The organism is Pseudomonas putida (genome assembly GCF_030159595.1).
Classification (GTDB): Bacteria; Pseudomonadota; Gammaproteobacteria; order Pseudomonadales; family Pseudomonadaceae; genus Aquipseudomonas; species Aquipseudomonas putida_AC.
In genome coordinates this window covers 1-213,140 of record NZ_BSKJ01000005.1, presented here as the reverse complement: position 1 = coordinate 213,140, position 213,140 = coordinate 1, and the positions used below count along the sequence as shown (strand labels likewise).

Annotated in this window: 183 protein-coding genes, 2 tRNA genes and 1 other RNA gene; 118 read left to right on the top strand and 68 right to left on the bottom strand. The window is 62.5% G+C overall.

What is annotated here, in order from left to right; genetic code table 11:
• Nucleotides 1-8 precede the first annotated feature (8 nt).
• Together QQL85_RS13310 and mgtE are read left to right on the top strand one after the other, a co-directional pair.
• Nucleotides 9-85: transfer RNA gene (locus QQL85_RS13310), tRNA-Arg, on the top strand.
• A gap of 397 nt (nucleotides 86-482) precedes the next feature.
• Nucleotides 483-1,925: a magnesium transporter gene (mgtE, locus tag QQL85_RS13305; protein WP_284354040.1), complete on the top strand. Its 1,443-nt coding sequence runs from the start codon at nucleotides 483-485 to the stop codon at nucleotides 1,923-1,925.
• A 108-nt stretch (nucleotides 1,926-2,033) separates the two neighbouring features.
• Here the strand turns inward: mgtE and QQL85_RS13300 are convergent, their stop codons facing one another.
• A complete protein-coding gene (locus tag QQL85_RS13300; protein ID WP_003254499.1) occupies nucleotides 2,034-2,360 on the bottom strand; it encodes an Arc family DNA-binding protein in 327 nt (108 codons plus the stop codon).
• Nucleotides 2,361-2,428: 68 nt separating this feature from the next.
• On the opposite strand from QQL85_RS13300, the gene QQL85_RS13295 reads away from it, so the two are divergent.
• The 3 genes from QQL85_RS13295 to QQL85_RS13285 all read left to right on the top strand — a co-directional run bounded on the left by QQL85_RS13295 (nucleotide 2,429) and on the right by QQL85_RS13285 (nucleotide 3,486).
• On the top strand, nucleotides 2,429-2,608 hold the full coding sequence (locus QQL85_RS13295) for a hypothetical protein (protein ID WP_146232438.1): 180 nt from the start codon (nucleotides 2,429-2,431) through the stop codon (nucleotides 2,606-2,608).
• A gap of 96 nt (nucleotides 2,609-2,704) precedes the next feature.
• Complete coding sequence (gene phnN, locus QQL85_RS13290) at nucleotides 2,705-3,298, top strand: phosphonate metabolism protein/1,5-bisphosphokinase (PRPP-forming) PhnN (RefSeq protein WP_284354039.1); 594 nt, start codon at nucleotides 2,705-2,707, stop codon at nucleotides 3,296-3,298.
• A gap of 111 nt (nucleotides 3,299-3,409) precedes the next feature.
• A tRNA-Arg gene (locus QQL85_RS13285) sits at nucleotides 3,410-3,486 on the top strand.
• An 81-nt stretch (nucleotides 3,487-3,567) separates the two neighbouring features.
• Here QQL85_RS13285 and QQL85_RS13280 read toward each other — a convergent pair.
• Nucleotides 3,568-3,894: an AzlD domain-containing protein gene (locus QQL85_RS13280; protein ID WP_016711836.1), complete on the bottom strand. Its 327-nt coding sequence runs from the start codon at nucleotides 3,892-3,894 to the stop codon at nucleotides 3,568-3,570.
• The gene (locus QQL85_RS13275) at nucleotides 3,891-4,625 is read right to left on the bottom strand and encodes an AzlC family ABC transporter permease (protein WP_284354038.1); all 735 of its coding nucleotides are present in this window, start codon (nucleotides 4,623-4,625) and stop codon (nucleotides 3,891-3,893) included. Before QQL85_RS13275 ends, QQL85_RS13280 begins: the two co-directional genes overlap by 4 nt.
• Before the next feature lie 118 nt (nucleotides 4,626-4,743).
• Here QQL85_RS13275 and QQL85_RS13270 point away from each other — a divergent pair, with 118 nt between their 5' ends.
• A complete protein-coding gene (locus QQL85_RS13270; protein WP_284354037.1) occupies nucleotides 4,744-5,622 on the top strand; it encodes a LysR family transcriptional regulator in 879 nt (292 codons plus the stop codon).
• 53 nt (nucleotides 5,623-5,675) lie between these two features.
• Here QQL85_RS13270 and QQL85_RS13265 read toward each other — a convergent pair whose 3' ends face one another.
• Entirely contained in the window at nucleotides 5,676-6,203 is a 528-nt protein-coding gene (locus QQL85_RS13265; protein WP_284354036.1) for a hypothetical protein, read from the bottom strand.
• A gap of 216 nt (nucleotides 6,204-6,419) precedes the next feature.
• On the opposite strand from QQL85_RS13265, the gene QQL85_RS13260 reads away from it, so the two are divergent.
• Nucleotides 6,420-7,418, top strand: coding sequence for a sensor domain-containing diguanylate cyclase (locus QQL85_RS13260; RefSeq protein ID WP_284354035.1), 999 nt, complete (start codon nucleotides 6,420-6,422; stop codon nucleotides 7,416-7,418).
• 101 nt (nucleotides 7,419-7,519) lie between these two features.
• Here the strand turns inward: QQL85_RS13260 and lpdA are convergent, their stop codons facing one another.
• From lpdA to QQL85_RS13240, 4 genes are read right to left on the bottom strand one after another with little or no spacing between them, the layout of a single operon-like run.
• Nucleotides 7,520-8,899, bottom strand: a complete 1,380-nt coding sequence (gene lpdA / locus QQL85_RS13255) for a dihydrolipoyl dehydrogenase (RefSeq protein WP_284354034.1) — start codon at nucleotides 8,897-8,899, stop codon at nucleotides 7,520-7,522.
• Nucleotides 8,900-8,901: 2 nt separating this feature from the next.
• Nucleotides 8,902-10,173 (bottom strand): dihydrolipoamide acetyltransferase family protein, encoded by a 1,272-nt coding sequence (locus QQL85_RS13250; protein WP_284354033.1) that lies wholly within the window; start codon nucleotides 10,171-10,173, stop codon nucleotides 8,902-8,904.
• A complete protein-coding gene (locus QQL85_RS13245; protein WP_012273542.1) occupies nucleotides 10,174-11,232 on the bottom strand; it encodes an alpha-ketoacid dehydrogenase subunit beta in 1,059 nt (352 codons plus the stop codon). It lies immediately after the preceding gene.
• Between the two features lies 1 nt (nucleotide 11,233).
• On the bottom strand, nucleotides 11,234-12,466 hold the full coding sequence (locus QQL85_RS13240; RefSeq protein WP_284354032.1) for a 3-methyl-2-oxobutanoate dehydrogenase (2-methylpropanoyl-transferring) subunit alpha: 1,233 nt from the start codon (nucleotides 12,464-12,466) through the stop codon (nucleotides 11,234-11,236).
• A 198-nt stretch (nucleotides 12,467-12,664) separates the two neighbouring features.
• Here QQL85_RS13240 and bkdR point away from each other — a divergent pair, with 198 nt between their 5' ends.
• From bkdR to QQL85_RS13225, 3 genes are all read left to right on the top strand, one after another.
• A complete protein-coding gene (bkdR, locus tag QQL85_RS13235; protein ID WP_012273540.1) occupies nucleotides 12,665-13,150 on the top strand; it encodes a Bkd operon transcriptional regulator BkdR in 486 nt (161 codons plus the stop codon).
• 171 nt (nucleotides 13,151-13,321) lie between these two features.
• The gene (locus QQL85_RS13230; protein ID WP_284354240.1) at nucleotides 13,322-14,563 is read left to right on the top strand and encodes a glutamine synthetase family protein; all 1,242 of its coding nucleotides are present in this window, start codon (nucleotides 13,322-13,324) and stop codon (nucleotides 14,561-14,563) included.
• A gap of 128 nt (nucleotides 14,564-14,691) precedes the next feature.
• Nucleotides 14,692-16,032, top strand: coding sequence for an MFS transporter (locus QQL85_RS13225; RefSeq protein WP_284354031.1), 1,341 nt, complete (start codon nucleotides 14,692-14,694; stop codon nucleotides 16,030-16,032).
• A gap of 108 nt (nucleotides 16,033-16,140) precedes the next feature.
• Here the strand turns inward: QQL85_RS13225 and QQL85_RS13220 are convergent, their stop codons facing one another.
• The 4 genes from QQL85_RS13220 to flgA all read right to left on the bottom strand — a co-directional run bounded on the left by QQL85_RS13220 (nucleotide 16,141) and on the right by flgA (nucleotide 18,714).
• Complete coding sequence (locus tag QQL85_RS13220) at nucleotides 16,141-16,884, bottom strand: flagellar brake protein (protein ID WP_284354030.1); 744 nt, start codon at nucleotides 16,882-16,884, stop codon at nucleotides 16,141-16,143.
• A gap of 80 nt (nucleotides 16,885-16,964) precedes the next feature.
• Nucleotides 16,965-17,432, bottom strand: coding sequence for a flagella synthesis protein FlgN (locus tag QQL85_RS13215; protein ID WP_284354029.1), 468 nt, complete (start codon nucleotides 17,430-17,432; stop codon nucleotides 16,965-16,967).
• A gap of 49 nt (nucleotides 17,433-17,481) precedes the next feature.
• Entirely contained in the window at nucleotides 17,482-17,796 is a 315-nt protein-coding gene (gene flgM, locus QQL85_RS13210; protein ID WP_016711823.1) for a flagellar biosynthesis anti-sigma factor FlgM, read from the bottom strand.
• A gap of 165 nt (nucleotides 17,797-17,961) precedes the next feature.
• Nucleotides 17,962-18,714 (bottom strand): flagellar basal body P-ring formation chaperone FlgA, encoded by a 753-nt coding sequence (flgA, locus tag QQL85_RS13205; RefSeq protein WP_284354028.1) that lies wholly within the window; start codon nucleotides 18,712-18,714, stop codon nucleotides 17,962-17,964.
• 77 nt (nucleotides 18,715-18,791) lie between these two features.
• On the opposite strand from flgA, the gene QQL85_RS13200 reads away from it, so the two are divergent.
• From QQL85_RS13200 to QQL85_RS12875, 66 genes are all read left to right on the top strand, one after another.
• On the top strand, nucleotides 18,792-19,721 hold the full coding sequence (locus tag QQL85_RS13200; protein WP_010955104.1) for a chemotaxis protein CheV: 930 nt from the start codon (nucleotides 18,792-18,794) through the stop codon (nucleotides 19,719-19,721).
• A gap of 51 nt (nucleotides 19,722-19,772) precedes the next feature.
• Nucleotides 19,773-20,600 carry a protein-glutamate O-methyltransferase CheR gene (gene cheR, locus QQL85_RS13195; RefSeq protein ID WP_004575768.1) on the top strand — a complete coding sequence of 276 codons (828 nt, stop codon included), beginning with the start codon at nucleotides 19,773-19,775 and terminating at the stop codon, nucleotides 20,598-20,600.
• Nucleotides 20,601-20,967: 367 nt separating this feature from the next.
• A complete protein-coding gene (flgB, locus tag QQL85_RS13190; RefSeq protein ID WP_016711821.1) occupies nucleotides 20,968-21,378 on the top strand; it encodes a flagellar basal body rod protein FlgB in 411 nt (136 codons plus the stop codon).
• 2 nt (nucleotides 21,379-21,380) lie between these two features.
• Nucleotides 21,381-21,824 carry a flagellar basal body rod protein FlgC gene (gene flgC / locus QQL85_RS13185; RefSeq protein ID WP_027609421.1) on the top strand — a complete coding sequence of 148 codons (444 nt, stop codon included), beginning with the start codon at nucleotides 21,381-21,383 and terminating at the stop codon, nucleotides 21,822-21,824.
• 15 nt (nucleotides 21,825-21,839) lie between these two features.
• On the top strand, nucleotides 21,840-22,544 hold the full coding sequence (gene flgD / locus QQL85_RS13180) for a flagellar hook assembly protein FlgD (protein WP_284354027.1): 705 nt from the start codon (nucleotides 21,840-21,842) through the stop codon (nucleotides 22,542-22,544).
• A 31-nt stretch (nucleotides 22,545-22,575) separates the two neighbouring features.
• Nucleotides 22,576-24,330 carry a flagellar hook-basal body complex protein gene (locus QQL85_RS13175; RefSeq protein ID WP_284354026.1) on the top strand — a complete coding sequence of 585 codons (1,755 nt, stop codon included), beginning with the start codon at nucleotides 22,576-22,578 and terminating at the stop codon, nucleotides 24,328-24,330.
• 72 nt (nucleotides 24,331-24,402) lie between these two features.
• Nucleotides 24,403-24,591, top strand: a complete 189-nt coding sequence (locus QQL85_RS13170; RefSeq protein WP_284354025.1) for a hypothetical protein — start codon at nucleotides 24,403-24,405, stop codon at nucleotides 24,589-24,591.
• 206 nt (nucleotides 24,592-24,797) lie between these two features.
• Nucleotides 24,798-25,538: a flagellar basal body rod protein FlgF gene (locus QQL85_RS13165; protein WP_284354024.1), complete on the top strand. Its 741-nt coding sequence runs from the start codon at nucleotides 24,798-24,800 to the stop codon at nucleotides 25,536-25,538.
• Nucleotides 25,539-25,586: 48 nt separating this feature from the next.
• Nucleotides 25,587-26,372 carry a flagellar basal-body rod protein FlgG gene (flgG, locus tag QQL85_RS13160; RefSeq protein WP_012051601.1) on the top strand — a complete coding sequence of 262 codons (786 nt, stop codon included), beginning with the start codon at nucleotides 25,587-25,589 and terminating at the stop codon, nucleotides 26,370-26,372.
• A 36-nt stretch (nucleotides 26,373-26,408) separates the two neighbouring features.
• Complete coding sequence (gene flgH, locus QQL85_RS13155; protein WP_060500738.1) at nucleotides 26,409-27,104, top strand: flagellar basal body L-ring protein FlgH; 696 nt, start codon at nucleotides 26,409-26,411, stop codon at nucleotides 27,102-27,104.
• A 12-nt stretch (nucleotides 27,105-27,116) separates the two neighbouring features.
• Nucleotides 27,117-28,226: a flagellar basal body P-ring protein FlgI gene (locus tag QQL85_RS13150; protein WP_027609424.1), complete on the top strand. Its 1,110-nt coding sequence runs from the start codon at nucleotides 27,117-27,119 to the stop codon at nucleotides 28,224-28,226.
• 11 nt (nucleotides 28,227-28,237) lie between these two features.
• Entirely contained in the window at nucleotides 28,238-29,392 is a 1,155-nt protein-coding gene (gene flgJ, locus QQL85_RS13145; protein ID WP_284354023.1) for a flagellar assembly peptidoglycan hydrolase FlgJ, read from the top strand.
• Nucleotides 29,393-29,404: 12 nt separating this feature from the next.
• Complete coding sequence (flgK, locus tag QQL85_RS13140; RefSeq protein ID WP_284354022.1) at nucleotides 29,405-31,435, top strand: flagellar hook-associated protein FlgK; 2,031 nt, start codon at nucleotides 29,405-29,407, stop codon at nucleotides 31,433-31,435.
• A 12-nt stretch (nucleotides 31,436-31,447) separates the two neighbouring features.
• The gene (locus QQL85_RS13135; protein ID WP_284354021.1) at nucleotides 31,448-33,013 is read left to right on the top strand and encodes a flagellar hook-associated protein 3; all 1,566 of its coding nucleotides are present in this window, start codon (nucleotides 31,448-31,450) and stop codon (nucleotides 33,011-33,013) included.
• A gap of 140 nt (nucleotides 33,014-33,153) precedes the next feature.
• Nucleotides 33,154-36,732 (top strand): glycosyltransferase, encoded by a 3,579-nt coding sequence (locus tag QQL85_RS13130; RefSeq protein ID WP_284354020.1) that lies wholly within the window; start codon nucleotides 33,154-33,156, stop codon nucleotides 36,730-36,732.
• A 52-nt stretch (nucleotides 36,733-36,784) separates the two neighbouring features.
• The gene (locus tag QQL85_RS13125) at nucleotides 36,785-39,502 is read left to right on the top strand and encodes a glycosyltransferase (RefSeq protein ID WP_284354019.1); all 2,718 of its coding nucleotides are present in this window, start codon (nucleotides 36,785-36,787) and stop codon (nucleotides 39,500-39,502) included.
• Between the two features lie 247 nt (nucleotides 39,503-39,749).
• Complete coding sequence (gene rfbF, locus QQL85_RS13120) at nucleotides 39,750-40,520, top strand: glucose-1-phosphate cytidylyltransferase (protein ID WP_274080913.1); 771 nt, start codon at nucleotides 39,750-39,752, stop codon at nucleotides 40,518-40,520.
• Nucleotides 40,502-41,578 carry a CDP-glucose 4,6-dehydratase gene (gene rfbG, locus QQL85_RS13115; RefSeq protein WP_284354018.1) on the top strand — a complete coding sequence of 359 codons (1,077 nt, stop codon included), beginning with the start codon at nucleotides 40,502-40,504 and terminating at the stop codon, nucleotides 41,576-41,578. The genes rfbF and rfbG overlap by 19 nt, the downstream gene beginning before the upstream one ends.
• Nucleotides 41,571-42,893 carry a lipopolysaccharide biosynthesis protein RfbH gene (gene rfbH, locus QQL85_RS13110; RefSeq protein WP_284354017.1) on the top strand — a complete coding sequence of 441 codons (1,323 nt, stop codon included), beginning with the start codon at nucleotides 41,571-41,573 and terminating at the stop codon, nucleotides 42,891-42,893. Before rfbG ends, rfbH begins: the two co-directional genes overlap by 8 nt.
• A gap of 91 nt (nucleotides 42,894-42,984) precedes the next feature.
• Complete coding sequence (locus tag QQL85_RS13105; RefSeq protein WP_284354016.1) at nucleotides 42,985-46,476, top strand: glycosyltransferase; 3,492 nt, start codon at nucleotides 42,985-42,987, stop codon at nucleotides 46,474-46,476.
• Between the two features lie 154 nt (nucleotides 46,477-46,630).
• A complete protein-coding gene (locus QQL85_RS13100) occupies nucleotides 46,631-47,740 on the top strand; it encodes an N-acetylneuraminate synthase family protein (protein ID WP_284354015.1) in 1,110 nt (369 codons plus the stop codon).
• 2 nt (nucleotides 47,741-47,742) lie between these two features.
• Nucleotides 47,743-49,572 (top strand): thiamine pyrophosphate-binding protein, encoded by a 1,830-nt coding sequence (locus QQL85_RS13095; RefSeq protein WP_284354014.1) that lies wholly within the window; start codon nucleotides 47,743-47,745, stop codon nucleotides 49,570-49,572.
• 1 nt (nucleotide 49,573) lies between these two features.
• Nucleotides 49,574-50,707, top strand: a complete 1,134-nt coding sequence (locus QQL85_RS13090) for an FkbM family methyltransferase (RefSeq protein ID WP_284354013.1) — start codon at nucleotides 49,574-49,576, stop codon at nucleotides 50,705-50,707.
• The gene (locus QQL85_RS13085) at nucleotides 50,704-51,657 is read left to right on the top strand and encodes an NAD-dependent epimerase/dehydratase family protein (protein ID WP_284354012.1); all 954 of its coding nucleotides are present in this window, start codon (nucleotides 50,704-50,706) and stop codon (nucleotides 51,655-51,657) included. The genes QQL85_RS13090 and QQL85_RS13085 overlap by 4 nt, the downstream gene beginning before the upstream one ends.
• A 70-nt stretch (nucleotides 51,658-51,727) precedes the next feature.
• Nucleotides 51,728-52,633, top strand: a complete 906-nt coding sequence (locus QQL85_RS13080) for a class I SAM-dependent methyltransferase (protein WP_284354011.1) — start codon at nucleotides 51,728-51,730, stop codon at nucleotides 52,631-52,633.
• Between the two features lie 223 nt (nucleotides 52,634-52,856).
• Nucleotides 52,857-53,792, top strand: coding sequence for a ketoacyl-ACP synthase III (locus QQL85_RS13075; RefSeq protein ID WP_284354010.1), 936 nt, complete (start codon nucleotides 52,857-52,859; stop codon nucleotides 53,790-53,792).
• Between the two features lie 252 nt (nucleotides 53,793-54,044).
• Nucleotides 54,045-54,896 (top strand): flagellin domain-containing protein, encoded by an 852-nt coding sequence (locus QQL85_RS13070; RefSeq protein WP_284354009.1) that lies wholly within the window; start codon nucleotides 54,045-54,047, stop codon nucleotides 54,894-54,896.
• 71 nt (nucleotides 54,897-54,967) lie between these two features.
• Entirely contained in the window at nucleotides 54,968-55,345 is a 378-nt protein-coding gene (locus QQL85_RS13065; RefSeq protein ID WP_284354008.1) for a flagellar protein FlaG, read from the top strand.
• A gap of 81 nt (nucleotides 55,346-55,426) precedes the next feature.
• Entirely contained in the window at nucleotides 55,427-56,839 is a 1,413-nt protein-coding gene (fliD, locus tag QQL85_RS13060) for a flagellar filament capping protein FliD (protein WP_284354007.1), read from the top strand.
• A gap of 137 nt (nucleotides 56,840-56,976) precedes the next feature.
• Nucleotides 56,977-57,372: a flagellar export chaperone FliS gene (gene fliS, locus QQL85_RS13055; protein ID WP_284354006.1), complete on the top strand. Its 396-nt coding sequence runs from the start codon at nucleotides 56,977-56,979 to the stop codon at nucleotides 57,370-57,372.
• Nucleotides 57,373-57,386: 14 nt separating this feature from the next.
• Complete coding sequence (locus QQL85_RS13050) at nucleotides 57,387-57,683, top strand: flagellar protein FliT (RefSeq protein ID WP_284354005.1); 297 nt, start codon at nucleotides 57,387-57,389, stop codon at nucleotides 57,681-57,683.
• 167 nt (nucleotides 57,684-57,850) lie between these two features.
• Entirely contained in the window at nucleotides 57,851-59,326 is a 1,476-nt protein-coding gene (gene fleQ / locus QQL85_RS13045; RefSeq protein ID WP_284354004.1) for a transcriptional regulator FleQ, read from the top strand.
• 141 nt (nucleotides 59,327-59,467) lie between these two features.
• Nucleotides 59,468-60,685 carry a sensor histidine kinase gene (locus QQL85_RS13040; protein ID WP_284354003.1) on the top strand — a complete coding sequence of 406 codons (1,218 nt, stop codon included), beginning with the start codon at nucleotides 59,468-59,470 and terminating at the stop codon, nucleotides 60,683-60,685.
• Nucleotides 60,685-62,040, top strand: coding sequence for a sigma-54-dependent transcriptional regulator (locus QQL85_RS13035; protein ID WP_284354002.1), 1,356 nt, complete (start codon nucleotides 60,685-60,687; stop codon nucleotides 62,038-62,040). Before QQL85_RS13040 ends, QQL85_RS13035 begins: the two co-directional genes overlap by 1 nt.
• 116 nt (nucleotides 62,041-62,156) lie before the next feature.
• Nucleotides 62,157-62,489 carry a flagellar hook-basal body complex protein FliE gene (gene fliE, locus QQL85_RS13030; protein WP_284354001.1) on the top strand — a complete coding sequence of 111 codons (333 nt, stop codon included), beginning with the start codon at nucleotides 62,157-62,159 and terminating at the stop codon, nucleotides 62,487-62,489.
• A 15-nt stretch (nucleotides 62,490-62,504) separates the two neighbouring features.
• The gene (gene fliF / locus QQL85_RS13025) at nucleotides 62,505-64,283 is read left to right on the top strand and encodes a flagellar basal-body MS-ring/collar protein FliF (RefSeq protein ID WP_284354000.1); all 1,779 of its coding nucleotides are present in this window, start codon (nucleotides 62,505-62,507) and stop codon (nucleotides 64,281-64,283) included.
• Nucleotides 64,276-65,295: a flagellar motor switch protein FliG gene (gene fliG, locus QQL85_RS13020; protein WP_016488432.1), complete on the top strand. Its 1,020-nt coding sequence runs from the start codon at nucleotides 64,276-64,278 to the stop codon at nucleotides 65,293-65,295. Before fliF ends, fliG begins: the two co-directional genes overlap by 8 nt.
• Before the next feature lie 181 nt (nucleotides 65,296-65,476).
• Nucleotides 65,477-66,256 (top strand): flagellar assembly protein FliH, encoded by a 780-nt coding sequence (gene fliH / locus QQL85_RS13015; RefSeq protein WP_284353999.1) that lies wholly within the window; start codon nucleotides 65,477-65,479, stop codon nucleotides 66,254-66,256.
• Nucleotides 66,246-67,601: a flagellar protein export ATPase FliI gene (gene fliI / locus QQL85_RS13010; protein ID WP_284353998.1), complete on the top strand. Its 1,356-nt coding sequence runs from the start codon at nucleotides 66,246-66,248 to the stop codon at nucleotides 67,599-67,601. The genes fliH and fliI overlap by 11 nt, the downstream gene beginning before the upstream one ends.
• A 6-nt stretch (nucleotides 67,602-67,607) precedes the next feature.
• Nucleotides 67,608-68,060 carry a flagellar export protein FliJ gene (fliJ, locus tag QQL85_RS13005; RefSeq protein ID WP_284353997.1) on the top strand — a complete coding sequence of 151 codons (453 nt, stop codon included), beginning with the start codon at nucleotides 67,608-67,610 and terminating at the stop codon, nucleotides 68,058-68,060.
• Nucleotides 68,061-68,165: 105 nt separating this feature from the next.
• A complete protein-coding gene (locus QQL85_RS13000; protein ID WP_284353996.1) occupies nucleotides 68,166-68,471 on the top strand; it encodes an STAS domain-containing protein in 306 nt (101 codons plus the stop codon).
• 8 nt (nucleotides 68,472-68,479) lie between these two features.
• Nucleotides 68,480-70,171 carry a fused response regulator/phosphatase gene (locus tag QQL85_RS12995; protein WP_284353995.1) on the top strand — a complete coding sequence of 564 codons (1,692 nt, stop codon included), beginning with the start codon at nucleotides 68,480-68,482 and terminating at the stop codon, nucleotides 70,169-70,171.
• A gap of 48 nt (nucleotides 70,172-70,219) precedes the next feature.
• A complete protein-coding gene (locus tag QQL85_RS12990; RefSeq protein ID WP_284353994.1) occupies nucleotides 70,220-70,567 on the top strand; it encodes an Hpt domain-containing protein in 348 nt (115 codons plus the stop codon).
• Nucleotides 70,568-70,639: 72 nt separating this feature from the next.
• Nucleotides 70,640-71,899: a flagellar hook-length control protein FliK gene (locus QQL85_RS12985; RefSeq protein WP_284353993.1), complete on the top strand. Its 1,260-nt coding sequence runs from the start codon at nucleotides 70,640-70,642 to the stop codon at nucleotides 71,897-71,899.
• A gap of 219 nt (nucleotides 71,900-72,118) precedes the next feature.
• Nucleotides 72,119-72,616: a flagellar basal body-associated protein FliL gene (gene fliL, locus QQL85_RS12980; protein WP_284353992.1), complete on the top strand. Its 498-nt coding sequence runs from the start codon at nucleotides 72,119-72,121 to the stop codon at nucleotides 72,614-72,616.
• 9 nt (nucleotides 72,617-72,625) lie between these two features.
• Nucleotides 72,626-73,594 (top strand): flagellar motor switch protein FliM, encoded by a 969-nt coding sequence (gene fliM, locus QQL85_RS12975; RefSeq protein WP_284353991.1) that lies wholly within the window; start codon nucleotides 72,626-72,628, stop codon nucleotides 73,592-73,594.
• A gap of 47 nt (nucleotides 73,595-73,641) precedes the next feature.
• Complete coding sequence (gene fliN / locus QQL85_RS12970) at nucleotides 73,642-74,109, top strand: flagellar motor switch protein FliN (RefSeq protein ID WP_284353990.1); 468 nt, start codon at nucleotides 73,642-73,644, stop codon at nucleotides 74,107-74,109.
• Nucleotides 74,110-74,121: 12 nt separating this feature from the next.
• Nucleotides 74,122-74,565 carry a flagellar biosynthetic protein FliO gene (fliO, locus tag QQL85_RS12965; RefSeq protein WP_284353989.1) on the top strand — a complete coding sequence of 148 codons (444 nt, stop codon included), beginning with the start codon at nucleotides 74,122-74,124 and terminating at the stop codon, nucleotides 74,563-74,565.
• Nucleotides 74,565-75,320: a flagellar type III secretion system pore protein FliP gene (gene fliP, locus QQL85_RS12960; protein ID WP_284353988.1), complete on the top strand. Its 756-nt coding sequence runs from the start codon at nucleotides 74,565-74,567 to the stop codon at nucleotides 75,318-75,320. Before fliO ends, fliP begins: the two co-directional genes overlap by 1 nt.
• Before the next feature lie 21 nt (nucleotides 75,321-75,341).
• Nucleotides 75,342-75,611 carry a flagellar biosynthesis protein FliQ gene (gene fliQ, locus QQL85_RS12955; RefSeq protein WP_284353987.1) on the top strand — a complete coding sequence of 90 codons (270 nt, stop codon included), beginning with the start codon at nucleotides 75,342-75,344 and terminating at the stop codon, nucleotides 75,609-75,611.
• 7 nt (nucleotides 75,612-75,618) lie between these two features.
• Complete coding sequence (gene fliR, locus QQL85_RS12950; RefSeq protein WP_284353986.1) at nucleotides 75,619-76,395, top strand: flagellar biosynthetic protein FliR; 777 nt, start codon at nucleotides 75,619-75,621, stop codon at nucleotides 76,393-76,395.
• A gap of 2 nt (nucleotides 76,396-76,397) precedes the next feature.
• Nucleotides 76,398-77,540, top strand: coding sequence for a flagellar biosynthesis protein FlhB (gene flhB / locus QQL85_RS12945; RefSeq protein WP_284353985.1), 1,143 nt, complete (start codon nucleotides 76,398-76,400; stop codon nucleotides 77,538-77,540).
• A 112-nt stretch (nucleotides 77,541-77,652) separates the two neighbouring features.
• Complete coding sequence (gene flhA / locus QQL85_RS12940) at nucleotides 77,653-79,782, top strand: flagellar biosynthesis protein FlhA (protein ID WP_284353984.1); 2,130 nt, start codon at nucleotides 77,653-77,655, stop codon at nucleotides 79,780-79,782.
• Between the two features lie 11 nt (nucleotides 79,783-79,793).
• On the top strand, nucleotides 79,794-81,101 hold the full coding sequence (flhF, locus tag QQL85_RS12935) for a flagellar biosynthesis protein FlhF (protein WP_284353983.1): 1,308 nt from the start codon (nucleotides 79,794-79,796) through the stop codon (nucleotides 81,099-81,101).
• A gap of 93 nt (nucleotides 81,102-81,194) precedes the next feature.
• Nucleotides 81,195-82,028 (top strand): flagellar synthesis regulator FleN, encoded by an 834-nt coding sequence (gene fleN, locus QQL85_RS12930; RefSeq protein WP_284353982.1) that lies wholly within the window; start codon nucleotides 81,195-81,197, stop codon nucleotides 82,026-82,028.
• A complete protein-coding gene (fliA, locus tag QQL85_RS12925; protein WP_284353981.1) occupies nucleotides 82,025-82,765 on the top strand; it encodes an RNA polymerase sigma factor FliA in 741 nt (246 codons plus the stop codon). Before fleN ends, fliA begins: the two co-directional genes overlap by 4 nt.
• Before the next feature lie 107 nt (nucleotides 82,766-82,872).
• A complete protein-coding gene (locus tag QQL85_RS12920; RefSeq protein WP_010955070.1) occupies nucleotides 82,873-83,247 on the top strand; it encodes a chemotaxis response regulator CheY in 375 nt (124 codons plus the stop codon).
• Between the two features lie 20 nt (nucleotides 83,248-83,267).
• On the top strand, nucleotides 83,268-84,056 hold the full coding sequence (locus QQL85_RS12915) for a protein phosphatase CheZ (protein ID WP_016711773.1): 789 nt from the start codon (nucleotides 83,268-83,270) through the stop codon (nucleotides 84,054-84,056).
• Nucleotides 84,057-84,068: 12 nt separating this feature from the next.
• Nucleotides 84,069-86,291: a chemotaxis protein CheA gene (locus QQL85_RS12910; protein WP_284353980.1), complete on the top strand. Its 2,223-nt coding sequence runs from the start codon at nucleotides 84,069-84,071 to the stop codon at nucleotides 86,289-86,291.
• A 46-nt stretch (nucleotides 86,292-86,337) separates the two neighbouring features.
• Nucleotides 86,338-87,468 carry a protein-glutamate methylesterase/protein-glutamine glutaminase gene (locus QQL85_RS12905; RefSeq protein ID WP_284353979.1) on the top strand — a complete coding sequence of 377 codons (1,131 nt, stop codon included), beginning with the start codon at nucleotides 86,338-86,340 and terminating at the stop codon, nucleotides 87,466-87,468.
• On the top strand, nucleotides 87,468-88,208 hold the full coding sequence (locus QQL85_RS12900; RefSeq protein ID WP_284353978.1) for a flagellar motor protein: 741 nt from the start codon (nucleotides 87,468-87,470) through the stop codon (nucleotides 88,206-88,208). The genes QQL85_RS12905 and QQL85_RS12900 overlap by 1 nt, the downstream gene beginning before the upstream one ends.
• Nucleotides 88,209-88,211: 3 nt before the next feature.
• Nucleotides 88,212-89,069 (top strand): flagellar motor protein MotD, encoded by an 858-nt coding sequence (gene motD, locus QQL85_RS12895; RefSeq protein ID WP_284353977.1) that lies wholly within the window; start codon nucleotides 88,212-88,214, stop codon nucleotides 89,067-89,069.
• A gap of 207 nt (nucleotides 89,070-89,276) precedes the next feature.
• Entirely contained in the window at nucleotides 89,277-90,065 is a 789-nt protein-coding gene (locus QQL85_RS12890) for a ParA family protein (protein ID WP_284353976.1), read from the top strand.
• Nucleotides 90,065-90,958 (top strand): CheW domain-containing protein, encoded by an 894-nt coding sequence (locus QQL85_RS12885; protein WP_284353975.1) that lies wholly within the window; start codon nucleotides 90,065-90,067, stop codon nucleotides 90,956-90,958. Before QQL85_RS12890 ends, QQL85_RS12885 begins: the two co-directional genes overlap by 1 nt.
• 40 nt (nucleotides 90,959-90,998) lie before the next feature.
• Nucleotides 90,999-91,478, top strand: a complete 480-nt coding sequence (locus QQL85_RS12880) for a chemotaxis protein CheW (RefSeq protein ID WP_003254393.1) — start codon at nucleotides 90,999-91,001, stop codon at nucleotides 91,476-91,478.
• 1 nt (nucleotide 91,479) lies between these two features.
• On the top strand, nucleotides 91,480-91,875 hold the full coding sequence (locus QQL85_RS12875; protein ID WP_274080892.1) for a DUF2802 domain-containing protein: 396 nt from the start codon (nucleotides 91,480-91,482) through the stop codon (nucleotides 91,873-91,875).
• 45 nt (nucleotides 91,876-91,920) lie between these two features.
• Here QQL85_RS12875 and QQL85_RS12870 read toward each other — a convergent pair whose 3' ends face one another.
• The 4 genes from QQL85_RS12870 to QQL85_RS12855 form a co-directional block, all read right to left on the bottom strand.
• Nucleotides 91,921-94,674 carry a dermonecrotic toxin domain-containing protein gene (locus tag QQL85_RS12870; RefSeq protein ID WP_284353974.1) on the bottom strand — a complete coding sequence of 918 codons (2,754 nt, stop codon included), beginning with the start codon at nucleotides 94,672-94,674 and terminating at the stop codon, nucleotides 91,921-91,923.
• A 117-nt stretch (nucleotides 94,675-94,791) separates the two neighbouring features.
• A complete protein-coding gene (locus QQL85_RS12865; RefSeq protein WP_284353973.1) occupies nucleotides 94,792-97,497 on the bottom strand; it encodes a dermonecrotic toxin domain-containing protein in 2,706 nt (901 codons plus the stop codon).
• An 81-nt stretch (nucleotides 97,498-97,578) separates the two neighbouring features.
• Complete coding sequence (locus tag QQL85_RS12860; protein WP_284353972.1) at nucleotides 97,579-97,917, bottom strand: EscU/YscU/HrcU family type III secretion system export apparatus switch protein; 339 nt, start codon at nucleotides 97,915-97,917, stop codon at nucleotides 97,579-97,581.
• Nucleotides 97,914-99,470, bottom strand: coding sequence for a flagellar hook-length control protein FliK (locus QQL85_RS12855; RefSeq protein WP_284353971.1), 1,557 nt, complete (start codon nucleotides 99,468-99,470; stop codon nucleotides 97,914-97,916). The genes QQL85_RS12860 and QQL85_RS12855 overlap by 4 nt, the downstream gene beginning before the upstream one ends.
• 163 nt (nucleotides 99,471-99,633) lie before the next feature.
• On the opposite strand from QQL85_RS12855, the gene ccmA reads away from it, so the two are divergent.
• The 16 genes from ccmA (at nucleotide 99,634) to QQL85_RS12775 (ending at nucleotide 111,869) form a co-directional block, all read left to right on the top strand.
• Nucleotides 99,634-100,266 carry a cytochrome c biogenesis heme-transporting ATPase CcmA gene (ccmA, locus tag QQL85_RS12850; RefSeq protein ID WP_284353970.1) on the top strand — a complete coding sequence of 211 codons (633 nt, stop codon included), beginning with the start codon at nucleotides 99,634-99,636 and terminating at the stop codon, nucleotides 100,264-100,266.
• Nucleotides 100,254-100,931 carry a heme exporter protein CcmB gene (gene ccmB / locus QQL85_RS12845; RefSeq protein ID WP_016711760.1) on the top strand — a complete coding sequence of 226 codons (678 nt, stop codon included), beginning with the start codon at nucleotides 100,254-100,256 and terminating at the stop codon, nucleotides 100,929-100,931. The genes ccmA and ccmB overlap by 13 nt, the downstream gene beginning before the upstream one ends.
• A gap of 46 nt (nucleotides 100,932-100,977) precedes the next feature.
• Nucleotides 100,978-101,745, top strand: coding sequence for a heme ABC transporter permease (locus QQL85_RS12840; RefSeq protein ID WP_016711759.1), 768 nt, complete (start codon nucleotides 100,978-100,980; stop codon nucleotides 101,743-101,745).
• Entirely contained in the window at nucleotides 101,742-101,918 is a 177-nt protein-coding gene (ccmD, locus tag QQL85_RS12835; RefSeq protein WP_012273475.1) for a heme exporter protein CcmD, read from the top strand. The genes QQL85_RS12840 and ccmD overlap by 4 nt, the downstream gene beginning before the upstream one ends.
• Nucleotides 101,915-102,370, top strand: coding sequence for a cytochrome c maturation protein CcmE (gene ccmE, locus QQL85_RS12830; protein ID WP_274080887.1), 456 nt, complete (start codon nucleotides 101,915-101,917; stop codon nucleotides 102,368-102,370). The genes ccmD and ccmE overlap by 4 nt, the downstream gene beginning before the upstream one ends.
• Nucleotides 102,367-104,355, top strand: coding sequence for a heme lyase CcmF/NrfE family subunit (locus QQL85_RS12825; protein WP_284353969.1), 1,989 nt, complete (start codon nucleotides 102,367-102,369; stop codon nucleotides 104,353-104,355). Before ccmE ends, QQL85_RS12825 begins: the two co-directional genes overlap by 4 nt.
• A complete protein-coding gene (locus QQL85_RS12820) occupies nucleotides 104,352-104,888 on the top strand; it encodes a DsbE family thiol:disulfide interchange protein (RefSeq protein ID WP_284353968.1) in 537 nt (178 codons plus the stop codon). The genes QQL85_RS12825 and QQL85_RS12820 overlap by 4 nt, the downstream gene beginning before the upstream one ends.
• Nucleotides 104,885-105,361, top strand: a complete 477-nt coding sequence (locus QQL85_RS12815; RefSeq protein WP_284353967.1) for a cytochrome c-type biogenesis protein — start codon at nucleotides 104,885-104,887, stop codon at nucleotides 105,359-105,361. The genes QQL85_RS12820 and QQL85_RS12815 overlap by 4 nt, the downstream gene beginning before the upstream one ends.
• On the top strand, nucleotides 105,354-106,547 hold the full coding sequence (gene ccmI / locus QQL85_RS12810; RefSeq protein ID WP_284353966.1) for a c-type cytochrome biogenesis protein CcmI: 1,194 nt from the start codon (nucleotides 105,354-105,356) through the stop codon (nucleotides 106,545-106,547). The genes QQL85_RS12815 and ccmI overlap by 8 nt, the downstream gene beginning before the upstream one ends.
• Before the next feature lie 12 nt (nucleotides 106,548-106,559).
• The gene (locus QQL85_RS12805; protein WP_284353965.1) at nucleotides 106,560-106,976 is read left to right on the top strand and encodes a hypothetical protein; all 417 of its coding nucleotides are present in this window, start codon (nucleotides 106,560-106,562) and stop codon (nucleotides 106,974-106,976) included.
• Nucleotides 106,977-107,068: 92 nt separating this feature from the next.
• Nucleotides 107,069-108,007 (top strand): 2-hydroxyacid dehydrogenase, encoded by a 939-nt coding sequence (locus tag QQL85_RS12800; RefSeq protein WP_284353964.1) that lies wholly within the window; start codon nucleotides 107,069-107,071, stop codon nucleotides 108,005-108,007.
• Between the two features lie 51 nt (nucleotides 108,008-108,058).
• On the top strand, nucleotides 108,059-108,847 hold the full coding sequence (locus tag QQL85_RS12795; RefSeq protein WP_284353963.1) for a PhzF family phenazine biosynthesis protein: 789 nt from the start codon (nucleotides 108,059-108,061) through the stop codon (nucleotides 108,845-108,847).
• Between the two features lie 54 nt (nucleotides 108,848-108,901).
• On the top strand, nucleotides 108,902-109,309 hold the full coding sequence (locus QQL85_RS12790) for a GFA family protein (RefSeq protein WP_284353962.1): 408 nt from the start codon (nucleotides 108,902-108,904) through the stop codon (nucleotides 109,307-109,309).
• 121 nt (nucleotides 109,310-109,430) lie between these two features.
• Entirely contained in the window at nucleotides 109,431-110,372 is a 942-nt protein-coding gene (locus QQL85_RS12785) for a DMT family transporter (RefSeq protein ID WP_284353961.1), read from the top strand.
• A gap of 39 nt (nucleotides 110,373-110,411) precedes the next feature.
• On the top strand, nucleotides 110,412-110,750 hold the full coding sequence (locus QQL85_RS12780; protein ID WP_019099528.1) for an FKBP-type peptidyl-prolyl cis-trans isomerase: 339 nt from the start codon (nucleotides 110,412-110,414) through the stop codon (nucleotides 110,748-110,750).
• Nucleotides 110,751-111,206: 456 nt separating this feature from the next.
• Complete coding sequence (locus QQL85_RS12775) at nucleotides 111,207-111,869, top strand: histidine phosphatase family protein (RefSeq protein ID WP_284353960.1); 663 nt, start codon at nucleotides 111,207-111,209, stop codon at nucleotides 111,867-111,869.
• Nucleotides 111,870-112,060: 191 nt separating this feature from the next.
• Here QQL85_RS12775 and QQL85_RS12770 read toward each other — a convergent pair whose 3' ends face one another.
• From QQL85_RS12770 to QQL85_RS12760, 3 genes are all read right to left on the bottom strand, one after another.
• On the bottom strand, nucleotides 112,061-112,789 hold the full coding sequence (locus QQL85_RS12770) for an aspartate/glutamate racemase family protein (RefSeq protein ID WP_284353959.1): 729 nt from the start codon (nucleotides 112,787-112,789) through the stop codon (nucleotides 112,061-112,063).
• A 16-nt stretch (nucleotides 112,790-112,805) separates the two neighbouring features.
• Nucleotides 112,806-114,338, bottom strand: coding sequence for an NCS1 family nucleobase:cation symporter-1 (locus QQL85_RS12765; protein WP_284353958.1), 1,533 nt, complete (start codon nucleotides 114,336-114,338; stop codon nucleotides 112,806-112,808).
• Between the two features lie 454 nt (nucleotides 114,339-114,792).
• Nucleotides 114,793-115,230, bottom strand: a complete 438-nt coding sequence (locus QQL85_RS12760; RefSeq protein ID WP_043197208.1) for an Lrp/AsnC family transcriptional regulator — start codon at nucleotides 115,228-115,230, stop codon at nucleotides 114,793-114,795.
• Between the two features lie 133 nt (nucleotides 115,231-115,363).
• Here QQL85_RS12760 and QQL85_RS12755 point away from each other — a divergent pair, with 133 nt between their 5' ends.
• Entirely contained in the window at nucleotides 115,364-116,260 is an 897-nt protein-coding gene (locus QQL85_RS12755; protein ID WP_284353957.1) for a DMT family transporter, read from the top strand.
• Between the two features lie 33 nt (nucleotides 116,261-116,293).
• A complete protein-coding gene (locus tag QQL85_RS12750) occupies nucleotides 116,294-117,220 on the top strand; it encodes a class I SAM-dependent methyltransferase (RefSeq protein ID WP_284353956.1) in 927 nt (308 codons plus the stop codon).
• Between the two features lie 26 nt (nucleotides 117,221-117,246).
• On the opposite strand, the gene QQL85_RS12745 is transcribed toward QQL85_RS12750, so the two are convergent.
• The 8 genes from QQL85_RS12745 to gcl form a co-directional block, all read right to left on the bottom strand.
• Nucleotides 117,247-118,245, bottom strand: a complete 999-nt coding sequence (locus QQL85_RS12745; protein WP_119369256.1) for a sulfate ABC transporter substrate-binding protein — start codon at nucleotides 118,243-118,245, stop codon at nucleotides 117,247-117,249.
• Between the two features lie 217 nt (nucleotides 118,246-118,462).
• Nucleotides 118,463-119,284, bottom strand: coding sequence for an ion transporter (locus QQL85_RS12740; RefSeq protein ID WP_284353955.1), 822 nt, complete (start codon nucleotides 119,282-119,284; stop codon nucleotides 118,463-118,465).
• Nucleotides 119,285-119,329: 45 nt separating this feature from the next.
• The gene (locus QQL85_RS12735) at nucleotides 119,330-120,202 is read right to left on the bottom strand and encodes an urea transporter (protein WP_284353954.1); all 873 of its coding nucleotides are present in this window, start codon (nucleotides 120,200-120,202) and stop codon (nucleotides 119,330-119,332) included.
• A 186-nt stretch (nucleotides 120,203-120,388) separates the two neighbouring features.
• Complete coding sequence (gene pyk / locus QQL85_RS12730; RefSeq protein WP_284353953.1) at nucleotides 120,389-121,804, bottom strand: pyruvate kinase; 1,416 nt, start codon at nucleotides 121,802-121,804, stop codon at nucleotides 120,389-120,391.
• The gene (locus tag QQL85_RS12725) at nucleotides 121,801-123,075 is read right to left on the bottom strand and encodes a glycerate kinase type-2 family protein (protein ID WP_284353952.1); all 1,275 of its coding nucleotides are present in this window, start codon (nucleotides 123,073-123,075) and stop codon (nucleotides 121,801-121,803) included. The genes pyk and QQL85_RS12725 overlap by 4 nt, the downstream gene beginning before the upstream one ends.
• Nucleotides 123,076-123,211: 136 nt before the next feature.
• Entirely contained in the window at nucleotides 123,212-124,105 is an 894-nt protein-coding gene (locus QQL85_RS12720; protein ID WP_284353951.1) for a 2-hydroxy-3-oxopropionate reductase, read from the bottom strand.
• Between the two features lie 53 nt (nucleotides 124,106-124,158).
• Complete coding sequence (gene hyi, locus QQL85_RS12715) at nucleotides 124,159-124,941, bottom strand: hydroxypyruvate isomerase (protein ID WP_284353950.1); 783 nt, start codon at nucleotides 124,939-124,941, stop codon at nucleotides 124,159-124,161.
• A 54-nt stretch (nucleotides 124,942-124,995) separates the two neighbouring features.
• A complete protein-coding gene (gene gcl, locus QQL85_RS12710; protein WP_284353949.1) occupies nucleotides 124,996-126,771 on the bottom strand; it encodes a glyoxylate carboligase in 1,776 nt (591 codons plus the stop codon).
• A gap of 257 nt (nucleotides 126,772-127,028) precedes the next feature.
• Between gcl and QQL85_RS12705 the strand changes: the two genes are divergently transcribed.
• A complete protein-coding gene (locus tag QQL85_RS12705; RefSeq protein ID WP_284353948.1) occupies nucleotides 127,029-127,469 on the top strand; it encodes a GlcG/HbpS family heme-binding protein in 441 nt (146 codons plus the stop codon).
• Nucleotides 127,470-127,591: 122 nt separating this feature from the next.
• Here QQL85_RS12705 and QQL85_RS12700 read toward each other — a convergent pair whose 3' ends face one another.
• Nucleotides 127,592-128,203, bottom strand: coding sequence for a TetR/AcrR family transcriptional regulator (locus QQL85_RS12700; protein ID WP_284353947.1), 612 nt, complete (start codon nucleotides 128,201-128,203; stop codon nucleotides 127,592-127,594).
• A 132-nt stretch (nucleotides 128,204-128,335) separates the two neighbouring features.
• Between QQL85_RS12700 and QQL85_RS12695 the strand changes: the two genes are divergently transcribed.
• Complete coding sequence (locus QQL85_RS12695) at nucleotides 128,336-129,244, top strand: DUF808 domain-containing protein (protein WP_284353946.1); 909 nt, start codon at nucleotides 128,336-128,338, stop codon at nucleotides 129,242-129,244.
• On the opposite strand, the gene QQL85_RS12690 is transcribed toward QQL85_RS12695, so the two are convergent.
• On the bottom strand, nucleotides 129,234-131,189 hold the full coding sequence (locus QQL85_RS12690; protein ID WP_284353945.1) for an LTA synthase family protein: 1,956 nt from the start codon (nucleotides 131,187-131,189) through the stop codon (nucleotides 129,234-129,236). The two genes, QQL85_RS12695 and QQL85_RS12690, sit on opposite strands and share 11 nt — an antisense overlap.
• Nucleotides 131,190-131,341: 152 nt before the next feature.
• Here QQL85_RS12690 and QQL85_RS12685 point away from each other — a divergent pair, with 152 nt between their 5' ends.
• The gene (locus QQL85_RS12685; RefSeq protein ID WP_284353944.1) at nucleotides 131,342-131,650 is read left to right on the top strand and encodes a hypothetical protein; all 309 of its coding nucleotides are present in this window, start codon (nucleotides 131,342-131,344) and stop codon (nucleotides 131,648-131,650) included.
• A gap of 73 nt (nucleotides 131,651-131,723) precedes the next feature.
• Here the strand turns inward: QQL85_RS12685 and QQL85_RS12680 are convergent, their stop codons facing one another.
• The 7 genes from QQL85_RS12680 to puuE form a co-directional block, all read right to left on the bottom strand.
• Nucleotides 131,724-132,506, bottom strand: a complete 783-nt coding sequence (locus QQL85_RS12680) for an outer membrane protein OmpK (RefSeq protein WP_284353943.1) — start codon at nucleotides 132,504-132,506, stop codon at nucleotides 131,724-131,726.
• Nucleotides 132,507-132,858: 352 nt separating this feature from the next.
• Nucleotides 132,859-133,644: an outer membrane protein OmpK gene (locus QQL85_RS12675; RefSeq protein ID WP_284353942.1), complete on the bottom strand. Its 786-nt coding sequence runs from the start codon at nucleotides 133,642-133,644 to the stop codon at nucleotides 132,859-132,861.
• A 140-nt stretch (nucleotides 133,645-133,784) separates the two neighbouring features.
• The gene (locus QQL85_RS12670) at nucleotides 133,785-135,140 is read right to left on the bottom strand and encodes a nucleobase:cation symporter-2 family protein (protein ID WP_284353941.1); all 1,356 of its coding nucleotides are present in this window, start codon (nucleotides 135,138-135,140) and stop codon (nucleotides 133,785-133,787) included.
• Between the two features lie 225 nt (nucleotides 135,141-135,365).
• Nucleotides 135,366-136,694, bottom strand: coding sequence for a urate hydroxylase PuuD (locus QQL85_RS12665; RefSeq protein ID WP_284353940.1), 1,329 nt, complete (start codon nucleotides 136,692-136,694; stop codon nucleotides 135,366-135,368).
• 57 nt (nucleotides 136,695-136,751) lie between these two features.
• A complete protein-coding gene (locus tag QQL85_RS12660) occupies nucleotides 136,752-137,255 on the bottom strand; it encodes an ureidoglycolate lyase (RefSeq protein ID WP_027592958.1) in 504 nt (167 codons plus the stop codon).
• 48 nt (nucleotides 137,256-137,303) lie between these two features.
• Nucleotides 137,304-137,819 carry a 2-oxo-4-hydroxy-4-carboxy-5-ureidoimidazoline decarboxylase gene (gene uraD, locus QQL85_RS12655; RefSeq protein WP_019099539.1) on the bottom strand — a complete coding sequence of 172 codons (516 nt, stop codon included), beginning with the start codon at nucleotides 137,817-137,819 and terminating at the stop codon, nucleotides 137,304-137,306.
• On the bottom strand, nucleotides 137,819-138,745 hold the full coding sequence (gene puuE / locus QQL85_RS12650; RefSeq protein ID WP_284353939.1) for an allantoinase PuuE: 927 nt from the start codon (nucleotides 138,743-138,745) through the stop codon (nucleotides 137,819-137,821). Before puuE ends, uraD begins: the two co-directional genes overlap by 1 nt.
• Before the next feature lie 399 nt (nucleotides 138,746-139,144).
• Between puuE and uraH the strand changes: the two genes are divergently transcribed.
• Complete coding sequence (gene uraH / locus QQL85_RS12645; protein ID WP_016711727.1) at nucleotides 139,145-139,498, top strand: hydroxyisourate hydrolase; 354 nt, start codon at nucleotides 139,145-139,147, stop codon at nucleotides 139,496-139,498.
• Nucleotides 139,499-139,558: 60 nt separating this feature from the next.
• Here uraH and QQL85_RS12640 read toward each other — a convergent pair whose 3' ends face one another.
• Both QQL85_RS12640 and QQL85_RS12635 read right to left on the bottom strand, forming a co-directional pair.
• Nucleotides 139,559-140,299 (bottom strand): RHS repeat-associated core domain-containing protein, encoded by a 741-nt coding sequence (locus QQL85_RS12640; RefSeq protein WP_284353938.1) that lies wholly within the window; start codon nucleotides 140,297-140,299, stop codon nucleotides 139,559-139,561.
• A 158-nt stretch (nucleotides 140,300-140,457) separates the two neighbouring features.
• The gene (locus tag QQL85_RS12635) at nucleotides 140,458-141,807 is read right to left on the bottom strand and encodes an NCS2 family permease (RefSeq protein ID WP_003254327.1); all 1,350 of its coding nucleotides are present in this window, start codon (nucleotides 141,805-141,807) and stop codon (nucleotides 140,458-140,460) included.
• Nucleotides 141,808-142,091: 284 nt separating this feature from the next.
• Here QQL85_RS12635 and QQL85_RS12630 point away from each other — a divergent pair, with 284 nt between their 5' ends.
• Both QQL85_RS12630 and aqpZ read left to right on the top strand, forming a co-directional pair.
• The gene (locus QQL85_RS12630) at nucleotides 142,092-142,847 is read left to right on the top strand and encodes a GntR family transcriptional regulator (RefSeq protein ID WP_284353937.1); all 756 of its coding nucleotides are present in this window, start codon (nucleotides 142,092-142,094) and stop codon (nucleotides 142,845-142,847) included.
• 150 nt (nucleotides 142,848-142,997) lie between these two features.
• Nucleotides 142,998-143,696, top strand: coding sequence for an aquaporin Z (aqpZ, locus tag QQL85_RS12625; protein WP_284353936.1), 699 nt, complete (start codon nucleotides 142,998-143,000; stop codon nucleotides 143,694-143,696).
• Here aqpZ and guaD read toward each other — a convergent pair.
• The 4 genes from guaD to xdhA form a co-directional block, all read right to left on the bottom strand.
• Nucleotides 143,693-144,997, bottom strand: coding sequence for a guanine deaminase (gene guaD / locus QQL85_RS12620; RefSeq protein ID WP_284353935.1), 1,305 nt, complete (start codon nucleotides 144,995-144,997; stop codon nucleotides 143,693-143,695). The genes aqpZ and guaD overlap by 4 nt on opposite strands.
• 10 nt (nucleotides 144,998-145,007) lie before the next feature.
• The gene (gene xdhC / locus QQL85_RS12615) at nucleotides 145,008-145,853 is read right to left on the bottom strand and encodes a xanthine dehydrogenase accessory protein XdhC (protein WP_284353934.1); all 846 of its coding nucleotides are present in this window, start codon (nucleotides 145,851-145,853) and stop codon (nucleotides 145,008-145,010) included.
• 73 nt (nucleotides 145,854-145,926) lie between these two features.
• Nucleotides 145,927-148,326, bottom strand: coding sequence for a xanthine dehydrogenase molybdopterin binding subunit (gene xdhB, locus QQL85_RS12610; protein WP_284353933.1), 2,400 nt, complete (start codon nucleotides 148,324-148,326; stop codon nucleotides 145,927-145,929).
• Complete coding sequence (gene xdhA / locus QQL85_RS12605; RefSeq protein WP_284353932.1) at nucleotides 148,319-149,773, bottom strand: xanthine dehydrogenase small subunit; 1,455 nt, start codon at nucleotides 149,771-149,773, stop codon at nucleotides 148,319-148,321. The genes xdhB and xdhA overlap by 8 nt, the downstream gene beginning before the upstream one ends.
• Before the next feature lie 268 nt (nucleotides 149,774-150,041).
• Here xdhA and QQL85_RS12600 point away from each other — a divergent pair, with 268 nt between their 5' ends.
• The 5 genes from QQL85_RS12600 (at nucleotide 150,042) to ffs (ending at nucleotide 157,940) form a co-directional block, all read left to right on the top strand.
• Nucleotides 150,042-150,701, top strand: coding sequence for a GntR family transcriptional regulator (locus tag QQL85_RS12600; protein WP_012273425.1), 660 nt, complete (start codon nucleotides 150,042-150,044; stop codon nucleotides 150,699-150,701).
• Nucleotides 150,702-150,704: 3 nt separating this feature from the next.
• The gene (smc, locus tag QQL85_RS12595) at nucleotides 150,705-154,193 is read left to right on the top strand and encodes a chromosome segregation protein SMC (protein WP_284353931.1); all 3,489 of its coding nucleotides are present in this window, start codon (nucleotides 150,705-150,707) and stop codon (nucleotides 154,191-154,193) included.
• A 205-nt stretch (nucleotides 154,194-154,398) separates the two neighbouring features.
• A complete protein-coding gene (gene zipA, locus QQL85_RS12590) occupies nucleotides 154,399-155,286 on the top strand; it encodes a cell division protein ZipA (protein WP_284353930.1) in 888 nt (295 codons plus the stop codon).
• Nucleotides 155,287-155,381: 95 nt separating this feature from the next.
• Nucleotides 155,382-157,712, top strand: coding sequence for an NAD-dependent DNA ligase LigA (gene ligA / locus QQL85_RS12585; protein WP_284353929.1), 2,331 nt, complete (start codon nucleotides 155,382-155,384; stop codon nucleotides 157,710-157,712).
• A gap of 131 nt (nucleotides 157,713-157,843) precedes the next feature.
• An RNA gene (ffs, locus tag QQL85_RS12580) (signal recognition particle sRNA small type) lies at nucleotides 157,844-157,940 on the top strand.
• Between the two features lie 28 nt (nucleotides 157,941-157,968).
• On the opposite strand, the gene QQL85_RS12575 is transcribed toward ffs, so the two are convergent.
• Nucleotides 157,969-158,388, bottom strand: a complete 420-nt coding sequence (locus QQL85_RS12575) for a helix-turn-helix domain-containing protein (protein WP_284353928.1) — start codon at nucleotides 158,386-158,388, stop codon at nucleotides 157,969-157,971.
• An 82-nt stretch (nucleotides 158,389-158,470) separates the two neighbouring features.
• Between QQL85_RS12575 and QQL85_RS12570 the strand changes: the two genes are divergently transcribed.
• On the top strand, nucleotides 158,471-158,959 hold the full coding sequence (locus QQL85_RS12570; RefSeq protein WP_284353927.1) for a DUF2938 domain-containing protein: 489 nt from the start codon (nucleotides 158,471-158,473) through the stop codon (nucleotides 158,957-158,959).
• Nucleotides 158,960-159,246: 287 nt separating this feature from the next.
• On the opposite strand, the gene QQL85_RS12565 is transcribed toward QQL85_RS12570, so the two are convergent.
• Nucleotides 159,247-160,014 carry a substrate-binding periplasmic protein gene (locus QQL85_RS12565; RefSeq protein ID WP_284353926.1) on the bottom strand — a complete coding sequence of 256 codons (768 nt, stop codon included), beginning with the start codon at nucleotides 160,012-160,014 and terminating at the stop codon, nucleotides 159,247-159,249.
• Between the two features lie 124 nt (nucleotides 160,015-160,138).
• Here QQL85_RS12565 and dnaX point away from each other — a divergent pair, with 124 nt between their 5' ends.
• From dnaX to recR, 3 genes are all read left to right on the top strand, one after another.
• Complete coding sequence (gene dnaX, locus QQL85_RS12560; protein ID WP_284353925.1) at nucleotides 160,139-162,193, top strand: DNA polymerase III subunit gamma/tau; 2,055 nt, start codon at nucleotides 160,139-160,141, stop codon at nucleotides 162,191-162,193.
• A 64-nt stretch (nucleotides 162,194-162,257) separates the two neighbouring features.
• Nucleotides 162,258-162,593 carry a YbaB/EbfC family nucleoid-associated protein gene (locus QQL85_RS12555; protein ID WP_041167979.1) on the top strand — a complete coding sequence of 112 codons (336 nt, stop codon included), beginning with the start codon at nucleotides 162,258-162,260 and terminating at the stop codon, nucleotides 162,591-162,593.
• Nucleotides 162,594-162,736: 143 nt separating this feature from the next.
• Nucleotides 162,737-163,339, top strand: a complete 603-nt coding sequence (recR, locus tag QQL85_RS12550) for a recombination mediator RecR (protein ID WP_114170166.1) — start codon at nucleotides 162,737-162,739, stop codon at nucleotides 163,337-163,339.
• 127 nt (nucleotides 163,340-163,466) lie between these two features.
• Here recR and QQL85_RS12545 read toward each other — a convergent pair whose 3' ends face one another.
• From QQL85_RS12545 to ccoN (QQL85_RS12470), 16 genes are all read right to left on the bottom strand, one after another.
• On the bottom strand, nucleotides 163,467-164,015 hold the full coding sequence (locus QQL85_RS12545; RefSeq protein WP_009683910.1) for an adenine phosphoribosyltransferase: 549 nt from the start codon (nucleotides 164,013-164,015) through the stop codon (nucleotides 163,467-163,469).
• Nucleotides 164,016-164,070: 55 nt separating this feature from the next.
• Nucleotides 164,071-164,805, bottom strand: a complete 735-nt coding sequence (gene fnrA / locus QQL85_RS12540) for a Crp/Fnr family transcriptional regulator FnrA (RefSeq protein ID WP_016711709.1) — start codon at nucleotides 164,803-164,805, stop codon at nucleotides 164,071-164,073.
• A 186-nt stretch (nucleotides 164,806-164,991) separates the two neighbouring features.
• Nucleotides 164,992-166,374: an oxygen-independent coproporphyrinogen III oxidase gene (hemN, locus tag QQL85_RS12535; RefSeq protein WP_284353924.1), complete on the bottom strand. Its 1,383-nt coding sequence runs from the start codon at nucleotides 166,372-166,374 to the stop codon at nucleotides 164,992-164,994.
• A gap of 105 nt (nucleotides 166,375-166,479) precedes the next feature.
• A complete protein-coding gene (locus tag QQL85_RS12530; protein ID WP_284353923.1) occupies nucleotides 166,480-167,163 on the bottom strand; it encodes a sulfite exporter TauE/SafE family protein in 684 nt (227 codons plus the stop codon).
• A complete protein-coding gene (gene ccoS / locus QQL85_RS12525; RefSeq protein ID WP_284353922.1) occupies nucleotides 167,156-167,371 on the bottom strand; it encodes a cbb3-type cytochrome oxidase assembly protein CcoS in 216 nt (71 codons plus the stop codon). The genes QQL85_RS12530 and ccoS overlap by 8 nt, the downstream gene beginning before the upstream one ends.
• Entirely contained in the window at nucleotides 167,350-169,824 is a 2,475-nt protein-coding gene (locus QQL85_RS12520; protein WP_284353921.1) for a heavy metal translocating P-type ATPase, read from the bottom strand. Before QQL85_RS12520 ends, ccoS begins: the two co-directional genes overlap by 22 nt.
• A 170-nt stretch (nucleotides 169,825-169,994) precedes the next feature.
• Nucleotides 169,995-170,522 carry a FixH family protein gene (locus QQL85_RS12515; protein WP_284353920.1) on the bottom strand — a complete coding sequence of 176 codons (528 nt, stop codon included), beginning with the start codon at nucleotides 170,520-170,522 and terminating at the stop codon, nucleotides 169,995-169,997.
• Between the two features lie 15 nt (nucleotides 170,523-170,537).
• On the bottom strand, nucleotides 170,538-171,953 hold the full coding sequence (gene ccoG / locus QQL85_RS12510) for a cytochrome c oxidase accessory protein CcoG (protein WP_284353919.1): 1,416 nt from the start codon (nucleotides 171,951-171,953) through the stop codon (nucleotides 170,538-170,540).
• A gap of 320 nt (nucleotides 171,954-172,273) precedes the next feature.
• Nucleotides 172,274-173,254, bottom strand: a complete 981-nt coding sequence (ccoP, locus tag QQL85_RS12505; RefSeq protein ID WP_284353918.1) for a cytochrome-c oxidase, cbb3-type subunit III — start codon at nucleotides 173,252-173,254, stop codon at nucleotides 172,274-172,276.
• Complete coding sequence (locus tag QQL85_RS12500) at nucleotides 173,251-173,442, bottom strand: cbb3-type cytochrome oxidase subunit 3 (protein ID WP_284353917.1); 192 nt, start codon at nucleotides 173,440-173,442, stop codon at nucleotides 173,251-173,253. The genes ccoP (QQL85_RS12505) and QQL85_RS12500 overlap by 4 nt, the downstream gene beginning before the upstream one ends.
• Before the next feature lie 5 nt (nucleotides 173,443-173,447).
• Nucleotides 173,448-174,056 (bottom strand): cytochrome-c oxidase, cbb3-type subunit II, encoded by a 609-nt coding sequence (gene ccoO / locus QQL85_RS12495; protein WP_016488340.1) that lies wholly within the window; start codon nucleotides 174,054-174,056, stop codon nucleotides 173,448-173,450.
• Nucleotides 174,056-175,498 (bottom strand): cytochrome-c oxidase, cbb3-type subunit I, encoded by a 1,443-nt coding sequence (gene ccoN / locus QQL85_RS12490; RefSeq protein WP_016498645.1) that lies wholly within the window; start codon nucleotides 175,496-175,498, stop codon nucleotides 174,056-174,058. Before ccoN (QQL85_RS12490) ends, ccoO (QQL85_RS12495) begins: the two co-directional genes overlap by 1 nt.
• 366 nt (nucleotides 175,499-175,864) lie before the next feature.
• A complete protein-coding gene (ccoP, locus tag QQL85_RS12485; protein ID WP_284353916.1) occupies nucleotides 175,865-176,806 on the bottom strand; it encodes a cytochrome-c oxidase, cbb3-type subunit III in 942 nt (313 codons plus the stop codon).
• Complete coding sequence (locus QQL85_RS12480; RefSeq protein WP_016711696.1) at nucleotides 176,803-176,997, bottom strand: cbb3-type cytochrome oxidase subunit 3; 195 nt, start codon at nucleotides 176,995-176,997, stop codon at nucleotides 176,803-176,805. Before QQL85_RS12480 ends, ccoP (QQL85_RS12485) begins: the two co-directional genes overlap by 4 nt.
• Nucleotides 176,998-177,002: 5 nt before the next feature.
• A complete protein-coding gene (gene ccoO, locus QQL85_RS12475) occupies nucleotides 177,003-177,611 on the bottom strand; it encodes a cytochrome-c oxidase, cbb3-type subunit II (RefSeq protein WP_016498648.1) in 609 nt (202 codons plus the stop codon).
• Between the two features lie 13 nt (nucleotides 177,612-177,624).
• A complete protein-coding gene (gene ccoN / locus QQL85_RS12470; RefSeq protein WP_016488335.1) occupies nucleotides 177,625-179,049 on the bottom strand; it encodes a cytochrome-c oxidase, cbb3-type subunit I in 1,425 nt (474 codons plus the stop codon).
• Between the two features lie 50 nt (nucleotides 179,050-179,099).
• On the opposite strand from ccoN (QQL85_RS12470), the gene QQL85_RS12465 reads away from it, so the two are divergent.
• The gene (locus tag QQL85_RS12465; protein WP_284353915.1) at nucleotides 179,100-179,792 is read left to right on the top strand and encodes an alpha/beta family hydrolase; all 693 of its coding nucleotides are present in this window, start codon (nucleotides 179,100-179,102) and stop codon (nucleotides 179,790-179,792) included.
• A gap of 51 nt (nucleotides 179,793-179,843) precedes the next feature.
• Here the strand turns inward: QQL85_RS12465 and QQL85_RS12460 are convergent, their stop codons facing one another.
• Together QQL85_RS12460 and QQL85_RS12455 are read right to left on the bottom strand one after the other, a co-directional pair.
• Nucleotides 179,844-180,128 carry a pyrimidine/purine nucleoside phosphorylase gene (locus QQL85_RS12460; RefSeq protein WP_043203870.1) on the bottom strand — a complete coding sequence of 95 codons (285 nt, stop codon included), beginning with the start codon at nucleotides 180,126-180,128 and terminating at the stop codon, nucleotides 179,844-179,846.
• A 72-nt stretch (nucleotides 180,129-180,200) separates the two neighbouring features.
• On the bottom strand, nucleotides 180,201-180,752 hold the full coding sequence (locus tag QQL85_RS12455; protein ID WP_264387131.1) for an exonuclease domain-containing protein: 552 nt from the start codon (nucleotides 180,750-180,752) through the stop codon (nucleotides 180,201-180,203).
• A 171-nt stretch (nucleotides 180,753-180,923) separates the two neighbouring features.
• Between QQL85_RS12455 and QQL85_RS12450 the strand changes: the two genes are divergently transcribed.
• Nucleotides 180,924-181,724 (top strand): substrate-binding periplasmic protein, encoded by an 801-nt coding sequence (locus QQL85_RS12450; RefSeq protein WP_284354239.1) that lies wholly within the window; start codon nucleotides 180,924-180,926, stop codon nucleotides 181,722-181,724.
• A 63-nt stretch (nucleotides 181,725-181,787) separates the two neighbouring features.
• Entirely contained in the window at nucleotides 181,788-182,801 is a 1,014-nt protein-coding gene (locus QQL85_RS12445) for a GNAT family N-acetyltransferase (protein WP_284353914.1), read from the top strand.
• A 47-nt stretch (nucleotides 182,802-182,848) separates the two neighbouring features.
• On the opposite strand, the gene QQL85_RS12440 is transcribed toward QQL85_RS12445, so the two are convergent.
• Nucleotides 182,849-183,379, bottom strand: a complete 531-nt coding sequence (locus QQL85_RS12440) for an RNA polymerase factor sigma-70 (protein ID WP_033699331.1) — start codon at nucleotides 183,377-183,379, stop codon at nucleotides 182,849-182,851.
• Between the two features lie 271 nt (nucleotides 183,380-183,650).
• Here QQL85_RS12440 and QQL85_RS12435 point away from each other — a divergent pair, with 271 nt between their 5' ends.
• Nucleotides 183,651-196,604, top strand: a complete 12,954-nt coding sequence (locus tag QQL85_RS12435) for a non-ribosomal peptide synthetase (protein ID WP_284353913.1) — start codon at nucleotides 183,651-183,653, stop codon at nucleotides 196,602-196,604.
• A gap of 60 nt (nucleotides 196,605-196,664) precedes the next feature.
• Here the strand turns inward: QQL85_RS12435 and dsbG are convergent, their stop codons facing one another.
• Genes dsbG through dsbD form a run of 3 tightly spaced genes read right to left on the bottom strand, consistent with a single transcriptional unit; the run spans nucleotide 196,665 to nucleotide 199,973 of the window.
• Nucleotides 196,665-197,423 carry a thiol:disulfide interchange protein DsbG gene (gene dsbG, locus QQL85_RS12430; RefSeq protein WP_284353912.1) on the bottom strand — a complete coding sequence of 253 codons (759 nt, stop codon included), beginning with the start codon at nucleotides 197,421-197,423 and terminating at the stop codon, nucleotides 196,665-196,667.
• Nucleotide 197,424: 1 nt separating this feature from the next.
• Nucleotides 197,425-198,261, bottom strand: a complete 837-nt coding sequence (locus tag QQL85_RS12425; protein WP_284353911.1) for a TlpA disulfide reductase family protein — start codon at nucleotides 198,259-198,261, stop codon at nucleotides 197,425-197,427.
• The gene (gene dsbD / locus QQL85_RS12420; RefSeq protein ID WP_284353910.1) at nucleotides 198,261-199,973 is read right to left on the bottom strand and encodes a protein-disulfide reductase DsbD; all 1,713 of its coding nucleotides are present in this window, start codon (nucleotides 199,971-199,973) and stop codon (nucleotides 198,261-198,263) included. Before dsbD ends, QQL85_RS12425 begins: the two co-directional genes overlap by 1 nt.
• Before the next feature lie 219 nt (nucleotides 199,974-200,192).
• Here dsbD and QQL85_RS12415 point away from each other — a divergent pair, with 219 nt between their 5' ends.
• The 4 genes from QQL85_RS12415 (at nucleotide 200,193) to QQL85_RS12400 (ending at nucleotide 204,366) form a co-directional block, all read left to right on the top strand.
• Nucleotides 200,193-200,774 (top strand): nucleotidyltransferase family protein, encoded by a 582-nt coding sequence (locus QQL85_RS12415; protein WP_284353909.1) that lies wholly within the window; start codon nucleotides 200,193-200,195, stop codon nucleotides 200,772-200,774.
• A 46-nt stretch (nucleotides 200,775-200,820) separates the two neighbouring features.
• Nucleotides 200,821-201,504 carry a response regulator gene (locus tag QQL85_RS12410; protein ID WP_013973469.1) on the top strand — a complete coding sequence of 228 codons (684 nt, stop codon included), beginning with the start codon at nucleotides 200,821-200,823 and terminating at the stop codon, nucleotides 201,502-201,504.
• Complete coding sequence (locus QQL85_RS12405) at nucleotides 201,501-202,823, top strand: ATP-binding protein (protein ID WP_284353908.1); 1,323 nt, start codon at nucleotides 201,501-201,503, stop codon at nucleotides 202,821-202,823. Before QQL85_RS12410 ends, QQL85_RS12405 begins: the two co-directional genes overlap by 4 nt.
• A 151-nt stretch (nucleotides 202,824-202,974) precedes the next feature.
• The gene (locus QQL85_RS12400; RefSeq protein WP_284353907.1) at nucleotides 202,975-204,366 is read left to right on the top strand and encodes an aspartate aminotransferase family protein; all 1,392 of its coding nucleotides are present in this window, start codon (nucleotides 202,975-202,977) and stop codon (nucleotides 204,364-204,366) included.
• Between the two features lie 44 nt (nucleotides 204,367-204,410).
• Here the strand turns inward: QQL85_RS12400 and QQL85_RS12395 are convergent, their stop codons facing one another.
• Nucleotides 204,411-205,379, bottom strand: coding sequence for a siderophore-interacting protein (locus tag QQL85_RS12395; protein ID WP_284353906.1), 969 nt, complete (start codon nucleotides 205,377-205,379; stop codon nucleotides 204,411-204,413).
• Between the two features lie 75 nt (nucleotides 205,380-205,454).
• Nucleotides 205,455-206,573: a cupin-like domain-containing protein gene (locus QQL85_RS12390; protein ID WP_284353905.1), complete on the bottom strand. Its 1,119-nt coding sequence runs from the start codon at nucleotides 206,571-206,573 to the stop codon at nucleotides 205,455-205,457.
• Between the two features lie 166 nt (nucleotides 206,574-206,739).
• On the opposite strand from QQL85_RS12390, the gene QQL85_RS12385 reads away from it, so the two are divergent.
• Nucleotides 206,740-213,140, top strand: a 6,401-nt coding sequence (locus QQL85_RS12385; protein WP_284368773.1) for a non-ribosomal peptide synthetase, incomplete at its 3' end; no start/stop codon positions are given.

The following is a 213,140-nucleotide window of genomic DNA, read 5'->3' as shown; positions in this document are numbered from 1 at the left end:
ACAACCTCGGACTCATAGCTCAGCTGGATAGAGTACTCGGCTACGAACCGAGCGGTCGCAGGTTCGAATCCTGCTGAGTCCGCCATACCCAAGCAAGAAGCCCGCTCAATTGAGCGGGCTTTTTGTTTTTCCGCGCCAATGAATTGTTGGTGATGTCGATCTACGCTCTTCTGTAATGATTGTGGTGTAGCTTGGGGCCGCTGTGCGGCGCCCGAAACGAATGTGCTTTCTCATCCACAGCAACCGTCGCACTGATAGCTTCGAGCGTTGTCCTAGCTTTATCACGCAAACGATTGTTCTGGCCAAAAATTTAAGCGATCTGACAGCTTTAGCAGTGTATGATTGCGCCCGTCAGCCCCGCCGGGGCTTGTGGAAAACCACCATGGACTTACCCAGTAGTTACTCGCTAACAAGATTCATACAGAAAGATCTGACCGATTGATTCTCCCGGCGTGCTCCGCTGCTGGGAGTGGAGTTCGCCTATGACTGAAGTAGAAGTAAAAAAAGCGCAAGAAAGCCTGCAGGATCGCCTGGCTCAGGTGGTCGAACTGCTGCAGCGTCAGCGCGTTGTCGAAGACCTGACGCATCGCCAGGAAGGCGCGCACAACGACCTGGTAGAAAACCTGGTCCACCGCCAGAACCTCGTCGAGTTGCAGCGCAAGCTCGATGACCTGCACCCCGCCGACATCGCCTACATCCTCGAAGCCTTGCCCCTGGAAGACCGCCTGACGGTCTGGCAGCTGGTGCGCTCGGACCGCGATGGCGACATCCTGCTGGAAGTATCCGACTCGGTTCGCCAATCGCTGATCGCTGACATGGACGATCACGAGCTGCTGGCCGCCGCCAAGGAGATGGACGCCGACGAACTGGCCGACCTGGCTCCTGAGCTGCCGCGCGACGTTATCCATGAGCTGATGGAAACACTCGATGCCCAGCAACGCGAGCGCGTGCGTTCGGCACTGAGCTACGACGAGGAGCAGGTCGGTGCGCTGATGGACTTCGAGATGGTCACCATCCGCGAAGACGTCAGCCTGGAAGTGGTGCTGCGCTACCTGCGGCGCCTGAAAGAGCTGCCCAACCACACCGACAAACTGTTCGTGGTCGATTACGACGGCATTCTCAAGGGTGTGTTGCCAATCAAGCGCCTGCTGGTCAACGACCCTGAGAAGAAGGTGGCGGAGGTCATGGCGACCGACCCGGTGTCCTTCCAGCCTGAGGAAGATGCCTATGATGCGGCGCAGGCTTTCGAGCGTTATGACCTGGTATCGGCACCTGTCGTAGACAAGGCCGAGCGCCTGATCGGCCGTTTGACCATTGACGAGATGGTCGACCTGATCCGTGAGGAGAGCGAGAGCGAAGTCCTCAACATGGCGGGTCTGCGTGAAGAGGAAGACATCTTTGCCTCGGTTTGGCGCTCGTTCCGCAACCGCTGGGCATGGCTGGCGATCAATCTGATTACCGCGTTCCTCGCTTCGCGAGTGATCGGTGTGTTCGAGGGTTCGATCGAAAAACTGGTGGCGTTGGCGGCGCTGATGCCGATCGTTGCGGGTATTGGTGGCAACTCGGGTAACCAGACCATCACCATGATTGTCCGCGCCATGGCGCTGGACCAAGTATCGCCGGGCAATACCAGTCGCCTGATGCGCAAAGAATTGGCGGTGTCGCTGATCAACGGCCTGGTTTGGGGCGGAGTGATTGGTGCCGTGGCTTTCTGGTTGTACGGTAGCTGGTCGCTGGGCGTGGTGATGACCGCAGCGATGACCTTGAACCTGTTACTGGCCGCGCTGATGGGTGTGCTCATCCCGATGACATTGGCCCGCTTGGGGCGTGACCCGGCGATGGGGGCGAGTGTGATGATCACTGCCGTGACCGACAGTGGCGGCTTCTTCATCTTCCTTGGCCTGGCCACGTTGTTCCTGCTGTAATCCTGCCTTTGCGACTTATACGGTCCCACAAATGATCGCGTCTCCTGCACAACCAGGCGCCCATAAAAAAGCCAGCTTACGCTGGCTTTTTTATGCTCGCTGCAGGCCTCAGGAGGCGTCGGCGGCCATTTCCACATCGTGAGCGATGAGGGCGACCAAGGCGTTCTGCTGGCGGTGGGACAGTTGGCGGAAGCGCTGCAGCAACTCGCGTTCATGCAGGGACAGCTCAGGGCTGTCCAGGCGCATGCTCAGCTCGTCACCCAACGCACCTTCCTGGATAAGGCTCTGCTCCAGGCGCGCGATGATTTCGGAGTTCATGCTGCGGTGATGGTTGCGCGCTACCTCGGCAATGCGCTCACGCATTCCGTCTGGCAGGCGGACGACGAACTTGTCAGCGGTGCGGCTCGAATAAATAGCCTGTTTCATTGGGCGCATATAAATTGACCGGAGTTTGGTTCAGGGGAAGCGGTTCTCAAATTGGCCGCACGGGTGGAAGTACGACCGTGGCGACGACAAAATGTTCAACCGTCAGTGAAAAATGGATGCTCATCTTGCCTCATGGTCGCCGTTTCCTTGGCGTCAATTCTGTGACAAATAGTGAGCCGGATAAAGGCTTTATGCCAGTACCAATTATCAGAAATGAGCACTGGTTTGAAAAGTTTTACATGCTCCGGCTTGCCTGACCGTCAGTCTTTTGCCGTCAAAAACTGGTAAAAAACAGCAAAAGGACAGGAAAACCCCTAGAATGCGCCGGTTTCCCTCCATAGAGCATAGTGGCTATGCAACATGACGCAAGCGACCGCCGATCAGGGACAGGCCGGTTGATATTTTTGGTAGGACCGTCGGGTTCAGGGAAAGATTCCCTGATTGATGCTTCGCGTGAGCGGCTGGCGGCCGCTGGGGTAGAAATTGCCCGTCGCGTCATTACCCGCTCGGCCGAAGCCAAGGGCGAAGCCGCCGAAGGGGTCACGGCCGAACAGTTTGAAACCCTGTGCACGCAGGGTGCGTTTGCCATGCACTGGCGGGCCAATGGCCTGGGTTATGGCATTCCTCGGCAGGTGGATCAGTGGTTGGCGGCGGGCAAGGCGGTGCTGGTGAATGGCTCGCGGGCGTACCTGCCTGAAGCACGCCAGCGTTACCCGGACATGTTGGCAGTGCTGGTCGAGGTCAAGCCGGATGCGTTGCGTCAGCGCTTGCTGGCCCGCGGCCGCGAAACCGTCGAGGAGGTTGAGCAGCGGCTGGCGCGCAGTGCTCGTTTGCAGGCGTTGTCTGATCCTGCGGTGCATGTGCTGGACAATTCCACCACCCTGGAGGCCGCGGTCGCGGCCCTGTTCAAGCTGCTTCGTGATGACGGTGTGCTGCCGCCGGTGTAGCCGTGCCAGAAAAGGATTACGCGAAAAAGCCAGGTAGATGCATGACAAACGCCAGCATGCTGGTTAACATGCTGGCCGTCCCGCTGTGCAGCGCTCGCTGCCGGTCGTAGCGTCTCAGTAGCTCAATTGGATAGAGCATCCCCCTCCTAAGGGGAAGGTTGCAGGTTCAATTCCTGCCTGGGACGCCATTTCTCGTGTCTCCCATACCCCGTCACTCATCATTGCAACGCGCGATGGTGTTCTTCGTCTGCCTTGCTGCTGGTCGCCAACTAAAGCCCCCAGTGCTTCAGCGCCCACAACACCCCCATGCCCACAACCAGCGTCAGCATCGTGCTGCGTGTGCGCCAGGCCACCAGCGCAGCCAGTACCGCCGCCGGTATCTGCGGGTTCGTCCAGTCGAACCCGGCATGCCGGTCAGGGAAGACCACGGCCGGCAACACCAGCGCTGCCAGTACACTGGCCGGCACATAGGCCAGTGCGCGGCGAAACAGTGGCGGGATGCGCAACACCGTGTGCAGTTCTATGAACGAAAGGCGGATGGCGAAGGTGCCCAGGCCGATCAGCACGAACGTTATCCACTGGGTCGTTTCGCTCATGATGCGTTCTGCTCTGTGTGGGTTTCAGGTACGGCGTGTTGTTTTTGCCGGCTCTCGATGGCCAGCCCGGCGATGATCCCGCCCACGGCACCGGTCAGCAGGCCAAGGTTGTAGGGCAGGTCAACGGCCAGCACTGCCAGCACGCCACCGGTCAGCGCGGCGCCGAGCATGGCGGTATTGCGGATGCCGGGTATCAGCAAGGCCAGGAACGACAACGGTATGGCAAAACCCAGTGACCAGTCTTCCGGAATGCCTGCGCCCAGGTACATGCCCGCCAGTACCGAGAGGTTCCAGCCGAACCACATGGTGATCGCCGTGCCGGCGTAATAGGGGTAGGCATGCTGACCTAGCCCGCCTGTGCCCATTTTCAGCGTGCACAGGGCGAAGGACTGGTCCGACAGCATGAACGCCATTGGCCATTTGTGACGGCGCGGGAGGTGGCCCAGGTGCGGGGCCAGGCTGGCGCTGTACATCAGAAAACGCAAGTTGATCACCAGTGCGGTGACCACCATCGTCACTGGCAGGGCGGCGTTTTGCATCAATTGCATCACCACCATTTGCGCAGAGCCGGAGTAGAACAGCAAGGTCATGCCAATGGCGTCGGCCGGTGACAGGCCCATGCCGATTGCCGTAACCCCGGTGATCAGGCCAAAAGGCACAATGCCGGAGGTCAACGGCAGAACGCTTTGTGCGCCCTGCTTGAATGCTTGGGTCGCGCTTGGGGACTGCATGGGAGTTCCTTGGAGGTGTTCGGGAGGCGCATGGTCACCCTCACGTTAATGCGCCTGACAGTTGGCCACAACGTCAGATTTATGGAATAGTAGGCCTAAAAAATATAGGTCTCAAGCCGTGTATCTCGACAGCCCCACTCGGCACTCGCTCCAACTCAATGCCTTGCGCGCCTTCGAGGCGTCCGCGCGTCTGGGCGGTTTCGCGCGTGCCGCACTCGAACTCAAGGTTACCCCAGGGGCCATCGCCGCGTTGGTCAAGACGCTGGAAAGCGAATACGGCGCCGCGTTGTTCGAGCGCCATGCCAAGGGTGTACGCCTGACGCCCTTGGGTGAAAGCGTGAAAGCCCAGTTCACCGAAGCGTTCGATGCCGTGGAGGCTGCTGCCCGCACACTGCGGCGCCTTGCTGCACCGCAGCGGGTGCACATCGTCACGTCACCGGCCCTGGCGCAGTTGTGGATCGGGCCACGCCTGCCGGAGTTGACCCGTTTGCTGGCGCCCATCGAGATCTCGGTTACGGCGGTGGATGAGCCGCCCAACCTCAAACGCAGCCCATTCGACCTGTGCCTGTTCTACACCGAAAAGCCTGAGCGCTGGCAGCGCAGGATCGCCACGGAAGAAGTGTTGCCCGTATGCGTACCGGCCCTGGCGGCGAACATCATCACCCCTGAGGACCTTGCCAACGCCCGTTGCATTGCTGACGTAGGCTGGAATGACTGGGCCGTGTGGACCGCCACAGCCATGCCCGGGTACAAATTCGTGGCCCGTGGGCCGGGTTTCTCTCTTTACTCGATCGCATTGCAGCAAGCCTTGCTGGCTGCCGGTGTGCTGATGGGGCGCAGAAGCCTGGTGCAACGCTACCTGGACAGCGGCGAACTGGTGGCGCCAATCGACTGCGCGGTGCCCTTGGGCATGACCATTGCCGCGTGGCGATTACCAGGTGCCAAGGGCAACCAGGTGGTTGCTGCGGTGGAGGAGGCGCTGTTGCAGTTGGCTTGAGCCTTGGCTCTGCCTGTCGGGGGCGACCCTCATCGGCCTCGCCGCCGGAATCCTCACGCATGGCTTACCGCGTGTTCATCGCCATCTGACGTGCCATCTACCTGGGTGAGCTGTTCTTGTGCTTTCTCCTGGATCTGGCTCTCGATCTCTTCTTGCAAACGCTGAGCGATCAACTCGCCGACCTTGGCCTTCACCTCTGGCGGCAGGGCTTCGTACTGCGCTTCGGTCAGGCCAATTTCGCTCAGCAGTTTTTCCTTGATCATCTCGCCGTGCGACTTGGACATCAGGTCCTGAAACGCTTGCCGGGCCGTGCTGGTGGTCAGTTGCTCCGTGCTGTCCTGCCCGGTTGCGGCAGAGCCAAGGTTTTGCAGCATCACCTTGAGTTTGGCGAACGCCTCCTCTCGGGCATCCTCAGCGCTCTGCTGAGCCGTGTTCCCTTGGTTTTGCTGCTGGGCCGTGGTGCTGGCGGTGGTTATTGCCGTGCGGAAATCCGCAGCCTGGGTCACTGCCTGTTCATCATTGGCGTGCTGTGGTTGATGGAGCGTGGGCTGCCAGCTGACGCCGTTGTGGGCGATTATCATGTTTCCTCCTTGGAAATCGTGTTGGCAGGCGTTACGCGCATAAAGCCATGCCAGCGTTACACCAGTTGGAAATAGGGCCTTGGCGCTATTCCGGTTGCACACTGGCGGGCATATGCTTGCCCGTCACAGGCATGATTTTGCCGCCTGCGGCAATTACCACCATTGTCGGCAGCCCCTTGACCGGAGCGCAGTTGCTGGGCATCAGGGAGAGCGTCCATGAATCAGGACACCAGGCCGGCACCTGCCGGCTTCAGTGAACAGCAGTTGCACACGTTGTTCGAGTTGATCAGTGATGGTATCTGGGACTGGAATGCCAACACCGGCTACGTTTATCGCAACCCGGGCTGGTACGCGATGCTCGGCTACGCCAGTCACTCCATGGCCAACTCGGTACTCACCTGGGAAAGCGTGATTCACCCGGAAGACTACCCGCGGGTGATGGCGCATTTCGAGGCGTACATCAGTCAGCGCAACGAGCGCTACCTCATCGAATACCGCTGCCGTTGCCACGATGGCAGCTACCTGTGGATTGAAGACAGCGCTTACATCATCGCCCGTAACAAAGACGGCTCGGTGGCGCGCATGCTCGGTGCGCACCGCAACATCGACGCTGGCAAGCGCCTGGTGGCGCAGCTGGAGCAGAAGAACCAGTCGCTGGAGTGGCAGGTGGCCGAACGCACGCGAGAGTTGTCGTGGGTGAACCAGCAGTTGCAGCGGCAACTGGACGAAAACCGTGAGTTGGCCGAGCGTGATGCGTTAACCCGCATTGCCAACCGCTATCGGTTGGAAAAGGCCTTGCAGCTGGAGTGCGAGCGGGCTCAGCGTTTCCGCCAGCCGTTGTCGCTGATCGCCATGGACCTGGATGATTTCAAGCCGATCAATGACCGCTACGGGCATGCGCGTGGCGATGCAGCGCTGGTGCGGGTGGTCGACAGCCTGCGTACCTGCCTGCGCGAACTGGACCTGTTGGCGCGCTGGGGCGGGGACGAGTTCGTTATCGTGCTGCCGCAGAGCACACTGGGTGAAGCGCTGGATGTCGCCGGTCGCTTGCGCCAGGCTATGGCGCAACTGGAGCCGGTGGGCGAATGCCGGCTGACCATGAGTTATGGCGTGGTGCAGTGGCAGGAAGGGGAGGACCAGCATGTGCTGCTGGCGCGGGCTGACAAGGCGCTGTACCGGGCCAAGGGGTCTGGCAAGAACGCCATTGCCGAGTGATTCGGTTTTGCCTGTACCGGCCCTATCGCCGGTACAGGTATAAAAAAGACCCGCAGCGCCTCTCGGCGCGGCGGGCCAAATCGGCCTTGGCCGCTTCAGTGTCAGATATGCAGGGCGTGGCCCAAGGCACGCAGTGCCGCTTCCTGTACCGCCTCACCCAGGGTCGGGTGGGCGTGGATGGTACCGGCCACATCTTCCAGGCAGGCACCCATTTCCAGCGACTGGGCAAACGCCGTGGACAGCTCGGAAACCGCTACGCCGACCGCTTGCCAACCCAGGATCAGGTGGTTGTCACGCCGCGCGACCACGCGCACGAAACCGCTTTTCGACTCCAGGCTCATGGCCCGGCCGTTGGCGGCGAACGGGAACTGCGCGACAATGCAGTCCAGGCCTTGCTGGCTGGCTTGCTCCGGGGTCTTGCCGACCACCACCACTTCCGGGTCGGTGAAGCACACGGCAGCAATTGCAGCGGGCTCGAAGCGGCGTGCCTTGCCGGCGATGATCTCGGCCACCATCTCGCCCTGGGCCATGGCCCGGTGCGCCAGCATCGGTTCGCCAGCCACGTCGCCGATGGCCCAGACATTGTGCATGCTGGTCTGGCAGCGCTCGTCGATGGCAATGGCGGCGCCGTTCATCTTCAGGTCCAGGCATTCCAGGTTGAAGCCCTTGGTGCGTGGCCGGCGGCCCACGGCCACCAGCACCTGGTCGGCTTCCAGGCGCAGTTGTCCGCCCTTGCCATTGTTGGCCAGCAGGCCGCCGTTTTCGTAACCTTCGACGCTATGGCCCAAGTGCAGGGCGATGCCCAGCTTCTTCAGCGACTCGGCCACCGGGGCGGTCAGTTCGCTGTCGTAGGTCGGCAGGATGCGCTCACGCGCTTCCACCACGCTGACCTGCACGCCCAGCTTGCGGTAGGCGATGCCCAGCTCCAGGCCGATGTAGCCACCGCCCACCACCACCAGGTGTTGCGGCAGGGCTTTCGGTGCCAGGGCCTCGGTCGAGGAAATCACCGGCCCGCCCAACGGCAGCATTGGCAATTCGACGCTGCTGGAACCGGTGGCCAGCAGCAGATGCTCGCATTGGATGCGCTGGCCATCGACCTCGACCTGCTTGCCGTCAAGCACGTTCGCCCAGCCATGCACCACCTTGACCCCGTGCTTTTTCAGCAGGGCGGCCACACCGGTGGTCAGGCGATCGACGATGCCGTCTTTCCAGGCCACGCTCTGGCCGATGTCCAAGCGCGGCGAAGCCACGCTGATGCCCAGCGGCGAGGGTTCGGTAAAGCGCGAGGCCTGGTGGAACTGTTCGGCCACATGGATCAGCGCCTTGGACGGAATGCAGCCGATGTTCAGGCAGGTACCGCCCAGCGCCTGGCCTTCCACCAGCACGGTAGGGATGCCCAGTTGCCCGGCACGGATGGCAGCCACATAGCCGCCGGGGCCACCGCCGATGATCAACAGGGTAGTCTGGATAGTCTGTTGCATGCTCACTCCACGAACAGGCAGGCGGGTTGTTCGAGCAGGCCGCGCACGGCCTGGATGAACAGTGCGGCGTCCATGCCATCGACCACGCGGTGGTCGAACGAGCTGGACAGGTTCATCATCTTGCGCACGACGATCTGGCCGTCGATCACTACCGGCCTTTCAACCATGCGGTTGACGCCGACAATGGCCACTTCCGGGGTGTTGACCACCGGCGTGCTGACGATGCCGCCCAACGCGCCGAGGCTGGTCAGGGTGATGGTCGAGCCCGACAGCTCCTCGCGGCTGGCCTTGTTGTTGCGCGCAGCGTTGGCCAGGCGCGAAATTTCGCCGGCATTGGCCCACAGGCTGCCTGCTTCGGCATGGCGCAGCACGGGTACCATCAGGCCGTTGTCACCCTGGGTGGCGATGCCCACATGCACCGCGCCATGGCGGGTGATGACCTGCGCTTCGTCGTCGTAGGTGGCGTTGATCTGCGGGAAGTCACGCAGGGCGACGACCAGTGCACGCACCAGGAACGGTAGCAGGGTCAGCTTGCCGCGGCTGTCGCCATGCTTGCCATTCAGCTGCTGGCGCAGCGCTTCCAGGGCGGTGACGTCGATTTCTTCCACATAGCTGAAGTGCGCGACCCGGCGCTTGGCGTCCTGCATGCGCTGGGCGATCTTGCGGCGCAGGCCGATCACCGGCACCTGCTCGCTGTCGGTGCGCCTGGCATAGCCATTGGGTGCTTGCCCGGCCGCGCTTTGCGGTTTGCTCATGAAGGCGTCGAGGTCTTCGTGCAGGATGCGCCCGGCCGGGCCGCTGCCATGCACATAACGCAGTTCGATACCGGCATCCAGGGCACGTTTGCGCACGGCCGGCGAGGCCAGTGGCTTGTCGCCTGGCTGGCGCGGCACGATGGGCGCTGCCTCGTGGTTGGCAGGCGCCTGGTACGCTGCCGGTTTAACGTCTTTTTGTGGCTCAGGTTTAGCGGCTACTGGGGCAGCAGGCGCTTCGGCCGGCTTGGCTTGCGGCACATCCACATGGTTGCCGCTGCCTTCCACTTCGATGCGGATCAGTTCGCTACCGACGGCCATCACCTCACCGGGCTGGCCACCCAGGGCCAGCACCTTGCCGCTGACCGGCGACGGGATTTCCACGGTGGCCTTGTCGGTCATGACATCGGCCACGACTTGGTCCTCGGCGATGACGTCGCCGACCTTGACGAACCATTCCACCAACTCGACCTGCGCGATGCCTTCGCCAATGTCCGGCATCTTGATGACGTGCGTGCCCATTCAGACCTCCATGACCTTTTTCAATGCCGCACCTACCCGCGATGGCCCTGGGAAGTAAGCCCATTCCTGCGCGTGAGGGTAGGGGGTGTCCCAACCGGTGACGCGCTCGATCGGCGCCTCCAGGTGGTGGAAGCAATGCTCCTGTACCAGCGACACCAGTTCAGCACCGAAGCCGCAGGTACGGGTGGCCTCATGCACCACGACGCAGCGGCCGGTCTTTTTCACCGACTCGACGATGGTGTCCAGGTCCAGCGGCCACAGGCTGCGCAGGTCGATCACTTCGGCATCGACGCCACTTTCTTCGGCGGCCACCTGGGCCACATACACGGTGGTGCCATAAGTGAGCACGGTCACGTCATTGCCGGGACGGGTGATGGCGGCCTTGTCCAGCGGCACGGTGTAGTAGCCGTCGGGTACGGCACTGTGCGGGTGTTTCGACCATGGCGTTACCGGACGGTCGTGGTGCCCGTCGAACGGGCCGTTGTACAGGCGCTTGGGCTCCAGGAAGATCACCGGGTCGTCGCATTCGATCGAGGCAATCAGCAGGCCCTTGGCGTCATACGGGTTGGACGGCATGACGGTGCGCAGGCCGCACACCTGGGTGAACATCGCTTCCGGGCTCTGGCTGTGGGTCTGGCCGCCATAGATGCCGCCGCCGCACGGCATGCGCAGGGTCAGCGGGGCGATGAACTCGCCGGCCGAACGGTAACGCAGGCGCGCCATCTCGGAGACGATCTGGTCGGAAGCGGGGTAGAAGTAGTCGGCGAACTGGATCTCCACCACCGGGCGCAGGCCGTAGGCGCCCATGCCCACGGCGGTGCCGACGATGCCGCTTTCAGAGATGGGCGCGTCGAACACGCGGGACTTGCCGTACTTGGTCTGCAGGCCTTCGGTGCAGCGGAACACACCGCCGAAGTAGCCGACGTCCTGGCCGTACACCACCACATTGTCGTCGCGCTCAAGCATGACATCCATGGCCGAGCGCAGGGCCTGGATCATGGTCATGGTAGTGGTGGCCATGGCGGTTTCCGGGTTGATGCTGTTGTTGTGGTCGTTCATCTCAAACCCCCAGTTCCTGGCGTTGGCGGCGCAGGTGGTCGGGCATCTCCTTGTACACGTCCTCGAACATCGAGGCGGCGCTCGGGATGTGACCATTGGCCAGGGTGCCGTACTGCTCGGCTTCTTTCTGCGCGGTTATCACGGCAGCCTCGAACTCGGCCGTGGTGGCCTGGTGTTCTTCTTCGGACCAGTGGCCGATCTTGATCAGGTGCTGCTTCAGGCGGGCGATCGGGTCGCCCAGCGGGAAGTGGCTCCAGTCGTCAGCCGGGCGGTACTTGGACGGGTCGTCCGAGGTCGAGTGTGGGCCGGCACGGTAGGTGACCCACTCGATCAGGCTCGGGCCCAGGCCACGACGGGCGCGTTCGGCGGCCCAGCGCGAGGCGGCATACACGGCGACGAAGTCGTTGCCGTCAACCCGCAGCGAAGCGATACCGCAACCTACGCCACGGCCGGCAAAGGTGGTCGACTCGCCACCCGCAATGGCCTGGAAGGTAGAGATGGCCCACTGGTTGTTGACCACGTTGAGGATTACCGGCGCGCGGTACACATGGGCAAAGGTGAGGGCGGTGTGGAAGTCCGATTCGGCAGTGGCGCCGTCGCCGATCCAGGCCGAGGCAATCTTGGTATCGCCCTTGATCGCCGAGGCCATGGCCCAGCCGACCGCCTGCACGAACTGGGTCGCCAGGTTGCCGCTGATGGTGAAGAAGCCAGCCTCGCGTACCGAGTACATGATCGGCAGCTGGCGACCCTTGAGCGGGTCGCGTTCGTTGGACAGCAACTGGCAGATCATCTCCACCAGCGACACGTCGCGGGCCATCAGGATGCTTTGCTGGCGGTAGGTCGGGAAGCACATGTCGGTGCGGTTCAGCGCCAGCGCCTGGCCGCTGCCGATGGCTTCTTCGCCCAGGCTCTGCATGTAGAAGGACATCTTCTTCTGGCGCTGGGCAACCACCATGCGGCTGTCGAAAATCCGCGTCTTGAGCATGGCGCGCATGCCTTGGCGCAGGATCTGCGGGTCGATGTCTTCGGCCCATGGGCCTTGGGCGTCGCCTTGCTCGTCGAGCACGCGGACCAGGCTGTAGGACAGGTCGGCGGTGTCGGCAGCGTCGACATCGACAGGGGGTTTACGCGCTTGACCTGCATCGTTGAGGCGCAGGTAGGAAAAATCGGTCTGGCAGCCTGGCCGGCCGGTGGGCTCGGGCACATGCAAACGCAGGGGGGCGTACTCGTTCATGCTTTTTACGCTCGCTCGGGTATTTGTTTTTGTGAGCTCTGAAGCGGCCGCCGCTGAGTACCGGCTTGTGACTGGTAAGTCAGCGTCCCCTACATCTTAGTGGTCCGGCAGGAGAATTTTTCTCTCAAGTTGATTGCCTTTGCCGAGCGGGGCAGATAAACATTCCGCATAAACACAAAAAACCGGTGATTTTGTCTCATGCGCAAACTCGATCGTACCGATATCGGCATTCTCAACAGCCTGCAGGAAAACGCCCGCATCACCAACGCCGAGCTGGCACGCTCGGTCAACCTGTCGCCCACGCCTTGTTTCAACCGGGTACGGGCCATGGAAGAGCTGGGGGTGATCCGCCAGCAGGTAACCTTGTTGTCCCCCGAGGCGCTGGGGCTGGATGTGAATGTGTTCATCCATGTCAGCCTGGAAAAACAGGTAGAGCAGTCGTTGCACCGCTTCGAGGAAGAAATTGCCGAACGGCCCGAGGTGATGGAGTGCTACCTGATGACCGGGGACCCGGATTACCTGTTGCGGGTGCTGTTGCCGAGCATCCAGGCGCTGGAGCGGTTTCTCGATTACCTGACGCGGTTGCCGGGGGTGGCGAATATCCGGTCGAGTTTTGCCTTGAAGCAGGTGCGGTACAAAACCGCGTTACCCCTGCCGGCCAATGGCATGACCTTGCGGGAGTAGCGGCCAGCACAGGTGTTAAAGAGGGTGCTTGATATTTTAAACACCCCCAGCCTATGTTGTTGTCAGCGTACAACAACAAGGACAAGCGTCATGAGCACCGCTCAGCTCCAGGGCATCGATGAAATCGAATGCGTGACCCCCGACCTCAATGGCGTCCCGCGCGGCAAGGTGATGACCGCCGAAGGCTTCCTCGAAGGCCGCCGCCTGCAGATGGCCCGCGGGGTGCTGCTGCAATGCATCATGGGTGGCTACCCGCCGGCGAAATTCTACGGCAGTGACGACGGCGACCTGGCACTGGTCGCCGAACCCAGCCAGGTTCATCGCCTGCCCTGGAGCAACGACGGGCGCGCCCTGGCCATTTGCGATGCCCATGAGCTGGATGGCCGGCCTTCGGCATTGTCCACGCGTGGCCAGCTCAAGGCAGTGATCGCCCGCTACGCAGCCCTGGGCCTGGCACCCGTGGTCGCCACCGAGCTGGAGTTCTTCGTCTTTGCCCCCAACAGCGACCCGCAACAGCCGTTCCAGCCTCCGCTAGGTACGGATGGTCGCCGCGAGCTTGGCCATTCGGCGTTCAGTGTCAGCTCCAACAACGGCCTGCGCCCGTTCTTTAAAGAGGTGTACCAGTGCATGGCCGCGCTCGGCCTGCCGCGCGACACCTTCATGCACGAAATGGGCGTCAGCCAGTTCGAGATCAACCTGTTGCATGGCGACCCGCTGTTGCTGGCTGACCAGACCTTCCTGTTCAAACACCTGCTCAAGGAAGTGGCGCTCAAGCACGGCCTCACCGTGGTGTGCATGGCCAAACCGCTGGCGCGTACGCCTGGCAGTTCCATGCACATTCACCAAAGCCTCGTTGAGGTGGGCAGCGGGCGTAATGTGTTCAGTGACGAGCAAGGCCTGCCGACCGACACCTTTTACCACTTCATCGGCGGCTTGCAGGCGTGCATGGCCGACTTCACAGCGCTGTTCGCGCCCAACGTCAATTCCTACCAGCGGCTGTGCCACCCCTATGCCTCGCCAAACAACGCCTGCTGGTCCGAAGACAACCGCGCTGCCGGCTTGCGCATCCCGGCCAGTGCGCCGGTGGCGCGGCGTGTGGAAAACCGCTTGCCCGGTGCCGATGCCAACCCGTACCTGGCCATCGCCGCCAGCCTGGCCGCCGGGCTGCACGGCATCGAACAGCACCTGCAGCCTTCACCGGCCATCCAGGGCGAGTTCGAGGTGCCGGAGCACTTGAGCTTGCCATGCACCCTCCATGCGGCGCTGGAGCGGCTCAAGCGCAGCGCGCTGGCGCGTGAACTGTTCGGCAGCGAGTTCATCGAAGGCTACATCGCCAGCAAGACCCTGGAGCTGACCGATTTCTTCGATGAGATCACCCCGTGGGAGCGCCGGGTGCTGGCGGCACAGGCCTGATCGCGACAGGACCTGCACCGGACACGCCCCCGCCGCAGCATTTTGCGGGTGGGGGCCTGCACTGACCGGCGTTTGCCCTTATGCTGCTAGCACCTACCGCCACCTGACCAGGGAGCATTGCGGGACGTATGCGAAATGTATGGAAGCCGTTTCAGTCGTTGTACTTCGCCGCGCTGATGATGTTGATCGGCTCAGGCCTGCTCAGCACCTACCTGGCCCTGCGCCTGGCGGCCGACCACGTCGATAGCCTGTGGGTGGGTGCGTTGATGGCGGCCAACTACTTTGGCCTGGCGGTTGGCGGCAAGGTCGGCCACCGGCTGATTGGCCGGGTGGGGCACATTCGCGCCTATGCCACCTGCGCCGGTATCGTCGGCGCGGCGGTGTTAGGCCATGGCCTGACCAACTGGCTGCCGGCCTGGGTCGGGCTGCGGATGATCGTCGGCTTAGGGATGATGTGCCAATACATGGTCATCGAGAGTTGGCTCAACGAACAGGCCGATGTGAAGCACCGTGGCGCGGTGTTCAGCGGCTACATGATTGCCTCGTACCTGGGCCTGGTGCTCGGCCAGCTGATTCTGGTGGTACACCCGCAGCTTGGCCCGGAGCTGCTGATGCTGGTGGCGATGTGTTTTGCCCTGTGCCTGGTGCCAGTGGCGATGACCCGGCGCATTCACCCGGCGCCCTTGCGTCCGGCGCCGATGGAGCCGAAGTTCTTCATCAAGCGTGTGCCGCAGTCGCTCAGTACGGTGCTTGGTTCGGGGCTGATCGTTGGCTCGTTCTACGGCCTGGCGCCCCTGTATGCCTCCAGCCAGGGGATGACGACCGAGCAGATCGGTCTGTTCATGGGTAGCTGCATTTTTGCTGGCCTGCTGGTGCAGTGGCCGCTGGGCTGGTTGTCTGACCGTTACGACCGGGCGGTGCTGATCCGCAGCGTGGCAATAGGCCTGGCGCTGGCCGCTGCGCCTTTGGCGATACTGCCCAGTGTGCCGTTGGAATTGCTGTTTGGCATCGGTTTCCTGATTTCGTTGCTGCAGTTCTGCCTGTACCCCCTGGCGGTAGCGTTTTCCAACGACCATGTGGAAAGCGAGCGGCGGGTGTCGCTGACGGCCATGCTGCTGGTGACCTATGGCGTGGGTGCGTGCATCGGGCCGCTGGCGGCGGGCGTGCTGATGAAGGTGCTGGGGGCGCAGATGCTGTATGCGTTCTTTGTGTTCTTCGCCTTGGTGCTGGTATGGCGCATTCGGCCGAAAGCGGTTACCGGGTTGCATCAGGTGCAGGATGCGCCACTGGGCCACGTGGCGATGCCGGCGGCCGGATCGCCGCTGTCGGCAGCGCTGGACCCACGGGTGGATGAGCAGACCGTGCAGGACATGATGCAGGCGCCGGTGGCGGCTGAAGATACCGAGGATGAAGGGAAGGGGGCTGAGCCCCAGCCAGCTGAGCCGGAAGAGGTCAGCAAGTCGGTGTAAGCCTGTACCGGCCTCTTCGCGGGCTTGCCCGCGAAGAGGCCGGTACAGGAAGAATACGAACGAAAACGCCACCTCATCAGGTGGCGTTCTTGTTTTACAGGCCGACGATCAATAGTCGTCCTTGTCGAACCGCCGCGCCTCACGCTGCAGCTGGTACACAAAGCTCTCGATCTTGCGCTGTGCCTGCCCGCTCAGGTTATGGAAGCGCACACCCGCAAAGGTGGTGTTGATGCGTTCTTCATAATGCAGGTGACGCAGCTCGACCATCGTGTCCACCAGGCCCAGCGGATTCCCCGCCTTGAAGCGTTCGTACACCTGGCCCAGTTGCAGACGGTCTTCGACATTGCCTTCAAATCGCAGCTTGCAACCGGTAGCCGAAATATCCAGCAGCTTGCCACGCAGGGCGCCGTTACCCTTCAGGTGGGCACCGTCGAGGATGATATCGACCAGTTGCGACAGTTTCAGCGCGGCGCGGAAGGCATTGCGGCGCTGGTGGTAGGTCATTTCTTCTGGCATGGGGCCGCTGTAGCAGCGGTGGCCGTCGACTTCGGTAATCTTCAGCGCGTGGTTGCATTCCCAGGCGATGCGCACGCCATCGTGGAAGCCTTCGACGCGGAAGTGCTCGCCGTTCTCGATGAACTTCTCGCCATCGCGGGGGATCATTTCGTCCAGGGCCAGGGTGTTGCTTTCACGGTCCACATGCACCACATAGCTCTGGAAGCGCTGGCTACGGTCGTGGAAGGTGATGATGAGGGGGTCGTGGCTTTCCTGCAGCTGCCGCAAGTTGGCCGCAATCTCCAAGGGGGTGCTCAGCACCTTTGGCGGTTGCGGGGCATCGGATTCATTGAACACGGCTTATCGTTCTCCAGGCAAAAGCGACACACGCAAGTAACGGCATTTTGCCAGTATGTTCTGTGCCTTGATAGAAAAAATCACACTTGGCTGAGGGCCTGTGGCTTGGCCAGCGGCGAGGTGCTGCCGCGGCTGTCGTACAGCGACGGCGAGTCGCCGCCCATGAGGATCCTGATCTGATTGCTGGTGACGTGTTGCTGCACCTGGATGATCCGGCCATTGGTTTCGTTAAGCTGTTGGCAGGCCTGCATCAACTGGCTGATCACGTCGAGTTGTTGCAGGATCAATTCACCGTTGGGCGATTGTGCCGCCACGGCCTCTACGCCGGCGCGATTTGCGCTAAGGCCAAGGCTGGTAAGCAGGTTGTTGCGCCGCAGGCCTTGCTGTTCCAGCAACACGATCAAAGACTGCTTGCGGGCCAGGATATTTTCCAACGGCGCCATATCGCGGCCATGCAGGGCAACAGACTCCTTTTGCAGGAGGTCGAGCAGTTCCTGCATCGGGGCAATGTCATCTTCGATCAGTTGCAGCAAGGTGGTGTCGTGCATGGCTAACTCTTGGCTTTTCTAGCGTCCGTGAAGTCAGCGCGCCGTACGGTCAGCGCTGGGCTTCGAAATCGAGCAGTTTGCTGGCGACCCGGCCGGCATCGACCTGGTAGCTGCCGTCGGCGATCGCCTGTTTCAACTGGGCCACACGGGCGCTGTTGACCACGGGCTCGTCGCGCAGCTTGTCGCTGATCTTCTGCAACTGCTGGGCCTCTTGGCTGAGGTGCACCGCTTCTCCGCTGGCGCTGGTGGCGCTGGCTGCTTCCTGGCTGGCTGCCGGCTTTTCGGCACTGCCGGACGCGGAGTTGCCGCGCACACCGCCCGTGACGGACGGCGAGTTATTCAAACGACTGAAGTCGATGACCATGATCAGAAACCTCTGGGTATTTGGACGCTTGCCTTGTTTTCGGCCAACCCGATAGAAACTTTAGGCGCAAATGCATAGCCGCCTGTCGGCAGGCTCGCGTAACCCGTTTTCTGACACAGTTTAGGAAATGCGGTTCCTCACTGCCAGCGCAATCTCGTGGCTGGCTTACATACTGACCTCGACTTGGCCGGGGCCGGTCACCCTGGCCTTGACCACCCGTTTCGAATTGAGGTTGCGTACCCGGATCTGCTCGCTCAGGCCGCCCTTGCTCAGGGCCTCGCCGGGCATGCGCACGCTCAGGCTGCCGCTGCGGGCGATGATCACCACCTGGTCACCCTTGCGGACCACCTCGGCCTGTTCCAGGTGTTGCGGGGTGAGCACCTGGTCGATCACCGTGGGGCGCAGCATCTTCATGCCCACTGCCTGGTCCAGTTCGGTCAGAAAGCCCTGGCCTAGGGTGCCGACATCGCGCTCGCGCAGGGCCACGTCGCCTTCGCCAACCGTGTTGTCGCGCTTGAGCGGGCGGGTTACCACGACCACGTCGCGGAACAGCCGCACGGTGGCTGGCACGAACACTGTCCACGCGGCTGCGCTGTCGCAGCGAACCCGGACCGTCACCCGGCCCAGTGGCTGCGCGGGGCTTTCCAGTGAGGCGTCCAGTGGCTGGCTGCACAGCGGCATGCGCAGGCGCGGGTCCAGGGGGTTGACCTGGATCTCGTAACGGCCTGCGGTCTGGGTGGTGGCCAGGTAATCTTCTACGGTGAATTCAAGAAACCCTTGAGTGACACCGATAAGCTGTTCAGGCAAGGTGAACGCGTCCGCTGACGTACGAACGCCGGGCGCCAGCAGGCACAGCGTGGCCAGCAAGCCGGTCAGCAGGCGCGTCAATCGTCGGAAAAATGTCGTTTTCGTGTGCATGACGCTCAAAAAAGCAAAGCCCGTGCCGACTCGCTACCTGAGTTGCAACGAAAGGCTGAAAGATTAAGGAGTCTGGCATGGCGGGTGTTATGGATTCGGTCAACCAGCGCACGCAGCTGGTGGGGCAGAATCGCCTGGAATTGCTGCTGTTTCGCCTCAACGGTGAGCAGCTTTACGGCATCAACGTGTTCAAGGTCAGGGAAGTGCTGCAATGCCCTGCGCTGACCCTGCTGCCCAAGGCGCACCCGGTGGTGCGCGGCGTTGCCAACATTCGCGGGGCGACCATCCCGATCCTCGACTTGTCGATGGCTACCGGATTGCGGCCGCTGCAGGAAGACACGCGCAACAGCTTCGTGATCATCACCGAGTACAACACCAAGACCCAGGGCTTCCTGGTGCACTCGGTGGAGCGCATCGTCAACATGAACTGGGAAGAGATCCATCCGCCACCCAAGGGTACCGGCCGTGACCACTATCTGACAGCGGTCACTCGGGTGGATAACCGGATGGTCGAGATCATCGATGTGGAGAAGGTGCTGGCTGAAGTATCGCCGTCGTCCGAATCGGTATCGGCTGGGGTGATCGACGCCGAAGTGCAGGACAAGGCCGTGCTGATGCGGGTGTTGACCGTCGACGATTCGTCGGTGGCGCGCAAGCAGGTCAGCCGCTGCCTGCAGACCGTGGGCGTGGAGGTGGTGGCGCTCAATGACGGCCGACAGGCCCTGAACTACCTGCGCCAGCTGGTGGACGAGGGCAAAAAGCCGGAAGAAGAGTTCCTGATGATGATCTCGGACATTGAAATGCCGGAAATGGACGGCTATACGCTAACGGCGGAGATCCGAAGCGACCCGCGCATGCAAAAATTGCACATCTGCCTGCATACTTCGCTTTCCGGGGTGTTCAACCAGGCAATGGTCAAGAAGGTCGGTGCCGATGACTTCCTGGCCAAGTTCAAGCCGGACGACCTGGCCCAGCGGGTGGTCGACCGGATCAAGGCAGCGCATTGAAGCAGTCGGGGGCAGGCCCCCGGCACCAGTGATTGAAAAGAGGCGGCAGTAGTGTCTACGGGTAATTTGGATTTCGAACAGTTCCGGGTATTCCTGGAGAAAGCCTGTGGCATCCTGCTGGGCGAGAATAAGCAGTACCTGGTTTCCAGCCGTCTCAACAAGCTGATGGAACAACAGGGCATCAAGAGCCTGGGCGAGCTGGTACAGCGCATCCAGGCCCAGCCGCGCGGCGGTTTGCGCGAGCAGGTGGTGGACGCCATGACCACCAACGAGACCCTGTGGTTTCGCGATACCTACCCGTTCGAGGTGCTGAAGAACAAGGTGATCCCCGAGTTCATCCGCAACAACCCCGGCCAGCGCCTGCGCATGTGGTCGGCGGCCTGTTCGTCGGGGCAGGAGCCGTATTCCATCTCGATGGCCATCGATGAGTTCGAGCGCAGCAACCTGGGCCAGCTGAAGATGGGCGCGCAGATTGTGGCCACCGACCTCTCAGGTACCATGCTTACCAACTGCAAGACCGGTGAGTACGACAGCCTGGCGATTGCCCGCGGCCTGTCGCAGGAGCGCCTGCAACGCTATTTCGACCCCAAGGGGCCGGGGCGCTGGGCGGTGAAGCCGGCCATTCGCAGCCGCGTCGAGTTCCGCTCGTTCAACCTGCTCGACAGCTATGCCAGCCTGGGCAAGTTCGACATCGTGTTCTGTCGTAACGTGCTGATCTACTTCTCGGCGCAGGTGAAGAAGGACATCCTGCTGCGTATTCACAGCACCCTGAAGCCGGGTGGCTATCTGTTCCTGGGGGCCTCGGAGGCGCTGAACGGGCTGCCGGACCATTACCAGATGGTCCAGTGCAGCCCGGGGATCATCTACCAGGCCAAGTAAACACAAAGGCCGGCAGCGAAAGTTGCCGGCCTTTTGTTTGCCTGCTCCGGCCTCTTCGCGGGTGAACCCGCTCCCACAGGTACCGCACCAGACTCGAAAGCTGTGCAGACCCCTGTGGGAGCGGGTTTACCCGCGAAGAGGCCGGTACTGGAGAAACACTGACGTCAATTTTTTGTTTTGCCGCTTTTGCCGCCCGGCAATTGCCGCTTTCGCCGCCCAAGGCGGAAGGCCTTTGCCGCTTTTCTGGCATCACCCTGACAGCACGCTACCTTGAAAGCCCATGTTTCCGGGCTTTACGCTCGTTGGCACAACCCTTGCTATACCTTGCTCAACGAAATTCCGGTCAACCTTTGAAGGTTTCCCCGACATGAGCATCAGCTTCGACAAGGCGCTTGGTATCCACGAAAAGGCACTGGGCTTCCGCGCCCAGCGCGCTGAAGTGCTGGCCAACAACATCGCCAACGCCGACACGCCCAACTACAAGGCGCGTGACATGGACTTTTCTTCGGTGCTCGCCGCCGAAACCAGCAAGCAGCAAAGCGGCCGCTTCGCCATGGACCGTACCAACAGCCGGCACATCGAAGCTGAAGGCCTCGCCATCGCCGCTGATGACACCCTCAAGTACCGCACGCCGCTGCAGCCGTCGATCGATCAGAACACCGTGGACGCGCAGATCGAGCAATCGAACTACACCGAAAACGCCATTGGCTTCCAGGCCAGTTTCACATTGCTCAACAGTAAATTCAAAGGGCTGGTTTCCGCCCTGCGGGGAGAATGACCATGTCCCTTTCCAGTGTTTTCAACATTGCCGGTAGCGGCATGAGCGCGCAAAACACGCGCCTGAACACCGTGGCGTCCAACATCGCCAACGCCGAGACCGTGTCTTCGAGCATCGACCAGACTTACCGCGCTCGCCACCCGGTGTTCGCCACCACCTTCCAGGACGCACAGGCCGGCAGCAGCCAGTCGCTGTTCGAAGATCAGGGCGAGGCAGGGCAGGGCGTGCAGGTAAAAGGCATCGTCGAAGACCAGAGCACCCTTGAGGCACGCTACGAGCCAAACCACCCGGCGGCGAACAAGGACGGCTACGTCTACTACCCGAACGTCAATGTGGTCGAAGAGATGGCTGACATGATTTCTGCCAGTCGCGCGTTCCAGACCAACGCCGAGCTGATGAACACGGCCAAGACCATGATGCAGAAAGTCCTGACCCTGGGGCAGTGATAAGGAATTCAGACCATGGCAATCGATACTAACGGTGTGAACCTCAATGACGTGTTGTCGGCGTCGGGCGTAGGTACCAGCACGAAAAAGACCACGGACACCGCATCCAAGACCGGCAACGACTCGCTCGGCAAAGATGCCTTCCTGCAGTTGCTGGTCACCCAGATGCAGCACCAGAACCCGCTGGATCCGCAGGATAACGGCGAGTTCGTTGCCCAGTTGGCGCAGTTCAGCAGCCTGGAAGGTATTACCTCGCTGAACGACTCGGTCAGCTCCATCACTAGTGCCATGGCTTCGTCCCAGGCGCTTCAGGCATCGTCGCTGGTGGGGCGGTCGGTGGTGGTTCAGAACGACAAGGCCGTGGTTGACACCGCTGAAAGCTTCAATGCCCAGTTCGTCGTGCCCCAGGCCATCAGTGACGCGAAGATCACCATCAAGGACAAGGACGGCAACACGGTCAAGACCATCGAGTTGGGCGAGCAGAAAGCCGGCTATGCCGACTTTATCTGGGACGGTACCAACAGCAGTGGCGAGAAGGTGGACCCAGGCACCTATACCTTCACCGCAAGCACCACCGTCGATGGCAAGGCGGTGCAAATGAGCACGCTGTTGCCGGCCAAGGTAACCAGCGTCAGCTTCAGTGCCTCAGGCGAAATGGTGCTCAACCTTGCCGGTGTAGGCAAGGTCTCCCTCTCCGACGTGCAAACCATCGGTATCTAAGGCCCGCTAAAGCGGCAAAAGGAGCGAATTCATGTCTTTCAATATCGGCCTTAGCGGTCTGTACGCAGCCAACAAACAACTGGATGTCACCGGCAACAACATCGCCAACGTCAATACCACGGGGTTCAAGTCCTCGCGTGCCGAGTTCGCGGATGTTTATGCGGGTGCCAACCGCCTGGGCGTGGGCAAGAACCAGGTGGGCAATGGTGTGCGGCTGGCAGCCATTTCCCAGCAATTCACCCAGGGTGATGTGAACACCACGGGCAACGTGCTGGACATGGGTATCCAGGGGCAGGGCTTCTTCGTGCTGTCTGACAACGGCTCGAAGGTTTACACGCGGGCGGGTTCTTTCCAGCCTAGCAAGGACAACTTCGTCGAGACCTCCGATGGCCTGCGCCTGCAAGGTTACATGGCGGATGCCACCGGCAAGATCCAGAAAAGCGGCCTGACCGACCTGAAAATCGACACATCGGCATTGCAGCCCAAACCGACCTCGTTGATCGATCAGGGTATCAACCTGAACTCCTCGGCGGCCTCGATTCCTTTCCTGGTGTATGACAACACCAAGCCGCCGGCCATGGCTGCGTTCGACCCTGCGGACCCAAGCACTTATCAGCGCTCCAGCACCAGTACCGTGCTGGATGCTGATGGTGTTCAGCACGAAGTGCAGCAGTACTACCGCAAGACCGATACCAACGAGTGGACCATGTACACGCTGGTCGATGGTCGCAACCCGTTCGACCCGGCCAGTACCACCCCGTTGGCCGGCACCATCAACTACAACAGTGATGGCACCATCAGCTCCATGCTGGCCGACACCACGGGTGTGCCAAGTGGTGCGTCGTTCACGGTCAGCAATGGTGCATTTGCCATGACCGGCTGGGTGCCGGCCGCTCAGGATGCCAATGGTGACTGGGTTGCCAGTGGCGCGGCAGGTACCAATCAGACGCTGGGTGTTACCTCGCCAGCCTTGGTGGCAAACAAGCCGTTCGACCCTTCTGACGATACGACCTATACCCGCTCGTTCCCGACCAAGGTGTATGACAGTCAGGGCAACGAACACACCATGGAGCAGTTCTACCGCAAGACGGGTACCAACGAGTGGACCATGTACACCCTCGTTGACGGGCGTAACCCGTTCAATCCGGGGAGTACAGAACCGCTGGTGGGCACGATCGCGTTCAACAGCGATGGTTCGGTCAACTCGATGACAGCCGACAACACAGGTCATCCGGCGGGCACCTCGTTCACGGTCGTCAACAATACCTTCAGCATGATTGGCTGGGTGCCGGCAGCTGAAGATGCTTCGGGTAACTGGAGTGCCAATGGTGCGGTGGGCGATGCTGCCGGCATGAAAATGTCGATGGCCAGCACCACCTCCTACAACACTGAAACTGCGCGCATGTCGCAGTCCCAGGACGGTTATGCCACGGGCATCCTGTCCAACCTGAGCATCGACGCGACGGGCGTATTGTTCGCCACCTTCAGCAACGGCCAATCCCGAGCCATTGGCCAGGTAGCGCTGGCGAGTTTCGCCAACGAGCAGGGCCTGCAGCAAATCGGCAGTACCCGTTGGACCGAGACCTACAACTCTGGCATTCCGGGTATCGATTCGCCGAAAACCGGTACCTTGGGTGCGATCGAGTCCAACTCGCTGGAAGGCTCCAACGTCAACCTCACGCAGGAGCTGGTTGATCTGATCAAGGCGCAAAGCTACTACCAGGCGAACGCCAAGACCATTTCGACCGAAAGCACCGTCATGCAGACCATCATTCAGATGACGTGATCGTCATTGTTTGAGTGCGTTCAGGCGAACCCCTTTCTCGTGAAGGGGTTCGTTGTTTTTGCAGGAGGGGTGATGAAAAAGCTGCTTGTCGGGGTGCTGGTCGCATTTTTTCTCTGTCAGTTGCAGGCGGCGCCAGCGCCGTACTGGCGATGGGAAAGCCTTGTGGATGGGCGTCTGGTGTGTTCGCAGTGGTCGCCAGGTGAAGGCTGGAGGCGCTTTGCCGGGCCCTACAACAATGCGCGTTGCCGTGACCTGCCGTAGGCACAGGTTTGCCTGCAAACCGAAGCCGCTTTGCCGTCAGCGGCAATGCGGCGCCGGATAACCGGCGGCTGTCACCGTCCGGGCTTTCTCAACTGCCCGTATTCATGGGCTTTTTCGTGCTTTTGGCGAGTTGGTTCGGAACTTGCTTTAGCCCCTGTAGAGCAACGGCGAACGGCAAACGGCCGCCAGTGCAATGGAGAATGATTGTGGACAAGATGCTTTATGTGGCCATGACCGGGGCCAGCCAGAACGCGCTGGCGCAGAAGGCGCATGCCAACAACCTGGCCAACCTTTCTACCAATGGTTTTCAGCGTGACCTTGAGCAAGCGCGCTCGATGCCGGTGTTCGGTGACAGCTTTCCGGCGCGTGCCTTTGCCATGACCGAGCGCCCGGGCACTGACTTCAGTGAAGGCCCGATGGTGGAAACCGGCCGTGATCTGGATGTGACCGTGAGTGGTAGCGGTTTTATCGCCGTGCAAGCGCCAGATGGCAGTGAAGCGTATGTGCGCACCGGCAGCCTGAACATCGACGCCCTCGGGGTGTTGCGTGCCGGCAACGGTATGCCTGTGCTCGGCAACGGTGGCCCCATTGCCATCCCGCCAGAGCAGAAGGTCGAAGTCGGCTCCGACGGTACCATCAGCATCCGCTCCATGGGTGAAGACCCGCGCGTGATGGCGGAGGTCGACCGCATCAAGCTGGTCAACCCCGACACCAAAGGCCTGACCAAAGGCCAGGACGGGTTGATTCACACCACGTCCGGCCAACCCGCCGATGCCGACGTCAACGTGCGGGTGGTATCAGGCTTCCTGCAGGGCAGCAACGTCAATGCTGTCGAGGAGATGACCTCTGTGCTGGCGCTGTCCCGCCAGTTCGAACTGCACGTCAAGATGATGAGCGCGGCCAAGGAAGGCGATGAAGCCATGGCGCGTGTTTTGCAACTCGGCTAACCACATTTGAACGGGTGCCGTAAATCAGGCGCACGAGGAGAACACTAAATGCTTCCGGCTCTCTGGGTCGCTAAAACCGGCCTGTCCGCACAGGACACCAACCTGACGGTCATCTCCAACAACCTGGCCAACGTCTCGACCACCGGCTTCAAACGTGATCGTGCCGAATTCCAGGACCTGCTGTACCAGATCAAGCGTCAGCCAGGCGCGCAGTCTACCCAGGACAGCGAGCTGCCGTCGGGCCTGCAGGTGGGTACCGGTGTGCGCATTGTCGGCACGCAGAAAAACTTCCAGACCGGCAGCTTGCAGACCACGGAAAACCCGTTGGACATGGCCGTCAATGGCCGTGGTTTCTTCCAGATCCTGCAGCCTGACGGCACCGTCTCCTACACCCGCGACGGTACGTTCCACCTGAACTCCGACGGCCAGATCGTCAACGCCGATGGCCTGGCGCTGGAACCTGCCATCGTGGTCCCGAACGACGCCCAGACCTTCACCGTCGGCCAGGACGGCACCGTGTCGATCACCACCGCCGGCAACCCGGCTGCGCAGGTCATCGGCAATATTCAGACCGCCGACTTCATCAACCCGGCTGGCCTGCAGGCGATGGGTAACAACCTGTTCCTGGAAACCGCCGCCAGTGGTGCGCCGCAGGTCGGCACCCCAGGCCTCAACGGCTTTGGCACTACCCTGCAGCAGACGCTGGAAAACTCCAACGTCAGCACGGTGGAAGAGCTGGTGAACATGATCACCACCCAGCGTGCCTACGAGATGAACTCCAAGGTCATCTCCACTGCTGACCAGATGCTGTCGTTCGTTACTCAGCAGCTCTAAGTCCTGTCGCTTCGTTACACCCGTGAGGTATGCATCATGAATCGTCTGTTGTCCGTGTTCGCCCTGGGGGGGGCGGTGTTGCTGGCAGGTTGCGTCGGTCCGACGCCCAAGCCCAACGACCCGTACTATGCGCCGGTCCTGCCGCGCACCCCATTGCCGGCAGCGGCCAACAACGGTTCGATCTACCAGGCCGGTTTCGAGCAGAACCTGTACAGCGACCGCAAGGCGTTCCGGGTGGGTGACATCATCACCATCACGCTCAACGAGCGCACGTCCGCCAGCAAGAACGCGGGCTCGCAGATCGCCAAGACCAGCAAGACCGACATCGGCCTGACGTCGCTGTTCGGCACCACGCCCAACACCAACAACCCGTTCGGTGGTGGCGACCTTTCGCTGGAGGCTGGTTACAGCGGTGATCGCGCCACCAAGGGCGACAGCAAGGCCACCCAGGGCAACACCTTGACGGGCTCCATCACCGTCACCGTGGCCGAAGTGCTGCCCAACGGCATCATCGCCGTGCGTGGCGAGAAGTGGCTGACCCTGAACACTGGCGAAGAGCTGGTGCGAATTGCCGGCATGATCCGCGCTGACGATATCGCCACTGACAACACCGTGCCGTCCACCCGTGTGGCCGACGCGCGCATCACCTACTCCGGCACCGGCTCGTTCGCCGATGCCAGCCAGCCCGGGTGGCTGGACCGCTTCTTCATCAGCCCGCTTTGGCCTTTCTGAGTACGGATGACCATGTTCAACGTGAGGCAGCTGATTGCCACAACCCTGCTCTTGTCCTGTGCGTTCGCTGCCCAGGCCGAGCGCCTGAAGGACATCGCCAGCATCTCTGGCGTGCGTTCCAACCAGTTGATCGGTTACGGCCTGGTGGTGGGGCTGAATGGCACGGGTGACCAAACCACCCAGACGCCATTCACCCTGCAAACCTTCAACAACATGCTGTCGCAATTCGGCATCAAGGTGCCGGCCGGTTCCGGCAACGTGCAGCTGAAGAACGTTGCAGCGGTGTCGGTGCATGCCGACCTGCCGGCGTTCGCCAAGCCTGGCCAGGTGGTGGACATTACCGTTTCCTCGATTGGTAACTCCAAGAGCCTGCGCGGCGGCAGCCTGTTGATGACCCCGCTCAAGGGGATCGACGGCAACGTCTACGCCATCGCCCAGGGTAACCTGGTGGTCGGCGGCTTTGACGCGGAGGGCCGTGACGGTTCGAAGATCACCGTCAACGTTCCGTCGGCCGGCCGTATTCCGGGGGGTGCCAGTGTCGAGCGTGCAGTGCCGAGCGGCTTCAACCAGGGTAATACCCTGACCCTGAACCTCAATCGCCCCGACTTCACCACCGCCAAGCGTATCGTCGACAAGGTCAACGACCTGCTTGGCCCGGGTGTGGCGCAGGCCGTGGACGGTGGTTCGGTGCGGGTCAGTGCGCCGATGGACCCAAGCCAGCGGGTGGATTACCTGTCGATCCTGGAAAACCTTGAAATCGACCCGGGCCAGGCCGTGGCCAAGGTGATCATCAACTCGCGCACCGGCACCATCGTCATCGGCCAGAACGTCAAGGTGTCGCCGGCAGCGGTCACCCATGGCAGCCTGACCGTGACCATTACCGAAGACCCGATCGTCAGCCAGCCTGGACCGTTCTCCAATGGCCAGACCGCCGTGGTGCCACGTTCGCGGGTCAATGCCGAGCAAGAAGCCAAGCCCATGTTCAAGTTCGGCCCGGGCACCACGCTGGATGAAATCGTCCGCGCGGTGAACCAGGTGGGTGCAGCGCCTGGCGACCTGATGGCGATCCTCGAAGCCCTGAAACAGGCCGGCGCCTTGCAGGCCGACCTGATCGTGATCTGAGGACGGCGCGGATGAACAGCAAAAGCCTGGTTTCCGGCAGTGCCGACAGCGGTGCCTACACCGACCTCAATCGCCTGAGTTCGCTCAAGCATGGCGACCGCGACAGCGACGCCAATGTGCGCAAGGTGGCCCAGGAGTTCGAGTCGCTGTTCATCAGCGAGATGCTCAAGGCCTCCCGCAAGGCCAGCGACGTGCTGGCTGACGACAACCCGATGAACACCGAAACGGTGAAGCAGTACCGTGACATGTATGACCAGCAACTGGCTGTGAGCATGTCGCGCGAAGGGGGCGGTATCGGGCTGCAGGATGTGCTGGTGCGCCAGCTGTCGAAGCACAAGGCCAGCCCGGCCAGCACCAGCCCGTTTCCACGTATCGAGGGCAGCGCCCCGGCGTTATGGGGCAACAAGGTGGCCGAGCCCGCGCATGCCACCCCGTCGACCGCCACTCGCAACGACGTCGCTGCACTCAACTCGCGTCGTCTGGCGCTGCCGAGCAAACTCACCGACCGCCTGCTGGCCGGCATCGTGCCGTCGGCGGCCACTGCAAATACCGCCACCGTGCCTGCCCGTGACGGCCAGCAAGTGGCCAAGGCCTTCGCCGTGCCGGACAACGGCCTGCGCATCGTCGGCCGCGCCGTGGCCCAGCCACCGCTGGCGCCGAACAAAGCCTTTGGCGACAGCGATGAATTCGTCGCGACGATGCTGCCGATGGCCGAACAGGCGGCCAAGCGTATTGGTATCGACCCGCGCTACCTGGTGGCCCAGGCCGCACTGGAAACCGGGTGGGGCAAGTCGGTCATGCGCAACACCGACGGCAGCAGCAGCCACAACCTGTTCGGCATCAAAGCCACTGGCAGCTGGGACGGCGGTGAGGCGAGGGCGATTACCAGCGAGTACCGTGATGGCCAGTTCGTCAAGGAGACGGCAGCGTTCCGTTCGTACGATTCCTACCAGGACAGCTTCCATGATCTGGTCAGCTTGTTGCAGAACAATGCGCGCTATCAAGATGCAGTGAAAGCCGCCGATAAACCTGAGCAGTTCGTGCAAGAGTTGCAGAAGGCCGGGTACGCCACCGACCCGAATTACGCCAGCAAGATCTCGCAGATCGCAAGACAGATGAAGTCGTACGAGCACTACGCAATGCTCGGTACCGCAACAAAACTTTAAAGGTAAAAAAGCATGGCGAGTCTGATCAACATTGGTATGTCGGGGCTGGGTGCCGCGCAATCGGGGATGTATACCCTTGGTAACAACATCGCCAACGCCGATGTCGAAAGCTACTCGCGCCAGCAGAACGTGCAGAAGACCAAGGGCGGGCAACAAGTCGGCCAGGTGTTCATTGGCACGGGTACCACGTTGGCGGACGTGCGCCGGGTGTACAACGCGTTCATCGAGAACCAGCTGCGCACGACCACCTCGCTGAGCAGTGAGGCGTCCTCCTACCTGGACCAGATCACACCGCTGGATACCTCGCTGTCCAGTAGCGATACCGGCATCACCGCCGCGCTGCAGAGCTTTTTCACCTCCATGCAGGATGCGGCGTCCAAGCCAACCGAAGACGCTTCGCGCCAGCTGTTGCTGACCAGCTCACAGTCTCTGGCCAAGCGTTTCAACACCTTGTCGTCGCAGTTGAATCAGCAGCTGAGCAATATCAACAGCAACATGACGGCGATCACCGACCAGATCAACAACCTGACCAAGACCATCGCCGGGTTGAATGAGCAAATCACCCGCGTGGGTGCTGTCTCGGGCCAGCCCAACGATTTGCTGGACCAGCGTGACGGCGCCGTGCGTGAGCTGAACAAGCTGATCGGTACGGATGTGGTCGAGCGTGACGGCACCTACGATATCTACCTCAAGAACGGCCAGGCGCTGGTGCTGGGCAATACCACCCAGACGGTAGGTGTGGAGCCTACGGCGAGCGACCCGGGCCGTTTGAGCCTGGTGCTCAACCGTGGCTCGACCAAAATGGACATCACCAGCAGCGCCACCGGAGGCGAGCTGGGTGGGTTGATCCGTTACCGCAGCGAAACCCTTGATCCTGCGCTTAACGAGCTTGGGCGCGTGGCCCTGGTGGTGGCCGACCAGATCAATCGTCAGCTGGCCCAGGGCATCGACAAGGATGGCAATTTTGGCGCCACCCTGTTTGGCGACATCAACAGCGCCAAGGCCATGAGTGAGCGTAGCGTGGCCAAACTGGGCAATAGCATCGGGTCCGGCAATCTGGATGTCAGCATCAAGGACACCGGCAAGCTGACCACCAGCGACTACCAGGTGACCTTCACCAGCGCCACGGGCTACAGCGTGCGCAAGCTGCCGGAAGGCACCGAGATGGGCAGCTACGACCTCAACGACACGCCACCGCCGGTCATCGATGGCTTTACCTTGTCGCTCAATGGTGGCGGTTTGAGTGCTGGCGACAGTTTCAAGATCACACCCACTCGCAACGCGGCCGCCAGTATCGAGACGGTCCTCACCGACCCCAAACGCCTGGCGCTGGCGTCACCACTGACCGCCACCAACGGTGCCGGCAACAAGGGCACCGGGGTGATCACCCAGCCGACCCTGACCTCGCAGCTGGACATCTACGATGCCACGCAGCGTTCGCAGTTGCAGGCAGGCCTGAAGAATTCCACCCCGGTCAAGCTGGTGTTCGGTGACGAAACCACTTCGCCCCAGGCTTACAAGCTGTACGACGCCAAGGGTACGGAAATCGGCAGCGGCACCATCGTGCCGGGCCAGGAGAACAAGCTGAAGCTGTCGGTGCCGATGGTCGATGGCAGCGGCAATGCGACAGGTAGCAGCTTTACCTTCGAAATGAGCGTTTCCGGCGCGCCGCAGAATGGCGACAGCTACACCGTGGCGCTGACGGGGGCAGGCTCGGCCGACAACCGCAACGCCCAGTCGGTGATCGACCTTCAGACCAAATCCACGGTTGAAGTGGGGGCTAACGGCAAGGGCATCAGCTTTACCGATGCCTATGCCAAGCTGGTTTCAAACGTTGGCGGCAAGGCCGGTCAGGCGGAAATGGACAGTGATGCCACCAATGCGCTGCACAGTTCTGCGCTGGAAAGCCGCAACAGTCTTTCAGGGGTGTCGGTCGATGAAGAGGTCGGCAACCTGGTCAAGTTCCAGCAGTACTACACCGCGTCGTCGCAGATCATCAAGGCGGCACAGGAAACCTTCACCACCTTGATCAATGCTCTTTAAGGAGGCGTAGACATGCGCATTTCCACTTCGCAGTTCTACAGCAGCAACAGCGCCAACTACCAGCGCAGCTTCTCCAACCTCGACAAGACTCGGCAAGAGGCCTCTGACGGCATTCGGGTGCGTCGGGGGGCTGACGATCCGGTAGGCGCGGCGCGTCTGCTGCAACTGCAGCAGCAACAGAACATGCTCGACCAGTACACCCGCAACGTCACCAATGTGCGCAACGCCCTGGGCACCGCAGAAAGCACGCTGAATGCGATTGGCACTATCTTGCAACGGGTCAATGAGTTGGCCGTCAGTTCGGGTAACGCCGGTTTCACCGATGCAGACCGCAAGGCCAATGCCACCGAGCTGGCGTCGCTGGAGGACCAGCTGTTCTCGCTGATGAACAGCAAGGATGAAAGCGGTGCGTACCTGTTCTCGGGGTCCAAAGGCGATACGCCGCCTTATGTGCGTAATGCCGATGGCACTTATACCTACCAGGGCGACCAGGGCAAATTGAACCTGCAAGTCGGTGACATGCTCACCCTGGCAGCCAACGAGACTGGCTACGATGCGTTCGAGCAAGCGCTCAACACCAGCCGCAGCGAAACCAGTCTGGTGTCGCCGGCCACCGATGATGGTCGGGTCAACTTGTCCAATGGCCAGGTGAGCGGTAGTGCAACATACAACGACCGCTTCCGCAGCGGTGAGCCCTACACCATCGAGTTCACCAGCAGCACCCAGTTCAAGATCACCGATGCCGAAGGCAAAGACGTGACACTGGAAGCCAGCCAGGGGGGCACCTTCGACCCCAGTGGCAAGAACACGACGATCAATTTCCGTGGTGTTGACCTGCGCCTGGACATCACCCTCAAGGAGGGCGATGCAACCGACCCTGACGCGGCCATTGCCGGCCATGTCTTCAGCCTGAGCTCCAAGGCAGATGAAATCACCGGCACGCGTAGTGCAGGCAACAGCTCGTCGGCCCAGGTGACGGGCGCGACCATCACCGATGCGGAAAAGTACAAGGCGGCGTTCCCTGAGGGTGCTGTACTGAAGTTCACCAGTGCTACCGAGTTCGAGCTCTATGCCTCCCCCGTGAGCGCCGACAGCAAACCGATCTCCAAGGGCACGCTCAGTGGCAACACGGCGACCGCAATGGGGGTCGAGTTCACGCTTTCGGACACGCCGAGCGCAGGCGACAGCTTTGGCATCAAGGTCGACACGCACCAGACCCAGAACGTCCTCGATACCATCAGCCAGTTGCGCGCGGCGCTGGCTACCCCGGTCGATAACGACCCCGTGGCCAGGCAGAACTTCCTGGCATCGCTGGACTCGGCGATTGGCAACATCGCCAGCGCCACCAACCAGGTCAGTTCCTCTGTTTCGTCGATTGGTGGTCGTGGCCAGGCGATCGATGTGCAAGTGGAAACCAATGAGGCCCTGAGTGGCGAAAACGCCAAGACCCAGAGCTCGATTCGTGAGAGCGATCCGGCCGAAGTGATGATTCGCCTTCAGATGCAATCCAACATGTTGCAGGCCTCGTTGCAGGCCTACGCCAAGATTGCCGGTCTCTCACTGGTCAATTACATCTGATGTCCGCGGGCGTCTGCCCGTCATGACGCAAGGGCGCGCCGGCCAGGGTTGATAACGACCGGCCGGTTTGCCCTTGTGTCGTCCAGGTCTGAACGCCCGCCTATTCCCAAGCGCACCGCCTCTCTACCAAGGTCGTCATCGTGTCAGAGCAGCCACTCGTCAGTATCGCCATTCCTGCCTTCAATGCCGATTTTTTTCAAGCAACCTTGGTCAGTGCGCTTAGCCAGGACTACCCCAACCTGGAAGTCGTCATTTGCGATGACAGTGCTGGTGTGGAGATCGAGGCTATCTGCCAGGCGCTCGGCAAAGGTACGGCGGTGCCCGTGCGCTATACGCGCAACCCTGTTCGACTGGGGTTTGCACGCAACCTGCAAGCATGCCTGGAGCAGGCCAACGGGGCGTTGGTAAAGTTCCTGTGTGATGACGACCTGCTGCTCGACAGTTGCATCAGCCGACAAGCGCAAGTTTTGACTCAATGGCCTCAGCTCAGCATGGTGATCGGTCAGCGCCTGCTCTGGTCTGCGGATGACATCCTTTTGCCTTCCCGTGCGCTCAACAGCGTGATCGCGCCGCAAAGTGCGGTGCTCGTGGGTACAGACTTGCTGGCCAGCATCGCCGAGAACGTCCCGAATCTGTTTGGTGGCATCAGCCATGTGCTGTTCCGTCGTGCCCAGGTGCTGGAGTACCTGCCGCAACTGGTGCAGGGTGGCCAGGGGTTCGCCGCACGGCTGGACCTGGCCTTGTACGCATGCCTGCTGCGCCGTGGGCACCTGGCGAGCCTGGAGCGGATACTGAGTGTGGAGCGCATCCACCCAGGTCGGCTCAGTCATCACTCGAGCATGACCGAGGCGTACAGGCATGAGACCGAATGGCTGCGGCAGATGCTGGCGGCGCGCACTGGCGAGTCGGCGCCGGCCAATGGCTGGGTGCGTTACCTGCCACTGGAGGCTTACGACCCTGAGGCCGACCAGGCATGGGAGGAGTTGGACATCCGCCGCTTCCATGCTGGCCAGGTCGCCAATTTCTCGCAGCAGGTAGGCAGTCATGCCCTGAGCTTTACCGAGCTCTATGCCGAATGGCTGGCCTGCCGCAACCTGTCTGACGGGCAGTTGCGGTTACTGCCAAAGCGGGTCGAGCAGTGGCCAGTACAGCCCGCCATCGTCCCGATCGTCACCTGTCGCGAGGGCGATGAAAGCGCGCTGCGTGCCACCCTGGATTGCCTGGCTGCACAGTCCTATGCCGCCAGCCAGGTATTGGTGCTGGTGCCTGATGGCTTCGACAGGGTTGACGCGCCAGGCGTGCAGTACCTGGCCTTGAACGGCAGTGGGTACGCTCAGCTCAACCCGTGGCTGGCAGGTACATGTGTAGCCGACTGGGTACTGCTGTTGCGTGCCGGTGATCGCCTGCGGCCACATGCGCTGGTCGTCATGGCCGAGCGCATGGCGCTGCGTGCCGAGAGCATGTGCCTGTACACCGATGAAGATACCTTCGGGGCCCTGGCGCCCGGCAACCCGATTTTCAAGCCGGACTTCAACCTTGACTTGATGCGCAGTGTGCCCTATGTGGGCCGTACTCTGGCATTCAAGCGTGCGGCGCTGCTGGCGCTGGAAGGGTTCGATACCCAGTTCGAGACCCTGGCGCCACAGGATCTGCTGTGGCGAATGGTCGAGGCTCATGGCTTGCATGTGGTAGAGCACGTCGCGCAGATGCTGGTGCAGTGCCAGTCGGGGTATGCAGACTGGATGGACGAGCCGGCAGGGCAGGCAGAGGCGGCGCGCGTGGTCGAGGCCCACCTGCGTCGCATCGGCGTCGATGCCTTGGTGGAGGGCACCGCTGGCAGCTTGGTCACGCGTGTGACCTATCGGCATGAGCAGCAGGCAAGTGTATCGATCCTGATCCCCGCAGGCGCCAACCTGAACGCGCTCAGGCGTTGCGTCGAGTCGCTGTTCCAGTACACGGAATACAGCCAGTTCGAAGTGCTGGTCATCGCCAATGGCGACGAGCCGCAGCCTGTCGCCGAGTGGTTGGCGGCGATGCGTGGCCTGGGCAGTGACCAGTTGCGCGTCATCGATGTTCAGGCGCAGGGCAGGGCGGCGATCCTCAATCAGGCCAGTCAGCATGCCCAGGGCGAATATTTGCTGTTGCTCGCACCGGAATGTGCGCTGTTCGAGCCGCGCTGGCTCAGTACCTTGATGAGTCAGGCACAGCGTCCCGAGGTGGGCCTGGTGGGGCCGGCGCTATGTGGCAGCAATGGCGAGCTGGTTTCTTCCGGCCTGGTGCTCGGCCTTGGCGGCGGTACGGCAGGTAGCCCGTTCCCGGGCAGCTTCATGACAGCCGACGGTTACATGGGACGCCAGCAGCTGGTACAGAACTGGAGCGCACTGAGCCTGGACTGCCTGCTCATTCGCCGGACACTGTTCGAGGAGCTTGAGGGGCTGGACACCTCGGCCTTCCAGGTTGCGTTGTTCGACGTTGACCTCTGTCTGCGTGCGCGTGAAAAAGGCTTCCTGTCGGTTGGGACTCCCTTTGCTCGCGTCATGAGGCTGGCGGGGGGTGACGCTGTCGGGCTGATGGATGAGCTTGCCAGAGCCGACCGGGACGTTGCCTACGACCGTTGGCTGAGCCGCATTGCCCGGGACCCAGCCTACAACGACAACCTGAGTCTCAAGTTCGCCAATTTCAACCTCGAACCAGGCCTGCGCAGTGGCTGGGACCCCTTCATTGCCCGTGCCATGCCGTCAGTGCTGGCGTTGCCGATCAATACCACGGCAGTGGGGCATTACCGGGTAATCCAGCCATTCACCGAGCTTGAGCGGGCGGGCTGGATCCAGGGGCGGGTCAACCACGTCTCGCCAGGCATTATCGAACTCGAACGTGAAAAGCCCGATGTGATGATCCTGCAGTGTCGTTACATGCCAGGCAACATCAGGGAAATGGCGCAGTTCAAGCGCTTTTCGCATGCGCGGATGATCTACGAGCTGGACGACTACATCATCGACCCACCGAAAAAGAACGACCATGCCCGCAACCTGCCCAGCAATCTTGCGGAGTTGGTGGCCCAAGGCATCGGGCAGTGTGATCGGTTGGTGTGTTCGACCGAGCCGCTGGCTGATGCGTTATCCCACATGCACCAGGATATCCGCGTCGTCCCCAACATGTTGTCAGCCGCGCTCTGGGCTGGCCTTTCCAGCCAGCGTCAGACCAGTATCCGGCCGCGAGTCGGCTGGGCGGGTGGCACGAGCCATCGTGGAGATCTGGAGCTGTTGCAAGAGGTGGTGAAGGCGCTTGCCAACGAGGTTGACTGGGTCTTCTTCGGTATGTGTCCGGACCCCTTGCGCCCCTATGTGAAAGAGTTTCACAAGGCGGTTCAATTGGCGGACTACCCGCGCAAGCTTGCCAGCCTCAACCTCGACCTGGCGTTGGCGCCGTTGGAGCAGAACCTGTTCAACGACTGCAAGAGCAACCTGCGCTTGCTGGAGTACGGTGCGTGTGGTTTTCCGGTGATCTGCAGCGACACCAAGGCCTATGCAGGCTACCTGCCATGTACCCGGGTCAAGGACAACACCGCTGAGCAATGGCTGGATGCGATTCGCATGCACCTGGCTGATCCTCAGGCCAGTTACCGTCAGGGTGATGCCCTGCGCGAGGAAGTGCTACGTGACTACATGCTGATGCCGCACCATTTGCAGCATTGGGCCAACGCCTGGTTGGCAGACTGAACGTTGGCGTGGGGCGATGCCCGCGCCTGATTGACAATTGGACAGGTGCTATATGATCGATACCGCAATCGGCTCGCGCAATGATGTGACCGTTGTTTTGCTGGGCGAGGATCAGGCGCACAGCCGCGCCCGCGCGCAGCACTACTATCAGCAGGCTCATGTGCCCTGTGTGGCGTTTGACTTGCCGCCTGGGTCGAGCTCGGTCGGGTTCGCTCAGGCCCTTGCACAATCCCTGGGGGGGCTTGCCACGGCTTATGTGGTACTGGCGCTGGATACCGATTTCGTGCTGGCCCCGTCTCTGGACAATGCAGCGGCGTGCCTGCACGCGCAACCCGGGGTGGTGGCTGCGCAAGGCCAGCTGCTGGGCTACAGCCCGGGGAGTGGCAAGGTCGAGTACTACCGGGTAGGTTCGGCATTTGCGCCTGCTGTTGTCGAAACCGGTACAGCCAGGTTGTTGCAGTACGCCCAGGCTGGGCAGCAAGCCTGGCGTGCCGTCATGCGTGTGTCGACCTTGCAAGCCGTGCTGACGGCGTTGCCGGACAACCTGGATGCGCTTGCCGTGCGGGTGGCGATTTCCCTTGCAGTGTTGGCACAAGGGCCGGTTGCACACCTGGCCCAGACCGATGTGGTGAGTGAGCATGGGCCCGTCGGCTACAGCCTGGTGGAGCGTGAAGAGCGCCTGACTCAGCTGGTGCGTGGCTTGCGCCAGTGGGATGCTGGGCTATATCGGCTGTGTGGCGACGAACAGGGCTTCACGGCCCTCAACCGGTTCGTGCGCAACACCTACGATCTGGGCGCGGCGTCGTTGATCTTCACTTCCAGCTGGCGCAGTGTGATCGATGACCCCGAGCGGCTGTTCGAGCCGCATCAGGACGTACAACTGCCCTATTACAACGGCGCACTGTTTGCACGGTTGACCGAGCTGGAGTTTCTCTGCCACGCATGGCCGACCAGCCCGCAACAACAGCGCGCACTGGAGGGTATCTGGGTGCAGCAGCGTGACTTGTTGCAGGCGCACCCCAACGATACCGCAGAGAGCCTGAGCCACCGTTACTGGCAAGCCCTGGCGTTGAGCCTGTTCAATCGCGAAGTCTGCCATTTGCTGTTGTCCATGCTGGACAGGACAGAGGAAGCTGCGCATGTCCGTGAGATGACGGATTGGCTTGCACGCCTCGAACAGGTCCCGGGTATCCATGAGCAGTGCCGTTTGCAGGGTACTCCGTCGGGTCAGGTGATCGATGCCATCGCTGCCGCTACACCAGATGAAGCTGGACGCCAGCGTGTTCTCCGGTACTTGAGCAAGCACCCGGCCGAGCAGATCGCCTTCGTGGTTCTCGATCTGAAAAATGACGATCAAGCGCTTCAGGCCACGTTCGACAGCTTGCTGGCCAGCGGCATACGCAACTTCAAGCTGCTGGTGCTCAAGGCTGGCAAGCCACCCGCCATTACCACGCCGCGCGACACGCTGCATTTCATTCAGGTCAGTGACAGCAATTGGGTGACTCACCTGAATCAGGCGGTGCGCCAGTTGCCGAGTGCCTGGCTGATGCTGCTGAGTGCCGGTGATGTGTTGCTTGCGGGAGGTTTGTTGCGCCTGTCGGTGGAGCTTGTCGACGCACCGGCCTGTCATGCCATCGCGGCCAATGAAGTGCAGCGCGACGGTGAAGGGCGTTTGCACAGCGTCGAACGCCCGGGGGCAGACCTCGACCTGCTGCGCAGCCAGCCAGGGTTGATGTCGCGGCATTGGCTGGTACGTCGCCAGGCGGTACTGGACCTGGGCGGGTACAGTGAAACCTGCCGCGAGGCGTTGGAACTCGACCTGCTGTTGCGTCTGGTGGAGGCCCACGGCTTGAGCAGCCTGGCGCACATGACCGGCTACCTGGTCATCGGTGAGCAGGGCGGTAGTGCACTGGATGAGGAAGCTGCCAAGGTGGTCGGCCGTCATCTGACGCAATTGGGTTATCGCGCGCAGGTGAAGATACAGGCGAATGAAGGGTTGTCTATCGACTACCGGCATTCGTCCACGCCGTTGGTAAGCGTGCTCGTCGCTAGCGAAGGCGATGCCTCGCAGCTGCAGGCTTGCCTGCGTAGCGTGCTGCAGCGTACCCGTTACCCGCGCTACGAAGTGCTGGTGGTGTGCGCCGAGCACGAGGTTGCGGCGCTGCAACCGTTCGCCGGCAAGGTGCGTGTTCTGGTTGGTCAGCCGGGCGAGTCGCGCAGCAGTGGGTTGAACCTGGCGGCCACCCAGGCGCAAGGGGCCTATCTGGTGCTGGTGTCTGAGCGCAGTCAGGTCATTACCCCGGCCTGGATCGAGGCACTGCTCAATGAGGCTCAGCGCCCGGAGGTGGGTGTGGTAGGCGCCTGCCTTGAGGGGGGCGATGCTGCTCTTCTGCACGCGGGTTACGCCTTGCTGCAGGGGCCGCAGGTGGCTTCGCCCTGGCAGGGCCTGAAGCCGCAAGCGTGTGCTGAAGCCAGATGGCCATTGGCAGTGCGCGGTTGTCAGGCGGTCAGTGCCGATTGCCTGATGGTGAGCAAGGAGGTGTTCGAGCATTGTGCGGGTTTGCAGGTCGCCCAGGGCGCCGATGTCGACCTGTGCCGGGCCGTTGTGGACGCCGGGCAATTGGTCGTCTGGACGCCGCAGGCCAGGCTGCAGCTCAGCGCCGTGCCTGAAGCGGATCACGCGTTGGCGCAGGTGCTGCTCGATCGCTGGCCGACGGCCTTCAGCGAGCAGGCTGCGTCGGCGTTGGAGTGGCTGGAACAGGTCGAGTAGGCCGAGGCGGATTATTGACAGGGCTGCACGCTGACATCGCAGCCCTGTCCTGCCTGTTTGGACAATACCCGCGAGCCCGGTCGATCAAGGCCGGCTCCACGCTTCAGGCGTATCTCCCGCTGCGCGCGCATTTACCTTGCCCGCTCAGGCTGATTGGCAATCTTTTTGCTAGATAACGGCAACTTACTGAATTGGTCAGTATTTTGTCAGCCCGCTATGGGCGTCAGCCTGTGAAGGTGTGTCGACAATGAAAGCAGTCATCCTGGCCGGAGGCCTGGGTACCCGTATCAGTGAAGAGTCGCATCTGCGCCCGAAACCGATGATCGAAATTGGTGGCAAGCCCATCATTTGGCACATCATGAAAATCTACTCCCATTACGGGATCAACGATTTCGTGATTTGCCTCGGTTACAAGGGCTATGTGATCAAGGAGTACTTCGCGAACTATTTCCTGCACATGTCTGATGTCACCTTCGACATGTCGGAAAACCAGATGCATATCCACAACCGTCACGCCGAACCCTGGCGGGTCACGCTGGTGGACACTGGCGAGAATACGGCAACTGGCGGGCGCCTCAAGCGGGTACGCGATTACGTCGGCGACGAGACCTTCTGCCTGACTTACGGCGACGGCGTTGCCGATGTGGACCTGCCAGCCTTGATCGATTTCCACAACCGCCACGGCAAGCTGGCGACCGTCACTGCCGTTCAGCCGCCCGGGCGTTACGGTGCGCTGGATGTGCGGGGCGAGCAGGTGCATGGCTTCCAGGAAAAACCACTGGGCGACGGTGGCTGGATCAATGGCGGCTTCTTCGTGCTCGAACCCGGGGTCTTCGACTACATCGAGGGCGACGCCACCACATGGGAATATGAGCCCATGCGTGCCTTGGCGCAGGATGGCCAACTGATGACCCATGTGCACCGTGGCTTCTGGCAAGCCATGGACACCCTGCGTGATCGCAGTTACCTGGAAGAGCGCTGGAAGGCAGACGAAGCACAATGGCGCATATGGTCATGAGCCATGGCTTCTGGTCGGGGCGTCGGGTTTTCCTGACAGGACACAGCGGCTTCAAGGGCGGCTGGCTAGCCCTCTGCCTGCGTGAGCTGGGCGCCGAAGTGTATGGCTACTCACTGGCCCCCGATACCTCGCCCTCACTGTATGGCAGCGCTCGACTGGCTGAGTGCGTCGCTGGCGAGTTTGCCGATATTCGTGATGCTGACCGGTTGCTGCGCAGTGTGGCGGCATTTCGCCCGGAGGTCGTCTTGCACCTGGCCGCGCAGCCGCTGGTGCGCGAGTCCTATCGCAGCCCGGCACAAACGTACGCCACCAACGTTACCGGCACGCTCAACCTGCTTGAAGCTGTACGGCAGTGCGACACCGTGCGTGCCGTGCTGGTGGTCACCAGTGACAAGTGCTACGAAAACCGCGAGTGGCAATGGCCATACCGTGAGCAGGATGCTTTGGGGGGGCATGACCCCTACAGCAGCAGCAAGGCGTGCGTCGAGCTGCTTTGCGCCTCGTGGCGCGAGTCGTTCCTGCGCGAGCGCGGTGTGGCGCTTGCGACAGCACGCGCGGGCAACGTGATCGGTGGCGGTGACTGGTCAGCAGACCGGTTGCTGCCCGATATCCTGCGTGCCTGGGACGCCGGGGAGTCGGTGACCTTGCGCTATCCCGATGCCGTGCGCCCGTGGCAGCACGTACTCGATCCGCTTCAGGGCTACTTGCTGCTGGCCCAGGCGTTGATCGAGCGTGGTCAGGACGTGGCAGAGGCCTGGAATTTCGGCCCTGACAGCGGCGGTACGGCAACCGTGGGTGCGTTGGTGCAGGCCATGGCGCAGTTGTGGCCAGGCGAGGCGGGTTGGTCTGTCGAAGCGCGCGTGCAGCCCCATGAAGCAGGCTTGTTGACCCTCGACTCCTCCAGGGCTCGTCAAGCATTGGGCTGGCGGCCCAGGTGGGGTCTGCAGCAATCGTTGCGTCACACCCTTGAATGGCATCACGCCTGGCGCGATGGCCAAGACATGCAGCAATACTGCCGCACGCAAATAGCGGCACACGAAGGTGAGTTCAATGACTGATCAAACGGCGCAGCAGTTGCGCCAGCAAATTACCGAGCTCGTTGGCCGTTATGCCGAGCTGGAACTGGCCGCGCCCGGTTTTGTACCCGGCCAACATGCGGTTCCGCCCTCTGGCAAAGTCATTGGTGCACCCGAACTGCAAGCCATGACGGAAGCTGTACTGGACGGCTGGTTGACCACCGGGCGCTTCAATCAGGCATTCGAAAAACGCCTGGCACGTTACCTGGGGCGGCGTGGCGTGCTCACCGCCAACTCCGGCTCTTCGGCGAACCTGTTGGCGTTTTCCGCCTTGACTTCGCCGCGCCTGGGGGATCGTGCCATTCGCAAGGGGGACGAGGTCATTGGCGTGGCAGCGGGTTTCCCTACCACCGTCAACCCGATCCTGCAATTTGGTGCCGTGCCGGTCTTCGTCGATATCGAGATGGGTACCTACAACGTCGACCCGGCCTTGATCGAGGCGGCGATCAGCCCGCGGACCAAGGCGATCATGTTGGCCCACACGCTGGGCAACCCGTTCAACCTGGCCGTGGTGCGAGAATTGTGCGACCGCTACGGTTTGTGGCTGATCGAGGACTGCTGCGATGCGCTCGGCGCCACCTATGATGGCCGCCAGGTGGGCAGCTTCGGCGACCTTGGTACGCTCAGTTTCTATCCGGCCCACCATATCACCATGGGCGAGGGCGGGGCGGTTTTCACCGATTCTCCGCTGCTCAAGCGTATCGTCGAATCGTTCCGTGACTGGGGGCGTGACTGCTATTGCGGACCAGGCGAAGACAATACCTGCAGCAAGCGCTTCTGCTGGCAGCTGGGCGACCTGCCGCAAGGTTACGACCACAAGTACACCTATTCCCACCTGGGCTACAACCTCAAGATCACCGACATGCAGGCTGCCTGTGCGTTGGCGCAGATGGACCGGGTGGATGACTTCATCGTTGCACGCAAGCGTAACTTTGCCTGGCTCAGCGAGCGCTTGTCCGGGTGTGTAGAGCAGCTGATCCTGCCGCACGCCACCCCCAACAGTGACCCGTCCTGGTTTGGTTTCCCGCTGACGCTGCGTGATGGTTGTGGTGTCGAGCGTCTGGATCTTTTGCGTCATCTCGATGCGCAGAAGGTGGGTACTCGCCTGCTGTTCGCCGGCAACCTTACCCGACAGCCCTACATGAAAGACCAGCAATACCGGGTAGCCAGTGACTTGTCGGTGACGGACAAGATCATGAAGGACACCTTCTGGGTCGGCCTGTGGCCCGGGCTTGGCGAAGACCACCTCGAACATGTGGCCGGCAGCATCGAAGCCTATGTGCGGAGGCTGCGCTGATGGGCGTCTACGCGTGTGAACGGTTTGCCGGGCGGGGCCGCAGGGTGTTCGCCCGAGCCAGCGGCGCGCGCCCGTCCATGCCACGCCCAGGATGCAGCCTGTGAGCACTCAGCATTATCCGCCCTTGCACGTTGCGTCACCGCGCCCGTATTACATCGTTGCGCCCGCCTACCGGCATAACTCGGCGGGTATCCGGGTGATGCACATGCTGTGTCACCTGCTGAACCGGTGCGGTCAGGACGCCTACCTGTACAGCTCCACGACCAACCCGATGTGGCACACGCCCCTGCTCACCAATGAGTTGAAGCAGCAACATGAGCAGGCGGGGCGCCAGCCTATCGTGGTGTACCCGGAGGTGGTGTCAGGCAACCCGACCAAGGCCCGCTCGGTCGTGCGCTACCTGCTCAACGTACCGGGGTTGATCGCAGGGGACACGGAGTTTGCCGATTCGGAAATGGTCTTTGCCTACGGTGAGCATCTGCTGCCCAAGGGCGCAGGGGCTGAGCGCATACTGTTTCTGCCGCCGATCGACACATCGCTGTTCAACAACCTTGGCAACCCCTATGACGGCCATCGCAAAGGTTGGCTGATCTACCCGGGGCGCCATACCCATGCGCTTCAGGAGCACCCCGAGCTGGCGGCGAGGTGCACGCTCATTACCAACGAATGGCCAGCCACCCCTCGGGAAATGGCAGAGCTGTTCCGGCGCAGTGAAGGCATCTATTGCTTTTCTTCCACCGCAACGGCGCTGGAAGCTATGTTGTGTGGTTGCCCGACCGTGGTACTCAAGTCGCCCTTCTTTGATGGTACGCCGCTCGGTATTGGCGAATTCGGCACGCATGGCCTGGCCTTCGAAGACACGCCCGAGGCTATCGAGCATGCCAGATCGGGCTTGGCCATCGTCCAGCAAAAATACGCTGACCTGCAGGGCCGGTTCTGGGAGCAGTTGGCCGGCTTCATCGAGCAGACCCAGGCCATGCCTTGCACAGACCTGCAATCAGACGATATGCACGAGGCGGCACGTCAGCCAGATGCACAGGTTGCCCAGTGGCTGCGGTCCCGTCGCCCTACTGATGCGCAGGCGGCGTTGATCGCCCAGCGTCTGGAAGACAGGCGCATGGACCTGCCCAGGTTCGATTTCGTCATCATCCCGAACGGCCAGCCAGCGGCGGTCGAGACCACGCGCAAAAGCCTGCAAGGGCAGATGTATCAGCAGCTCGCCGTCCATGTGCCGGCCGATTGCGAGCTTGCTACGCTTAACCAGTTGGTCCTGCAGCAAGGGACCGGGCAGTGGCTCTGTTTTGTGCGTGCGGGTACCACGTTCACACCGTTCGGGTTGATGATGCTCGCGCTGGAACTGCTCGAGGGCGACCATGTGCGTGCGGTGTATGCCGATGAGCTGGTGACCACGCCGCAGGGCACCCAGCAGGCGCTGCTGCGCCCCGACTTCAATCTCGACATGCTGCTGGCCAGCCCGGCCCAGCTGGCGCGGCATTGGTTCTATCGCCGCGAGGTATTCCTTGAGGCGGGCGGTTTCGACCTGGCCTGCGCGGGGGCGGCCGAGCTCGCGTTGCTGTTGCACTTGATCGAAGATGCCGATGGCCTCGACGGGCTGGCTCACGTCAGCGAACCCGTGTGTATCTCGCCCAGCGTAGAACCTGTTCACAGCCCTCAGGAACAGGCGGTGCTGCTGCGCCACTTGCAGCGGCGCGGCTATACCCAGGCGCAGGTGCGCATGCATCGGCCAGGCATTCATCGCATTGACTATGGGCACGCCGAGCAGCCATTGGTTTCGCTGGTTGTGCCCTGCAGCGGGCGTCTCGATCATGTACAGCGCTGCGTGCATTCGTTGATTGAAAAGACCCGTTATCCCCACGTCGAGATTTTGCTGGTAAACGATGGCGGCAGCAGTCCGGCTACCCGTGCCTGGCTGGATGGCCTTGTGGCGCGGGAGCAAAACCGGGTCAGCGTGCTGAGTGACGCGTCGGTACATGGCCATGCCGCTGCTTGCAACCTGGCGGCCAGGCATGCACAAGGCGAGTATCTGGTGCTGCTGCACGAGGATACCGTGATTGTGCACGATGACTGGCTGGATGCCTTGCTCAACCACGGCCAGCGCCCGGAAGTCGGCATCGTCGGCGCCAGGTTGATGCATCCCAATGGCATGGTCGAACAGGCTGTGCAGGTGCTGGGCTTGAATGGCCCAGGCAGCTCGGCGTTTTCCGGGCTGCCGCAGGATGAAGGGTACATGCGCCGGCTTGAGCTGGATCAGAACCTGAGTGCCGTGTCTGGCGCCTGCCTGTTGATTCGCCGGGCGCTTTACCAGGATGTGGGCGCAATGGATAGTCACCTGACGCAACGCACGGGTGCCAGTCTTGATCTTTGCCTGAAGGCGCGGCAGGCCGGTTATCTCACGGTGTGGACGCCCCATGCTGTGGTGGTGTGCGAGGGCCAGGGTGAGTGCGTGCCTGCCGACGCGGCCGAAGCCGAACAGGACGCGTTGTATGGCAAATGGCTGCCCGTCATCGCCCGCGATCCGGCCTACAACCGCAACTTGTCTTTGCAAGGGGCTGGTTTTGAGCTTGAGACCGACCCGGGCCTGTCATGGAACCCCTTGAGCTGGCGCCCGTTGCCCGTGCTGTTGAGCATGCCGGGCGAACTTGCTGGCGCTGCTCGCAGCCGGATTGTCGACCCTGCCTTGTCCATGGGTATTGCCGGCCTGGCTGACGTCCGGTTGGCCTTGCGGCCCTATCTGCCCGCTGAGCTGGAGCGGCTGCAGCCTGATAGTTGGGTGATGCGGCGGCCAGAAAGCGAGGCGCAGATTGAAGCGTTGCGTCGCAATGCCCGGTTCACCCGCGCATTCAAGGTGGGCGAAGTGAATGCCGACTTGCCTGGCCTGGCGGATGACGATCTTGCAGGTGCGCTGCGATGGTCTGTTGGCGTTGTGGACCGGCTGGTGGTGCCCACCCATGCATTGGCAGAAGCACTGCAAGGCTTCTGTTCAGATATTCGTGTCATGCCGGACCGTCTGCACCCGGCCCGTTGGGGGGCGTTGGCTACTCAGCGTCAGCCGGGTGGTCGCCCTCGTGTCGGGTGGGTGGGTGATCAGTTCGACGCCCGCGTTCAGCACCTGATGCTAGAGATTGTTCAGGCCTTGCGTGCTGATGTGGATTGGGTCTGCCTGGGTGAATGCCCGCCCCAGCTACAGCCTTACCTGCGCGAGTTACATGGCCCGGTGCCTTACGATGAATATCCGCAGAAGCTCATGTCGCTGGGACTTGATCTGGCGTTGGCACCGCTTGGCGATGGATGGCTTGATGCATGTCGCAGCAATGTGCGGCTTCTTGAATATGCCGCCTGTGGTTATCCGCTGGTGTGCAGTGATGTATTGCCCTACCAAGGGTTGCCTGTGACCAGGGTCAGGAACACCGCCGGCGACTGGATCAGTGCTATCCAGGCGCACCTTGCCGAGCCTGCTGCCAGTGCAAGTGGCGCGAAAGCGCTGCGCGAACAGGTGCTGGCACGGCACATGCTGGATGAAGGCTATGCACGCCAGTGGCTTGACGCCTGGCTGCCAGGTTGAGGGCAGACCAGACACCGATAGCGAACAGTCAACTATTCCAATAGCCGCCGGGTACGTCCCAAGGCGGCGTGCAATGCCGGCGTCAGCCGCACATAGAACACAGCATGCCTTGGCGCCACATCGACCTGGCCCACGGCAACCAGGGGAGTATCCGGTGAAAACCATTAGTCAGCGTGACAAAGATCTGTTTGAAAACCTGTTCGTACTGGAGCTCGCCAACAATCATTGGGGCAAGCTGGAGCGCGGGCTGAAAATTGTCCGCGACCACGGAACGATTGCGCGTTACAACAACGTCAAGGCAGCCATCAAGCTGCAGTTCCGCGATGTCGATGAGTTCATTCATCCTGATTTCAAAGGTACCGCAGACCTTCGCTATGTGAAGAAGACCGAGGACACCCGCCTGACCAAGGCGGAGTTTGCCCGCATGGTGGAAGAAGTCCGCAACCTGAGCTGCATTCCCATGGCGACGCCATTCGACGAAGCCTCGGTTGACCTGTGCGTCGAATTCGACATGCCGATCATCAAGATCGCCAGTTCCGACATGAACGACTGGCCGCTTATCGAAAAAATCGCGTCTACCCGCCGGCCAACCATCATTTCCACCGGCGGCGCATCGGAAAAAGACCTGGACGATATCGTTCGCTACTTTGAAAAGCGTGATATCCCGCTGGCCATCAACCATTGCGTTTCGCTGTACCCCAGCGAGGACGACGAGCTGCAGCTCGACCAGATCGACTACCTGCGTAACCGCTACCCTGGGCATGTCATTGGCTTGTCGACCCATGAGTACCACGACTGGCACTCTTCCATGCTCATTTCCTACGGCAAAGGTGTACGTACCTGGGAAAGGCACATCGATATCCAGTACCAAGGTGTGCCGGTTTCCAACTACTGCTCGCTCCCGGAACAGTGCGACAACTGGTACAAGGCCTTCCACAAGGCCAAGGAAATGTGCGGGGGTGTCAGCGGCACTCGACGCATCATTTCGCGCAAGGAAACCGAGTACCTCAACGCACTCGTGCGCGGTGCCTATGCACGTCGGGACCTCTCGCCAGGCTATGTGCTGAACCGGGACGAGTTCGAAAAGGACTTCTACCTTGCAATCCCGCTGCACAAAGGGCAGCTGTCCTGCCGGGAAGTGATGAACGGTGAAACGCTGCTGCGGCCGATCAAGGCCAACGAACGCCTGACCATCGACCACATTGACGGGCCTTACAGTGAAACCCCGGCCCTGAAAGAACTGATCCTGGGCCGAGGGCTGTGATGATGGCGACTGTATCCCAGCAAATTGCGCAATGGTTGGTTCAGCAGGGGGTCGAACAGGTTTTCACCGTCACCGGTGGCGGTGCCATGTTCCTCAACCAGGCCTTGGGTGGCCATGAGCAGCTGCGGTGCACCTTCATGCACCATGAGCAGGCTTGTGCCATGGCCGCCGAGGGGTATGCGCGCATCACCGGCAAGCCGGCCGTGGTGATGTTGACGACGGGCCCTGGCTCTATCAACGCGCTCAACGGTGTGCATGGGGCGTTCACCGACTCCATCCCCATGATCGTGCTGTCCGGCCAGATCAAGCGCGAAACCTGTGTGTCTTTCCAGGATGTACCGGGCCTGCGCCAACTGGGTGACCAGGAGGGACCGACCATCGCCATGGCCAGCCCGGTCTGCAAGTACGCGCAGATCGTGCGTTCGGAGCAGGATGTGGAGGTCATGCTGCCCAAGGCATTCGCCGAAGCAGTGGGCGGTCGCCCCGGGCCTGTCTGGCTCGATATTCCACTGGATATCCAGCAATCCAAAGTACCACTCGATATCCCGGCGCCCTCGTTGATCCAGCCGCCGCGCGCCGAGGATTTGCGCGCTGCCTGCCGTGATATCGTCGGCAAGCTGTTGCAATCGCACCGCCCTGTGGTGCTGGGCGGCACCGGTGTGCGCCTGTCACGCACCGAGCAACGGCTACTGGCGCTGGTGGAGCGCTACGGTATCCCCCTGGCGACTGCCTGGACCCATGATCTGATCGCGTCCGATCACCCACTGTTCGCCGGTCGCCCTGGCACTATCGGTACCCGTGCCGGTAACTTCTGCTTGCAGGCGGCTGATTTCGTGTTGGTGCTGGGGTCGCGGCTGAATGTGCGGCAAACCAGCTATAACTGGCAGGCATTCGCCAAGCACGCCTGGGTGGCTCAGGTCGATATCGACGCTGCTGAGCTGAACAAGCCCACCGTGCGCCCGGACTTCGGCGTTGCTGCCGACCTGGCAGACTTCCTCGATGTCTTCGAGCAAGAGCTGGCAAAGGCCACTCTGCAGAGTTTTGCGCCGTGGGTGCAATGGTGCCAGCACATAGGGCGTACCTATCCGGCATCGGCGGAGCACACGCAAAAAGCCGATGGGCCTTTGAACCCGTACCTGATGGTACAGCGCATTTTTGCGCAGATGCGTGCGGATGACATCGTGGTGTGTGGCAATGCGTCAGCCTGCATCCTGCCATTTCAGATCGGCGCCTTGCAGAAGGGCCAGCGCCTGTTCAGCAACTCGGGCTCCGCGTCGATGGGCTATGACCTGCCAGCGGCCATTGGTGCGGCGACGGCAGCCAAAGCAGAAGGCGCACGTCGCGTGATCTGCTTTGCCGGCGACGGCAGCCTGCAGATGAACATTCAGGAGCTGCAAACGCTCAAGACCCTCGGCGTCAACGTGATCGTGATCGTGCTCAACAATCGAGGTTACCTCTCGATCTGGCAGACACACGAAAACTTCTTTGGCCGGGTGATCGGCGCCACGCCCGAATCAGGCGTGGATTTCCCGGACTTCACTGCCGTGGCCAGCGCTTATGGCCTGCGCGCCGAAAGCATCGCTACGCAGGGCGACCTGGCGCGGCTCGACGCACTTCTGGAAAGTGATGGCCCGATGTTGATCGACCTGCACGTCGACCCTCGGCAGGAGTTCGTGCCGCGTATCAAGTCGCGGGTCGATGCCAACGGTGCTTTCGTCACCCCGGAGCTCGATGACATGCACCCGTTCCTGGAGCCGGAAACCATGGCGCGAATTCGTGCAGAAGCGGCAGCCCTGCGTGCCGTCCCTAACACCGACACGGCTGGCGATTGACATGGCTGACACAACGTGGCGTTTCGAAGACTTCATGGCTCTGCGCGACCAGGCGAACGACGTGAAGCCCGCGCACATTGATCCTCGGCGACCGCTGTGGATCTTTGGTGCGGGGAATTTCGGCCTTAGCCTGGCAACTGCGATGCAGCAGCAAGGCTTTGTCGTAGGGGGCTTTGTCGAGACGTCGCCGCGATCTGACCGGGTTGCAGGGTTGCCGGTGGTGAACTGGCAACAGCTGTCGCAAGACGCCCCAATGGCCCAGGTCGCGCTCGGAATACTCAATCGTGATACGCCCTACGATGCGTTGCTAGGCATTGCTGCGAAAGCAGGTTTTGCCAACCTGTTGATGCCGTGGGATCTGTACGAGCAGTTCTCCGGGGCTTTGGGCTGGAGGTTCTGGTTGGGCGCTCGCGCCTCTCTGTTGAATGCAATGGAGCGTATCGGGCGTGTTGCCGAAGGGCTGGCTGACGATGAGAGCCGCAAGATACTTTATCGGATATGCGCTTTCCGCCTTGGGCTCGATATGCAATACGCCAGCTTTTCTTCGGGCGAGGCGCAGTACATCAATGAGTTGACCGTGCCTGCCTTGACAGGGCGCGAGATCACCTTCGTCGACTGTGGTGCCTATGATGGCGATAGCTATGAGGCATTGCTGGCGCGGCCTGAGGTTTCCTGTGGGCAGGCGTTTCTGCTTGAGCCTGATCCTGGCAACTTCGTCCGGCTGGTCCAGCAGGTCTCGGCAAAGGGGCGCAATGCCGTCTGTTTGCCTCTGGCTGCCGCTGAGCGCCACAGCCTCTTGACCTTCAACGCTGGCCAGGGAGAAGCCTGCGCTATCAGTGATCAGGGTGACGGAATCTCGATTGCTGCGGTGGCGTTGGATCAAATGTTGCCCGCCGTTCGGGTAGATCTGATCAAGCTTGATGTGGAGGGTGCTGAGGCCGCAGTTTTGCGCGGCGCTGCGCGTATCATTCGGCGAAATCGGCCGGTGCTCGCGGTGTCCCTCTACCATAACCCACAGGATCTATGGGAATTGCCAGAGCTGCTCTCCGCGCTGTGCTCGAACTATCGGCTTCATATTCGGCAGCACGCATCGAACACGTTCGAGTCTGTCCTGTATGCGGTTCCGGACCAATGAATGTGCTATTGACCGGGGGCACCGGTTTTTTTGGCAAGGCGTTGCTACGGCACTGGATGGCGGCCGCCAATACGGGTGCCGCTATCCCTGTGGTCACCGTCCTAAGCCGCGCTCCAGATGGCTTCCTTGAACGGTATCCGGAGTTTGCCGACCAGGATTGGCTACGCCTGCATCGTGGCGACATCCTCGATCCAGCGTCTCTGCCAGAGGGTGGGGATTTCAGCCATGTACTGCATGCTGCGGCCGACTCGACCGCAGGGCCACAGCTGTCTCCGTTACAGCGCTATACCCAGATTGTCGATGGCACTCGAAATTTGCTGGAGTACGCCGCTCGGCAGCGTATCCCGCGCTTCCTGATGACCAGTTCTGGTGGTGTGTACGGCCCTCAGCCGCAGGGGCTTGAGCAAATCCCTGAGGATTACCATGGGTTGCCTGACCCGCTGGAACCTGCCCATGCCTACAGCGTTGCCAAGCGCTGCGCCGAGCATCTGTGCATTTTGTACCAGCAACAGTTTGGCCTGGAGGTGGTCATCGCTCGCTGTTTCGCGTTTGTCGGCAGGGATCTGCCGCGCGATGTGCACTTCGCGATAGGCAACTTCATTCGCGACGCCCTTGAGTCGCCCGCCATTCGCGTAAGCGGGGATGGAACGCCTGTGCGGTCTTACATGGACCAGCGTGACCTGGCTCACTGGCTGGATGTGATGCTGCGTCAAGGTCGCGCGGGCAGTGCTTACAACGTCGGGTCGGACGAGGCAGTGACGATCGCTGAGCTCGCGCATCAGGTGCGTGACGTGTTGTCACCACAAAAGCCGGTGCACATTGCCGCTGCTCAGGCTACCCCGGGGAGTTTCCGGAACCGGTATGTACCCTGCATCGACAAGGCGCGCTCGGAGCTCGGGTTGCAACTGCGCCATGGCTTGCAGCAGTCGATCAAGGACGCGGCGATTTAGAGGGCTGCCCGGTTGAGCTGGCCGAGGCGCAATACTCCCATTTTTACCTGGACGTGCTAGGTCTGACTTCATGATCAACGATGTGTATCCCGCCTGTGAACGCGAACGCGTTGCCACCCGATGCGTTTGCTGTGGATCAGCGCAGTTGTCTCAGTCCCCGGCAGTGCTGATGCCTTTTGTGTCGCATCGAGCCCTGGGCTGGGCGCCCGCAGTCATCGACGCCAGCTGGGGGTTGAACAGTATCCCTCAGGGAATGGCCTACTGCGTGTGCAATACCCTTCATTGCGCGCAGTGTGAATTCCTGTTTCTGGATATCCGCTTTTCGGATCGGGAAATGCAGCGTCTCTATGACGGTTACTACGGCAAGGCTTACGAAGATTTGCGAGAGCACTATGAGCCGGGCTTCAGGGAACGCAACAAAGTGCTGAGCGCGCCCAGTGAGCTGCTGGGCCCGATTCGCTCATACATCCTTCGGCATATTGCGCCCACGCGGGTCCTGGACTGGGGTGGGGGGGATGGCTCCAACACACCGTTCAAAGGGCAGGGCTACTCGACCGATATCTACGATATCGACAAAAAGCCCACCGTGCCGGGTACAACCAGTGTGACCCAGGACGAGGTGCGAGGCCGCACCTACGACTTGATCGTGTGCCGGCATGTGCTTGAGCATGTTCCCTATCCAGCGGACACACTTGCGCTGATCAGCGCCAGCATGCACGACGATACGTTGCTGTATGTGGAGTTGCCCCACGAGGCGTTGATGGTTGGCAACGATCAGGTTTCGGCTGAGCAAAAGCGGCACTGGCATGAGCATATCAACTTCTTCTCGGTGCCAGCGCTTACCCATCTGTTCGCGCTTGGCGGTTTCACCGTCCTTGATATTCAGTCAACCGCATTTGTCAGCAATGCGAAGCTGGGTTCGGCAGGGCACCTGCTTCAGGCGGTTGTGAAAAAGGCACCGTCCAGGCGCGCGTGACCTTCGGGTGGTGTGTGAATCATGGGGCCCTTGGGTCGCGCGAACGCCTGCAAAAGCAGCCCTGGCATTGCGGCATTCGCAGCTTTGGTCGTATAACCGTGACTTGGCAGTCGAAACGTGCATCTTTAATCTATCAAGTCAGCGGGCAGCCACGTCGATGGCCTGACGAGGCCAGTATCAGGCCCGATCCCGCACTATCCGCCATGTCAACCGGGAAGCCACAATGATTGGCATTAAAAGCATCGCCAGTTACGTGCCTGTGAAGGGTGTAGACAACTACGCCCAAGGTGCGAAATTCGGCAAGGATCAAGAGTTCATTTTCGGCAAGATCGGTTCCACCTTCTTGCCGCGCAAGGATGCCAACCAGGAAACATCCGATCTTTGTGTCGAGGCAGCCAACGCATTGTTTGCCGCCAACCCGTCGCTGGACCCAGCTGCCATCGATGCCGTGATCGTGGTCACCCAGAACGGCGATGCCGAAGGGCTGCCGCATACGGCGGCGATCGTTCAGCACAAGCTCGGCCTTTCGACCGCCGTCGCAGCCTTTGATATTTCCCTGGGCTGCTCGGGCTATGTGTACGGCTTGTATGCCATGAAGGGTTTCATGGAGGCCGCGGGCCTTAAAAACGGCCTGCTGATCACCGCCGATCCTTACTCGAAGATTGTCGACCCGGAAGATCGCAATACCACCATGCTGTTCGGTGACGCCGCTACCGCCACCTGGATGGGCGAGGGCGCTGCATGGCAATTGGGCAAGTCGTTGTTCGGCAGCGATGGTGCGGGTGCCGAGCACCTGCGTACCACCGATGGCAAGTTCTTCATGAATGGTCGCCAGGTCTATAACTTTGCCTTGGTCAAGGTGCCGGCGCACTTGCAGCAGTTGCTTGAAGCCAGCGCACTCCGGGCTGAGGATATCGACCTGTACTGCCTGCATCAGGGCAGCGCGGCGATCGTCGATGCCGTTTCGTCGCGTTTTGATGAAGGCGAGCACAAGCAGAAGTTTGTCAAGGATATGGTCGAGACGGGCAATACCGTGTCGTCCAGCATACCGCTGCTGCTGGAAAAGCATGTGCTTGGCTCCGGCTGCAAGCGCGTGGCGCTGAGTGGCTTTGGGGTGGGCCTGTCGTGGGGCTCGGCCATTATCGAACGCTGCGACTGACCGTTCGTCGCCGCAAATAACGCCGTCATCGTCTGACGGCGTTTTACTTTCTATCCTGCATCAAAGTTGCGCCTGTATATTGGCGTCAACTCCTTGATTTCGTTGGGCTGGCACGATGCCAGCAATTTTTTTTGAAATTACGCTAAAGCAAGACGCCCTGACGACGATAACTATTACGAAGGTTCTCTGTGCCACCTCCGGCGAATTGCCAAGGCCGGAAGCCGTAGTACCCAATCCAACGAGGAATTCGTCATGGCTTTGACTGTAAACACCAACACCACCTCCCTGGGCGTTCAGAAGAACCTGAACCGGGCTTCCGATGCACTGGGCACCTCGATGACCCGTCTGTCTTCCGGCCTGAAAATCAACAGCGCCAAAGACGACGCTGCTGGCCTGCAGATCGCTACCCGCATGACTTCGCAGATCCGTGGCCAGACCATGGCGATCAAAAACGCCAACGACGCCATCTCCATCGCCCAGACTGCTGAAGGCGCGATGCAAGAGCAGACCAACATCCTGCAGCGTATGCGTGAACTGGCTGTTCAGTCGCGAAACGACAACAACAGCGCAGACGACCGCGAAGCACTGAACAAAGAATTCCAGTCGATGCTCAAAGAGATCGACCGTATCGCCGGTTCGACCCAGCTGAACGGCAAGAACCTGCTGGACGGTAGTGCCAGCGACATGACCTTCCAGGTTGGCTCCAACACGGGTAGCGACAACCAGATCACCATCAGCCTGAGCGATGCCATGAACACCACTGGCGCGCTGAGCGGCCTGGATGGCATGAGCATCACCGGTACCGACAGCGCCACTGCCGAAGCGGCCTTCACCGCTGCCCTGAGCGCCATCGATGACGCCCTGAACGCGATCAACAGCACCCGTGCCGACCTGGGTGCCGTTCAAAACCGTCTGACCAGCACCATCAACAACCTGCAGAACATCAACGAAAACGCCGAAGCCGCCCGTGGTCGTGTACAAGACACCGACTTCGCCGCTGAAACTGCCCAGCTGACCAAGCAGCAGACCCTGCAGCAAGCTTCCACTTCGATTCTGGCCCAGGCCAACCAACTGCCATCCGCCGTACTGAAGCTGCTTCAGTAATCGCTGATGGTGATTGGCGGGGGAGTGCATTCTAAGGCGCTTCCCCGCCTTTTCGTTATGAGGTGGTAGACATGGACATGAGCGTCAAGCTGAATCTGTCCTATCCGGCATCCCGCCCCGCCGAACAGGCTGGCGAAAAACCGGTTGCCCGCGCCGAGGAAGCTTCGCGCAGCGGCAGTGACACGCTGGTACCCAATGCCATCAATGCTGCCGAGCACAGCAATGATGCCGAAAAAGTGAAAAGCGCTGTTTCGGAAATCGAAAAGTTTCTCAGCTCCACCCGCCGCAACCTGGAATTCTCCACGGACGAAGAATCCGGAAAGATCGTAGTCAAGGTCATCGCCAGTGAAACCGGCGAGTTGATCCGCCAATTGCCTTCTGAAGAGGCCTTGCGGATTGCGCATAACCTGAGCGATGTAAACAGTATTTTGTTCGACGCCAAGGTTTGATCGGCGGAGAATGTGCTAAAGCAGGAATCACGTCGGGCTTGCAGGAGCAGGTCCTGACGGTCAACAAAGAGGGATAACTGTATGGCGAGCACCCTGGTTTCCAGTATCGGTCAAGGTACGGGGCTGAATATCACCGAAATGGTCGCGGCGCTGGTCAATGCCGACACGGCGGCCAAGAAGGCGCAGATCACTCGGCAGACCAGCAACAATACCGCGATGATTTCCGGTGTGGGCTCGCTTCGCAGTGCCCTGACGGCGTTTCAGGACGCCATGGCAAAGCTGAACAGCTCCACCAGTCCCGCTTTCAATGCGTATGCCGCCAAGTCGGCCAACGAGTCAGTGGTCAAGGTGACGGCTGGCAACACGGCGGTGGCAGGCAGCTACGACATTGTGGTCAACAAGCTGGCGACCGGCTCGAAAGTGGCCAGTGCCCCGATCGCTGGCGGTGCGGCCGCAACGGTGACGGGTGGTACGCTGACCATCGAGCAGAATGGCAAAACCTATGAGCTCGAAGTTGAAGATGGCGCCTCGTTGCAGTCTGTGCGCGACCAGATCAACAAAGAGATGGGCGTTCAGGGTATCTCCGCCAACATCGTCAACGGCAAGGACGGTGCGCGGCTGGTGTTCAGCTCCACCACCACCGGTGCCAAGACCGACCTCATGGTCAGTGGTGTCCCTGAGCTTGAGATCGACGGTACTCAGCAGATGTCGGATACCGGCGCCGGGTTCATTACCGCCCAGGCGCAGGATGCCGAGCTGACCATCGACGGCCTGGTGGTCACCAGCAAAAAGAACACCATTACCGACGCCATCAGTGGCATCACGTTGGAGCTGACGGGCGTCAGTGCCAAGTCGGGCGCCGACGGTGTGCCCACCAATGTCTCGGTGTCGCAGGACAATGATGGCCTGAAGAAGTCGATTCAGTCGTTCGTCGATGCCTATAACACGTTGCAGAAAACCATTACCGCGCTGACCACGTCCACGCGTGACGCGGATGACAACCTGTCGCTCGGCCCGTTGAGCAACGACCCGACCACCCGTTCGCTGGTCAACGATGTTCGCAAGGTGCTGTCCGAGGTGGGGGCGGGTGACCAGCTGACGACCCTGAGCCAGCTGGGTATCAACACCATCAAAGATGGCACCCTCGAATTCAATTCGACCAAGTTCACCGCGGCGATGAACGACAAGAAGCTGGGCTCGGAAGTCCAGGAGTTGTTCACCGGTTCCAATGGGCTCATCGAGCGCATGAACAAGGCAATCGATCCGTACAACGCCACGGATGGCAGCCTGGCCACGCGCAAGGCCAGCCTGGATAAGGTGGCGAAGAACCTGGTGGACCAGCAGACCGCGCTGGATCGTCGTACCGAGGCGTTGACCGAGTCGCTGACCAAGAAGTGGGTGGCAATGGACACCGCGGTGGCCAAGCTCAATGCCCAGGCCGACCAGATCAAATCGGTTTTCGACGCTATCAACGCTCAGGCCAAGAACTCCTGATCGTTCTCGCGTTTTGCAATGCACAAGCCCGGCAGCGCCTAGCCTCGCTCCGGGCTTTTTGCGTTGGCACTAAAGTTTTTTGACGCTCAGGCGATACACAGGTACAAGCAACCTTTTCGCTGCAACGAGGTAGATCCATGAACCCGATGTTGGCCCTTCGGCAATACCAGAAAGTCAACGGCGTGGCGCAGACGTCCGAAGCCAGTCCGCACCGCCTGGTACAGATGCTTATGCAGGGCGGCCTTGATCGTATGGCCCAGGCCAAAGGTGCCATCGCGCGCAATGACATCGCGCAGCGCGGCATCTTGATCGGCAAGGCCATCGACATTATCGGTGGGCTGCGTGAAGGGCTGGACCTGGAAAACCATGCTGACAACCTGGCTGAGCTGGATAGCCTGTATATCTACATGAGTCGCCGTTTGACCGAAGCCAATCTCAAAGGCGACCCGGCCATCATCGACGAGGTCGCGCGCCTTATGATCACTGTGAAGGAAGGTTGGGACGCTATCGGCGATCAGTCGTCGGCTTCCTGATAAAGGAGCATGACATGAGCGAAGTAATCGCCCGAATCGAACAGACCCGGAACATGCTGCTGGCGGCGCTGGCCGACCGCGACTGGGAAGCGGTGGGGGAGTTGGACCTGGAATGCCGTCTGCGCATCGGAGACATGGTGTCCGAAGCCAAAGGCAATGAGGCGGATGTCAGTGCCAGCCTTGAGCAACTGTTGGCCGTTTACCGCCAGCTAATCGAGGTTGCAAGTGGCGAGCGTCAATCCTTGGTCGATGAAATGACGAAAATCCGTCAGGCGAAGAACGCGGCAAAGGTATACCATTTGTTCACCTGACCACCGATGTTGCAAAAAGCCGTGCGCCATTTATTTGACTGACCGGTGTTTTTTGACTTTACTAGTGGCTGTTTTCGAATTTCAGACGTCCGAACACTGACCATTCAGTCGGAATGATGTCGAGCTCGCCCACAGGGCGCCGATATGACTAGGGAAGTTGCTATTGCATGTGGCGTGAAACCAAGATTCTGCTGATCGACGACGACAGCGCACGCCGCCGCGACTTGGCGGTGGTGCTCAATTTTCTCGGCGAAGAAAACCTCGCTTGCTCAAGCCAGGACTGGCAGCAAGTGGTCGAGCCGTTGTCTTCCAGTCGTGAAGTGTTGTGTGTGCTTATCGGCACTGTGAACGCATCGGGCAATCTTCTTGGGCTGCTTAAGACAGTGGCTGCCTGGGATGAGTTCCTTCCGGTTCTGCTTTTAGGTGAAATTTCTTCTGCCGAGCTGCCTGAAGAGCTTCGCCGCCGTGTTCTTTCCAATCTGGAAATGCCGCCAAGCTACAGCCAGCTGCTGGATTCGCTGCACCGTGCCCAGGTCTACCGCGAAATGTACGACCAGGCGCGTGAGCGCGGTCGCCAGCGCGAGCCCAACCTGTTCCGCAGCCTGGTCGGTACCAGCCGTGCCATCCAGCATGTGCGGCAGATGATGCAGCAAGTGGCTGACACCGATGCCAGCGTGCTGATCCTGGGCGAGTCGGGCACGGGCAAGGAAGTGGTGGCGCGTAACCTGCACTACCACTCCAAGCGCCGCGAAGCGCCGTTCGTGCCGGTCAACTGTGGCGCGATCCCGGCCGAGTTGCTGGAAAGCGAGCTGTTCGGCCACGAGAAGGGTGCCTTTACCGGTGCGATCACCAGTCGCGCCGGGCGTTTCGAGCTGGCCAATGGGGGCACCTTGTTCCTTGATGAAATTGGCGACATGCCGTTGCCGATGCAGGTCAAGCTGCTGCGTGTGCTGCAGGAGCGTACGTTCGAGCGTGTGGGTAGCAACAAGACCCAGAGCATCGATGTGCGCATCATCGCCGCGACGCACAAGAACCTCGAAACCATGATCGAGGACGGCACCTTCCGCGAAGACCTGTATTACCGCCTGAACGTGTTCCCGATCGAGATGGCGCCGCTGCGTGAGCGGGTGGAAGACATTCCGTTGCTGATGAACGAACTCATTTCGCGCATGGAGCACGAAAAGCGCGGTTCCATTCGCTTCAACTCGGCGTCGATCATGTCGCTGTGCCGTCACGGCTGGCCGGGCAATGTGCGCGAGTTGGCCAACCTGGTCGAGCGCATGGCGATCATGCACCCGTACGGGGTAATTGGTGTGTCGGAGCTGCCGAAGAAGTTCCGCTACGTCGACGATGAAGACGAGCAGATGGTCGACAGCCTGCGCAGCGACCTGGAAGAGCGCGTGGCGATCAACGGCCACACGCCGAGCTTCAGCAACCACGCCATGCTGCCGCCCGAAGGTCTAGACCTCAAGGACTACCTTGGTAGCCTGGAGCAGGGCCTGATCCAGCAGGCGCTGGATGATGCCAACGGTATCGTTGCGCGCGCGGCTGAACGTTTGCGTATTCGTCGTACCACCCTGGTCGAGAAGATGCGCAAGTACGGCATGAGCCGCCAGGGCGGCGAGGACCAGGCAGAGGACTGATGTCGCCTGGTCCGGCCTCTTCGCAGGTTTACCCGCGAAGAGGCCCCCACAGGCAACCTAATTCCCCATCCCCGGCACGGCTATTGCTACAACGCTGGCAACATACCGTTTTTATGACGGTCAGCCACGCGAGAGAGCACGATGCCCCAGGCCGCCCATGTATCCCTAGCCCCCGACCAGCAGGGGCAAACCCAGGTGGAACAGGAAAGCCGCCAGGGTGTCGAGCAAGCCTTTGCCTTGTTCAATCAGGTGTCCAGCCAGCTGAGCCAGTCCTACAGCCTGCTCGAAGCCCGGGTCAGCGAGCTCAAGGGTGAGCTGGCGGTGGTCAGTGCCCAGCGCATCGCCGAGCTCAGCGAGAAGGAGCGTCTGGCCAACCGCTTGCAAAATCTGTTGGACCTGTTGCCTGGCGGGGTGATCGTGATCGATGGTCAGGGCCTGGTGCGTGAAGCCAACCCGGCCGCCTGCGAGCTGCTCGGTGAGCCGCTGATCGGCCAGCTGTGGCGCCAGGTGATAGCGCGTAGTTTTGCCCCGCGCAAGGACGATGGCCATGAAGTCTCGCTGCGTGATGGCCGCAGGCTGTCCATCGCGACCCGCTCGCTGGATGCCGAGCCAGGTCAGCTTGTGCTGCTCAACGACCTGACTGAAACCCGTCGCCTGCAAGGCCAGCTGGCCCGTCACGAGCGCCTGTCATCGCTGGGGCGCATGGTCGCCTCGCTGGCCCATCAGATCCGCACGCCGCTGTCGGCAGCCATGCTCTACGCCAGCCACCTGGCTGACAGCGAACAGCACCTGAGCGACGAAACCCGTCAGCGCTTTGCCGCTACCTTGAAGGAACGCCTGCACGAGCTGGAGCACCAGGTGCGCGACATGCTGGTATTCGCCCGTGGCGAGTTGCCGCTGGGTGATCGGGTAACCCCGAAGGCGTTGTTCCAGGGTTTGCAGCAGGCGGCTCAGGCCCATGTGCAGGGGCACGCGGTGCGGTGGCAATGCGACAGTCACCTGGGTGAGCTGTTGTGCAACCGCGACACCTTGGTGGGTGCTTTGCTCAACCTGATCGAAAATGCCCTGCAGGCCGGCGACGGTCCCGCGCGGCTGAAGGTGCACCTGTACCGCCGTGAGCGCACCTTGCACCTGTGCGTCAGCGATGCCGGCAGCGGCATAGATGCCGATTTGCTCGGCCGCCTGGGCGAGCCGTTCCTTACCACCAAGGCCACCGGTACCGGTTTGGGTCTGGCCGTGGTCAAGGCCGTGGTGCGCGCCCACCAAGGCAGGATCAGCCTGCGCTCGAAGGTTGGTCGTGGTACCTGCGTGCGGGTAGAGCTGCCATTGATCGATGGGCAATTGGCGGAGGGGGTGTAATGTCAATCAAGGTGCTGCTGGTCGAGGACGACCGCGTATTGCGCCAGGCGCTGGGCGACACCCTGGAAATCGGCGGTTTCGCCTACCAGGCGGTGGGGAGTGCCGAAGAGGCGCTGGAGGCCGTGCTGGAAGACGCTTTCAGCCTGGTGGTCAGTGACGTGAACATGCCTGGCATGGACGGGCACCAGTTGCTCAGCCAGCTGCGCCGTCAGCAACCACAGTTGCCGGTGTTGCTGATGACCGCGCACGCCGCCGTCGAGCGTGCGGTCGAGGCGATGCGCCAAGGCGCTGCCGATTACCTGGTCAAGCCGTTCGAGCCCAAGGCGCTGCTCAGCCTGGTCGAGCGGCATGCCGCCGGGCGCGTGAATAGCGAAGAAGGCCCGGTGGCTTGCGAGCCGGCCAGCCGCCAGTTGCTCGAGCTGGCCGCCCGGGTGGCGCGCAGTGACTCGACCGTGCTGGTTTCTGGTGAATCCGGTACCGGCAAGGAAGTGCTGGCGCGCTACATTCACCAGCAGTCGCCACGCGCAGCGCAGCCCTTCGTTGCGATCAACTGCGCGGCGATCCCCGACAATATGCTGGAGGCTACCCTGTTTGGCCACGAAAAGGGCGCCTTTACCGGTGCCATCGCTGCCCAGGCGGGAAAGTTCGAACAGGCCGAAGGTGGCACCTTGCTGCTCGACGAGATTTCGGAAATGCCGATGGCCTTGCAGGCCAAGTTGCTGCGCGTGCTGCAGGAGCGTGAGGTCGAGCGGGTAGGAGGGCGCAAACCTGTCAGCCTCGATATTCGAGTGCTTGCTACCACCAACCGTGACCTGGCCGGCGAAGTGGCGGCAGGGCGCTTTCGTGAAGACCTGTACTATCGCCTGTCGGTGTTCCCGCTGGCCTGGCGCCCGCTGCGTGAACGCCCGGGTGACATCCTGCAGCTGGCCGAGCGCCTGTTGGCGCGGCATGTGGCCAAGATGAAGCACGCCCCGGTGCGGCTGTCCGCTCAGGCTCGGGCCTGCCTGCAGGCTTATGCCTGGCCGGGCAACGTGCGCGAGCTGGACAACGCCCTGCAGCGGGCGCTGATCCTGCAGCAAGGGGGGGTGATCGAGGCGGCGGATTTTTGTCTGGAAGGCGCCATTCCATTGTCGGCCTGCACCGAGCCATCACCTGAGGTGGCGGTTGAGGCAAGCGGGCTGGGTGATGACATGCGTCGCCACGAGTACCAGATGATCATCGACACCCTGCGCGCCGAGCGCGGCCGCCGCAAGGAGGCGGCTGAGCGCCTCGGGATCAGTCCGCGTACCTTGCGGTACAAGCTGGCGCAGATGCGCGATGCCGGGTTCGACGTCGAGGCCAGTCTGTTCGGCTGAAGATCGAAGCGGCCCCGGATTGTCTGGCATACATAGGCTGGCACCTTTGTTGCTTTAGGTAGGCTATCCGCCGCATGAGTGTCAAAAAAATGCGGCCGCAGGGAGAGAGAAGGGTCATGAGCCAAGGTGTTGAATTCAATCGTCTGATGTTGGACATGCGGGCCATGCAGGCCGATGCCATGTCGTTGCCGAAGGTCGCTGCAGCCCCGGAGCTGGCGCCGGGGCAAAGTACCTTTGCCGACATGCTCGGCCAGGCCATCGGCAAGGTGCATGAGACGCAGCAGGCTTCGACCCAGCTGTCCAACGCCTTCGAAATCGGCAAGAGCGGCGTCGACCTGACGGATGTGATGATCGCTTCGCAAAAGGCCAGCGTATCGATGCAGGCCCTGACCCAGGTACGCAACAAGGTGGTTCAGGCGTACCAAGACATCATGCAGATGCCGGTTTGAGGACGGATGTAAACCATGGCTGAAGCAGTCGTCGACAACCCCCCTGCCAAGACAGGCACGCCAGCGGCCAAGCGGCCGCTGCCTGGTATGTCGTTCCTGGAAAACATCGCACAGATGCCGATGCTGCGTCAGGTCGGCCTCATGGTCGGCCTGGCGGCCAGCGTGGCGATCGGCTTTGCCGTGGTGCTGTGGTCGCAACAACCCGATTATCGTCCGTTGTACGGCAGCCTGTCGGGCATGGACACCAAGCAGGTCATGGACACCCTGGCCGCTGCCGACATCCCCTATAACGTGGAGCCCAACTCGGGTGCTCTGCTGGTCAAGGCCGACGACCTCTCCCGTGCGCGCCTGAAACTGGCCGCCGCCGGGGTGGCGCCGAGCGACGGCAACGTCGGTTTCGAACTGCTCGACAAGGAGCAGGGCCTGGGTACCAGCCAGTTCATGGAGGCCACCCGCTACCGCCGCAGCCTGGAAGGCGAACTGGCACGGACCGTTTCCAGCCTGAACAACGTCAAGGGTGCGCGCGTGCACCTGGCCATCCCGAAAAGTTCGGTGTTCGTGCGCGACGAGCGCAAGCCCAGCGCTTCGGTACTGGTCGAGCTCTACCCAGGCCGAGCCCTGGAAGCCGGTCAGGTGATGGCCATCGTCAATCTGGTCGCCACCAGCGTACCTGAACTGGACAAATCCCAGGTCACCGTCGTCGACCAGAAGGGTAACTTGCTGTCCGAGCAGTTGCAGGATTCTGCATTGACCGAAGCCGGCAAGCAGTACGACTACAGCCGCCGCATGGAAAGCATGCTCACTCAGCGTGTGCGCAACATCCTGCAGCCCGTGCTGGGCAATGACCGTTACAAGGCCGAAGTGTCTGCTGACCTGGACTTCAGTGCCGTCGAGTCGACCGCCGAGCAGTTCAACCCCGACCAGCCGGCCCTGCGCAGCGAGCAGTCGGTCGACGAGCAGCGCGCCAGCAGCCAAGGCCCGCAAGGCGTGCCAGGCGCGCTGAGCAACCAGCCGCCAGGCGCCGCTTCGGCACCACAAACCACGGGCGGTGCTGCTACTCCGGCCGCGGCGATTCAGCCAGGCCAGCCGCTGGTGGATGCCAACGGCCAGCAGATCATGGACCCGGCCACCGGCCAACCGATGCTCGCGCCATACCCGTCGGACAAACGCCAGCAAAGCACGAAAAACTTCGAGCTCGATCGCTCCATCAGCCATACCCGTCAGCAGCAAGGGCGCATGACCCGCCTGTCGGTGGCCGTGGTGGTGGACGACCAGGTCAAGGTTGACCCGGCTACCGGTGACACCACCCGTGCGCCGTGGGGCGCCGAAGACCTGGCGCGCTTTACTCGCCTGGTGCAGGACGCAGTCGGTTTCGATGCCAGCCGTGGCGACAGCGTGACGGTGATCAACGTGCCGTTCGCCGTCGACCGTGGCGAAGAAGTGGCTGAAATCGCCTTCTATCAGCAGCCGTGGTTCTGGGACATCGTCAAGCAAGTGCTGGGCGTGGTGTTCATCCTGGTGCTGGTGTTCGGCGTACTGCGGCCAGTGCTCAACAACATCACAGGGGGCGGCAAGCAGGCTGCCTCGGATGGCGACATGGAGCTGGGCGGCATGGTGGGGTTGGATGGCGAACTGGCCAACGATCGCGTCAGCCTGGGTGGCCCGACAAGCATTCTGCTGCCTAGCCCGAGCGAGGGTTACGAGGCACAGCTCAACGCAATCAAAGGCCTGGTGGCCGAAGACCCGGGCCGTGTAGCCCAGGTCGTGAAAGACTGGATCAACGCCGATGAGTGATAACCGAGCCGTTACCGCCAAGCTGAGCCGCGTCGACAAGGCGGCGATCCTTTTGCTCTCGCTGGGCGAGACCGATGCGGCTCAGGTGCTGCGGCACATGGGCCCCAAGGAAGTGCAGCGGGTGGGTGTGGCCATGGCGCAGATGGGTAATGTGCACCGCGACCAGGTCGAGCAGGTGATGAGCGAGTTCGTTGACATCGTCGGCGACCAGACCAGCCTGGGCGTGGGCTCTGATGCCTACATCCGCAAAATGCTCAACCAGGCGCTGGGCGAAGACAAGGCCAATGGCCTGGTCGATCGTATCCTGCTCGGCGGCAATACCAGTGGCCTGGACAGCTTGAAGTGGATGGAGCCGCGTGCGGTCGCCGACGTGATCCGCTACGAACACCCGCAGATCCAGGCCATCGTGGTGGCCTATCTCGACCCTGATCAGGCGGGTGAAGTGTTGAGCAACTTCGACCACAAGGTGCGCCTGGACATCGTCTTGCGCGTGTCGTCGCTGAACACCGTGCAGCCGGCGGCGCTGAAGGAACTGAACCAGATCCTCGAGAAGCAGTTCTCGGGCAATTCCAACGCTGCACGCACCACCCTGGGCGGCATCAAGCGTGCTGCCGACATCATGAACTTCCTCGACAGCTCGGTGGAAGGTGCACTGATGGATGCGATCCGCGAAGTTGACAGTGACCTGTCGGAGCAGATCGAAGACCTGATGTTCGTCTTCAACAACCTCGCCGACGTCGACGACCGTGGCATCCAGGCGCTGCTGCGTGAAGTGTCGTCCGACGTGCTGGTGGTGTCGCTCAAGGGTGCCGACGAGCGGGTCAAGGACAAGATCTTCAAGAACATGTCCAAACGTGCTTCGGAACTGCTGCGCGACGACCTGGAGGCCAAGGGGCCGGTACGGGTCAGCGACGTGGAAACGGCGCAGAAGGAAATCCTCACCATCGCCCGCCGCATGGCCGAAGCCGGCGAGATCGTGCTTGGCGGCAAGGGTGCCGAGGAAATGATCTGATCCATCAGGTCAGCTAATGGAATTTTGAGGGCTGGTGCGGTCCTTGTGGGCGTTGGCTTGCCGGCGATGAGGCCCGCTCAGGCACCGGTGTTGCTTGGCAAGGGCTGCGCCCTGATCGCCGGCAAGCCAGCTCCCACAGAGGCCCGTGTTGGTCGAACATGCTTGTTGAGTACCTGAAAACATGTCCACCAAAGAACACCACCCCAGCGACCTGATCCGCGCCCGCGACCTCGAGGGCGTGGATGTGTGGACGCTGCCCAGCTTCGATCCTGAACCGGAGCCTGAACCCGAGCCCGAGCCGGAGCCGGAGGTCGTTGAAGAAGTCGAGGAAGTGCCGCTGGAAGAAGTCCAGCCGCTGACCCTGGAAGAGCTCGAAGCCATCCGCCAGGAAGCCTACAACGAAGGTTTTGCCACCGGAGAGCGCGAGGGTTTTCACAGCACCCAGCTCAAGGTTCGCCAGGAGGCCGAGGAGGCCTTGAAGGTCAAGCTGGAGAGCCTTGAGCGGCTGATGGCCAACCTGATGGAGCCGATCGCCGAGCAAGACACTCAGATCGAAAAAACCGTGGTGCATCTGGTCGCCCATATGACCCGCCAGGTGATTGGCCGTGAGCTGCGCAATGATTCCAGCCAGATCACCCAGGTACTGCGTGAGGCGCTCAAGCTGCTGCCCATGGGCGCGGACAATATCCGCATCCATCTCAATCCGCAGGACTTCGAGTTGGCCAAGGCCCTGCGCGAACGCCATGAGGAAAGCTGGCGGCTGCTGGAAGACAGCGCACTGCTGCCCGGAGGTTGCCGCATCGAGACGCTTCACAGCCGTATCGATGCAACCATGGAGACGCGCATCGAAAAAGCCGTGGCGCAACTGTTCGACCAACTGCACGACCACGCGCTGCACCCGGCCGCGCCGGACATGACGGTAGACCTGGACGCCCAGGTGGACACTGCTGATGCACCTTGAGCGCACCAGTTTCGGCAAGCGCCTGGGCAGCTATGCCGAAGCCATCGAGCTGCCGGCCCAGCCCGTCGTCGAAGGCCGCCTGCTGCGCATGGTCGGCCTCACCCTGGAAGCCGAAGGCCTGCGTGCTGCGGTGGGCAGCCGCTGCCTGGTGATCAACGACGACAGCTACCACCCTGTGCAGGTCGAAGCCGAAGTCATGGGTTTTTCCGGGCCCAAGGTGTTCCTCATGCCGGTTGGCAGTATCGTCGGCATTGCCCCGGGGGCCCGGGTGGTGCCGTTGGATGACAGCGGCCGCCTGCCCATGGGCATGAGCATGCTCGGCCGCGTGCTGGACGGTGCTGGCCGCGCGCTGGATGGCAAGGGCGGGATGAAGGCGGAGGACTGGGTGCCGATGGATGGCCCGGTGATCAACCCGCTCAACCGCGACCCTATCAGCAAACCGCTGGACGTGGGCATTCGCAGCATCAATGGCCTGCTTACCGTCGGCCGTGGTCAGCGGCTTGGCCTGTTTGCCGGTACCGGCGTGGGTAAATCGGTATTGCTGGGCATGATGACCCGCTTCACCGAGGCCGAAATCATCGTGGTCGGCCTGATCGGCGAGCGGGGCCGTGAGGTGAAGGAGTTCATCGAACACATCCTCGGGGAAGAGGGCTTGAAGCGCTCGGTGGTGGTGGCGTCGCCTGCCGACGACGCGCCGCTCATGCGCCTTCGCGCCGCCATGTATTGCACACGTATTGCCGAATACTTCCGCGACAAGGGCAAGAACGTGCTGTTGCTGATGGACTCGCTCACCCGTTTCGCCCAGGCCCAGCGGGAAATCGCCCTGGCCATCGGTGAGCCGCCGGCCACCCGGGGCTACCCGCCGTCTGTGTTCGCCAAGCTGCCCAAGCTGGTGGAGCGGGCCGGCAACGGCGAGCCGGGCGGTGGCTCGATCACTGCGTTTTATACCGTGCTGTCTGAAGGTGACGACCAGCAGGACCCGATCGCTGACGCGGCGCGGGGCGTGCTCGATGGCCACTTCGTGCTGTCGCGGCGACTGGCTGAAGAAGGCCATTACCCGGCCATCGACATTGAAGCGTCGATCAGTCGGGTGATGCCTCAGGTGGTCGACGCTGACCATTTGCGCCAGGCGCAGAAATTCAAGCAGTTGTGGTCGCGCCTGTCGCAAAGCCGCGACCTGATCAGCGTGGGGGCCTATGTGGCCGGCGGCGATCCGGAAACCGACTTGGCCATTGCCTTGCAATCAAAGCTGGTGGAGTTCTTGCGCCAGGGCCTGAGCGAAAACGTGGGCATGGCGCAGAGCCGCGAACAGTTGGGGGCGATTTTCACGCCCCCGGCAGGCTGATAGGCCATGGCGCTGCCCGGACGCGCCGCGCGCCTGGCGCCAGTGGTGAGCATGGCCGAGGAGGCCGAGCGCAAGGCCGCCCAGCGCCTTGGGCACTTCCAGCAGCAGGTGGCCACGGCCCAGGCCAAGCTGGCTGAGCTGGAGCGCTTCCGCGAGGATTACCAGCTGCAGTGGATCAACCGCGGCGGGCAGGGCGTGAATGGCAGTTGGCTGGTCAACTACCAGCGTTTCCTTGGGCAGTTGGAAACGGCCATGACCCAGCAGCGCCAGAGCCTGGTCTGGCACCAGAACAACCTCAACAATGCGCGTGGCATCTGGCAGCAGGCTTATGCCCGGGTAGAGGGGTTGCGCAAGCTGGTGCAGCGTTACATGGACGAAGCCCGACGGGCTGAAGACAAGCGTGAGCAGCGCCTGCTGGATGAGCTGTCCCAGCGCTTGCCCCGGCAAAACCATCTTTAGCCTGTACCGTCCCTATCGCCGGTACAAGTATGACCTTGCCACCCCTGCCATCGCCTGCTAAACCTTAAAGGAGTTGCATCCGCCATCATCGAAGGAATCGCTAGCATGGCAGTCGAGACTGATTTTTCGCAGGACGGGAAAAAGCTGACGATCAAGATCAAGGGGCGCTTCGATTTCGGCAAGCATCAGGAATTTCGTGACGCCTACGAACGCCAGCCCGTTCCGCCCGATTCGGTGATCGTCGACCTGAAAGACACCACCTACCTCGACAGTTCCGCGCTCGGCATGCTGCTGTTGCTGCGCGACCATGCGGGCGGCGATGAGTCGGATGTGCGGGTGGTGCATGCCAGCTCCGACGTGCGCAAGATACTCGCCATCTCCAATTTCGAAAAACTCTTCGATATCAGTTGAGCGCCGACATGCCGGCCGAACAGCCGTTGACCGTGTTGGTCGCCGAGGACGGTGCCGCCGACCGCCTGCTGCTGGCACAGATCGTTCGCCGTCAGGGCCACCAGGTGTTCACCGCAGAAAACGGCGAGCAGGCGGTGGCGCTGTTTCAGGAGCGGTGCCCGCAGCTGGTGTTGCTGGACGCGTTGATGCCGGTGATGGACGGCTTCGAGGCGGCGCGGCAGATCAAGGCCCTGGCCGGTGAGGCGCTGGTGCCGATCATTTTCCTGACTTCACTGAACGAAGAGGAAGGCTTGGTGCGCTGCCTTGAGGCTGGCGGCGATGACTTCATGGCCAAACCCTACAGTGCGGTGATCCTCGCTGCCAAGATTCGCGCCATGGACCGGTTGCGCCGCTTGCAAGCCACCGTGCTGGAGCAGCGTGACCAGATCACCCGGCACCATCACCACCTGCTCAACGAGCAGCGGGTGGCCAAGGCCGTTTTCGATAAGGTGGCCCACTCCGGTTGCCTTTCTGCGCCCAACATCCGCTACCTGCAGTCACCCTATGCGCTGTTCAATGGCGACCTGATGCTGGCCGCGTTCACCCCGGCCGGCGACATGCGCGTGTTGCTGGGTGACTTTACCGGCCATGGCCTGCCGGCGGCGGTTGGCGCCATGCCGCTGGCTGAGGTGTTCTACGGCATGACCGCCAAGGGCTACGGCATGGCGCCGATCCTGCGCGAGATGAACGCCAAGCTCAAACGCATCCTGCCGGTGGACATGTTCTGTTGCGCGATGCTGCTCAACCTCAGCATGCAGCGCGGCTCGGTGGAGGTGTGGAATGGCGGGATGCCCGATGGCTATCGCCTGTCGGTGGATGGCCAGGTGCTGTCGGCGCTGCGTTCGCGGCATCTACCGCTGGGTATTCTGGCTGCCGAGCGTTTTGACGACAGCACCGAGGTGCTTCCGTTGGCGCCGGGTGAGCGCCTGCTGCTGTTGTCGGATGGCGTGCTCGACACCGCTGACGACCAGGAGCGCCTGTTCGGCGTGCAGCGCCTGCTGGCGGTGTTGGCCGACAACCGCGACCCGGTGCGGTTGTTCGACGAGGTGATGCAGGCCCTGGAGCGCTTTGGCGGGCGCCCGCGCGATGACATCAGTTTGTGTGACATACGCATGTTCAGTGCCGAGGAGCGCGTGCCGGCACCGATGATCTACGCTGATAGCGGCCGCTCCAGCCCGTTGGACTGGTCGCTGAGCTTCGAAGTGCGTGGCGAGAGCCTGAAAAACTTCAACCCGGTACCGTACCTGGTGCAGTTGTTGCAGGAAATTCATGGTCTGCGTGCGCGCACCGGCAGCTTGCACAGCGTCCTCAGCGAGTTGTATTCCAACGCCCTGGAGCATGGTGTGCTAGGGCTGGACTCGCAGCTCAAGCGCGATGTGCAGGGTTTTGCCGACTATTATCAGGAGCGCGCTCGGCGCCTGGGCTTGTTGACCGACGGCTTTGTGCGCATCGATTTCAAGGTTGAACCGCTCGCCGATGGCGGGCGTCTGAATATCGAGGTTCGCGACAGCGGCGCTGGCTTCGATGTGCAGCAGGTGCTGTCACGGCCTTCGCTGGACCAGGGGCTGAGCGGTCGTGGCCTGAACCTGGTGCGGCGGTTGGCCAGCGACGCGTGCTGGAGCGAGGGCGGGCGTTGCGCGCATGTGGCGTTCGTATGGTGAGCCACTGGCTGGCTCGGGCATAATCTGGCTTGATCAAGGAGTGAACAAGTGACTGACATGCATATTGACCACAAGGTACTCAGTGACCTGCGTGAGGTCATGGAGGATGGCTACCTGCAGTTGGTGCAGACGTTTCTCGACGATTCCGAGCGGCGACTAGGCCAGTTGCACGCGGCCAAAAGCGCTGAAGAGCTCGGTGCGGCTGCTCACAGCTTCAAGGGCAGCAGCAGCAACATGGGCGCTGTGGCCTTGGCCGGCCTGTGTCAGCAACTGGAAGAGCGTGCGCGGCGGCCCCCACTGTTCGGCATCGAAGACCTGATCAACCGCATCGACCAGGAGTTCGTCGAGGTGCAGCACTTCTACCGTGGTGAACAGCAACGTATTTCTGCGGGCTGATACACAACTTGGCGCGAGTCTTGCTTGTCTCTGAGCGGATTATTCTTTTGTTTCTGGCGCGGAGACCGCTCGATGCCTGTCGCACCCAACCCTTTGTTGCAAGCCAACGCCATTGCCAGCGCTTCGCGTTCGGCCGCCGCACAGGCGGACAAACCGCTGCAGGCGCTGGGCGACAAGGGTGATGGCTTTGGCCAGGTGATGGCAAGGCAGGGGCGAGACAAGGCAGCCTGGCAGGATGACAAGGTCGCCCAGGCCAAGCCCAAGGACAAACCTGAGGCGGCAGCGAACGGCAAGAAAGACCCTGCAGATAAAACGGCGGTTGCCGATGACGGCAACAAATTGCCAGCAGACGATGCGGCCCAGGGCGATACCGGGTTGCGTGATGCCAGCCTGGTGGCTGGCCAGGTCACCGACGCCCAACCCGGTGCGCAACTGATCCAGGCTCAGGCCGAGGCGGTGGCGCCAGTGCTGCAGGCCGCGACGGCGCAGGTTACGACACTGCCCGAAGCGCCATCCGCCGAAGAGGCTTTCGACCCGGATGCAGACCCTCTGGCCAACCTGCCAACCCTGCGCCTGGCACTGGAGCAAAGTGCTCAAGCCAAGGGGGCTACGTCGGCGCATGCCCTTGACCCTTCCCAGGCGCAGGGTGAGGATGGCCAGGCAGCCGTCAATACCTTGGCGAATCTGGTCGAGAGTGCCGAGGGTGAGGCGGGAGAGCCTGGCGACAAGGCCTTCGGTGCCTTGCTTGAAGATGGCCTGAAGGACACCAAGAGCGCCAGCAGCGACACGCGTGTCGATGATTTTGCCAACCGCCTGGCCAGCCTGACCCAGGCTGCCACGGCCAAGACCGCCAACGCTCTGCCGGCCAATGCCAGTCCGCTGCACCAGCCCTTGCCGATGAACCAGGGCGCCTGGGCCGAGGGCCTGGTCAACCGGGTCATGTACCTGTCCAGCCAGAACCTGAAGTCTGCCGATATCCAGCTGGAGCCGGCAGAGTTGGGCCGCCTGGACATTCGCGTCAATGTTGCGGCGGACCAGGCGACCCAGGTCACCTTCATCAGCGGCCACGCCGGCGTGCGCGACGCCCTCGACAGCCAGCTGCACCGCCTGCGCGAACTGTTCGCTCAGCAGGGGCTGGCCCAGCCGGACGTCAACGTGGCCGACCAGTCGCGTGGGCAGCAGCAACAGCAGCAGGCGCAGGCGCAGGGCAGTAACCTGTCCGGCGTGGCGGCGCGCCGGGCAGAGCAGGGTGGGGGTGAAGTTGCCGACAGCGCCCAGCCTGTGGAGCAGCAGGTCGTTATTGGTGACAGTGCGGTCGATTACTACGCTTGATTGCAGGTTGCTTGTACCGGCCTCTTCGCGGGCAAGCCCGCTCCCACAGGGATTTCATTGATTTCGAACCCTGTGCAGTACCTGTGGGAGCGGGCTTGCCCGCGAAGAAGGTAACGCCGCAAATCCTGCTGAAACCCATCCTTTGCAAAATCTGGCATAACACTTGCTCAAGCCAAGCCATCCTCCCTTGAACCCCCCGATGGACGACGGATTATTGGCATGGCGAAGAGCGAAGCAGTCAAAGACCCCGCCACTAAAGGCAAACTCAAGCTGATCCTGCTGGCTGTCGTCGGCCTGTTCCTGGCGATCGGCCTTTCGGTGGGCGCTACCTGGTTCATCATGCACAAGAGCGAGCCGGCCCCGGCCGCCGAGCCTGCGGCCAGCAACGTCAAGCCTGCGGCTATCTACGAGGCGTTGACCCCGGCCTTCGTGGTCAACTTCAACCAGAACGGCCGCCAGCGCTACATGCAACTGAGCGTCACCCTGCAGGCGCGCAACCAGGCCGACCTGGATGCCCTCAAAGTGCACATGCCGGTTATCCGCAACAACCTGGTGATGATGTTCTCCGGGCAGGGTTTCGACACCCTCGCCAGCAGCCCGGTCGGGCAGGAGATGCTGCGCCAGAAGGCCACTGCGGTGGTGCAGGAAGTGGCGCAGAAGGAAGTCGGCAAGCCGGTCATCGACCAGTTGCTGTTCACCAATTTCGTATTGCAGTAGGAGTCCGCAATGGCCGTACAGGACCTGCTGTCCCAGGATGAAATCGATGCCCTGTTGCACGGCGTCGACGACGGGCTGGTGCAGACCGAGAGTGCATCCGAGCCTGGCACTATCAAAAGCTACGACCTGACCAGTCAGGACCGTATCGTGCGCGGTCGCATGCCGACCCTGGAAATGATCAACGAGCGTTTCGCCCGATACACCCGCATCAGCATGTTCAACCTGCTGCGCCGCTCCGCCGATGTAGCCGTGGGGGGGGTGCAGGTGATGAAGTTCGGCGAGTACGTGCACTCCCTGTATGTGCCGACCAGCCTCAACCTGGTCAAGATCAAGCCGCTGCGCGGCACCTCGCTGTTCATCCTCGACGCCAAGCTGGTGTTCAAGCTGGTGGACAACTTCTTCGGCGGCGATGGCCGCCACGCCAAGATCGAAGGCCGTGAATTCACGCCCACCGAACTGCGGGTGGTGCGCATGGTGTTGGACCAGTGTTTCGTCGACCTCAAGGAAGCCTGGCAGGCGATCATGCCGGTCACCTTCGAGTACATGAACTCCGAGGTAAACCCGGCCATGGCCAACATTGTCGGCCCCAGCGAGGCGGTAGTGGTGTCCACCTTCCATATCGAGCTGGATGGTGGCGGTGGCGACCTGCATGTGACCATGCCGTATTCGATGATCGAGCCAGTGCGCGAAATGCTCGATGCCGGCTTCCAGTCCGACCTGGACGACCAGGACGAGCGCTGGGTCAAGGCCCTGCGCGAAGACGTGCTGGATGTGGCCGTGCCCATGACCGCCACGGTCGCCCGACGCCAACTGAAGCTGCGCGACATCCTGCACATGCAGCCTGGCGACGTGATCCCGGTGGAGCTGCCCGAGCACCTGGTGCTGCGCGCCAATGGCGTGCCGGCGTTCAAGGCCCGGCTGGGTTCGCACAAGGGCAACCTGGCCCTGCAGATCATCGACCCGATCGAACGCCGCTGACGGCGTGCCGGTCGCTCATAACGAATTGAATGCCTGTCGAGGAAATCATGGCTAACGAAAACGAGATCACCTCCCCAGAGGACCAGGCGCTGGCCGATGAATGGGCTGCGGCCCTGGAAGAAACCGGCGCGGCCGGCCAGGCCGACATCGATGCACTGCTGGGTGGTGACGCCGGCAGCAGCGGCGGCCCGGGCCGCCTGCCGATGGAAGAGTTCGCCAGCTCGCCGAAGCCGAACGAAAACGTCAGCCTCGAAGGCCCGAACCTGGACGTGATCCTGGACATCCCGGTGAACATTTCCATGGAAGTGGGCAGCACCGAGATCAATATCCGTAACCTGTTGCAACTGAACCAGGGTTCGGTGATCGAACTCGACCGCCTGGCCGGCGAGCCGCTCGACGTGCTGGTGAACGGCACCTTGATCGCCCATGGCGAAGTGGTGGTGGTCAACGAAAAGTTCGGCATCCGCCTGACCGACGTGATCAGCCCCAGCGAACGTATCAAGAAGCTGCGCTGAGTGAAGGGCACGATGCGCGCCATCGCTGCGGCAGCGGCGCTGTTCACCAGCCATGCCTGCCTGGCCGCAGCCACCCCGGCAGCGACTCCGGTAGCCACCCCGATGGTGCCGGGTAGCCTTGGTGGGCAGTTGGCGCAGATGGTCTTGGGCCTGCTGCTGGTGGTCGGCCTGATCTTCTTTCTGGCCTGGATGCTGCGGCGCCTGCAGAGCACGGCGGTGAAGGGGGGGCAGGTGATCGAGATTGTCGGCAGCCGTGCCATTGGCCCGCGTGACCGCCTGCTGCTGGTGCAGGTGGGCAAGGCGCAGATCCTGATCGGCCATACCCCAGGCAGCATCGAGGCCCTGCATGTGCTGGCCGAGCCCGTGGAAGTGCCGGACGGCGCTCGTCAGGCGACGCCGGAGTTTGCTCAGCGGCTGATGGAGCTGATGGGCAAAAACCCTAAGGACAACAAGTGATGAGCGGCGCGCTGCGTACGTTGTTGACTCTGGTGCTGCTGCTGGCAGCGCCGCTGGCCCTGGCCGCCGACCCGCTGTCGATCCCGGCCATTACCCTGTCCAATACCCCGGACGGGCAGCAGGAATATTCGGTCAGCCTGCAAATCCTGCTGATCATGACCGCGCTGAGCTTCATTCCGGCGTTCGTCATCCTGATGACCAGCTTCACCCGCATCATCATCGTGTTCTCGATCCTGCGCCAGGCCCTGGGCCTGCAGCAGACGCCATCGAACCAGTTGCTCAACGGCATGGCGCTGTTCTTGACCCTGTTCATCATGGCCCCGGTGTTCGAGCGCGTGAACCAGGATGCCCTGCAGCCGTACCTGAAAGAGCAGATGACCGCCCAGCAGGCCATCGACAAAGCCCAGGGGCCGCTCAAGGACTTCATGCTGGCGCAAACCCGGCAAAGCGACCTCGACCTGTTCATGCGCCTGTCCAAGCGCACTGACATCGCCGGCCCCGACCAGGTGCCACTGACCATTCTGGTGCCAGCGTTCGTCACCTCCGAGCTGAAGACCGCGTTCCAGATCGGTTTCATGATCTTCATTCCGTTCCTGATCATCGACATGGTGGTGGCCAGTGTGCTGATGGCCATGGGTATGATGATGTTGTCGCCGCTGATCATCTCGCTGCCGTTCAAAATCATGCTGTTCGTGCTGGTGGATGGCTGGGCGCTGATCATGGGTACCCTGGCCAGCAGTTTCGGCGGCGTCTGACGCCGTCAAGGAGAGCCGCCGATGACACCTGAAGTCGCTGTCGACCTGTTCCGAGATGCCCTGTGGCTGACCACTTTACTGGTCGCCGTGCTGGTTGTGCCGAGCCTGTTGGTGGGCCTGGTGGTGGCGATGTTCCAGGCAGCCACGCAAATCAACGAACAGACCCTGAGCTTTCTGCCGCGTCTGCTGGTGATGCTGATCACGCTGATCATTGCCGGGCCGTGGCTGGTGCAGAAGTTCATGGAGTACATCACCCGTCTTTACACCAGCATCCCGCAGCTGATTGGTTGACGCGGGGATGCTGGAGCTGACCGATGCGCAGATCGGCACCTGGGTCGCCACCTTCATCCTGCCGTTGTTCAGGGTAACTGCGGTGCTGATGACCATGCCGATTTTCGGCACGCGTATGTTGCCGGCGCGGGTGCGGCTGTATGTGGCGGTTGCGATTACCGTGGTGATCGTGCCTGCACTGCCGCCGCTGCCCGAATTCGAACCGCTGAGCCTGCGCGGTTTGCTGCTGTGCGCCGAGCAGATCATCGTTGGCGCGCTGTTTGGCCTGGCCTTGCAGTTGTTGTTCCAGGCCTTCGTGATTGCCGGGCAGATCGTTGCGGTGCAGATGGGCATGGCCTTTGCTTCGATGGCTGACCCTGCCAACGGCGTCAACGTCACGGTAATCAGCCAGTTCATGACCATGCTGGTGAGCGTGCTGTTCCTGTTGATGAACGGGCACCTGGTGGTGTTCGAGGTCCTGACCGAGAGCTTTACCACCTTGCCGGTGGGAAATGCGCTGGTGGTCAATCACTTCTGGGAGCTGGCCGGGCGTATGGGCTGGGTGTTCGGTGCCGGGCTGTTGTTGATCTTGCCGGTGATCGCTGCGCTGCTGGTGGTGAACATCGCCTTTGGCGTGATGACCCGCGCCGCGCCACAGTTGAATATCTTCTCGATCGGCTTCCCGTTGACGCTGGTCATGGGCATGGCCATTTTCTGGGTCGGCCTGGCCGATATCCTCTCCCACTACCAGGCATTGGCCAGCGAAGCGCTGCAATGGTTGCGTGAATTGGCAAGGGCGCGCTGAGCATGGCGGAAAGCGAGAGCGGTCAGGACAAGACAGAAGAACCCACCGAAAAGCGCAAGCGCACTGCCCGCGAGAAGGGCGAGATCGCGCGCTCCAAAGAGTTGAACACCGTGGCGGTGACCTTGGCCGGCGCGGGTGGCCTGCTGGCGTTTGGTGGGCATCTGGCCGAGACCTTGCTGGCCATGATGCACATGAATTTCAGCCTGACCCGCGACATGATCGTCGATGAGCGGGCCATGGGCGCCTTTCTCCTGGCGTCGGGCAAGATGGCCATCTGGGCGGTACAGCCAATATTGATCCTGTTGTTCGTGATCGCCTTTGTCGCGCCTATCGCCCTGGGCGGTTTCCTGTTTTCTGGCAGCCTGTTGCAGCCGAAATTCAGCCGTATGAACCCGTTGTCGGGGATCAAGCGCATGTTCTCGGTGAATGCCCTGACCGAGTTGTTGAAGGCGCTCGCCAAGTTTTCCGTGATTCTGGTGGTGGCGATAGTGGTGTTGCTCAATGACCGCCAGGCGTTGCTTTCCATTGCCAATGAGCCATTGGAGCAGGCGATCATTCACAGTGTTCAGGTGGTCGGCTGGAGTGCGCTGTGGATGGCGGCAGGGTTGTTGCTGATTGCGGCGGCGGATGTGCCATTCCAGCTGTGGCAGGCGCACAACAAGCTGAAGATGACCAAGCAGGAAGTGCGTGACGAGTACAAGGACAGTGAGGGCAAGCCTGAGGTCAAGCAGCGTATTCGCCAGTTGCAGCGTGAAGCTTCGCAGCGGCGCATGATGGCGGCAGTGCCTGATGCAGACGTGATCATCACCAACCCGACGCACTACGCGGTGGCCTTGCAATACGACCCGGAAAAGGGTGGGGTGGCGCCCCTGTTGCTGGCCAAGGGTACCGACTTCATTGCCTTGAAAATCCGCGAGATTGGCGTGGAACACAAGGTCCAGATCCTCGAATCGCCGGCGCTGGCGCGGGCGATTTATTACTCCACCGAAATTGAGCAGGAAATCCCCGCAGGCCTTTACCTGGCGGTGGCGCAGGTGCTGGCCTATGTGTTCCAGATCCGCCAGTACCGCTCCGGCAAGGGTAAGCGGCCAGAGCCGCTGAAAGACGATCTGCCGATCCCGCCGGACCTGCGCCGCGACAGTTGACCTGATCCCATAGAGAAACTATGCCCGTCCTCTGGCAAAGTTGGAAGGCTTCTTGCAAAGCCACGCCCAGGCGCCCCCTGGGCGTCAAAGTTTTGCATCAAGAGGACTCGCGGTGGATCGCACTCAGTTAATCAGCAACGCCCGTAACAACCTGGTCGGGCTCGGCCGGGGCAACCTGGGTGTGCCGCTGTTGCTGCTGGTGATGTTGGCAATGATGATGTTGCCGATACCGCCGTTCCTGCTCGACGTGTTCTTCACCTTCAACATCGCCCTGTCGATCGTGGTGCTGCTGGTGTGCGTGTACGCCCTGCGCCCGCTCGACTTCGCCGCGTTCCCGACCATCCTGCTGGTGGCCACGCTGTTGCGCCTGGCCCTGAACGTGGCCTCCACCCGTGTGGTGATGCTGCACGGCCAGGAGGGCCATGGCGCCGCCGGTAAGGTGATTCAGGCCTTCGGTGAAGTGGTGATCGGCGGCAACTATGTGGTCGGTGCCGTGGTGTTCGCCATCCTCATGATCATCAACTTCGTGGTGGTGACCAAGGGCGCCGGGCGTATTTCGGAAGTGAGCGCCCGCTTCACCCTCGACGCCATGCCGGGTAAGCAGATGGCCATCGACGCCGACCTCAATGCCGGCCTGATCGACCAGGCCCAGGCCAAGCACCGCCGTGCCGAGGTGGCGCAAGAGGCCGAGTTCTATGGCTCGATGGACGGTGCCAGCAAATTCGTCCGTGGTGACGCCATCGCCGGCTTGCTGATCCTGTTCATCAACCTGATCGGCGGCATGCTCATCGGCATGTTGCAGCACGGCATGAGCTTCGGTGACGCGGGCAAGGTGTACGCTCTGCTGACCATCGGTGACGGTTTGGTGGCGCAGTTGCCATCACTGCTGCTGTCCACCGCCGCCGCGATCATGGTCACCCGTGCCTCGGGCTCCGAGGACATGGGCAAGCTGATCAACCGGCAGATGTTCGATTCGCCCAAGGCGCTGGCGGTGTCCGGCGCGCTGATGATCGTCATGGGGCTGGTGCCGGGCATGCCGCATGTGGCGTTCCTCAGCCTCGGCCTGCTGGCGGGCGGTGGCGCCTACCTGGTATGGAAGAAACAGCAGAAAAACAGGCAGCAGGCACTGCAGGAAGCGCAGCGCCAGCAAGACCTGCTGCCCTCGCCACAGCGCGCGCTGGAAACCAAGGAGCTGGGCTGGGACGATGTCACGCCGATCGACATGATCGGCCTGGAAGTCGGCTACCGGTTGATTCCGCTGGTCGACCGCAACCAGGGTGGCCAGTTGCTGGCGCGGATCAAGGGTGTGCGCAAGAAGCTGTCGCAGGACCTGGGCTTCCTCATGCCCACCGTACACATTCGTGACAACCTCGACTTGCAGCCCAGCGCCTATCGCCTGACCCTGATGGGGGTGATCCTGGCCGAGGCGGAGATCTACCCGGACCGCGAGCTGGCGATCAACCCGGGGCAGGTATTCGGCACCCTCAATGGTATTGCCGCGCGCGATCCGGCATTCGGCCTGGAAGCCGTGTGGGTCGACGTTGGTCAGCGCTCGCAGGCGCAGTCGCTGGGCTACACCGTAGTGGATGCCAGCACCGTGGTGGCCACCCACCTCAACCAGATTCTGCAGAAGCACTGCCACGAGCTGATCGGCCACGAAGAGGTCCAGCAACTGTTGCAGGTGTTGGCCAAGGCATCGCCTAAACTTGCAGAAGAGCTGGTGCCGGGCGTCATTTCCTTGTCGGGCCTGCTCAAGGTGCTGCAAGCGCTGTTGTCGGAACAGGTGCCAGTGCGCGATATTCGCAGTATTGCCGAAGCCATCGCGAACAACGCTGGCAAGAGTCAAGATACCGCCGCGCTGGTGGCGGTGGTGCGCGTCGGATTGTGTCGCGCCATCGTGCAAAGCATTGTCGGCGTTGAGTCGGAGCTGCCAGTGATAACCCTGGAGCCAAGGTTGGAACAGATTTTGCTCAATAGTCTGCAAAGGGCCGGGCAGGGTCAGGAAGAGGGTGTTCTTCTGGAGCCTAGCATGGCCGAGAAGCTGCAACGTTCGCTGATCGAAGCGGCCCAGCGCCAGGAAATGCAGGGCCAGCCGGCCATCCTTCTGGTCGCCGGCCCGATCCGCGCCATGCTGTCGCGTTTCGGTCGCCTGGCTGTACCGAATTTGCATGTCCTGGCGTATCAGGAAATACCGGACAACAAGCAAGTCACCATCGTTGCCACCGTGGGCCCTAACGGCTGAGGTAGTGGATAATGCAAGTTAAGCGATTTTTCGCCGCCGATATGCGTCAGGCCATGAAACTGGTCCGTGATGAGCTGGGCGCCGATGCCGCGATCATTGGCAACCGTCGTATTGCCGGTGGTGTCGAACTGACGGCCGCGCTGGACTACAAGCTGTCCGCCCTGGCCCCGCGTGTGCCCAACGCCGAGCTGGAAGAAGAGCTGCGCAAGACGCATACGCGCATCGCCACTGCCCAGGCCGAACTGGACCACCGCTCGGACAGCAGTGACAACAACCGCCAATTGTTCGCCGGGCAGTCGCTGACCGCCGCCGAGCCGTTGATCGAGCCGCACGTCGATGCCCCTGAGGCTGCCGCTGCCCCGGCTGCGGCGCCAGTAGACCCGCGTTTGTTCGATGCCATGCGCTCCGAGCTGTCGGGGCTGCGCGAGTTGCTGGAAGTGCAACTCGGTTCGCTGGCCTGGACCCAGTTGCAAGGCAGCAAGCCGCAGCAGGCCAACCTGTGGCGGCGCCTGCAGCGCATCGGCCTGTCCGGGCCGATCGCCCGCGAACTGCTGGAACTGACCACCGAGATCGAAGAGCCACGCCAGGCCTGGCGCATGCTGTTGGCGCACCTGGCGCGTATGATCGAGATCCCGGAAATCGAACCGATCGAAGAGGGCGGGGTTATTGCCATGGTCGGCCCGGCCGGCATGGGCAAGACCACCACCCTGGCCAAGCTGGCCGCTCGCTATGTGCTCAAGTACGGCGCGCAGAACCTGGCCTTGGTAAGCATGGACAGCTTCCGTATCGGCGCCCAGGAGCAGCTCAAGACCCTGGGCCGCATCCTCAACGTACCGGTGACCTATGTCGACCCGGGCCAGTCGCTGGCCGCTGCGCTGGAACCGCTGCTGCGCAAGCGCGTGGTGCTGATCGATACCGCTGGCCTGCAGGCCAGTGACCCGGCGCTGCGCATGCAACTGGAAACCCTGGCCGGGCGTGGCATTGCCGCCAAGAACTACCTGGTGCTGGCCACCACCAGCCAGAAGCAGGTGCTGACCGCCGCCTACCACAGCTACAAGCGTTGTGGCCTGGCCGGCTGCATCCTGACCAAGCTCGATGAAACGGCAAGCCTTGGTGATGTACTGAGCCTTGCCATCAGTCATGAACTGCCTGTGGCCTACCTCACCGATGGCCCGCGCATTCCTGACGACCTGCACCTGCCGCGTGGCCACCAGTTGGTCTCCCGCGCGGTCAATGTGCAGCTGCAGGACGAGCCCAGCGAAGAGGCCATGGCCGACATGTTCGCTGATCTCTATCACAACCCACGGCGAGCGGGTTGACCATGAAGTGTGTGCAAAGTCGCTATGCCAAGGGGTACGCAGAATTACCCCGTGTGTGGCCTGAGTCCCAGCGAGACAAGGTAAAGAACAGACATGGGTAGCATGCATCCCGTACAGGTGATCGCCGTGACCGGTGGCAAAGGTGGCGTCGGCAAGACTAACGTTTCAGTGAACTTGTCCCTGGCGCTGGCCGAGCTTGGCCGCAGGGTCATGCTGCTTGACGCCGACCTGGGCCTGGCCAACGTCGACGTGTTGCTGGGCCTTACCCCCAAACGTACCTTGGCCGATGTCATCGAAGGGCGCTGCGAGCTGCGTGACGTGATGCTGCAAGGCCCTGGCGGTGTGCGCATCGTGCCGGCGGCCTCGGGTACCCAGAGCATGGTGCACCTGGCCCCGGCCCAGCATGCCGGCTTGATCCAGGCGTTCAGCGAAATCGGCGACAACCTCGATGTGCTGGTGATCGACACCGCTGCGGGTATTGGTGACTCGGTGGTCAGCTTCGTTCGCGCCGCCCAGGAAGTGCTGCTGGTGGTGTGCGACGAACCGACGTCGATCACCGACGCCTACGCCCTGATCAAACTGCTGAACCGCGACTACGGCATGAATCGTTTCCGCGTGCTGGCCAACATGGCGCAGAGCCCGCAAGAAGGGCGCAACCTGTTCGCCAAGCTGACCAAGGTCACCGACCGCTTCCTTGACGTTGCCCTGCAGTATGTGGGTGCCGTTCCGTACGACGAGTGCGTGCGCAAGGCGGTGCAGAAGCAGCGCGCTGTCTACGAGGCCTTCCCTCGCTCCAAATGCGCGCTGGCCTTCAAGGCGATTGCCCAGAAGGTCGACAGCTGGCCGCTGCCGGCCAATCCGCGTGGTCACCTGGAGTTCTTCGTCGAGCGCCTGGTGCAACCCACCAGCGCGGGACCCGCGCTATGAACGCCAGCGGCTTCAAGATGTACAGCCGGGCAGCGAAAGACGCCCAGTACGAGCTGATCGAGCGCTATGCCCCGCTGGTCAAACGCATTGCCTACCACTTGCTGGCGCGGTTGCCGGCCAACGTGCAGGTCGAGGATTTGATACAGGCCGGCATGATCGGCCTGCTGGAAGTGGCCAGCAAATATGACGCCAGCAAGGGCGCCAGCTTTGAAACCTACGCCGGCATCCGCATTCGCGGGGCCATGCTGGATGAAGTGCGCAAGGGTGACTGGGCGCCGCGCTCGGTGCACCGCAACACCCGTATGGTCAGTGACGCGATGCGTGCCGTGGAGGCCAGAACAGGTCGAGACGCTAAAGATCATGAAGTTGCTGCCGAACTCCAATTGAGTCTCGATGATTATTACGCGATCTTGAACGATACCCTGGGCAGCCGTCTGTTCAGCTTTGACGACCTGTTGCAGGACGGCGAGCACGAAGGGCTGCATGAAGACGGTGCCAGTGGCCACGTCGAACCGGCGCGTGGCCTGGAGGACGAGCGCTTCCAGGCTGCCCTGACCGACGCCATTGCCAACCTGCCGGAGCGTGAGCGCCTGGTGCTGGCGCTGTACTACGACGAAGAGCTGAACCTTAAGGAAATCGGTGAGGTGCTGGGTGTCAGCGAGTCGCGGGTCAGCCAGTTGCACAGCCAGTGCGCCGCGCGTCTGCGCAGCCGTCTTGGGGAGTGGCGGGCACGTTGAGCCTGCTGTCGTTGCAGTCGTTTTCCACGTTGTACCGAATTGAATGAGTGCGTGCTCGGTAGGCCGGGCGCGTTTGAGACTGCTTGGAGGTCTAATTGGACAAGAACATGAAAATCCTCATCGTTGACGACTTTTCGACGATGCGGCGGATCATCAAGAACCTGTTGCGTGATCTGGGCTTCACCAACACCGACGAAGCCGATGACGGCACCACGGCACTGCCGATGCTGGAAAACGGCCACTACGACTTCCTGGTAACCGACTGGAACATGCCGGGTATGTCCGGCATCGACCTGCTGCGTAAAGTCCGTGCCAGCGACAAGCTGAAAAGCATGCCAGTACTGATGGTGACCGCTGAAGCCAAGCGCGACCAGATCATCGAAGCGGCCCAGGCCGGCGTCAATGGTTATGTGGTCAAGCCGTTCACCGCCCAGGTGCTCAAAGAAAAGATCGAGAAGATCTTCGAACGCGTCAACGGCTGAGTCACGTCAGGGGGCGCGCCATGGATTCATCACAAACGTCATTGGGCGAGTTCGAATCGACCCTGAAGAAACATGCCCAGGAGTTGGTCGAAAGCCTGGAGCGGGGCCGTTTTGGCGAAGCGGTGCAGCTGATTCACGAGCTGAACCAGACCCGCGACCGCGGGCTGTACCAGGAAGTCGGCAAGCTGACCCGCGAGCTGCACAGCGCCATCGTCAGTTTCCAGATCGACCCGACCATGCCGCAAGCCGAGGAGGTGTCGCAAATTACCGACGCCACCGAGCGCCTGTCGTATGTGGTCAAGCTGACCGAGGGCGCGGCCAACCGCACCATGGACTTGGTCGAGGAGAGCACCCCGGTGCTCAACGACCTGGCCAGCGAGGCCAAGGCCCTGAGCACCGACTGGCAGCGCTTCATGCGCCGCGAAGTGGCTGCGCCGGAGTTCCGTGACCTGGTCAAGCGCGTCGACAGTTTCCTGACGCACAGCGCCGAAGGTAATCGCAAGGTCGCCGGCCACCTCAATGACATTCTGCTGGCCCAGGACTATCAGGACCTGACCGGCCAGGTGATCAAGCGTGTCACCACGTTGGTGACCGAGGTAGAAAGCAACCTGCTCAAGCTGGTGCTGATGGCCAGCCAGGTCGACCGGTTTGCCGGCATAAAACATGACCACGATCAACTGCGCGCAGAAAAAGATGCAGAAAAACATCCGACTCGGGGTGAAGGTCCGCAGATTCATGCCGATAAGCGTGAAGACGTCGTGTCCGGTCAGGACGATGTCGATGATCTGCTGTCCAGTCTGGGTTTTTAAGGAGCACGTTTGATGAGCTTCGGCGCCGATGAAGAAATCCTCCAGGATTTCCTGGTAGAAGCCGGCGAAATTCTTGAGCAACTGTCCGAGCAACTGGTCGAGCTGGAAAGCCGACCTGACGATGCCGACCTGCTCAATGCGATCTTTCGCGGTTTCCACACTGTAAAAGGGGGCGCCGGCTTCCTTCAGCTGAACGAGCTGGTGGAGTGCTGCCATATCGCCGAGAACGTGTTCGACATCCTGCGCAAAGGTGAGCGCCGGGTCGACGCGGAACTGATGGACGTGGTGCTTGAGGCACTGGACACGGTCAACAGCATGTTTGGCCAGGTGCGCGAGCGCGCCGAAGTGACCCCCGCCACCCCCGAGCTGCTGGCGGCGTTGTCGCGCTTGGCCGAGCCGGGTAGCGCCGAAGCGGTTGCAGCGCCTGCTGCTGTGCCCGAGCCGGTTGCCGAGGCAGCCGCTGCGGTCCCGCTTGAAGACCAGGACATCACTGACAGCGAATTTGAACAGTTGCTCGACTCGCTCGATGCGGTCAAGGCGCAAGCAGCGGCCGACGAGCAGATGCAGGGCGAGACCGTCAGCAGCGGGGGTGACGAAATCACTGACGCCGAGTTCGAATCGCTGCTTGACCAACTCCACGGCAAAGGCCAGTTCAGCGCCGAGGTGGCTGCAGCGCCGGTAGCCGCACCTGCAGAACCGGTCAGCGATGAAATTACCGACGCCGAGTTCGAATCGCTGCTCGATCAGTTGCATGGCAAGGGTACCTTCCAGGCTGATGCCTTGCCAGCCGCCAAGGCGCCCGCCGTGGAGGAGAGCCCTGCGGCGAGCAGCGATGAAATCAGCGAGCATGAGTTCGAGGCGTTGCTGGACCAGCTGCATGGCAAGGGCAAGTTCGGTGGTGACGTTGCCGCAGTCGAAGCACCCGCCGCAGCCAAGGTGCAAGCACCTGCCGCAGCGAAGGCCGACAGCCAGCAGGTAGCCAAGCCCGCTGCTGCGCCAGCCAGCAAGCCATCGGCGGCACCGCGCGCCCCGGCCCCGGCCGCCGAAAAGCATGCGGTTAGCGAAGCGGAAACCACCGTACGCGTCGACACCGCGCGCCTGGACGAGATCATGAACATGGTCGGCGAACTGGTGCTGGTGCGTAACCGCCTCGTGCGCCTGGGCCTGAACAGCGGCGACGAGGCCATGTCCAAGGCTGTGTCCAACCTCGACGTGGTCACCGCCGACCTGCAGACCGCGGTGATGAAAACCCGTATGCAGCCGATCAAGAAAGTGTTCGGCCGCTTCCCGCGCCTGGTCCGCGACCTGGCCCGCCAGCTCAAGAAAGAGATCAACCTGGAGCTGGTCGGCGAAGAAACCGACCTGGACAAGAACCTGGTCGAGGCCTTGGCCGACCCGTTGGTGCACCTGGTGCGCAACGCTGTCGACCATGGCGTGGAAATGCCCGACGAGCGTGAAGCCTCCGGTAAAGCCCGCACGGGGCGTGTGGTGCTGTCGGCCGAACAGGAAGGCGACCACATCCTGCTGTCGATTTCTGACGACGGCAAGGGCATGGACCCGAACATCCTGCGCGCCAAGGCCGTGGAAAAGGGCCTGATGGACAAGGACGCTGCCGAGCGCCTGAGCGAGTCGGACTGCTACAACCTGATCTTCGCCCCCGGCTTCTCGACCAAGACCGAGATTTCCGACGTGTCTGGGCGTGGCGTGGGCATGGACGTGGTGAAGACCAAGATCTCCCAGCTCAACGGTTCGATCAACATCTACTCGGCCAAGGGCCAGGGTTCGAAGATCGTCATCAAGGTGCCGCTGACCCTGGCGATCATGCCGACCCTGATGGTGATGCTGGGCAACCAGGCGTTCGCTTTCCCGCTGGTCAACGTCAACGAGATCTTCCACCTCGACCTGTCGCGCACCAATGTGGTCGACGGCCAGGAAGTGGTGATCGTGCGTGACAAGGCGCTGCCGCTGTTCTACCTCAAGCGCTGGCTGGTGCAGGGCCAGGTGCACGAAGAGCAGCACGAGGGCCATGTGGTGATCCTGTCGGTCGGCACCCAGCGCATCGGCTTTGTCGTCGATCAACTGGTGGGTCAGGAAGAAGTGGTCATCAAGCCGCTGGGCAAGATGCTGCAGGGCACCCCGGGCATGTCCGGGGCCACCATCACCGGTGACGGGCGCATTGCGTTGATTCTCGACGTCCCGAGCATGCTCAAGCGTTACGCCGCGCGGCGTATTTGATTTCGGTGGCGCACCCTGGCGGGTTGCGCCGCCTAATGGAGTGTTTATGGCAGTCAAGGTCCTGGTGGTGGATGATTCCGGTTTCTTCCGCCGCCGCGTCTCGGAAATCCTCTCGGCGGATCCGACGATCCAGGTAGTGGGTACCGCGACCAACGGCAAGGAAGCAATCGACCAGGCGCTGGCGCTCAAGCCCGATGTCATCACCATGGACTACGAAATGCCCATGATGGATGGCATCACCGCGGTGCGGCACATCATGCAGCGCTGCCCGACGCCAGTGTTGATGTTCTCCTCGCTAACCCACGAGGGCGCCCGCGTCACCCTTGACGCGCTGGATGCTGGCGCGGTGGATTACCTGCCGAAAAACTTCGAGGACATCTCGCGTAACCCCGAGAAGGTCAAGCAGATGCTGTGCGAGAAGGTGCACACCCTTTCACGCAGCAACCGCCGCCTCGGCAGCTATGCCAGAACGGCACCGGTCGTCGCGCCGGCACCTGCCAGCAGCCCTGCACCCGCCAGCAGTTTCGCCAGCCCGGCGCAGGCGCGCCCGGCCTTGCCTGCGCGGGCGGCTGCCCCTTCACCTGCGGCGTCGCACTCGCCAGCCCCCAAGCGCAAGCCGTACAAGTTGGTGGCCATTGGCACCTCGACGGGTGGCCCGGTGGCCCTGCAGCGGGTGCTGACCCAGTTGCCGGCCAATTTCCCGGCACCGATCGTGCTGATCCAGCACATGCCGGCGGCGTTCACCAAGGCCTTTGCCGAGCGCCTCGACAAACTGTGTCGCATCAGCGTGAAGGAGGCCGAGGACGGCGACATGCTGCGCCCAGGCCTGGCCTTGCTGGCCCCGGGCGGCAAGCAGATGATGATCGATGGCCGTGGCACGGTGAAGATCCTGCCTGGTGATGAGCGCCTGAACTACAAACCGTGCGTGGACATCACCTTCGGTTCGGCGGCCAAGTCGTATGGCGACAAAGTGCTGTCGGTGGTGCTCACCGGCATGGGCGCCGATGGCCGCGAAGGTGCGCGCCTGCTCAAGCAGGGCGGCAGCACCGTGTGGGCCCAGGATGAAGCCAGCTGTGTGATCTATGGCATGCCCATGGCCATCGTCAAAGCCAACCTGGCCGACGCGGTGTACAGCCTGGACGAAATCGGCAAACACCTGGTGGAGGCCTGCGTCTGATGGACGTCCTCAGCCTGATCGGCCTGATCCTCGCCTTTGTCGCCATCGTCGGTGGCAACTTCCTCGAAGGCGGCCATGTCGGTGCCCTGATCAATGGCCCGGCGGGGCTGATTGTGCTGGGCGGTACCCTGGCAGCGGCCTTGCTGCAGTCGCCGCTGTCGTCCTTCAAGCGCGCCTTGCAGATTTTGCGCTGGATCCTGTTCCCGCCACGCGTCGACCTGGCGGGTGGCATAGACCGGGTGGTGAACTGGAGCCTGACGGCACGCAAGGAAGGCCTGCTGGGCCTGGAAGGGGTGGCCGATACCGAGCCCGACCCGTATGCGCGCAAAGGCCTGCAACTGCTGGTGGACGGCGCTGAGCCTGAAGCCATTCGCAGCATCCTTGAAGTCGACTTCCTGACCCAGGAAAGCCGTGATATTCAGGCTGCCAAGGTGTTCGAAAGCATGGGCGGTTACGCGCCGACCATCGGCATCATCGGTGCGGTGATGGGCCTGATTCATGTGATGGGCAACCTGGCCGACCCGTCGCAGCTGGGCAACGGCATTGCCGTGGCCTTCGTCGCCACTATCTACGGCGTGGCCAGCGCCAACCTGATCCTGCTGCCGGTCGCGAACAAGCTCAAGGCCATTGTCATGCGCCAGTCACGCTACCGCGAAATGCTGCTGGAAGGCCTGTTGTCGATTGCCGAGGGTGAAAACCCGCGCTCGATCGAGTTGAAGCTGCAAGGCTTCATGGAGTAACCCATGCGTCGCCGTCGTCATACCGAGGAACACGAAAATCACGAGCGCTGGCTGGTGTCGTACGCCGACTTCATCACCTTGCTGTTCGCGTTCTTCGTGGTGATGTACTCGATTTCCTCGATCAACGAGGGCAAGTACAAGGTCATTTCCCAAGCCCTGCTCGGGGTGTTCAACGACCCTGAGCGCAGCATGAAACCGATCCCCATTGGCGATGAACAGCCGCTGAGCGTCCGCCCGGCAGAGCCGCTGGTGAAGGAAAGCGAGCAGACCGAAGCGGGCCTGGCGCAGACCCATGTCGATCCGCTGAAAACCATCAGCGATGATGTGCGTGATGCCTTTGGCGACCTGATCAACAGCAACCAGATGACCGTGCGCGGCAACGAGTTGTGGATCGAGATCGAGCTGAACTCGTCGCTGCTGTTCGGCAGCGGCGATGCCATGCCCAGCGACAAGGCGTTCGCCATCATCGAAAAGGTGGCCAACATCCTCAAACCGTTCGCCAACCCGGTGCACGTCGAGGGCTTTACCGACAACCTGCCGATCCGCACCGCGCAGTACCCGACCAACTGGGAGCTGTCGTCGGCACGGGCGGCGAGCATCGTGCGCCTGCTGGCCATGGAAGGGGTCAACCCGGCGCGCATGGCGTCGGTCGGCTATGGCGAGTACCAGCCGGTGGCCAGCAACGACACCGCCGACGGCCGCGCGCGCAACCGCCGTGTGGTGCTGGTGATATCGCGCAACCTTGAAGTGCGCCGCAGCCTGACCGGCTCTGGCAGTGCCAATGCCACCCCGGATGCGGCATTACGGCGGGCTGGCACACAAAGTGCACCGGCAACGCCAGCAACGGTGGCGGGGCAGTAACTCGTCAATTCTCTGTCACTGTGCAATGGATTCGAGAGGTTGCCACCACCCCTGTGGGAGCGGGTTCACCCGCGAAGAAGGCGACACGGTGTATGGCACCGGCTTTGCCGGTGTTCGCGGGTAAACCCGCTCCCACAGGGATCGTGCAAGCTTTTAAATAGTTGTTTCTACAGTGTCCCTGCCAAATCAATAGATAGAGTTTGCTTGATGAGAGTCTGGGCAGTAGCCAATCAAAAAGGTGGCGTCGGCAAGACCACCACGACCATCGCCCTGGCCGGCCTGCTGGCGGAGGCCGGCAAGCGCGTGGTCGTTGTCGACCTCGACCCGCACGGCTCGATGACCAGCTATTTCGGGCATAACCCCGATGCCCTGGAGCACAGCTGCTACGACCTGTTCCTGCACAAGGGCGCAGTGCCCGAGGGCCTGCCCGGTCAGTTGCTGCTGCCTACCAGTGACGAGCGTATTTCGCTGCTGCCGTCGAGCACCGCCTTGGCAGTGCTGGAGCGCCAGTCGCCGGGGCAGAATGGCTTGGGCCTGGTGATCGCCAAGAGCTTGGCGCAGCTGTGGCAGGATTTCGACTTTGCCCTGATCGACAGCCCGCCCTTGCTTGGTGTGCTCATGGTCAACGCCCTGGCTGCCAGCCAGCAGCTGGTGATCCCGGTGCAAACAGAGTTCCTCGCGGTCAAGGGCCTGGAGCGCATGGTCGGTACCCTGGCCATGATCAACCGCTCGCGCAAGCAGGCGCTGCCGTACCAGATCGTGCCAACCCTGTTCGACCGCCGTACCCAGGCTTCGCTGGGCACGCTCAAGCAGTTGCGTGACGGCTACGGTCAGCAAGTGTGGCAAGGTTACATCCCGGTGGATACACGCCTGCGCGATGCCAGCCGCAAGGGCGTTACGCCCTCGCAGTTCGACAGCAAGAGCCGCGGGCTTGTTGCCTACCGGGCGCTGCTCAAGCACCTGCTGACCTACAAGACTGCGGCGCAGGTGGCCTGATGACCCAGCTACAGAAAACCGGCACCCGGCCGCAGCTGGCCCTGCAATCGTACCTCGATGGCCTGCTGCAGGAGGCTACCGAGGCCGAAGACCTGTTCGAGCCGCCGGCAGCGGCGGACGAGTTCGCCGAAGCGGTGCGTGAGGAGCAGGTGCGTGATGCCCGGCAGCCGGCCATGCCGGCGCCGGTTGAAACGACCGTTAACCTCCCGCCGCGACCTTTTGCCGAGCCAACGCTGGCGGTGTTGCCTGCCGTCATGCCGGTGGAAGCACCTGGGGTGACAGTGGTCGAGCAAGCGGTGGTAGCTGAGGCCAGTAATCCGGTACGGGTCGAAGAGCATGCCGTGGAGCTGGCCGTTCCGCTGGTGGATGTGCACTTGCCAGCACCGGACCTGCCAGTGCCGCCAGCCACCGTCGACGGCCGCCCGGTATGGGCCGCCGAGCCGTTCGAATGCCTGCTGTTCGACGTGGCTGGCCTGACCCTGGCGGTGCCGCTGGTGTGCCTGGGCTCGATCTACAACCTGGCCGGCCAGGAGCTGACGCCGCTGTTCGGCCAGCCCGACTGGTTTCTCGGCATCCTGACCTGCCAGGCGGGTAACCTGAAGGTGCTGGACACTGCGCGATGGGTCATGCCCGACCGTTACCGCGATGATTTTCGCCAAGGCCTGAATTATGTGATTTCCGTGCAGGGCTACGAATGGGGGCTGGCCGTGCACCAGGTCAGCCGTTCGCTGCGCCTGGACCCGTCCGAAATCAAATGGCGCAGCCAGCGTGGCCAGCGCCCGTGGCTGGCCGGCACCGTAATCGAACACATGTGTGCACTGCTCGACGTCGCCGCTTTGGCCGAGCTGATCGCCAGCGGCGCGGTCAAGCAGATGCACGCTAAACAAAAATGACCGAACACACCGCCAATGGCGGATTTTGAGGGCTAGGGGAATGAAAAAGTCGTCTGCACAAGGTTCCGAAGATCCGATCCTGCAGTGGGTTACCTTCCGTCTGGACAACGAGTCCTACGGCATCAATGTGATGCAGGTACAGGAAGTGTTGCGCTACACCGAGATCGCCCCGGTGCCGGGTGCGCCAAGCTATGTGCTGGGCATCATCAACCTGCGCGGCAACGTAGTGACAGTGATCGACACCCGCCAGCGTTTCGGCCTGATGCCGACCGAAGTCACTGACAATACCCGTATCGTCATCATCGAGGCCGACAAGCAAGTGGTCGGCATTCTGGTCGACAGCGTGGCCGAGGTGGTGTACCTGCGCCAGTCCGAAATCGAGACCGCGCCGAACGTGGGTAACGAAGAGTCGGCCAAGTTCATTCAGGGCGTGTGCAACAAGAATGGCGAATTGCTGATTCTGGTCGAGCTGGACAAGATGATGACCGAGGAAGAGTGGTCCGAGCTGGAGAATATCTGAGTTGATCCTACAGGGTGCTGTCATCTTCCTGGCGCTGTTGTGGGCGCTGAGCCTGTGGTTCTTCCTTAACTACAGCAAGCGCCAGCGTGAGCTGGCTTCGCAGCAGGCCGAAGGCGATGCGCTGCGTGACCAGCGCATCAAGGACCTGGCCAAACGTCTGGACGACTACCAGAACGGTACCGTGCGTATGGGTGAGGCGCTGCACGAGCTGAGCGTGGCGGTGGCCCCGCTGCCTGACAAGATTCAGCAGCTGGAGCAGCGCGACCCCAACAATGTCACCTTCTCCCAGGCCGCCAAGCTGGTGGGCATGGGCGCCAGTGTGGCCGAGCTGACCGAAAGCTGCGGCCTGACCCAGGCCGAGGCGGAGCTGATGAGTAAGCTGCACCGCAGCGGGTGAAGGCAGAAAGGCGACCATGATGTCGCCTTTTTTGGGGCGGTTGCTTCAGGTAGTGGCCCAGGAATGCATGCCGCCCACGCTGGCCACGCGGGACAGTGGCAGGCGCTGGAGCTGTAGCGCCTTGAAAGCGTCCAGGTCAACGTACAGGAAGCTGTTGATGCGCGGCATCATGTACAGGTTGTGAAGCTGCCGCAGGCAATAGAGGTCTGGCAGCACCCGGTCTACCACGGCATTGAGCATTCCCGGGCCGCTCAGCTCGCTGAGCCGGTTGGCGTAGCGATAGAAGCCAGCGGGGTCATCTGCCAGTGTGGGACGTACCTGGTAGAAATCCGCATTGGCCAGATAGCGGGCATGCATTTCTTCGGAAATGGCCAGCAGTGTCGGGTTGCCGGCGTGGCTGCCGATCATGCTGGTGTTGAACTGCGTGTTCATGCCCAGCTTCTCGTTTTGCATGGGTGGGTGTAACAGCAGCCCGTCATCGGTGGCGACCAATTCTACGGTATCGATAGCCGCAGTGCCATGAGCGGCACTGGCAGCCGCACCCAGCAGTTGGTCATCAACATCCATGTATAACCCGCCTTCGGCATGCAGCATCGGGTAGCGCAATACATCCGATGCTGAGGAGAAGTTGGTGGCTACACCGCCATTGCCATCGATTGCCGCTTGATACTGGGCAAAGTACTGGCTGTGTTCGAAGGCGGTGAAGAAAGGCTGGTCTTCCAGTGTTAATACCTGCATCCCGGGCACTCTTGCCTCTAGCGTGCGTAGGTTTTCCGCAAAGGCCTCGGGGTTTGCTTTTGACAGGAATAGCCGATATCGATACGCACTGTCGCGTAGTTTTAGTGCGTTGGCCGCCAGTGTGCCAAGCAGCTCGTCGCTGAGCGTTTTATTGCCGACCCAAAGCGATGAAATCAGCTTGGGGATCGGATGAGCACCTGGCGGGACGGGCGCTGGTAAATGTACGGGAAGCTGCACATCGATACCCAGCGCTCGCAGGGATGACATGCGCATCTGGTCTGTTACATGGCGCCCTTCGGGGTTGACGATGCGCATGTTGCCGGTACCGGGCTCGGCTTCGTAGTAAGCCGGCTCTACCTCATTGGTACCTTCCTCGGTGATGAACAAATCGGCTTCCATGTCGTAAACCAGGTCGAGCATTTCCGGATAGTCGGGAGTCTCTTCGTAGTAGCCGATCAGTTGGTCCACATCGCCGTCGTACCGAGGAAAGCGCCTTACCGAGTTGGCAACGACGGCATCAGCGTCCGCCAGGGGCGCTATGCGCACCGGGCGGTGAAAATAGGGGGCTACTTCCACCTCCGGCAAATGGGGCGGGCTTACGGGACTCAGGGGGTATCCCCATTGATCATTGATTTTGCGCGGGAGAACGAAGCCGTCTTCCTGATAGCGAAACAGTGCAGTGCTTTTGATCATGGCCTCAGCGGCCAAGGGGGTTGCATTCAAAAGCCCATAAGCGATATCGCCCAGCCCTTGCTGTTTTTCGCTCAAGGTTTTCCCGTTGATGGCCTGGTCAAGGCCAAGCGCAAGCTGCGCTATACCGCCCAGCGCAAGCAGTGGGGCCAGGCCCGGCACCACGAATGTTAGCGGCGCTACAAGGGTGAGGGTGCTGTTCAGGTAGCTGGCCCATCTGGATTTTGTTATTTGCGCATTGCTGGTAATGAGGAAATCGGCATCGTCGTAACAGCGTTGGCGCTGACGCTCGGCCATGGCCTGGAACAGGTCGCCGGTAATACGTGGGTTGTACTTGCCGGGACGGTAATTGATGTAGGTGCGCGGCGGCCATGTACCGTCGTCGTTGAAAAAGCCGTGCTCGGGTGGCAGGCGATGGCTGCGCGGGTAAACGCCCAAGCCTTCCAGTGCTGTATCCAGGCCACTGAAGTCTATTCCCTGTGGGCCGTCGGCCAGGCGGAAGTGTTGCTTGAGTGCCTGGCGCCCGGCGGCGTCCTTGCACGTTTTGCCAACCCAGTCTTTCAGCAGGTTTTCGCTGGCGAACGCCAGCAGTGGCGAACTGTTGCCCGGCGCGTAGAGCAGGGTCAGGTCGGTCTTGGTGTCGTTGATGTACAGCAGGTCGGTGGCGGCATAGCCGTAGATGCTCAGCGTGCTCAGGCGTAAACCTTCGCCACGCGGGATCAGGTCGGCTGCCCGCCAGGCCAGCTTGCGTGCGGCGTCGCTCAGGCTGCCCTCTGCGACCTGTTTGTTGCAGGCAGCGATGAAGTTGAGTTTGCAGCACAGTCGGTAGTCTGAAAGGTGTTGATGCCAGTAAGTGTCGAGTGATGCCTTGTAACCTGAGTGGAAGTCCATTGCCTCTATATGGCGTTGCAAGGTTTCGGCGCGGACGTCGAGCAGCGTCGAGTGATCGTAACGGGCGGGTGTGGTACGCCTGAACAGGCCATTGAACACCGCGTACCAGGCGCCGTTGTCGTAAATGGGCTGTGGGGGAAAGTGGTCGACCAGCGTGATCGGGCCGTTGCCCGGCAACGTACCGGCCCAGGGTTGTCTGAACAACCCGCCGAAGAAGTCGTTGTTGGATTCGCCTTGCCAGTTCATCAGCACCGCTTGGGTGAGGCTGACGCGCTGTACGACTTTGGCCTGGTAACTGGCGATGCCATCAGGGTGAACGTGCAACGTGACGACATCGATCAGGTCTGGGTCCAGGTGTACCCCTTGGGTGGCAAGCCAAGCCGCAATTGCGCGCTTGGCCTCGCGGTCGGGGCGGGGAAGGGTGGCGAGGTGGTTGCGTACGAACTGCACGCCAGCCGTATTGATGTGCGTGGTGGCCATGTCGGTCTCCGTGGGTTGGGAAAACCACAGCATCGACCGGTTGATCGGCAGGGGGGCGGTAGATAGTGCTGGCGTTATGGCTCCGTCAAGCGGGCGACGCAAGTCGCCCAGCAGGTGTCAGGCTTTGCTCCACGAGTGGTAGTTGCCGATCTCCACGACGTAACTCAGCGCCTGATCGCTGTGCCTCGCGTTGAAAAGGGGAAAGGTCAAGTCTCCTGTGACGAAGCCAGGATCGTTAAGAGGCGTTGATTCCAGGTTGCTGATCTGTCGCAGAATACGCAGCCTGGGCAGTTGCTGATCAACCACATCAGTGAACACGCCAGGTCCGGTCATGTTGCTCAACTCCTGGGCATACGCCTCGAACCCGGCACTGCCGCGTAGAGGCCGGGTGTCGTAGAACGTCAGGTTGCCGAGAAAGCGCTGGTGCATCGCTTCAGAAATCAGGCTCAGGGTCGGGTTGCCCGCATGGCTGCCGATGATGTTGGTGTTGTACGCGCAATGCATGCCCAGCAGTTCATTGTTCACCGGACCACCCAGTACAAGGCCGTCAGGCGTAGTGGCCAAGGGGGTTGAGTCGATCACCGCATAGGCCTGTGGATTGTCACCCAAGGTGCGCAAGGTGTCGTCGATGTCCATATAGACGCCACCCTCTGATCGAAGGAGTGGGTAGCGGAGTATGTCGCACGCCGACGCGAAGTTTGCACCCGGTGCATCAAGCGCCTGTTCATATTGTTGAAAGTGCCCAGTGGCCTTGAAGTTATCAAAGAAGGGCTGCTCTTCCAGTGGGAGCACATGCAGCCGAGGGGCTTTTCCGGTCAGCCTTGCGTAGTTGCTCTTGAATACTTTCGGATTGGCCTTCGACAGGTACAGTCGGTAAGCGAAACGGGTGTGTTCCAGGCGTTTTGCGTTTGTGGCAACGGTGTCCAGCAGTTCATCGGGGATGCTTTTGTCGCCGACCCAGATGCTGAGGATTTGCTTGGGAATTGGCCGTACTTCGGCGCTGTTCACCGTGGGGATAGTGATGGGCAGCTCTATGTCCACACCCAATGCGCGCAACGTGTCCATGCGCATCTGGTTTGTCACTGGGCGGTTGGTCAGGTCAATTGCAGTCAAGCCGTGACGGTTGTCAGTGACTTGATAATAGGTTGGCAATACCTCGTTGGCATCCGACTCCAGGATGAACGCATCGTGTTCAGTGTCATACAGTACTTTGACTTCTTTTCCATCGTTGATCGCCAGCAGCGGATGGGTGCCTGTTGCCCGATTCAACGCGCCTCTGATGATTCGCGTGGTCGGCACGGCGGGCTGAGGGGGTGAAAAGTAGTCGGATATTGACGCTTCAGGTAACCGGGGTGGGCTGTTGGGGCTCAGTGGGTAGCCCCATTGATCATTCAGTCGCGTGGGCATGACGAAGCGCGAACTTTTGCCCGGGAAGCGCATTCTCGGGCGGGTTTCTGGCAGGGTGGCCAAGGGCGTGGCATTGAGCAGGCCGAAAACGATGTTGCTCACGCCAGCGTCGTTGTCTTCAAGGGTTTTGCCGTTGATTGCCTGATCGAGCCCCAGGCCAAACTGTGCTACACCGCCGATAGCCAGCAGGGGTACGAGTTCGGGAACTATGAGGGCCAGAGGCGCCAGCAGGTTGAGCGACGTTACCAGGTAGCCACGCCAGCGGGCCTTGGTCACCTGCGCGTCGCTGGTGATCAGAAAGTCGGCATCGTCGTAGCAGCGTTGGCGCATTCGCTCGGCCATGGCCTGGAAAAGATCGCCGGTAATGCGTGGGTTGTACTTGCCTGGGCGGTAGTTGACGTAAGTACGCGGTGGCCATGTACCGTCGTTGTTGAAAAAGCCGTGTTCGGGTGGCAGGCGATGGCTGCGCGGATAAACACCCAGGCCTTCCAAGGCGGTATCCAGGCCACTGAAGTCTATTCCCTGTGGGCCGTCGGCCAAGCGGAAGTGTTGCTTGAGTGCCTGGCGCCCGGCGGCGTCCTTGCACGTTTTGCCAACCCAGTCTTTCAACAGGTCTTCGCTGGCGAACTCCAGTAGCGGTGAACTGTTGCCGGGGGCGTAGAGCAGGGTCAAGCCACTGCCGGCGTCGTTGATGTAAAGCAGGTCGGTGGCGGCATAGCCGTAGATGCTCAGCGTGCTAAGGCGTAGCCCCTTGCCCTGAGGAATCAGTTCGGCCGCGCGCCAGGCCAGCATGCGAGCGGCATCACTCAGGCTGCCTTCGTTGACTTGCTTGTTGCAGGCTGCGATGAAGTTGAGTTTGCAGCTCAAGCGATAGTCAGCAAGTTGCTCGCGCCAGTAGGTATCGAGTGTCGCCTTGTAGAGGGTGTGAAAGTCCAGCGCTTCTATGTGGCTTTGCAAGGCTTCGGCGCGGATGTCGAGCAGTGTCGAGTGATCGTAACGGGCGGGTGTGCTGCGCTTGAACAGGCCATTGAACACCGCGTACCAGGCGCCGTTGTCGTAAATGGGCTGTGGGGGAAAGTGGTCGACCAGTGTGATCGGGCCATCGTCCGGCAACGTGCCGGCCCAGGGTTGTCTGAACAGCCCGCCGAAGAAGTCGTTGTTGGATTCACCTTGCCAGTTCATCAGCACCGCTTGGGTGAGGCTGACGCGCTGTACGACTTTGGCCTGGTAACTGGCGATGCCATCAGGGTGAACATGCAGCGTGACGACATCGATCAGGTCTGGGTCCAGGTGTACCCCTTGGGTGGCAAGCCAGGCAGCAATTGCGCGCTTGGCCTCGCGGTCGGGGCGGGGAAGGGTGGCGAGGTGGTTGCGTACGAACTGCACGCCAGCCGCATTGATGTGCGTGGTGGCCATGTCGGTCTCCGTGGGTTGGGAAAACCACAGCATCGACCGGCTGATTGGCAGGGGAGTGGTAAATAGTGCTGGCCCTATGGCTCAGCCTGGCGGGCCAGGCAGGCGCGCAAGCACCTCTGTCACGTCACGTTCGCCTGTCGGTGAATCGTCGAAGCCGTACGGGACTTTGCCGCGAAGTTGCCAGGCAAACGCGATGATTTCGGCGATGGTCAGGTACAAGGCCTCCGGGATCTGCTCACCCAGCTCCAGGCGCGCCAGCAGGCGCACCAGCTCGGCATTTTCGTAGATTGGCACCTCGTGTTCGCGGGCCAGGGCCAGGATAGCTTCGGCCAAGGCATCGTCACCCTTGGCGCTGAGGGTGGGGGCCTGCTGGCCGTCGTAGCTCAGGGCAATGGCCTGGCGTGTGTGCTTCTGGCTCATGCGTTTTCATCCACCCAACGTTGTTCTACCCGCGTGCGCGGGCCTTGTGGCGGCGTGCCAGGGTGGCACTCCAGGTCACCGACGTCCAGGCCACGTGCCAGCAGGCGCTCGCGCAGGGCGCCGAGCTGGGTGTCGATCAGCCTGGCGGTTTGCTCACGCTCTGCCCACAGTTGCCCGCTCAGGCGGCCTTGGCTCAGTTGTGCCTGTACCTGCACGGGGCCGAGTGGCGACAGGTCGAAGGCCAGCTCGATGCGCCAAAGGGCTTGCAGCGGGTCTTGTGCTTCATGCTGGCGGTCGGCCTGCTGCTGCGGGGTTTCTTCGCGTTGCAGTTTGACCTGCAACGGGATGAATTCCTGGCCGTGGCGGATCGGCACTTCGGTTTGCCAGGTGGTCTGCAGGGTGCCGTTTTCCAGCGTTCCGGTCTGTTGCAGGCTGCTCATGGCATGGCTTTGCAGGCGCGAAATTGCCGCAGCGGCAAGGCGCAGCAGTTGTTGCAGGTCGCCTTCGTCTTCCAGGGCCTTGAGCAGGCGCGAGGGCAGCGGGAACGCCCCCGGCTGCGGCCTGGGGCTGACCCGTTCGAGCATGCCCAGCGCACTGCGGGCCAGTGCCGGCATGGTCACGGCCAGGCTGGCTGGTGCAAGGTTGGCCGTGCCGGACGGCGTGGTCGAAGCCTGGGCGACCAGCCGCAACAAATGCGCCTTCAGATCGGTGGCGACGCTGGCAGGAAAGCCACCCAGCAGTTTCGCTTCAAGGAAAGCGCCACTGTTGTTCAAGGCCTGGGCAACCGCTTTCGCATCGCCCAGCTGGCGCGCGTCTGGCAGGCTGACCAACAGGCGTTCGGCGCTGGCGCGCAGGTCGCCATCGATGCCAGGGTCTCGGGTCATCTGTTGCAGGGCGTTGAGCAGGCCGGGCAACGAGGCTTGGCGGTTTTGCTGGGTTAGCAGCTGCTGGGCGATGTTGAGCTGGTCCTGCCTGCCACTGAGAGGCACGAAACGCAGTGACTGGTCACCCTGCACCAGCGCGCTGAGCAGGCTGCCGATAGCCAGCGGGCGCGGGCTGTCCACGGTCAGGGTGGCACCGGCCTGGGCGCTGTTGAGCAGGCTGATCAGCGCCCGGTAGGCCGCAGGCTGGCCAGCGGCCTGGGGCAGTAGCTGGTTGGTCATGACCTTGCCTTGCAGCAGGGTGCCGACGGGCACCTTGCTGGTGTCCAGGCGGGTGAGGGTGGCGACCTGGCTGGCGCTGGCCTGCTGCAGCATGATCGCCAGATGATTGCTTTCGGTCTGGCTGACGGTGATCTGGCTACCTTGGGGCAGGGGCTGGCTGGCACTGGCCTGCAGTTGGGTCTGAAGGCCGTTGGCCTGCATCAGCCGTAGCACCAGCTGAAAGTCGCTGCCCACCTGCCGCATCGCAACCACTTCGGCCTGTGCGGTCTCGCCAGGGGCCATCAAGCCAGGCTGCGGTTGCGTCAGGCGCAGCAGTTCGCCGGTCATACCGGCCTTCATGGCTTGGGTATTGACTGCGGTTTGTGCAGCGAGACTATTGATTTCAGTCATGATTGTATACAACCTGTCGAACCCGGCCTCTTGGCAGCGCGGCGGCGCGTGTAATAATGCCGAGCGCCCGTGGTTGCCAGTATAACGGCAGCGCTGGGGGCGACTTGAGACACAGGGCTTCAGGCGACGCCGCACTGAAGCCCTACAAAGATAAGGCGAAACCGTGACCCTTCACCTCCAAGCCGCAGGCCTGGCCTGCGAGCGCGACTGGCGCCTGTTGTTCGAGCAGCTCGATTTCGAGCTGGGTGCTGGCGATATGCTGCAGATCAGCGGCCCCAACGGCAGTGGCAAGACCAGCCTGCTGCGCCTGCTGGCCGGGCTGATGCAGCCGACGGCCGGGCAGATACTGCTGGGCGGCAAGCCTCTGGCCGAGCAGCGCCATGCCCTGGCCAGCATCCTGTTGTGGATCGGCCACGCCGCCGGCATCAAGGACCTGCTCACCGCCGAAGAAAACCTCACCTGGCTGTGCGCCCTGCACCAGCCTGCCAGCCGTGAGGCGATCTGGGCGGCGCTGGAGGCCATTGGCCTGCGTGGTTTCGAAGACGTACCCTGCCATACCCTGTCCGCCGGCCAACAGCGGCGCGTGGCCTTGGCCCGGTTGCACCTGGCCTGCCCGCCGCTATGGATTCTTGACGAGCCGTTCACGGCCCTGGACAAGCAGGGCGTGGCACAGCTGGAAGCACACCTGGCGGCCCATTGCGAACAGGGTGGCACAGTGGTGCTGACCACCCACCACACGCTGGAACGCAAGCCCTCCGGTTACCGTGAACTGAACCTGGGGCAATGGGCGGCATGAGCGTATTCGTCTTGTTGTTGCGCCGCGAAGCGCGCCTGCTGTTCCGCCGTCCGGCCGAGCTGGCCAACCCGCTGGTGTTCTTCGCCATCGTCGTGGCGTTGTTCCCGTTGGCGGTTGGCCCGGAAAGCCAATTGTTGCAAACCTTGTCGCCTGGCCTGGTCTGGGTAGCGGCATTGCTGGCGGTACTGTTGTCGCTGGACGGCCTGTTCCGCAGCGATTTCGAAGACGGCTCTCTGGAGCAATGGGTGCTGTCGCCGCACCCACTGGCGCTGCTGGTGCTGGCCAAGGTGCTGGCGCACTGGATCTTTTCCGGGCTGGCGCTGGTATTGTTGGCGCCGCTGCTGGCGCTGATGTTGGGGCTGCCGAGCCATTGCCTGCCGGTGCTGCTTGGCTCGCTGCTGCTGGGTACGCCGGTACTGAGCCTTCTGGGTGCGGTGGGTGCGGCGCTGACGGTCGGCCTCAAGCGCGGTGGTTTGTTACTGGCGTTGCTGATTCTGCCGTTGTATATCCCTGTATTGATCCTGGGCAGTGGTGCGTTGCAAGCGGCGTTGCAAAATATGCCGGCAACCGGCCACCTGCTCTGGCTCGCCAGCCTCACGGCCCTGGCCGTGACCCTGGCACCCTTTGCGATAGCGGCCGGCCTGAAGATCAGCGTTGGCGAATAACGAGTCCCGGGCTTTCAAGCCCGGCCAATACCCTGGATGTACCCTGATGAAAATAAGCTGGACGTGGTTCCACAAGCTGGGCTCCCCCAAATGGTTCTATGCCATCAGCGGCCGCATGCTGCCATGGCTGGCCGGTGCTGCCGTGCTCCTGCTGCTGGTCGGCATCACCTGGGGCCTGGCCTTCGCCCCTCAGGACTACCAGCAGGGCAACAGCTTCCGCATCATCTACATTCATGTGCCGGCGGCAATGTTGGCGCAGTCCTGCTATGTGCTGCTGGCGGTGGCCGGGGTGGTGGGGCTGGTGTGGAAAATGAAAATCGCCGATGTCGCCTTGCAATGTGCCGCGCCGATCGGTGCCTGGATGACCGCCGTGGCGCTGGTCACTGGCGCGATCTGGGGCAAGCCGACCTGGGGTAGCTGGTGGGTGTGGGATGCCCGCCTTACGTCCATGCTCATCCTGCTGTTCCTGTACTTCGGCATTATTGCGTTGGGCCAGGCGATCAGTAATCGTGACAGTGCGGCCAAGGCCTGCGCGGTGCTGGCGATTGTCGGCGTGGTGAACATCCCGATCATCAAGTACTCGGTGGAGTGGTGGAACACCCTGCACCAGGGCGCCACCTTCACCCTGACCGAAAAACCGGCGATGCCCGCAGAAATGTGGCTGCCGTTGCTGTGCACGGCGCTGGGTTTCTACTGCTTCTTCGGCGCCGTGCTGCTGTTGCGCATGCGCCTTGAAGTGCTCAAGCGCGAGGCGCGCGCCAGTTGGGTCAAGGACGAAGTGTTGAACAGCCTGGGGCGGAGGGCCGCACAATGAGTTTTGCCACCTTCGGTGATTTTCTCGCCATGGGCCACCATGGCCTGTATGTGTGGTCGGCCTATGGTATCTGCCTGGCGGTGCTGGCGCTGAATGTCGCCGCGCCGCTGCTGGCCCGCCGTCGCTACCTGCAAGAAGAGGCGCGCCGTTTGCGCCGGGAGAACAACCAGTGAATCCGCAGCGCAAGAAACGCCTGTTGCTCATCGTCGGCCTGCTGGTCGGCGTCGGGGTTGCCGTCGGCTTTGCCTTGAGCGCACTGCAGCAAAACATCAACCTGTTCTACACGCCCACTCAGATCGCCAACGGCGAAGCGCCGCTGGACACCCGCATCCGTGCCGGCGGCATGGTCGAGAAGGGCTCGGTGCAGCGCTCGTCCGACTCGCTGGACGTACGCTTCGTGGTCACCGACTTCAACAAGTCGGTGCCGATCACCTACCGCGGCATCCTGCCCGACCTGTTCCGTGAAGGGCAGGGCATTGTCGCGCTGGGCAAGGTCAACGCCGAAGGCGTGGTAGTGGCCGATGAAGTGCTGGCCAAGCACGACGAGAAGTACATGCCGCCCGAGGTCACCAAGGCCCTGAAGGAAAGCGGCCAGGCCGCCACGGGCGGGGAGGCCAAGCCATGAATGCTGCGCTGGTAATCCCTGAACTTGGCCAGTTGGCGATGATCCTGGCCATCTGCTTTGCCACCGTGCAGGCCAGCGTGCCGCTGCTCGGCGCCTGGCGTGGCGACAGCCTGTGGATGAGCTTGGCGCGGCCGGCGGCGTGGGGGCAATTCGCCTTCCTGGCCTTTGCCTTCGCCTGTTTGACCCATGCCTTCATGACCGACAACTTCTCGGTCGCCTACGTCGCCAGCAACTCCAACAGCGCCTTGCCCTGGTACTACAAGTTCAGCGCCGTGTGGGGCGCCCACGAAGGTTCCTTGCTGCTGTGGGCGTTGATTCTCGGCGGCTGGACCTTTGCCGTGTCGGTGTTCTCGCGGCAGTTGCCGCAGGTAATGCTGGCCCGCGTGCTGGCGGTGATGGGCATGATCAGCGTGGGCTTTCTGAGCTTCCTGATCATCACCTCCAACCCCTTCCAGCGCCTGTTGCCACAAGTGCCGACCGATGGTCGCGACCTCAACCCGTTGCTGCAGGACTTTGGCCTGATCGTTCACCCGCCTATGCTTTATATGGGTTATGTGGGGTTCTCGGTGGCCTTCGCCTTCGCCATCGCCGCCTTGCTCGGCGGTCGCCTGGACGCCGCCTGGGCGCGTTGGTCGCGGCCGTGGACCATCGTCGCCTGGGCCTTCCTGGGCGTGGGCATCACCCTGGGCTCGTGGTGGGCCTACTACGAACTGGGCTGGGGTGGCTGGTGGTTCTGGGACCCGGTGGAAAACGCCTCGTTCATGCCCTGGCTGGTGGGCACGGCACTGATCCACTCGCTGGCGGTAACCGAGAAGCGCGGGGTGTTCAAGAGTTGGACCGTGCTGCTGGCCATTGCCGCGTTCTCGCTGAGCCTGCTGGGTACCTTCCTGGTGCGTTCTGGTGTGCTGACCTCGGTGCATGCGTTTGCCGCTGACCCGTCGCGGGGCATTTTCATCCTGTTCTTCCTGCTGTTCGTGGTCGGTGGTTCGCTCACCCTGTTCGCCCTGCGCGCACCGGTGGTCAAGAGCCAGGTCGGCTTCGCCCTGTGGTCGCGCGAGACGCTGCTGCTGGCCAACAACTTGGTGCTGGTGGTGGCGGCGTCGATGATTCTGCTCGGCACCCTTTACCCGCTGGTGCTCGATGCCCTCACCGGGGCGAAGCTGTCGGTCGGCCCGCCGTACTTCGATGCCTTGTTCCTGCCGCTGATGGCGCTGCTGATGGTGGTGCTGAGCGTGGGCGTGGTGGTGCGCTGGAAGGACACCCCGGGCAAATGGCTGGCCAGCATGATGACCCCGGTGCTGATCGGCAGCGCCATCCTGGCTCCGGTTGCCGGCTTTATCGTCGATGACTTCGACTGGCCCACCCTGACCGCCTTCGCCTTGGCCGCCTGGGTGGTGCTTGGCGGGCTGCGCGACATCCTCGACAAGACCCGCCACAAGGGCCTGCTCAAGGGCTTGCCCGGCCTGGGCCGCAGCTACTGGGGCATGCAGCTGGCGCACCTGGGCCTGGCGGTGTGCGCGCTGGGCGTGGTGCTGTCGAGCAACAACAGTGCCGAACGCGACCTGCGCATGGCCCCGGGTGAAAGCGTGGAGCTGGGCGGTTATCACTTCCTGTTCCAAGGGGCCAAGCACTTTGAAGGCCCCAACTTCATCTCCGACAAGGGCTCCGTAGTGGTCAGCCGTGATGGCCGTGAAATCACCACCCTGCACCCGGAGAAGCGCCTGTACACCGTGCAGCAGTCGATGATGACCGAAGCCGGCATCGATGCAGGCTTTACCCGCGACCTGTACGTCGCCCTGGGCGAACCGCTGGAGAACGGTGCCTGGGCCGTGCGCGTACATATCAAGCCTTATGTCCGCTGGATCTGGCTGGGCGGTCTGCTGACTGGCCTGGGCGGGTTGCTGGCGGCCCTCGACCGGCGCTACCGCGTCAAGGTCAAGACCCGGGTGCGTGATGCCCTGGGCGTGTCTGGAGCAGCTGCATGAAGCGTTGGATCATGGTAGTCCCCCTGGCAGTGTTCCTGCTGGTGGCGGTGTTCCTCTACAAAGGGCTGTTCCTCAAGCCCGATGAGCTGCCCTCGGCAATGATCGGCAAACCCTTCCCGGCGTTCTCGCTGGCCTCGACCCAGGGTGATCGTACCCTGACCCAGGCCGACTTGCAGGGCCGTCCGGCACTGGTCAACGTGTGGGCCACCTGGTGCCCGTCGTGCAAGGTCGAGCACCTGTACCTGAACCAGCTGGCCCAGCAGGGCGTGGTAATTCACGGGGTCAACTACAAGGACGACAATGCCGCCGCGCAAAAATGGCTGGCCGAGTTCCACAACCCTTATCAGCTGGATATCCGCGACGAGCAGGGCAGCCTGGGCCTGGACCTGGGCGTGTACGGCGCGCCGGAAACCTTCCTGATCGACGCCAAGGGCATCATCCGCTACAAGCATGTGGGCATTGTCGATGCCACCGTTTGGCGCGAACAGCTGGCCCCGCTTTACCAGGGCCTGGTCGATGAGGCCAAGCCATGAGGCGTTGGCTGGCAGCTGCCGTGCTGGGCATGTGCCTGGCCGGCGTGGCCAAGGCGGCCATCGACACCTACCAGTTCCGAGACGAGGCCGAGCGCGAGCGCTATCAGCAACTGACCAAGGAACTGCGCTGCCCCAAGTGTCAGAACCAGGACATTGCTGATTCCAACGCACCGATTGCCGCCGACCTGCGCCGGGAAATCTTCCGCATGCTCGGCGAGGGCAAGAGCAACCAGCAGATCGTCGACTTCATGGTCGACCGCTATGGTGACTTCGTGCGCTACAAGCCGGCGCTCAGCGGGCGCACCTGGCTGTTGTGGTTTGGCCCGGGAATCTTGCTGGCGGGTGGTTTCGTGGTACTGGCAGTGATCGTGCGCCGGCGCCGCAGTACGGCTGTGCAGGGCGGCAATGAATTGTCTGCCGAAGAACGCGAGCGTCTCGCCAAACTGCTGGAAAAAGAACAGACCCATGATTGAATTCTGGCTTAGCGCGGGCCTGCTGCTGCTCGCTGCCCTCAGTTTTTTGCTGATCCCTATCCTGCGTGGCCGTCGTCGCCAGCAGGAAGAAGACCGCACCGCCCTGAACGTGGCCCTGTACCAGGAACGCGTTGCCGAACTGGCCGCCCAGCAGGCTGCGGGCGTGCTTGATGAGGCGCAGATGAGCAAGGGCCGTGACGAGGCTGCCCGCGAGTTGCTGGCCGATACCGAAGGCGCCGAGGCACCACGCCAAGGCCATCTGGGCAAGGCCCTGCCGCTGCTGGCGGCTGTGCTGGTACCGCTGATGGCGCTGGGGCTGTACCTGCATTTTGGTTCGGCCGACAAGGTGGCCTTGACCCAGGAATTCGCCGAGGCGCCGAAGTCGATGGAAGAAATGACCACGCGCCTGGAGCGCGTGGTGCAGGCCCAGCCGGATTCGGCCGAAGCCATGTACTTCCTGGGCCGTGCTTACATGGCCGAGCAGCGCCCGGCTGATGCGGCGCGCACCTTCGAGCGGGCCGTGGCCCTGGCAGGCCGCCAGCCCGAGCTGTTGGGGCAATGGGCTCAGGCCCTGTATTTTGCTGCCGACAAACAGTGGAATCCGCAGTTGCAGGCACTGACTGACGAAGCCTTGAAGGCCGACCCCAACGAAGTGACCAGCCTGGGCCTGCGCGGCATTGCTGCCTTCGAAGGTGAGCGTTACCAGGAAGCCATCGACTACTGGAAGCGCCTGCTGGCGCAGTTGCCGGAAGGTGACGCATCGCGTGATGCCCTGCAGGGCGGTATCGACCGCGCCGTCGAGCGCCTGGGTGGTGCTGTGGCAGAAGCAGCGCCCACCCCCGCGTCGGCTCGTCTGAAAGTGCGGGTGGAGCTGGCGGCGGCGCTGAAGGACAAGGTCAAGCCGGACGACACCGTGTTCATCTTCGCCCGCGCCAGCAATGGCCCGCCCATGCCGCTGGCGGCCAAGCGGGTGACGGTGGCGCAGTTGCCGATCGAGGTGGAGTTGTCCGATGCTGACGCAATGATGCCGCAGATGAAACTGTCGCAATTTGCCGAAGTCCAACTGGTTGCACGTGTCTCGCGCGCTGGCCAGCCTACCCATGGCGAGTGGATTGGTCAGGGCGCACCGCTGCCCAGCGCCACCCAGGCTACCCAGCGCCTGACCATCGACAGCCCCGACCAGTAAGAGAGCAATGCCATGCACAGCACCGTCCGCCTGACCCTGATTACCCTGGCCCTGGGTTTGTCTGCGTGTACGGTGCATCAGCCGTATGAGCAGCCTGAACCCCCGATTGAGCGTGTGCCGCCGCAGGCGCCGGTGGTCAAGCCCTTGCCGGGTGGGCAGCCAACTACTCAGCCGAGCAAGCCGGCAGCGATTCCCAAGCCCATGCCGCGTACTTCAGCCAGTTTTGCGCCACCGCCTGGCGGGGCGAGCCATTGGGACCCGAAACTGGGTGTGTATGTGTTAGAGAAACAGCCCAATACCTTCTACCGGCAGCGTACCTATTACCGGTTCGACAACGGCTGGAGCTGGTCGCTGAGTCCGAATGGGCCTTGGCAGGACACTGACAGCAGTGGTGTGCCTGGTGGTTTGGGGCGCGCATTCGCTCAATAGGCAATCGGTGCGGTACAGTTTTACCAAGAATTACCGATTGACTGTATTGTACGGTGACTCCGCATAATGCCCCTTCAAGAAAAGGAGGTGGCATGCGCAAAACAGTCCTGGTACTGGTGGAAACCGTCGACGATTACCTGCCCTTGCTGGAGCAGGCCGGTTACCGCCTGATCCGCGCGCCCTCGCCGCAACTGCGCGCAGACGCTCTCCAGCGCCACGCCGGTGAAATCGATGCCGTGCTTACGCGTGGCCCGTTGGGCCTGACTGCCGCCGAAATCGATGCATTGCCCAACCTGCAGGTCATCTGCGTGATCGGCGCCGGCTACGAGCAAGTCGACCTGGCTGCCGCCGCCGCTCGCGGCATTACCGTTACCAATGGTGCGGGTGCCAATGCCTGTGCGGTCGCCGACCACACCTTGGCGCTGTTGCTGGCGTTGCTGCGCGACATCCCCCGCGCGGATGCCAGCACCCGCCGTGGCGAGTGGAACCGGGTGATCAGCCCCTCGGTGAGTGGCAAGCGCCTGGGCATTCTTGGCCTGGGGGCGGTGGGGCAGGCCATTGCCAAGCGCGCCAACCTCGGCTTCGACATGCCCGTCAGTTACCACAGCCGCACGCCGCGCGAAGAGGTGCCGTACACCTGGTACGACTGCCCGCTGCGCCTGGCCGCTGCCGTCGACATCCTGATCGTAGCCACCCCGGGTGGCGCCAACACCCAGCACCTGGTCGATGCCCAGGTACTGGAGGCACTGGGGGCCAATGGCTATCTGGTGAATATCGCCCGTGCCAGCGTGGTCGACACCGACGCCCTGGTGGCCGCCCTGCAGCAGGGCAAGCTGGCCGGCGCCGCGCTGGACGTATTCGACGACGAACCGGCGGTGCCGGATGCCCTCAAGGACTTGGGCAACACCGTGCTCACGCCCCATGTGGCCGGCCAGTCCCCGGAGGCCGCACACGACACAGTGACCTTGGTGCTGCGCAATCTGCAGGCGTTCTTTGCAGGCGAGCCCGTATTGACCCCGGTACGCCCGTAACCCTTTATCAGACATCTGCCTGGCAATACCCGGGCATCAAGGAGTGTGTGCATGCAACTCGAAATCTTCCAGGTCGATGCCTTTTCCGCTGAACCGTTCGGTGGCAACCCGGCGGCGGTGATTCCGCTTGAAGCCTGGCTGCCGGACGATGTGCTGCAGCGCATCGCCGAAGAAAACAACCTGTCGGAAACTGCCTACTTCGTGCGCAATGGCGAAACCTTCGACCTGCGCTGGTTCACCCCGACCGTGGAAGTTGACCTGTGCGGCCACGCTACCCTGGCGTCGGCCTATGTGCTGTTCGAGCAGCTGGGGGAGCAGGCGCAGGTGCTGCGCTTCAACACCCGCAGCGGTGAGTTGCGCGTCAGCCGTGGTAATGACGGGCTACTGGCCATGGATTTCCCGGCCAAACAACCGGCCACCGTGGAAACCCCGGCGGGCCTGCTGCAAGCGCTGGGCCTGAGCCAGGCACAGGCGGTGTACCGTAGCGATGACTTTGTAGTAGTGATTGATGACGCCCTGTTGCTCGACACACTGAAGCCGGACGTTGTGGCGCTGTCGGCCTTCGATGTGCGCGGCATTGCCGTGACGGCGGCAGGGCGAGGCTTTGATTTCGTCACCCGCTGGTTCGGCCCACGGGTTGGTGTGAACGAAGACCCGGTCACCGGCTCGGCCCACACTTCGCTGGCGCCGGTGTGGGCGCAGCGCCTGGGCAAGCATGTGCTGAGCTGCGAGCAGGGCGGGGCACGCAAAGGGCAGCTGTTGTGTGAAGTACCTGGCAATGGCCGGGTGATCATCAGCGGGCGAGCGGCGTTGTACCTGCGCGGCACCGTGTTCTTCTGAGGCCTGTACAGGCATCTATACTGGCTGGCTCTTCCCCTGTTCAAGGAGCCAGCCATGGCCATGGAAAAACAAGGTACCTGTCTGTGCGGTGCCACCAAGCTCAGGGTCACCGTCGACAACACCCATATCAGTGCCTGCCATTGCAGCATGTGCCGCAAGTGGACTGGCGGGCCATTGCTGGTGGTGCATTGCAGCCAGCCGCCGGTAATCGAAGGGCGTGCCCCCAGTGTCTACGATTCGTCCGACTGGGCCCAGCGAGGGTTCTGCGGCCAATGCGGCACACACCTGTATTACCGGCTGAAGGCCAACGACTTCCATGCGGTACCGGTCGGCCTGCTGGATGGGGATCAGGAATGGGATTTCGATCTGCAGATTTTTGTCGAACAGAAGCCCGCCTGGTACTGCTTCGCCAACCAGACCAAAGAGCTGACCGGCCAAGAAGTGTTCGAGCAGAACAGCTAACAGCCGTCTGTCGATACTTGTAGGACTCATTCCTGCCGGGAATGCCACCATGCGTATTCATCTTTTGCCCGACACGCCGCATGCGGGTAGCCTGCGATCATCTTGAAACAGGAGCAGACACGTGAAACGCGGTGTGATGTACGCCGGCATGGCCGGTGCGTTGTGGGGCATGGTGCTGATGGTTCCCGAGCTGCTGCCCGAGTTCAACCCGATGCTGCTGAGCAGCGTGCGTTACCTGATGGTCGGGGTGATCTCGCTGCTGCTGGCGCTGCCTATGGCGCGTCAGTTGCGCCAGCTGACTGCAAGCGAGGCGTGGATGCTGCTGCGCTTGGCAGTGATCGGCAACCTGGTGTACTTCGTGTTGCTGGTGGCGGCGATACAGCGGCTGGGTGTAGCCCCGGCCTCACTGATCGTCGGCGTGTTGCCGCTGACCATCACCCTGTACGGTCGCAACGACAGTGGCGCGGTGCCCCTGGCGCGGCTGGTTGGCCCGTTGGCGCTGATTCTTGCCGGCATGCTGTGCATCAACCTGGAAACCTTCGCGTTTGCCCCAGGCGATATCGGCGACAAGCTGATGGGCCTGTTGTACGCGCTGGCTGCCCTGGCCTGCTGGACCTGGTATGCGGTGCAGAACAGCCGCTACCTGAAACAGTGCGGCCATTTCGACAGCCATCAGTGGTCGGTGCTCTGCGGCGTGATGACTGGCCTGGCCAGCCTGTTGATGGTTGCAGGCCTTGCGCTGTGGCAGCCGCAGCAGTTGCAGGTGGATGCGCCAATGTCGCGCTGGTGGTTGTTCTGGGTCGCTAGCCTGGGCTGTGCGGTGCTGGGTTCATGGTTGGCGATGGCGTTATGGAACGCCGCATCCAAACGGCTGCCGTTGACCTTGAGCGGGCAACTGATCGTGTTCGAGACCCTGTTCGCACTGCTGTATGCCTTCCTCTGGCGGCAGACCGGGCCGAGCCTGCTGGAAGCGGCGGCAATCGTGCTGGTGGTTGGCGGTGTGCTGTGGTCGATGCGCCAGCATGAAACGCCATGTGAACTTGCCAAACCGGTGCATTCCTGAGAAAAGGGCGGCTTTGTTTCCCCGCATTGGAGCGTGCCCATGAGCCAAGAACTGCAGATCATCGACCTGGTGGAAGGTGATGGCAAAGCCGCCGTCAAAGGCGCCCTGATCACCACCCAGTACACCGGCTGGCTGGCCGACGGCAGCGAATTCGATTCGTCCTGGTCGCGCGGCAAGCCGTTCCAGTGCGTGATCGGTACCGGCCGGGTAATCAAAGGTTGGGATCAAGGCCTGATGGGCATGCGCGTAGGCGGCAAGCGCAAGCTGCAGGTACCGGCGCACCTGGGCTATGGCGAACGCAGTGTAGGGGCCATTCCGCCGAATTCGGACCTTACGTTTGAAATCGAACTGCTGGAAGTGCTGACACGGGATGATTGAGGAAAAGGACTAAACGCGCTGTCGATCGATGTCAAGGCAAGCAGCGAGATCAGGAAAGCCGAACCTGGGTTCTGGTTGGGTGTGGCGCAAAGTCTTGTGGGCTCAATCCTCTTCGTATTCTTGCTGGGCTTTCTGGTGTTCTTCACATGGCGTTTGAATCAAGGTCCGAAGCAGGTCATTGAACAGGTTTTCGATGTAACCATTGTTGATTCAGTCTCTCCGGGTGAAACGGCAGGGGTACCGTAGCAGCGAACGGACACAATTCAGCAACACCCATCCCCTAATCTAGGCCTTGCCTAGGGAACGGCATTCACCTTCAGGGAGGAACCAAACGGGTTCAGGGCACTCTGACCCTCACTCGTTGCCAAGGATGGCATTCACTACAAGGGCGCCCTGCAACTGACGGGGCGATGTGGCGGGTTAACCCGATTCTCTTTGCCACACGAGCCTGCCTTGATGAAGTTGCCAACATTCTTCCGCCGTCGCCGTCACCTGCTGCTGAGCCTGGTGCTTACAGCCGTCGCCGTACCGCTGGCGTTGGAGGCTGTCGAAAGCCGGGCGCAGCCGGTGGATGGCACCCAGACGCTGGTGTTTTTGCGCCATGCCGAGAAGCCGGGCGAGGGGCTGGGCCAGTTGAACTGCCAGGGCCTCAATCGTGCGCTGGACCTGGCCAATGTACTGCCCGAACGCTTCGGCAAAGCCGACTATGTATTTGCCGCCAACCCCTCGCGGCATGTCGAGGAAGGCAGCAAGGACGAAAGCTACAGCTACATCCGCCCGTTGATGACCATTACCCCCAGCGCCATCCGGTTGGGCCTGCCGGTGAACATCGACTATGGTGCCAACGACACCGACGAACTGGCTGACGAGCTGCTGAGCGACAAATACCGCAATGCAACCATCTACACCGCCTGGTCGCACGGTTACCTCCCGGAGTTGATCAATACCGTGGCCGGCAAGGCGCTGGGTGAAGATCGGGTGATTACCCAAGACTGGAACGGCGATGACTTCGACACCCTCTATGTACTGACGCTGACCTGGCACGACGGCAAGGCCAGCCTGCTCAGCCGCAACGTACGCCAGGGCCTGAATGACGGTGCGCACAGCTGCCCGACATGAGGTTTTAGCGTGACGGGTAATTTACCTTGGCCCGTGGCAGTGCAGAGTGCTTGACCCGAGTGATGGTTTGGCCTGTACCGGCCCTATCGCCGGCAAGCCAGCTCCCACAGGGACCGTACACATGTTGAAGCCTGTGCAACACCTGTGGGAGCTGGCTTGCCGGCGGTAGGGCCGGAGCAGGTTAAATACCTTTAACGGCCGAACCGCATCGGCCACCCCACCACCTTCTTCGCCCGTGGCGTGGCATAGGTACGTACCTTGGACGTACTCAACCCCATGCGCACCAGCGATTCGGCAATGGTCACCGCCGCACTCACCCCATCCACCACTGGCACTCCGGTGCGCTGGCGGATCTGCTCATCCAGCCCGGCCATGCCGCCACAACCCAGGCAGATCACCTCGGCCTTGTCGTCACGCACGGCGCGTTCGGCCTGCTCGACGATTGCCTCAACGGCCCGTTGCGGGTCGGCCTCCAGCTCCAGCACTGCTAGCCCGCTGGCCCGCACCGATGCACAACGGTCATACAGGCCGGACAGCTTCAGGCGGTCTTCGATCAGCGGTACGGTGCGGTCCAGTGTGGTCACTACCGAGTAGGCATGGCCCAGATACATCGCCGTGCTGGCGGCCGCATCGGTAATGTCCACCACCGGTACATTCAGCAGTTCCTGCAAGCCTTCACGGCCATGTTCGCCGTAACCGGCCTGGATCACGGCATCGTAGGGGCCTTCGTAGGCCAGTACCCGGTCCATCACGGCGATGGCTGCCAGGTAGCTTTCGAAGTTGCCTTCCACCGATTCGGCGCCGAACCACGGTGTCAGGCCGACGATTTCAGTACCAGGGGCGGCCACGCTGCGCGCCTGCTCAGCGATGGCTTCGGTGATGGCTTCAGTGGTGTTGACGTTGGCGATCAGAATACGCATTGGCAATGCTCCTTGATCAGTGGCTGCTGTGGTCGACGGCAATGCATTCGCCGCTGACATCGTGGTAGTGGCGGTTGCGCGGGGCGATCAGCAGGTACAGCGCAGCGGCGATGCCGGCACCGATCAGCCAGGAGAACGGCGCGATGCCATGGAAGTTCGGCACCAGGGCCAGGACGATGGCCAGCAGCGCAGCTGGTAGAAACGCGGCGACGGCGCGCAGGTTGATGCCCTTGCTGTAGTGGTAGGCACCGGTCGGGTGTTCGGTGTACAGCTCCGGCACGTTGATGCAGCCTTTGCGCAGCAACCAGTAGTCGGCCATGATCACCCCGTAGAGCGGGCCAAGCAGGGCGCCCAGGCCAGACAGGAAGTACACGATCACCAGCGGGCTGTTGTACAGGTTCCACGGCAGGATCAGCACGGCCACGGTGGCGCTGATCAGCCCGGCGCGGCGGAAGTTGAGGTGGCGCGGGGCGAGGTTGCTGAGCACGAACGCCGGGGCGACGAAGTTGGCCATGATGTTCACTGCCACGGTGACGATCAGGAAGGCCAGGCAACCCAGCACCAGGAAGGCTGTGTTGGGGATGGCGGCGACGATCTGGGTGGGGCTGTCGATGATCTGGCCGTTGATCTGGAACTGTGCGCCGCACAGCACCACGGTGATCACGGCGAACACCAGGATGTTCACCGGCAGGCCCCAGAAGTTGCCCACACGAATGGTCTTGCGGCATGGCGAGGAGCGGGCGAAGTCGCAGAAATTCAGCACCAGCGTGCCGTAGATCGCCAGCCACAGGGCGCCACCGGCGAAGATGTTGCGCCACATCTCGTAACCGCTCAGCGGCTCGGCCACCGACCAGGCGATGTGTGCGTCGGCCTTGAAGTACATGAACACGGCCAGCGCAGCGACGGTCAGCAGGATGACCGGGCCGGCAAAGCCTTCATAGCGGCGTACCATTTCCATGCCGTAGGCCAGGATCACCAGCTGCACCAGCCAGATTGACACGAAGCACACCCAGCCCAGGCTCGACAGGCCGAGGATGCTGTCGTGGTCGTAGGCGGCCAGGTGCGGCCACACCGCGGTGAGCAGCACGCGCAGCACCACCGAGGCCAGGTAGGTCTGGATGCCGAACCAGGCGATGGCGATGACTGCGCGGATCAGCGCCGGAATCTGCGCGCCGTGGATGCCGAAGGCGATGCGGCTGATGACCGGGAACGGTACCCCGGTCTTGTGCCCCATGTAGCCGGACAGGTTCATGAAGAAGTACACCAGTGCTGCGCCGATGGCCAATGAAAGCAGGATCTGCCACCCACCCAGGCCGAGGGCGAACAAGCCCATGGCAAACGAATAGTTGGCGATATTGTGCACATCGTTTGTCCACAACGCGAAGATGCTGTAGCCACCCCAGCGGCGGCCCTCGATGCGCGTGGGCGCGAGGTCGCGGTTATGCAGGCGTGGGCTCAGCGCCAGTTCCGGCTGGCTGCCGGCAAGTGTGGAAGCGGGGTGGGTGCTGGCGACGGATTGTTCAGGGGCAAGGTCGAGGCTGCTACTCATTCCGGCGGCTCCTGATGCACAGTGACTGCGATGAGCGGGCATGCGCACGGGCTCGCCATCTCGTCGGTGCAGCTTGGCATCACAGGGTTCTGGGCGCGGCGGCCGGCGTTGGACCGGCGTCGCGGGTTCTTGTGTATTTATGTTTTGTTCAAGTTGTATACAAAACACGAACACACAAAAGCGAGTTCCATGCCAAGGGAAAAGCAAGTGTTAGAGAGGCATCATTTCGAATATAAGCCTTCGAAAGATAAGTTCATGAAATACAGGAATTATAAGTTGACCAATTAAACAGGTTTAATTTTTTAGATGGCTGATTAATTGATCGAATGGTCAAAATGAGTTGCAGGATAGTGTGTAACGTATTGGGGCGTTACCGGAAAAAGTGCACACAAAAATGGCACTTAAGGTGACATTCTTGTGTACAAAAAATAGTCAGGTTTTCCTGTGTCGCCTCTCAATCCATCGGCGGCAACCGCCGCTTCACCGGGCTCTTCTTGATGATCGCGGTATTGGTCTCGGCCAACACATTGATGCGGTCGAGCAGGGTGTCCAGTTGCTCCATCGAGCGCACATGCAGCCGGGCAATGAAGCAGTCTTCGCCGGTGACCTTGTCGCACTCGGTGAACTCGGGTATCGCAATGATCTGCCGCTCCACCTCCTGCAACTGCCCCGGCAGTGGGCGGATGCGCACGATGGCCTGCAACTGATAGCCAAACGCGCGCGGGTCGACCTCCACGGTGTAGCCGCGCAGCACGCCACGCTCTTCCAGCCGGCGCAGGCGCTCGCTGACGCTGGGTGCGGACAGCCCGCTCACCTGCGCCAGGGCCTTCAGCGAGCGGCGCGAATCCTCCATCAGTGCATTGATCAAGAGTTGGTCGATAGCGTCAGTCATGGTCGCCTCAATAGGTAATTCGCGTTATTTGCCTTGATAGTAAAGGCATGTTTGCCAATCTGCCTTCGTTATCCGCTGGATGGCACACCGGTATCCTTTGCATACTGTTGCCATCGTCAACGGGAGGTGTGAGATGGACAGTTCATTGCGCCGTGGCTCGCTGGAAATGGTCGCTGCCATGCTGATTTCCGGGACCATCGGCTGGTTCGTGCTGGTGTCCGGCCAGCCCGTGCTTGAGGTGGTGTTCTGGCGCTGCGTGTTCGGCGCCGTGACCTTGCTGGTGATCTGCAGCGCTTTTGGCTTTCTGCGACCGGGAGTGATCAGCCGCACGGCGTTCCTGTTGGCAATTGCCAGTGGGGTGGCCATTGTCGGCAACTGGTTGCTGTTGTTTGCCTCGTACTCACGGGCGTCGATTGCCATTGGCACGGCGGTGTACAACGTGCAGCCGTTTCTGCTGGTGGGGCTGGCGGCGCTGTTCCTGGGCGAGAAAATCACCTTGGCCAAGCTGACCTGGCTGAGCGTCGCCTTCCTCGGCATGTTGGCCATCGTCAGTGCCCATGGCGCGGGGCAGGGCGGTGGTGAGGATTACCTGCTGGGGATTGCCTTGGCGCTTGGGGCGGCTTTCCTGTACGCAATCGCTGCATTGATCATCAAGCGCCTGAATGGCACGCCGCCCCACCTGATCGCGTTGATTCAGGTAACCACCGGTGTGCTGATGCTGGCACCCTGGGTCCAGCTTGGCGGGTTGCCTGGCGAAGTGCCGGCGTTGGCCAGTTTGCTGACACTGGGCATGGTGCACACCGGCCTGATGTATGTGCTGCTTTACAGCGCCATCCAGCGTCTGCCCACGGCGTTGACCGGAGCGCTGTCGTTCATCTACCCGATTGCGGCGATTCTGGTCGATTGGGTGGCGTTCGGGCATCGGTTGGCACCGCTGCAGTGGCTGGGCGTGGGGTTGATCCTGCTGGCAGCGGCGGGGATGCAGCAGGGCTGGTGGTTCCGTTCTGCACAAGTGACTGCCAAGGGTTAGAATGTCGGCCTTTTTATTTGCTTGCGACCCACCATGACCTCGCCGATCCACACCCTCGAGCAACACTTGCTCGCCGCCCTCGACCCTGCCCCGCAGGAAACCCGCCGCCTGTTCCATGGCCGTGGCCGCTGCTGGGCGGGACTGGAGCAGGTCACTGTCGACTGGCTGCAAGGTGTGCTGTCGGTCGCTTTGTTCCGCGAGATGCCCGAAGGCCAACTGGCCGAGCTGGAGGCCATGTTGCGTGCCGTTGCCGAGCGCCCGCAATGGGCCGGCCAGGCCATCCTCATACAGCACCGCTACCTGCCCGATAGCCCCGGTCAGTGGCTGCTGGGCGAGCCGTGCCAGCAGCGCGAGGTGGTCGAGGATGGCCTGACCTACCTGCTGGACCTGGGTGTGCGACAGAACAATGGCCTGTTCCTCGACATGCGCTATGGCCGGCGCTGGGTGCGCGAGCAGGCGGCTGGCAAGCGTGTGTTGAACCTGTTCGCCTACACCTGCGGCTTTTCGGTGGCGGCGATTGCTGGTGGCGCCGAGCAGGTGGTGAACCTGGACATGGCCAAGTCGGCGCTTTCGCGTGGCAGGGAAAACCATCGCCTGAATGGCCACGATGCATCGCGGGTGGCCTACCTGGGGCATGAGCTGTTCAAGTCATGGGGCAAGGTGCGCAAGTACGGGCCTTATGACCTGATCATCATCGACCCGCCCACTTTCCAGCGCGGCAGCTTTGTGCTGACCCAGGATTACGCGAAGATCCTGAGGCGTTTGCCGGAGTTGTTGAATGCGGGCGGGACGGTGCTGGCGTGTGTGAATGATCCGGGTATCGGGCCGGAGTTCCTGATTGAGGGGATGGCAGAGCAGGCGCCGACGCTGGCGTTTGTCGAGCGGCTGGAGAACCCGCCGGAGTTCCCTGATGTGGACCCGGCGGGGGGGCTGAAGGCCTTGGTATTCCGTCAGACCTGAGTTTGTCAGTACCGGCCCTACATCAATTATTGGCCGGTATAGATCTGGTCAAACACGCCGCCATCGTTGAAGTGGGTCTTCTGCACGGTACGCCAGTCACCAAAGGTTTTCTCGACCGACAGGAAGTCCACTTTCGGGAAGCGGTCAGTGTACTTGGCCAGTACCGTCGCATCGCGTGGGCGCAGGTAGTTGTTGGCGGCGATCTCCTGGGCTTCTGGCGACCACAGGTACTTCAGGTATTCCTCGGCCACGGCCTGGGTACCCTTCTTGGCCACCACCTTGTCCACCACGCTCACAGGTGGCTCGGCCTCGGCCGACACGCTTGGGTAAACCACTTCGAACTGGTCGCGACCGAACTCGCGGGCGATCATTTCAGCTTCGTTCTCGAAGGTGACCAGCACGTCGCCGATCTGGTTGGTCATGAACGTGGTGGTGGCAGCACGGCCACCGGTATCCAGCACCGGCGCTTGCTTGAACAGCTTGCCTACGAAGTCACGGGCCTTGGCCTCGTCACCGCCTTGCTTGAGCACATAGCCCCAGGCGGACAGGTAGGTGTAGCGGCCGTTACCCGAGGTTTTCGGGTTGGGCACGATCACCTGCACACCGTCCTTCAGCAGATCGGGCCAGTCTTTCAGGGCTTTCGGGTTGCCCTTGCGCACGATGAATACGGTGGCCGAGGTGAACGGCGCGCTGTTGTTCGGCAGGCGGGTTACCCAGTTGTCCGGCACCAGCTTGCCGTTGTCGGCCAGGGCGTTGATGTCGGTGGCCATGTTCATGGTGATGACGTCGGCCGGCAGGCCATCGATCACTGCACGCGCCTGCTTGCTGGAGCCGCCGAAGGACATCTGCACGTTGACCTTCTCTTTGTGCTCGGCTTCCCAGTGTTTCTGGAAGGCCGGGTTGTAGTCCTTGTAGAAGTCGCGCATCACGTCGTAGGAAACGTTCAGCAGGGTAGGGGCGGCCTGGGCGAGGTTGCCCAAGGCCAGGCCTGCGGCGAGCAGCGAGGCGGTGAAGAGTTTTTTCACGTTGCTTCCTTGTTCTTGAAGGTTGTTGGGGCAGATTGCCAGCGACTATAGCGGGTGGGTTTGCGCGGGTTAAAGAACAAAAACGACTTTGGTTATGCCTCTGCCTGTGCCGGCCCTTTCGCGGGTGAACCCGCTCCCACAGGATTACCACAGGGCTGAATCATGTGCTGTCCCTGTGGGAGCGGGTTTACCCGCGAAAGGGCCAGCGCAGGCGGCATCATTGCTTGGGAAACAGCCCATTCCCACACCGGGAACAGTACGCAGCCCCATGCTCATGGGTCTTCTTGCTGCAGGTCGGGCAGTCATGTTGCAGTTGCTCCCCGCGCATGGCATTGGCCAGTTCGGCGGTAAAGATGCCGGTCGGCACGGCAATGATCGAATAACCGGTAATCATCACCAGCGACGACAGCACCTGGCCCAGGGGCGTCTTCGGCACGATGTCGCCAAAGCCCACGGTGGTGAGGGTGACGATGGCCCAGTAGATGCCCTTGGGGATGCTGGTAAAGCCGTGCTCCGGCCCTTCGATCACATACATCAAGGTGCCGAACACCGTCACCAAGGTCGATACCGTCACCAGGAACACGATGATCTTCTGCTTGCTGCCGCGCAGTGCCTCCATCAGGTAATGGGCCTGCTTGAGGTACGGGCTGAGCTTGAGCACGCGGAAGATCCGCAGCATCCGTATCACCCGGATGATCAGCAGGTACTGGGCGTCGCTGTAGTACAGCGCGATGATCCCCGGCACGATCGCCAGCAAGTCGACCAGGCCATAGAAACTGAAGGCATAGCGCAGGGGCTTGGGTGAGCAGTACAGACGGGTGAGGTACTCGGCCAGGAAGATCGCGGTGAAGCCCCATTCGATGGCGGCGAGCAGGCCAGCGTAGCCTTGGTGTATTTCGTCGATGCTGTCGAGGATCACCGTGACCAGGCTGGCGAGGATGATCAGCAGGAGGATTTTGTCGAAGCGTCTTCCAGCCACGGTGTCGGTCTGGAAGACGATAACGAAGAGCCGTTCACGCAGGCTCGCAGGGTTGTTCATTGGCGCGGTCCACAAAAGCGATGGGCTGAGCCTAGGGGTTGCGTTTCAGCTGTGCAAGCGGCTGGCGTTGCGCTGCCTGGGCTGGGCCAAATGGTTGCCCAGGTGCATCAGCCAGCAGGCGGCGACAAAGGGCGCAGTCAGAGCTGCCACTGGCAGCAGTTTGAACACCGGTTGCAGCAGCAGGGCCAAGGCAATTGCCAGCATTGTCACCCACGGCTTTTCACCCTGTCTGCTGAAGGCCAAGGCTGCCAGTGCCGCATTGAAACCATAAAGGCCCAACCACGCAGCCTGCGCCTGGTCGGCCAGCAATGCCACGCCACCACCGATGGCGGAACCGATCACGGCCCACATCGCGGCATAAGGGTTGGCGATGAACATGCCGACCATGATCAGCAACCCGGCCAAGGGCTGGTCGAGCAGGAAGATCTGGCCCACACCGCGTGCCAGGGCATACAGCGGGTCGGCTTCGACGAAGCCGCTGGGCGAGGGACTGGCGAACAAGAGTGCGGCCCAGCCCAGCAACACGAAGGGCGCCGTGTAGGCGATCAGCAGCTTGCCGCCGCGTTTGCGCCACTGGTGGGTGATGATGCTGGACAGGCCGCCTGCAGCAATGATCAGCGGTGGCAGCATGACCGACCACGGCAGCACGGCGCTGATCAGCAGGCCAATCAGCACACCGTTGTAGCAGTACAGCCCGGCCTGGCGGTCGGCGCGGTCGTAACCACGGGCTTGGGCGGTGACCAGGCCGGCCAGGGCGCCGAGCAGGGCACCGCCGACCAGGTCGGGGGCGGTCAGCAGGATGGCCAACAGGCAGCACAGGCCGCACAGGGGGTTGCGCAGCAGCAGCACCTGGCTGAAGCCGTTGAGTAACGCCGTGGCCCAGTCGGGGCACGGGTTGACGAAATTTTTGGTGTACATGGGGCAGTCAGTGAGGTTGGAGGGAAGCGGTGGGCCTCTTTGGGCCTCGGGTTTTCCGCTGTTGTGTGCAACACCGCTAACCCTGTGGGAGCGGGCTTGCCCGCGAATGCGTCAGCTCAGACAACACGGCTGTCCCTGCTGGCCTCTTCGCGGGCAAGCCCGCTCCCACAGGAGAGGTGTGGTTGCTTAGATCAAGGTCTCGATCCGCAGCGTGTTAGTCGACCCCGGCTTGCCAAAAGGCACACCGGCCGTGATCAACAACGTGTCGCCACGGCTGGCCATGCCTTGCGCCTGGGCAATCTCCAGCGCAGTCGACACAACCTCGTCCACCTGGCGCAGGCGGTCGTTGACCACCGAGTGAACACCCCACGCCACGCTCAGGCGGCGTGCGGTAATCAAGTTCGGCGTCAGGTTGAGAATCGGTGCCCGTGGCCGCTCGCGTGCAGCGCGCAGGGTCGAGGCGCCCGACTCGCTGTAGTTCACCAGTACCGCCACCGGCAGGATGCCGCTGATCCGGCGAATCGCGCAGCTGATGGCGTCCGACACGGTGGCCTCGGCTTTCGGTCGGCCGACGTCGAGCTGGGCCTGGTAGTCTGGGCCGTTTTCCACCTGGCGGATGATCTTGCTCATCATCTGCACGGCTTCCAGCGGGTAGTCACCCGAAGCGGTCTCGGCCGACAGCATGACCGCATCAGCGCCTTCGGCTACCGCGTTGGCAACGTCGGTGACTTCGGCGCGGGTCGGTGCCGGCGAGAAGCGCATGGATTCGAGCATCTGCGTGGCCACTACTACCGGCTTGCCCAGCTGGCGGCAGGTGCCGATGATGCGTTTCTGGATTTGCGGCACGCTTTCGGCCGGCACTTCCACGCCCAGGTCACCGCGGGCCACCATGATGGCGTCCGACAGTTCGGCAATGGCTTGCAGCTGTTCGACTGCCGACGGCTTTTCGATCTTCGCCATCAGGTAAGCACGGTCACCGATCAGCTGGCGTGCCTCGGTGATGTCTTCCGGGCGTTGCACGAACGACAGTGCCACCCAGTCCACACCCAGTTCCAGACCAAAGGCCAGGTCGCGGCGGTCCTTCTCGGTGAGCGGGGAGAGGTCGAGCACGGCTTGCGGTACGTTGACGCCCTTGCGGTCGGACAGCTCGCCGCCGTTCAGCACTTCGGTGTCGATGGCGTCGTTGTGCTTGGCGGTAACACGCAGGCGCAGCTTGCCGTCGTCCAGCAGCAGGTCCATGCCGGGCTCAAGGGCAGCAATGATTTCCGGGTGCGGCAGGTTCACCCGGTGGCTGTCGCCCGGGGTTTTGTTCAGGTCCAGGCGCAGGGCCTGGCCGCGTTGCAGTTGCACCTTGCCTTCGGCAAAGCGGCCCACGCGCAGTTTTGGCCCTTGCAGGTCCATGAGGATGCCCAGCGGGTAGTTGAGCTGCTGCTCCACTTCACGGATCCACTGGTAGCGCAGGGCGTGGTCAGCGTGTTCGCCGTGGCTGAAGTTGAGGCGGAAGATGTTCACCCCGGCCTCGACCAACTGGCGGATGTCGTCGATGCCGTTGATCGCAGGGCCGAGGGTGGCGAGGATCTTTACTTTTTTATCAGGCGTCATGATTGGGCAGTCTCAAGGATCAGGATGGCGCGGAAGTCGTTGACGTTGGTGCGGGTCGGTTCGGTGACGATCAGCGCATCCAGCGCGGCGAAATAGCCGTAGCCGTTGTTGTTGTCCAGCTCGTCGCTGGCCGAAAGGCCCAGGGCCTCGGCGCGGGCATAGCTGCCTGGGGTCATGAAGGCACCGGCGTTTTCTTCCGAGCCATCGATGCCGTCGGTATCACCGGCCAGGGCGTACACACCCGGCAGGCCCTTGAGGCTTTCGGTGAGGCTGAGCAGGAACTCGGCGTTGCGCCCGCCACGGCCATTGCCGCGCACGGTCACGGTGGTCTCGCCGCCGGACAGAATGATGCAAGGCGCTTTCAGCGGTTGGCCGTGCAGAACGATCTGCCGGGCGATGCCCGCGTGCACCTTGGCCACTTCGCGCGATTCGCCTTCCAGGTCGCCTAGAATCAGCGGGCTGAACCCGGCTTGGCGGGCTTTGACCGCAGCGGCTTCGAGCGACTGCTGGGGCTTGGCGATCAACTGGAAGTGGCTGCGGGCCAGGGCCGGGTCATCGGCTTTGACGGTTTCCGATGCCGGGTTGTTGAGCCAGTCGATGACGGCTTTCGGCGCTTCGATGTTGTAGCGCTTGAGGATGGCCAAGGCATCGGCCGAGGTGCTCGGGTCGGCCACGGTGGGGCCGGAGGCGATTACCGTTGCCAGGTCGCCCGGTACATCGGAAATCGCATAGGTGTAAACGGTGGCTGGCCAGCAGGCCTTGGCCAGGCGGCCGCCCTTGATCGCCGAGAGGTGCTTGCGCACGCAGTTCATCTCGCCGATGGTGGCGCCGGATTTCAGCAGTGCTTTGTTGATCTGCTGCTTGTCGGCCAGGGTCAGGCCCTCGGCCGGCAGTGCCAGCAGGGCGGAACCACCGCCAGACAGCAGGAAGATGACGCGGTCGTCTTCATTGAGGTTGCTGACCAGGTCCAGCACGCGCTTGGCCACGGCCAGGCCGGCGGCATCGGGGACCGGGTGGGCGGCTTCGACCACTTCGATCTTCTGGCAGTTGGCGCCATGGCCGTAACGGGTCACGACCAGGCCAGAGACTTCGCCCTGCCAGCTTTTCTCGACCACTTCGGCCATGGCGGCTGCGGCTTTGCCGGCGCCGATGACGATGACCCGGCCGCTACGGTCGGCGGGCAGGTAGGGTTCGAGGACTTGGCGGGGGTGGGCGGCAGCGATGGCTGTGTCGAACAGCTCGCGGAGAATTTTTTGCGGATCGACCGACATGGCAGGCTCCCAATTATTGTTGTTCTGCAGAATCAAAAACGCCCCTGGAACTGCCTCCGTGCAGGCCGAACCAGGGGCGGGTGTTGCTCGGGTTCACTGGCTGACGCGTGGTCGCAGGTCAGCCAGTGTGTGTTGCTTATTTCTCGTCGCGGATCGAGAAGTTGGCCATGTGCTCCAGGCCTTTGATCAGCGCCGAGTGGTCCCAGTTGCCGCCGCCCAAGGCCTGGCAGGTGTTGAACACTTGCTGGGCATTGGAGGTGTTGGGCAGGTTGATACCCAGCTCCTTGGCGCCTTGCAGGGCCAGGTTCAGGTCTTTCTGGTGCAGGTTGATGCGGAAGCCCGGGTCGAAGGTGCCTTTGATCATGCGCTCGGCATGCACTTCGAGGATTTTCGACGAAGCGAAGCCACCCATCAGTGCTTCACGCACTTTGGCCGGGTCCGCGCCGTTCTTGGCGGCGAACAGCAGGGCTTCGGCAACGGCCTGGATGTTCAGCGCAACGATGATCTGGTTGGCCACCTTGGCAGTCTGGCCGTCGCCGTTGCCACCCACGCGGGTGATGTTCTTGCCCATGGCTTCGAACAGCGGCAAAGCGCGCTCGAAGGCTTTCGGGCAGCCACCGACCATGATGCTCAGGGTCGCGGCCTTGGCGCCGACTTCGCCACCGGACACCGGGGCGTCCAGGTAAGCGGCGCCGGTGGCCTTGATTTTTTCAGCGAAGGCTTTGGTGGCAGTAGGGGAGATCGAGCTCATGTCGATCACGACCTTGTTCGGGCCCACGCCTGCACCGACACCGTTCTCACCGAACAGGACGGCTTCGACCTGTGGGGTGTCCGGTACCATGACGATGATGAATTCGGCTTCCTGGGCCACTTCTTTCGGGTTGGCCAGGGCCACTGCACCGGCGGCGATCAGCTCGGCTGGCGCGGCGTCGTGGTGGGTGGAAACGAACAGGCTGTGACCTGCTTTCTGCAGGTTCTGGGCCATGGGCTTGCCCATGATGCCGGTGCCGATGAAACCGATTTTAGCCATGAGAATGTGCCTCTTTGTATTTGTTCACATCAGGCGCGGTGCGCCCGGCTTGTTCAGATTGCGTTGTGCGTCTTCAGCCAGCCCAGGCCTGCTTCGGTGGTGGTCTTGGGCTTGTACTCCGCGCCGATCCAGCCCGGGTAGCCAATGCGGTCCAGGTGCTCGAACAGGAAGCGGTAGTTGATCTCGCCAGTACCAGGCTCGTTCCGGCCGGGGTTGTCGGCCAGCTGGATGTGGTTGATCAGCTGCAGGTTGGTTTCCAGGGTGCGAGCCAGGTCTCCTTCCATGATCTGCATGTGGTAGATGTCGTACTGCAGGAACAGGTTGTCGCTGCCCACCTCGGCCTGGATTTCCAGGGCCTGCTGGGTGGTGTTCAGGTAGAAGCCCGGGATGTCGCGGGTGTTGATCATTTCCATGACCAGGCGGATACCGGCGGCCTTGAGCTTGTCGGCGGCGTAGCGCAGGTTTTCGACGAAGGTCTTGCGCACGGTGGCGCAATCCGGGCCTTGCGGACGAATGCCGGCCAGGGCGTTGACCTGGGTGTTGCCCAGCAGCTTGGCGTACTCGATGGCCTTGTCGACACCGGCGCGGAATTCTTCGATGCGGTCAGGGTGGCAAGTGATGCCACGCTCACCTTTGGCCCAGTCGCCAGCGGGCAGGTTGAACAGCACCTGGGTCAGGCCGTTGGCTTCCAGTTGCTGCTTGATTTCGGCTGCGCTGAAGTCGTACGGGAACAGGTATTCGACGCCGCTGAAACCAGCATCGGCGGCAGCCTTGAAGCGGGCCAGGAAGTCCTGTTCGGTGAACAGCATGGACAAGTTGGCAGCGAAGCGAGGCATGGGTTGTCTCCTTGCGTTGAAGGCCCCCAGGGTAAGCCTGGGGGCGTCAGGCGATCAGTCCAGCATCGAGATGGCGGTTGGCGCGTCGTTACCGACCAGGGCCAGGTCTTCGAACTCGTTGACCGCGTTGATCTCGGTGCCCATGGAAATGTTGGTCACACGCTCAAGAATGATTTCGACCACGACCGGCACGCGGAGCTCTTCGGCCATTTTCTGTGCCTTGAGCAGGGCAGGGGCGATCTCGGCCGGCTCGAACACACGGATGGCCTTGCAGCCCAGGCCTTCGACCACGGCAACGTGGTCGACACCGTAGGTGGCGGCTTCGGTCGAGTTGATGTTCTCGAACGCCAGTTGTACACAGTAATCCATGTCGAAGCCACGCTGCGCCTGACGGATCAGGCCCAGGTAGGCGTTGTTTACCAGCACATGGACGTACGGCAGGTTGAACTGCGCGCCCACGGCCAGTTCTTCAATCATGAACTGGAAGTCGTAGTCACCCGACAGCGCGACAACCTTGCGCTTAGGATCGGCTTTGACTACGCCCAGCGCAGCAGGGATGGTCCAGCCCAGCGGGCCGGCCTGGCCGCAGTTGATCCAGTGGCGTGGCTTGTACACATGCAGGAACTGCGCGCCAGCGATCTGCGACAGACCGATGGTGCTGACGTAGGTGGTGTCCTTGCCGAATACCTGGTTCATCTCTTCGTACACGCGCTGCGGCTTGACCGGCACGTTGTCGAAGTGGGTCTTGCGCTGCAGGCTGGCTTTGCGCTGCTGGCAGTCTTCCAGCCAGGCCTTGCGGCACTGCAGCTTGCCGGCGGCTTTCCACTCGCGGGCCACTTCCAGGAACACGTCCAGCGCCTTGCCGGCGTCGGAAACGATACCCAGGTCCGGGGTGAACACACGGCCGATCTGGGTCGGTTCGATGTCCACATGCACGAACTTGCGGCCTTCGGTGTAGACGTCGACCGAGCCGGTGTGGCGGTTGGCCCAGCGGTTACCGATACCAAATACCAGGTCGGATTTCAGCAGGGTGGCGTTGCCGTAGCGGTGCGAGGTCTGCAGGCCGACCATGCCGACCATCAGCTCGTGGTCGTCCGGGATGGTGCCCCAGCCCATCAGGGTCGGGATCACTGGCACGCCGGTCAGTTCGGCAAACTCGACCAGCTTGTCGCTGGCGTCGGCGTTGATGATGCCGCCACCGGCTACCAGCAGTGGGCGCTCGGCGTCATTGAGCAGGGCCAGGGCTTTTTCAGCCTGTACGCGGGTGGCGGAAGGCTTGTTGACGGCCAGCGGCTCGTAGGCGTCGATGTCGAATTCGATTTCGGCCATCTGCACGTCGAACGGCAGGTCGATCAGCACCGGGCCTGGGCGGCCGGTGCGCATTTCGTAGAAGGCCTTCTGGAAGGCGTAAGGCACTTGGCCCGGCTCCAGAACAGTGGTCGCCCACTTGGTCACCGGCTTGACGATGCTGGTGATGTCGACGGCCTGGAAGTCTTCCTTGTGCAGGCGGGCACGCGGTGCCTGGCCGGTGATGCAGAGGATCGGGATGGAGTCGGCCGAGGCGCTGTACAGGCCGGTGACCATGTCGGTGCCGGCCGGGCCGGAAGTGCCGATGCACACACCGATGTTGCCTGGATTGGCACGGGTGTAACCCTCGGCCATGTGCGAGGCACCTTCGACGTGACGAGCGAGGACGTGATCGATGCCACCGACTTTCTTCAGGGCCGAGTACAACGGGTTGATGGCAGCCCCCGGGATGCCGAACGCGGTATCTACACCTTCACGGCGCATGACCAGAACGGCTGCATCGATTGCTCTCATTTTGCTCATGGTTTGTGCCTCATCGATTTTGTAATTGTATACAACTTGCGTTGCGACAGAGTGTATTCACGCCTGACGGCTCAGGTCAATGGGTTTTCATCGGCTAAGCTGGCTTTCGCCAGAGCGCCCGTGAAAACGGCGATTTGCGCCATCGCATACGATCGTTTCAAAATATTGTATACAAAAATACATCTCGTTGTGTTCTATTTGTTCTATCGGTTTTCAACTGCCCTCAGGGCTTCTCACAACAAGAAGAGGACCTTTCCATGAACGTCTTGAACCTGAAAGTCGCTGTCAGCCTGGTGAATGCCGCGCTGGCGGCGGGCCGCAACATCAATGCCGCGCCGCTGACCGTGGCGGTGCTGGATGCCGGCGGGCACCTGCTGGCGTTGCAACGGGAGGATGGCGCCAGCCTGATCCGGCCTGAGGTGGCCACGGGCAAAGCCTGGGGTGCAATTGCCCTGGGTAAGGGCTCGCGACTGCTGGCACTGGATGCGCAGCAGCGGCCGGCGTTTTTTGCCGCGTTGAACGGGATGGGTGAACGGCCGGTGGTGCCGGCGCCGGGTGGGGTGCTGATTCGTGATCAGGACGGCAAGGTGCTGGGTGCTGTCGGGATCAGCGGGGATACGTCGGATATTGACGAGCAGTGCGCGATCAGTGCGATCGAGGAGGTCGGGTTGCGGGCGGATGCTGGAGTAGCTGCCTAAATCTCTATTGCCTGTATGGGCCTATTCGCGGGCAAGCCCGCTCCCACAGGTTCTCCACAATCTTCAGGCATGTGGTGATCCTGTGGGAGCGGGCTTGCCCGCGACGAAGCCAACGTCGAGGTTCAGGCTGCCTCAGGCTCACAACCTTTCAACACCATGCGGATAATGGTCTCGGCCGCCGCGTCATAATCGCTATCGGCCAGCTTTGCCTTACCGGTCACCGCAGAAATCTGCCAGTCGAAATCCGCATACGTCTGTGTCGCCGCCCAGATGCTGAACATCAGGTGATGCGCATCCACGTGGGCGATCTGCCCGCAGTCGATCCAGCGCTGGATGCACTCGATGTTGTGCCGGGCCTGCTCGTTCAACTGCTCTACCTGGTTCGGCGACAGGTGCGGGGCGCCATGCATGATTTCGCTGGCGAACACCTTGGAGGCGTGCGGCAGGTCGCGCGAAATGCGGATCTTCGAACGAATGTATGAACTCAGCACTTCCTTGGGGTCGCCGTCGGCATTGAATGGCGTGGATGCCTGCATGATCGGCGCGATGATGCTTTCCAGGACCTCGCGGTAGAGGTTGTCCTTGGACTTGAAGTAGTAATACACGTTCGGCTTGGGCAGGCCGGCCTTGGCCGCGATATCGCTGGTCTTGGTGGCGGCGAAGCCCTTGTCGGCGAATTCCTCGCTGGCCGCGCGCAGGATCAGTTCCTTGTTGCGCTCGCGAATGGTGCTCATGGTCAGGGATCTTCCTCGTGTCTGGCCACCTCTATGAGGGATCGGGCATGGTAGCACCGCGCTCGACGGGCGCTCAAGGCAGCGGCTTTGGGCTAGAATCCGTGGCACACACTCATCTGGATACAGGCAAACATGGCAGGAAGCAGTCTACTGGTGCTGATCGACGACATCGCCACGGTGCTTGATGACGTCTCGGTAATGACCAAGGTGGCGGCGAAAAAAACCGCGGGCGTGCTGGGCGACGACCTGGCGTTGAACGCCCAGCAGGTCACCGGCGTGCGTGCCGAGCGCGAAATCCCGGTGGTGTGGGCGGTTGCCAAGGGCTCGATGGTGAACAAGGCCATCCTGGTACCGGCGGCGCTGTTGATCAGCGCGTTCGTTCCTTGGGCAGTGACGCCGCTGCTGATGGTGGGCGGTGCCTACCTGTGCTTCGAAGGCTTTGAAAAGCTGGCGCACAAGTTCTTGCACAGCAAGGCTGAAGATGACGCCGAACACGAGGCGCGTAAAGAGGCGGTGGCCGATGCCAATGTCGACCTGGTGGCGTTCGAGAAAACCAAGATCAAGGGGGCGGTGCGCACCGACTTCATCCTTTCGGCGGAAATTATCGCCATCACCTTGGGCACCGTGGCTGACGCGCCGCTGTCCCAACAGATTATCGTGCTGTCGGGCATTGCCATTGTCATGACCATCGGCGTTTACGGGTTGGTGGCCGGTATCGTCAAGCTGGATGACCTGGGGTTGTGGATGACCCAGAAGGCTTCGCGTCTGGCTCAGGTGTTGGGTAACGGCATCCTGCAGGCAGCGCCGTACATGATGAAGAGCCTGTCGGTGATTGGCACGGCGGCGATGTTTCTGGTGGGCGGCGGGATTCTGGTGCATGGCATTGCGCCCCTGCATCACGCCATCGAGGCGTTCAGCGAGGGGCGCGGTGGTGCGCTGACCGGGGCGCTGCTCAACGGTGTGGCCGGGGTGGTGGCCGGTGCCGTGGTGCTCGCGGTGGTCAGCGTGGTCTCCAGGATTTGGCGCGCCGTCAGGGGCTGACGGCCACGCCTTTTTCCTCATCGCCGGCTGCGGGCTTCCAGGCGAGTAGGCCTTTGCTGAAATCGTTGGCTGCACTTTGGTAGTAGGCGATGGCCCTGCGTACCAGCGGGTTGTCGGTACTGGCAGTCATTTCCCGGCTGTTGCCCAGTGCATCCTGGTGCACGCGCATGCCGCCGCGCGGGCTGAGGATCGCCAGGTCCTTACCGTCGAACAGGCCCAGGTGCTGGTAGTTACCGATCAGTACGCGTGGCGGCAAGCTCTCTTCGCGTAGCAGGTCACGGCCGAAGAAGGTCGAGGTGTAGCTGAGATTCAGCAGGCCAAGCAAGGTCGGTGCAAGGTCGATCTGGCTGGCCAGTTGCGCGTCCTCGCGCGGGGCGATCAGTTTGGGGGCGTAGATCCACAGCGGGATCTGATAATTGTTCACCGGCAGGTCTTCGACGCCGGCGCTTCCGGCGGTGTGGTCGGCCACGAACACGAACAGGGTATTGTCGAACCACGGCTTGCCCTTGGCTTCGCGCAGGAACTGCGCGATGGCATGGTCGGTGTACTTCACCGCGCCTTCACGGCCTTCACCCGAGGGGATGTCGATACGGCCGTCCGGGTAGGTGTAAGGGCGGTGGTTGGAGGTGGTCATCAGTTGCAGCAAGAACGGCTGCTGCTTGGCATGGTCGGCATCGGCCAGTTTCAGGGCCTGCCGGTACAAGTCTTCATCGGCCATGCCCCAGGCATTCTTGAAGCCGATTTCGCTTTCATCCACGCTGCTTTGGTCGACGATGCGGTAGCCGTTGCCGCTGAAGAAGGCATTCATGTTGTCGAAGTAGCCGCGCCCGCCGTAGACGAACACGGGGTCATAGCCGACGGCGGCCAGTTGCTGGCCCAGGCTGCCGTAGCCGCTTTCACGGCCAATGCGTTTGACGATGGAGCGGCCTGGTGTTGGCGGAATCGACAGAGTGATGGCTTCCAGGCCCCGGTCGGTGCGGGTGCCGGTGGCGTAGAAGTTGTTGAAGTACAGGCTTTCGCGGCGTAGGGCGTCCAGGTTGGGCGTGAGGTTGCGTGGGTCGCCGTTGCTGCCCATGTACTTGGCGCTGAAGCTTTCGATGGTGACGAGGATGATGTTCGGTTTGCGTGGTTCGCCGCTGGCGGTGATGTGGCGGCGGATATCCTCGGGCTCGCTGGCCTGGAACCGGGCATTGGGCTCGGCCAGTTCCTGATGCATCTGCGCACCGGCTTCATTGGCGTCGAGGGTGGCGTAGAACTGGGTATAGTCGAGTTCGTTGTTGCGGAACGCGGCAAAGAACTGGTAGGGGCCGTTGCTGGCCAGTTCGCGCTGGTAGGCGTTGCCGCCTTGGCCGCGTGGGAACTGTTGGTCGACCAACAACACACTCAGGCCGCCTAGTAACGCCAGCACGGCAATGCCGCCAAGGCGCTGGCGCAAGGTCAGACCAGGCGCTGCAAGCGCTTGCGCCAGGGGCTTGCGCAAGACCAGGGCAAGCAGCACGGCGACGACGGCAATACTGCCCAGCAGGGTTGGCAAGGGGTACGACTCGCGGATGTTGTCCAGTACTTCCTTGGAGTACACCAGGTAGTCGACCGCGATGAAGTTGAAGCGCACACCGAACTCGTCCCAGAACAGCCACTCGGCCACCGCGACGAACAGCATCACGAACAGGCTGATGACCAGTACCCCGCCCATCAGCCGGCGATGCATGCGTGTGCGCCACAAGGCTGCCGGGCACAGCGCCAGGTACAGCCCCAGCGGCAGGGCGGCGTAGGTGAGGAAGCTCAGGTCGTACAGGGCACCACTGAAGAACAATGAGACGTAGTCGCCATGTACTTCATCCAGATGGGTGACCAGCAATACCAGGCGGGTCAGCAGGAAGATGCCGAACCAGAGTGAGCAAACTAACAGAAGATACCGCCATGGTGAGGCGAGGGGCGTGCGCATTAAGTAGGCCTGTTTTCTTTTTTTGGGTGCGTGAATCCAAGCAGCTTAGAGGGGAAAGTGCAAAAATTTTGTCAAAAATTCGCAGTGTCTGAGTGGAATGTCACACCTATAGTCAGTACTTTGTTTTTTCCTACAGCGTGGGAGGGGAAATCATGTTCGGAAAGATGTTGACTTACGATGTGTACCACTTGGCACTTTACTTGGGTGCGGTCATGGCCTGGGGGGCGCTAGGCCTGTGGCTGCTGCTACGAGGGGCGGGCGTTGAGGCGTTGTACAGGTGCTGTGCAATGTTCGGCCTGGCGCTGACGATCAGCAGTATCATGCTGGTACTGGACATCTTTCGCGTGCTTGAACATTGGCAGGTTGAGATGGGGCTTCTGCTATTCGGCGTAATGCTGCCCGGTGCCGTCGTATTGACTTTCAAGGCAAGTTTAAACGCAAGTAAGATTGATCTTACTTAGTTGTAGGAACTGTCTTACAAATAACAGCGTAACAGCGCCTTGAAAAATCTTGGCGCTGTCACGTTTCAGCGCATCAGAAGTGCACTTTCACCAGAAGGCTCATGGTGTTCTGGTCAGTCGTGAAGGCATCGCTGTCCTTGATGCCGTACTTGTTCTTCCAGTAGTCATATTCCACACCCACATACAACTGCTTCTCACCCAGGTGCAGTGCCTTGCCCAGGTCATACTTGATCTGCGGGTTGAAGTGCAGGTTGGCCTGGTAGGTGCCGCGACGGTTCTCGTCGTTGTCCACCACCCAGTCCATGAAGCCGTCGATCAGCACGTCGGAATCGCCGACCGGAATGGTGTACGACCACACCGGGGTGATCTGCCACACGTTGTCGCCGGCGCGGCTGCCGTCGGTGGTGCGGTTGTAGAAGTTCAGTTGGAAGTAGTCGAAGCCCGGGATGGCCAGGTCGAAGCCTGGGCCGATCAGGTACGACTCGGTGTCACCCTCGCCAAATTCATAGGTCATGGCCAGCAGCACGTCCTTGACCGGGCCGAATTCCAGCTTCTGGTCGAAGATCTTGCCGAGCGACAGGCGTGGGCTGAACTCGCCGTAGTAGGTGTTGGGGCCGTTGCTGGCGTCCTTCTTGCCCTGGTAGAAGATCTTGTCGATGAAGAAGAAGTTGTCGCCGTACTTCCACGCGTCGGCGTGCTCGAAGGTGAAGGTCTGCTGGGTCTCAGGGTTGACCTTGAAGTTCTTGCCCCACAGGTAGGTCAGGCTGTTGTTCTGCCATTGCAGCAGGTCGCCGCCGAAGGTGGTGCCACAGGCCAGCAGGCCGCCGGCGAGGATCAGGCTGTTGATGGTACGCATTGAAAGTGTCGCTCCCTTGATTGATCTGTTGTCAGCGCTCGTTATTGGCGCTTTTTTGTCTTTTGAGTCAGTTTTTTTCGATAGGCCACAGCTGTTTGGCAAGGGTTGGGCCAACTTTTCCGGGTTGGCAAAACCTTCCTGCTCGACTTCGTTCTGAACGGATGAAAAGGGTCTTTCAGGCTGGCAACACGTTGGCCAACCGCCCGTATTCATTGACTGAGCGGTCAGTAAACGCAGGCAGAATCCGTTCTGCCCTGATCGAGGGGGCGCGCAGATTACTGGCTTGCGCGCCGCGCCTCAAGTGCTCCGTCCTGGAGCGGGGTGGTACAAACTTGTGCGTTTGGTCAGTTTCTTAGAAGTGCACTTTGATCAGGGCACTGGCAACGCTCTGGTTGCTTTCCAGGTTGCCGCGGCTGTCGATACCGTATTTGTCCTTCCAGTAGCTGTATTCAAAGCCCACATAAAGCTGCTTGGCGCCCAGGTTCAACGCCTTGCCCAGGTCGTACTTCACCTGCGGGTTGAAGTGCAGGTTGGCGTGGTAGGTACCACGGCGGGTCTGGTCGTTGTCGGGGACCCAGTCCATGTAGCCGTCGATCAGAATGTCAGACTTGCCCACGGGGAGGGTGTAGGACCAGCCGGGGGTGATCTGCCACACGTTGTCACCCGGGCGGCTGCCCTCGGTGTTGCGCACATAGAAATTCAGGGTGAAATAGTTGAAGCCGGGGACGTTCAGGTCGAAGCCGGGGCCGATCAGGTAGGCCTCGTTGTCGCCTTCGCCGCGCTCGTAGGTCATGGCCAGCAGCACGTCCTTGATCGGGCCGAAGGCCAGCTTCTGGTCAAGGATCTTGCCGAACGACAGGCGCGGGCTGAACTCGCCGTAGTAGGTGGTCACGCCTTTGCTGGGGTCGGCCTTGCCGTTGTAGAAGATCTTGTCGACGAACATGAAGGTGTCGCCGTACTTCCATTTGTTGGCGTGCTCGAACGTGATGGTCTGTTGGATATCAGGGTTGACCTTGAAGTCCTTGCCGTACAGGTAGGTCAGGCTTTCGCCATGCCATTGCAGCCATTCGCCTGCATGCGAGGGGAGGGTGGCCAGCAGGCTGCTGCCCAACAACAGGGACGAGGTGATGCGCTTCATGTTGTGATTCCCGGACTTATTGTTTTTGTTGGCGGTTTTTTTGGCGCGCAGGCGCCCCGGGCGGCCCATTCCGGCGGGCCGACGGTGTAGCGGTTACGGCGTATGTGAATGCGGGGCGGCAACGCGCCGCCCCGCTTGGCTCAATGCTGGTGACAAGCGTCGTTGTGCACCGCGCGTTCGGCACCACCGAGGATGTTGAACAGTACGTTCAACACCAGGGCACTGACCGTGGCCATGGCGATACCACTGTGGGTGATGGGTTCCATCCACTGTGGCATCTGGGCGAAGAACTCCGGACGCACCACGGGGATCAACCCGAAGCCGACGCTTACCGCCACCAACAATTGGTTGCGGCGGTCGCCGATGTCCGCTTCCTGAAGAATCTTGATCCCGGTGGCGGTGACCATGCCGAACATGGCAATGGACGCGCCGCCCAGTACCGCAGGCGGGATCGAGGCAATCAGGAAGGCCGCCTTGGGCAGCAGGCTGAGCAGGATCAGCAGGGCGCCGGCCACGATGGTGACATAGCGGCAGCGCACCCCGGTCATCTGCACCAGGCCGATGTTCTGGGCGAACGAGGAGTGGGTGAAGGTGTTGAAGAAGCCAGCGATGAATGATGCACCGGCATCGCACAACAGGCCGCGCCGCAGCATCCCTGGGGTAACTTCGCGATCAGTCACCTTGCCCAGGGCCAGGAACATGCCCGTGGACTCGACGAAGATGATCACCACCACCAGGCACATGGACAGGATCGGCGCCAAGCTGAAGGTCGGCATGCCGAAGTGCAGTGGGGTCACCACCTGCAACCACGGTGCGTCTTTCAGGCCAGACAGGTCGACCATGCCGATGGAGCCAGCCAGGATGTAGCCAAGGCCCATCCCCACCAGTACCGACACGTTGACCCAGAAACCGCGCATGAAACGGTTGATCAGCAGGATTACCGCCAGCACCAGGCCGGCTACCAGCAGGTAGATCGGCGAACCGAAGGTTTCCGCTTCATGGCCGCCACCGGCCCAGTTGACTGCCACCGGGAACAGTGACAGACCAATCGAGGTGATCACCGTACCGGTGACCAGCGGCGGGAAGAAGCGTACGACCTTGGACATGAACGGCGCGATCAGCATGCCGAAGAACCCGGCGGCGATGGTCGCGCCGAAGATCCCCTGCAGGCCCACGCCAGGCATGCCGGCCATGGCCACCATGCTGCCCACGGCAGCGAAACTGGCACCCATCATCACCGGCATACGGATACCCACCGGGCCGATACCGAACGACTGGATGATGGTGGCGACGCCAGCGACCAGCAGGTCGGCGTTGATCAGGAAAGCGACTTCTTCACGCGACAACCCGGCGGCCTGGCCGATGATCAGTGGCACGGCGATGGCGCCACCGTACATCAGCAGAACGTGTTGCAGGCCAACCAGGATCAGTTGGAACAGGGGCAAGGGCTCGCGCGGCGGCGCAATGGGGATATACGCCTTGCGTGACTCGGACATGCAGCACCTCGAGTTTTGTTTTTATTCTCGGATCCAAGCGGCACGTTTCAGGCGGCAAGCTTCAAGAAGAGGCTTGTGGTTCGCGCGGTGAAACCTGACGCTCGATGCTTGCTTGTTGCGTAATGCATGGAACGTGAGGCTGGATTTACCAGCCTCTTCGCGGGCAAGCCCGTTCCCACAGGGGAAGGTGATCCCCCGGGGAGCGGGTTGTCTGGCGTGGTGCTATCAGTTGACCGGGGCGCCTTTGGCGATCCAGTCGCCGACGAGCTTGCGCTCTTCGGTGGTCATCTGGGTGATGTTGCCCAGTGGCATGATCTGGCTGGCGACCGCTTGCGCCTGGATGCGCGCGGCCTGGGCCTGGATCTGCTGCGGGGTGTCGAACATCACGCCGGCAGGGGCGGCGCTGAACAGTGGGCTGGTCGGCTTGGACGAGTGGCACACGGTGCAGCGTTCCTGGATGACATTGTGGATCTTGTCAAAAGCGTCACCGCCGGCCTGGGCAGTTGCCTGGGCGGGTGCTTCGGTCGGTGCGGCTGGTGCTTCGGCAGCCTTGGCGGCGTCCTCGGCGCGCTGCTCGGCAGCGGTCTTGCCACCGACCGCAGTCGCAGGCAGCGGCTGGTACTCGATCTTCGCTGCGGCTTGCTCAGGGCTTACGGCCATCGGTTTCGGACCGGTGACGTAGGCCAGGCAGATCATCGCCAGTGCACCGACCGGCAGGGTCCAGGCGTACTTGTTGCTGTCGTGGCGGGTGTTGAAGTAGTGGCGGATCAGTACCGCGGCTACTGCAATGCCAGCCAGGATCAGCCAGTTGTACTGGCTACCGTAAGTGCTCGGGAAATGGTTGCTGATCATGATGAACAGCACCGGCAGGGTGAAGTAGTTGTTGTGACGCGAGCGCAGCAGGCCTTTGGCCGGCAGTACCGGGTCGGGCGTCTGGTTGTTCTCGATCGCCGCCACCAGCTGGCGCTGGGCCGGCATGATGATGCGGAACACGTTACCGACCATGATGGTGCCGATGATCGCGCCGGTGTGCAGGTACGCACCGCGGCCGCTGAACACCAGGCTGAAGCCCCAGCAGGCGGCGATGATCAGCACGAACAGCACACCACCGAGCAACGCTGGCTTCTTGCCCAGGGGCGAGTCGCACAGGAAGTCGTAGATGAACCAGCCGGCGATCAGCGAGCCGATACCGATGGCCACGCCTTCGGCACCGCTCAGGGTGCTGCCAGGGGCCAGCAGGTACAGGGCCGGGTTCCAGTAGAACACCACGCACAGCAGGGCGATACCGGACATCCAGGTGAAGTAGGCTTCCCATTTGAACCAGTGCAGGTTCTCGGGCATTTTCGGGGGTGCGAGCTTGTATTTCTCCAGGTGGTAGATACCACCGCCGTGAATCGCCCAGAGATCACCCGACAACCCATCGCGCGGGTTGCTTCGGTTCAGGTGGTTCTCCAGCCAGACGAAGTAGAACGATGCACCGATCCAGGCGACACCGGTGATCATGTGAACCCAGCGAATGCTCAGGTTCAGCCATTCGTGAAGGTGTGCTTCCACAGTATGTACCTCTGCCAGTCACCGCGTTGGTTCGAAAACCGGATGACTGACCTTTTCTTATTGGTGGGGATTGAGGATCAGCATCTGTTCCTCGGTGAAGTAATGCTCATCGCAGTTGTTGCCAGAACCACTGCGATCAACCACCAGGAAATCATCCCGCTTTTCGATCGTAAGCACCGGGTGGTGCCAAACGCCGCGATGGTAATTGATGCCCTGCCTGCCGTTACTGCGGAAGGCGCGGACCAAGCCTGATACAGGTGCATCGCCAACGGGCGCGACCACGATCAGAAAGGGGTTACCGAGCAGCGGGATGAAAGCCTGGCTGCCCAGCGGATGGCGTTCCAGCATGCGTACGGTCAGCGGCATGTCCAGCGCGTCGGCGCGGAAGATGCTGATGATCGCCTTGTCTTCAGGCTCGGCGGTTTCGACCGTGGCGAGCTTGTGAAAACGCATGGTCGAGCCGTTGTTGATCATGAAGTGGTCGCTGCCGTCGGTTTCGATCACGTCTCCGAAGGGGGCGAAGGCTTCTTTGGTCAGGGGCTCGATCATCAGGGTGCGCATGCGGGTCTCTCTTATATGTTCGTTGTACTGAAAAGGTTCGGCTGTTGCTTACAGCTGCAGCAGGCGGAACAGGGCGATCAGGTTGATCTGCGCCAGGGCTTCCTTGAATTCGGCATCGGCATCGTTGTGGATGCGCTTTTCGAAGGCGGCGAGGATCTGGTGCCGGTTGCTGCCCTTCACCGCCATGATGAACGGGAACTGGAACTTGGCCTTGTAGGCATCGTTCAGCTCAGTGAAGCGGGCGAACTCTTCGGCGGTGCACTGGTGGATACCGGCGCCGGCCTGTTCGTTGGTGCTCGATTCGGTCAGCTCGCCCTGGATGGCGGCCTTGCCGGCCAGGTCCGGGTGCGCGTTGATCAGTGCCAGTTGGTCGGCGTGGTTGGCGCTGAGCAGGATGTCGCTCATGCGCTGGTGCAGGGCTTCGATTTCGTCCAGCTCGCCCAGTTGGCCCAGGTCATAGGCCTTTTCGGCCACCCACGGCGAATGCTCGTAGATGTCGGCGAAGGCGCTGACGAAGGCGTCACGGCCCAGGGCGGAGGGCTTGAGGGTGTTGAAGGCGGTCATCAGGCGTTCTCTTTCTTGTACGGGTGGGTGGCGTGCCAGTGGCGGGCGATGTCCACGCGACGGGCGAACCAGACCTGGTCATGGCTTTTGGCGTAATCGACGAAGCGCTTCAGGGCGGCCAGGCGCGCCGGGCGGCCGACCTGGCGGCAGTGCAAGCCGATGGACAGCATTTTCGGTGCTTCGGCACCTTCGGCGTACAGCACATCGAAGGCGTCTTTCAGGTACTGGAAGAACTGCTCGCCGCAGTTGAAGCCCTGTACCTGGGTGAAGCGCATGTCGTTGGTGTCCAGGGTGTAGGGGATCACCAGGTGCGGCTTGCCGGTAGGGTTGTTCGGCTCCCAGTAGGGCAGGTCGTCGTCGTAGGTGTCGCTGTCATACAGGAAGCCACCTTCCTCCATCACCAGGCGACGGGTGTTCGGGCCGGTGCGGCCGGTGTACCAGCCTACTGGGCGTTCACCGGTCAGTTCGGTGAGGATGCGGATGGCTTCGAGCATGTGCTCGCGTTCCTGGGCCTCGTCCATGTTCTGGTAGTCGATCCAGCGGTAGCCGTGGCTGCAGATCTCGTGGCCGGCTTCGGCCATGGCGCGGATCACGTCGGGGTGGCGCTGGGCGGCCATGGCCACGGCGAAAACGGTCAGTGGCACACCGCTGTCCTTGAACAGCTTCAGCAGGCGCCACACGCCGGCACGGCTGCCGTATTCGTACAGCGACTCCATGCTCATGTTGCGCTGGCCCTGCAGCGGCTGGGCAGCGACCATCTCGGACAGGAAGGCTTCGGACTCTTTGTCACCGTGCAGGATGTTGCGCTCGCCGCCTTCTTCGTAATTGAGGACGAAAGACAGCGCGATGCGAGCATTGCCCGGCCATTGCGGGTGAGGAGGGTTGTTGCCGTAACCGATCAGGTCGCGAGGGTAGTCAGCGCTCACTGCAGTCTTCCTTCTTGTGCGTTTGTGCGGGGGGTGGGCGGGCCGCGTCGGGATGTCGCACCACCGGATGGGCTGATTGTATACAACTTCTGAAATCTTTTGTAAGCCTGTTTTTCCGCATTTCTTCCCTTTTGTCGCTTCGCCGCGACCTGGAAATACAGTGCAAGAAACCTGCCTGACTGGTCAGCTAATGATATTGGGGGCTTTACAGTGCCTGTATTTGCGACCGATGGGTCGTTTATGGGCAAGAAACGCTGGGTGCGACGGATGGGTACAAAAAATTGTGTACAATTTTTCGATGAAATGTCTTAATGGTGTCATTCCCGCCTACCGCAGGCCCTGTTTGGGTGCGATGGCTGAGTATTTCTTGCCCACAGAATGAACAAGAGGCGACACGCAATGGGACGTTTGACCACACATGTACTGGATGCCGCGCATGGCTGCCCGGGCAGCTCGATCAAGGTCGAGCTGTACCGTGTCGAAGGCCAGCAGCTGGAGCTGGTGAACACCGCCCTGACCAACAGCGATGGCCGCGTCGACGCGCCACTGCTGCAGGGTGACGATTACCGCTCTGGCGTTTACCAGTTGCAGTTCAGCGCGGGTGATTACTACCGCGCCCGTGGCGTGCAACTGCCGGCCCAGGCGTTTCTGGATGTTGTTGTGCTGCGCTTTGGCATCGACGAGCAGCAGGAGCACTACCATGTGCCGCTGCTGATCTCGCCGTACAGCTATTCGACCTATCGTGGAAGCTAGTTGGTCGCTAGAAGAATCTTCGTAGGTCCTTTGGCCCGCTCTCACACTGGCGGGCTTTTTTTATTGGCGTACTTCGCTGACTGGAACCTTGAAAATCGTTCCCGATTTGTAGGTTATGTGATCCAGCGCTCCTGAAACCAGTGTAGCGGTACCATTGAACAAGGCCCCGGTCGCAGCGGCCGGATCTCCGGTCTGCGCCAGTTGTAGCCCCCAGCCGACGGTGCTGTGAAGATGCAGGGTAGTGTTGCTGTCCTCTGACCAGGTTCCTTTTGTATAGTAATCGGCTTGTTCTGCTGAGAGCGCGCCATCACCGTGTGATCCCAGATTTTCGTTTACCCGGTTCACCGCATTGTTGAAAGGTTTGTCAGCCTTGTTTGCGTTTTTCCAGAGGTAGTGTCGGTGCTCGGGGAAGCCCTCAGGCTGTATCGATCCGCGAGTGAGTGCTCGCTTGCTGGTAGTGAAAATTTCACCGATGAAATCACGGCCTTTCATTGCCCCCCATACAATCCCCCCTCCTGCCAGCAGCTTGGTAGCGGTCCTGGACAGCAGATAGCTTCTGCCGCTCGGGTCTGTCCGATTGACCGGGTCTGCTTCGCAGTAGGCATAGCTGTTCAAGCCACCTTGGTCGAAAGGGCTTAGCTTGTCAGGGCTAAAGAACCTCATTAGCACCGGGCTGTACATGCGATGGCCGTTGCCTAGTGGGTATAGGCCGGTGAACGCTTCTTGAAACTCGCCGTTGAAGGCCAGTAAGTTTTCACTGCGCGTACAATGGCCAAATGGGGTATAGGCGCGTGTGTACATTAAGCTGCCTCAAGCGGTTGCGTTAAAGATGTGGTTGTGAAATGTGTATCAAACCTCGGCTTACCTCGCACCTGGCAAATGTGTCAGGCCGACGTAGCGAGTGAGCGGTGCTGAACATGACAAAGGGCGCCGAGGCGCCCTTTGTTGGTGTTGGGGATTCAGAGGAACACAAACTTGGCAATGAAGATCGCGCACAGCACCCACAAGCTGGCGGAGATTTCCTTGTATTTGCCAGTGCCCGCCTTCAACGCGACGTAACTGATGAAGCCCAGTGCAATACCATCGGCGACCGAGAAGGTCAGCGGCATCATGATCACTGTCACGATGGCCGGAATGCTGTCGGTGGCTTCGTCCCAGTGGATATGCGCCATGCTGCCCATCATCAGCATTGCTACATAAATCAATGCGCCAGCAGTGGCGTAGGCGGGAATCATCCCTGCCAGCGGAGCGAAGAACATCGCGGCAATGAACAGCAGGCCGACCACCACTGCAGTCAGGCCAGTCCGGCCACCCGCCGCGACACCCGCAGCACTCTCCACATAGCTGGTCACTGGCGGCACGCCGACCACGGCACCGAACACGCTCGACGCGCTATCAGCCTTCAACGCCTTCGACAGGTTCTCGATACGCCCGTCCGGCGCCACCAGGTTGGCCCGCTGCGCCACGCCCATCAACGTGCCGGCCGTGTCGAACATGTGCACGAACAGGAACGCCAGCACCACGCTGATCATGCTGACGTTGAACACGCCAGCCACGTCCATGGCCATCCAGGTCGGCGCCAGGCTCGGCGGCATCGACATCACCCCGCCAAACTTGACCAGGCCCAGGCCCCAGCCCGCCAGGGTGACGCCAATGATGCTGATCAGGATCGCGCCAAACACCCGCTTGTAACTGAGGATGGCAATCAGCAGGAAGCACACGGCCGCCAGCAGCGGCCCCGGCTCATGCAGCGAGCCCAACTTGATCAGGGTGGCGGGGCTGTCGACGATGATGCCAGCGGTCTTCAGGCCGATCAGCCCGAGAAACAATCCGACGCCGGCCCCCATGGCATGGCGCAGGCTGACCGGGATGCTGTTCAGCAGCCATTCGCGCACTTTCGACAAGGTCAGGAACATGAACAGCACGCCCGAGACGAACACCGCCCCCAGCGCCGTTTCCCAGTTGTAGCCCATGGTGCCAACCACGGTGTAGGTAAAGAAAGCGTTAAGCCCCATGCCCGGCGCCAGGCCCACCGGCCAGTTGGCGTACAGGCCCATCAGCAGGCAGCCCAGCGCGGCGGCGATGCAGGTGGCGACAAAGGCGGCACCATGGTCGATGCCGGCGTCGGCCATGATGTTGGGGTTGACGAAGATGATGTAGGCCATGGTGATGAAGGTGGTCACCCCGGCGATCATTTCGGTTTTGACAGTGCTGCCGTGTTGCTTGAGTTTGAAAATCCGCTCCAGCCAGCTCGTTTCGAGCGGTGGGGCGAGATCCAGCGTAGGGGCTTCGGATTTGCGGCTTTCCACAGCGAGTACTCCTCAAGTCTTTCTTGTTGTTATGGAGCCATTTTCCTGAGCAATGCACTTGGAGGCTCCGCGAGGGAAGGCAGACGTCTGACCGTTTTTGTTGACTCATGGGTCAAGAAGTTGCTCGGTGGATTATGCTTTTGTGTACAAAGAATGCAAATAATGTTTTATGTTTTGTGTGCGCAATGCGTCGTACAACGGCTATATAGGTAAAACGCCACCTGCGGAATCGCCTCAGCCTGTGTACAATGGCGCCATACTTTCTCTTCGTGCCTCGAGAGCCCATGAACGAACAGCTGCAACCTCTGAAAAAACCTGCACGTGTCGGCAAGGCCGGCCGCAGTGGTACCCAGGACGACATCGTCTACGCGCATATTTTCGAGGCGATCCTCGAGCAGCGCCTGGCGCCGGGCACCAAGTTGAGCGAGGAAGCGCTGGGCGAAATCTTTGGCGTTAGCCGCACCATCATCCGTCGCGCCCTGTCGCGCCTGGCCCACGAAAGCGTGGTACTGCTGCGGCCGAACCGCGGTGCGGTGGTGGCCAGCCCGACGGTGGAAGAAGCGCGCCAGGTGTTCTTCTCGCGGCGCATGGTCGAGCGTGCCATCACCGAACTGGCCGTGCAGCACGCCACCCTCGACCAGCTCAACGAGCTGCGGCAGATGGTGCGTGAAGAGCGCGACAGCTTCTCGCGTGGCGACCGGGGCGCTGGCATTCGTCTTTCCGGCGAGTTCCACCTCAAGCTGGCCGAGGCAGCGGGCAATGCACCGCTGGTAAGCTTCCAGCGCAGCCTGGTGTCGCAGACTTCGCTGATCATCGCCCAGTACGAAAGCGGCAACCGCTCGCATTGCTCGTATGACGAGCACATGCAACTGATCGATGCCATCGAGGCGCGCGATGCGGCGCTTGCGGTGAACCTGATGATGCACCACATGGATCACATCGACAGCAAGCTGAACCTGGACGAGGAGAGTGCCTCGGACGATCTGCATGCGGTGTTCTCGCACCTGCTGAAAAAGCCCAAGGCTTCTGCCAAGGGTTGATCGTTTGCCTGGGTGATTGAAGGGGGCTGCTTTGCTGCCCCAGTCATTTCTGGCCATTGACCAAAGGTCTGCTAAATTCTTGTGAGCAAACCTTCATCAAGCAGTTGGGCTTGCGCATTCGTTGCGTTCAACTTCTTGAGGAATGGATTCATGAGCATGTCCCTCGGTAAACGGATGGGGGCCGAACTGGTCGGCACCTTCTGGCTGGTTCTTGGTGGCTGTGGCAGTGCAGTACTCGCAGCCAGTTCTCCTGTCGGCATCGGCGTTCTCGGTGTTGCTTTCGCCTTCGGCCTCACTGTGCTGACCATGGCCTTCGCCATCGGCCATATCTCGGGCTGTCACCTTAATCCTGCAGTGTCGTTCGGGCTGGTGGTGGGCGGGCGTTTTCCTGCCAAAGAGCTGTTGCCCTATGTGATCGCGCAAGTGATTGGCGCCATCCTGGCGGCAGGTGTGATCTATCTCATCGCCAGCGGCAAGGCCGGTTTCGAACTGTCGTCGGGGCTGGCTTCGAACGGCTACGCCGACCATTCGCCTGGCGGCTACACGCTGGGGGCGGGCTTTATCAGTGAAGTGGTGATGACCGCCATGTTCCTGGTGGTGATCATGGGGGCGACCGACGCCCGTGCGCCGGCAGGTTTTGCGCCAATCGCCATCGGCCTGGCCCTGACCCTGATCCACCTGATCTCCATCCCGATCACCAATACCTCGGTCAACCCCGCGCGTAGCACGGGGCCGGCCTTGTTCGTCGGTGGCTGGGCCCTGCAACAGCTGTGGCTGTTCTGGGTGGCGCCGTTGATCGGGGCCGCAATCGGCGGCGCGCTGTACCGGGGTCTTGCGAAAGAGCCTTAGCGCTGGTGCACACAACGCCCGGCGGCGTAGGTTTCGCGTACCGTGCGGTCATCGCCCAGGGTGGTGAGCACGAACAAGGTTTCTTCGATGCTGTTGGACTGCTGAATGCGGTAGTCCAGCAGCGGCGTGGCCTTGTAGTCCAACACCACGAAGTCGGCATCGTTGCCGGGGCGCAGGCTGCCGATGCGGTCATCCAGGCGCAGCGCGCGGGCGCCGCCGAGGGTGGCCAGGTACAGTGACTTGTACGGGTGCAGGCGCGCGCCTTGCAACTGCATCACCTTGTACGCCTCGTTCAGGGTGTTGAGCAGCGAGAAGCTGGTGCCGGCACCCACGTCGGTACCCAGGCCCACGTTGACCTTGAAGCGCTCGGCCTGCGGCAGGTTGAACAGGCCGCTGCCGAGGAACAGGTTGGAGGTGGGGCAGAAGGCCACGGCCGAACCGGTTTCGGCCAGGCGCTGGCATTCCTCATCGCACAGGTGCACGCCGTGGGCGAACACCGAGCGCTCGCCCAGCAGCTCGAAGTGGTCGTACACGTCCAGGTAACCCTTCTGCTCGGGGAACAGCGACTTGACCCAGTCGATCTCCTTGAGGTTTTCCGACAGGTGTGTGTGCATGTACACGCCTGGGTGCTCTTTCAGCAGTTGCCCGGCAAGGGTCAATTGTTCCGGCGTACTGGTCGGAGCAAAGCGAGGGGTGACCGCGTAGTGCAGGCGGCCCTTGCCGTGCCAGCGCTCGATCAGCGCCTTGCTTTCGGCATAGCCGGACTCGGCGGTGTCGGTCAGGTAGTCCGGGGCGTTGCGGTCCATCATCACCTTGCCGGCGATCAGGCGCAGGTCCAGGCGCTCGGCTTCTTCGAACAGGGCATTGACCGATTCCGGGTGCACGCTGCCGAACACCAGCGCAGTGGTGGTGCCGTTACGCAGCAGCTCTTTGAGGAAGATCTTCGCCACCCGGTCGGCGTGATCCTTGTCGGCAAACTGCTTTTCGCAAGGGAAGGTGTAGGTGTTCAGCCAGTCCAGCAGTTGCTCGCCGTAGGAGCCGATCATGCCGGTTTGCGGGAAGTGGATATGGGTATCGATGAAGCCTGGGGTGATCAGTGCGTCTTGATAGTGCTCCACCAGGATGTCGGCATCCAGCGTCGGCAGCAGTTCGCTGGCGTGGCCAATGGCGCTGATGCGGCCATCGTCGACCACCAGCAGGCCGTCCTCGAAGTACTCATGGGAAGCCTCCAGGCCCACCTCGGCCGGGTCGGCGATGCTGTGCAGGATGGCGGCACGGTAGGCTTTGCGGGTAACGGTCATAACACACTCGTCAAATGGCTTGGCTGCGCCGGGAGGGCGGCAGCAACTGGGCAATGGGGCCGGCATTGGCACCAGCGTCGTGCAGGCCGAAGCAGGCGTTGTAGGTGGCGATGATTTCACCGGCGATGGACACCGCGATCTCGATAGGCAGCTTGCCCTTTACCTCGGGCAGGCCCATCGGGCAGCGCATGCGCGCCAGCACGGCATCGTCGTAACCGCGCTCGCGCAGGCGATGCTCGAACTTGACCCGTTTGGTCTTCGAGCCGATCAGGCCGAACCAGGTGAAATCGTTGCGTTTGAGAATGGCGGCGGTCAGTTCCAGGTCGAGCTGGTGGTTGTGGGTCATGACGATGCAGTAGCAGCCTGGCGGCAGGTCTGCGACTTCGTCGACCGGTTCTTCACTGACGACCTTGGTCACCCCGTTGGGGATGAGTTCGGGGAATTCCTGTTCACGCGAGTCGATCCAGCGCACCCGGCAGGGCAGCGCGGCGAGCAAGGGTACCAGAGCCCGGCCGACATGGCCCGCGCCGAACACGGCGATCTGCGCCTGCACGGCGGCCATCGGCTCGAACAGCAGCACGGTCACGCCGCCGCAGCACTGGCCCAGGCTGGCGCCGAGGCTGAAGCGCTCCAGGTGCGGGGTGGTGCGCTGCTCTTCGAGCATTTGTCGGGCGATGTGCAGGGCCTTGTATTCCAGGTGGCCGCCGCCGATGGTGTCGAACAGGCCGCTGGCGCTGACGACCATCTTCGAGCCGGCGTTGCGCGGGGTCGAGCCGCGTTCTTCGATGATGGTCACCAGTACGCAGGCTTCGCCGCGCGACTGGTGGTCGGCGAGGGCGTTGATCCATTGGTGCATGATGCAACCTCTCTATGTTGCGCCGCAGACCCTGTGGGAGCGGGCAAGCCCGCTCCCACAGGGTTCCTCGCTGTCAGTGGGTGACGGTTTCCAGCTCTTGAGCCGAGGGTTGCTGCTGGGCCACCGCCTTGCGCATCTGCTCACAGCCCCACAGCACCCGCTCCGGTGTCGCCGGTGCGTCGATGTTCGGCTGCACCTGGTAATCGGCAATGCTCGCCACGGCGTCCTTGATCGCACACCAGGCGGCGATGCCCAGCATGAACGGTGGCTCGCCCACGGCCTTGGAGTGGAACACGGTGTCTTCCGGGTTCTTGCGGTTTTCCACCAGCTTCACCCGCAAGTCCAGCGGCATGTCGGCCACCGCCGGGATCTTGTAGCTGGCCGGGCCATTGGTCATCAGCTTGCCCTTGGCGTTCCACACCAGCTCTTCGGTGGTCAGCCAGCCCATGCCCTGGATGAAGCCGCCTTCCACCTGGCCGATGTCGATGGCCGGGTTCAGCGAGTCGCCCACGTCGTGCAGGATGTCGGCGCGCAGCATCTTGTATTCGCCGGTCAGGGTATCGACGATCACTTCCACGCAGGCGGCGCCGAACGCGAAGTAGTAGAACGGCCGGCCGCGCGCCTGGCTGCGGTCGTAGAAGATCTTCGGCGTGCGGTAGAAGCCGGTGCTGGACAGCGATACCTGGGCGAAGTACGCCTGTTGTACAAGCTGCTCGAAGCTCACGATCTGGTCGCGCACGCGCACATGGCCGTTGCGGAACTCCACGTCCTCCTCGGTGACGTTGTAATGCCGTGCAGCGAACTCGGTCAGGCGCTTCTTGAGGATTTCAGCGGCGTTCTGCGCGGCCTTGCCGTTCAGGTCGGCGCCGCTGGAGGCCGCGGTCGGCGAAGTGTTGGGCACCTTGTCGGTGTTGGTGGCGGTGATCTGGATACGGCTGAAATCAACCTGGAATATCTCGGCCACCACCTGCGCCACCTTGGTGTTCAGGCCCTGGCCCATCTCGGTGCCGCCGTGGTTCAGGTGAATGCTGCCGTCGGTATAGATGTGGATCAGCGCCCCGGCCTGGTTGAGGAAGGTAGCGGTGAACGAAATACCGAACTTGACTGGCGTCAGCGCCAAGCCTTTCTTCAGCACTGGGCTGTTGGCGTTGAAGCGGCGGATCGACTCGCGGCGCTCGGCGTAGTCGCTGCTGGCTTCCAGCTCGGCGGTCATTTCTTCGAGCATGTTGTGCTCGACGGTCTGGTAGTAGTGAGTGACGTTGCGCTCGGTCTTGCCGTAGTAGTTGGCCTTGCGCACGGCCAGCGGATCACGGCCCAGGTGGCGGGCGATGTGGTCCATCACCTGTTCGATGGCGACCATGCCCTGCGGGCCGCCAAAGCCGCGGTAGGCGGTGTTCGAGGCGGTGTTGGTCTTGCAGCGGTGACCATGCACGGTGGCATCGCCCAGGTAGTAGGCGTTGTCGGAGTGGAACATGGCGCGGTCGACGATCGAGCCGGAGAGGTCGGGTGAATAGCCGCAGTTGCCGGCCAGGTCGAAGTTGATACCGTGCAGGCGACCGTTGTCGTCAAAGCCCACGTCGTACTCGACGTAGAACGGGTGGCGCTTGCCGGTCATGGTCATGTCCTCGACCCGCGGCAGGCGCATCTTGGTCGGTTGGCCAGTCAGGCGTGCCACCACTGCGCACAGGCATGCCGGGCTGGCGGCCTGGGTTTCCTTGCCACCAAAACCGCCGCCCATGCGGCGCATGTCCAGCACTACCTTGTTCATCGGCACGTCGAGTACTTCGGCGACCAGTTTCTGTACTTCAGTAGGGTTTTGCGTGGAGCAGTAGACGATCATGCCGCCGTCTTCGGTGGGCATCACCGAGGAAATCTGCGTTTCGAGGTAGAAGTGCTCCTGGCCGCCGATGTGCAGGGTGCCCTGAATGCGGTGCGGGGCGCTGGCCAGCGCGGTAGCGGAGTCACCGCGCTGGTGGGTGTGGCTGTCGAGCACGAAGTGTTTCTTGCGCAGCGCATCCACTACATCCAGCACCGGTTCAAGGTCTTCGTATTCGACAATGGCGGCCATGGCCGCACGGCGCGCGGTTTCCAGGTCGCGGGCCGCGACGGCGAGCACCGGCTGGCCGAAGAACTCGACCTTGTCGATGGCCAGCAGCGGGTCACCGGCCACCACCGGGCCGATGTCTTTCAGGCCGGGGATGTCTTCGTGGGTGATGGCGATGCGCACACCTTCGAAGGCATAGCACGGCGCGGTGTCGATACGCAGGATGCGCGCATGGGCGCGGTCGGCGGTGCGCGCATAGACGTGCAACTGGTTGGGGAATTCCAGGCGGTCGTCGATGTACAGTGCCTCGCCGGATACATGCTTGTCGGCGCTGTCGTGCTTGACGCTGCGGCCCACCCCGGTGGTCAGGTCCTGGCTGAACAGTTCGGCCATCTCGGCCTGGCTTTTGGCTACATGATGGTTAGACATAAGCGGTCACCCGGGTTTCGATGTACGGCGTTTGCTGTTCGATGAAGTACTTGCGCAGCAGGTTCTGCGCCGTCAGCAGGCGGTATTCCTTGCTGGCGCGGAAGTCGCTGAGCGGGGTGAAGTCCTCGGCCAGGGCCTGGCAGGCGCGCTCGATGGCGGCCTGGTTCCACGGCTTGCCACGCAGTGCGGCTTCGCAGGCACGGGCGCGTTTCGGGATGGCCGCCATGCCGCCGAAGGCAATGCGCACACCGCTGACCACACCGTCTTCGATGCTCAGGTTGAAGGCCGCGCACACGGCAGAAATGTCATCGTCCAGTCGCTTGGAGACTTTGTAGGCGCGGAACGCCCAGTCGCGGGTTGCGCGCGGCACGATGATCTTCTCGATGAACTCGCTGTCCTGGCGGGCAGTGATGCGGTAGTCGATGAAGTAGTCTTCCAGTGCCATGGTGCGTTGGCGCTCACCCTGACGCAGGACGACCTGTGCATCCAGGGCAATCAGCAGGGGTGGCGAGTCACCGATCGGCGAGGCGTTGCCGATGTTCCCGCCCAGGGTGCCCTGGTTACGGATCTGCAGCGAGGCGAAGCGGTGCAGCAGGTCGCCGAAGTCGGGGTATTCCTCGTTGAGTGCGCCGTAGCAGTCGGTGAGTGGGGTGGCGGCACCGATTTCCAGGTGGCTGGCGGTTTTCTCGATGCGCTTGAGCTCGGCCACATGGCCAACGTAGATCATCACCGGCAAGGTCTTGTGGAACTGGGTGACCTCCAGGGCCAGGTCGGTACCGCCGGCCAGCAGACGGGCTTCGGGGTGCGAGCTGTACAGGTCGGCCAGGTCGGCCACGGTCAGCGGCACCAGGCAGCGTTTGTCGCCGCTGTTCAACTCGCCGGTCTGGGTCGGCGTAATGGCCTTGAGGCGGCTGATGGTTTGCGCCTGCTGGGCATCGAACTGGTCGCGGCAGGGCTGGCGGCAGCTCTGTTCGGCAGCATCGAGGATCGGCCGGTAGCCGGTGCAGCGGCACAGGTTGCCGGCCAGGGCTTCCTGGGCCTGGTGCAGGTCGGGGCCGCTGCTGTTCTTTTGCAGGGCGAACAGCGACATGACGAAGCCAGGGGTGCAGAAGCCGCATTGCGAACCATGGCAATCGGCCATTGCCTGCTGCACGCTGTGCAACTGGCCCTGGTGCTTCAGGCCTTCGACGCTGATCAGTTGCTTGCCGTGCAGCGACGAAACGAAGGTCAGGCACGAGTTGAGGCTACGGTAACGCAGGCTGTCGTTGCCCTGTTCGTCCTGGGTCAGTTCGCCGACCACCACGGTGCAGGCGCCGCAGTCACCACTGGCGCAGCCCTCCTTGGTACCGGGTTTGCCCAGGTGCTCGCGCAGGTACTGCAGCACCGTCATGTTCGGGTCCAGGGCGTGCTCATTACGCAGCTCCTGGTTGACGAGAAACTGGATCACGGGGATAGCCTCGCAATGGTTTTATTGTTGTTGGGCGGACTCTAAGCAAGACCTGTCTAGCAGGTCAATATTTTTCTGACTCAAAGGTCAAGAAATTGCTCATGTCCATGCCCGGCCGAACACATTGCCCATATTCCAAGCATAGATCGCGCCGGGCGTGCGGCTGTCTGGCAGGTCAAATAAACCGCCTGGCCCCTCTGCGCGATTACCGCCCAAGTACGCTACAATCCGCCCCTTGTGCCCAGTTCAATGATTTTGAAGGAAAACCATGACGTTCAAGGCCCCGGACAGCCTCTCCGAGCAGATTGCCGATTACCTGGCCGAACGCATCATCCGCGGCGAGCTGGCGCCAGGCGAGCGTATTCAGGAGCAGAAGGTTACCCAGGCGCTCAACGTCAGCCGCGGTTCGGTGCGCGAAGCGCTGCTGATTCTCGAACGCCGCCACCTGGTGGCGATTTTGCCGCGCCGGGGTGCCCATGTGACCGAGCTGGACGAGCGCAGCGTGCGCAGTCTGTGTTCCTTGATGGGCGAGTTCTACATCCTGTTGGGCAACGCGGTTGCGCAAAAATGGCGCACAGAGGCCGACCTGCGCCCGTTTCTGGAGATCCAGCAGCGCCTGCAGCGAGCCCATGACCAACTGGACATCAAGACCTTCGTCGCCGACAGCTTCGCGGTGATGCGGGCAGCCTACCCGTTTGCCGACAACCCGTTCTTGCAGGAAACCGTGGAAAACCTGCAGCCGGCCATGAGCCGTGCCTACTACCTGTCGCTGGACCAGCGCCAGGCCAACATGATCGACTACCTCGACTTGTTCGCCCGCCTGCTCGAAGCCGTGGTCGCCCGTGACCTGCCGCGCATTCGCGAGGTGCTTACCGCCTACGGCCAGCGCAGCTGCGAACTGGTGCTGGCGGCGCTGGCCCGAGGCTGACCGATGCGCCTGAAGTGCATTCGTCTGGCCGGGTTCAAGTCGTTCGTCGACCCGACCACGGTCAATTTCCCCAGTAACATGGCGGCTGTTGTCGGCCCCAACGGCTGCGGCAAGTCCAACATCATCGACGCGGTGCGTTGGGTGATGGGTGAGAGTTCGGCGAAGAACTTGCGCGGCGAGTCGATGACCGACGTCATCTTCAACGGTTCCAGTGGTCGCAAGCCGGTCAGCCAGGCCAGCATCGAGCTGGTCTTCGACAACAGCGAAACCACTCTGGTTGGCGAGTATGCCGCCTATGCCGAGATCTCGATCCGCCGCAAGGTCACCCGCGACGGGCAGAACAGCTATTACCTCAACGGCACCAAATGCCGTCGGCGTGACATCACCGATATTTTCCTCGGTACCGGCCTGGGGCCGCGCAGCTATTCGATCATCGAGCAGGGCATGATCTCCAAGCTGATCGAGGCCAAGCCCGAGGAACTGCGCAACTTCATCGAGGAAGCCGCTGGCATTTCCAAGTACAAGGAACGCCGCCGCGAAACCGAGAACCGCATCCGCCGCACCCAGGAAAACCTGGCGCGCCTGAGTGACCTGCGCGAAGAGCTGGAGCGCCAGCTGGAACGCCTGCACCGCCAGGCCCAGGCGGCTGAGAAGTACCGTGAGTACAAGGCCCAGGAGCGCCAGATGAAGGCACGCCTGTCGGCCTTGCGCTGGCGCGGCCTGGACGAACAGGTGCGCCAGCGCGAGTCGGTGATTGGCGATCAGGATGTGTCCCATGAGGCGCTGGTGGCCGAGCAGCGCAACGCCGATGCCAGCATCGAGCGCCTGCGCGACGGTCATCACGAACTGTCCGAGCGCTTCAACCAGGTGCAGGGTCGCTTCTACTCGGTGGCCGGTGATATCGCCCGGGTCGAGCAGAGCATCCAGCACGGCCAGCAGCGCCTGCGCCAGTTGCAGGACGACTTCAAGGAAGCCGAGCGCACGCGCTTGGAGACCGAGTCGCACCTGGGCCACGACCGCACCTTGCTGGCCACCCTGGGCGAAGAGCTGGCCATGCTAGAGCCCGAGCAGGAAATGACCCTCGCCGCTGCCGAAGAGGCTGCTGCTGCCCTTGAAGAGGCCGAGCTGGGCATGCACGGCTGGCAGGAGCAGTGGGACGGCTTCAACAGCCGCTCCGCCGAACCGCGCCGCCAGGCCGAAGTGCAGCAAGCGCGCCTGCAACAGCTGGAAGCCAGCCTGGAGCGTTTGGCCGAGCGTCAGCGCAAGCTCGGCGAGGAGCGCGAGCAGCTCGGTAGCGACCCACAAGATACCGCCATGCTCGAACTGGCTGAGCAACTGGTCAGCAGCGAAATGCTGCTGGAAGAACTGCAACTGTCCGATGAGCAGGTGGTCGAGCGACTGGAAGGCGTGCGCGAGCAGCTGCAACAGGCCACCCAGGCACAGCAGCAGGCGCAGGGTGACCTGCAGCGCCTGGGTGGTCGCCTGGCTTCTCTGGAAGCCTTGCAGCAGGCCGCTCTGGAGCCGGGTGCCGGTGCTGCTGCCTGGTTACATGACCAAGGCCTGGAGCAAAAGCCGCGTCTGGCCGAAGGCTTGCGGGTGGAGCCAGGCTGGGAGATGGCTGTGGAAACGGTGCTAGGCGCCGATCTGCAGGCCGTGTTGGTGGATGATTTCAACGGCCTCGATTTTGCTGGTCTGGCGCAGGGCGAGTTGCGCTTGCTGGTGGCGAGCGGTGCCGGCGCGTCGTTGCCCGGCAGCTTGCTGGAAAAGGTCGAAGGCCGCGTCGATCTGGCGCCCTGGCTGGGCCAGATCAAACCTGTGGAAGACCTGGCTCAGGCACTAGCGCAGCGTGCATCGCTCGGCGAAGGACAAAGCCTGGTCAGTCGCGATGGTTACTGGGTCGGCCGGCACTTTCTGCGGGTGCGCCGAGGGGGGGACGCTGAAGGCGGCGTGCTGGCGCGCGGCCAGGAAATCGAACGGTTGGGCCAGGGGCAACTGGAACAGGAAGCGGCGCTGGAGCAACTGGAGCAGCAACTGCAAACCCTGCGTGAGCAGCAGCTGGACCTGGAAGAGCAGCGCGAACAGCTGCGCCGTCGCACCCAGGAAGAAAACCGCCTGCATGGTGAATTCAAGGCCAGTCTGTCGGCCAGTCGTGCTCGCGCCGAGCAGGTCGAGCTGCGCCGCCGACGTCTGCAGGAAGAGCTGGCCGAGTCGGAAGAGCAACGTGCCCTGGAGCATGAGCAACTGGGCGAAGCGCGCCTGCTGCTGGAAGAGGCCCTTGAGCTGATGGCCCAGGACACCGAGCAGCGCGAGCAGTTGATGGCGCGCCGCGACACCCTGCGCGAAAGCCTCGACCGGGTGCGCCAGGACGCCCGCCAGCACAAGGACCACGCCCACCAGTTGGCTGTGCGCCTGGGCTCGCTGCGCGCCCAGCATGACTCCACCCGTCAGGCCCTTGAGCGCCTGGAGCAGCAGGCCGCGCGCCTGACCGAGCGCCAGGAACAATTGAGCCTGAACCTGGAGGAGGGCGAGGCCCCGCAAGAAGAGCTGCGCCTCAAGCTCGAAGAATTGCTGGAGCGGCGCATGAGCGTCGATGAGGAAATGCGCAAGGCCCGTCTGCACATGGACGAGGCCGACCGCGAACTGCGTGATGCCGAAAAGCGCCGTACCCAGGCCGAGCAGCAAGCGTTGGTGTTGCGTGGCCAGCTGGAACAATTGCGCCTGGAGTGCCAGGGCCTGGATGTACGGCGCAAGACGCTGCAAGAGCAGTTGCTGGCCGATGGCTACGATTTGCAGGGCGTGCTAGCCACTCTTGACGCCGACGCCAGCGAGCAGGGCACCGAACAGGAACTGGAGCAGCTCGAAGGGCGTATCCAGCGCCTGGGGGCGATCAACCTGGCCGCCATCGAGGAGTACGAACAGCAGTCCGAGCGCAAGCGCTACCTGGACGCCCAGGACGCCGACCTGGTCGAAGCCCTGGAGACGCTGGAAAACGTCATCCGCAAGATCGACAAGGAAACGCGCAACCGCTTCAAGGATACCTTTGATCAGATAAATGCCGGATTACAGGCACTTTTCCCAAAAGTTTTCGGTGGTGGCAGCGCTTATCTGGAACTGACGGGCGAAGATCTACTCGATACAGGGGTGACGATCATGGCACGGCCACCTGGCAAGAAGAACAGCACCATCCATCTGCTGTCCGGTGGCGAGAAGGCACTGACCGCTTTGGCGCTGGTGTTTGCCATCTTCAAGTTGAACCCCGCACCGTTCTGCATGCTCGACGAAGTCGATGCGCCGCTGGACGATGCCAACGTCGGGCGGTACGCCCGTCTGGTCAAGGAAATGAGTGGAAGTGTGCAGTTCATCTACATCACCCATAACAAGATTGCCATGGAGATGGCGGACCAATTGATGGGGGTGACCATGCATGAACCCGGTTGTTCACGCCTTGTCGCAGTTGATGTGGAGGCGGCCATGGCCATGGTCGACGCGTGATGCGTTCAAATGGGGGCACATTCTGTAGCGAAATGCCCCCGCCATGTGCGACAGACGGTGTAAAGTTGTCTTTGGTCGTGCTAGCTTAATGTCACTCGTTTTTTGCGTGGGTAAAACGCCTGTCAGAACATAGAGTTGGCGCCACGTGTTAAAGGGCTTTGAACCCTTTGTTTTCAAGCATATTTTTATAGAGGCACGGGATTACATGGAAATCGGTCTGCGCGAGTGGCTGATCGTCATCGGCATCATTGTCATTGCCGGGATTCTTTTCGACGGCTGGCGCCGCATGCGCGGCGGCAAAGGCAAGTTGAAATTCCGTCTGGATCGCAGTTATTCCAACCTGCCGGATGAAGAGGGCGGTGGTGCCGAGGTGCTTGGCCCGTCGCGCGTGCTGGATAACCACAAGGAGCCTGAGCTGGACGAAAGCGACCTGCCGTCGCTCAGCGCTTCCGGGCGTGATCGCGAACGCGAACCCAAGCCGGTCAAGGCCAGCAAGCGCGGCAAGCGCGCTGCCGCCGATGTACAGCAGGGCGATTTGAACCTGAGCGCCGAGCCGCGCGAGCCGGATCTGTTCGCTGAAAGCGACGACGATTTTGCCGCCGACAACACCCGCAATAGCGGTGCGGCGCCTGCCAGTAGCAGCGTCAAGGACTTGCCACCTGCCGAGGAAGTGCTGGTTATCAGTGTGATCTCCCGCGACGAAGGCGGCTTCAAAGGGCCGGCGTTGCTGCAGAACATCCTGGAAAGCGGCCTGCGCTTTGGCGAAATGGACATCTTCCACCGCCACGAGAGCATGGCCGGACACGGCGAAGTGCTGTTCTCCATGGCCAACGCGGTCAAGCCTGGCGTGTTCGACCTGGACGACATCGACCACTTCAGCACCCGCGCAGTCAGCTTCTTCCTCGGCCTGCCGGGCCCGCGTCATCCGAAGCAAGCCTTCGACGTGATGGTGGCTGCTGCACGCAAGTTGGCCCACGAACTGAACGGCGAGCTCAAGGACGACCAGCGCAGCGTGCTGACCGCCCAGACCATTGAGCACTACCGCCAGCGCATCGTCGAGTTCGAGCGCCGCGCGCTGACTCAGAAACGCTGATGTTCCCCAGTGGGCAGGCTTTGCCGAGTCCCACCCTGTTTCAAGCGCAAGAGCAGCCAAGTGCTGCTCTTTTGCTTTGCAAGAGAACCTGAAAAATGACCGCCGAATCCCGTATCCACGAACTGCGCGCCGAACTCGACCAGCACAACTACCGCTACTATGTGCTCGACGAGCCCAGTGTGCCGGATGCCGAATATGACCGCCTGTTCAACGAGCTGAAGGCGCTTGAGGCTGAACATCCCCACCTGGTAACCCCCGATTCGCCAACCCAGCGCGTCGGTGGCGAGGCTTTGTCCGCGTTCAGCCAGGTGCGCCACGAAGTACCCATGCTCAGCCTGGGCAACGCCTTCGAAGAAACCGACCTGCGTGAATTCGGTCGCCGCGTGGTAGAGGGCCTCGACCAGCCCGGTGCGGTCGACTACAGCTGCGAACCCAAGCTTGACGGCTTGGCGGTGAGCCTGCTTTACCGCGACGGCCAGCTGGTGCAGGGCGCCACCCGGGGTGACGGCACCACCGGCGAGGATATCAGCGCCAACGTGCGCACCGTTCGCAACATCCCGCTCAAACTGCAGGGCAAAGGCTGGCCCGCAGTGCTGGAAGTGCGCGGTGAGGTGTACATGAGCAAGGCCGGTTTCGACCGGCTCAATGCTGCCCAGGCCGAAGCCGGCGGCAAGACCTTCGCCAACCCGCGCAACGCCGCCGCCGGCAGCCTGCGTCAGCTGGATTCGAAGATTACCGCCAGCCGCCCGCTGGAGTTCTGCTGCTATGGCGTCGGCCAGGTGTCCCAGAGCATTGGCGACAGCCACATCGGCATCCTCGAGCAGCTCAAGGCCTGGGGCCTGCCGATCAGTCACGAGCTCAAGCATGCTGCAGGTATCGATGAATGCCTGGCCTACTACCGCGATATCGGCGAGCGACGTAACAGCTTGCCGTATGAAATCGACGGTGTCGTTTTCAAGGTCAACAACCTGGCCGCCCAGCGCGAACTGGGCTTCCGTGCGCGTGAGCCACGCTGGGCGATCGCCCACAAGTTCCCGGCCATGGAAGAGCTGACCGAGGTGCTGGACGTCGAGTTCCAGGTTGGCCGTACTGGCGCGGTAACGCCCGTCGCGCGGCTGAAACCGGTCAAGGTTGCCGGTGTGACCGTGTCCAACGCCACCTTGCACAACATGGACGAAATCGCCCGCCTGGGCCTGCGCATTGGTGACACGGTGATCATCCGCCGTGCCGGCGACGTAATCCCGCAGGTGATGCAGGTGGTGCTGGAGCGCCGCCCGGACGATGCCCGCCCGGTTGAAGTGCCGAGCGAGTGCCCGGTGTGTGGCTCGCAGGTCGAGCGCACCCAGCTGGTCAAGCGCAGCAAAGGCAAGGAAACCACCAGCGAAGGTGCGGTGTACCGTTGTGTCGGTCGCCTGGCCTGTGGCGCGCAGCTCAAGCAGGCGATCATTCACTATGTGTCGCGCCGCGCCATGGATATCGATGGCTTGGGCGAGAAGAGCGTCGAGCAACTGGTGGACGAAGGCCTGATCGGCTCGCCGGCGGACCTGTACAAACTGGAATTCGAGCAGATCGTCGGCCTTGAAGGCTTTGCCGAGGTGTCCAGCAAGAAGTTGCTCGATGCCATCGAAGCCAGCAAGCGCCCGAGCCTGGCGCGTTTCATCTACGCCCTGGGTATTCCGGACGTAGGCGAAGAAACCGCCAAGGTGCTGGCCCGCTCGCTGGGCAGTCTGGCCCGTGTTCAGCAGGCGTTGCCGCAGGTGCTCACCTACCTGCCGGACATCGGCCTGGAAGTCGCCTACGAGATTCACAACTTCTTCGAAGACGCGCACAACCGCAAGGTCATCAAGCAGTTGCTCGATAGCGGCATGCAGCTGCAGGACGAAGGCGAACTGGCTGCCGAATTCGCCGCCAGTACCACCCTGGCCGGGATGATCGCCAAGCTCGACATCGCCTCGGTAGGCCCGACCGGTGCCGAGAAGCTGGTGGCCAAGCTCGACAGCCTGGACAAGATCATCGCCGCCGACGGCATCGACCTGCGCCAGGCTCTGGCGACCAAGCAGGCTGATGCAGTGCGCGAGTTCTTCAAGGATGAAGCGAACCAGAAGCTGGCGCGGGACATCGAAGCCCAGTTGCTGGCGTTTGGCATGCATTGGAGCAGCGAGAAGAAAGTAGCCGAAGGCTTGCCGCTGGCCGGCCAGACCTGGGTGCTGACCGGCACCCTTGAGCGCATGAGCCGCGACATTGCCAAGGCGAAGCTGGAAAGCCTGGGGGCCAAGGTGGCCGGCTCGGTGTCTGGCAAGACCCACTGCGTGGTGGCTGGGCCGGGGGCGGGCTCCAAGCTGACCAAGGCCACTGAGCTGGGCGTGAAGGTGCTGGACGAAGATGCCTTCGTGGTCTTCCTGAGCGAGCAGGGCATCGCTATCTAAGTGACTGTGCTACCTCTGTCCTGACAAGTCATTGAGAAATGATGACTTTTTCTCCCTCAGAGGTTGTATCTGCCCCCAAGACCGGTACAATGGCGCCACTCGCTGCTCAGCGAGGCATGTAGTGGTGGCCCCATCGGTCCCCCCGCATTGATTACCCGTTAACCTGGTCAGGCCCGGAAGGGAGCAGCCATAGCGGGAACATCGAGTGCCGGGGTGTGGCTGGTGGGGCCGCCTCCATTTCTGGGGTCGGAAAACCTCAATCTGCAGCGAACGCCTTCGTTCTTTCCTGCCTCTCGCTCAATGCTCCCGCCGCTGAAAGCTTCATCAGTCGCTGGAATTTCGGGCATGTCAGATGATCCTCCTCCGGACACTGTGCAGCATGCCGCAAGCCTTTGCTCATTGCCTGCAAGCGCCTGATTCGCGCATCAAGCTCGTCCGCCTTTGTCATCAGCATCTGCCGGTCGACGTGCAGGTCCACCAGCATCGCCCCCACTTCATCCAGCGAAAACCCCGCAGCCTGCCCTAGGGCGATCAATGCCAGCCTGTCCGCCACATCGGCTGCAAACTGCCGCCGCTGGCCGCGCCCGGCGAGTGACTTGAGCAAACCTTTCTTCTCGTAGTAACGCAGTGTCGAGGCGGGTACGCCTGTGCGTTTGGCGACGTCGGCAATGTCCACATCGGGCCCTTGACTTGAAGTTGACTTCAACTTCTATGCTGCGCGGCATGGTGATCACCGTCAATCTTCGAGGGCTTGTTCAATGACGTTTACCGCGATGTTTTCAGCGGCATTGCCGATTGGCATCGGTGCCACTGTAGTGATGGATCTGTGGGGGTTGCTGCTGCGTCGGCTGGGTGTCGCCACACTGAACTTCGCCATGGTCGGGCGTTGGGCGGGGCATTTGTTCAACGGCCGCATACGGCATCAAGCGATTGCCAAGGCCGAGCCGGTGCGCAATGAGCGGGTGTGGGGGTGGGTGATTCACTACGTCATCGGCGTGCTGTTCGCGATGCTGCTGGTTGCGGTCGTAGGGGAGGGTTGGTTGCTGGCGCCTACTTTGCTGCCTGCGGTAGTTGTCGGTGTGGGGACGGTCGTGGCGCCGCTGTGCTTCATGCAGCCGGTGATGGGGGCGGGGTTCTTTGCGTCCAGAACGCCGACGCCTGCGCGGAACTGCTTAAAGAGCTTGGCTACGCATTCAGTGTTCGGTGTGGGGTTGTTCTTGAGTGCCGGTTTGCTGGCTTTAGTGTGAGGGTGGGGGCGGTCAGAGCGAGCGCAAAATCAGCATGCCTGCTATCAGCAGTACCCTTGTAGAGATTGCGCCGAGGTAAAACAGGAGCACACCTGTCCAAGGCGAAGACGTTCCAAGATAATCGCCGTCTTCCAATGGATGTTGTAGTCCACTTACCCTCAAGCGCATTTTCCTTGTCTCTGTGGAGGGGATTGGCACCGGCTTTGCCCGTGTTCGCGGGTGAACCCGCTCCTACAAGGGGCGCGCAAGCTTCGCGAGGGATTCGCCTTCCATCATGCGTACAGGTGTCAGGGGCGGGCCACAGACATATTGCCCGGGTCGCCACTCCCCACATACCGCTGCAAAATCCGCTCGATCTCCCCCGACTGCTTCATTCTTACCAGCGCCCGCAACAGCCCCTGTGTCGGTATCGCCGGATCGTTGCGTACCATGCACCCCAAATCTTGTTCCTCCAGCACCGCCAGCGCCTGCAATTGCTGCTCAGCCGGCAACCCGTGGTTGAACCACTGCAACGACAGCTGGTTGCTCACTGCATGCTGGTACCGGCCCGCATGCAGTTTTTGTAGCACCAGTAACTGGCTGCGGCTGTCCTCTCGGCGCAGCTGGCCCTGGTCCAGCAACGGTTGCAGCGTCGAGTAGGTGTAGCCCAGCACCGTGCCAATAGCCTGGGGCGGCAGTTGCTCGGGGGGCATAGGGGTGCTGTCGCCCACGCGGCCCACCAGCACGTCGCGCTGGTGAATCAGCGGGATGCTCCACACAAAATCTCCCGGCCGGTCAGTGAGCCACTGGGTACTGACATAGCAGCGCACATCGATATCACCGCTGCTCATGGCCTCCTCCAGGCGCAGGCGGGCCATGACGTGGTACTCGGGGCGCGCGCCCACTTCTCTGGCCACGGCCCGCATCAGGTCGTAAAGCAATCCCTCCACGGGCTGATCGCCCTCGATGCGTACCAGTGGCATGCCCCAGCTCTCGGCCACGGAAAAGCGCAGTACCGGTTGTTCGGCCAGGCTGTGGGTGGACCAGAGCAGTAACAGGGCCAGCAAAACTCGCAAAGGCGTATCCTCCCTGAACAACGCGCCTGCCTCACAGCTTAGACGACGCGTGCAGGGTGCAATTTCGCCCCCGCTCCGCTAGCATTAGCGATCTTTCGCTCTATCAGGCTACGATGGTTTTTCGATGAGTTATCAGGTTCTTGCACGTAAATGGCGTCCGCGCTCGTTCCGCGAAATGGTCGGCCAGGCCCATGTGCTGAAGGCCTTGATCAATGCCTTGGACAATCAGCGCCTGCACCATGCCTACCTGTTCACCGGTACCCGGGGCGTGGGCAAGACGACCATCGCCCGTATTATCGCCAAGTGCCTGAACTGCGAGACCGGCATCACCTCCACGCCGTGTGGCACTTGTTCGGTGTGCCGTGAGATCGACGAAGGCCGCTTCGTCGACCTGATCGAGATCGACGCCGCCAGCCGCACCAAGGTCGAGGACACCCGCGAACTGCTCGACAACGTGCAGTACGCCCCGAGCCGTGGGCGCTTCAAGGTCTACCTGATCGACGAAGTGCACATGCTCTCGACCCACTCGTTCAACGCCTTGCTCAAGACGCTGGAGGAGCCGCCGCCCTACGTCAAGTTCATCCTCGCCACCACCGACCCACAGAAGCTGCCAGCTACCATCCTGTCGCGCTGCCTGCAGTTTTCGCTGAAGAACATGAGCCCGGAGCGGGTAGTCGAGCACCTCAGCCATGTGCTGGCCGCAGAGAATGTGCCGTTCGAGCCCGATGCCCTGTGGTTGCTGGGCCGGGCTGCCGATGGTTCGATGCGTGATGCCATGAGCCTGACCGACCAGGCCATCGCCTTTGGCGAAGGCAAGGTGCTGGCCGCCGATGTGCGGGCCATGCTTGGCAGCCTTGATCACGGCCAGGTCTACGGCGTATTACAGGCCTTGCTCGAAGGCGATGCCCGGGCCTTGCTGGAGGCCGTGCGCAACCTGGCCGAACAGGGCCCGGACTGGGCTGGCGTGCTGGCTGAAATGCTCAATGTGCTGCACCGTGTGGCGATCGCTCAGGCACTGCCGGAGGCCGTGGACAACGGCCAGGGCGATCGCGATCGGGTGTTGGCGCTAGCCCAGGCGCTGCCGGCCGAGGACGTGCAGTTCTATTACCAGATGGGCCTGATCGGCCGCCGTGACCTGCCGTTGGCGCCGGACCCGCGTGGCGGCTTTGAAATGGTCCTGTTGCGCATGCTGGCGTTCCGTCCGGCCGACACCGGCGACGCACCGAAACCGGTGCTAAAGCCAGTGGGGATCAGCCAGGCCACAGCTGATCCTGCAACGCCGGTGGCAGCCCCAGCGGTTGCCGTGGCGCCAACTGCTGCTGTGGAGCCTGCTCCGGCTGCCGCGCCGGTCGAGCCAACGCCACAGCCAGTTGTCGAGGCAGTGCCGGTCTTTGAGCCTGCTCCGGTTGTTGAAGCAGAGCCAGCGGCCGAGGTAATCGACCTGCCATGGGAAGCGCCAGCTGCAGCTCCAGATTCGGCGCCGGTACTGGCAGAGCCCGAGCCTGAGCCGGCGCCTGCACCCGCACCCGCGCCTGTACCCGCGGCTCCAGCCCCCAAGGCGACCCCGGCCCATGATGACCAGCCGCCTTTCGACCCGTCCGCCTACTCCGCCGTAGGCATGGAGCGGGACGATGAGCCACCACTGGACGAAGACTACTACGGCGGTGAAAGCGACCCGGTCGGTTTCAGCTACCTGGACGAACTGGCCGAGCACATCCAGGAAGAGGCGCCCAAGCCAGTAGCCGAACCGCTGCCAGCGGCCAAGCCGGCCACTGGCCTGGCCCTGCAATGGCTGGAATTATTCCCGCAGTTGCCTGTGTCCGGGATGACAGGCAACATCGCGGCAAACTGTACGCTGATTGCCGCCGACGGTGACGACTGGCTGTTGCACCTTGACCCTGGCCAGGGCGCGCTGTTCAACACGACCCAGCAGCGGCGGTTGAACGAAGCGCTCAACCAGCACCTGGGGCGCACGCTGAACCTGCGCATCGAGCTGGTCCTGCCCGAGCAGGAAACCCCGGCCCAGGCGGCAGCGCGCAAGCGTGCCGAGCGCCAGCAGGACGCCGTCGCCTCGATCGAGCAGGATCCGTTGATCCAGCAGATGATCAAGTTGTTCGGTGCCAAGGTGCGGCAGGATACTATTGAGCCTGTAGAGGCCCTGGTCAATCAGGGCCAGTAACGGATAACCATGCGGCTGGCCCTGCGCCGGGCCGCATCATATGACCCAATCGAGGTATACCCCCATGATGAAAGGTGGCATGGCCGGCCTGATGAAGCAGGCCCAGCAGATGCAGGAAAAGATGCAGAAGATGCAGGAAGAGCTGGCCAACGCTGAAGTCACCGGCCAGTCCGGTGGTGGCCTGGTGAGCGTGGTGATGACCGGTCGTCACGACGTCAAGCGTGTCAGCATCGACCAGAGCCTGATGTCGACTGATGAAGACGACAAGGAAGTGCTGGAAGACCTCATCGCCGCCGCGCTGAACGACGCCGTGCGCAAGATCGAGCAGAGCAGCCAGGACAAGATGGGCGGCATGACCGCCGGCATGCAACTGCCGCCTGGCTTCAAGATGCCGTTCTAAGGGCATTGCGATACCGAAAACCGCCGCTGAAACCAGCGGCGGTTTTTTTTGCAAAGATTTCAGCCAGGGCGCGGTCTACTGATTTGACGCCACTGCCCCCGCTGGGTATAAACCGCCTCTTATTGAATTGTCAGGCCTTTCTCATGAGCTTCAGCCCCCTCATCCGCCAACTGATCGACGGCCTGCGTATTCTGCCCGGTGTCGGCCAGAAGACCGCCCAGCGCATGGCCCTGCAACTGCTTGAGCGTGACCGCAGCGGTGGCCTGCGCCTGGCCCAGGCGTTGACCCAAGCCATGGAAGGGGTGGGCCACTGCCGCCAGTGCCGCACCCTGACCGAGCAGGAGCTGTGCCCGCAATGCGCGGATACGCGCCGTGACGATACCCAACTGTGCGTGGTGGAGGGGCCGACCGATGTGTATGCAGTGGAGCAGACGGGCTACCGGGGGCGTTACTTCGTGCTCAAGGGCCACTTGTCGCCGCTGGACGGCCTGGGGCCAGAGGCGATCGGCATTCCACAGCTGATGGCGCGGATCGAGGAGCAGGGCACGTTTACCGAGGTGATCCTGGCGACTAACCCGACGGTGGAGGGGGAGGCGACAGCGCACTACATAGCGCAGCTGCTGAGCGAGAAAGGGCTGGTGGCTTCGCGGATTGCCCATGGCGTGCCGCTGGGTGGCGAGCTGGAGATGGTAGATGGTGGTACCTTGGCCCATGCATTCGCAGGGCGGCGGCCGATTTCGCTCTGATTCAGAATTGCTGGGGCCCCTGTGGGAGCGGGTTCACCCGCGAACACCGGCGCAGCCGGTGCCATACACCGCGTTGGGTTCTTCGCGGGTGAACCCGCTCCCACAGGGTCAGCGTTGCCCCTGATACTCAGTATTCGCTGAGGGAAAACTCGGTCAGGCAGAAGGTAGGCACCCCAGCCGCCTGCAACCGGCGCGACCCGTCCAGCTCCGGCAGGTCAATGATCGCCGCCGCTTCGAACACCTGCGCCCCGGTGCGGCGCACCAGGTTGGCTGCCGCTAGCAGCGTACCGCCCGTGGCAATCAGGTCATCGAAGATCAACACCGAATCCCCTTCGCACAGGCTGTCGGCATGCACTTCCAGGAAGGCCTCGCCGTACTCGGTCTGGTAGCCCTCGCTCAGCACGTCAGCGGGCAGCTTGCCTTGCTTGCGGAACAGGATCAGCGGTTTGTTCAGCTGGTGGGCGATGATCGAACCAATCAGGAAGCCCCGCGCGTCCATGGCACCAATGTGGCTGAATTCGGCCTCGACATAGCGCTCGATGAACTGGTCGGCCACATAGCGCAGGCCGCGCGGCGACTGGAACAGCGGGGTGATATCGCGAAAGATCACGCCGGGTTTGGGGAAGTCCACTACCGGGCGGATCAGGGCTTTGAGGTCGAAGGCGTCGCTGTGCATTGTTGCGGGTATCCTGGGAAAACGAATGCCCAAGTATACCCGCTAAACGCCGGCCTCAGGCCTCGATTGCACCACCGGCCAGCGCACACAGCTGGATCGGGTCGAGGATGTGCACTTCCTTGCCCTCGGCGCGGATCAGGCCGTTCTGCTGGAACCGTGTGAACACCCGCGACACGGTTTCCACCGCCAGGCCAAGGTAGTTACCGATTTCGTTGCGCGACATGCTCAGGCGGAACTGGTTGGCCGAATAGCCGCGGGCGCGGAAGCGTGCCGACAGGTTGACCAGGAAGGTAGCGATGCGCTCGTCGGCGGTTTTTTTCGACAGCAGCAGCATCATTTGCTGGTCGTCGCGGATTTCCCGGCTCATCACCCGCATCAGCTGGCGGCGTAGCTGCGGCAGCTGTACCGATAGCTCGTCGAGGCGCTCGAAGGGAATCTCGCACACGGAAGTGGTTTCCTGAGCCTGGGCCGACACCGGGTAGGCCTCGGTGTCCATGCCCGACAGCCCGACCAGTTCGCTGGGCAGGTGGAAGCCGGTAATCTGCTCTTCGCCGCTGTCGCTGAGGCTGAAGGTTTTCAGGGCGCCGGAACGTACGGCATAGACCGAGCCGAAATTGTCACCCTGGCGGAACAGGAACTCGCCTTTTTTCAGTGGGCGCCCGCGTTTGACGATTTCATCCAGTGCATCCATGTCTTCCAGGTTCAGTGAAAGAGGCAGGCACAGGGGGGCCAGGCTGCAGTCCTTGCAATGGGCCTGGTTGTGTGGGCGCAGTTTGACTGGCTCGGACATTTGAATCGATCCTTGTGGGAAAGCACACATAAGTCGTAAGGGTAACTCACGACGTAGGGTGTAGGCCAGTGTGCGCGTTTTTGGTGCGCCCTGGCGATACCCCGGCCGGCGACCGGCCGGGAGTCCTTGTGTGCCAATAGTGTGCCCGGCAAGGAAACTTGTCCATGCGGTTGAACGACTCGGTTTTCAGATCACCCGCGAGAAGCGCTGGCGGTTTTGCATGGCCAGGTAGGCGTCGAACACCATGCACACCGAGCGCGCCAGCAGGCGGCCAGCCGGCAGGATGCGGATGCCCTTGTCGTCCAGGCTGATCAGGCCGTCGCGCTGCAAGGTCAGCAGCTCGGGCCAGAGGTCATTGAAGTAGCCGCGAAAATCAAGGGTGAAGGCCTGTTCGATCGGCTCGAAGTCCAGCTCGAAATGGCAGATCAGTTGCTGGATCACCGCGCGCCGCACGCGGTCGTCGTGGTTGCACAGCAGGCCGCGCTGGGTGGCCAGTTGGGCGTTGGACAGGCTGTCCTGATAGGTGTTGAGGTCGCTGCTGTTCTGGCAGTACAGGTCGCCGATCTGGCTGATGGCCGACACACCCAGGCCAATCAGGTCGCAATGCCCGTGGGTGGTGTAGCCCTGGAAGTTGCGCTGCAGGGTGCCTTCTTCCTGGGCAATGGCCAGCTCGTCGTCGGGCAGGGCGAAGTGGTCCATGCCGATGTAGCGGTAACCGGCGGCGGTCAGTTGGTCGATGGTGGCGTGCAGCATCTCCAGCTTGGCCGCTGCACTAGGCAGGTCGTTGTTGTCGATACGCCGCTGCGGCATGAAGCGCTCGGGCAGGTGGGCGTAGTTGAACACCGACAGGCGGTCGGGCTGCAAGCGGATCACCTCTTCGACGGTGCGGGCAAAGCCTTCCGGGGTTTGCTTGGGCAGGCCGTAAATCAGGTCGAGGTTGATCGAGCGGAACTGCAACGTGCGTGCGGCTTCGATCAGGGTGCGGGTTTGCTCAAGGCTTTGCAGGCGGTTGACCGCACGCTGCACGGCTGGGTCCAGGTCCTGCACGCCCAGACTGACGCGGTTGAAACCCAGCTCGCGCAGCAGGCCCATGGTTGACCAGTCAGCTTCGCGGGGGTCGATTTCGATGCCATAGTCGCCGGAGTCGTCGTCCAGCAGGTGGAAGTGCTGGCGCAGGGTGGCCATTAACTGGCGCAGTTCCACATGGCTGAGGAAGGTCGGTGTGCCGCCGCCGAAATGCAACTGTTCAACACGTTGTTTAGGGGCAAGGTGGCAGGCGATCAGCTGGATTTCCTGCTCCAGACGTTGCAGGTAGGGGGCCGCGCGGGCGCGGTCCTTGGTGATGACCTTGTTACAGGCACAGTAGTAACAGATGTTGGCGCAAAACGGCACATGCACATACAGCGACAGCGGGCGGGTGGCCCGACGGCTCTCGCGCAGGGCGTGAAGCAGGTCGAACGAACCCACCTCGCTGTGCAATTGCACGGCGGTCGGGTAAGAGGTATAGCGTGGCCCGGCGAGATCGTAACGGCGGATCAAGTCGGTATCCCAACGTAGGTCGTCGAGCATGTGGGCGGTCCCCGGAAAGAGCAGCAGTGCACCGGAGTCTATGGCCGTCTGTAGGAATCTGTGTTGATTTGTATCAAGGGCATCGGGGCTGCAAAGCGGCCCCCATCAATGGCCCATCAGCCAATGCTGGTGCGGCCCGGGCAGGGTCCACACTCCAAACAGCATCACCATTACCCCGCCCGCTACACGCACACTGCGCCTTCTCAACAAAGCGTTTACCCGCTCTGCGGCCAATCCGGTCGCCAGCAACACCGGCCAGGTCCCCACCCCAAACGCCAGCATCAATGCCGCGCTGTACCCGGCATTGCCCTGGCTGGCCGCCCACAGCAGGGTGCTGTACACCAACCCGCACGGCAGCCACCCCCACAGTGCGCCCAGCAGTAACGCCCGGGGCAGGCTGGACACGGGTAGCAAACGTGACGCCATCGGCTGGATATGCCGCCACAGCCCTCGGCCCAATCCCTCGATGCGGGTCAGTCCGCTCCACCAGCCGGCCAGGTACAGGCCCATGGTAATCAACAGCAGCGCCGCCAGCACCCGCAGCGCCAGCGCTGCCGGGCTGCTGGCCACGGCCCAGCCAGCCAGGCCCAGCAGCAGGCCGGCGCAGGCATAGCTGAAAATGCGCCCAAGGTTGTACGCCAGCAGCAGGCGCAAGCGCCGGCCACGTTGTTCGGGTGGGATGGCCAAGGTAAGCGCGCCCATCAGACCGCCGCACATGCCCAGGCAATGGCCGCCGCCGAGCAGGCCAAGGATCAGTGCCGAGCCAAGCAGGGGAAGCAGGTCAGGCACGGGGGGGTGTTACCTTGTCGGTGTCGGTCGGGGCGTCGTCAGGCTTTACCGCCGCTTGGTGGCGCGGATCCTGATCGTCGAACAGGATGCTGTGGGCGGGGCCTTCGAGGTCGTCGTACTGGCCGCTGTCCACCGCCCAGAAGAAAATGTACACGGCCACGCCGACCAGTAGCAGGGCTGCAGGGATCATGACATAGAGGGCGGGCATGGTGACTTCCTCCCGGGCAAGGTGGCTGCATGCGTTGTCGGGCTTGCTGCCGAGGGCATGCGGGTCAATCGCAGGGCATTGAGCACGACGATCAACGAGCTGACCGACATGCCGATGGCCGCCCATACCGGGGTGATCCAGCCGAGCGCGGCAAACGGCAACATCAGGCCATTATACAGGGTGGCCCACAGCAGGTTCTCGAGGATGTTGCGGCGGGTGCGGCGGGCCAGGTCGAATGCCTGCACCAGCGCCTCCAGGCGGTTGGACAGCAGCACGGCGTCGGCGCTGGTCTTGGCTAGATCGGTGGCGCTGCCCATGGCGATGCTGATGTCGGCTGCGGCCAGCACCGGCACGTCGTTGACCCCGTCGCCCAGCATCAGCACTTTGCGTCCGGCCGCCTGCAAGGCTTTCAGTCTGTCCAGCTTGTCGTCCGGGCGCAGGCCACCAATGGCCTGGTCGATGCCCAGCTGTGCGGCCACTTCGGCGACCATGGGCGAGCTGTCGCCCGACAGCAGCAGCGTACGCCAGCCACGGGCCTTGCAGGCGGCGAGCAGGGCAGGGGCATCGTCGCGCAGGCGGTCGTCCAGGCCGAACCAGGCCAATGGCCCCTGGCGGTCACCCAGCAGTAGCCACTGGCCACGCGGCTCTGGCACGCCGGGAATCTCTGCGCCACTCAGGGCACAGACGAAGGTGGCCTGGCCAATGCGCAGGTGCTGTCCGTCTACCAGCCCCTCCAGGCCCAGGCCGGGTAGGGTCTGCACATCGTCCGCAGGCGCGGCGGTGAGACCAAAGGCACGGGCGATGGGGTGTTCGGAGCGGTTTTCCAGCGCGGCGGCCAGGGCCAGGCAGCGATCGGCGGGCAGGCTGCCGAGTGGGCGGATGTTGCGCAGTGTCAGGCGGCCTTCGGTCAGCGTGCCGGTCTTGTCGAAAATCACCGTGTCGATCTGGTTCATGCCTTCCAGCACATGGCCGCGGGTCACCAGCAGGCCGAGCTTGTGCAAGGTGCCGGTGGCGGCGGTAAGCGCGGTTGGCGTAGCCAGGGACAGCGCACAAGGACAGGTGGCTACCAGCATCGCCAGCACGATCCAGAATGCTCGCGCAGGGTCCAGGTGCCACCACCACAAGCCGATGGCCACGGCGGCCAGCAGCGAGAACAGCAGGAACCACTGCGAGGCCCGGTCGGCGATTTCGGCCAGGCGCGGCTTTTCGGTCTGGGCGCGCTCCAGCAGGCGGACGATGGCCGACAGTCGCGAATCGTGGCCCAGTGCTTCGACTTCCACGTTCAGGGTGCTTTCGACATTCAGCGTACCACCGGTGACCCGTTCGCCAACCCGGCGCGGTTGTGGCAGGTATTCGCCAGTCAGCAGCGACTCATCCACGCTGGAACGGCCTTCGATAATGCGCCCGTCGGCGGGGATCACGGCGCCTGGCAGCACTTGCACCGTGTCACCACGCTTCAGCTCGCTGAGCAGGATGCGCTCGCTGCGGCCAATGGCGTCCAGGCGCAGGCATGAGGCCGGCAGCAGGTTGACCAACTGCGCTGTAGCCGCAGCCGTGCGTTCGCGGGCGCGGCGCTCGAGGTAGCGGCCAGTGAGCAGGAACAGGGCGAACATGCCCACCGTGTCGAAATACAGCTCGCCGCTGCCGGTGATGGCCGTCCAGATGCCGGCGCCGAAGGCCAGGGCGATGGCCAGCGACACCGAAACGTCCATGGTCAGGTGGCGAGTGCGCAGGTCGCGTGCCGCGCCTTTGAAAAACGGCGCGCAACTGTAGAACACGATGGGGATTGTCAGGAACAGTGCCACCCAGCGCAGGATGGTGTGCAGTTCGGGCGACAGGTCGATGTTGAATTCTGGCCAGGTGGCCATGGTCGCCATCATCGCCTGGAACCACAGCAACCCGGCCACGCCCAGGCGGCGCAGGGCACTGCGGTTTTCACGGGCCAGCTGTTCGGCGGCCTGGTCGGGCTGGTAGGGGTGGGCGGCATAGCCGATCTGGCGCAGCTCGGCGAGCAGGCGAGAGAGCGGCAGTAGCTTGTCGTCCCAGTTCAGCAGCAGGCGGTGGTTGGACAGGTTCAGGCGCGCCTCGGCAACGCCGGGCAGGTTGCGCAGGTGCTTTTCGATCAGCCAGCCGCAGGCGGCGCAACTGATGCCTTCGACCAGCAGGGTGGTTTCGGCCAGTTCGCCCGGGTGGCGGACGAAGGTTTGCTGTATGTCGCTGCGGTCGTACAGGGCCAGCTCGTCTTGCAGCTGTTTGGGCAGGGCTTCGGGGTTGGCGCTGTTGTCGCTGCGGTGCTGGTAGTAATGCTCCAGGCCACCGGCGACGATCGACTCGGCCACCGCCTGGCAGCCGGGGCAGCAGAACTGCCGGGGCTGGCCGAGGACCACGGCGGTAAAGCGGCTGCCGGCGGGGACGGGCAGGGCGCAGTGGTAGCAGGGGGTGGGCTGGGTCATTGCATCATTGCCTTACACATATCGGCGCGGTTGACGCGCTCCCCTGTAGGAGCGGCCTTGTGTCGCGAAAGGGGCGCGAAGCGGCCCCACGATTTCAGCTTCGCAGCATAGATTGCCGGGGCTGCTGCGCAGCCCTTTCGGACCGGTCCGACGCTTCGGCAAGGCCGCTCCTACAGGTGCTCAGCGCCTTGGATAGCTTCATCACCCAGCTGCAAGGTCACACCATGCGCCACTTTTTCCTCTTCGAACAAGCGCCACACCTGGCCACCTTCGCTCCCCAGCAGCTCAACGAAGCGCCGACCGTCGACCTTGTCTTCCAGCTGCCCCACATAACGCCCTGTTTCAACCCGGCTCAGCAGCACCTTGCGGTCCTTCTCCGGCTGGGTGGGCGAAATCAGGTTCAGCTCCAGACTCTGCGGGCCACTGCTGCCAGTCAGGCGCAGGTCTACTTCGCCGGTCAGTTCGTCCAGGTGCACGCTGGCCTTCAGGCCCAGCTGCTGCGCCAGCAGTTCGCGGTCCAGCGAGCGGTTGATGCCCTTGCCTGCCTCGTAGTAGTTGTCGTTCACCAGGTTGTCCGGGTTGCGCACGGCAATGCTGACCATGGTCAGGCTCAGGCACACCGAAGTGGTGAGGATGCCGATGATGATCCAGGGCCAGAGGTGCTTGTACCAGGGGCTGGCGGCGGTGGCGGCAGGCATTGTGCGTTATCTCTCTTAGCGGATCTGTGGGCCGATGAAGCGGCTCTTGGCTTCAACCTGGGCGTCGCTGTCATCGGCGCTCTTGAGGATGAAGGTGATTTCGTTGGTGGTCGAGGGCAGTTTCTCGGGGGCGACCGACAGCTGCACCGGCAGGCTGACGATATCACCAGCAGCCACGCGGATCTCGCGCTGACCTTCGAGCTTGAGGTCTGGCAGGCCGGCGGCGTCCAGCACATAGACGTGGTCGCGCTGGTCTTTGTTCATCACCTTCAGGCTGTACACGTTCTCGATCCGGCCTTGAGCGTTTTCGCGGTACAGCACGCGGTCCTTGCTGACGTCGAAACCGACCAGCGAGCGGGTGGCGAAGGCGGTGGCCAGGCCGATGATCATCACCAGCAGCACCACGGCATAGCCGATCAGGCGTGGGCGCAGCATGTGGGTTTTCTGCCCGGACAGGTTGTGCTCGGTGGTGTAGCTGATGAGCCCTTTGGGGTAGTTCATCTTGTCCATGATGCTGTCGCAGGCGTCGATGCATGCGGCGCAGCCGATGCACTCGATCTGCAAGCCGTCACGGATGTCGATGCCGGTGGGGCAGACTTGTACGCACATGGTGCAGTCGATGCAGTCACCGAGGCCCTGGGCCTTGTAGTCGGCATCTTTCTTGCGCGGGCCGCGGGTTTCGCCACGGCGCGGGTCGTAGGACACGATCAGCGTGTCCTTGTCGAACATCACGCTCTGGAAGCGGGCGTAGGGGCACATGTACACGCACACCTGCTCGCGCAACCAGCCGGCGTTGCCGTAAGTGGCAAGGGTGAAGAAGCCGACCCAGAAGTAGGCCCAGCCATCGGCCTGGCCGGTGAAGAATTCGATGACCAGTTCGCGGATGGGCGAGAAGTAGCCGACGAAGGTCATGCCGGTGACAAAACCGATCAGCAGCCACAGGCTGTGCTTGGCGAACTTGCGCAGGAACTTGTTACCGCTCATGGGGGCTTTGTCGAGCTTCATGCGCTGGTTGCGGTCGCCTTCGGTGACCTTTTCGCACCACATGAAAATCCACGTCCACACGCTTTGCGGGCAGGTGTAGCCGCACCACACGCGGCCTGCGTAAACGGTGACGAAGAACAGGCCGAAGGCGGCGACGATCAGGATGCCCGACAGCAGGATGAAGTCCTGCGGCCAGATGGTGGCGCCGAAGATGTAGAACTTGCGTTCGGGCAGGTTCCACCACACGGCCTGGTGGCCGCCCCAATTCAGCCACACGGTGCCGAAGTACAGCAGGAACAATACCGCACCGCCGACCATGCGCAGGCGGCGGAACAGGCCGGTGAAGGCGCGGGTGTAGATCTTTTCCCGGGAGGCGTAGAGGTCGACGGAATCCTTCCCTTTGCTGGCAGGCGGGGTGACGTCATGTACCGGAATTTGCTTGCTCATCATCAAGTCCCACGGCAGTGGAGAAACGCCGCGGCCAGTGCGTGCCGGCCGCAGTCTCGCGCAATCTGCTAGCGCTCTGCGACCCATGATACGCCGCTGATGGCAGTATGGGGCCGCACTGCGACCTTTAGTCGCGTTGGGTTCGTGGTATGAATCGTGTTATGGCGGGTGTCAATTGATCCAGGTCAGTCTGGCGGTGGAAAACCGTTGTCAGTGCCGGCCTCTTCGCAGGCAAGCCCGCTCCCACAGGTACTGCACAGGTCCCGAGGCATGTGCAGGACCTGTGGGAGCGGGCTTGCCCGCGAAGAGGCCAGGCCTGCTTACTCGGTCTTGGCCGGCGCCTGGTCCTGATGCGACAGGCTGTACACATAAGCCGCCAGCAAGTGCACCTTGTCATTACCCTGCAGCTGCTCCTGGGCCGGCATCTGCCCTTGGCGACCATAACGAATGGTCTGTTGCAGCTGGGCAAAGCTCGAACCGTAGATGAACGCCTGTGGGTGGGTCAGGTTCGGCGCACCCATGGCCGGTGTGCCTTTGCCCTCCGGCCCGTGGCAGGCCACGCAGTTGGCGGCGAAGATCTTCTGCCCGTTTTCGGCATCGGCCTTCGCGCCCTCTGGCAGGGTACGGCCATCCAGCTTGCTGACCACGAATGCAGCCACGTCGGCCACGCCCTGTTCACCGATCACTTCGGCCCAGGCAGGCATCACACCGTGGCGGCCGCCCATGATGGTGGTTTTGATCGTGTCGGGCTCGCCGCCCCAGCGCCAGTCGTTGTCGGTGAGGTTAGGGAAGCCGAAGGCACCCTTGGCGTCGGAGCCGTGGCACACCGAGCAGTTGGAGGCGAACAGCCGCGCGCCCATTTTCAGCGCCTGAGGGTCCTTGGCCACGTCCGCGATGGGCATGGCAGCGAACTTGGCGAAGATCGGCCCGAAGCGGGCGTCGGCCTTGGCCATTTCCTTTTCCCACTCGTGCACGCCGGTCCAGCCCGGCTGGCCATTGGAGAACTCGGTCTGCTTGTCGTTATCCAGGTACGAATAGCCCGGCAGAATGCCTTTCCAGTTGCCCAGGCCCGGGTACATCACCAGGTAGCCAAGGGCGAAAATGATGGTGCCTACGAACAGCCAGAACCACCATTTGGGCAGCGGGTTGTCATATTCCTCGATGCCATCGAAGGCATGTCCGACGGTTTCATCGGTCACCTCTTCGCGCTGGCCCTTGCGGGTGGACAGCAGCAGCCAGGTCAGTGAGAAGATGGTGCCCAGGGTCAGGACGGTAACGTACAGACTCCAGAAGGTTGTCATTGTTGTTTGCTCCCAGAAGCTTTTGCGTGCTCAACGTGCCGGCTGGCCTCGGGGTCATCCGCGAAGGGCAGTTGGGTCGCTTCGTCGAAGTCCTTTTTACGCCGTGGGTTGAACACCCACAGCGCCAGGCCCACGAAGGCCACCATCACCACGACGGTGCCCAGGCCGCGAATCATCCCGATATCCATCAGCGTCACCGTTTGCTTTTGATGATGGTGCCAAGACCCTGCAGGTACGCAACGATGGCGTCCATTTCGGTCTTGCCCTTGACCGCGTCACGCGCGCCGGCAATGTCGGCATCGGTGTACGGGGTGCCGAGTGTGCGCAGCACCTCCAGCTTCTTCGCGGTGTCCTTGCCGTCGAGCTTGTTCTCGACCAGCCACGGGTAGGACGGCATCTTCGATTCCGGCACCACGTTGCGCGGGTTGTACAGGTGCGCGCGGTGCCAGTCATCGGAGTAGCGGCCACCGACCCGGGCCAGGTCCGGCCCGGTACGCTTGGAACCCCACAGGAACGGGTGGTCCCACACGCTTTCGCCAGCCACCGAGTAGTGGCCGTAGCGCTCGGTTTCGGCGCGGAACGGGCGGATCATCTGCGAGTGGCAGCCTACGCAGCCTTCGCGGATGTAGATGTCGCGGCCTTCCACTTCCAGCGCGGTGCGCGGCTTCATGCCTTCAACGGGTTTGTTGGTGACGTCCTGGAAAAACAACGGGACGATCTGGGTCAGGCCACCGACGCTCACGGCGATGACCATGAAGAAGGCCAGCAGGCCTATGTTCTTCTCGACGGCTTCATGCTTCATCAGTGCGCTCCCACAACGACGATCTTGGCGGCTTCCTCAGCCTGTGCCGGGTTGGCGGCACGTACGGTACGGAACACGTTGTAGGCCATCAGCAGCATGCCGCTGGCGAAGAACGCACCGCCCAGGGCGCGGACGATATAGCCAGGGTGGCTGGCTTGCAGGGCTTCGACGAAGGAGTAGGTGAGGGTGCCGTCATCGTTGATGGCGCGCCACATCAGGCCTTGGGTGATGCCGTTGACCCACATCGAGGCGATGTACAGCACGGTACCGATGGTGGCCAGCCAGAAGTGCGCGTTGATCAGGCCGATGCTGTGCATCTGCTCGCGACCGTAGAGTTTCGGGATCATGTGGTACACGGCGCCGATCGAGATCATGGCTACCCAGCCGAGGGCGCCGGCGTGCACATGGCCGATGGTCCAGTCGGTGTAGTGCGACAGCGAGTTCACGGTCTTGATGGCCATCATCGGGCCTTCGAAGGTGGACATGCCGTAGAACGCCAGCGAAACGACCAGGAAGCGCAGGATCGGGTCGGTGCGCAGTTTGTGCCAGGCGCCCGACAGGGTCATCATGCCGTTGATCATGCCGCCCCAGCTTGGCGCCAGCAGGATGATCGACATCACCATGCCCAGCGACTGCGCCCAGTCGGGCAGGGCGGTGTAGTGCAGGTGGTGCGGGCCGGCCCAGATGTACAGGGTGATCAGCGCCCAGAAGTGCACGATCGACAGGCGATACGAGTAGATCGGCCGCTCGGCCTGCTTGGGCACGAAGTAGTACATCATCCCCAGGAAACCGGTGGTGAGGAAGAAGCCCACGGCGTTGTGGCCGTACCACCACTGGATCATCGCGTCGGTGGCACCGGCGTAGGCCGAGTACGACTTGAACAGGCTCACCGGCAGCGAGATGTGGTTGACGATGTGCAGCATCGCGGTGACCACGATGAAGGCGCCGTAGAACCAGTTGCCGACGTAGATGTGCTTGGTCTTGCGCTTGACGATGGTGCCGAAGAACACCAACCCGTAGGTGACCCAGACAATGGCCAGCAGGATCGCCAGCGGCCATTCGAGCTCGGCGTATTCCTTGGTGGTGGTGTAGCCCATCGGCAGGGTGATCAGCGCGCCGAGGATCACCGCCTGCCAACCCCAGAAGGTGAAGGCGGCCATGCTGTCGGAGATCAGCCGGGTCTGGCAGGTGCGCTGCACCACGTAGTAGCTGGTGCCGAACAGCGCACAGCCCCCGAAGGCGAAGATCACCAGGTTGGTGTGCAACGGGCGCAGGCGGCCGAAGCTGGTCCAGGGCAGGTCTAGGTTCAGTTGCGGCCATACCAGCTGCGAGGCGATGAAGACGCCGAGGCCCATGCCAAGGATCCCCCAGACCACCGTCATGATGGCGAACTGGCGGACGACCTTATAGTTATAAGCAGTCGGACTGATTGCTGTGCTCATTCTAAGGTTCCACGGTTTTGATGTTCTTGTTGGTCGAAAAATCGGCGCCAGTATTGATAACCATCAGGGTTACCGCAACGCAACTTTGGTACGCCGACCCGTGTCCGAGCCCGTTCGCTGATGTCCCGCAGCGATCGGGTCCGGACGATTGTACACAAATAAATATTTGTAATGTGTACCGTTTTTCATCTTTTTCTGATCGATCGGTCAGGCTTTTTATCGGGACGGCGACAGGCTATGCGCCGCGTCTGCATCGGTCCTTTCGGAGCGAAGCCCACTGTGGCAACAAGCTTAGTTCTGTTCGGAGGGGGTGCAAGGGGGGAGTACGGCGGGGGAGAGCTGGGGCCGCAAAGCGGCCCCAAGGTATTACTTGGCAGTTACAGTTTCAGCAGCGCTATCTTGCGACAGGCTATACACATAAGCCGCCAGCAGATGCACCTTGTCATTACCCTGGATTTCGGCCTGCGCCGGCATCTGCCCCTGGCGACCATAGCGAATGGTCTGCTGCAGCTGGGCAAAGCTCGACCCGTAGATGAACGCCTGTGGGTGGGTCAGGTCTGGCGCGCCCATGGCCGGGGTGCCTTTGCCTTCCGGCCCGTGGCAGGCCACGCAGTTGCCGGCGAAGATCTCCTTGCCCTTGGCCGGATCGGCCTTGGCGCCTTCCGGCAGGCTGCGGCCGTCCATGCTGGTCAGCACGAACGCGGCCACATCGGCCACGCCCTGCTGGCCGATCACCTCGGCCCAGGCCGGCATCACACCGTGGCGGCCGTTCATGATCGAAGCCTTGATGGTTTCTGCTTCGCCGCCCCAGCGCCAGTCCTTGTCGGTGAGGTTGGGGAAGCCGAAGGCACCTTTGGCGTCCGAGCCGTGGCACACCGAGCAGTTGGAGGCAAACAGGCGGCCGCCCATTTTCAGCGCCTGCGGGTCCTTGGCCACTTCTTCCACGGGCATGGCGGCGTACTTGGCGAAGATCGGGCCGAATTTGGCGTCGGCCTTGTCCATTTCCTTCTGCCATTCGTTGGCGCCGGTCCAGCCATTTTCATAGCCCGGCAGGATGCCTTTCCAGTTGCCCAGGCCCGGGTAGAGGATCAGGTAGCCGACCGAGAACACCAGGGTGCCGACGAACAACCAGAACCACCACTTGGGCAGCGGGTTGTCGTACTCCTCGATGCCGTCGAAGCTGTGGCCCATGGTCTGGTCAGTGGTGTTCTTGCTCTCGCCCTTGCGGGTGGCGAGCAACAGCCAGGTCAGGCCAATCAGGCTACCGATGGTCAGTACGCTGATGTACGTACTCCAGAAGGTGGTCATTGCCCGTTACTCCTTTTTGCAGCAGGTTCCTGCCCGGCAGGGGGCAGGCGGTCGTCGACGAAGGGCAGCAGGCGCGCTTCGGCGAAATCACGGTCGCGGCGGCGGTTGAATACCCACAGCGAGAGGCCGATGAAGGCGATCATCACCACCAGGGTGCCCAGGCCGCGGATCATGCCGATGTCCAGTTCCATCGCACTCACCTCTTGTTCTTGATCGCGGTGCCGAGCACCTGCAGGTAGGCGACCAGCGCGTCCATCTCGGTCTTGCCCTTGACCGCATCGCGGGCGCCGGCAATGTCGTCGTCGGAGTACGGCACGCCCAGGGTGCGCAAGGTGCGCATCTTGACGTCGGTGTGGCTGTTGTCGACCTGCTGGGCGACCAGCCACGGATAGGACGGCATCTTCGATTCCGGCACCACGTTGCGCGGGTTGTACAGGTGCGCGCGGTGCCAGTCGTCCGAGTAGCGGCCACCGACCCGGGCCAGGTCCGGCCCGGTGCGCTTGGAGCCCCACAGGAACGGGTGGTCCCACACGCTTTCACCAGCCACCGAATAGTGGCCGTAGCGCTCGGTTTCGGCGCGGAACGGGCGGATCATCTGCGAGTGGCAACCTACGCAGCCCTCGCGGATGTAGATATCGCGGCCTTCCAGTTGCAGCGCGGTGTAGGGCTTCATGCCTTCCACCGGCTTGTTGGTGACGTCCTGGAAGAACAGCGGGACGATCTGGGTCAGGCCGCCGATACTGACGGCGAACACCATCAGAAGGGCCATCAGGCCGACGTTTTTCTCGATGACTTCATGTTTCATCAGGCGTTTCTCCTCAAGCCAACTGGGCGTTCGCAGGGGCGACGTCAAGCGCTGGCGAACGCACGGTGCGCCAGGTGTTCCAGGCCATCAGGAACATGCCGCTGAGGAAGATCGCGCCGCCAACGAAGCGCACGACAAAGCCTGGGTGGCTGGCCACCAGGGTTTCCACGAACGAGTAGGTGAGCGTGCCGTCGCTGTTGACGGCGCGCCACATCAGGCCCTGGGCGATGCCGTTGACCCACATCGAGGCGATGTACAGCACGGTGCCGATGGTGGCCAGCCAGAAGTGCGCATTGATCAGGCCGAGGCTGTACATGCGCTCTTTGCCGAACACTTTCGGGATGGTGTGGTACAGCGCACCGATCGAAATCATTGCCACCCAGCCGAGGGCGCCGGCGTGCACATGGCCGATGGTCCAGTCGGTGTAGTGGGACAGGGCGTTGACCGTCTTGATGGCCATCATCGGGCCTTCGAAGGTGGACATGCCGTAGAACGCCAGCGAAACGACCAGGAAGCGCAGGATCGGGTCGCTGCGCAGTTTGTGCCAGGCGCCCGACAGGGTCATCATGCCGTTGATCATGCCGCCCCAGCTGGGCGCCAGCAGGATCAGCGACATCACCATGCCCAGCGATTGTGCCCAGTCGGGCAGGGCGGTGTAGTGCAGGTGGTGCGGACCGGCCCAGATGTACAGGGTGATCAGCGCCCAGAAGTGCACGATCGACAAGCGATAGGAATACACCGGGCGTTCGGCCTGCTTGGGCACGTAGTAGTACATCATCCCCAGGAAGCCTGCGGTCAGGAAGAAGCCTACCGCGTTGTGGCCGTACCACCACTGCACCATGGCGTCGGTGGCGCCGGCGTAGACCGAGTACGACTTGGTCAGGCTGACCGGCAGTTCCAGGTTGTTGACGATGTGCAGCAGCGCCACGGTGAGGATGAAGGCCCCGAAGAACCAGTTACCCACATAGATGTGTTTGGTGTTGCGCTTCATCAGCGTGCCGAAGAACACGATGGCGTAGGCCACCCAGACGATGGTGATCAGGATGTCGATCGGCCATTCCAGTTCGGCGTATTCCTTGGAGCTGGTGTAGCCCAGCGGCAGGCTGATGGCCGCCAGCAGGATCACCAGTTGCCAGCCCCAGAAGGTGAACGCGGCCAGGCCCGGTGCGAACAGGGTGGTCTGGCAGGTGCGTTGCACCGAATAATAGGAGGTGGCAAACAGCGCGCAGCCGCCGAAAGCGAAGATCACCGCATTGGTATGCAGGGGGCGCAGGCGGCCGAAGCTGGTCCAGGGGAGGTCGAAGTTGAGGGAAGGCCAGGCGAGCTGGGCGGCGATGAAGACGCCGAGCCCCATCCCGACGATTCCCCACACCACCGTCATGATGGCGAATTGGCGGACCACCTTGTAGTTATAGGCGGTACTGCTGGTTGTGTTCATGTATGGGTTCCCATCCACGGTTATTTGGCAGGCTTTACAGCGAGGCAAGCATGATTAATGGGCAAAGTGCCGGTATTGACGGGGATCAATGGGCGAAGGTCGGAAATGTCCCAGGCTTGCGCTGCGATCTTCCGCAGGTTGAAGGTAAGGATGGCTACAAAGGCTGCCTGATCCTGGCCCATGGCGCAGGTGCGCCGATGGACAGCGGGTTCATGGACGAAATGGCGCAAAGGCTTGCGGCGCTTGGGGTAGCGGTCGTGCGGTTCGAGTTCCCGTACATGGCCGAGCGCAGGGTTACTGGTGGCAAGCGACCGCCGAACCCGCAGAAGGTGTTACTGGAATGCTGGCGCGAGGCGTACCGGCAGGTGCGACCTTTGGTCGCGGGCAGGTTGGCCGTGGGTGGCAAGTCCATGGGCGGGCGCATGGCCAGCCTGCTGGCCGACGAATTGGGTGCGGATGCGCTGGTGTGCCTGGGCTATCCCTTTTACGCGGTGGGTAAACCTGAGAAGCCGCGCGTGGAGCACCTGGCCGAGTTGAAAACGCCGACGTTGATCGTGCAGGGCGAGCGGGATGCGCTGGGCAACCGCGAGGCGGTGGCAGGGTATGCATTATCGCCAGCGATCGAGGTGAGCTGGCTAGTGGCGGGGGATCATGACCTGAAGCCGTTGAAGGCCTCGGGGTTCAGCCATGAACAGCATATGCAGGCGGCGGCTGAGAAGGTTGCAGCCTTCCTCAAGGGTTAGTGCTGGATTCTTCGCGGGTAAACCCGCGAAGAGGCCGGTACAAGCTGACGCTTAGTCGCGGTACTCGCACAGGTAAGCGGTATCAACCGCCACCTTCAGCTGGAACTTGCTGTCAGCGGCAACATTGAACTTGTCGCCCGCCTTGAAGGTTTCCCAGTTGTCGCTACCCGGCAATTTCACGGTCAGCGCACCCGACACCACATGCATGATTTCGCGCTTGGCAGTGCCGAACTCGTATTCGCCCGGGGCCATCACGCCGACAGTGGCCGGGCCTTCTTCGCCCGCGAATGCGATCGACTTGACGGTGCCGTTGAAGTACTCGTTGACCTGGAACATGGGCGACTCCTGAAAAGGGGATGAAAAAGGGCTGGCCAGTATGCCCAAGCCCACAAGCCTCGTCATCTGCTTTCAGGGGCTGTTGGCTGGGAGCGTCAACGGTAGCAACCGTGCCGTGTTGCGTGCGTCTTCCAGCGCCCGGTGCTGTTGCCCACAAAAGTGCATGCCGGCCAGTTGCAAGGCTCCGTTCAAACCCGTGGGGCGTTGCAGGTGGCGGGCTTTGGCAAAGCGCTGCTTGAGGTTGATGTGCGGCAGGGTGCGCAACAGGCTGTCGAGCCCGTGCTGTTGCCATTCCTGATGCAGTTGCTGGCGGTCGTAGTCGCCCCAGCTGACCCAGGCCTGGAGCTGCCCACGGTGGTGCCCGAGCCAGCGCTCGAAGCTTGCCCACACCTCGTGAAACGGTGCGGCGCCGTCCACGTTGGCCTGGCTGATGTGCGTCAGCTCACGGCAGAACGGCGTGAGCTGCGGACGCCGCCGTGGCCGCACAAAACGCTGGAAATGGTCGACCTCACGGCCTTCGCGGGTAACCAGGCTTGCGCCGATTTCAATGACTTCCATCTCTGTGACCGGCCACCCACCATCGTCGGTGGTGGCTTCCAGGTCGATCACCAACCAATGGCCCATACCAGGCTCCCTTGCAGATCCTGCTAGAGCGTAGCCAATCTCTGCGCATACGGCACCCCCTGGCATTTTGCCGCCTGCTTTGGCGTAAAGAGCAGGTACCAGCAGTTGTGCCGCCCCCGGAAAACGCCTAGCTTAAGCGGACCCAGGCATGAACCGTGATGAGTGTCCGTCTTGACTCCAGCGCCCGGCCTCAAGGCCCTGTCCACCCTGATGCTGCTGGCCGTGTACTGGCTGGCGGTGCCGGCATGGGCCGCAGATGCCGTCGAGGTGAAGGTCGGCGCTGCGCACTTCCCGCCGTACACGGTGCGTCCCGAACAGGGGGCCGACACCGGCCTGCTGCCGCAACTGGTCGACGCGCTCAATCGCTTGCAGCAGGGCTATCACTTTGTCCTGGTGCCCACGTCAATCCAGCGGCGTTTTGGTGACTTCCAGCAGGGCCGCACCGACATGGCGATTTTCGAGAATCCGCAATGGGGCTGGGAGCAGATTGCCCACCAGACCGTGGACATGGGCCTGGAGGATGCCGAAGTATTCGTTGCCCGCCAGGCCAATGGCAGCGACCCGCATTACTTCGATGACCTGCGTGGCAAACGCCTGGCATTGTTCAACGGCTATCACTACGCGTTCGCCCGCTTCAATTCCGACCCGGACTACTTGCGCACCACCTTTAACGCGACCCTGACCTACTCCCACGACAGTAACCTGCTGATGGTGCAGGCCGGCCGCGTCGATATCGCCCTGGTCACGCGCTCCTACCTCAGCGACTTCATGGCGCGCAACCCGGCCAGCAGGGCGCAGCTGGTGCCTTCGCAACGCATTGACCAGGTGTATCACCACTACGCGTTGCTGCGCCCGGGTGCGCCTATCGGCGAGCGGTCGTTCGCCGGCCTGCTGCGAGACCTGCGTGACAGCGGTGAACTGGCGCGGATCTTCAAGCCCTACCGCATCACCGTATCGGTCCCCAAAGACTAAATTCATGCACCACGGCAACGTTCTCAACAGTGAGCCTTTTCTTCATTCTCGTGAGTCAAGCCCATGCCGTTCGATGCCGCTTCGCAGCCCCCGTCACCGCCACGCTGGCGCAACCTCAGTGCCGAGGAGGGGGGCGGCTGGCTGAGCCTTACCCTTGAAGGCCGACCGTTGATCCAGGTGCGCCTGGAGGCGGGTGCCACCTTGCATGTTCACCTTGACCGCCTGTGCCCTGAGCGCCCTTACCAGGCCTTGTGGGCTGCCTGCTACTGGTTGCTGTCTCGCGACACGGCCTGCCAGCGCCTGGCCTGGCACTTGCCAGAGGCGCAGCCCCAGGCGTTGGCCAGTGGTTTGCTGCTGGTGGGTGAACAGCCTGGCCAGTATGTGTGCGAGCGGGCGCTGTTCTGGCAGCTGCCGCAGCCTTGGTTGGGTGAGTCGGTGGCGATGGTGTATCCGCAGCAGATGCAGATCAGCAATGGCAAGCGCCACCCACGCCGTGCGCCTAAGCCGCGTGGTGAAGTGTACCGGCGCTTCGATGCGCGCCTGGGCAGCTGGGTTTCATTGCGCACCCTGGAGGTCGAGCATGACCTGGAGCGATTCAACCGCTGGCAGAACAATCCGCGAGTGGAGGCGTTCTGGCAGGAAGGTGGCACGCTGGCGCAGCACCGCGAATACCTGGACAAGCTCGAAGCCGACCCACATACCCTGACGCTGATCGGCTGCTTTGATGATGAGCCGTTTGCCTACTTCGAGGCGTATTGGGCCAAGGAGGACCGCATTGCACCGTTCTACCCGGCCGATGACTACGACCGTGGCATCCACATGCTGGTAGGCGAGGAGAGCCATCGCGGGCCACACAAGGTGGCCAGCTGGCTGTCGGCGCTGGTGCACTACCTGTTCCTGGATGACCCGCGTACGCAGCGGGTGGTGGCTGAGCCACGCGCCGACAACGGCAAGATGATCGGCTACATGCAGGACCAGTGCTTCCATTGCGACAAGGAGTTCGACTTCCCGCACAAGCGGGCGGCGTTGATGATTCTGGGGCGGGAGCGGTTTTTCGACAGATGTAAGCTGGCTTGAGGGCCATGGGGCTGCGTAGCAGCCCCAATGGGCGCGATCCTGAAGACTCAGACCTGCCGGTTGGCGGTCTTGCGGCAATGCACCAGCGCATCACGGATCATGAAGTTGACCAGTGTCGGTGACACTCCCAGCTCCTTGGCGATGTCCTTCTGCGGCACGCCGTGCAAGCGGTACATTTCGAAGGCATAGCGAGTGCGCTGCGGCAGCTCGTTCAGCGCCTCGGCAATGTCATCCAGCGCGGCAAGGTTGATGTGCGTGGCTTCGGGCGAGGCGTTCTGGATGACCACATTCAGGCCTTCCTCCTCGCTGCCGGAGTATTTCAGCTCCATCGCCTGCTTGCGGTAATGGTCGATCGCCAGGTTGCGCACGATCTGGAACAGGTAGCTGAGCTGCGCCTTGAAAGACGATGTGATCTGCGGGGCGGCGCTGAGCCGGAAGAAGGCATCCTGCACCACATCTTCGGCGCGCGAGCGGCAGCCGGTAATGCGCGCAGCGATCTTGACCAGGATGCTGCGGTTGTCGACGAAGGCCTGCAGTAATGGTGAATCGCACTTACTTGTGGATAGTTGTTCCGCCATGGAAATCACCTTGTCACAGAGGGGAAAGGAGGCACCCAAGGCTGGGAAGCTTCCTACGACGTGCGACAAGCTATTCAGAATGATAATGATTGTCAAATACGAAACGTAATTAGTATCTGTATCTTTCAGTTCTAAGGGCGCGGGCCTCTGTCCCGTTAATTTCTGCCCCCGCCCATCCGTTCCCCTGTGTACATCCTTGGTCGCCAATTGCTGCCCGCCACGTTCGCGTTGCAGCCGGCCCGACTCAACCAGACACTGGCAGGAACACCCCATGACGGACGCCTTCGAACTCCCGCTCTCGCTGGTCCAGGCTCTGGCGCAACGCGCCGCACAGACCCCGGACAAGATAGCCTTGCGCTTTCTGGCCGACGCCCCTGGCGAGCAGGCGGTGCTCAGCTATCGGGACCTCGACCAGCGCGCGCGCACCATCGCCGCCGCCCTGCAGGCCCGTGCCAGCTTCGGCGACCGTGCGGTGTTGTTGTTCCCCAGTGGCCCGGATTATGTGGCAGCGTTCTTTGGCTGCCTGTATGCGGGCGTGATCGCGGTGCCGGCCTACCCGCCGGAGTCTGCACGTCAGCACCACCAGGAACGCCTGCTGTCGATCATCGCCGATGCCGAACCACGCCTGCTGTTGACCGTGACGGCGTTGCACGAAAACCTGCAGGGCCTGGAAGCGCTGGCGGCGCACAACGCCCCCGAACTGCTGGCGGTGGACGGCCTGGACCCGGCGCTGGCGGCGAACTGGCGCGCGCCCACGCTGAAGGGCGATGACATCGCCTTCCTGCAATACACCTCGGGCTCCACCGCGTTGCCCAAGGGCGTGCAGGTCAGCCATGGCAACCTGGTGGCCAACGAACAGTTGATCCGCCAAGGCTTCGGCATCGACCTCAACCCCGACGACGTGATCGTCAGCTGGCTGCCGCTCTATCACGACATGGGCCTGATCGGTGGCCTGCTGCAGCCAATTTTCAGCGGCGTGCCGTGCGTGCTGATGTCGCCGGGCTACTTCCTGGCCCGGCCGCAGCGCTGGTTGCAGGCCATCAGCGAGTACGGTGGCACCATCAGCGGCGGCCCCGATTTCGCCTACCGCCTGTGCAGCGAAAGGGTCAGCGAGGCCTCGTTGGCCGGGCTCGACCTGAGCCGCTGGCGCGTGGCCTATTCCGGCTCCGAGCCGATCCGCCAGGACAGCCTGGCGACGTTCGCCGACAAGTTCCAGGCCTGCGGCTTCGACCCGCAGAGCTTCTTCGCCAGCTACGGCCTGGCGGAAGCCACCCTGTTCGTCAGCGGCAGCCGCCGTGGCCAGGGCATCGCCGCGCTGGAGCTGGACGCTGAAGCTTTCGCCGCCAACCGCGCCCAGCCGGGCAAAGGCAGCGTGCTGATGAGCTGCGGCTTCCCGCAACCCGGCCACGCGGTGCGTGTCGTCGAGCCGCAGCACTTGCAGGTGCTGGGCGACAACCAGGTCGGTGAAATCTGGGCCGGTGGCCCGAGCATCGCCCTGGGTTACTGGCGCAACCCCGAAGCCAGCGCCCGTACCTTCGTTGAAATGGACGGCCAGACCTGGCTGCGCACCGGCGACCTGGGCTTCCTGCGCGAGGGCGAAGTGTTCGTCACCGGGCGCCTGAAAGACATGCTGATCGTGCGCGGGCAGAACCTGTACCCGCAGGACCTGGAAAAAACCCTCGAACGCGAAGTCGAGGTGCTGCGCAAAGGCCGGGTGGCCGTGTTCGCCGTCGAGCACCAAGGCGAGGAGGGCATCGGCGTGGCGGTGGAGATCAGCCGCAACGTGCAAAAGGCAATCAAACCCCAGGACCTGATCAAGACCCTGCGTCAGGTGATCGCCGACGCCTGCCGTCAGGCCCCGGCCGTGGTCCTGCTGCTGAACCCGGGCGCGTTGCCCAAGACCTCCAGTGGCAAGCTGCAGCGCTCGGCCTGTCGCCTGCGCATGGATGATGGCAGCCTGGACTGTTATGCCCGCTTCCCGGACATGCGCGAAGCCGCTGCCGGTGCGGCGGCTGCCGATGAGCTGCAGGCACGCATTGCCGCTGTATGGCGCGACACCCTCAAGGTAGAGGCGGTTGCGGCAGACGACCACTTCCTGCTGCTGGGCGGCAACTCCATCGCCGCCACCCAGGTCACTGCACGACTGGCCGATGAGCTGGGTATCAACCTGAGCCTGCGCACCCTGTTCGAAACGCCGGTGCTGGGCGATTACAGTAACGCTGTGGCGTCGATCATCGCCGAAGGTGCTGCCGGCACTGCCACCATCGCAATGCTGGAACGCGCCCAGGCCTTGCCGCAGTCGCTGGCGCAAAACCGCTTGTGGCTGATGTGGCAGTTGGCGCCACAATCGGCGGCCTACAACATCCCGGCCGGCCTGCAGCTGCGCGGCGAGCTGGACGAAAGTGCCCTGGAAGCCGCCTTCCAGATGCTGGTGGCGCGCCACGAGTCTCTGCGCACCGTATTCAGCGAAGAAAACGGTCAGGCCCTGCAACGCATCTTGCCGCAACAGCCGTTCAGCCTGCGCCACCTGGACCTTGAAGGCCAAACCCTCGAACAGGTCACCGCCCAGCGTGAAGCCGAGGCCCGTCAGCCGTTCGACCTGACCCAAGGCCCGTTGCTGCGCGTGACCCTGGCACGCCTGGACGACGAAGACCATCAGCTGTGGGTGACCCTGCATCACATCGTCGCCGACGGCTGGTCGCTGAACATCCTGCTGGACGAATTCGCCAAGCTGTACGCGGCCCGCTGCCAGGGCCTTGAAGCCAGCCTGGCACCGCTGACCCTGGGTTACGCCGACTATGGCACCTGGCAGCGGCAGTGGCTGGCCGCCGGTGAAGCCGAACGCCAACTGCAGTACTGGGCCACACAGTTGGGTGACGAACTGCCGGTGCTCGACCTGTGCACCGACCACCCCCGCGCCAGCCAGCGCGAGCACAGTGCTGCACGTTTCAACCTGAAGGTGCCAGTCAAACTCGCCGAAGCAATCAAGGGCCTGGCCCGTGAACAGCAGGCCAGCCTGTTCATGGTTCTGCTGGCCGGCTGGCAGGCGCTGCTGCACCGCTACAGTGGCCAGGCCGACATCCGTGTCGGCGTGCCCAACGCCAACCGCCCGCGCCTGGAAACCCAGGGCATGGTCGGCTTCTTCATCAACACCCAGGTACTGCGGGCGCAACTCGATGGCCGGCTGCCGTTCACGCAGCTACTGGCCCAGGTGCGCCAGGCCACCCTGGACGCTCAGGCCAATCAGGATTTGCCGTTCGAACAACTGATCGAGGCCCTGCCCGAAGCCCGTGAGCAAGGCCTGTTCCAGGTCATGTTCAACCACCAGCAACGTGACTTGTCGGCCTTGCGCCGTCTGCCGGGCCTGCTGGCCGAGGAACTGCCGTGGCACAGCCGCGAAGCCAAGTTCGACTTGCAGTTGCACAGTGAAGAAGACCATCAGGGCCGCCTGAGCCTGGCGTTCGACTATGCCACCGAGCTGTTCGAACCCAGCACCGTCAAACGCCTGGCCCATCACTTGCTGGCGCTGCTGGAGCAGGTGAGTGCCTCGCCACAGCGTTCGTTGGGCGAGGTGCAATTGCTGGACGAGAATGGTCGCGCACAGCTGCTGGGCTGGGGCCAGGCACCGGCCGCCACGCCGCAACGCCTGCTGGTGGAGCAGCTCAACGAACAGGCCCGGCTGACCCCGCAGCGCACTGCACTGGCCTGGGACGGTGGCAGCCTCGACTATGCCGAACTGCACCAGCAGGCCAACCGCCTGGCCCACTACCTGCGCGACAAAGGCGTCGGCCCCGACACTTGCGTTGCAATCGCCATCGAGCGTTCGCCACAGCTACTGGTCGGCCTGCTGGCCATTCTCAAGGCCGGTGGCGCTTATGTGCCGCTGGACGTCGATTACCCGGCCGAGCGCCTGGCTTATATGCTCGCCGACTGCAATGCAGGCTTGCTGCTCAGCCATAGCAGCCTGCTGGGCAAATTGCCACAGGTCGACGGCGTCAGCGCCATCGCCCTCGACCAGTTGCACCTGGACAGCTGGCCCAGCCACGCGCCAGGCCTGCACCTGCATGGCGACAACCTGGCCTATGTGATCTACACCTCCGGCTCTACCGGCCAACCCAAAGGCGTGGGCAACACCCATGCAGCACTGGCCGAGCGCCTGCAGTGGATGCAGGCCACCTACAGGCTGGACGACAGCGACGTGCTGATGCAAAAGGCACCGATCAGCTTCGACGTTTCGGTGTGGGAGTGCTTCTGGCCATTGATTACGGGCTGCAAGCTGGTTCTCGCCGGCCCAGGCGAGCACCGCGACCCACAGCGTATCGCCGCGCTGGTGCAGGCCCATGGCGTGACCGCGCTGCACTTCGTGCCGCCGCTGTTGCAAGTGTTCGTTCAGGAGCCGCAGGCGGGCGCCTGCAGCAGCCTGCGCCGCTTGTTCTCGGGTGGCGAAGCCCTGTCTGCCGCGCTGCGTGACCGCGTGCTGCAAGTGTTGCCGCAGGTGCAGCTGCACAACCGCTACGGCCCAACCGAAACCGCCATCAACGTCACCCACTGGCACTGCCAGGCGGCAGACGGCGAGCGCTCGCCAATCGGTCGCCCGCTGGGCAATGTGCTGTGCCGCGTGCTGGACGACGAACTGGAACTTACCGCGCCAGGCGTGCCGGGCGAGCTGTACCTGGGTGGCGCGGGCCTGGCCCGTGGTTACCTGGGCCGCCCGGGCCTTACTGCCGAGCGTTTCGTGCCCCAGGCCGACGGCAATGGCGAACGCCTGTACCGCAGCGGTGACCGCGCCCGCTGGCAGGTGCAGCTTGAGGCCCTGGAGTACCTCGGTCGCCTCGACCAACAGGTTAAGGTGCGGGGATTCCGCGTCGAGCCTGAGGAAGTACAGGCTTGCCTGCTGGCACAGGCCGGTGTGGAACAGGCGCTGGTACTGATTCACAAGGATGCCGTTGGCGCACAACTGGTCGGCTATTACAGCGGCAGCGCCCAGCCCACTGACGTGCTGGCCGTGCTGGCGGAGCAACTGCCAGCCTACATGGTGCCGGCGCAGCTTATCCCGTTGGCGCAGCTGCCACTGGGCCCCAGCGGCAAGGTCGACCGCAAGGCACTCCCCGCCCCGGTGTGGCAGCAACGTGAACACGTCGAGCCACAAACCGCGTTGCAGCAACAGGTTGCCGCTATCTGGCGCGAGGTGCTGAACCTGCCGCGTGTCGGCCTGCAGGACGACTTCTTTGCCCTGGGCGGGCACTCGTTGCTGGCCACCCAGATCGTCTCGCGCAGCCGCCAGGCCTGTGACGTCGAACTGCCGCTCAAAGCCTTGTTCGAAGCCAGCGAGCTGGGTGCCTTCTGTGCCGAAATCGCACGCATCCGCGCAGCCGGCGAGCGCAACCTGCAAGGCGAAATCGCCCGCGTCGACCGCCGCCAGGCGGTACCGTTGTCGTACTCGCAGCAGCGCATGTGGTTCCTCTGGCAAATGGAGCCGGACAGTCCGGCGTACAACGTCGGCGGCATGGCGCGCCTGCGTGGCACCCTGCATGTGGACGCCTTCGAGCGTGCATTGCAGGCGCTGATCGTGCGCCACGAAACCCTGCGCACCACCTTCCCCAGCATCGACGGCGTGCCGTACCAGTGTGTGTCCGAGGACAGCGGCCTGCACCTCGACTGGCAAGACTTCAGCACTTTGGACGACGACGCCCGCCAGCGACGCCTGCAACAGCTGGCCGACGACCAGGCTCACCAGCCGTTCAACCTGGAGCGAGGCCCGCTGCTGCGTGCCTGCCTGGTCAAGGCTGAGGACCGCGAGCATTTCTTCGTCCTCACCCTGCACCACATTGTCACCGAAGGTTGGGCCATGGACATCTTCGCCCGCGAGCTGGGCGAGCTGTACGAGGCCTTTGTCGATGACCGCGAGTCACCGCTGGCGCCGTTGCCGGTGCAGTACCTGGACTACAGCGTGTGGCAACGGCAGTGGCTGGAAAGCGGCGAGGGTGCCCGCCAACTGGCCTACTGGAAGGCCCGCCTGGGCGACGAGCACCCGGTGCTGGCGTTGCCCGCCGACCGCCCGCGCCCGGCCGTGCAGAGCCACCGAGGCGAGCTGTACCGCTTCGAGCTCGACCCAGTGTTGGTTGCCCGTGTGCATGCCTTCAACAGCCAGCGCGGCCTGACCCTGTTCATGACCATGACCGCCACCCTGGCCGCCTTGCTGCACCGCTACAGCGGCCAACGTGACCTGCGCATCGGCGCGCCAGTGGCCAACCGCATCCGCCCGGAAAGCGAAGGCCTGATCGGCGCCTTCCTCAATACCCAGGTGCTGCGCTGCGAGCTGGACGGCCAGATGACCGCCGATGCACTGCTGGAGCAGATGCGCCAGGCCGCCATCGAAGGCCAGTCGCACCAAGACCTGCCATTCGACCAACTGGTCGAGGCCTTGCAGCCACCGCGCAGCAGCGCCTACAACCCACTGTTCCAGGTGATGTGCAACGTGCAGCGCTGGGCCTTCCAGCAAAGCCGCACGCTGGCCGGCATGCAGGTGGATTACCTGGTCAACGACGCCAGCGCCACCAAGTTCGACCTGTACCTGGAGGTGACCGACCTCGACGGCCGCCTGGGCTGCTGCCTGACCTACAGCCGTGACCTGTTCGACGAGCCACGCATCGCGCGCATGGCCGAGCACTGGCAGCAGCTACTGGTCGGCCTGCTGGACAACCCGCACCAGCGCCTGTGCGAGCTGCCGATGCTGAGCAGCGCCGAGCAGCAGGTGTTGGTGGGGCAGTTGCAGGGTGAGCAGGACTTCGACCTCGACCACACCCTGCATGGCCTGTTCGCCGCCCAGGCCGCCCGCACGCCACAGGCGGGCGCGCTGACCTTCGCCGGCCAGCACATGACCTACGCCGAACTCGACCAGCAGGCCAACCGCCTGGCCCGTGCCCTGCGCGAGCGTGGCGTTGGCCCGCAAGTACGCGTGGGTCTGGCGCTGGAGCGCTCGCTGGAAATGGTCGTTGGCCTGCTGGCCATCCTCAAGGCCGGCGGCGCCTATGTGCCGCTGGACCCCGAGTACCCGCTCGACCGCCTGCGTTACATGATCGAAGACAGCCGCATCGGCCTGCTGCTGAGCCAGCGCGAGCTGCTGCAAACCCTGGGCGAGCTGCCTGAAGGCGTGGCCCGCTGGAGCCTGGAAGACGACGCCGCCAGCCTGTCCGCCTACAGCGATGCGCCGTTGGACAACCTCAATCTGCCGCAGCATCAGGCCTACCTGATCTACACCTCAGGCTCTACCGGCAAGCCCAAGGGCGTGGTGGTCAGCCATGGTGAGTTCGCCATGCACTGCCAGGCCGTGATCGCCGCGTTCGGCATGCGCAGCGACGACTGCGAGCTGCATTTCTATTCGATCAATTTCGACGCTGCCAGTGAGCGCCTGTGGGTGCCGCTGCTGTGTGGTGCCCGCGTGGTGCTGCGTGCCCAAGGGCAGTGGGGTGCCGAAGAAATTTGCCAACTGGTGCGTGATCAGCAGGTGAGCATTCTGGGCTTTACCCCCAGCTATGGCAGCCAGCTGGCGCAATACCTGGCCGGTCAGGGCGAGCAGTTGCCGGTGCGCCTGGTGATTACGGGTGGCGAAGCGCTGACGGGCGAGCACTTGCTGCGCATTCGCCAGGCCTTCGCGCCGCACCAGTTCTTCAACGCCTATGGCCCGACCGAAACCGTGGTCATGCCGCTGGCCTGCCTGGCGCCAGAAACGCTGCCGGCGGCGCTGGGCAGCGTGCCGATCGGCCGCGTCATCGGCAGCCGTACGGCCTACATCCTCGATGAAGACCTGGCCCTGCTGCCGCAAGGGGGCATTGGCGAGCTGTATGTCGGCGGTGCCGGGCTGGCCCAGGGTTACCACGACCGCCCGGGCCTCAGCGCAGAGCGCTTCGTCGCTGACCCGTTCAGCGCCGAAGGCGGGCGCCTGTACCGCACCGGCGACCTGGTGCGCCTGGGCACTGACGGCCTGGTGGAGTACATCGGCCGTGCCGACCAACAGGTGAAGATTCGCGGCTTCCGCATCGAACTGGGCGAAATCGAAAGCCGGCTGCAGGCGCATGCCGATGTCGACGAGGCTGTGGTGCTGGCCCTCGACCTGCCGGGTGGCAAGCAACTGGTGGGCTACCTGGTGTGCACGCAGGCCGCTGCTGGTAGCGAGGCGCAAAACCTGTTGCGCGACGCGGTGAAAGCCGATGCCCGCCAGCACCTGCCGGACTACATGGTACCTGCGCACCTTGTGCTGCTCGACAGCCTGCCGCTGATGGGTAACGGCAAGCTCGACCGCCGTGCCTTGCCGCTGCCCGATCTGGAGCAGGCCCGCCAGCAATACCAAGCCCCTGGCAACGAAGTGGAGACGCAACTGGCGCAGATCTGGCGCGATGTGCTCAACGTTGCCCAGGTTGGCGTGCAAGACAACTTCTTCGAACTGGGTGGCGACTCGATCCTGTCGATTCAGGTAGTCAGCCGGGCCCGTCAGGCCGGCTTGCAATTTACCCCGCGCGACCTGTTCCAGCACCAGACCATCCAGACCCTGGCAGCGGTCGCTCAGCGCAGTGAAGCCGCCAGCACCATCGAGCAGGGCCAGCGCCAGGGCCAGGCCGGCCTGACGCCGATCCAGCACTGGTTCTTCGACAGCGAAGTGCCGCAGCCGCAGCACTGGAACCAGGCGGTGTTGTTGGAGGCGCGTCGGCCGCTGGATGAAACCGCACTGGCGCAGGCATTGGCTGCTCTGGTGCAACACCACGACAGCCTGCGCCTGCGTTTCAGCGAGGCGCGTGGCCGCTGGCAGGCCGAGTACGCCCAGCCAGCCGCCGAGCAATTGCTGTGGACTGCCACCGTCGCTGACTTAGCCGATTGCCAGGCGCTGTACACCGACCTGCAACGCAGCCTCGACCTGCAACAGGGCCCGCTGCTGCGTGCCTTGCTGGTGCGCGACGGGCAGGGCGGCCAGCGCCTGTTGCTGGCGATCCATCACCTGGTGGTCGACGGCGTGTCCTGGCGGGTGCTGCTGGAAGACCTGCAGGCCCTGTACCGTGGCCAGCCGCTACCCACCAAGACCCACGCCATGGGCGACTGGGCCGCGCGCCTGGCCAGCTACGCCGGCAGCGATTCGCTGCGTGACGAACTGGGCTGGTGGCAAGGCCAGCTGGGCGGGGTGCGCCGCGAACTGCCGTGCAATCACCCGCAGGGCGGCAATCTGCACCGTCACGCCCATACCCTGGCCATCGGCTTGGACGTGGAGCAGACCCGGCAACTGCTGCAACAGGCCCCGGCGGCCTACCACACCCAGGTCAACGACCTGCTGCTGACGGCGCTGGCGCGTGCCTTGTGCCGCTGGACCGGCGATGAAGAAGTGCTGGTGCAGCTTGAAGGCCACGGCCGTGACGGGCTGTTCGAAGACATGGACCTGACCCGCAGCGTCGGCTGGTTCACCAACGCCTATCCGCTGAGCCTGCGCCCGTTGCCAGGCGAGGACGACGCGGCGCGTGCCGGTTCGATCAAACGCATCAAGGAGCAACTGCGCCAGGTGCCGCACAAAGGCCTGGGCTATGGCGTACTGCGCTACCTGGCCGACCCGGCCGGGCGCGAGCAGATGGCGGCCTTGCCGCAGGCGCGCATTACCTTCAACTACCTGGGCCAGTTCGACCAGCAGTTCGACAGCGCGGCGCTGTTCCAGCCGCTGGAGGCCCCGGCCGGACTGGCCCATGACCTCGATGCCCCGCTGCCGAACTGGTTGAGTGTCGATGGCCAGGTGTATGGCGGTGCCTTGCAACTGCGCTGGACCTTCAGCGCTGAACGCTACGATGAGCGCACCATCGCCAGTGTGGCCGAAGCCTACCGCCAAGAGCTGCTGGCGCTGGTCGCCCATTGCCTGGCCGATGGCAACGGCAGCTTCACGCCATCGGACTTCCCGCTGGCGCACCTGAGTCAGGAGCAGATTGACGCACTGCCGGTACCGGCTGCACAGATCGAGGACGTATACCCGCTCACCCCGATGCAGGAAGGCATGCTGCTGCACACCCTGCTGGAGCCGGGCACTGGCCTGTATTACATGCAGGACCGCTACCGCATCAACAGCGCCCTTGACCCTGAACGTTTCGCCCAGGCCTGGCAGGCCGTGGTGGCGCGCCACGAAGCATTGCGCGCATCGTTCAGCTGGAACAGCGGCGAAGCGATGCTGCAGATCATCCACAAGCCGGGCAACCTGGCGGTGGACTATCAGGACTGGCGCGGCCTCGCGGACGACGTCCAGGAGCAGCGTCTGCAGGCCCTGCACAAGCAGGAGCGTGAGGCCGGGTTCGCCCTGCTCAGCGAGGCGCCGTTCCACCTGCGCCTGGTGCGCGTGGCCGACGAGCGCTACTGGTTCATGATGAGCAACCACCACATCCTGATCGATGCCTGGTGCCGCTCACTGTTGATGAACGACTTCTTCGAGGTCTACCAGGCCCTGGGCGAAGGCCGTCAGGCCCAACTGCCGGTGCCGCCGCGTTACCGCGACTACATCGGCTGGTTGCAACGCCAGGGCCTGGATGATGCACGCGCCTGGTGGCAGGCGAACCTGGCCGGTTTCGAGCGCGCCACTGCCATCCCGAGTGACCGCCCGCTGCGCCATGACCACGCCGGCAGCGGCATGGTGGTGGGTGATTGCTACACCCGCCTTGAAGTCAGTGATGGCGTGCGCCTGCGCGAACTGGCCCAGGCCCACCAGCTCACCGTCAACACCTTCGCCCAGGCGGCCTGGGCCTTGGTGCTGGCGCGTTACAGCGGCGACCGCGATGTGGCCTTTGGCGTGACCGTGGCTGGGCGCCCGGTGAGCATGCCGCAGATGCAGCGCACCGTCGGCTTGTTCATCAACAGCGTTGCCTTGCGCGTGCAATTGCCGGTCGCCGGTGAGCGCTGCAACGTACGCCAGTGGCTGCAAGGCCTGCTGCAAAGCAACATGGAGCTGCGCGAGTACGAATACCTGCCGCTGGTGGCGATTCAGGAGTGCAGCGAGCTGCCCAAAGGCCAGCCGCTGTTCGACAGCCTGTTCGTGTTCGAGAACGCACCGGTGGAAACCGCCGTGCTCGACCACGCACAGCACCTGAATGCCACTTCCGACTCGGGCCGTACCCACACCAACTTCCCGCTGACGGCGGTGTGCTACCCGGGCGACGACCTGGGCCTGCACCTGTCGTTCGATCAGCGCTACTTCGACTACCCGACCGTCGAACGCCTGCTCGCTGAGTTCAAGCGACTGCTGCTGGCGTTGGTGCAGGGCTTTGAAGGCGAGGTGAGCGCGCTGCCGCTGCTGGGCGCGGACGAGCAACGCTTCCTGCTGGAAGATTGTAACCGCACCGCGCGTGCCTACCCGCTGGAGCAAAGTTACATTGCGCTGTTCGAAGCGCAGGTGGCCGCGCACCCGGAACGTACCGTGGCCCGCTGCCTGGAGGCGTCGTACGACTACGCCGGGCTTAACCTGTCGGCCAACCGCCTGGGCCACGCCCTGATCGAGGCCGGCGTGAACATGGACCAACCGGTGGCGCTGCTGGCCGAGCGTGGGCTGCCGTTGCTGGGCATGATCGTCGGCTGTTTCAAGGCCGGCGCGGGCTACCTGCCACTGGACCCGGGCCTGCCGACGGCACGCCTGCAAAGCATCATCCAGCTCAGCCGCACCCCAGTGCTGGTGTGCAGCGCGGCCTGTGCCGAGCAAGGCCGGGCGTTGCTCGGCGAGCTGGAGGCTGCGATACGGCCACAGTTGCTGGTTTGGGAAGACATCCAGGCGAGTCAGGTTGCCAGCCACAACCCTGGCCTCCACAGCGGCCCGGACAACCTTGCCTATGTGATCTACACCTCAGGCTCTACCGGTCTGCCGAAAGGGGTGATGGTGGAACAGCGCGGCATGCTCAACAACCAGCTGAGCAAGGTGCCGTACCTGGCGCTGAGCGAGCGGGACGTGATCGCCCAGACCGCCTCGCAGAGCTTCGACATTTCAGTGTGGCAGTTCCTCGCCGCGCCGCTGTTCGGGGCCAAGGTGGAAATTGTGCCGAACGCCATCGCCCATGATCCGCAGGGCCTGCTGGCGCACGTTCAGGCCCGCGGGATCACTGTGCTGGAAAGCGTGCCTTCGCTGATCCAGGGGATGCTGGCCAACGACCACCAGGCCCTCGATGGCCTGCGCTGGATGCTGCCGACCGGCGAAGCCATGCCACCCGAGCTGGCGGCGCAGTGGCTGCAACGCTACCCGCAAATCGGCCTGGTCAATGCCTACGGGCCGGCAGAATGCTCCGATGACGTGGCGTTTTTCCGTGTCGATGCCGCGTCGACCCAAGGCAGCTACTTGCCGATCGGCACACCGACCGACAACAACCGCCTGTACCTGTTTGGCGAAGACCAGGCGCTGGTGCCGCTGGGCGCTGTGGGCGAGCTGTGCGTGGCAGGCACTGGCGTAGGCCGTGGCTACGTTGCCGACCCCGTGCGCACGGCACTGGCATTCATCCCCCATCCGCACGGTGCAGCGGGCGAGCGCCTGTATCGCACTGGCGACCTGGCGCGGCAGCGCCCGGACGGTGTGCTGGAGTACGTCGGGCGTATCGACCACCAGGTGAAGATTCGCGGTTACCGCATCGAGCTCGGCGAAATCGAAGCCCGCCTGCATGAGCAGGCGGAAATCCGCGACGCTGCCGTGGGTGTGCAGGAAGGCGTCAATGGCAAGCACCTGGTCGGCTACCTCGTGGCACACCAGGGTATCGCCGCTGACGCCGGGTTGCTGGAGCAGGTGAAGCAACGCCTGCGTGCCGAGTTGCCGGAGTATATGGTGCCGCTGCACTGGGGTTGGTTCGACAACCTGCCGCACAACGCCAACGGCAAGCTCGACCGCAAGGCGCTGCCGGCCATCGACATCGGCGGCCAGCACAGCCAGGCCTATCAGGCGCCGCGCAACGAGCTGGAGGAAGTGTTGGCCGGTATCTGGGCCGATGTGCTCAAGGCCGAGCGGGTGGGGGTGCACGACAACTTCTTCGAGTTGGGCGGGCATTCGCTGCTGGCCACGCAGATTGCCTCGCGGGTGCAGAAGCAGCTGCAGCTGAACGTGCCGCTGCGGGCGATGTTCGAGTGCAGCACGGTGGAGGAGCTGGCCGAGTATGTGCAGGGGTTGCAGGGCAGTGCGCTGGATGACGACAAGGTCGACCGGCTCAGTGACCTGATGGCGGAGCTGGAAGGGCTGTAAACCTGCACTGGCCTCTTCGCGGGTAAACCCGCGAAGAGGCCGGCACAGGCAACCAGTATTTCAGCGCTTACCGAGAATCTTCCCAAGCATCTCCGGCCGCGGTGCCCCTTGCTGGCTCTGCAGGTTGCCTTTTTCATCCTGATAGAAAATCGCCGGGGTTGCCTGCAACCCCATCTCTTCCATCAACGCCATGTTCGCCGCCAGCTTCTGCTGCACGGCCTCCGGCACCTGCTCCAGCGCCTTCAGCTTGCTGGCCTTGCCGGCTTTCTCATGCTCCTGCAATGCCTTGGCCGGGTCTTTCGCTGCCAATAGCGCCGCCGACTTGCCCGGGCTGTCTTCACGGATGATGCCGACCATGATATGGCGCAACTGCACCTTGCCCGACTCCACCCATGGCCGCGCCTGTTCCCAGAACAGGTTGCAATACGGGCAATTGGGGTCGCTGAACACATACACCTTGCGTGGCGCATCGGCCTTGCCATCGGCAATCCAGGCGGTGTTCTCCATCTTCGCCCAGATTTCCTTGTTCATTGGCGCATATACCAGCTTTTCCAGCGGCTCGGCACTCAGGTCCTTGCCTTGTTCGTCGAACAGGCTGCCGACCAGCACATGCTTGCCGTCGGGGGTGAGGTACAGGGCCAGGGCGTTGTTCTGGTACTCGGCGGCGTAACCGCGCAGGCCGTTGGGGGCATCGAAGCTGCCTTTGATCACAGCGCCCTTGGCTTGCAGTTGCTGAACGGCCTTGGGCAGCTCTTCGGCCTGCAAGGCGGGGGCGGCCAGCAGGGCCAGGGACAGGGGCAGCAGTGCAGTCAGTCGCATGTCAGTTTCCTTGTGCGGCAGGGGCGGGCGCGGTAGCCCGGTCGAAAGGTTCCAGGGCGTGGCGCAGGCTGGCCCGGGACAGCTCGCCCAGGTGGCTGCCGATCAGCCGCCCGTCGGCGTCATAGAACAGGGTGGTGGGCAGCGCCATGGAACCGACGCGCTGGGCCAGCAGGCCGGTGCCGTCGAACAGTACATGGGTCAGGCTAAGGCCAGTGGTGGCGAGGAAGGTGCTGACGTTTTCCGGGGTCTCGCCCTGGTTGACGAACAGGAAGGTCACATGCGGGTAGTCGCTTTGCGCCTGTTGCAGCACCGGCATTTCGCGGCGGCAGGGTGGGCACCAGGTGGCCCAGATGTTGATCACCAGCGGCTTGCCACGGTAGCTGTGCAATGCGACGGATTGGCCGCCAGCGTTGCGCAGGCTCAGTTCCGGCAGTTCGGTGCCTTTGCTGTACAGGTGCCCGCCCAGGCTGGCCAGGCCCCAGAACAACGCACCACTGAACAGCGCCCAGCCCAGCGGGCGACGCAGGCCCGGTTGGCGCCAGCCCTGCCACAGGGCAGCGAGGACGATGCCAGCCAGGCCCGACCAGAACAGGAAGCCGCCGTCGCGGATGTCGATGATTTGCAGCGGGTCGCCCTGGTACATCGGCCAGTAGGCCAGCACGAAGCCGGCACGGGCACACAGCAGGCCGATCAGAAACAGGTTGAACAAGGCCGACTCCGGGCTTTCGCCGCCACGCCGGGCGACCCACCAGCCGACCACGCTGGCGATCCCGAGGGCGGCGAGCATCAACAGGTGGTTAAGGGCCATGGTCAGTGGCCCGAGGGTTACGGTCAGCATCAGCCTTGGCTCCTGGTCTGGGCCCAGTGTTGCTGGAACGCGGCGGCGTCCACTTCACCTGTGATGCGCCGCGCGCGGCGTTCGTCGCCTTCCGGGCCGATCCAGATGATGCTGGGCGGGCCGGGGACCTGGTAGCGCTGCAGCAGGGCTTTGCTGGCCGGGGAGTCGGCGGTCACGTCCAGGCGCAGCAGGTGCACACCAGCCAGGCCGGCCTGCACATCGCTGCGGGTGAACACCTGTTTTTCCATGACCTTGCACGACACGCACCAGTCGGCATAGTAGTCGAGCATCACCCACTGGCCACGCGCCTTGGCTGTGTCCAGTTCACGTTGCAGGTCTTCGGGGCGGCTGACCGTCACGAAACGGTCTTCGGCCTGTTGAGCGGCGGCCGGCGTGGCGCCCCCTGCGAACGGGCGCAGGGGTTGCCAGAGGTCATCGCCACCGGCTGCTGCGCCTACCAGCAACAGGCCGCCCCACAGGGCGCCCAGCAACGGCACTGCGCGCAACGCTGGCAGGCGTTGCAGGGCCGGCCAGCTGGCCCAGGCCAGGGCGATCAGCCAGGCGCCGCTCAGCGCCAGCAGCAGGGTGACGGGCAGCAGGCTGCGCACGGTGTACAGCGCCATGGCCAGGAACACGAAGCCGAATACGCCCTTCACCCGGTCCATCCAGGCACCCGGGCGTGGCAGGTAGCGATTGCCCAAGGTCACCAGCAACAGCAGCGGCACCCCCATGCCCAGGCCGAGGCTGAACAGCACCAGCGCACCTTGCAGCACATCGCCGCTCTGGGCGATGAACAGCAACGCCCCGGCCAGCGGCGCGGTCATGCACGGGCCGAGCAGCAGGGCGGATAACGCCCCGAGCAGTGCCGCGCCATACAGGTTGCCGCCACGCGTGCCTTGCCCGGCGCGGTCCAGGCGGTCGCGCAGGGCGGCGGGCAGTTGCAGTTCGAAGGCGCCGAACATCGGCAGCGCCAACAGTACGAACAGACCCGCCAGGCTGCCCAGCAGCCAGGGTTGTTGCAGCCAGGCTTGCAGGCTAGCGCCCAGCAGCGCGGCGACTACGCCCAGAGCGGCGTACACCAGCGCCATGCTCAGCACATACACCCCGGCCAGCAGCCAGCCGCGACGGGCGCTGGCGCCGTTGCCCAGCACCAGCCCGGCAAGAATCGGCAGCATCGGCAACGAGCAGGGGGTAAAGGTCAGCAACAGGCCAAGGCCGAAGAACGCCAGCAGGCTCCAGGCCAGGTGGCCCTGCTGCAGGCCGCTGGCCAGGGCCTGGTCGCTGGCTTGTTCGGCTACAGGCGCCACGCTGCCACCCAGGTCGACCTGCGTGGTTTGCGGCGGGTAGCACAGGCCGGCGTCGGCGCAGCCCTGCCAGCCCAGGCGCAACTGCCCCTGGGCATTGGCCGGCAGCAATAATTCGAGCTGGTCGCGGTACACCGCACTGTCACCAAAGAACGCGTCATGGTGGTTGAGCGCGGGTGGCAGCTGCGGGTGCTGTTCGGCGGGCAGGCCGTCGAACTTCAGGCGCTTCTGGTACAGGTAATAGCCAGGCTTGATCTGGAAGTACACGCGCATCTGGCCGTCGGCCTGGCGGTCGTGGGTGAGGACGAAGGCCTCGTTGACTGGCAGGAAGTCCGGTTTGACGTCGAACGGGTTGGCCTGCAACGGGCCGGCCAGCAGCAGTGTCAGGAAGAGCAGGAAAACGCGCATGTCTTCGCCTTGGCAGATCTAGGAATGGGACCATGCTGGCTGGAGTCGATTAACCCAAGGTTAACCCCTTTTCAACGGATACGAATTGTGGCCCCCTGTATGTCGGTCTTGAATCTTTGCGATTCGTCGCGCTGAAGGCGGAGCAAACGTGCAGCATTGTGAACGACAAGTGGTATGCCGGGCGCTGCGTTGGTTTGGCAAGCGCCAGCAGGTGGCGCTATGAGTGTGATCGCGCTGGTGTTGGCGGCTGGCAGCAGCACGCGCTTCGGTTCCGACAAGCGCCGGGCGACCCTGGCGGATGGTCGCAGTCTGCTGGCACACAGCGTGGAGCGGGCCCGGGCGGTGTTCGATGAGGTGCGTGTGGTATTGCGCGAGGGTGAGCGGGGCGAGGATTTTGGCTTGCCTGCCGATTGCCGGGTCATCGTCAGCGCTGAAGCAACTTCGGGCATGGGGCATAGCCTGGCTGCCGGCGCTCGGTCGTTGCTCGACACTGAGTCGCAGGCGGTGGCTATTTTGCTGGGCGACATGCCGTGGATCGAGTCGGCAACCCTGCGCCGCCTGGCCGAGGCGGCCAATGCGTCCATTATCGTACTGCCACGCCATGCTGGGCAGCAGGGGCACCCGGTGATCTTCGGGCGGGATTTCTGGCCGGCGCTGGGGCAACTGCATGGGGATGAAGGGGCGCGCTCGGTGGTGCACGCTCACCGGGGTAGTTGTGTGGCGGTCGAGCTGGAAGATGCGGGGGTATTGCTGGATGTCGACACGCCGCAGGGCCTCGCTTGGTTCATAATGCCCCCTTAATCCGCCCAAGGTGCAATGCCAGCCACACCACTCCGGGAGCTCCACCATGCACGTTCTGCTCTGCGAGGACGACGACCTGATCGCCGCCGGCATCTGCGCTGGCCTTACCGCCCAGGGCCTGACCGTGGACCGGGTGGGCAACGCCGCCGATGCGCGGGCGATGCTGCAGGCCGCGCAGTTCGACGTGATGATCCTGGACCTCGGCCTGCCCGACGAAGACGGCCTGAAGCTGCTGCGCCGCCTGCGCGAGAAAGGCGAGACGCTGCCGGTACTGGTGCTCACCGCCCGCGATGCCGTCACCGACCGCGTCGATGGCCTGCAAGCCGGTGCCGACGACTACCTGCTCAAGCCGTTCGACCTGCGCGAGCTGGCCGCTCGCTTGCATACCCTGCTGCGGCGGGTGGCCGGCCGTGCGGTGAATGTGATCGAGCACGGGCCGTTGCGGTATGACCCCAGCAGCTGCGAGGCGACCCTGGCCGGGCAGCCGGTCGACCTGTCCCGCCGTGAGCAGGCTTTGCTCCAGGCCCTGCTGCAGAACCCCGGGCGGGTACTGTCCAGCGAACAGCTCAAAGACTGCGTGTACGGCTTCAGCGACGAAGTCGAGAGCAACGCCTTGAACGTGCATATCCACCACCTGCGGCGCAAGCTGGGTAATGGCATCGTCGAGACCGTGCGTGGCCTGGGTTATCGCCTGGGCCCGGCGCAGGCGCCGGAAGAGGCCGCATCATGAGCCTGCGGGTACGCCTTAGCCTGATCCTGGGCAGTGCCTTCGTGATCATCTGGGTGCTGGCCGCTGCCTGGATGCTGCGTGACCTGCGCCAGCAGATGATGTTCTCCCTCGACCAGCGCCTGGTGGCGTCGGCGCGTATGGTCGCTGGGTTGATCGATCAGTTGCCGCAGCCGCTGACCGCCAAGGGCGGGGAGGCGCATTTTTCCGCCGACCAGTTCAGCGTACCGGACGGCATGGCCTGCCAGGTCAGTTCGCTGCGGGGCGAGGTCCTCGCCAGTAACCACAAGCACGATGGTGCCATGGACGACGAGCGCAGTGGTTTCCGTGACCAGACCATCGACGGCGCGCTGTGGCGCACGTTCACCTACAACCATGGCGATGTACGCATTACCACGGCTGACCGGCACATGGAGCGTGAGGCGTTGAACCAGTCGATCCTGCTTGCGGCTTCGGCCCCGGTGCTGATGGCCTTGCTCGGCAGCCTGGGGCTGTTGTGGATAGGCCTGGGCAAAGGCCTGGAGCCGCTCAACCGCATGCGCGACGCGCTACGACGAAGGCGTGCTGATAGCGTCGAGCCACTGCAGGTGGCAGGCATGCCCAGCGAACTGCAGCCGTTGCTGGAAACCCAGAACCAGCTGTTCCTGCGCATTGCCCAGACCATCGAGCGCGAGCGGCGCCTGACCGACGATGCCGCCCATGAACTGCGCAGCCCGCTGACCGCGATCAAGACCCACCTGCAAGTGGCGCGCATGACCGACGGTGCCGTGCGCGAGCAGGCGCTGGAGCATGCCGAGCAAGGGGCCGACCGCATGCATCGCACGCTGGAGCAGTTGCTGATGCTGGCGCGGGTGGAAGGTAGCCTGTCGTTCGAAGATGGCGTGCAGTGCAGTGCCGAACAGGTAGCCCGACAGGCGGTACAGGACGCAGGTGGCGGCGACAACCGGCGCATCGTGCTGCGTTTGCCTGAAGAAGCGACGCAGATCTACCTGGGCATGCCGGCCCCCCTGGCGGTGGCCGCGCTGCGCAACCTGCTGGACAACGCCCTGCGCCATGGCGGCGATGCGGCGGTGGAACTGGAGGTGCAGATGGCCGACGGGCAGGTGGGGTTCATGGTGCGTGACCACGGGCCGGGGATTGCCGACGCCGACCTTGAGCACCTGACCGAGCGCTTCTGGCGTAACGGGCAGAGTGGTGGGTGCGGGCTGGGGCTGGCGATCGTGCAGGCGATTGTGCAGCGGTGTGCGGGTAGCCTGCGATTCGACAGCCGTAGCGATGGGTTGCGGGTGTTGCTGCAGGTCCCGGCGCGCCCGGTGCATTGATCTCTAAGGCCTGTACCGGCCTATTCGCGGGTGAACCCGCGAATAGGCCGATCCTGTTCTCAAAAATCCCACAACAACCGCTAAATCCTCCCGGCACTCAAGCGTTTTCCAAGCGATAACCGCTCATTCGCTTGCTTGCGAGGATTCACCCATGTCCACCGCTTCCAGCCTTGCCCAGCTTCCTTCGGCCAACGCGCCGCAGCCTCTGTACGAATTCACCGATTCGCCTCTGCTGCAACGCCAGCAGCAACAGGAATCCAACGCCCGCAGCTACCCACGACGTATTCCGCTGGCGCTCAAGCGCGCCCGTGGCATCCATGTGGAGGATGTCGAAGGCCGCCAGTTCATTGATTGCCTGGCCGGCGCCGGCACGTTGGCGTTGGGCCATAACCACCCGGTGGTGGTCGAGGCGATCCAGCGGGTACTGGCCGATGAGTTGCCCTTGCACACCCTGGACCTGACCACGCCGGTCAAGGACCGTTTCGTCCAGGACCTGTTTGGCATCCTGCCCGAGGCGCTGCGCCGCGAGGCCAAGGTGCAGTTCTGTGGCCCGACTGGCACCGACGCGGTAGAGGCGGCGCTGAAACTGGTACGTACGGCGACCGGTCGTAGCACCGTGCTGGCGTTCCAGGGCGCCTACCATGGCATGAGCCTGGGGGCGTTGAGCCTGATGGGCAGCCATGGGCCGAAGCAGCCACTGGGGGCCTTGCTCGGCAATGGCGCGCAGTTCATGCCATACCCTTACGACTACCGCTGCCCGTTCGGGCTGGGTGGCGAAGCCGGGGTCAAGGCCAATCTGCATTACCTGGAAAACCTGCTGCTCGACCCGGAAAGCGGCGTGCCGCTGCCGGCTGCAGTCATCCTGGAAGTGGTGCAGGGTGAGGGCGGGGTGATTCCGGCTGATATCGAATGGCTCAAGGGCGTGCGCCGGATCACCGAGCAGGCTGGCGTGGCGCTGATCGTCGACGAGATCCAGAGCGGTTTTGCCCGTACCGGGCGCATGTTCGCGTTCGAGCATGCCGGCATCGTGCCGGACGTGGTCACGTTGTCCAAGGCCATTGGCGGCAGTCTGCCGCTGGCGGTGGTGGTGTACCGAGACTGGCTGGACACCTGGAAGCCGGGCGCGCATGCCGGCACCTTCCGTGGCAACCAGATGGCCATGGCGGCGGGTTCGGCGGTGGTCAATTACCTGGTGGAACACCGCCTGGCCGAGCATGCCGAGGCCATGGGGCTGCGCTTGCGCGGGCACCTGCAGCAGTTGCAGCGGGATTATCCGCAGTTGGGCGATATTCGCGGGCGTGGGTTGATGCTCGGCGTGGAGTTGGTGGACCCACAAGGCAAGCAGGATGCGCTTGGCCAGCCGCTGGCCAACCGTGATTTGGCGGCCAAGGTGCAGCGAGAGTGCCTGAAGCGCGGGCTGATCCTGGAGCTGGGTGGGCGGCATGGCGCCGTGGTGCGTTTCCTGCCGCCGTTGATCATCAGCGGCGAGCAGATCGATGAAGTGGCGCAGCGTTTTGCCGAGGCGTTCATCGCGGCAGTCTGATCCATCCCCAGGGCCGCGAAGCGGCCCTGGGGGTTTAGCGCTTGTTAATCGAATGTCCGCCCCGCGCGCCAATACCCCATCAAGGTCAGGCAGTCCCGCTGTAACCCACACTCCTTGATCAGGTACCGACGAATCTCCATCACCGTCGCCGACTCCCCTGCCACCCAGGCATGAAACACACTGTCGGCGCTGCTGGCCTGTTCCCACAGAATCCGCGTATCGATATCCACATCTTCCAGCTTCGCCCGCGGCGCGGCAGCCCCCTGCGGCAGGCTCGCCAGTTCGTGTACGGCATGCTGCATGGCCTGGCCATGTTCACATTGCAGTACTTCGCGGGGCAGCCAGTGCAGGTGGGTTCCAGGGCCATGGCGCAGGGCCAGGCAATCGTCCTCAAGCGGCACCTCGATGAACGCCTGCACCGCCAGTTCGGGCTGGTTGTCGGCCAGTTGCTCAAGGATGCCGGCAATCGCCGGCAGTGCGGTTTCGTCACCTACCAGCAGCACGTTGCGCACGCCTTGCGGTGGCTTCCATTCATAACCGCCGGGGTCGCCTTCATAGGCGAGGTTGGGCGCGACTATCTGCAAACTGTCACCCACCTGCGCGTGGGTAGCCCAGGCCGAAGCGGGGCCGTTGACACCATGCAGCACGAAGTCGATATCCACCTCCAGCGCCTCACGGCGCAAGGCACGAATGGTGTAGGTGCGCATCGGCGGGCGCTGTGCGGGTGGCAGGGCGCTGTGCGCAGCCTTCCAGTGCAGGTCGTTGTTCAGGTTGGGCGGTGAGCCGTCGGGGGCGGGGAATAGCAGTTTGACGCGCTGGTCCGGTGCCAGCGTTGTCATTTCGGCAACCTCCGGGCCGGTGAATACCAAGCGCGTCAGCGATGGGCTGAGGCAGATGCGCCGGGCGAGCACCAGGTCGAAGATACGGTAGGCGCCGGTGGTTGGCGCGCGGCCCTTGATCAGGCGGCGCAGGCCTTGCTGCAGCGCTTGGGTGATGTTGGCGGAGCTTGACATGCGGGGGCCTCTTGCTGGCGGTTTTCTCTAGGGACGAGCCGCCAGTACTGCAAATTAGCCCCGCTTGGGTCGTTATCAGCCGCGCCCGGAGTTCACCCAGAAGTTCACCGACAGCGAAGTGGACACGGACTCCACCTGGTGGAACCAGCCTTCAGGCAGGAACAGCAAATCGCCAGCGCCCAGTATTACGCGCAGGAAGGGGACTTCGCGTGCGGCTGGGAAGCGCTGGTAATCCGGAGCGTCGGGGTTGAAGTCGCAACCATCCAGGCCACCCTCGGGGCTGGTCGACCATGTACCCAGTGCCGGGCGGTGGTGCGGTGCGGCAAGAATGAAAGACTTCTGCCCCCAGACCTGTGCAAACAGATTGTCGGTGTCGTCACGGTGCAGGGGGGTGAGGGTGCCCTTGGGGCCAATCCAGATCCGTGGCGAGATGAAAAGCGAACGGTCGAAATAGTTCGGGAAGCCAATCAGCTTCAGCAGTTTTTCCGGGACGATGTTATTGCCCATGTAGGCGGGGGGCTCGCCCGGGGTGGCGGGGTTATCCAGCGAGGCGATGAAGTCGGCCATGGAGGTGGAGCGAAAATCACGGTCGGTGGAGAATGTCTTTTTCACATAATCGCCGTGCCGGGTGATACCTTGCAATTCGGCGAAATGCTCCAGGGAAGCTTGGCGTCCCATACGAAACAAAGGCCAATCCTGAAGGGCATCGCTGATCACTACCGGCAGACCATTAACCAGATACTCTTCACGAAACTGCGGCAGTGACAGCTGGCTGCGCGGTACGCGTGGCACTTCGAGGGGAGCCGGCTGAGCGGCAGAGATCCGTTCGCTCGGTCGCGCCGGTGTCGGGTAGCGTTGGTTCATCGCCACTTTACTTGCCTTGCCCCCCTCTCGCGCACTGTTGATGACCTGTGGAAGCAAGGTGGCCAGTCCCATGTTGCCAGAGATCTTCAGGCGTGCACTGGCAAACAGCTCTTCGACGTTGGCCACCCCGGCCATGATGCTCAGGAAGTCGTGCTCGGCCACTTCGATGGTGACGTCAGGCGTGCTGTGAGTGCCGACGCCAACGCGGCTGCTTGCGCTCACTTCGGACCAGTATGCACGCCCTTGGCCGAATACGAATTGGAACACGCCTTCTATACCCACGGCGTGGGCGTTGGCAAACAGCTTGGTGAGTATGTTCTGAAGGTCCACGGCAGCTCTCGGTTCTGTATTCATTGTGTCCAGGAGTCACGACAGTAACGAACGCCCGTGCCATGGATTTAGCCCCGGCCATCAAGGCTAATTTTCCTGTGCGTCTTTACGTTCCGTAGGGATAGCCGAGCTCAAGCTCGATACCCAACTGTATGGAAGAACGCAGATGAATGCCGAGAAGTCCCTCAAACTTGCCCGTCGATTCATTGAGTTGCCGGTGGAAAAGCGGCGCCTGTTTCTTGAGGGGTTGCACGCCGAGCGTATCGACTTCTCCCAGTTCCCGATCGTGGCAGGGGTGGAAACCGATGATCGCTTCGCGCTTTCCTATGCCCAGCAACGCATGTGGTTCTTGTGGCAGCTCGATCGCCATAGTGGTGCCTACAATTTGCCCATGGCCGTGCGCTTGAAGGGTGACTTGAATGTGGCGGCATTGGAGCAGGCGTTCGTGGCCATGCTGCAGCGCCACGAAACCCTGCGCACGACGTTCGTACAAGGGGGGGATGAGCAACTCCGGCAAGTGCCAGGCCAAGCGATGCTGCGCGTGGAGCACATCGACTTGTGCGACGTGACAGGCCAGGCCCAAGAGCAACGGATGTGCCAGCTGGCGGAGGAAGAAGCATTGCGCCCGTTCGACCTGGAGGCCGGGCCGCTGCTACGCGTCACCCTGCTGAAGCTTGGTGCCCAGGCGCATGTACTGTTGCTCACGTTGCATCACATTGTCGCGGATGGCTGGTCGATGAATGTGCTGATCGACGAATTCCTGCAGTGCTACGATGCCTTCGAGCAGGGCCGTCAACCGGCACTGTCGGCGCTGCCGATCCAGTATGTGGACTATGCGCTATGGCAACGCAAATGGCTGGAAGCGGGTGAGCAGGAGCGGCAGTTGGACTACTGGCGTGCCAAGCTGGGCGATGACCACATGCCGTTGACCTTGCCTTACGACAATGTTCGGCCTGCAACGCCGAGCCACCTGGGTGGGCGCCATGTCTTCGAGCTGCCGGCGGGGTTGGTCGACAGCCTGCGTGGCCTGGCCAAGGCGCAAGGGGTAACGTTGTTCATGGTCTTGCTGGCGGCATTCAAGGTGCTGCTGCAGCGCTACAGTGGGCAGCAGGCCATACGCGTCGGTGTGCCGGTTGCCAATCGTAATCGTGCCGAGGTAGAGGGGCTGATCGGCTGTTTCATCAATACCCAGGTGCTGCAGACCGAGATAGACCCGTTGATGGGTGTGCCCGAGCTGCTGCAGCGTGTGCGCGAAACGGCGGTGGGTGCCCAGGCGCATCAGGAGCTGCCTTACGAGCGTCTGGTCGAAGCCTTGGACCTGCCGCGCGGCCCGGGTCAGAGCGGGTTGTTCCAGGTGCTGTTCAACCACCAGGCAAACGTTGCCGATACCGCGCAGATCGTGACCCATTCCGGTCTGTGCGTCGAGAAAGTGAAACTGGGCAAGCACAGTGCACGGTTTGACCTTTCTCTGGACACCTATGAGAGTGCCGGCAAGCTGCATGCCGCCTTCACCTATGCCTTCGATGTGTTCAAGCCGGCTACGATCCAGGTGTTGGCCGAGCATTGGCAGCATGTGCTGCAAGGTTTGGTGGCGATGCCCGAGACGGTCGGTGAGCTGCCGCTGGAGGCCAGCGTGCCCGCAGCGCCCCCTGTGCAGGTGCCGCGCCAAGTGCAACGGGTCGATGAGCTGATTGCGAATGCAGCACGGGGCAACCCGCAGGGGGGGGCTGCTGTAAGTGATGGCAACACGATCAGTTACCAGGCATTGGCCGAACGCGCCAACGCCCTCGCTCATGTATTGGTGAGTGCAGGTGTCGAGCCTGATCAGCGCGTCGGGGTGATTGCCGATCGCTCCATCGACATGGTGGTCGCTATCGTTGCCGTGCTCAAGGCAGGCGCGGCGTATCTTCCGCTTGAGCCAGAACAGCCCGCTGAGCGCATGGCCTACCTGTTGGCCGACAGCGATGTGCAACTGGTGATTGGCGGTGCCGATTGGCAAGCGCGTCTGCCGGCGAATGTGCGTCTGGTTTGCGGCGACCCGACAGCGGTGGCTGGCGATGCACCGGCGGTGCGCGTGTCGGGCGACAATCTTGCCTATGTGATCTACACCTCGGGGACGACGGGCCTGCCCAAGGGTGTGGGTATCAGCCATGCGGCCTTGGTCAACTATGTCCAGGCCATCGGCGAGCGCCTGGACCTGCACGCGTTCGAGAGCCTGGCGATGGTCACCACGCCCGCTGCCGATCTTGGGCACACCCTGTTCTATGGTGCACTCTGTTCAGGCAAAACCCTGCACCTGTTGGACAAGGACACGGTCCTCGATGCTGAAGCCTTTGCCAGCTACATGCTGCAGCATCGGATCGATGCGTTGAAGATCGTACCTTCCCACCTTCAGGCCATGCTTGCCGCTGGCGCCAGGTCGCTGCCAAGACGTTGCCTGATACTGGGTGGCGAGGCGATTTCCAGTGGGTTGCTCGACTCGGTGGCAGGGCTGGCACCGCAGTTGAAAGTCCTTAACCATTACGGCCCGACCGAAACGACGGTAGGCGTGCTGACCCACCCCTTGCAAGGCCAGGTCGTGCTGGGGGCGCCCCTGCAGAACCTGCGTGTCCAGGTGCTGGATGCCTGCTTGCAGGCTCAGCCAGCCGGGCTGAAAGGGGAGTTGTATATTGCAGGTGCTGGTTTGGCTCGAGGTTATCTGGGGCGCCCGGGGCTGACCGCAGAACGCTTTGTGCCAGACCCGTCCGGCAATGGCGAGCGGATGTATCGCTCTGGTGACTGGGTGAGCCGCGACAGGGCAGGGCAACTGCATTTCTGTGGTCGAATCGATGGGCAGGTGAAAATCCGTGGTCACCGTATCGAGCTCAGCGAAGTGGAAAACGGCTTGCGTCGGCTGCCTGGTATACAGGCTGCCGTGGCACGCTGTGCCGGCACCGAGGGCAACCTGCAACTGGTCGCCTACCTGGTGCCGCAGGCCGCTCCGGGCGATGCAGACCTGCGCCAGTCGTTCGTCGAGCAGGTGCGCGAAGCGTTGCGCGCCAGCCTGCCAGAGCACATGGTACCGGCCCATATCCTGCTGCTGGATGCACTGCCGGTAACGGCCAACGGCAAGCTTGATGTCAAGGCACTGCCAGCGCCGGTCGCCAGTCGGTTGACTTACCGTGCCCCCACTAACCCCCTGCAAGAAGCCATCGCGTGTATCTGGGCAGACGTGCTTCAGGTGGAGCAGGTTGGCCTCGATGACAACTTCTTCGCACTGGGTGGGCATTCTTTGCTGGCTACCCAGGTGGTCTCACGCGCACGCAAGCAGCTAGGGCTCGATGTGCCCTTGCGGGCGTTGTTCGATACCTACGCTCTGGAAGCGTTCTGCGGCGTGCTGCAAGGGTTGGACAAGGCACAGGATGCACAGATCGAAACCGTTGACCGTACTGGCCAGTTGGCCCTTTCGCATGCCCAGTACCGTCAATGGATGTTCTGGAAGCTTCATCCGCAGAGTGCGGCGTATAACACGCCGCTCGCCATCCGGCTGCGAGGCGAGCTGGACCATGGCGCACTGCAAGCGGCGTTCAACCTGTTGGTCGCTCGCCACGAATCACTGCGCACGGTGTTCGAGGAGGTCGATGGCATGCCCTGGCAGCATGTGCAGGCGCCACGGCCGGTGAACATCGCCAGGCATGATCTTGTGGGGCAGGCGCCTGATGCCGTGACGACGCGGCTGGACCATGAGGCGGCAGCTCCGTTCGACCTGCAACGTGGCCCACTGCTGCGGGTCAGCCTCTATCGCGTAGACGCGCAGGAGCATGTGCTGGGCCTGATGATGCACCACATCGTTTCCGATGGCTGGTCGATGAGCGTGATGGTCCGAGCGCTCGCCGCTGCCTACAACGCAAGTGTGGCGGGACAAAGCCCGGTCATCGAACCGTTGCCGGTCCAGTACGTCGACTATGCCGCGTGGCAGCGCAAGCGCTTGGCCGATGGGCAGATGCAGGCACAGTTGAGCTACTGGAAAGACAAGCTCGAGGACGACTTCACGGTACTGGAACTACCGACTGATCGCCCACGGCCCAAAGAGCAAAGCCACCGTGGCGATCGCATCGATATCCGGCTGCCCGATGAACTCACAGCGAGCCTGCGGCACCTCGCGGTGGCGACCAACTCGACATTGTTCCATGTGCTGCTGGCCGCGTTTGCCCTGCTGCTGTCGCGCTACAGTGGCAAGCTGCGGCTCAACATCGGGATTCCGGTGACCAATCGCAATCGCCTGGAGCTCGAAGGGCTGATCGGCTTTTTCGTCAACACCGTGGTTGCCCGTGTCGGTCTGGAGCCGACCCTTACCTTCAAGGCGCTGCTGCAGAGCGTCAAGGACACCGCCCTCGAGGCGCAGGCCAACAAGGATGTGCCATTCGATGCGCTGGTCGAGGCGCTCAAGCCTGAGCGGACCCTGGGTTACAACCCACTGTTCCAGGTCATGTACAACCACCTGCGGGACATCGGTGACCAGGTATCGTCGGACAGTTTGCAAGGGCTGCATGTAGAGGAGATCGACCTGGTCGAGCAGACGGCTCACTTCGACATCTCGCTGAACACCTTCGAGCGCTCCGACGGGCTGGTGGCGACGTTCAACTATGCCAGCGACCTGTTCGACAGCAGCCGCATACGCGACATGGCCCGTCATTGGCAAAGCCTGCTGGAAGCCATTGTCGAGGCGCCCGGGCAGGCCATCGGCTCATTGCCGCTGCTCAGCACGGCTGAACAAGGGCGGCTGCTTGATCACTGGCAACGGTCCGAGGTGTCCACGCAGCGCCTGGTTCATCAGTTGATCGAGGCGCAGGCCGCTAGCAGCCCAGAACGAGTGGCCCTGGTCTGCGAGGGGCGCCAGTTGACGTTTGCCCAGTTCAATGCGCAAGCCAACCGTCTGGCCCATCGCTTGATCGAGCTTGGTGTCGGGCCGGAGAGTCGGGTCGCTGTGGCCATGCGTCGCTCGGTGGATATCCTGTTGGCCTTCTTTGCCGTGCACAAGGCCGGTGGCGCTTATGTGCCGCTGGACGTGGCCTATCCGCAGGACCGCCTGCACTACATGATCGAAGACTGCGATGCCGGTCTGGTACTGACACAGACAGATGTGCTGGAGCAACTGGCGCTGCCGGGTAACATTCCGGCGTTGTTGCTCGACCAGTCGCAGGACTGGGAGGATCGCCCGTCGACCAACCCTGCGGTTGCCGTCGTTGAAGGCAACCTTGCCTATGTCATTTACACATCGGGCTCCACCGGGCGTCCCAAAGGCGTAGCGGTCGCCCACGGCCCGCTGGTTGCTCATGTGTTGGCGATAGGCGAACGTTACGAGATGAGCGCTGCGGACTGTGAACTCCAGTTCATGTCGTTGGCCTTTGACGGTGCCCATGAGCGGTGGCTGACGGCGTTGAGCCACGGTGCCAAGCTGGTCATGCGAGGTGATGATGTCTGGTCGCCTGAGCAAACCTGTGACGTGCTGCACCAGCACGGGGTGACGGTGACGGCACTGCCACCTGTATACCTGCAACAGTTGACCGAGCATGTCGAGGCAGCCGGTAACCCTCCACCCGTACGGATCTATTGCTTTGGAGGCGACGCAGTACCGCAGGCCAGCTACGACCAGGCATGGCGGGTGCTGCGGCCGCAGTACATCATCAACGGCTATGGACCGACCGAAACCGTGGTCACTCCGCTGCTGTGGAAAGCCGGCCCAGGTGACGCCTGCGCGGCGGCCTATGCCCCGATCGGCGCATTGGTGGGGCGGCGCACGGCGTATGTGCTGGATTCGGAGCTGAACCTTCTACCACGCGGCTTTGCGGGTGAGCTTTACCTGGGGGGGCAAGGGGTGGCACGCGGTTACCTGGCGCGACCTGGCCTTACCGCCGAACGTTTCGTGCCAGACCTCCATGCGGCGGATGGCAGCCGTGTGTACCGAAGTGGCGATTTGACACGCTTGCGACAGGATGGCCTGGTCGATTATCTGGGGCGCATCGACTACCAGGTCAAGATTCGTGGCTTCCGTATCGAACTGGGAGAAATCGAGGCCAAGCTGCAGGCGTTCGAGGCGGTGCGTGACGCAGTCGTGGTGGATGTCTCCGGCCCCAACGGCAAACAGTTGGCGGCCTATGTGGTTGCGGCCGCGTCGGCGCAAGTAGGAGCACAGTGGCAAGTCGATTTGCGCTCGGCCCTGCGTGAGGATCTCAAGGCAGTGCTGCCGGACTACATGGTGCCGGCCTATTTCATGTTCCTCGACGCCTTGCCGCTGACGCCCAACGGCAAGCTGGACCGCAAGGCACTGCCGCAACCCGATGCCGGGCAGTTGCAGCAGGCCTATGTGGCACCGGTGAGCGCGCTGGAGCAGCGCATCGCGGCGATCTGGGCAGACGTGCTGAAGGTCGAGCAGGTGGGCTTGACCGACAACTTCTTCGAGCTGGGCGGTGATTCGATCATCTCCATCCAGGTGGTCAGCCGGGCCCGCCAGGCCGGTATCCACTTCACCCCCAAGGCGCTGTTCCAGCACCAGACGGTGCAAGGGCTGGCCACGGTGGCCAGCGA

Excerpts from the sequence above, each read along its gene's own strand:
- QQL85_RS12500 (WP_284353917.1), bottom strand. The coding sequence starts at position 173,442 with ATGGATATCGGGATGATTCGCGGCCTGGGCACCGTCGTGGTGATGGTG.
- QQL85_RS13175 (WP_284354026.1), top strand. The coding sequence starts at position 22,576 with ATGTCTTTCAATATCGGCCTTAGCGGTCTGTACGCAGCCAACAAACAA.
- QQL85_RS12890 (WP_284353976.1), top strand. The coding sequence starts at position 89,277 with ATGAGAGTCTGGGCAGTAGCCAATCAAAAAGGTGGCGTCGGCAAGACC.
- QQL85_RS12630 (WP_284353937.1), top strand. The coding sequence starts at position 142,092 with ATGAACGAACAGCTGCAACCTCTGAAAAAACCTGCACGTGTCGGCAAG.
- guaD (WP_284353935.1), bottom strand. The coding sequence starts at position 144,997 with ATGACCGTTACCCGCAAAGCCTACCGTGCCGCCATCCTGCACAGCATC.
- uraD (WP_019099539.1), bottom strand. The coding sequence starts at position 137,819 with ATGACCGCCTTCAACACCCTCAAGCCCTCCGCCCTGGGCCGTGACGCC.
- fliP (WP_284353988.1), top strand. The coding sequence starts at position 74,565 with ATGAGCGGCGCGCTGCGTACGTTGTTGACTCTGGTGCTGCTGCTGGCA.
- ccmI (WP_284353966.1), top strand. The coding sequence starts at position 105,354 with ATGATTGAATTCTGGCTTAGCGCGGGCCTGCTGCTGCTCGCTGCCCTC.
- QQL85_RS12660 (WP_027592958.1), bottom strand. The coding sequence starts at position 137,255 with ATGCGCACCCTGATGATCGAGCCCCTGACCAAAGAAGCCTTCGCCCCC.
- lpdA (WP_284354034.1), bottom strand. The coding sequence starts at position 8,899 with ATGCAACAGACTATCCAGACTACCCTGTTGATCATCGGCGGTGGCCCC.
- mgtE (WP_284354040.1), top strand. The coding sequence starts at position 483 with ATGACTGAAGTAGAAGTAAAAAAAGCGCAAGAAAGCCTGCAGGATCGC.
- xdhB (WP_284353933.1), bottom strand. The coding sequence starts at position 148,326 with ATGTCTAACCATCATGTAGCCAAAAGCCAGGCCGAGATGGCCGAACTG.
- smc (WP_284353931.1), top strand. The coding sequence starts at position 150,705 with ATGCGCCTGAAGTGCATTCGTCTGGCCGGGTTCAAGTCGTTCGTCGAC.
- QQL85_RS12395 (WP_284353906.1), bottom strand. The coding sequence starts at position 205,379 with ATGTCAAGCTCCGCCAACATCACCCAAGCGCTGCAGCAAGGCCTGCGC.
- flgB (WP_016711821.1), top strand. The coding sequence starts at position 20,968 with ATGAGCATCAGCTTCGACAAGGCGCTTGGTATCCACGAAAAGGCACTG.
- QQL85_RS13265 (WP_284354036.1), bottom strand. The coding sequence starts at position 6,203 with ATGATAATCGCCCACAACGGCGTCAGCTGGCAGCCCACGCTCCATCAA.
- QQL85_RS12775 (WP_284353960.1), top strand. The coding sequence starts at position 111,207 with ATGAAGTTGCCAACATTCTTCCGCCGTCGCCGTCACCTGCTGCTGAGC.
- QQL85_RS12455 (WP_264387131.1), bottom strand. The coding sequence starts at position 180,752 with ATGGGCCATTGGTTGGTGATCGACCTGGAAGCCACCACCGACGATGGT.
- QQL85_RS13105 (WP_284354016.1), top strand. The coding sequence starts at position 42,985 with ATGCAGCCTGTGAGCACTCAGCATTATCCGCCCTTGCACGTTGCGTCA.
- recR (WP_114170166.1), top strand. The coding sequence starts at position 162,737 with ATGAGCTTCAGCCCCCTCATCCGCCAACTGATCGACGGCCTGCGTATT.
- QQL85_RS12865 (WP_284353973.1), bottom strand. The coding sequence starts at position 97,497 with ATGGCCACCACGCACATCAATGCGGCTGGCGTGCAGTTCGTACGCAAC.
- ccoO (WP_016498648.1), bottom strand. The coding sequence starts at position 177,611 with ATGAAACATGAAGTCATCGAGAAAAACGTCGGCCTGATGGCCCTTCTG.
- ccoP (WP_284353916.1), bottom strand. The coding sequence starts at position 176,806 with ATGACCACCTTCTGGAGTACGTACATCAGCGTACTGACCATCGGTAGC.
- ccmD (WP_012273475.1), top strand. The coding sequence starts at position 101,742 with ATGAGTTTTGCCACCTTCGGTGATTTTCTCGCCATGGGCCACCATGGC.
- QQL85_RS13280 (WP_016711836.1), bottom strand. The coding sequence starts at position 3,894 with ATGAGCGAAACGACCCAGTGGATAACGTTCGTGCTGATCGGCCTGGGC.
- hemN (WP_284353924.1), bottom strand. The coding sequence starts at position 166,374 with ATGCTCGACGACCTACGTTGGGATACCGACTTGATCCGCCGTTACGAT.
- QQL85_RS12465 (WP_284353915.1), top strand. The coding sequence starts at position 179,100 with ATGATTAATGGGCAAAGTGCCGGTATTGACGGGGATCAATGGGCGAAG.
- QQL85_RS12570 (WP_284353927.1), top strand. The coding sequence starts at position 158,471 with ATGACGTTTACCGCGATGTTTTCAGCGGCATTGCCGATTGGCATCGGT.
- QQL85_RS12840 (WP_016711759.1), top strand. The coding sequence starts at position 100,978 with ATGAAAATAAGCTGGACGTGGTTCCACAAGCTGGGCTCCCCCAAATGG.
- gcl (WP_284353949.1), bottom strand. The coding sequence starts at position 126,771 with ATGAGCAAAATGAGAGCAATCGATGCAGCCGTTCTGGTCATGCGCCGT.
- QQL85_RS12795 (WP_284353963.1), top strand. The coding sequence starts at position 108,059 with ATGCAACTCGAAATCTTCCAGGTCGATGCCTTTTCCGCTGAACCGTTC.
- rfbH (WP_284354017.1), top strand. The coding sequence starts at position 41,571 with ATGACTGATCAAACGGCGCAGCAGTTGCGCCAGCAAATTACCGAGCTC.
- QQL85_RS12910 (WP_284353980.1), top strand. The coding sequence starts at position 84,069 with ATGAGCTTCGGCGCCGATGAAGAAATCCTCCAGGATTTCCTGGTAGAA.
- fliF (WP_284354000.1), top strand. The coding sequence starts at position 62,505 with ATGGCTGAAGCAGTCGTCGACAACCCCCCTGCCAAGACAGGCACGCCA.
- QQL85_RS12435 (WP_284353913.1), top strand. The coding sequence starts at position 183,651 with ATGACGGACGCCTTCGAACTCCCGCTCTCGCTGGTCCAGGCTCTGGCG.
- QQL85_RS12860 (WP_284353972.1), bottom strand. The coding sequence starts at position 97,917 with ATGAGCCAGAAGCACACACGCCAGGCCATTGCCCTGAGCTACGACGGC.
- QQL85_RS12750 (WP_284353956.1), top strand. The coding sequence starts at position 116,294 with ATGACCTCGCCGATCCACACCCTCGAGCAACACTTGCTCGCCGCCCTC.
- QQL85_RS13000 (WP_284353996.1), top strand. The coding sequence starts at position 68,166 with ATGGCAGTCGAGACTGATTTTTCGCAGGACGGGAAAAAGCTGACGATC.
- fliH (WP_284353999.1), top strand. The coding sequence starts at position 65,477 with ATGTCCACCAAAGAACACCACCCCAGCGACCTGATCCGCGCCCGCGAC.
- QQL85_RS13050 (WP_284354005.1), top strand. The coding sequence starts at position 57,387 with ATGAGCGAAGTAATCGCCCGAATCGAACAGACCCGGAACATGCTGCTG.
- bkdR (WP_012273540.1), top strand. The coding sequence starts at position 12,665 with ATGCGCAAACTCGATCGTACCGATATCGGCATTCTCAACAGCCTGCAG.
- fliM (WP_284353991.1), top strand. The coding sequence starts at position 72,626 with ATGGCCGTACAGGACCTGCTGTCCCAGGATGAAATCGATGCCCTGTTG.
- QQL85_RS12920 (WP_010955070.1), top strand. The coding sequence starts at position 82,873 with ATGAAAATCCTCATCGTTGACGACTTTTCGACGATGCGGCGGATCATC.
- QQL85_RS12600 (WP_012273425.1), top strand. The coding sequence starts at position 150,042 with ATGACGTTCAAGGCCCCGGACAGCCTCTCCGAGCAGATTGCCGATTAC.
- QQL85_RS12425 (WP_284353911.1), bottom strand. The coding sequence starts at position 198,261 with ATGCTGACCGTAACCCTCGGGCCACTGACCATGGCCCTTAACCACCTG.
- QQL85_RS12440 (WP_033699331.1), bottom strand. The coding sequence starts at position 183,379 with ATGGCGGAACAACTATCCACAAGTAAGTGCGATTCACCATTACTGCAG.
- QQL85_RS12825 (WP_284353969.1), top strand. The coding sequence starts at position 102,367 with ATGAATGCTGCGCTGGTAATCCCTGAACTTGGCCAGTTGGCGATGATC.
- QQL85_RS13125 (WP_284354019.1), top strand. The coding sequence starts at position 36,785 with ATGATCGATACCGCAATCGGCTCGCGCAATGATGTGACCGTTGTTTTG.
- flgD (WP_284354027.1), top strand. The coding sequence starts at position 21,840 with ATGGCAATCGATACTAACGGTGTGAACCTCAATGACGTGTTGTCGGCG.
- QQL85_RS12445 (WP_284353914.1), top strand. The coding sequence starts at position 181,788 with ATGCCGTTCGATGCCGCTTCGCAGCCCCCGTCACCGCCACGCTGGCGC.
- dnaX (WP_284353925.1), top strand. The coding sequence starts at position 160,139 with ATGAGTTATCAGGTTCTTGCACGTAAATGGCGTCCGCGCTCGTTCCGC.
- QQL85_RS13065 (WP_284354008.1), top strand. The coding sequence starts at position 54,968 with ATGGACATGAGCGTCAAGCTGAATCTGTCCTATCCGGCATCCCGCCCC.
- ccoP (WP_284353918.1), bottom strand. The coding sequence starts at position 173,254 with ATGACAACCTTCTGGAGTCTGTACGTTACCGTCCTGACCCTGGGCACC.
- fliJ (WP_284353997.1), top strand. The coding sequence starts at position 67,608 with ATGGCGCTGCCCGGACGCGCCGCGCGCCTGGCGCCAGTGGTGAGCATG.
- QQL85_RS12520 (WP_284353921.1), bottom strand. The coding sequence starts at position 169,824 with ATGACCCAGCCCACCCCCTGCTACCACTGCGCCCTGCCCGTCCCCGCC.
- QQL85_RS13040 (WP_284354003.1), top strand. The coding sequence starts at position 59,468 with ATGCCCCAGGCCGCCCATGTATCCCTAGCCCCCGACCAGCAGGGGCAA.
- QQL85_RS12675 (WP_284353942.1), bottom strand. The coding sequence starts at position 133,644 with ATGAAGCGCATCACCTCGTCCCTGTTGTTGGGCAGCAGCCTGCTGGCC.
- flgG (WP_012051601.1), top strand. The coding sequence starts at position 25,587 with ATGCTTCCGGCTCTCTGGGTCGCTAAAACCGGCCTGTCCGCACAGGAC.
- QQL85_RS12670 (WP_284353941.1), bottom strand. The coding sequence starts at position 135,140 with ATGTCCGAGTCACGCAAGGCGTATATCCCCATTGCGCCGCCGCGCGAG.
- QQL85_RS12415 (WP_284353909.1), top strand. The coding sequence starts at position 200,193 with ATGAGTGTGATCGCGCTGGTGTTGGCGGCTGGCAGCAGCACGCGCTTC.
- fliN (WP_284353990.1), top strand. The coding sequence starts at position 73,642 with ATGGCTAACGAAAACGAGATCACCTCCCCAGAGGACCAGGCGCTGGCC.
- rfbG (WP_284354018.1), top strand. The coding sequence starts at position 40,502 with ATGGCGCATATGGTCATGAGCCATGGCTTCTGGTCGGGGCGTCGGGTT.
- ccmB (WP_016711760.1), top strand. The coding sequence starts at position 100,254 with ATGGGCGGCATGAGCGTATTCGTCTTGTTGTTGCGCCGCGAAGCGCGC.
- fliG (WP_016488432.1), top strand. The coding sequence starts at position 64,276 with ATGAGTGATAACCGAGCCGTTACCGCCAAGCTGAGCCGCGTCGACAAG.
- QQL85_RS12740 (WP_284353955.1), bottom strand. The coding sequence starts at position 119,284 with ATGAACAACCCTGCGAGCCTGCGTGAACGGCTCTTCGTTATCGTCTTC.
- QQL85_RS13170 (WP_284354025.1), top strand. The coding sequence starts at position 24,403 with ATGAAAAAGCTGCTTGTCGGGGTGCTGGTCGCATTTTTTCTCTGTCAG.
- QQL85_RS12805 (WP_284353965.1), top strand. The coding sequence starts at position 106,560 with ATGCACAGCACCGTCCGCCTGACCCTGATTACCCTGGCCCTGGGTTTG.
- QQL85_RS12405 (WP_284353908.1), top strand. The coding sequence starts at position 201,501 with ATGAGCCTGCGGGTACGCCTTAGCCTGATCCTGGGCAGTGCCTTCGTG.
- flhB (WP_284353985.1), top strand. The coding sequence starts at position 76,398 with ATGGCGGAAAGCGAGAGCGGTCAGGACAAGACAGAAGAACCCACCGAA.
- uraH (WP_016711727.1), top strand. The coding sequence starts at position 139,145 with ATGGGACGTTTGACCACACATGTACTGGATGCCGCGCATGGCTGCCCG.
- dsbG (WP_284353912.1), bottom strand. The coding sequence starts at position 197,423 with ATGCGACTGACTGCACTGCTGCCCCTGTCCCTGGCCCTGCTGGCCGCC.
- fliA (WP_284353981.1), top strand. The coding sequence starts at position 82,025 with ATGAACGCCAGCGGCTTCAAGATGTACAGCCGGGCAGCGAAAGACGCC.
- fliI (WP_284353998.1), top strand. The coding sequence starts at position 66,246 with ATGCACCTTGAGCGCACCAGTTTCGGCAAGCGCCTGGGCAGCTATGCC.
- QQL85_RS12735 (WP_284353954.1), bottom strand. The coding sequence starts at position 120,202 with ATGTACACCAAAAATTTCGTCAACCCGTGCCCCGACTGGGCCACGGCG.
- fliQ (WP_284353987.1), top strand. The coding sequence starts at position 75,342 with ATGACACCTGAAGTCGCTGTCGACCTGTTCCGAGATGCCCTGTGGCTG.
- QQL85_RS13230 (WP_284354240.1), top strand. The coding sequence starts at position 13,322 with ATGACCGCCGAAGGCTTCCTCGAAGGCCGCCGCCTGCAGATGGCCCGC.
- QQL85_RS13250 (WP_284354033.1), bottom strand. The coding sequence starts at position 10,173 with ATGGGCACGCACGTCATCAAGATGCCGGACATTGGCGAAGGCATCGCG.
- QQL85_RS13080 (WP_284354011.1), top strand. The coding sequence starts at position 51,728 with ATGATCAACGATGTGTATCCCGCCTGTGAACGCGAACGCGTTGCCACC.
- QQL85_RS12480 (WP_016711696.1), bottom strand. The coding sequence starts at position 176,997 with ATGGAACTGGACATCGGCATGATCCGCGGCCTGGGCACCCTGGTGGTG.
- QQL85_RS12640 (WP_284353938.1), bottom strand. The coding sequence starts at position 140,299 with ATGTACACACGCGCCTATACCCCATTTGGCCATTGTACGCGCAGTGAA.
- QQL85_RS12400 (WP_284353907.1), top strand. The coding sequence starts at position 202,975 with ATGTCCACCGCTTCCAGCCTTGCCCAGCTTCCTTCGGCCAACGCGCCG.
- flhF (WP_284353983.1), top strand. The coding sequence starts at position 79,794 with ATGCAAGTTAAGCGATTTTTCGCCGCCGATATGCGTCAGGCCATGAAA.
- QQL85_RS13095 (WP_284354014.1), top strand. The coding sequence starts at position 47,743 with ATGGCGACTGTATCCCAGCAAATTGCGCAATGGTTGGTTCAGCAGGGG.
- QQL85_RS13225 (WP_284354031.1), top strand. The coding sequence starts at position 14,692 with ATGCGAAATGTATGGAAGCCGTTTCAGTCGTTGTACTTCGCCGCGCTG.
- QQL85_RS12885 (WP_284353975.1), top strand. The coding sequence starts at position 90,065 with ATGACCCAGCTACAGAAAACCGGCACCCGGCCGCAGCTGGCCCTGCAA.
- QQL85_RS13240 (WP_284354032.1), bottom strand. The coding sequence starts at position 12,466 with ATGAACGAGTACGCCCCCCTGCGTTTGCATGTGCCCGAGCCCACCGGC.
- QQL85_RS12680 (WP_284353943.1), bottom strand. The coding sequence starts at position 132,506 with ATGCGTACCATCAACAGCCTGATCCTCGCCGGCGGCCTGCTGGCCTGT.
- QQL85_RS12705 (WP_284353948.1), top strand. The coding sequence starts at position 127,029 with ATGAACGTCTTGAACCTGAAAGTCGCTGTCAGCCTGGTGAATGCCGCG.
- QQL85_RS13075 (WP_284354010.1), top strand. The coding sequence starts at position 52,857 with ATGATTGGCATTAAAAGCATCGCCAGTTACGTGCCTGTGAAGGGTGTA.
- flgK (WP_284354022.1), top strand. The coding sequence starts at position 29,405 with ATGGCGAGTCTGATCAACATTGGTATGTCGGGGCTGGGTGCCGCGCAA.
- ccoN (WP_016498645.1), bottom strand. The coding sequence starts at position 175,498 with ATGAGCACAGCAATCAGTCCGACTGCTTATAACTATAAGGTCGTCCGC.
- QQL85_RS13135 (WP_284354021.1), top strand. The coding sequence starts at position 31,448 with ATGCGCATTTCCACTTCGCAGTTCTACAGCAGCAACAGCGCCAACTAC.
- QQL85_RS12905 (WP_284353979.1), top strand. The coding sequence starts at position 86,338 with ATGGCAGTCAAGGTCCTGGTGGTGGATGATTCCGGTTTCTTCCGCCGC.
- fliS (WP_284354006.1), top strand. The coding sequence starts at position 56,977 with ATGAACCCGATGTTGGCCCTTCGGCAATACCAGAAAGTCAACGGCGTG.
- QQL85_RS12545 (WP_009683910.1), bottom strand. The coding sequence starts at position 164,015 with ATGCACAGCGACGCCTTCGACCTCAAAGCCCTGATCCGCCCGGTAGTG.
- QQL85_RS13070 (WP_284354009.1), top strand. The coding sequence starts at position 54,045 with ATGGCTTTGACTGTAAACACCAACACCACCTCCCTGGGCGTTCAGAAG.
- QQL85_RS13150 (WP_027609424.1), top strand. The coding sequence starts at position 27,117 with ATGTTCAACGTGAGGCAGCTGATTGCCACAACCCTGCTCTTGTCCTGT.
- QQL85_RS12800 (WP_284353964.1), top strand. The coding sequence starts at position 107,069 with ATGCGCAAAACAGTCCTGGTACTGGTGGAAACCGTCGACGATTACCTG.
- flgA (WP_284354028.1), bottom strand. The coding sequence starts at position 18,714 with ATGCACACGAAAACGACATTTTTCCGACGATTGACGCGCCTGCTGACC.
- rfbF (WP_274080913.1), top strand. The coding sequence starts at position 39,750 with ATGAAAGCAGTCATCCTGGCCGGAGGCCTGGGTACCCGTATCAGTGAA.
- ligA (WP_284353929.1), top strand. The coding sequence starts at position 155,382 with ATGACCGCCGAATCCCGTATCCACGAACTGCGCGCCGAACTCGACCAG.
- QQL85_RS12460 (WP_043203870.1), bottom strand. The coding sequence starts at position 180,128 with ATGTTCCAGGTCAACGAGTACTTCAACGGCACCGTCAAGTCGATCGCA.
- QQL85_RS12685 (WP_284353944.1), top strand. The coding sequence starts at position 131,342 with ATGTTCGGAAAGATGTTGACTTACGATGTGTACCACTTGGCACTTTAC.
- xdhC (WP_284353934.1), bottom strand. The coding sequence starts at position 145,853 with ATGCACCAATGGATCAACGCCCTCGCCGACCACCAGTCGCGCGGCGAA.
- QQL85_RS12880 (WP_003254393.1), top strand. The coding sequence starts at position 90,999 with ATGAAAAAGTCGTCTGCACAAGGTTCCGAAGATCCGATCCTGCAGTGG.
- QQL85_RS12780 (WP_019099528.1), top strand. The coding sequence starts at position 110,412 with ATGAGCCAAGAACTGCAGATCATCGACCTGGTGGAAGGTGATGGCAAA.
- QQL85_RS13275 (WP_284354038.1), bottom strand. The coding sequence starts at position 4,625 with ATGCAGTCCCCAAGCGCGACCCAAGCATTCAAGCAGGGCGCACAAAGC.
- QQL85_RS12725 (WP_284353952.1), bottom strand. The coding sequence starts at position 123,075 with ATGTCGGTCGATCCGCAAAAAATTCTCCGCGAGCTGTTCGACACAGCC.
- flgJ (WP_284354023.1), top strand. The coding sequence starts at position 28,238 with ATGAACAGCAAAAGCCTGGTTTCCGGCAGTGCCGACAGCGGTGCCTAC.
- motD (WP_284353977.1), top strand. The coding sequence starts at position 88,212 with ATGCGTCGCCGTCGTCATACCGAGGAACACGAAAATCACGAGCGCTGG.
- QQL85_RS12700 (WP_284353947.1), bottom strand. The coding sequence starts at position 128,203 with ATGAGCACCATTCGCGAGCGCAACAAGGAACTGATCCTGCGCGCGGCC.
- QQL85_RS12695 (WP_284353946.1), top strand. The coding sequence starts at position 128,336 with ATGGCAGGAAGCAGTCTACTGGTGCTGATCGACGACATCGCCACGGTG.
- QQL85_RS12690 (WP_284353945.1), bottom strand. The coding sequence starts at position 131,189 with ATGCGCACGCCCCTCGCCTCACCATGGCGGTATCTTCTGTTAGTTTGC.
- QQL85_RS13200 (WP_010955104.1), top strand. The coding sequence starts at position 18,792 with ATGGCGGGTGTTATGGATTCGGTCAACCAGCGCACGCAGCTGGTGGGG.
- QQL85_RS12900 (WP_284353978.1), top strand. The coding sequence starts at position 87,468 with ATGGACGTCCTCAGCCTGATCGGCCTGATCCTCGCCTTTGTCGCCATC.
- QQL85_RS12755 (WP_284353957.1), top strand. The coding sequence starts at position 115,364 with ATGGACAGTTCATTGCGCCGTGGCTCGCTGGAAATGGTCGCTGCCATG.
- ccoN (WP_016488335.1), bottom strand. The coding sequence starts at position 179,049 with ATGAACACAACCAGCAGTACCGCCTATAACTACAAGGTGGTCCGCCAA.
- QQL85_RS12815 (WP_284353967.1), top strand. The coding sequence starts at position 104,885 with ATGAGGCGTTGGCTGGCAGCTGCCGTGCTGGGCATGTGCCTGGCCGGC.
- dsbD (WP_284353910.1), bottom strand. The coding sequence starts at position 199,973 with ATGCGCGTTTTCCTGCTCTTCCTGACACTGCTGCTGGCCGGCCCGTTG.
- pyk (WP_284353953.1), bottom strand. The coding sequence starts at position 121,804 with ATGACGCCTGATAAAAAAGTAAAGATCCTCGCCACCCTCGGCCCTGCG.
- QQL85_RS12410 (WP_013973469.1), top strand. The coding sequence starts at position 200,821 with ATGCACGTTCTGCTCTGCGAGGACGACGACCTGATCGCCGCCGGCATC.
- fliL (WP_284353992.1), top strand. The coding sequence starts at position 72,119 with ATGGCGAAGAGCGAAGCAGTCAAAGACCCCGCCACTAAAGGCAAACTC.
- QQL85_RS13090 (WP_284354013.1), top strand. The coding sequence starts at position 49,574 with ATGGCTGACACAACGTGGCGTTTCGAAGACTTCATGGCTCTGCGCGAC.
- QQL85_RS13085 (WP_284354012.1), top strand. The coding sequence starts at position 50,704 with ATGAATGTGCTATTGACCGGGGGCACCGGTTTTTTTGGCAAGGCGTTG.
- QQL85_RS12855 (WP_284353971.1), bottom strand. The coding sequence starts at position 99,470 with ATGACTGAAATCAATAGTCTCGCTGCACAAACCGCAGTCAATACCCAA.
- flgH (WP_060500738.1), top strand. The coding sequence starts at position 26,409 with ATGAATCGTCTGTTGTCCGTGTTCGCCCTGGGGGGGGCGGTGTTGCTG.
- QQL85_RS13215 (WP_284354029.1), bottom strand. The coding sequence starts at position 17,432 with ATGCACGACACCACCTTGCTGCAACTGATCGAAGATGACATTGCCCCG.
- QQL85_RS13245 (WP_012273542.1), bottom strand. The coding sequence starts at position 11,232 with ATGAACGACCACAACAACAGCATCAACCCGGAAACCGCCATGGCCACC.
- QQL85_RS12790 (WP_284353962.1), top strand. The coding sequence starts at position 108,902 with ATGGCCATGGAAAAACAAGGTACCTGTCTGTGCGGTGCCACCAAGCTC.
- fliO (WP_284353989.1), top strand. The coding sequence starts at position 74,122 with ATGCGCGCCATCGCTGCGGCAGCGGCGCTGTTCACCAGCCATGCCTGC.
- fnrA (WP_016711709.1), bottom strand. The coding sequence starts at position 164,805 with ATGTCCGAGCCAGTCAAACTGCGCCCACACAACCAGGCCCATTGCAAG.
- QQL85_RS12555 (WP_041167979.1), top strand. The coding sequence starts at position 162,258 with ATGATGAAAGGTGGCATGGCCGGCCTGATGAAGCAGGCCCAGCAGATG.
- ccoG (WP_284353919.1), bottom strand. The coding sequence starts at position 171,953 with ATGAGCAAGCAAATTCCGGTACATGACGTCACCCCGCCTGCCAGCAAA.
- QQL85_RS12985 (WP_284353993.1), top strand. The coding sequence starts at position 70,640 with ATGCCTGTCGCACCCAACCCTTTGTTGCAAGCCAACGCCATTGCCAGC.
- QQL85_RS12765 (WP_284353958.1), bottom strand. The coding sequence starts at position 114,338 with ATGAGTAGCAGCCTCGACCTTGCCCCTGAACAATCCGTCGCCAGCACC.
- fliR (WP_284353986.1), top strand. The coding sequence starts at position 75,619 with ATGCTGGAGCTGACCGATGCGCAGATCGGCACCTGGGTCGCCACCTTC.
- QQL85_RS13300 (WP_003254499.1), bottom strand. The coding sequence starts at position 2,360 with ATGCGCCCAATGAAACAGGCTATTTATTCGAGCCGCACCGCTGACAAG.
- QQL85_RS12760 (WP_043197208.1), bottom strand. The coding sequence starts at position 115,230 with ATGACTGACGCTATCGACCAACTCTTGATCAATGCACTGATGGAGGAT.
- flgM (WP_016711823.1), bottom strand. The coding sequence starts at position 17,796 with ATGGTCATCGACTTCAGTCGTTTGAATAACTCGCCGTCCGTCACGGGC.
- QQL85_RS13260 (WP_284354035.1), top strand. The coding sequence starts at position 6,420 with ATGAATCAGGACACCAGGCCGGCACCTGCCGGCTTCAGTGAACAGCAG.
- QQL85_RS12720 (WP_284353951.1), bottom strand. The coding sequence starts at position 124,105 with ATGGCTAAAATCGGTTTCATCGGCACCGGCATCATGGGCAAGCCCATG.
- fleN (WP_284353982.1), top strand. The coding sequence starts at position 81,195 with ATGGGTAGCATGCATCCCGTACAGGTGATCGCCGTGACCGGTGGCAAA.
- ccoO (WP_016488340.1), bottom strand. The coding sequence starts at position 174,056 with ATGAAGCATGAAGCCGTCGAGAAGAACATAGGCCTGCTGGCCTTCTTC.
- QQL85_RS13035 (WP_284354002.1), top strand. The coding sequence starts at position 60,685 with ATGTCAATCAAGGTGCTGCTGGTCGAGGACGACCGCGTATTGCGCCAG.
- phnN (WP_284354039.1), top strand. The coding sequence starts at position 2,705 with ATGCAACATGACGCAAGCGACCGCCGATCAGGGACAGGCCGGTTGATA.
- fliD (WP_284354007.1), top strand. The coding sequence starts at position 55,427 with ATGGCGAGCACCCTGGTTTCCAGTATCGGTCAAGGTACGGGGCTGAAT.
- flgC (WP_027609421.1), top strand. The coding sequence starts at position 21,381 with ATGTCCCTTTCCAGTGTTTTCAACATTGCCGGTAGCGGCATGAGCGCG.
- QQL85_RS12870 (WP_284353974.1), bottom strand. The coding sequence starts at position 94,674 with ATGGCCACCACGCACATCAATACGGCTGGCGTGCAGTTCGTACGCAAC.
- QQL85_RS12995 (WP_284353995.1), top strand. The coding sequence starts at position 68,480 with ATGCCGGCCGAACAGCCGTTGACCGTGTTGGTCGCCGAGGACGGTGCC.
- aqpZ (WP_284353936.1), top strand. The coding sequence starts at position 142,998 with ATGAGCATGTCCCTCGGTAAACGGATGGGGGCCGAACTGGTCGGCACC.
- fliE (WP_284354001.1), top strand. The coding sequence starts at position 62,157 with ATGAGCCAAGGTGTTGAATTCAATCGTCTGATGTTGGACATGCGGGCC.
- zipA (WP_284353930.1), top strand. The coding sequence starts at position 154,399 with ATGGAAATCGGTCTGCGCGAGTGGCTGATCGTCATCGGCATCATTGTC.
- hyi (WP_284353950.1), bottom strand. The coding sequence starts at position 124,941 with ATGCCTCGCTTCGCTGCCAACTTGTCCATGCTGTTCACCGAACAGGAC.
- QQL85_RS12915 (WP_016711773.1), top strand. The coding sequence starts at position 83,268 with ATGGATTCATCACAAACGTCATTGGGCGAGTTCGAATCGACCCTGAAG.
- QQL85_RS12820 (WP_284353968.1), top strand. The coding sequence starts at position 104,352 with ATGAAGCGTTGGATCATGGTAGTCCCCCTGGCAGTGTTCCTGCTGGTG.
- QQL85_RS12515 (WP_284353920.1), bottom strand. The coding sequence starts at position 170,522 with ATGCCTGCCGCCACCGCCGCCAGCCCCTGGTACAAGCACCTCTGGCCC.
- ccoS (WP_284353922.1), bottom strand. The coding sequence starts at position 167,371 with ATGCCCGCCCTCTATGTCATGATCCCTGCAGCCCTGCTACTGGTCGGC.
- fleQ (WP_284354004.1), top strand. The coding sequence starts at position 57,851 with ATGTGGCGTGAAACCAAGATTCTGCTGATCGACGACGACAGCGCACGC.
- QQL85_RS12770 (WP_284353959.1), bottom strand. The coding sequence starts at position 112,789 with ATGCGTATTCTGATCGCCAACGTCAACACCACTGAAGCCATCACCGAA.